The following is a 225,386-nucleotide window of genomic DNA, read 5'->3' on the forward strand; positions in this document are numbered from 1 at the left end:
TGAACCCAGGGCCGCAGGGCCGGCGCCAGGGCGGGCAGGATCAGCGCATGCCGGCGCTGAGACTCGCGCAGCCGCTCCAGCAGGCGGCCCAGGGCCTGGTTGGCATCCAGCGCCTCGGCGATCGGCCGGGTGTGGGGCTGGTGCTTGCCGGGAAGGTTCATCGGCGAGGAGTGTAGTTCGATGCAGATCCTGATCACCGGCGAGGGGGCCTCCCGCACCCGCGCCTTCCAGCTCAGCCGGCTGCAGATCGCCTCGGCCGTGGCGGCGCTGTTGATGGCCTTGTTGCTGCTGTCCGGCACCATCTACCACTTCATCTTCCTGGCCGCTGCGCGCGAGGGCTGGCCGGTGGTCAGCCAGATCGTCCAGCTGGTGGTGCGCGACGAGTTCGCGCAGCGCGACCGCTTCATGCGCGAGAACCTGGACGCGATGGCCTCCAAGGTGGGCGACATGCAGGCGCGCATGATCCGCCTCGAGGCCATGGGTGATCGGCTCACCAACCTGGCCGGCGTCAAGCCCGACGAGCTCAGGCTGCTGCAGCCGGCCGCCTCTGGCGCCTCGGCCCCGATGCTGCCCGCGCCGCGCGGGGCCGGCGGCCCTTATCTGCCGCTGGACCATCCCAGCCTGGAGGTGCTCAATGAGGCCATGTCGCAGCTGGAGCACCGCGTCGAGCAGCATGCCGACGTTTTCACGCTGACCGAATCCCGCCTGTTCGAGAAGCGCCTGGCCTCGCTGATGCTGCCCAGCAGCCGGCCGATCGATGCTCCGATCGGCTCGCCCTTTGGCTTCCGCGCCGATCCCTTCACCGGCCGCCCGGCGCTGCACACGGGCCAGGACTTCCAGGCCTCGCCGGGCACGCCCATCCTCTCGGCCGCTGGCGGCGTGGTCACCTCCACCGCCTGGCACCCGCAGTACGGCCAGTTGCTGGAGATCGACCACGGCAACGGCCTGGCCACGCGCTACGCCCACACCTCGAAAATCCTGGTCAACACCGGCGACATCGTCAAGCGCGGCCAGCAGGTGGCGCTGGTGGGCAACACCGGCCGCTCGACCGGTCCGCACCTGCACTTCGAGGTGCTGATCGACGGCGTGCCGCAGAACCCGTCGCGTTTCCTGGCTGCCGCCGGCCCCTGAACGCGGGGGCAGCCCGGCCATGCCCGGGTGATAACATGGAACGTTTGCGACGCGCCCCTTGAACCGTGGGTGCCGCGGCCCCATCTGTGGGCGTCGCCCCGACGATTCCTCAGGCCCTTCGCCGCATGTTGCCCAAGCTTCTCACCCAGATTTTCGGCAGTCGCAACGACCGCCTGCTCAAGCAGTACCGCCGCGTTGTCGAGAAGATCAACGCCCTTGAGGTGCAGTTCGCGGCCCTTGATGATGCGGCCCTGCAGGCCATGACGCCCCAGCTGCGCGAGCGCCTGGCCCAGGGCGCCACGCTGGACGATCTGCTGCCCGAGGCCTTTGCCACGGTGCGCGAAGCCGGCAAGCGCGCGCTCAAGATGCGCCACTTCGATGTCCAGCTGCTGGGCGGCATGACGCTGCACAACGGCAAGATCGCCGAGATGCGCACCGGCGAGGGCAAGACGCTGATGGCCACGCTGCCGGTCTACCTCAATGCACTGGCCGGCAAGGGCGTGCATGTGGTGACGGTCAACGACTACCTGGCCAGCCGCGATGCCGAGTGGATGGGCCGGCTCTACAACTTCCTGGGCCTGACCGTGGGCGTCAACGTGCCCGGCATGGACCGCGCCCAGAAGCAGGCCGCCTACGCGGCCGACATCACCTACGGCACCAACAACGAGTTCGGCTTCGACTACCTGCGCGACAACATGGTCCACGAGACCGGCGACCGGGTGCAGCGGGGGCTGAACTTCGCGATCGTCGACGAGGTGGACTCGATCCTGATCGACGAGGCCCGCACGCCGCTGATCATCTCCGGCCAGGCCGAGGACCACACCGAGCTGTATGTGCGCATCAATGGCGTGGTGCCGCAGCTCAAGAAGCAGATCGGCGAGGCCGATCCGCGCACCGGCGAGGGCGTGATCGAGCCGGGCGACTTCACGGTCGACGAGAAGACCCACCAGGTCTTCCTGACCGAAGCCGGCCACGAGAACGCCGAGCGCATCCTGGCCCAGGCCGGCCTGCTGACCGAAGGCGCCAGCCTCTACGACCCGGCCAATATCACGCTGATGCACCATGTGTACGCGGCGCTGCGTGCCCAGCACCTGTACCACCGTGACCAGCACTATGTGGTGCAGAACGGCGAGGTGGTGATCGTCGACGAGTTCACCGGCCGCCTGATGACCGGTCGGCGCTGGTCGGATGGTCTGCACCAGGCCGTCGAGGCCAAGGAAGGCGTGGCCATCCAGAGCGAGAACCAGACCCTGGCCTCGATCACCTTCCAGAACTACTTCCGCATGTACGCCAAGCTCGGCGGCATGACCGGCACGGCCGACACCGAGGCCTACGAGTTCCAGGAGATCTACGGTCTGGAAACCGTGGTCATCCCGCCGAACCGGCCGACGATCCGCAAGGACGAGAACGACCTGGTCTACAAGACCGCGCGCGAGAAGTACAACGCGGTGATCGAGGACATCCGCGACTGCCACACCCGCGGCCAGCCGGTGCTGGTGGGCACCACCTCGATCGAGAACTCCGAGCTGATCTCGGGCCTGCTCAACCAGGCCAAGCTGCCGCACCAGGTGCTCAACGCCAAGCAGCACGCCAAGGAGGCCGAGATCGTCGCCCAGGCGGGTCGTCCGGGCGTGATCACCATCGCCACCAACATGGCCGGCCGCGGCACCGACATCGTGCTGGGCGGCAATGTCGAGAAGCAGATCCAGTTCCTGGAAGCCGATGCGTCGGTGTCGGACGAGGACAAGACCCGCCGCATCCAGCAGCTCAAGGACGAGTGGGCCGGCCTGCACGAGAAGGTCAAGGCCGAGGGCGGCTTGCGCATCATCGCCACCGAGCGCCACGAGAGCCGCCGCATCGACAACCAGCTGCGCGGCCGCTCGGGCCGCCAGGGCGACCCGGGTGCCTCGCGCTTCTACCTGAGCCTGGACGATCCGCTGATGCGCATCTTCGCGGGCGACCGCGTGCGATCCATCATGGACCGCCTGAAGATGCCCGAGGGCGAGGCCATCGAGGCGGGCATCGTCAGCCGCTCGATCGAGAGTGCGCAGCGCAAGGTCGAGGCGCGTAACTTCGACGTCCGCAAGCAGCTGCTGGAGTACGACGACGTCTCCAACGACCAGCGCAAGGTCATCTACCAGCAGCGCAACGACATCCTCGAGGCGCCGTCGCTGGTGGCCCAGATCGCCAACCTGCGCTCCTCCACCATGACCGACGTGGTGCGCACCTATGTGCCGCAGGAATCGGTTGAGGAGCAGTGGGACCTGGCCAGCCTGGAGCAGGTGCTGAAGGACGAGTGGCAGCTCGAGGTGCCGCTACGCCAATGGGTGGACGGCAGCGACGCCGTGACCGACGAGGAGATCGTCGAGAAGGTGGTGACCGCCGCCGACGCCGCCTTCCAGGCCAAGCTCGACCTCGTTGGCGACGAGCAGTTCACGCCCTTCATGCGCATGGTGTTGCTGCAGTCGATCGACACGCACTGGCGCGAGCACCTGGCCGCGCTGGACTACCTGCGTCAGGGCATCCATCTGCGCGGCTACGCCCAGAAGAACCCCAAGCAGGAATACAAGCGCGAGGCCTTCGAGCTGTTCTCGCAACTGCTGGACGTGGTGAAGATGGAAGTCACCCGCGTGCTGATGACGGTGCGCGTGCAAACCCAGGAACAGGTGGCCGAGGCCGCCGAGGCGCTGGAGGAACGCGCCGAGACTGTGCGCAACGTCACCTACACCCACCCCAACGAGGACGGCAGCGTCAGCGCCGAGGCCGACCCGGCCACGCTGGCCGCCGAGGTGCCGCGCGTCGGCCGCAACGATCCCTGCCCCTGCGGCAGCGGCAAGAAGTACAAGGCCTGCCACGGTCGGCTGGCCTGAGCCCGCGGCGCGCAGCGCGCGCCCAGGCTCAATGCACCGTCGCGTCTGAGCGGGCCGCCGCGACCTCGTCGGGCAGCAGGTAGCGCGTGGCCGGCCCCTTGCCGGTTTGCACCAGCAGACCGCGTGCCGCCAGCGCCACCAGGTGCTTGCTGGCCGTGGCCAGGCCCAGACCGCTGATCGCCGCGTAATGGCGCTTTTGCAACGCGCCGTGCTGCACCAGGTGCTCCAGCACCTGGGCGCAGCGGGCGCGATCCAGCAGATCGGCCGCCTGAGCCTCCCAGTGGGCGCGCCGCCGCTCTTCCGCGCTCAGCGCCCGCTCGAACACATCGCGCAGGCCGGCCAGTGCCGCGTCCATGTCCTCGGGCCGGCCGTGGGTGCGCGCCAGCGCCAGCGCGGATTCACGCTCGCGCACCGCGATGGCCAGGTAGGCCTGGGCGATCTGCAGCCGTGCGCGGACCTGTTCGGTGGGTGGCAGGTCCGGCATCGCCAGCCGACGCCGCTGCTGACGCACCGTGTTCATCTGCTGGTAGTGGTCCGCGAACTCGTCGGGCAGCAGGCGGTCGGGCACGTTCTCGGACCCCAGGGCGTTGGACTTGAGTGCGCCCACCGTTTCGGCCCAGCCCTGGCGCTGGTCGAGCTGCCCCAGTCTCAGCGCGATGCCAGCATGGTGATCGCCCAGCCGCTCGTCCTCGGGGTTCTGGTCGCGGGCATAGCGGTGGAAATAGGCCTCGGCCAGATTGAAATGGCACACGCTGAGCCGGCCGCTGATGCCGCCCCGCTCGTAGGTCTGCATGGCGGCGTCGTAGTGCTGGATCGCCAGGTCGTACTGGGCCTTGTAGAAGTGGGCGATGCCCACGTGCAGCTGCGCGCCCGCCACCACCTCGGTCTCCAGGGTGGTCTCGCGCGCGGCGTCCAGGACCCGCTGGCCGTAATGGATTGCCCGCCCGATGTCGCGCGCCTCGGCGTAGATCAGGCTGAGGTTGTTGCAGGTGGACAGTGCCGAGCGCTGGTCGCCCAGGCGCTCGTAGATGTTCAGCGCCCGCTGCTTGTGTGCCAGCGCCTTCTGCAGCTGGCCCGCACAGCGCCAGTACTCGCCCCAGACCTGCTCCACCTCGGCGCGGATCTCGTCGGGCAAGGGGTGATCGCGGTCAAGCTCATCCACCTGCTCCAGCAGCGGCAGCGACTTCGGGTCGCTGCAGCGCAGGTGGATCCAGGCCAGGTGCACCAGCGAGCGCACCAGCTCTTCGCGCGCGCGCTCGGTGTCGGGGTCGCTGGCCGGACCGCCGGCGGCCACCCGCAGGTGGCGCAGCGCGTCGTCGTAGCAGGCCAGCGTGCGGTCGTGGTCGCGCGCCATATGGAAGCGGCCCAGGGCCGCATACGCGCGACCGCACAGCAGCGCCAGTCCGGTGGCATCGGCGATGCGCAGCGCCTGCTGCAGGCAGTCGTTCTCGCGCAGCAGGTCATGGCGGTGGCGCCACAGGCTCGCCATGTCCAGCGCCACCTCGAAGGCCACCCGTCGGTCGCGGCGCGGCAGCTCCCAGCTGTCGACCATGGCATCGGCTTCCTCGGTGGCCGCCAGGGCCAGCGAGTGCCGCCGGAACACCTGCAGCACCAGGGCCGGATCGTCGGCGGCCAGGCTGTGCCACAGCGCATCGGTGGCGCGCGCCTCGGCCATGGCCTGTTCGGCCTGAGCCAGGTGCCAGGGCAGGCCGAAGGCCTCGGCCGCAGACGGCTGCTCGGTCAGTGCCCGCCAGCTGGCCTGGCGCAGGCTCAGCAGCCACTCGCCCGGCGGCTCACGCTGCAGCAAGGCCATGCCCAGCTGCAGCCGGCCCTTGTCCATGTAGCGGTACAGCGTGCTGGGCACCACCGACCACAGACCGCAGAGGTTGTCGACGGCGGTCTCGTTCTCGCGCCGCCGGTAGTGCGACGGAAAGGCCGGCACCGCCAGAAAGCCGTGGTGGCTGGCCAGCGACAACAGCGGTCGCCAGCTGGTGCTTTGCAGCCAGGCCTGGACCGGGATGTCGCCCAGTCCGGGCTGACGGTCGGGCCGCAGTTGTGACAGCGCCCAGACCAGCACACAGCGCAACGCGAACAACCGACGCTGCGCGGGCGGCACGGCGTCGCCCAGCGTGCCCAGCACCGGCTGCAGCCAGCGCCGGTGCAGCCAGGCGGCCAGGCGCGGGTGCCGCGGTCCCAGGCCCTCGTGCAATTGGCCGTTGCGGTGCGCCTGCAAACCGGCGTTGAGCAGCACATCGAAGGCGCGAGGCGAGACTGTGCGTGTGGCCGGGATCATGGGGCTGGCGGGGCGGTGGTGTGGAATCGTCCATCAATCGTACACGGTCGGCCCGTGCCAGTGCTGCGGGCCGCGTGGCCTTGCATGGGGATCTTGCCTAAGGTGTCAAGGGCAACGTGGGCGTGTTGCGCCCGGCGCGCGCGTCCCACCGACTCAGGAGTACCCATGCCGTCTGACATCTCCCCCATCCCGGTGCAGGTCCAGGACCTGTGTTTGCTGGTCTATGCCCCCTTCGGCGACGACTATGCGCTCAGCCGCTACCCGGGTGACAACACCCGTTGGCGCGAGCACCCGCTGCTGGCCTCGCTGTCGCAGGTGGCCGCTGGCGGCGTGCCGGTGCTGGCCCTGCTCGACCTGCCGGGCGAGCCGACACGGCTGCTGCAGTTCGATCCGGCCGCGCCGTCGGTGCTGCGCGACGAGGTCTGCTGGAAGCTGGACATGGCGGCGGCCCCATCGCTGTCCGGCCTGTTGCAGACGGCGCTCACCCGCTACCCCGGCAAGCGTCTGGCGCTGTGCCTGGAAGGGCATGGCAGCGGTTACCTGCCGGCCATCGACAAGGCCGGTCTGCTGCGCCTGCACGAGCTGGGACGCCTGGGCGACTGGCAGCGTGCCGGCAACGAGCAGGCCCCATTCGACGAGGCGGGCCGGCCGGTGTTCGAGCGCGGCGTACCGACCCTGCCGGGCGGTGGCCCAACCCTGCCGGGCGGCGGCCCGACCCTGCCGGGCGGTGGCCCAACCCTGCCGGGCGGTGGCCCAACCCTGCCGGGCGGTGGCCCAACCCTGCCGGGCGGTGGCCCGACCCTGCCGGGCGGCGGCCCAACCCTGCCGGGCGGCGGCCCAACGCTGCCGGGCGGCGGCCCAACCCTGCCGGGCGGCGGCCCGACCCTGCCGGGCGGTGGCCCAACGCTGCCGGGCGGTGGCCCGACCTTGCCTGGCGGTGGCCCGACCCTGCCGGGGGGTGGCCCAACCCTGCCGGTCAGCCATGCCTCGATGCCCACCTGGGTGTTGGGCCAGGCGCTGGCGGCGGGTCTGCAGGGCGCATCGTCGCGCCTGGCCGTGGTGCACTTTGCCAACTGCTTCAACATGTCGGTCGAGGTGCTGCACACGGTGGCGCCGTTTGCCGACGCTGCCAGCGGCTACTGCAGCACCAACTACTTCTCGGGCGCCGCTTCGTACCCCGAAGTCATCCGGCGCCTCACGCAGGCTGGCGCGGTGGCGCCGGCCACGCTGGCGGCCTGGTTCGTCGAGGAGAACCACCGCCTGCTGTCGCAGCGGGGCCGGCATCCGCTGGTGGGGGGGGCGCTGGACCTGAGCCGCATGGCCGGCATCACACAGGGTGTCGAGCGGCTGTCCGACGCCCTGCTGAACGAGCTGCGCACCACCCGCCATCCGCGCCGGTCCCGCCGGCGCATCGAGGCAGCCATGGTCAAGGCCCAGCAGTACGACACCAGTGGCGACCTGCTGCTGGAGGGCCCTGACCAGCTCACCGATCTGCACAGCCTGGCCCACCACATGGCCCGCGACCTCGAGGACTGGCCGCAGGTGCATGCCGCCGCATTGGCACTGAGCCACGCCATGGATGGCATCAAGCAGGTCGGAGACATCGACTCGCCCTGGATGGACAGCCGGGGCGAGATCGTCTGGGACTTCACCGATCCCCACCTGGCGATGAACATCTTCCTGCCCGATCCCACCCGCAGCGGCCAATGGGATTGGCGCACGCCGTTCTACGTGGACATCAACCCGGGCCAGGGCCCCGAGCGGTTGCAGGTGGGCGTGGTGCCCTTCCTGCAGGAGACCAACTGGGTGGAATTCCTGCGCGAGTACCACGCCGACACGGTGTTCCGCGCGATCAGCGTGCCCGCCTTGTTCACCGTGCCCACGGCGCGTCATGGCATGCCGCGGGTGTCGGCAGACCGGCTGGTGCCCGGACAGCGGCCCGTGCGCCACGCGCCGGTGCCGGGGCCGATCGCCCGCCGAATGGCCACCCTGCTGGAGAAGGACGACGCCCTCGACGACTGAGTGTGCGCCGCGGCGCCGCTTGCCGCGCGGGTTGATCGTCTATCGATCGTCCACGGCAGCGGCTTGGCGGATCCCGGTCCGTGCGTCGTGATGTGACGCGAAGACCGGTGAAATGCCAACCATGCCGCGACGCCCACCGATGGGCAACGCGTCCAACCTGGAGAACCACCATGGCCACCCTTCCCGACATGCTTCACGCCGAGATCCAACGCTGCCGCCGGGTTGCGGGCGACTGCGCCTCGCTGGGATCGACCGGTGCCTTTGCCAACGCGCTGCTGGAACAGGCGCTGCGCGACGCCGAGCAGGCCCTGCGCCGGCATGAGGCAGCCAGCATCGAGCAATCGCTCGAGCGCCTGCGCCGCTACCGCGAGGTGCTGCCCGAAGCGCCCAGCCGCCCGGTCAGCGCGTCGACGCCGGTGCGCCGGGCGCTGCCGCGCACCCCGATGACCCCGTACTGGGCTGCCCCGCGCGAGCAGTTCTTCACCTGGAAGCGGGCTGCGTGATCGCCATGGCACGCCAATCCACGCTCACGATGACCGCCGTGCTCAGCCAACGCGGCCTGGCCGACGCCCCCCCGCTGGGTCCGCTGCTCGGCGAGATGGCCGTCTGGGACCCCAGCGACGATCTCATGCGCGACCCCGCGCAGGCCTTCGAGGAGGCCGACCGCCAGGTCGTGCGCATCCTCAGCGGCGTCAGCCTGCTCGGGCTGGTGCTGGTGGCGGTCATCGCGATCGGACAGCTGGTGGCTTGACGGGCCTGCGGGCCCGTGGGCCTGCATCGGCCGGCACAGGCGGGCGCCTCCCTACAATGCGCCTTCCCTGAAGCCACCCGCCCTGCGCCACCGCCATGCCCGTCCTGCTGACCGCCCCGAACCCTGCTGACCTCCACCCGGTCCCCGGCCTGCGCCTGGGCGTGGCCGAAGCCGGCGTGCGCAAGGCCAAGCGCAAGGACCTGGTGGTGCTGGAGCTGGCCGAAGGCGCCGCAGTGGCCGGCGTCTTCACCCAGAACCGCTACTGCGCCGCCCCGGTGCAGGTCTGCCGCGAACACCTGGCCGCTGGCGCCGCCATTCGCGCCGTGCTGATCAACACCGGCAATGCCAACGCCGGCACCGGCGCCGATGGCCTGGCCCGTGCCCGCCGCAGCTGCGATGCGCTGGCCGCCCGCATGGGTCTGACGCCGCAACAGGTGCTGCCGTTTTCGACCGGCGTCATCATGGAGACGCTGCCGGTCGAGCGCATCGAAGCCGGTCTGCCGGCCGCGCTGGCCGACCTGTCGGCGTCGAACTGGTCGCGTGCCGCCGAAGGCATCATGACCACCGACACCCTGCCCAAGGCCGCCTCGCGCCAGGTTCAGATCGGCGGCCGCACGGTCACCGTCACCGGCATCTCCAAGGGCGCTGGCATGATCCGCCCGAACATGGCCACCATGCTGGGCTTCATCGCCACCGACGCCGTGCTGGCGCCGGCCCTGTTGCAGCCGCTGGTCAAGCAGGCCGCCGATGCCTCGTTCAACCGCATCACCATCGACGGCGACACCTCCACCAATGACAGCTTCGTGCTGATCGCCACCCGCCAGGCCGGCCACGCCGAGATCACCTCGCTCGACAGCACCGACGGCCAGGTGCTGCGCGACGCGGTGTTCGCCGTGGCCCGCCAGCTGGCCCAGGCCATCGTGCGCGACGGCGAGGGCGCCACCAAGTTCATCACCGTGCAGATCGACGGTGGCCGCGATGAGGCCGAATGCCGCCTGGCCGCCTACGCCATCGCCCACTCACCGCTGGTCAAGACCGCCTTTTTCGCCAGCGACCCCAACCTGGGCCGCATCCTGGCCGCCGTGGGCTATGCCGGCATCGCTGACCTCGACCAGCAACTGATCGAGATGCACCTGGACGATGTGCATGTGGTCACGCAGGGCGGCCGGAACCCGGCTTACCGCGAGGAAGACGGCCAGCGGGTGATGAAGCAGGCCGAGATCACGGTGCGCGTGCACCTGGGCCGCGGTGCGGCCAGCAGCACCGTCTGGACCTGCGACCTGTCGCACGACTACGTCAGCATCAACGCCGACTACCGCTCCTGAGTCCTGCCAAGGCAGGCCGGGCCGCTGCAGCGATCAGTTCGAACCGAAGGGCCGCTGCTGTTCCAGCTGGTGGCCTTCGATCTCGCCGCGGTACTCCACCTTGCCGCGCAGACGGGCGCGCGGGTGGATGTCGAGCAGCGCGTCGTACAGGGCATCGCCCAGCAGCGTGGCCGTGCCGGTGATCTCGAGCGACTTGCGCGCAATCACGGTGCCGCGCACCTTGCCTTCGATCAGCACGTGATCGGCCTCGATCGTGGTCGACTCGATCACGCCGGTGGCGCCCACATGCACCGTGCCGCCGTTCTGGAAACTGATGTCGCCTTGCAGCAGGCCATCGACTTTCAGGCCCAGGTCCTGGCGCGAACTGAACGAGCCTTCAAAGACCGCGCCTTCAGCGATCAGGCTGGAAATGGCATTGAGCTGCTCGACCGGCACGAGGCGCGCGGGGGCGCGGGCTGCATCTGGGCTGTTCACATGGACTCCTGGGCGTCGGCCGCGGAGGCCGCTTCTGGTGATCGCAATGGTAACCGACGGTGACGCACCGGCGGCTGGGCCATCAGGGACTCGTCATCGAGGCGCAACTGCAGCGGCGCGCTGGCGGCCACCGCTTCGGCGGCGGCCGGCGGCGCAGCGGGCGCGGGCGCCGGGGCGACAGCTGGAACGGTGGGGAGGGGGACATCGCCCGTGTTGACCCGCTGCAGCCACCACCAGGCGGCCAGCGAGGCCACCAGCAGCGGCGGGCCCAGGTAGACCAGGGCCTTGCCCAGCAGGTACACGCTCCAGCGCCAGGCCAGGCGGCGCCGGGCCACCCAGGTGTTGCGGCGCTGGGAACGCCGGAGTGCGGAGCGCAGCAGCTCCTGGCTGGTGGCGACCGTGGCCGCCTCAGCCCTGCTTCGGGACATCGGTGCGCACGCGCTCCAGCTGCGCGTTCAGGTCGGCGCCATTGACCTGCAGGTGGGTGTAGCGGATGCGGCCCGACACACTGGCCGACTCGTGCAGCGTGACGCGGCCGCCCGAGGCATCGAGCAGGCCGACAGCCTGACCCATCACGGCAATGTTGGGCGCGCTGATGTCGCCCACCACGGTGCCGGTCTCGGTGATCGTCACATGGCCATCGGGTGACTGCTCAAGGCGCAGATCACCTTGCACCTCGCCCGCCACGGTGATCGAGCCGACGATGCGTGCGGCGCCGGTGAAGGACAGGCCCGAAGCCAGCGTCGAGTGGCGCGACGCCAGATCGTTGCTGGGCAGGGCCTGCACCGCAGGCTGCAGCGTGGGCACGCGGTCGACATCGGGCATGGTCTGGCCCAGCGCGATCGCGGGGACCTCGGCAGCCGGCTGGCCGTTGTCATCGGGGGAGGGCAGGGCAGTGGTGTCGTCCATGGCTCAGGCGGTGTCGTCGAGCACCGGCAGCGCGGACTCGCCGCGCAGGGTGCGAAAGGGCCCCTGCAGCGTCGCGCCATCATACATACGCAATCGGGTGGCCAGCAGCGTGCCAGTGGACACGCCGCTGCTGGCGACATAGACGGTGCCCTGGCACTCGATCACGGTGTCGGGGTCGGCGTCGGGCACGTCGGCGCCAGCGCGGCCCAGCAGGTACAGGTCGCCCAGCACGCGGAAACGGCCGCGGATCATGCCGCCCGGCCACACCACCAGCCGGCCGGCGATCTCGCCCTGGCCGCCCAGTTCGCCCTGCAGCAGCAGCCCGCCCGCATAGCGCACGCGGCCGTCGACCACGCTGCCTTCGGCCAGGCGGTTCACGATGCCCAGGCGCACCGGGTCGATGACCAGTGTGTCGTGGTTGGCTCCGGGCAGATCTTCCTTCACCGTCGATTCCTTCGTTGCACCTGTGCTCAGACCCGCCACCACCAGGCGCAGGCGGCCACCAGGCCGGCACTCCAGGCCAGCCAGGCCACCAGCATCAGACCGATGCGCCAGCGCGCCAGCCGGGGCAGCGACACCGGTCGCCCCACCAGCACCTCGCCGGGTTCGGCGGCCCAGGCGCTGCGTACCGCGAGCAAGGTCATCTCCAGCCCGGTACGGCTGCCTTCCACCAGCACGCCGCGCGAGGGCTGGCGCAGCTGGCCCACGCTGGGGCCCATGGCCACCTGCCGCGTCGGGCCGACGATCTGCTCGGTGAAGTACTGGTCGATCGACTGCTCGTCGTGCATGGCCACCGATTATGGCCTGCTAGCATCGGCCGCCCAGTAACACCTCGTCCCCGGAGACCGTCCCCGTTGTACCGCTTGCGCCCAGACGATTTGCTGCGTGATCCGTCCTACCGTCGGCTTTGGCTGTCGGTGCTGTGCGGCTCACTGGGCGGGCAGATCACCCTGCTGGCGCTGCCCCTGTCGGCCGCGGTGCTGCTGAACGCCAGCCCGACGCAAATGGGCTGGCTGACCTCGCTTGAGCTGCTGCCCTTTACATTGTTCTCGCTGCCCTCGGGGGTGTGGCTGGATCGGGTGCGCAAGCTGCCCGTCTACGTGGCGGGCGAGCTCTTGCTGGCGCTGGCGGTGGGTTCGGTGCCACTGGCCTGGCTGATGGGCTGGCTGTCGATGAGCTGGCTGTACGGAGTGGCCTTCGTGGTGGGCCTGGTCAATGTCAGTGCCGGGACCGCCGCGCAGATCGTGCTGACCCAGGTGGTGCCGCGCGAGCGCCTGGTCGAGGCCCATGCCAAGAACGCGCTGGCCAGCTCGGGCGCCGAGGTCGTCGGTCCTGGCCTGGCTGGGCTGCTGATCCGCGCGGTGGGTGCGCCGCTGGCGCTGTTGGCCGACGCGCTGCTGCTGAGCTTCTCCGCCGGGTTGCTCAAGGGCCTGCGCGTCACGGAGATCCGTCAGCGCGATGTCGGCCGCAGTTTCAGTGCCGAGCTGCTGGAGGGCCTGCGCTTCGTCCGGTCCCAACGCCTGCTGGTCTCGCTGGCCGCCTGCGTGGCCACCTGGCAGCTGTGCTACCAGTCAGCCCTGGTGGTCCAGATCCTGCACGCCACGCGCACACTGGGCCTGGATGAGCAGCAGGTGGGCCTGTGCTACGTTGCGCTGGGCGTGGGCACGGTGGGTGCCAGTCTGCGCGGCGATCGGCTCAGCCGCCGCATCGGCCCGGGTCCCAGTCTGGTGGCGGGCTTTGCGATCACGGCCATGGGCTGGGGCGCCGCCGCGCTGGCGCCGATCGGACCGTGGGGCGTGGCGGCCTTTGCATGGATGCTGATGTGCTTCGGGGCTGGCGCGGTGATCCTGTTCATCAACTTCATCTCGTTGCGCCAGGCCGCCACACCCGAGCCGCTGCTGGGCCGCATGACCAGCACCATGCGCTGGCTGATCCTGTTGCCGGCGGGGCCTGGCGCGCTGATCGGCGGCTGGCTGGGCGAGCAGGTGGACCTGCGCGCCTCGCTGGCCTTCGCGGCCGTGGGCAGCGCACTGCTGGCGCTGGTGGCCTGGCGCCTGCCGGCGATCCGCGGCGCGCGCCAGCTGCCTGGCCCGGCTCAGTAGGCCAGCCGGAAGAACGCCCCCAGGCCATGCGCACCGCCGCTGTCGGTGGTGCCCACCATCGAGCCGTCGGGCGCGGCGCACAGGGCCTCCAGCGGGCTGTAGCCGCAGGGGTCGCCTTCGCTGAATCGGTGCACCACCGCATAGCCGCCGTCCACGCCGATGCGGTAGACGGTGCCGCGCGGCATCACGGGGTCGCCGCCGCCGTTCGTCAGCCCCCACAGTGAGCCGTCCGCGTGCCGCGTCAGGCCGCCGCAGGGGTAGGCGCCATCCTCGCCGCCGGTGAAGGCGTGCACCCGCTGCATCCGCCGCCGCTGCAGATGGAAACGCCAGACCTGACCCAGGTGGCGTCCGCGGTGGGCGGTCACCACACCCCACAGCCAGCCCTCGGCGTCCAGCAGCAGCTCACCGCGCGGTGCCGACGAGCGCCAGGCGTGCAGCAGCTCCACCGAGCCGCGGCGCGGGTCCAGGCGCAGCAGGGCGCCGCCGCGGTCCAGCACGCGCGTGGTGGTGAAGACCAGCGTGCCGTCGGGCAGTCGCAGCGGACCGGAGCGGCAGGCGCCTGTGCTGTGCACATCGGGCTCGAACAGCACCTCGGTGCGCCGCGGGTGGACGAGCCGGCTGCGGTAAAGACAGGAGCCGCCCCCGCCGACCCGGCTGTCGGCCAGGCCATACAGCCACGGGCCGTCCAGTTGCAGACGGGCGCGCAGCAACGCAGGCGCGCCCGGCTCGCCACCGCCAGGCAGCAGAAAGCGCAGGCCGTCGGCGGCTGACCAGCGCATCAGGGTGCCGTTGCCGGGCGCGCCGCCGAACATCGTGCTGCTCCACAGCGCGCCGTCCTCGGCCAGGCTGCAGGGTGACGACGCCGAAACGCCCAGTCCCTGCTGGTAGACCAGGCCAGCCAGCTCGGTGTAGGTGCCCTCCAGCGTCAGCCGGTACAGCAGCCCCAGGCCTCCGCTGCCGCCGTGCATGAAGGTGCCGTACAGCGCGCCGTCGCCGCCCACGCAGGGGGCACCATTGGGGACTGAGCCGCCGCCGGGCGTGATGGCGTACAGCGGCGTGGGCTGCAGGTCCGCGGCATGGGCGCGGGCCGTCCCGGCGACGGCCGCGGTGGCGCCCAGCCAGGTGATGAAGTCTCGGCGGTCGATCGGTGGCATCGCAGTCTCCCAGTCAGGCTGTGGAGCGACGAATCATCTGCCTGCCGCCAACGCAGGCCCATCCCCTGTCGAGCGGCGGGACGTGGGGGGCGGACTCAGGCCGCGATCGCGTGTTCGTGCGGATGGAAGCGGTCGACGGCGTCGGTGATCAGGCCATCAACGCCGAGCGCCAGCAGGCGCGCCACGTCCTCGGGCGCGTTGACGGTGTAGCACAGCGCGCGCAGACCGGCGGCATGCAGTCGCTCACACAGCGCCGCATCCATCAGGCGGAAGTTGGTGATCACGGCCACGCAACCCAACTGCTGCGCCGCTTCCCACCAGCCCGGCCAGTCGGTATCGACCAGCAGCGCGCGCGGCAATGGCGGCGCCGCTGCGCGCGCGCCGTCCAGCGCCTCGGGGCGAAAGGAGCTCAGCAGCGGCACGCGCGCGCGGCCGGCCCACAGTCGGGCCACGGCCTCAGCAACGACACGGCCGGTGCGGTACTCATCACCGGGCGTGGGCTTGATCTCCAGGTCGAGGTCGAAGTCGTTGCGCTGCAGCCAGGTGGCGATGGCCGCCAGCGTGGCGGGTGGCTCGCCGGCAAAGGCGGGGCTGTGCCAGCCGCCAGCGTCCAACTGCGACAGCGCCGACCAGGACAGGTCGGCGGCGCGACCCTGGCCGTCGGTGGTGCGCTCCAGCGTGGCGTCGTGCAGCAGGAAGGCCACGTCGTCGCCCGAGAGCTTCACATCGCACTCAAAGGCCCGGTAGCCATGGCGGGCGCCTTCGCGGAACGCGGCCAACGTGTTTTCAGGTGCCAGCAGCCCGGCACCGCGGTGGGCGATCCAGCGCGGCAGCGGCCAGGGCGCCGTCATGCGAGGTCCACCCGCGAGCGACTCACCGGGTCGAACCAATGCAGGTGCGTCGGGTCGGCAGACAGCCCCACGGTGTCACCCGGCTGCGGCGCTGGCAGGGTGCTGTCGATGCGCAGTGTGAAGCCCTGGCCCAGCAACTGGCCGTGCACCAGGCGCTCGGCGCCCAGCATCTCCACCGTCTGCACCTGCAGCGGCCAGCCCAGCGGATCGATCTGCGCATGCTCGGGCCGCAGGCCCAGCACCAGCGGGCCGGTGCGTGGTGCGGCGGCGCGCAGCGCCAGGCGCACGCCGTCGCGCACGAAGGCGCCGTCCTGCGCCTGGCCGTCCAGCAAGTTCATCGGCGGCGAGCCGATGAAGCCGGCCACGAAGGTACTGGCCGGCCGGCTGTAGACCGCCTCGGGCGTGCCGAACTGCTCCATGCGCCCACCGTTCATCACGATCATGCGCTGCGCCAGCGTCATCGCCTCAACCTGGTCGTGGGTGACGAACAGGCTGGTGATGCCCAGCTCGCGGTGCAGCTTCTGGATCTCCAGACGTGTCTGCGCGCGCAGCTTGGCGTCGAGGTTGGACAGCGGCTCGTCGAACAGGAAGACCTGGGGCTGGCGCACGATCGCGCGGCCCATGGCCACGCGCTGGCGCTGGCCGCCCGACAACTCGCGCGGCCGGCGCTCCAGCAGGTGGCCCAGCTCCAGGATGCCGGCGGCCTTGCGCACGCGCTCGTCGATCTCGGCCTTGGGTCGGCCGGCGATCTTCAGGCCGTAGGCCATGTTGTCGTAGACGCTCATGTGCGGGTAGAGCGCGTAGTTCTGGAAGACCATCGCGATGTCGCGCTGCGAAGGCTCGAGCTGGTTGACCACGCGCGCGCCGATCGCGATCTCGCCGCCCGTGATTTCCTCCAGCCCGGCCACCATGCGCAGCAGCGTGCTCTTGCCGCAGCCCGAGGGGCCGACGATGACGATGAACTCGCCATCCATGATCTCGGCGTCCAGCCCGTGGATCACCTTGTTGGCCTTGGCGCCGTGGCCATAGGCCTTCTCGACGCCACGCAGGGAAATGCTTGCCATGGTTTATTTCTCGGAATCGACCAGGCCCTTGACGAACCATTTCTGCATGAAGATCACCACCAGGGCCGGCGGCAGCATCGCCAGCATCGCCGTGGCCATCACCACGTTCCATTCGGTGTAGGCCTCACCGGCGATCAGGCGTTTGATGCCCATGACGATCGGGTACATGCCCTCGTCGGTGGTCACCAGCAGCGGCCACAGGTACTGGTTCCAGCCGTAGATGAACTGGATCACGAACAGCGCCGCGATGCTGGTGGTCGACAGCGGCAGCAGCACGTCCTTGAAAAAGCGCAGTGGCCCAGCGCCGTCGATGCGCGCGGCCTCCACCAGCTCGTCGGGCACGGTCAGGAAGAACTGGCGGAACAGGAAGGTGGCGGTGGCGCTGGCGATCAGCGGCACCGTCAGGCCGGCATAGCTGTTGAGCATGCCCAGCTGCGACACCACCTCGTAGGTGGGCCCGATGCGCACCTCCACCGGCAGCATCAGCGTCACAAAGATCATCCAGAACACCAGCCCGCGCAGCGGGAAGCGGAAGTAGACGATCGCGAACGCCGACAGCAGTGAGATGGCGATCTTGCCCAGCGCGATCACCAGCGCACTGACCAGGCTGATGCCCATCATCGGCAGCGCTGGCGGCACGGTGGAGCCGGCGCTGGTCTGGCCGCCAAACAGCGCCAGGCCATAGGTGTCCAGCAAGTGGCTGCCGGGCCAGATCGACATCGGCCGGCCCTGGGCGATCTCCTCGGCGGTGTGGGTGGAGGCGACGAAGGTCAGCCACACCGGGAATACGATGACCAGCACGCCCAGCACCAGCACGAGGTGGGAGAGCAGGGTGGCGAGGGGGCGCTTTTCAATCATGTCTTCTCAGCCCCTGGCTCAGTACTGCACCTTGCGCTCGACGAAGCGGAACTGCAGCACCGTCAGCGCCACCACCACCACCATCAGCACCACCGACTGCGCGGCCGAGCCGCCCATGTCCAGCGCCTTGAAGCCGTCGTAGTAGACCTTGTAGACCAGGATGGACGTGTCCTTGCCCGGGCCCCCGCTGGTGGCCGCATCGACGATCGCGAAGGTGTCGAAGAAGGCGTAGACGATGTTCATCACCAGCAGGAAGAAGGCGGTGGGCGACAGCAGCGGGAACTGCACCGTCCAGAAGCGCCGCCACGGGCCGGCGCCGTCGATCGCCGCCGCCTCGATCAGCGACTTGGGGATGGCCTGCAACCCGGCCAGGAAGAACAGGAAGTTGTAGGAGATCTGCTTCCACACCGCGGCCACCACGATCAGCGTCAGCGCATGGCCGCTGTCGAGCAGGTGGTTCCACTCGATGCCCAGCCAGCCCAGGCCGTGGCTGACCACGCCCAGGCCCGGCATGAACAGGAACATCCACAGCACCCCCGCCACCGCCGGCGCCACCGCATAGGGCCAGACCAGCAGCGTGCGGTAGAAGCGCGAGCCGCGCACCACGCGGTCGGCCATCACCGCCAGCAGCAGCGACACCGCCAATCCGCTGCCCGCCACCAGCGCCGAATACACCGCCGTCAGCTTGAACGAGTCCAGGTAGGCCGGATCGCTGAACAGGCGCTCGAAATTGGCCAGGCCGACGAACTCGGTGCTGGTGCCGAAGGCATCCTGCTGAAGCACGCTCTGCCACAAGGCCTGCGCGGCAGGCCAGAAGAAGAACACCAGCACGATCGCCATCTGCGGGGCGATCAGCAGCCAGGGCAGCCAGCGGCTGCGGAAGAGGACGCGTTTTTCCATCGCAGGGGCCGCCCCGGGCGGGGCGGCCATTCAGATCACTTCTGCGCCTTCTGGAAGCGCTCGAGCTGCTCGTTGCCGCGGGTGATCGCGGTGTCGAGCGCCTCCTTGGCGCCCTTCTTGCCGGCCCACACGCCTTCCAGCTCCTCGTCGATGATGGTGCGGATCTGCACGAAGTTGCCCAGGCGCACGCCGCGTGACTTGTCGGTGGTCTTGCGGATCATCTGCGTGACCGAGACATCGGTGCCCGGGTTCTCCTTGTAAAAGCCCGACTTGTCGGTCAGCTCGAACGAGGCCTTGGTCACCGGCAGGTAGCCGGTGCGCTGGTGGCTCTTGGCCGCCACCTCGGGCTGCGACAGGTAGGCGAAGAAGGCCGCCACGCCCTTGTACTCGGGCGCCTTCTTGCCCGACATCACCCACAGGCTGGCGCCGCCGATCACGGTGTTCTGCGGCGCGCCGGGCACATCGGGGTAGTAGGGCAGGGTGCCGATGCCGTAGTCGAACTTGCCGTTGCGCTTGACGTTGCCGTACAGCGCTGAGGAGCCGGTCATCATCGCGCACTCGCCCGAGACAAAGACCGCGTCGGCCTTGTTGCCGCGGCCCTTGTAGACGAACAGGCCCTGCTGGGCCATGTTGGCCAGGTTCTCGATGTGGCGCACGTGCAGCGGCGTGTTGAAGGCCAGCCGGGTGTCCAGGCCTCCAAAGCCGTTGTTCTTGGTGGCGAACAGCGTGTTGTGCCAGGCCGAGAAGCTCTCCAGCTGGGTCCAGCTGATCCAGCTGCTGGTGTAGGGGCACTTGTGGCCGCTGGCCTTGAGCTTGGCGGCGGCCAGCGCCACCTCGGGCCAGGTGGTGGGCGGCTTGTTCGGGTCCAGGCCGGCGGCCTTGAGCGCGTCCTTGTTGTAGTGGAAGACCGGCGTCGAGCTGTTGAACGGGAAGCTCAGCATCTGGCCGTTGGGCGCGGTGTAGTAGCCGGCCACCGCGGGCACGTAGGCGCCGGGGTCGAACTTCTGGCCGGCCTCTTTCATGACCTCGGCCACCGGCTTGATCGCGCCCTTGCTGGCCATCATCGTGGCGGTGCCCACCTCGAAGACCTGCAGGATGTGCGGCGCATTGCCGGCGCGGAAGGCGGCGATCGCGGCGGTCATGGACTCGTCGTAGCTGCCCTTGAAGGTGGGGACGATCTTGTAATCCTTCTGGCTGGCGTTGAAATCCTTGGCCAGGTCATTGACCCATTCGCCCAGGGCACCGCCCATCGAGTGCCACCACTGCACCTCGACTTGCGCGTGCGCAGTGCTGCTCATCAGGCCGGCCACGGCCAGCAGGGCCAAACGTTGCTTCATCGGGAGGTCTCCGGAAAAAACGGCAAAGGCGGGAGTCTGTCTCCCGCATGTGACAATCGCGTTGTCGCCGCTCAAGTGGCCTCAGGGCAAGCCGGAGAAACCCGGTTGCTCGGGCGTGTGGGCGGCCGCGGTCCCTCTGACCGGTGTGGTTTGCTGCGCTGCGGTAGGATTTGCCCCCACGTTCCACCGGGCGGCCTGCCCGGTGCGCCGTGCCCGCCCGTCGCCGCCCTGCCCGGGCGCACCTGCCCGACATGAACGCCCCGCACCCGATCGCTCCCCTGGCGCCCGTCGCCGACCGCCACGACAGCGCGCCCCGGCTGCGCGAGATTCCGTACAACTACACCTCGCTGTCCGACCGCGAGATCGTGCTGCGCCTGCTGGGCCCGCGCGCCTGGGAGGTGCTCAACCGCCTGCGCGAAGAGCGCCGCACCGGCCGCTCGGCCCGCATGCTCTACGAGGTGCTGGGCGATATCTGGGTGGTGCAGCGCAACCCCTACCTGGAAGACGACCTGCTGGACAACCCGCGCCGACGTGCGCTGCTGATCGATGCCCTGCGGCACCGTCTTGGTGAGGTTGAAAAGCGCCGCACGCCCGAGGCCGATCCGGCCCGCGACCAGGCCGTGGGTGAGTTGCTGGCCGCCGCCAGCGCTGCGGTGCAGCGCTTTGACGCCCGCTTCAATGACGTGGCCGCACTGCGCCAGCGCTGCCGCCGCCTGCTGGGCCGCCACACCGCCCAGGACAACGTCAAGTTCGACGGCCTGAGCCGCGTCTCGCATGTCACCGACGCCACCGACTGGCGGGTGGAGTACCCCTTTGTCGTGCTCACCCCCGACACCGAGGCGGAAATGGCCCATCTGGTGGCCGCCTGTGTCGAGTTGGGCCTGACCATCGTGCCGCGTGGCGGTGGCACCGGCTACACCGGCGGCGCCGTGCCGCTGACCTGGAAGAGCGCGGTCATCAACACCGAGAAGCTGGAGCAGATGACCGAGGTCGAGCTGATCGACCTGCCCGGCCTGCCCTACAAGGTGCCCACGATCTGGACCGGCGCCGGTGTGGTCACCCAGCGGGTGGCCGATGCGGCCGAGCGCGCGGGCTATGTCTTCGCGGTCGATCCCACTTCGGCCGAGGCCTCGTGCATCGGCGGCAACATCGCGATGAACGCCGGCGGCAAGAAGGCCGTGCTGTGGGGCACCGCGCTGGACAACCTGGCCAGCTGGCGCATGGTCACGCCCGAGGCCAAGTGGCTCGAGGTCACCCGCATTGGCCACAACCTGGGCAAGATCCACGACGTGGAAGTCGCCCGCTTCGAGCTGAAGTACTTCGATGCCAGTGGCAAGGTGCTGGAAAGCACCCGGACGCTGGAGATTCCCGGCCGCGTGTTCCGCAAGGAAGGCCTGGGCAAGGACGTCACCGACAAGTTCCTCGCCGGCCTGCCCGGGGTGCAGAAGGAAGGCTGTGACGGCCTGATCACCAGCGCGCGCTGGGTGGTGCACCGCATGCCGGCGCACACCCGCACGGTGTGCCTGGAGTTCTTCGGCAACCCGCGCGAGTGTGTGCCCTCGATCGTTGAGATCAAGGATTTCATGTTCGGGGAGATGAAGCGCCCAGGAGGCGCCATCCTGGCCGGCCTGGAGCACCTGGACGACCGCTACCTCAAGGCCGTGGGCTACGCCACCAAGAGCAAGCGCGGCGGCCTGCCCAAGATGGTGCTGGTGGGCGACATCGTCGGTGACGACGAGGCCGCGGTGGCCCGCGCCACCTCCGAGGTGGTGCGCCTGGCCAATGGCCGCTCGGGCGAGGGCTTTGTCGCCGTCAGCGCCGAATCGCGCAAGACCTTCTGGCTCGACCGCAAGCGCACCGCGGCCATCAGCCGCCACACCAACGCCTTCAAGGTCAATGAGGACGTGGTGATCCCGCTCGAGCGCATGGGCGAGTACACGCTGGGCATCGAGCGCATCAACATCGAGCTGTCGCTGCGCAACAAGGTGGCGCTGGCCGATCGCCTGGAAGCCTTCCTCACCAGCGGCCCGCTGCCGCTGGGCAAGACCGAGGACGCTGCCGAGCTGCCCGCCGCCGACTTGATCGAGGACCGCACCCAGCAGGCCCTGACGCTGGTGCGCGACGTGCGGGCCCGCTGGCAGCACTGGATGACCCGGCTGGACCAGGTGGATGCGAACGAGACCCGCAGCTGGTTCGACCAGTTGCAGGACGGCAGCCTGCGCGCCTCCTGGAAGCGCGAGCTGCTGCGCCCGCTGCAGACACTGTTCTCGGGCGCGGTGTTCGCGCCGGTGATCGACGAATGCCGCCGCATCCACCAGCAGGTGCTGCGCGGCCGGGTGTGGGTGGCGCTGCACATGCATGCCGGCGACGGCAATGTGCACACCAACATCCCGGTCAACTCCGACAACTACGAGATGCTGCAGACCGCCCACGAGGCGGTGGGCCGCATCATGGTGCTGGCGCGCAGCCTGGGCGGCGTGATCAGCGGCGAGCACGGCATCGGCATCACCAAGCTCGAGTTCCTGTCCGACGCCGAGATCGCCAGCTTCGCCGCCTACAAGGCCCAGGTCGACCCCGAGGGCCGCTTCAACAAGGGCAAGCTGCTGCGCGGCGAGGCCCGCACCCGCCTGGGCGACGATGTCCACGCGGCGGACCTGACCCACGCCTACACGCCCAGCTTCGGGCTGATGGGCCATGAGTCGCTGATCATGCAGCAGAGCGACATCGGCGACATCGCCAATTCGGTCAAGGATTGCCTGCGCTGCGGCAAGTGCAAGCCGGTGTGCGCCACCCATGTGCCGCGCGCCAACCTGCTGTACAGCCCGCGCAACAAGATCCTCGCCACCTCGCTGCTGGTCGAGGCCTTCCTCTATGAGGAGCAGACCCGCCGCGGCGTGTCCATCGCCCACTGGGGCGAGTTCGAGGACGTGGCCGACCACTGCACCGTCTGCCACAAGTGCTTCAACCCCTGCCCGGTGAAGATCGACTTTGGCGACGTCTCGATGGCCATGCGCAACCTGCTGCGCAAGATGGGCCACAAGACCTGGCGCCCCGGCAACGCGGCGGCCATGCTGATGCTCAACGCCACCAGCCCCGAGACCATCAAGCTCGCGCGCAGCGCGATGGTGGGCGTGGGCATGAAGGCCCAGCGCCTGGCGCACGATGTCCTGAAGCTGGCCGCCCGCAAGCAGACCGCCGCGCCGCCGGCCACGGTGGGCGCGGCGCCGCTGAAAGAGCAGGTCATCCACTTCATCAACAAGAAGATGCCCGGCGGCCTGCCCAAGAAGACCGCCCGCGCGCTGCTGGATGTCGAGGACAAGAACTACGTGCCGATCATCCGCGACCCGCAGCTCACCACCGCGGACAGCGAGGCCGTCTTCTACTTCCCCGGCTGCGGCTCCGAGCGCCTGTTCAGCCAGGTGGGCCTGGCCACCCAGGCCATGCTGTGGCAGGCCGGCGTGCAGACCGTGCTGCCGCCCGGCTACCTGTGCTGCGGCTACCCACAGCGCGGCTCGGGCCAGTTCGACGTGGCCGAGAAGATGATCACCGACAACCGGGTGCTGTTCCACCGCGTGGCCAACACGCTGAACTACCTGGACATCAAGACCGTGGTGGTCTCCTGCGGCACCTGCTTTGATCAGCTGCAGGGCTACAAATTCGAGGAGATCTTCCCCGGCTGCCGCATCGTCGACATCCACGAGTTCCTGCTGGAGAAGGGCATCACGCTCGACGGCTCAAAGGGCGGATTCCTCTACCACGAGCCCTGCCACAGCCCGATGAAGCAGCAGGACTCGCTGAAGACCGTGCGTGCGCTGGTGGGCCCGGCGGTGGTCAAGAGCGAGCGCTGCTGCGGTGAGTCCGGCACGCTGGGCGTGAGCCGGCCTGACATCGCCACCCAGGTGCGCTTCCGCAAGGAAGAGGAGATCCGCAAGGCCGAGAGCGCACTGCGCGCCAGCGGCGCGGTGGGCGCGCAGGACAACCTGAAGATCCTCACCAGCTGCCCCAGCTGCCTGCAAGGCCTGTCGCGCTACGGCGATGACCTGGCCAACGGACTGCTCGAGGCCGACTACGTGGTGGTCGAGATGGCCCGCCAACTGCTGGGCCCGACCTGGCTGGAAGACTATGTGGCCAAGGCCAACGCCGGCGGCATCGAGCGGGTGCTGGTGTGATGGCCTGCGAGCTGTGCACCCACCTGGAGACACCGGCCTGGTCGGTGGTGGCCGCCACGCCGCGCCTGCACGTGGTGCGGGTGCTGGACGCGCCGGACTTTCCGGCCTTTTACCGCGTGATCTGGAACACCCATGTCGCCGAGCTCAGCGACCTGAGTGATGCCGACCGTGCTCACGCCATGGACACCGTGGTGACGGTTGAGCGCGCGCTGCGCGACCAGCTATCGCCCACCAAGATCAACCTCGCGGCCCTGGGCAACCTGGTGCCGCACCTGCACTGGCATGTGATCGCGCGCTTTGCGCGCGACAGCCATTTCCCGCAGCCGATCTGGGGCACGCGCCAGCGCGACAGTGACCTGGACGCGCTGGCCCGCCTGGGCCTGGCGCTGCCGGCGATTGATGAACGCATCGCCGCGGCGCTCGCCGCTTCGTGACGGAGACCACACCCATGTCCGCCTCCCCGCAACCCACCGCCCTGACCCTGCACCAGGCCTCGCGCGTGCTGGAGATCGCCTTCAGTGATGGCGCGCAGTTCCGCATCCCCTTCGAGCTGATGCGGGTGTACTCGCCCTCGGCCGAGGTCATGGGCCACGGCCCGGGCCAGGAGACACTGCAGACCGGCAAGCGCCAGGTCGGCATCATCGCCATCGAGCCGGTCGGCCACTACGCGGTGCAGCCCAGCTTTGACGACGGCCACGACAGCGGCATCTTCACCTGGGAGTACCTGTATCGTCTGGGTGCCGAGCAGGCCGATTTGTGGGCCCGCTACGAGCAGCGCCTGCAGGACGCTGGCGTACACCGCGACGCCCCGATGCCGCCCAAGGCCGGCAGCGCCTGCGGCTCGCACTGAACCAGGAGCCCGCCATGTCGCAGACCCATTTCGGCTTCCAGACCGTCGACGAGGCCGCCAAGGCCAGCAAGGTCAAGGGCGTGTTCGACTCGGTGGCGTCCAAGTACGACATCATGAACGACCTGATGTCGATGGGCCTGCACCGCGCCTGGAAGGCCTACACCGTGGCGGTGGCCAACCTGAAGGACGGTGACCGGGTGCTGGACATCGCCGGCGGCACCGGCGACCTGTCTCGCGCCTTTGCGCGCAAGGTGGGCGAGCGCGGCATGGTGGTGCACACCGACATCAACGAGGCCATGCTGCGCACCGGCCGCGACCGCCTGCTAGACGAAGGCCTGGCGCTGCCCACCAACCTGTGCGACGCCGAGAAGCTGCCCTACCCCGAGGGCACATTCGACCTGGTCAGCGTGGCCTTCGGCCTGCGCAACATGACCCACAAGGACGTGGCGCTGGCCGAGATGTGCCGCGTGCTGCGCCCGGGCGGCCGGCTGCTGGTGCTGGAGTTCTCGAAGGTGGCGGCGCCGCTGCAAAAGCCCTACGACTGGTACTCGTTCAGCATCCTGCCGCGCATTGGCAGCCTGGTGGCTGGCGATGCCGACAGCTACCGCTACCTGGCCGAGTCGATCCGCATGCACCCCGACCAGGCCACGCTCAAGGCGATGATGAAGACCGCCGGCTTCGGCCATGTGGACGTGCACAACATGACCGGTGGGGTCGTCGCGCTCCACGTCGGCATCAAATGCTGACCTGGCAGGACGGCCCGGGAGCACGCAGTGCACCGGGCCGTGCCCAGGATTCGGGTCAGAACGCGTAGCTGATGCCGATGCTGATCTGCGGGATCGCCTTCACGCTTTCCACCTGATCGCGCAGCTGCGCGGTTTCCTTGGCCACGTCGGCCTGCGCCTGCGGCTGTGCCAGGGCGCCACGCGGCGTCACGCTCACGCTGGCGCTGCCCAGCATCGCGCCCAGGTCGGCGTTGAAGCGCCAGCCGGACTCTCCCAGGCGGTGGCCCCAGCCGATGCCCAGATAGGGCGTGGTGCTGGGAAAGCGCATGGCCACTGCCAGGCCATCACCGGCGGCCAGCGTGTAGGTGCCGTCACCGACCTTGACGGTGCGGCCGGCGCCAGAGGCATCCAGGTCGAGCTGGTAGTCGTTGCTGGTCAGGCCAGCCGTGACGCGGAACCCCGAATCCATCGGGTACCAGTCCCCGAACACCGCCAGGCGGCCAGACTTCAGCTTGCCCTGGTAGGCAATGCCTTCCTCGGTGCTGTTGCGGCTGCGGTTGCCGGCGCTGGCCAGGTCAGCGCGCAGCGTGAACTGGGGGTTGATCGGATGGGCCACACCGAGCATCAGGCCGGGGGCGCCGATGGCGGTGTAGACCTCGATGGCCTGGGCCGCACTGGCGGCCAACAGGGTCGCGGCCAAGGCCACATGAGGCAGGACAAAACGGGACATGAGGAACTCCTGGACAAAGGCACGGCCCGGACCGGCGCGGGCCGGGTCCGTGGTGGACATGGGTGGGGCGCGCCGCCTGCCCGGCGCGCACGCCACTGTCGCCCAAGTGGCGCGCAGGCGTCAATGTCAAGTCGTAAGTGTTGCGGCCTGGGCGTAACCGGTCGCAGGCATACTGCGGGTTTGTCCCTGTCCGAGTCCGCCCATGCCACGCGTCCTGCTCACCGGTGCCACCGGCTACATCGCCTCCCACACCTGGCTGGCCCTGTGGTCGGCCGGCTTCGAGGTGGTGGGCCTGGATGACTTCTCGAACAGCTCGCCCGAGGTGCTGCGCCGCCTGGCCGAGCTGGGTGGCCGCGAGCCGGTCTTTGTGCAGGCCAGCGTCACCGATGCCGCTGCGCTGGACCGGGTCTTCGCCGCACATGCGATCGACGCGGTGGTGCACTTCGCCGCCTTCAAGGCGGTGGGTGAATCCGCCGCCGAGCCGCTGAAGTACTACGCCAACAACCTCGGCGGCCTGGTCAGTACCTGCCAGGCCATGGGCCGTGCGGGCGTCAAGACCATCGTCTTCAGCTCCAGCGCCACCGTCTACGGCACGCCGCAGTTCCTGCCCTACACCGAGCAACATCCGCTGGACGCGATGAACGTGTACGGCCGCACCAAGCTGATGGGCGAGCAGATCCTGCGCGATCTGGAAGCTGCCGATCCCGCTTGGAACATCGCCTGGCTGCGCTACTTCAATCCGGTGGGCGCGCACGAGAGTGGCCGCATCGGCGAGGACCCGCGCGGCGTGCCCAACAACCTGATGCCCTATGTGCAGCAGGTGGCGGTGGGCCGACGACCGTTCCTGTCGGTCTTCGGCGGCGACTACGACACGCCGGACGGCACCGGCGTGCGCGACTACCTGCATGTGATGGACCTGGCCGAGGGCCACGTGGCGGCACTGCGCTACCTGCTGGGTCAGAAGAAGTCGGTCACCGTGAACCTGGGCACCGGCGTGGGCTACAGCGTGCTGGATCTGGTGCGTGCCTTTGAGCAGGCCGCCGGCAAGCCCATCCCCTGCCAAATCGTGGACCGCCGCCCCGGTGACCTGCCCAGCTACTACGCCGACGCCACGCTGGCGCGCGAGCTGCTGGGCTGGCAGGCCACGCGCAGCCTCGAGCAGATGTGCGCCGATGCCTGGCGCTGGCAGAGCGGCAACCCGGAGGGCTACGCCAGCGCGGGGGCTTGATGCAGCGCGTCCGGCGACTCGTGGGGCGCTCCTACAATCGCGCCCCATGGCCAACCCGCTGACCGACCTCGTCCTGCCTGCCGCGACCGCCCGCTTCGTGCTGCTGGCCAACCATGTGTTGACGGCCGCGCCCGCGGCCACCGAGCGCCTGAAGGGCCGCAGCGGCCGCACGCTGCGCGTCGAGGTGGATGGCTGGCGCATCCCGCTGCCGCCGCCGCCGCCGATGAGCTTGCGCATCACCCCGGCCGGCCTGCTCGAGGCCGTGGCGCCGGACGAGTCTGGCGCCGACAGCCCCGACCTGCGCCTGCGCGTGGATGCCTCACAGCCGCTGTCGGCGGCGCGCAGCCTGGCCAGCGGTCAGGTGCCCGAGGTGCATGTCGAAGGCGACGCCGCGCTGGCCGCCGACATGACCTGGATCCTGGCCAACGTGCGTTGGGACCTGGCTGCCGATCTGGAGCGCGTGGTGGGTGGCCCGCTGGGCGACACCGTGGCGCGCGCCGGTGAACAGGTGCTGGCCGCTGCGCGCGGTCTGGTGCAGGGCGTGGCCGGCGCGGTGCGCAAGCCTTGACGCGCCAACGCTGATGCGCAAGCTGCTGCGGCTGGTCCGCATCGTCCTGACCTTCTGGCGCCTGGGCGTCGTCGAGCTGGCGCTGCAGACATTGACCCGCCGGCCCGCCGGCTGGGCGCTGGCGCTGGTGCGGCCGTCGGCCGACTACGCGGGCCAGCCCCGCGGTGCGCGCCTGCGCCTGGCGCTGGAGGCGCTGGGCCCGATCTTCATCAAGTTCGGCCAGGTGCTGTCCACCCGCCCCGACCTGGTGCCGCCCGACATCGCCACTGAGCTGGCCCGCCTGCAGGACCGCGTGCCGCCCTTCCCGGCCGCACAGTCACAGGCGCTGATCGAGCAGGCGCTGGGGCGTCCGGTGGGCGAGCTGTTTGCACAGTTCGAACCGGAGCCGGTCGCCAGCGCGTCCATCGCCCAGGTGCATTTCGCCACGCTGCCCGATGGCCGCGAGGTGGCGGTCAAGGTGCTGCGCCCGGGCATGCTGGCCGTGATCGAGGACGACCTGGCCCTGCTGCATGTGCTGGCCGGCTGGGTGGAACGGCTGTCGGTGGATGGCCGACGCCTGCGCCCGCGCGACGTGGTGGCCGAGTTCGACACCTACCTGCACGACGAACTCGACCTGGTGCGCGAGGCGGCCAACGCCGCCCAGCTGCGCCGCAACATGGCCGATCTGCCGCTGATCATCGTGCCCGAGATGCACTGGGACCTGTGCACCGCCAGCGTGATCGTGATGGAGCGCATGAAGGGCATCCCGATCAGCCAGGTCGAGCGCCTGCGCGAGGCCGGGGTCGACATCAAGAAGCTGGCACGTGATGGCGTGACGATCTTCTTCACCCAGGTCTTTCGCGACGGCTTCTTCCACGCCGACATGCACCCGGGCAACATCCAGGTCAGCGTCGACCCGGCCACCTTCGGCCGCTACATCGCGCTGGATTTCGGCATCATCGGCACGCTCACCGAGGTCGACAAGAACTACCTGGCGCAGAACTTCATTGCCTTCTTCCGCCGCGACTACAAGCGCGTGGCCGAGTTGCATGTGGAAAGCGGCTGGGTGCCGGCCAGCACCCGCATCGAGCAACTGGAGGCGGCGGTGCGCGCCACCTGCGAGCCGCAGTTCGACCGCCCGCTGAAGGACATTTCGCTGGGCCAGGTGCTGCTGCGCCTGTTCCAGACCTCGCGCCGCTTCAATGTCGAGATCCAGCCACAGTTGGTGCTGCTGCAGAAGACCCTGCTCAATGTCGAGGGCCTGGGCCGTGAACTGGACCCCGATCTGGACCTGTGGGACACCGCCAAGCCCTTTCTGGAGCGCTGGATGGACGAGCAGGTGGGCTGGCGCGCGCTGGTGCGCCGCCTGAAGGACGAGGCGCCGCAGTACGCCCGCCTGCTGCCCGACCTGCCGCGCCTGGTGCACCACGCGCTGGAGCGCCCGCCGCGCGATGACCGCGACCTGCTGCGCGCACTGCTGCGCGAGCAGCGGCGCACCAACCGCCTGGTGACCATGCTGCTGGTGGCCGCTGGCGGCTTCCTGCTGGGCATGGTGGTGGCCCGGCTGGTCAGCCAGATCGTCGGCCACGGCGGGCTCTGAGCGTCGCCGACAGACGCCCGCCGTGTCACCCTGGGCGGGCGGTCACTCGAAGCTGATCGGACCGATGTTCAGGCCGTTGGCGTAGTTGCCATTGCCGTCGGTCGCCGCGGTGAACTGCATGTTGCTGCCCAGCACCTGCACGTGGGTCGATGCCGTGCCGGCTGCCAGTGCCGCGCTGGCACTGGCATAGCCGCAGGGCGTCGTCAGCGCAAAGCTGCTGATCGGCACGGTGTAGTTCTGCACGCCAGGCGCCGTCACTGCCACCGAGCTGGTCAGGACGGGGGCACAACCGCTGACCGTCGGGCCCACCAGCAGCAGGGCCAGGTTGGGGTGGTGGTTCATCAGTTCGTCATTGCCCCAGACGGCGATCTTCAGGCTGGTGTAGCCACCCACCTTGACCGTGCCGTTGGCCGGTGCGTTGACGAAGGCGCCAAAGCCCCAGGGCTTCTGGTTCACGTTGATGCCGTAGCCGAAATAGAAGCTCGGCGTGGCGTCGCCGGGGGCCACGCCGTTCCACCAGTATTGCGTCGGCACCGTGGTGTCGATGTAGGTGCCGGCGGAGCCGCCTTGCGTCGAGGTCCAGGTGACCGGATCGACCTGCGTGTAGTTGGCGGCGTAGACCAGCGGCGCCGTCGTGCCGCCGCCCTTCTTGGTGGTGTAGACGAGGTCGTCGAAGTAGGTGGTGGTGTCCGTCGCCGGCGGCGCGCTGACCGAGAACTGCGGGAACAGGCTGATCTTGTTGTAGGTCTTGGCGGGGTTGTAGGCGGGGGTGCCGGGAGCCGGTTGGCCCAGGTCAAAGGTCAGGGTCTCCCAGGCGCCGCCGACCGTCGTCTGGGCATCGGTCTCGACCGAGGTGCCGGGGTCGAGCGCGTTTTCCACCTTCAGGCGCACGGTCTGTCCGGCCGCCTGGGCAAAGACGCGCACCGTGATGATCTTGCTCTTGTCCAGGCCGATCGGCTTGACCGACTTGTCGGCCTCGTTGGTGTAGACCGTGGCGCCTGCCCAGGGTTGGCCGGACGGGCCCTTGATGAACTTGGCCACGTTGTTGGGGCGGTTCGCCTTGACGGGGTCTTTGGCCTTGCCCGCTGACACCAGGCCTTCAAACGGGTCGTACAGCGTGCTGCCACTGAAGCTCAGGCAGGTCATGCCCTTGGCGCAGGTCAACTCGGTGGCGGCCACGGCGGACGTGACAACGCCGGTGCCCAGGCACAGCGCCACAGACAGGGCCAGCGTGGACAACGGGAAAGTGCGCAGAGAGACGGTCATGGTCGGGAACTCCTTGGGGACGGATCGAGGCGTGGAGAGATCAATGCCAACGGGGCAGTCCAGCGCTTGAAAGCGCTTTCAGCTGTGACCAGTCTTCTGGGGGGCAGGTTGGCAAGGGGCCTGCCCGGCTGGCTTGCGTGTCGGGGGATCCGGGGGATCAGTCGGAACCGCGCAGGTGCGGTCGGGGCAACTGCGCCCGGTGTGGGGAGGGCCGCTTGTGGCGGAGCATGCCGCTGTTGAGGAAGGTCATCGGGCCGATGTTCAGGCCGTTGGCGTAGTTGCCGTTGCCGTCGGCAGGCGTTGCGTACTGCACGTTGTCGCCAAGCACCTGGATGTGGATCTCGGCCACGCCACCGATCAGCGCCGCCGTGGGGGTGGTGAACGCGCAGGGGGTCTGCAGCACCAGGCTGGACATCGGGACGGTGTAGGCGCGCGGCCCGGTGCCGGTGACCTGGAAGCTGCCCTGGAGCACGGCGGCGCAGCCATTGATCTGCGGTCCGACCATCAGCACCGTCAAGGTGGGCAAGGTGCGCATCAGCTCATCGTTGCCCCAGACCTCGATCTTGAAGCTGCCGTACTGCGCCACGCGGGCCGCACCGTTGGTGGGCGCCTTGACCGCGGCAGCGAATCCCCACGGCTTGTTGGCGACGTTGATGCCATAGCCGAAGTAGTAATTGGCCGGCGTGGTGTCCGACCCCGGGGCCACGCCGCCCCACCAGTACTGGGTGGCCACGCTGTCGTCGATGTAGGTGATCGCATCACCACCTTCGGCCGAGACCCAGGCGTTGCCCGAGGCGGCGTAGCTGCTGGCGAACTGGCCGCCGACCAGGTCGATCAGGCCCACGCCGCAGCTGTCACCGCCGCCGCCACCGGTGTCTGCGGCGTACTTCAGCTCGTCAAAGTAGGTGCTGGTGTTCGTTGCCGGCGGTGCGGTCACCGAGAACTGCGGAAACAGGCTGATCTTGTTGTAGGTCTTGCAGGGGTCGTAGCTGCCCGCCACCGGTGCGGCGAAGTCAAAGCTCAGCGTCTCCCAGGCGCCGGCCTGGCTGGTCTGGGCCTCGGCTTCGAGAAAGGTCAAGGGGTCGGTTGCGCTCTCGATCTTCATGCGGACGGTCTGACCCGCTGCCTGCGCGTAGACGCGCAGCGTGATCAGCTTGCTGGTCGACAGCCCCACCGCGGCCACCGAGTTGTCTGCGGCTGCGGTGTAGACCGTGGCACCTGCCCAGGGCTGGCCGGCCGGGCCTTTGACGAACTTGGCGACCTTGTTCAGCGCGTTGACCGGGTCGGCCGACTGTTCGGCCGAGACCAGGCCCTCGAAGGGCAGATAGCCCACGCTGGCCCCCGCAAAATCGATGCACGGCGCGGCAGTGCAGGTGCCGGTGTCGCCTGAGCTCACGCGGGTGTCAAAGCGCTGGCTGGCGCTGGTGGCCGCCGTGTTGGGATTGCCGCTGCTGTCGCTGAAGGCGCCCGCGGCCACGCTGACCTGCATCGTGCCCGCGGCGTTGGCGGGCGGCGTGACGGGCAGGCGGTAGGCGGTGGCGTCGATGCGCGACAGCGTGCCGGCGCTGCCGCCGGTGACCGTGATGTCACCCGCGGTGAAGCTGCTGCCCACATCCTCACTGAAAGTGAAGCTGAAGGTCACCACGCCCGAGGCTGGGTCGGTGGCGACGTTGTCGCTGATGCTCAGGGTGGGTGGCGTCACATCGGCGTCGGTGCGGTAGTCCTGCCGGGCCGAGGCGCCCACTATGTTGGCGTGGCCGGCGAGGTCGATCACCGAGCCCGGCGCCACGCTGACCGACAAGGTGCCGGTGCCATTGGCCGGCGGCAGCATGCGCAGCGTGGCCGTGTTGCCGCTGACGCGGGTGAAGGTGCCGATGCTGCCGCCCGCGGTGCTGATGTCCGCCACGGTGAAGGACGAACCGATGTCCTTGTTGAAATGGAAGGTGAAGGTGACCGGTCCCGTGGCCACGTCCGCGGCGACATCGTCGGTGATCGACACGGTGGGCGGCTTGTCGGTGTCGTAGGCCTGGCTGGCCGTGGCGGTGGCCTCGTTCAGGTTGTTGGCAGCGTCAAAGAACTTGCCCGGTCCCACCGTGACGGTGATGGAGCCCACGCTGTCGGGGGTGGGCGCCACCACCAGCGTGGCCGAGCGGGTGCTGGCCATCGTGAAGGCGCCCTTGGTGCCACCGCTGACGCTGATGCCCGCCGCATTGAACGAGGTCCCGACCGGCTCGCTGAAGGTGAAGGTGAAGGTCACGTCGCCAGAGGCCTTGGCACCGTCGGCCACGTTGTCGGTGATCTCGACCGTGGGCGGCGTGGTGTCCGTGGGCGTGCTGCCGCCGCCGCTGGCGGGCGCCGAGCTGGTGTCGGGCGGCGCCGAGGCGCTGCCGCCGCCGCAGGCGCTCAGCGCCAGGCAGGCAGCCAGCAGGTGGGTGGCCAGGATGAATCGAGTCGCGGCGGTGTTCATGGGGCAGGCGGTTCGGGCTGAAGAGGCCGGTTGAACGTGGCGGCCGGTCGGTGTCGGGATCGCAGGGCGGGACGCTGGCATCCGCGATGGAGAACAAGTTTGAAAGCGCTTTCAGACGAGCTTAGGGCGGCGCGCTGGCCTTGACAAGGCGCTGAGCTTGTCGGTTTCCCTAGGGTCGGCCTCCAAACGGCCGCATCAGCGGGTTTGTCCTAGCCGGGTCTGGCGCGTTGCGCAAGCCGCGCAGGCCGCACGGGCATCCGAGCGGAGCCGCCTCTGCCCTGATAATCGCCCCCGGTCGCGTTGGGCGACCACCTCCGCCTGACCCTGAAGTTCACGCCATGAACACCACGCTGATCATCTTCGTCGTGCTCTACCTGCTGGGCACGCTCGGCCTGGGCCTGTGGGCCGGCACGCGCATCAAGAACACCAGCGACTTCGCGATCGCCGGCCGCAGCCTGCCGCTGATCATGGTGATCACCACCACCTTCGCCACCTGGTTCGGGGCCGAGACGGTGATGGGCATTCCGGCCCGTTTCGTCCAGGGCGGCCTGGGCGCGATCGTCGAAGACCCGTTCGGTGCCGGCATGTGCCTGATCCTGGTGGGCGCCTTCTTCGCGGCCAGGCTGTACCGCTTGAACCTGCTGACCATCGGCGACTTCTACCGCGAGCGCTACGGCAAGGGCGTCGAGGTCTTCTGCTCGCTGGCCATCATCCTGAGCTACCTGGGCTGGGTGGCGGCGCAGATCACCGCGCTGGGCCTGGTCTTCTCGGTGCTGACCGACGGTGCGATGAGCGAAACCGCCGGCATGATCATCGGCACGCTGGCGGTGCTGATCTATGTGGTGGTGGGCGGCTTCCTGGCGGTGGCCTGGACCGACTTCATCCAGATGATCGTGCTGGTGGTGGGGCTGTCCGTCATCGCGGTCTTCTCGGCCGACCTGGCCGGCGGTGCCGACAAGGTGCTGGCCGTGGCCACCGACAAGGACCTCTGGAAGTTCTTCCCCGAGCCCAGCTTCACCGACATCGCCATGTTCCTGGGTGCCGCACTGACCATGATGCTGGGCAGCATCCCGCAGCAGGACGTGTTCCAGCGCGTCATGTCGGCCAAGGACGCGCAGACCGCACGCCGCGGCGCGATGATCGGCGGCTTCGCCTACATCCTGTTCGCCTTCGTGCCCATGTTCATCGTGATGAGCGCGGTGGTGGTGCTGGGCCAGCAGGCCCTGGACCTGGCCGAGAACGACTACCAGCGCCTGCTGCCCACCTTCGTGCTGGGCCAGATGCCGCTGATCATGCAGATCCTGTTTTTCGGCGCGCTGCTGTCGGCCATCAAGAGCACTTCCTCGGCCACGCTGCTGGCGCCCTCCACCAGCTTCGTCGAGAACATCGTCAAGAACCTGCGCGGCCCGATGAAGGACCGCGAGCAGCTGCTGGCGATGCGCTGGACCATCGTGATCTTTGCCGCGCTGGTGCTGGCCTATGCCATCGCGATGAAAGGCACGCCCATTTACGACCTGGTCTCGGCCGCCTACCAGGTGACGCTGGTGGGTGCCTTCGTGCCGCTGGTGATGGGGCTGTACTGGAAGCGCGCCACCACCCAGGGCGCGATCTTCTCGCTGGGCGGTGGCGTCGGCGTGTGGATCGTCTTCTTCCCGCAGATCAGCAGTTTCGGCGAGGCCTTCCCGGGCCAACTGGCCGGCCTGATCGCCGCCTTCGTGGGCATGATTTTCGGCTCGCTGGCGCCGCAGTGGCTGACCAACCGCCACGTCCACAAGCAGCACGTCGAGGGCCTGCCCGACGCGCCGGGGGCTTGAAGCCGCGCGGCGGCGTCCCCACTTCCGCACACTCGGGCGACGCGCTCCCGGGACCGGGCAACCGGCTCCGGGGCGGTCAATTTATAATCAACGGTTTTGTGTGAGGGACAGGTCATGCCGATCTACGCCTACCGCTGCGGCGCGTGCGGCCATACCAAGGACGTGCTGCAAAAGTTGTCCGATGCCCCGCTGACGGTCTGCCCCGCCTGCGGTGCCGAGCAGTTTTCCAAGCAACTGACCGCCGCCGGCTTCCAGCTCAAGGGCTCGGGCTGGTACGCCACCGACTTCAAGGGGGGCGGCGCTGCTGCAACCACCGCCGCTGCGGCGGCCACGCCGGCCGCCGCGCCCGCGGCCGAAAGTGGTGCCACACCGTCGGGCGGCACGCCCTGCGGTGGCTCCTGCGCCTGCCACTGAGACCTCCTGACGTGAAGAAATACCTGCTCGCCGGCCTGCTCACCTGGCTGCCCCTGGCCATCACGGTCTGGGTGCTGCTGTGGGTCCTGGGCATGATGGACGGCCTGTTCGCCGCCGTCCTGTCGGTCGCGCAGGCCCTGCTGCCGCACGGCGCCTACGACTCTCTTGAGCGCCTGCGCGGCATCCCCGGCCTGGGCGTGGTGACGATGGTGTTCCTGCTGGTCGTGACCGGCGTCTTCGTCACCAACATCTTCGGCCAGTGGTGGGTGCGCCAGTGGGACGCGCTGCTCAACCGCATCCCCATCGTCAAGTCGATCTACAGCTCGGTCAAGCAGGTCTCGGACACGCTGTTTTCCAGCAACGGCAACGCCTTCCGCGAGGCCGTGCTGGTCGAGTACCCGCGCGCTGGCGCCTGGACCATCGCCTTCGTCACCGGCACGCCGGGCGGCGAGGTGGCCGGGCAACTGCCCGGCGAGCATGTCGGCGTCTACGTGCCCACCACGCCCAACCCCACCTCGGGCTTCTTCCTGATGCTGCCGCGCAGCGCGCTGCGGCCACTGCAGATGAGCGTGGACGAGGCACTCAAGTACATCATCTCGATGGGCGTGGTCGCGCCCCCGGCCGAGGCCCCGCTGCCCCGGCCGGAGGAGGCCGACCCCAACCGGGCGGGCTGAATGCCTGGCCCGGCATTCAGTCCTGAGGGCTGACCGCTCCACCCCCGAGGCACGACAACACCTCCGCGGCGCCCGCATCGCGCCGCCACCTCACCAGTTTCCGTACGGAGAAGCATCCCATGCGTACCACCTACTGTGGCCTGGTCAGCGAAGCGCTGATGGACCAGACCGTGACCCTGATGGGCTGGGCCCATCGCCGCCGCGACCATGGCGGCGTCATCTTCATCGACCTGCGCGACCGCGAAGGCCTGGTGCAGATCGTCTGTGACCCCGACCGCCCCGAGATGTTCAAGACCGCCGAGGGCGTGCGTGGCGAGTTCTGCCTGAAGGTCGTCGGCAAGGTCCGCGCCCGCCCGGCCGGCACCGAGAACGCCAACCTCGTCTCCGGCAAGGTCGAGGTGCTGTGCCATGAGCTGGAAGTGCTCAACGCCAGCGTCACGCCGCCCTTCCAGCTCGACGACGACAACCTCAGCGAGACCGTGCGCCTGACGCACCGCGTGCTGGACCTGCGCCGCCCGGCGATGCAGAAGAACCTGATGCTGCGCTACCGCGTGGCGATGGAAGTGCGCAAGTTCCTCGACGCCAACGGCTTCGTCGACATCGAGACCCCGATGCTGACCAAGTCCACGCCCGAGGGCGCGCGCGACTACCTGGTGCCCAGCCGCGTGCACGATGGCCAGTTCTTCGCGCTGCCGCAGAGCCCGCAGCTGTTCAAGCAGCTGCTGATGGTGGCCGGCTTCGACCGCTACTACCAGATCACCAAGTGCTTCCGCGACGAGGACCTGCGCGCCGACCGCCAGCCCGAGTTCACGCAGATCGATATCGAGACCTCCTTCCTCACCGAGGAGGAGATCCGCGCGATGTTCGAGGGCATGATCCGCACGGTGTTCAAGAACGCCATCGGCGTGGAGCTGCCGGTCTACCCGGTGATGAGCTACGCCGACGCGATGTTCAAGTACGGCTCGGACAAGCCCGACCTGCGCGTCAAGCTGCAGTTCACCGAGCTGACCGAGGTGATGAAGGACGTCGACTTCAAGGTCTTCTCCACCCCCGCCACCACCCCGGGTGGCCGCGTGGTGGCGCTGCGCGTGCCCGGCGGCGGCGAGATGAGCCGCGGCGAGATCGACGGCTACACCGAGTTCGTCAAGATCTACGGCGCCAAGGGCCTGGCCTGGGTGAAGGTCAATGATGTGGCCAAGGGCCGCGAGGGCCTGCAGTCGCCGATCGTCAAGAACCTGCACGACGCCGCGCTGGCCGAGATCCTGGCGCGCACCGGCGCCTGCAACGGCGACCTGATCTTCTTCGGCGCCGACAAGGCCAAGGTGGTCAACGACGCGATCGGCGCGCTGCGCATCAAGATCGGCCACTCCGAGTTCGGCAAGTCGCACGGCCTGTTCGATGATGTGTGGGCGCCGCTGTGGGTGGTCGACTTCCCGATGTTCGAGCACGACGAGGAAGAGGACCGCTGGAACGCGGTGCACCACCCGTTCACCAGCCCCAAGGACGGCCACGAGAACCTGATGGACACCGACCCCGGTGCCTGCATCGCCAAGGCCTACGACATGGTGCTCAATGGCTGGGAACTGGGCGGCGGCTCGATCCGTATCCACCGCGCCGAGGTGCAGTCCAAGGTCTTCGACGCGCTGAAGATCACGCCCGAGGACGCCCAGGTCAAGTTCGGCTTCCTGCTGGATGCGCTGCAGTACGGCGCGCCCCCGCACGGCGGCCTGGCCTTCGGCCTGGACCGCCTGGTCACGCTGATGACCAAGGCCGAGTCGATCCGCGACGTCATCGCCTTCCCCAAGACCCAGCGCGCCCAGTGCCTGCTGACCGGCGCGCCCAGCCTGGTCGACGAGAAGCAGCTGCGCGAGCTGCACATCCGCCTGCGCAACCCGCAAGCCACCGCCTGATCGTCGCTTGACCGGCATCAAGGGGCCCCTCGGGGCCTCTTGTCGTTTCAGCGGGGGAAGGCCGTATGCTCGGTACCCATGGCTGTATCCAATCGCCTGTCCCTGATCGGTTGCTGGGTCGCGGCCAGCCGGCCCGGCTTTCTCAGCGTCACGCTGGTGGCCGCGACCACCGGCATCGCCCAGGCCCAGGCCTGCGGCTGCGGCTGGGACCCGCTGGGCGCGGTGGCCACCGTGCTGCTGGCGCTGCTCACCCACGCGGCAGTCAACCTGTGGAACGACTACGGCGACGCGGTGGGCGGCTCCGACGCCGTCAACACCGGCCGCATCGGTCCCTTCACCGGCGGCTCGCGCTTCATCCAGGACGGTGTGTTCAGCGCCGCGCAGGTCCGGGCGGCGGCGATCAACCTGGCCATCATTGTCATCGGCGGCGGGCTGCTGCTGACGGCGCGCGCCGGCCCCGGTCTGCTGCTGGTGGGGCTGGCGGGTGCGCTGCTGGGCTGGGCCTACTCCAGCCCGCGCGTGGCGCTGATGTCGCGCGGCCTGGGCGAGTTGTCGGTGGCCGCCGGCTGGTGGCTGATCGTGGTGGGCGCCGACTACGTACAGCGCCACGCCTTCAGCGCCATCGCCATGGTCAGCGGCGTCAGCCTGGCGCTGCTGGTGATGAATGTGCTGTGGGTGGCGCAATACCCTGACGCTGTGGCCGACGCAGCCGTGGGCAAGCGCACCCTGGTCGTGCGCTGGGGCGCTGGGCCGGCGGCCTGGGCCCACCTGGGCAGCGTGCTGCTGGCGCACGGCTGGCTGATGGCCTGGTGGTGGGCGGATGTGCTGCCGATGACGGCGTGGTGGGCGCTGGGCTCGCTGGCCTTGTCATTGCCCAGTGCGCTGCTGGTGATCGCGCGGGCCGAACGACCGCAGGACCTGAAGCCGGCGATCGTGCTGGCCATTGCTGCGGCGGTTAGTCATGGGGCGCTGCTGACGGCGGCGTTCGTTGCGATTGCGCGCTTGCGCTGACAGTCACTGACGGCTTCCTGCCCGGAGCAGCCGTAGGCTGCTCCGGGCCGAGGCCCGCACATGGAGCTCCCCCCAGCCCCCCTCCAAGAGGGTGGCTCCAGTCACAACTACAAAGGGTGGTGCGCCCAGCGGGCCAGCGCTACGCCGGCCGGCAGGCCGGCCCGAAGCTCATGCTGGAGCCCCCTTCTTGGAGGGGGGCTGGGGGGAGCTCAACGGAAAAGGGCTCTGCCCACAGCGGCCTACGGCCGCTGTGGGCAGATAGCTGTCGAGCGCTAAGGACATCGCCGCTGCAGTTGCTCCGGCTCGCTACCTCCGCCCCTTGCCCACCTTCTCGTACTTCTTCCAGTACCCGAATGCGTCCTCGTGTACCTCCAGGTCCACCTCGGCCACGCGCGCCTGCAGGCGCTCCTGCACATCGCTGACCGCCTGGTTGTAGACCACCGGGGCGATCTCTTCCAGGAAGAAGCCCAGCAGACCGGCGGCGGCGATGTTGCCGATCGGCTCGTCCATGTGTTCGCGGAAGTAGCGCTCGATCGAGGCGATGGCCTGGGCGCGGACGTCCTTGGGCAGGTCGATGGGCATCAGTACCTCAGTCGTGACGGCGGGCGCGCAGCGTGCTGCGCACCAGCCAGATGCCGCCCACCGTGGCGCTGACGAAACCCAGCAGGCCGAAGGCGGGCAGGCCGAAGAGCTGGGGCCCGCCGCCCACCGTCATCACGATCGACGAGCCGATGATCAGTGCGGCGATCACCAGCGACACTGACAGCCGGCTGGCGGCGCGGTCGAGCTGGTCGCCCACGTGCTGCAGGTGGACCACGTCGATCGCCACATTGAGCTGGCCGCGGCGGGCGCTGCGCAGCAGGTGCGAGATGTCGTGCGGCAGCTGTTCGGCCATCTGCAGCACCCGCTGCAGCGAGCTCCAGCCGCGCAGCGCCAACGCGCGCGGCTGGTAGCGCGCGCGCACCACCTGGCGCAGCAGCGGCAGCGCCTCGGTGGCCATGTGGAAGGCGGGATCCAGCGCGCGGCCCATGCCCTCCAGCGAGATGAAGGCCTTGATCAACAGCGCCAGGTCCGAGGGCAGGGCCAGGTGGTGTTCGCGCAGGATGGCGGTGGTGTCGGCCAGCATCTGGCCCAGGTTCAGCTGGGCCAGCGGGGTGCCGTGGTACTGGTCGACGAAGCCCTCGATCTCGGCCTCCAGCTGGCCCAGGTGGGCGCCGGCCAGGCCGCCGCCCTGGGCCTCGGCCCAGTCCAGCAGCACGTCGGCCACCTGGCGCGGCTGGCGCTGCACCAGGCCCAGCAGCAGCTGCAGCAGTTCCTCGCGCCGACGCTGGCTCAGCCGGCCGACCATGCCGAAGTCGATGAAGGCGATGCGGTTGCCCGGCAGGTAGAAGACGTTGCCGGGGTGCGGGTCGGCATGGAAGAAGCCGTCCTCGACGATCATCTTCATCACCGCCTGGGCGCCGCGGCGCGCCAGCAGCTGGCGGTCGAAGCCCTCGGCGTCCAGCCGGTCCAGCGCCTGGCCCGGCACGCCGCCCACGTAGTGCTGGACGTTGATGCGCTCCTTGGTGAAGTCCCACACCACCGGCGGGATGGCCACGAAGTTCAGCGGCTTGAGATTGCCCGCGATGCGTTCGGCGTTGCGGCACTCGGCGGCCAGGTCCAGCTCGCGCCGCAGCGAGCGGCCGAATTCGTGCACCAGGCCGCGCGGGCGGTAGGGCGCCAGCGCGGGCAGGCGGTGCTCGGCGATCGCGGCCAGGCGCTCCAGCAGCCGCAGGTCGGCATCGATCACCTCGCCGATGCCGGGGCGGCGCACCTTGACCACCACCTCGGTGCCATCGTGCAGGCGCGCTCGGTGCACCTGGGCGATCGAGGCCGCCGCCAGCGGCTCGGGGTCAAAGTGGGCGAACACCGCTTCGGGCTCGCCGCCCAGGTCCTCGCGCAGCTGCTCGCGCAGGGCCTCCAGCGGCAGCGCGGGAACCCGGCTGTGCAGGTGCTCCAGCTCGGCGATGTACTCGGGCCCCAGCAGGTCGGCCCGGCCGGCCAGGATCTGGCCCAGCTTGACGAAGGTGGGGCCCAGCTCCTCCAGCGCCATGCGCAGCTGCACCGGGCGCGGTAGGCGGGCCAGCTCGGCGGTGCGCTCCAGGCGCATGTGGTGGCCGGCCTTTTCCAGCGCCTCGGTCCAGCCCATGCGCTGGACCAGATCGCCCAGGCCGTGGCGTGTCAGCACGCCCACGATGTCCACCAGGCGACCCAGGTCGCGGGCGGAGACCAGTGCGTCGATCAGCATGGCCCCAGTCTAATCCCGGTACCATGCGTCGGCCCAGCTGTGGGCCGATTGCTGACGCCCTGATGTTCCGACAACTGATCCTCCAGCTGTTCCTGCGCCTCGGTCTGGCACTGGCGCTCATGGGACCGTTGGTGCCCTGCGCCGCTGAGGGCGTGCGTGAGATCGACCATGCCTGGGCCCGACTGCAACCCGAGGGTGTGCCGGCGATCGAGGGCGAGCGGGATCTGGGCCGACGGTGGGACCTGGACTTTCCCGGCCTGGGCGGGCGGGCGCTCTACCGCGTGGTGCTGCCGCCGCGCACCCGCGACGACATGGCGCTGCTGTTCTCGCGCCTGGGCAACCAGGCGGAGATTCGTCTCAACGGGGTGACGCTGCGTCGCCTGGGGGTGCTGGACGATCCGACCTACGACGCGTCGAAGGCCCCGCAACTGCTGCAACTGCCGGCCGCGCTGCTGAAGGCCGACGGACCCAACGAGCTGATGATCGAGGTGAGCATCCAGCGCCAGCGCTGGGGTGGCCTGTCGGTCATGCACTACGGCCCCGAGGCCGCGGTGCGGCCGATGTTCGACCGCTTGCAGGACTGGCGGCAGACCTCGTCCACGGTGTTCGCTGCCAGCCTGGCCATCATGGGCGGTCTGGCCACGCTGCTGTGGTGGCGCCAGCGCGACGCGCTGTACGGCGTGTTCGCGCTGTCGGCCTGGCTGGGCATGGTGCGCAACATCGACCAGATCCAGCCCGAGCCCTGGCTGCCCTGGCCTGTGTGGGGCGCACTGGTGGCCGCCAGCTATGCGGCGCACCTGGCGCTGATCTGCCAGTTCACGCTGATGGCGCTGGGCCGGCTGACGCGGGCGATGACCTGGGGCGTGTGGGGCGTGCTGGGCAGCGCGGCGCTGCTGGCCGCGGCCTCGTTCGCCTGGGCCGAGCCGCTGCTGTGGACGCTGGGCCTGGCGGCGCTGGTGCCGTTGGGCGTGGTGACGGTGATCATCGTCGCGCAGGAGGCCTGGACCAGTCGCCGCACGATCGCGCTGGTGCTGGCCGCGGCCGGCGTGCTGGCGGTGGTGGCGGGCGTGCACGACCTGCTGTGGGTGCGCAGCGTGCACTCCACCGGCCTGCGCCTGACCTGGATGACCCATGTGGTGTTCTGCTTCGCGCTGATCATGGCCGGCCTGGTGGCCGACCGCTTCAGCCGCAGTGTGGCCGCGCTGCGCGCCTCCAGCGACGAGCTGGCCGCGCGCGTGCGCCAGCGCGAGGCCGAACTGCGCAGCGCCTTCGACGCACTCGAGGTGCAGCAGCGCCAGCGCGCCGTGGCCGAGGAGCGCCAGCGCATCATGCGCGAGCTGCACGACGGCGTGGGCGCCCACCTGGTGGGCCTGATGCACCTGGTGCAGCGGCCGCAGGTCGACCGCGGCGAGGTGGAGCAACTGGCCCGCACCGCGTTGGACGACATGCGCGTGGCGGTGGATTCGCTGCAGGGCGCCGAGGGCGACCTCACCACCGTGCTGGCGATGCTGCGCCATCGCCTGGAGCCGCGCCTGAAGGCCGCCGGCCTCAGCCTGGCCTGGGAGATGGGCGACCTGCCCGAGACCGATGGCCTGTCGCCGCAGAGCGTGCTGCACGTGCAGCGCATCGTGCTGGAGGCGGTGACCAACGTCATCCGCCACGCACAGGCGCACAGCGTGACGATCCGTGCCGAGACCGACCTGCTCGGCGCGGTGGTGCTGAGCGTGGTGGACGACGGCATCGGTCCCGGCCGCGCCGAAGGCGGCCTGGGGGTGCGCAACATGCGCAGCCGCGCCCAGGCGCTGGGCGCGCAGCTCGACATCGAGCCCGCCTCGCCCACCGGCACCCGGGTGCGGCTGCGCTGGGCGCGGCCGGCGACGTCGTCAGCCGCGCCGCACGCGCCGTAGCTCGTCCAGCACCAGCAGCACGGCGCCCAGCGTGATCGCGCTGTCGGCCACGTTGAAGGCCGGGAAGTAGCCCTGGTGGAACATCGGCGCCAGCCAGTCCCAGTGGAACTGCAGGAAGTCGATCACATGGCCGTGCCACAGGCGGTCGATCACATTGCCCACCGCGCCGCCCAGGATCAGGCTGACCGCCAGGCAGAACAGCGTCTGCCCGGCATGCTGGCGCAGCAGCACCACGATCACCACCGCCGCCACCGTGCCCAGGCCGGTGAAGAACCAGCGCTGCCAGCCTGACGCGTCGGACAGGAAGCTGAAGGCCGCGCCGGGGTTGTGCGCCCGCACCACGTCGAAGAAGGACGTGACGGTATGCACCTCGCCCAGCGCGAAGTTGCCGACGATCAGCACCTTGGTGAACTGGTCGAGCAGCAGCACCACGCCGGCCAGGCCCAGCCAGCCGATCAGGCCGGCACCGCCCCCCTTGGCGCGCCGGGCCATCAGGCCGCCGAGCGGGCTTCGCCCGCGCCGTGCAGGTTGCTGACGCAGCGGCCGCAGAGGGTGGGGTGCGCGGCATCGGCGCCCACATCCTCGCGGTAGTGCCAGCAGCGCTCGCACTTGACCGCGGAGGACGGCGTCACGGTGATCGCCAGCTCGGCGCCATCCACGACCGTGACGGCCGAGGTGATGGTGACGAACCGCAGATCCTCACCCAGCGAGCGCAGCAGCGCCGCGTCATCGGCGCCTGCCGTGATCTGCAGCGTGGCCTGCAGCGACGCACCCACCTGGCCGGCAGCGCGCAGCGCCTCGATCTCCTTGTTGGCCGTGTCGCGGATCGCGCGGATGCGCGACCACTTGGCCAGCAGCGCCTCGTCCGGCGTGGTGAACTTCCAGAAGGTCTCGAAGAAGATCGAGCCCTGGTTGGCCGCACCGGCCAGCACCGGCCAGGCCTCCTCGGCGGTGAAGCTCAGGAACGGCGCCATCCAGCGCAGCATCGCCTGGCTGATCTGCCACAGCGCGGTCTGCGCGCTGCGCCGCGCCAGGCTCTTGGGCGCGGTGGTGTAGAGGCGATCCTTCAGCACGTCCAGGTAGAAGGCGCCCAGGTCCTCGGAGCAGAAGACCTGCAGCTTGGCCACCACCGGGTGAAACTCGTAGACGTCGAAGTGGCGCAGGATCTCGGCCTGCAGCTCGGCCGCGCGGTCCAGCGCCCAGCGGTCGATCTCCAGCAACTGAGCGGGCGGCACGGCGTCCACCGCGGGGTCGAAATCCGAGGTGTTGGCCAGCAGGAAGCGCAGCGTGTTGCGGATGCGGCGGTAGCCGTCCACCACGCGGGCGAGGATCTTGTCGTCGATGTTGAGGTCGCCCGAGTAATCGGTGCTGGCCACCCACAGGCGCAGGATCTCGGCGCCGAGCTTGTCGGTCACCTGCTGCGGCACCACGGTGTTGCCCAGGCTCTTGCTCATCTTGCGGCCCTGGCCGTCGGTGGCAAAGCCGTGCGTGAGCAGGCCCTTGTAGGGCGCGCGGTCGTAGATGGCGCAGCCCAGCAGCAGCGAGCTGTGGAACCAGCCGCGGTGCTGGTCGTGGCCTTCCAGGTAGAGGTCGGCCTCGGGGCCCTGGGCATGGAAGGCGCCGTTCGGGTAGGCGTGCGCATGGCTGCCACGCAGCACGTGCCAGAAGGTGGATCCTGAATCGAACCACACCTCCAGGATGTCGGTGCTCTTGACGTAGTGCTGCGCGTCCTCGGCGCCCAGCACCTGCTCAGCGGTGGTGCGGCTCCAGGCCTCGATGCCGCCGCGCTCGACGATGTCGGCGGCCTGGTCCAGGATCTCCATGGTGCGCGGGTGCAGCTCGCCGGTGGCCTGGTGCAGGAAGAAGGGCAGCGGCACGCCCCAGCTGCGCTGGCGCGAGATGCACCAGTCGGGCCGGTTGGCGATCATGTCGCGCAGGCGGGCCTGACCGTTCTCGGGGTAGAAGGCCGTGTGGTCGATCGCGTCCAGCGCCAGCTGGCGCAGCGTGCGCGGTGCCTTGTCCTTGGTGAACACGCCCTCGCCCTCGTCCATGCGGACGAACCACTGCGCCGCGGCGCGGTAGATCACCGGCGTCTTGTGGCGCCAGCAGTGCGGGTAGCTGTGGGTGATGCGCTGCGTGGCGAACAGGCGATCGCTTTGCGCCAGCACCTCCAGGATGCGCGGCACGGCCTTCCAGATGTGCTCGCCGCCGAAGAAGGGCAGCTTGTCCACATAGACGCCATGGCCTTGCACCGGGTTGAGGATGTCGTCGTAGGCCAGGCCGTGGGCCACGCAGCTGTTGAAGTCGTCCACGCCATAGGCCGGGGCCGAGTGGACGATGCCGGTGCCGTCGCTGGCGGTGACGTAGTCGGCCAGGTACAGCGGGCTGAGGCGCCGGTAGCTGTACTTGCCGCCCTGATCGGCCGTGACGGTGTCGTGCAGCGGGTGGCGGAACACCAGGCCCTGGAGCGCTTCGCCCTTCGCAGTGGCGATGACCGTGCCCTCCAGGCCGTAGCGCTGCAGGCAGGCCTCGACCAGCGACTCGGCCAGCAGCAGCACGCCACGCGGCGTGTCGACCAGCGCGTAGCTCAGCTCGGGGTGGGCGTTGAGCGCCTGGTTGGCGGGGATGGTCCAGGCGGTGGTGGTCCAGATCAGCACGAAGGCCTTCTTGCCACCGTCGCCGGGCAGCGCGGCCAAGCCGAAGGCGCGCGCCAGCGCCGCCGGGTCGTCGGCCTCGAAGGCCACGTCCAGCGTGTCGCTCTGCTTGTCGGCGTACTCGATCTCGAACTCAGCCAGCGAGCTGCCGCAGTCGAAGCACCAGTAGACCGGCTTGAGACCGCGGTAGACGAAGCCGCGCTCGATCACGCGCTTGAAGGCGCGGATCTGGCCGGCCTCGTTGGCCGGGTCCATCGTGCGGTAGGGCCGCTCCCAGTCGCCCAGCACGCCCAGGCGCTTGAAGTCGGCGCGCTGCTGCTCGATCTGCTCGGTGGCGTAGGCGCGGCTTCGGGCCTGCATGTCGTCACGCGTGAGCTTGCGGCCGTGCAGCTTCTCGATCGCGTTCTCGATCGGCAGCCCGTGGCAGTCCCAGCCGGGGATGTACTGGGCATCGAAGCCGGCCAGCTGGCGCGACTTGACGATCATGTCCTTGAGCACCTTGTTCAGCGCATGGCCGATGTGCAGCTGGCCGTTGGCATAGGGCGGGCCGTCGTGCAGCACGAACAGCGGCGCACCCTGGCGGGCCTCGCGCAGGCGCTGGTACAGGCCGTTCTGGTTCCAGTCGGCCACCCAGCCCGGCTCGCGCTTGGGCAGGTCGCCGCGCATCGGGAACGGGGTGTCGGGCATGTTCAGCGTGGCGCGGTAGGCGCCGCCGTCGGCGTCACGCTTGGGAGAGGTCTTGTCGTTCATGGCGGGGGGCGGCACGCGGCGGGCGCGCGCTGGGCGGAAACGGGGGAGGGCACCGGCGGCCGCCGGCGGGGCAGGGCGCGGCCGCGGGCCACGCGCAGGGCATCAGCCGCGGCGAATTCGGTCGCGCGTGGTCTGGCGGCGCGTGCAGGCATGCACGCACGGCAGGTGGCGGGAGGCGAGCTTCGGGCCCATGGTGGGCCGATTCTACCGCCCGGGGCCGCTGGCGCGGGCGAACCAGTCGCGCGCGTCGGCCACGTCCTTGGCGATGCCGGCCTGCAGCGCTTCAAGCGAGGGGTAGCGCAGCTCGTCGTGCAGCTTGTGCAGCAGGTCGACCTGCAGGATGCGGGCATAGCCGCCGTCGATGGCCACGCCGGCCGGCCACTCCAGGCAGTGCACTTCCAGCAGCACCCGACCGGCGTCCTCCACCGTGGGCCGCACGCCCAGGCTGGCCACGCCGGGCAGCGGCTTGTCGGCCAGGCCATGCACCTGCACGACGAAGATGCCCTGCGCCGCCGGCAGCCTTGAGGGGAAGCGCAGGTTCAGCGTGCGAAAGCCCAGGTCGCGGCCCAGCTTGCGGCCATGCACCACATGGCCGGTGATCGCGTAGGGCCGGCCCAGCAGCCGGGCGGCGCGGGTCATGTCGCCGGCGGCCAGGGCCTCGCGCACGGCCGAGCTGGACACGCGCAGGCCATGCACCTCGTAGCTCATCATGCGCGCCACATCAAAGCCCAGGCGGCTGCCTTCGGCATCGAGCAGGGCATAGTCGCCGGCGCGTTTGGCACCGAAGCGAAAGTCATCGCCCACCAGCACGTAGCGGGTGTTCAGGCGGCGCACCAGCACGTCCTCGATGAAGGCCAGCGGCGGCATGCTGGCCAGCGCCTCATCAAAGCGCAGCAGCACCACCTCGTCGACGCCGCAGCGCTCCAGCTCCTGCAGCTTGTCACGCAGCGTGGCGATGCGCCGCGGCGCCAGCTCGGGCTGGCCGGCGCGGGCAGCAAACCAGTCGCGCGGGTGCGGCTCGAAGCTCATCACCACGCTGCGCAGGCCGCGGTGGCGGGCTTCGTTGTTGAGCAGCGCCAGCATCGCCTGGTGGCCGCGGTGCACGCCGTCGAAGTTGCCGATGGTCAGCGCGCAGCCGGCGCCGGAAGGATCAGGAATATGGCCGCGGTGGACTCGCATGGGCGCGGATTATCCCCGCCGCAGGTGGCGCGCCACGACCAGCGCCAGGCGCTCTCGGGTGAAGGGCTTGGCCAGGTAGTCGTCCATGCCGGCGGCCAGGCAGACTTCGCGGTCGCCGGCCACCGCGTTGGCGGTCAGCGCCACCACCGGCACGCGCAGCAGGCGGTTGGCCTGCTCGATCTGGCGCCAGCGCCGCGTGGCCTCCCAGCCATCCAGCACCGGCATCTGGCAGTCCATCAACACCACCTGCGGCCGCTGCTGCTGCAGCGCCTGCAGGGCCTGGACGCCATCGCGCGCCTCGCGCACCGTCAGGCCCAGGCTTTCCAGCATGCTGCGGGCCACCAGGGCGTTGACCTCGTTGTCCTCGACCAGCAGCACCTCGCCGTTCAGCAGGCTGGGCGCTTGCGGGTCGGTGGCATCCTCGGGTTCCGCGCCTTGCGCCGCGGGCGCATCCAGCGTGAAGTGGAACTGCGCCCCCTGTCCGGGGCGGCTGCTGGCCACCAGATTGCCGCCCATGGCGCGTGCCAGCTGGCGCGAGATGGTCAGGCCCAGGCCGGTGCCGGCGGCGCCACGGCCATCGTCGCCCCGCTCGAAGGGCTCGAAGATGCGTTCCAGCAGCGCCGGGGCGATGCCGCGGCCACTGTCGGTGACGATGAACTGCAGCTGCTCGCCGCGCTGGGCCAGCGTCAGGCGCACCTCGCCCTGCTCGGTGAACTTCAGCGCATTGCCGATCAGGTTGTGCAGCACCTGCCGCACGCGCGGCGCGTCCAGCATCACCCGTGACGACACCCCGGGCTCGATGCTGCATTGCAGCCTCAGGCCTCGCGCCGCGGCAATGGGTTGCAGCAAGCCGGTGACCTCGCGCACCAGCTGCGCCGGCTCGGCGGGCTCGGGGTGCAGCTCGAAGCGGCCGAACTCGATGCGCGAGACGTCCAGCAGGTCCTCGATCAGCGTCAGCAGGTGCCCGGCCGATTGCTGCACCACCATCAGCCGCTCGCGTGCCTGGGGCTGCGGCTCCGCATCGACCAGCAGCTCGGTCATGCCCATGATGCCGTTGAGGGGGGTGCGCAGCTCGTGGCTGACGGTGGCCAGAAAGCGGCTCTTGGCGCGGCTGGCCTCTTCCACGCGGCGCAGCGCGGTCTCGCGCTCGTCGGCGATCGCCGCGTTCTCGAAGCGCAGGCGCAGCAACTCGGTCTTGTGCAGGTAGGCGCGTCGCGATTCACCCAGCAGCACGGCGAAGTAGATGGTGATGCCACCGGCCATCAGCCAGGTCACGTCGCCCCGGTCCTGCCACAGCTCGTGGGCCACGATGGGCAGCAGCACGCCGCTGAGGAAGAGCACCACGTGGCTGGCATGGCTGGTCAGCGTGAACACGCCGATGGCCGCCACGCCGACCAGACCGGCCAGCAGCGAGCCGTCGAGCAGCAGATTGGGCGAGGGCACGAACAGCGGCCAGGCCAGACCCCAGGTCAGGCCGTCGATCACCACACCGGCCAGGTGGCGGTGGTGCCAATGGCGCGGTTTCGCGCGGCGATCGGTTGAGCGCGTGAACAACCAGGCATCCAGCGCACGCAGCCCGATGATCAGCGTCTTGGCCAGCAACCAGCCACCGGCCAGCCAGGGGCCGGCGCCCGGGTGAAAGGCCCAGGCCAGGAGCACCGCGAACAGCACGCCGCCGGCCAGGGCCTGCGGGGTGTTGGCGTACAGGGTCTCGATGCGGTCGGCCTCGATCAGGCGGTCGATCTCGGCCGCGTCCACCGTGGTCGAGGCCGCGCTCAGCGAGGGCTGGAAGCGGGGCGGCTGGAACATTCAGCCCTCCGGCGGCAGCGCCAGCACCGTGGCGGCGTCGGTCCAGGTCCAGCCGCCCGGGGGCAAATCGACCGGCAGCGCCAGGCCGCCGAAGCGGCTGCGGTGCAGGCCCTCCACGCGGTTGCCCACCGCGGCCACCATGCGCTTGACCTGGTGGTACTTGCCTTCGGTCAGCGTCAGGCGCAGCGCGTGCGTGCCGCTGGCCTGGCAGGCGGCAGCACGCACCGGCGCCGGGTCGTCGTCCAGCACCACGCCGGCCAGCAGGCGTGCCAGCATGCTGTCGTCGACCGAGTGCTTGCAGGCCACCTCGTAGACCTTGGGCACATGGTGCTTGGGCGAGGTGAGGCGGTGGATCAGCGCACCATCGTCGGTCAGCAGCAGCAGGCCGGTGGTGTCCTCATCGAGCCGGCCTATCGGCTGCACGCCGCGGCTGCGCAGCGGTGCCGGCAGCAGCGTCATCACGCTGGGGTGGTGGCGTGGCTTCTGCGAGCACTCGTAGCCGGCCGGCTTGTGCAGCAGCACCAGCGCCTTGGCGTGGTAGGGCCAGGGCTTGCCTTCGACCTCCAGCACCAGGCCGTCGGTGGGCAGGTCCTCGGCGGGGTCGTCCAGGACACGGCCCTGGTGGCGCACCAGGCCGGCCCAGACCAGACCTTCACAGGCGCGCCGGGTGCCGAAGCCCTGGCTGAACAGGATCTGGGCGAGCTTCATCCCGGCCTCGTGCGGGAGGACGGGGTGGCGGAAGAGGGCGCGTGCCGATCGGGCATGCGCCGATGCTAATGCGAATCGGCGCCTTTACCCGGTCACGCTCATGCAAAGACGCCTGCGCTGTCCTGCATTCTTGACGAGACTTCACCCAGGTGGTGCAGCGTGTCGCCGTACTGCATCTCCAGCATGGTCAGGCGCTTGAAGTAGTGGCTGCCCACGTACTCGTCGGTCACGCCGATGCCGCCGTGCAGCTGCACGCATTGCTGGCCGATGTAGCGCGCGGACTGGCCGATCTGCACCTTGGCCTGGCTGATCGCGCGGCGGCGCGCGGCGTCGGGCTCGCCCAGCTTGAGGCTGGCGAAGTAGCTCATCGAGCGCGCCAGCTCCAGCTGCATCTTCACGTCAGCGATGCGGTGGCGCAGCGCCTGGAAGCTGGCCAGCGTGACGCCGAACTGCTTGCGCGTGTTCATGTACTCCACCGTCAGCGCGGTCAGGCGCTCCATCAGGCCCACGCCCTCGGCGCAGACCGCGGCGATGCCGATGTCCACCGCGCGGCTCAGCACGCCGAAGCCGTCGTCGGTGATCAGCGCGGCGGGCGTGCTGGCCAGCGTCAGCTCGGCAGCGCGGGCGCCATCCTGCGTGGGGTAGCCGCGCACCGCCAGGCCGCCAGCGTCGCGCTCGACCAGGAACAGGCCGATGCCGGATTCGTCAGCCGCCGCCCCGCCCAGGCGCGCCGGCACGATGAAGGCGTCGGCCTCGTCGCCGGCCGGTACCACGCTCTTGGCGCCGCTGAGCACCCAGGCCTCGCCCTGGCGGGTGGCACGCGTGTCCACGCGCCGCAGCTGGTAACGCGCGGCGCGCTCCTGGTGCGCCAGCACCACCAGCGCCGAGCCGTCGGCGATGCGCGGCAGCCAATCGGCCTGCAGCGCCTCGGGGGCGGCGGCCAGCAGGGCCGGCGCCACCAACGCGCCATGCACCAGCGGCGCGTTGACCAGGCCGCGGCCCAGCTCTTCCATCACCACCATCGCCTCGACCGGGCCGAAGCCCATGCCGCCCATGGACTCGGGCACGGCCAGGCCGGTCAGGCCCAGCTCGGCCAGTTCGGTGTAGACCGCGCGCGCTGCGCCGCCGGCCTTGGCCAGCGCGTGGCGGCGCTCAAAGCTGAAGCCCTTGTCGACCCAGCGGGCCACGGCCTCGCGCAGCGCGTTCTGGTCGTCGGTGAAATCGAAATCCATGTCAGGCTCCCAGAACCGTTTGAGAGACGATGTTGCGCTGCACTTCGTTGCTGCCGCCGTAGATCGTTGTCTTGCGCATGTTGAAGTACACGCTGGCCAGCGGCGCGCAGTGCGCGGCGCCGACCTGGTCGCCCTGCCAGCCAGCCTCCATGGCCTCGTGGATGAAGGGCAGGCTGTAGGGGCCGGCAGCCTGCATCATCAGCTCGGCGTAGCGCTGCTGGATCTCGCTGCCGCGGATCTTCAGCAGGTCGGCGATGTCCAGGCTCTGCTTGCCGCTCTTCTCCGCCGAGAGCACCCGCAGCACCAGCATCTCCAGCGCCACGATGTCCACCTCCAGCAGCGCGATCTGGTCGCGGAAACGCGCATCGTCGTAGACGCCTTCGGCCCTGGCGATGCGCTTGAGCCGCTCCAGCTCGCGCTTGGCGCGGTTGACGTCGGCGATGTTGGTGCGCTCGTGGGCCAGCAGGTGCTTGGCGTAGGTCCAGCCCTTGTTCTCTTCGCCGATCAGGTTCTCGGCCGGGACCTTCACGTTGTCGAAGAAGACCTCGTTGACCTCGTGCTCGCCGTCGAGCGTGATGATCGGCCGCACCGAGACGCCCGGGCTCTTCATGTCGACCAGCAGGAAGCTGATGCCGGTCTGCGGCTTGCCTTCGTTGCTGGTGCGCACCAGGCAGAAGATCCAGTCGCCATGCTGGCCCAGCGTGGTCCAGGTCTTCTGGCCGTTGACCACGTAATGGTCTCCCTGGCGTTCGGCGCGCGTCTTCACCGAGGCCAGGTCCGAGCCCGAGCCCGGCTCGGAGTAGCCCTGGCTCCACCACACCTCGCCGCTGGCGATGCCGGGCAGGAAGCGCTGCTGCTGCTCGGGCGAGCCGAAGGCCATGATCACCGGCGCCACCATCACCGGCCCGAAGGGCACGATGCGCGGCGCGCCGGCCAGCGCGCACTCTTCCTCGAACAGGTGCTTTTGCACCGCGTTCCAGCCCGGGCCGCCAAACTGCTTCGGCCAGCCATAGCCCAGCCAGCCCTGGGCGCCCAGGATGCGGGCCCAGCGCTGCATGTCGTCCTTGGACAGGCGCAGCGCATTGAGCACCTTGTGGCGGATGTCGTCGGGCAGGTGGGTGGCCACCCAGTCGCGCACCATCTGCCGAAAGCCCAGTTCTTCGGGCGTGAAATTGAGGTCCATGGCTGGTCTCCAGTTCAGCCCCGGTTTTTAGCACGATCGTTCGATTTGGTCTTGTCCCGACCGTGACAGAGACAGGGCGGGTTTGCCCGGGGGGTGGCTCAAGTCGCCTGGGGCGGCGCCGACAACCGCACAGGTGGCGCACGCCGCGCCCCTCACCCCCCAGGAGTCCACCCATGCCGATGTCCGACAAGTACTTCGCCAACCCGGCCGCCCTGCCGTCGATGCCCGAGGTGGCCCACCGCCTGCTCAAATCCTTCGAGCGCGAGGACCTGGGCATGCAGCAGCTGGCCGACCTGATCGCCCAGGACCAGGGCCTGTCCGTCAAGCTGTTGCGGCTGGCCAATTCGGCGCGCTACAGCCCGCGCCATGCGATCGCCTCGATCAAGGACGCGGCGATGGTGATCGGCCTGGGCGGCCTGCGCGACCTGGCGCTGGCGGCCTGCGTGGCCGGCGCCTTCCCCAAGGTGACGGGCTTCGACCGGCTGAAGTTCTGGCGCCAATGCCTGGCCACCGCCGGCCAGGCGCGGCTGCTGGCGCATTCCAGCGACGTCGACCCCGACACCGCCTACCTGGCTGGTCTGGTGATGCGCACCGGTGAGCTGTTGATGCTGATGGCCGACCCCGAGGCGGTGGCGCTGGCCGAATCACGCGCGCTGTCGCCCGACAGCCTGCTGGACCATGAGCGCCAACTGCTGCAGTGCACCCACCTGGAGGTCACGGCCGAGCTGGCGCGGCGCTGGAAGTTTCCCGACACCATGGTTCACGCGCTGCGCGCCGCCGAGGATCCGCTGGCGGTCAAGCCTTTCTCGCGCCTGGGCGCGGTGCTGCGCCTGGCCAGCGTGATGGCCGAGGCCGGCGAGGCCGGCCTGCCGCCGCTGACCACGCTGGTCGACACGCAAGGCCCGCTGGTCGAGCACCTGCATCTGGACCTGGAATGGCTGGGCCACCGCATGGCCCCGCATGACACGCTGACCCTGGGCGTGGAGCAGTTGCTCCACTGAACGCGGGCGCTTGACGCCAGCGGGGCGCCGGCTCAGAGCCCGGCGTCAATCAACGCCAGTTGATCGCGTGCGTACTGCTGGTCGCCCGCGTCGCTCAGGCGTTCGGCGCGCTCCGCCATCGCGGTGCGCGCCTGCTGCGCGGCGCTGCGGTCCCGGGCCGCCAGCGCGGCAAAGGCCATCGCCTGCCAGGCAAAACAGAACTCGAAGTCATCGCCGCCATGCACCTGGCAGGCGGCCAGCGTGGCCTGGGCATGGCGCAGCGCTTCGTGGCCCTGGCCGGCCGAGGCATGGCACATGGCCAGCAGCCAATCGGCGCGTTCCACTTCCAACCAGCCACCCACGTCGCTCCAGGCGGCACGCGAGCGGGTGGCGGCTTCCAGCATCAGCGCCACCGCGGCCGGGTCGGCGGGGGACCTCAGCGTGTCGCGGATGTCCGAGGCCAGGTTGTTGGCCAGCGCGGCGATCGCGCGGCGCACCGGGGGGTCGGTGTCGGCCTCGGCGGCGCGGGCGGTGGCCAGGTCCAGCAGGCGCCGGGCGCCCTCGATGTCGCCCTGCCGGGCGCGGCCCAGCGCCGGGTTGGCGTGGGCGCGCACCCGTTCGGCCGGCGGCAGCAGGGCCAGGTCGGGGTCATCGCCCGCCAGCAGCGCCAGCGCCGCCTCACCGCGCGCCAGGGCCACCGCCAGCGACGGCGCCCGGGCCTGCAGCGGCGCGACCAGCGCCATCATCCGGCGCACCCAGTCGCCGTCGGCCAGGTGGCCCAGGCCGATGTGCTCGATCGCCCGCAGCGCCGACTCGAGCGAGCCGCTGTCGGCCTGGTCCAGCGTCGCCGGCAGGCCATCGGCGATCATGGCCGCCGCGCCGGCCGCGTCCTGGGCGTGGATCGCGAAGGCGCGGTCGGTCAGCTGGGTCAGGGCGTCCATGGCTCAGTCGCGGAAGTTCTGGAACTTCAGCGGTTGGTCGGCAAAGTCCTTCTTCAGCAGCGCAATCGCCTGCTGCAGGTCATCGCGGTTCTTGCCGGTGACGCGGACCTCGTCGCCCTGCACGCTGGCGGCCACCTTGAGCTTGCTGTTCTTGATGGCGCCGGTGAGCTTCTTGGCCAGGTCGGCCTCGATGCCGGCCTTGATCTTGTACGTCTGGCGCACCTTGTCGCCGCCGATCTTCTCGAGCTTGCCGCTCATGTCCAGGTAATTGATCGTCACGCCCTGCTTGGTGAGCTTGCCCACCAGCACCTGGCTGACCTGCTCGATCTGGAAATCGGAGTCGCCCAGCAGCTCGATCTGCTTGTCCTTCTCCTTCAGCTCGAGCGCGGCGGCCGTGCCCTTGAAGTCGAATCGGGTGGCGATTTCCTTCTGGGCATTGGCCACCGAATTCTTGATGGCCACCATGTCGGGTTCCAGGACGGCGTCGAAGCTGGGCATGATTGTTCTGAATGGGCAGCAAAAACGCGGAAAATTCTGCCATGCAATTCGAGACTGCCGTATCCCTCAAGCCCTACAACAGCTTTGGCCTGCCGGCCCAGGCGGGGCGGCTGGTGCGCATCCGCAGCGAGGCTGATGTGCGCGCGGTGGTCGACCACCCCGACATGGGCCGCGCGCCGCGCTTCATCCTGGGCGGTGGCTCCAATGTCATCCTCACGCGCGACATGCCCGAGCTGGTACTGAAGGTCGAGGTGCCGGGCCTGCGCCTGCTGCGCGAGACCGCCGACGACTGGATCATCGAGGCCGGCGCCGGGGTGCCCTGGCACACCCTGGTGGCCTGGACGCTGGACCAGGGCTGGCCGGGGCTGGAGAACATGGCGCTGATCCCCGGCACCGTGGGCGCCGCGCCGGTGCAGAACATCGGCGCCTACGGACTGGAGCTGAAAGACCGCTTTGAGTCGCTGGACGCGGTGGACCTGGTCACCGGCCGTACCGTGACGCTGCGCCACGAGATCTGTGCCTTCGGCTACCGCGACAGCGTGTTCAAGCGCGAGCTGGCCGGCAAGAGCCTGATCACCCGGGTGCGCCTGCGCCTGCCCAAGGCCTGGCAACCGATGCTGGGCTACCTGGACCTGAGCCGCAAGGCCGAGGAGACTGGCATCGCGGCGCCCGACGCCCGCACCATCTTCCAGTGGGTCTGCGACATCCGCCGCGCCAAGCTGCCTGACCCGGCGCAGATCGGCAATGTGGGCAGCTTCTTCAAGAACCCGGTGGTCAGCGCCGAGCAGTGCCGCGACATCATCGCCCGCGACCCGCACATCGTGCACTACCCGATGGACGACGGCAGTTTCAAGCTGGCGGCGGGCTGGATGATCGACGCCTGCGGCTGGAAGGGCAAGTCGATCGGACACGCCGGCGTCTACGAGAAGCAGGCGCTGGTGCTGGTCAACCGCGGCGGCGCGGTGGGCTCGGAAGTCCAGACGCTGGCCCGGGCGATCCAGGAAAGCGTCTACGGCCGCTTCGGCATCCGGCTGGAGCCGGAGCCGGTGATGGTCTGACCGACCGGTTCAGCCCGCCGCGGGCGCCGGTGCCGCTGCGGCCGCCAGCAGCCCCAGGCGCTGGGCCAGCGCACGGCTGTCACGGCGCAGGGCCTGCAGGCGCTGGCGGTGCTCGGCCGCGCGGGTGGCGTCCAGCTGGGCGGCCTCCAGCTCGATCTGCTCGGCGGCTTCGGCCAGTGCGCGCAGCCCCAGCAGGTGGGCCGCGCCCTTGTACTGGTGGGCCTGGTAGGCCAGGGCCTGCGGGTCCAGGGTCTGCAGCGCGGCGTCCATCAAGGCCTGGCTGCCCACGTCATCGGCCAGGAAGTCGCGCAGCAGCGGCGCGTAGCTGTCCACACCCAGCAGCTGGGTCAGCTCGCGCATCGAGGTCAGGCCCAGCGTTTCGTCGGCGGTGCGGCCGCTGTCGGCGGCCGGCGGTCGCGGTGCCGGCGGATCGGTCAAGGGGGCCGGGCCGGTGGTGTCCAGCGGGCTGCCCCCGTGGCGCGCCAGCAGCTGGGCCAACTGCTCCCAGCGGAAGGGCTTGGGCAGGAAGTCGTCCATGCCGGCGTCGAGCGCGCGCTCGCGCGCCGGGCCCAGGGCATCGGCGCTCAGCGCAATGATGCGCACGCGGGCCAGCGGGCCGCTTTTCAGGCGGATCAGGCGTGTGGCCTCCAGGCCGTCAATGCCGGGCATCTGCAGGTCCATCAGGATCAGGTCGGGCGGCTTGCGCTCGGCTTCGCGCACCACCGATTCACCGTCCACCGCGAAGCGCGCCTGGTGGCCCAGCCGGGTCAGCAGCGCCGAGACGTAGATGCGGTTGATCGCATGGTCCTCGGCCACCAGCACGTCCAGCGGACGGTCGGTGATCGGGTGGCTGGGCAGGCCGGGCGGGGTGGGTTCGGGCGGCGGCGCCGAGGTGGGCGGCAGCGGCAGCTGCACCTCGAAGCGGCTGCCCTGACCAGGCCGGCTGACCACGGTGATGTCGCCGCCCATCAGCCGCGCCAGCGTGCGCGAGATCTCCAGCCCCAGGCCGGTGCCGCCGTAGCGGCGGGCGATGCTGGCATCGGCCTGCGTGAAGCGCTGGAACAGGCGCGACAGCGTGGCCGCGTCCATGCCGATGCCGGTGTCCTCGACCGAGATCAGCAGCCCCGCGCCCGGGCCAGGGGCGGGGCGCACCTCCAGGTCGATGCGGCCACGGGCGGTGAACTTGATCGCGTTGGACAGCAGGTTGAACAGGATCTGCTTGACCCGCCGCGCATCGGCCAGCCGCCACTCGGGCAGGCCGGGCGCGTTGCGCACCGTCAGCGTCAGGCCCTTGGCGCGCGCCGGCGGGCCCATGACGGTGCGCACCTCGTCCATCAGGCGCGGCATGTGGACCGGTTCGGGGTGGATGTCGAGCTTGCCGGCCTCGAGCTGCGACAGGTCGAGGATGTCGTCCAGGATGGCCAGCAGGTGCTGGGCCGAGTCGCGCGCAGTGCGCACGAAGCCGGTCTGCTCGGCATCCAGCCGGGTGTCATCGAGCAGCGAGAGCATGCCCAGCAGGCCGTTGAACGGCGTGCGCAGCTCGTGGCTCATGGTGGCCAGGAAGGCGCTCTTGGCCTGGTTGGCGCGGTCGGCGGTCTCGCGGGCGGCCTGCAGGCCCTCGGCCAGCGCCGCCAGCTCGCGTTCGCGCCGCGCCGCGGTGCGCCACAGATGCACCACGATCAGGCCAAAGACCAGGGTCATCAGGCTGAGGAAGGCGGTCAGCCCGATGCCCAGGTGCAGCCGGTCGCGGATGGTCTGGCCGCGCTCGACATTGTGCTTTGCCACGCGCAGTGTGGCGGCCTCGGCCAGCTCGTGCAGCGCGGGTGACAGCGGGGCCAGCTCACCCAGCAGCTCGCGCAGCTCGTCCACCGCCAGCGGCTCGCGATTGAGCCACTCGTCGCCATGCTGGACCACGCGCAGCAGCGTGGCCCAGGTGTGCATCGGGCCGGGGTCGTCAGGGGCAATGCCGGGCGGCGGGATGGTCGGGTCGGCGTCGGCCTGCAGCGCCCGCACGCGGCTGGCGAAGGTGGCCTGCAGGCGGCGCAGCAGGCGGGCGTGCTCGGCGCTGGGCTGGTCGATGGTGGCGCGCAGGGCCTCGCGCAGTTGGAGGTGGTCGCTCTCCAGCTGCAGGTAGACCCAGGAGGCCTGCTCGTCGGCCTGGCGGACCTGCGAGCCCACCTGGTCGAACTGGCGCCACTGCACCCAGGCCACGCCGGCAAAGGTGGCCACCAGCACGGCGCCCAGCAAGGCCACCCAGCGGCCCCGGGCCAGCAGCCCGCCCGCGGCACCGGGCAGCAGACGACCGTGGCTCATGGGCAGGGCGCCCGGGGGCAGGGCGAATCGGCAAGGACGCAGGGCATGGCGGGCACTCGGGCGGTGAAAGCCCATGAACTGCCGGGCGTGGCGGATTCTAGGGGCTGTCTCCCACGAGACAGCTTCTGCGGGTGCGACCGTATCGCGGCAGGGTCGCTTCGCCGTTAGCCTTCACGCCGATGCAAGGAGTCTGAGCATGCAGCCTGCCGACCGCCCCCACCACGCCCACTGGCCCAGGCGCCTGCCGCGCGCGCTGATCATCCCTGAGACCACGCTGTGGTTCAACCTCGAGGTCTCGGCCGCGCGCTATCCCGACAAGCCGGCCTTCCTGTTCTTCGGTGAGGCGCTGAGCTACCGCCAGTTGCAGGCCCAGTCCACTGCGCTGGCGGGCTGGCTCGAGGCGCAGGGCGTGCAGCGCGGCGACCGGGTGGCGATCTTCCTGCAGAACTGTCCGCAGTTCATCGTCGCCTTCTACGCGGTGATGCGCCTGGGCGCGGTGGTGGTGCCGGTCAACCCGATGAACCGGGTGGACGAGTTCGGCCACTACATCACCGACCCGGATACGAAGGTGGTGGTGTGTGCCGCTGATGGTGCCGAGATCGTCGCCAGCGCCAACGCCGCGCTGCCCGAATCCCAGCGCCTGCGCGCGATCCTCGTGACCCGCTACGCCGACGCGCTGCCCGCGATCATCGAGCCCGATCTGGTGCCCGCCCCTGCGGTGGAAGCCTGGCTGCGCGCCGATCCACCGCTGCCCGCCAGCCCCACGCCGATCACCCGCTGGGCCGATGCGCTGGCCGCCGGCCTGGCCCCGGCCCAGCCGCCCAGCGGCCACGCTGATGACCTGGCGCTGCTGCCCTACACCTCGGGCACCACCGGGCTGCCCAAGGGGTGCATGCACACCCACCGCACGCTGATGCCCAATGTCATCGGCGGCGGCCTGTGGGGCCACACCAGCGCCGAGACGGTCAGCCTGGGCGTGGTGCCGATGTTCCACATCACCGGCATGCTCTACAACGTACTGGGGCCGGTGTACGGCGGCACCACGGTGGTCATCCTGCCGCGCTGGGACCGCGAACTGGCCGGGCGGCTGATCTCGCGCTACAAGATCACGCACTGGACCTGCATCCCGACGATGATCATCGACCTGTTCGCCAGCCCGAACTACAAGAGCTTTGACCTCTCGTCCTTGAGCTTCCTGAGCGGCGGCGGCGCGGCCATGCCGCAGGCGGTGGCCGAGCGGCTGCAGGCCGAGTTCGGCATCACCTTTGCCGAGGGCTACGGCCTGACCGAGACCGCCGCGCCCAGCCACGCCAACCCGCCCGAGCGCGCCAAGCTGCAGTGCCTGGGCATGCCGATCTACGGCGTGGACAGCCGCGTGGTCGACCCCGAGACCCTGCAGGAGATGCCCACGGGCGAGACCGGCGAGATCGTCACCCACGGCCCGATGGTCTTCAAGGGCTACTGGAAGCACCCCGAGGCCACCCGTGCCGCCTTCATCGAGATCGACGGCCAGCCCTTCTTCCGCACCGGCGACCTGGGCCGCATGGACGAAGACGGCTACTTCTTCATCACCGACCGCTTGAAACGCATGATCAACGCCAGCGGCTTCAAGGTCTGGCCCAGCGAGGTGGAACTGCTGCTGTACCGCCACCCGGCAGTGGCCGAGGCCTGCGTGATCGCCGCCAAGGACGCCTACCGCGGCGAGACGGTGAAGGCGGTGATCGTGCTGCGCCCCGATGCGGTGGGCCGAACCACCGAGCAGGACATCATCACCTGGGCCCACGAGCACATGGCGGCCTACAAGGCGCCGCGGGTGGTGGAGTTTGCCCAGGCGCTGCCCAAGTCGGGCTCGGGCAAGGTGATGTGGCGGCTGCTGCAGGAGAAGGAAGCCGCCGCCTGATCAGGGCAGCGTCGAGCCCGGCCGGTCGCGCGGGACCCGGGTCAGGTAGTCCTCGATGCTGGCCTTGTCCAGCGGTTTGAGCATCGCCCACCGCGTGTTGACGCGCCCGCCGGTGTCCACGCCCTCGCGCACCCGCAGCCGCTGGTAGCCCAGCTGGGTCCAGAAGCGCGTGGCGCGGGTGTTGGCCTGCACCACGCCCAGGCGCAGCCACAGCGCGCCTTGGCGCCGCGCCCAGTCCTCATAGGCGGCATGCCAGCGCTGGCCCACGCCGCGGCCGTGCAGCGCATCCACCAGCCACAGCAGGCCCAGGTGGCAGCAGCCGGGCGTGCCCAGGTCTTCGGTGATGACGGCCGTGCCTTGCAACTGGCCGGCCGCATCGAACAGGCCCAGCACCCGCTGCGCGCGCCAGCTCAGGTGCGGCGGCGGGCGCTCGTCGAACTCCTGCTGCGCCTCATCGGGCAGCGCATCGCGGCCGTTGACGGTGCGGAAGTAGAACGGGTTCGCGTTGAACAGGGCCTGCAGCGCCGGCACCTCGTCGGCGCGCAAGGGCCGCGCCGCCAGGTCGGCCGACGCGAACAGCGGCTCAGCCACCCCCTGCCTCGGCGCTCATCGCCTCGATCTGCTCGGACAACTCCAGCCAGCGCTCCTCCAGCATCGCCACCTCGGCGGCGACGTGGTTGAGCTGCCGGCCGGCCTCGGCCAGCTCAGGCCCGCTGATCGAGCCATCGACGATGCCGGCCTCCAGCTTGGCGCGCTCGGCGGCCAGCTTCTCCATCTTGCCGTCAATCTGCGCCAGCTCGTTGCGCAGCGGACGCGTCTTGCCGGCCAGCGCCTGGCGGGCGGCGGCGGCGGCCTTGCGGTCCTCGCGCGGCTTGATCGGCGCGGGCGGCGGGGCCACCACCGGTGCGGCAGCAGCAGCCTTCTTCGGCGCGGGCTGGGCCGGCTTGCCGGCGGCCACGCGCGCGGCCTCGCGGCTGCGCTCGACCAGCCAGCGCTGGTAGTCGTCCAGGTCGCCGTCGAAGGGCTTGAGCGCACCGTCGGCCACCAGCCAGAACTCGTCGCAGGTCTCGCGCAGCAGCGCGCGGTCGTGGCTGACCAGCATCACCGTGCCCTCGAACTCATTGAGCGCCATCGACAGCGCCTCGCGGGTGGTCAGGTCCAGGTGGTTGGTGGGCTCGTCCAGCAGCAGCAGATTGGGCTTTTGCCAGACCAGGCTGGCCAGCACCAGGCGGGCCTTCTCGCCGCCGCTGAGCGTGCCCACCGCCTGGTGCACCATCGCATCCAGAAAGCGGAACTGGCCCAGGAAATTGCGCAGCTCCTGCTCGGTGCCCGAGGGTCCGGTCGTGCGCGCCAGCCGCACCATGTGCTGCAGCGGCGTGTCGTCGGCGTGCAGCAGGTCCATCTCCTGCTGCGCGAAGTAGCCGATCGCCAGGCCCTTGCCCTCGGTCACCGTGCCCGCAAGCGCCGGCTGGGCGCGGGCAATGGTCTTGACCACGGTGGACTTGCCCTGGCCATTGGCGCCCAGGATGCCGATGCGCTGGCCGGCCAGCACGGTGCGGTCGATCCCGCGCACGATCACCTTGTCGCTGCCGTCCTCGCGGGCGGCGCGGTAGCCGCACTCGACATCACGCATGGCCAGCATCGGGTTGGGCAAGGACGGCGGCTCGCGGAACTCGAAGTTGAAGTCGCTGGCCGTCAGCACCGGCGCCAGCTTTTCCATCCGCGCCAGCGCCTTCACGCGGCTTTGCGCCTGCTTGGCCTTGGTGGCCTTGGCCTTGAAGCGGTCGATGAACTTCTGCAGGTGGGCGATGCGGTCCTGCTGCTTGGCAAAGGCCGCGGCCTGCTGCTCCAGCCGCTCGGCCCGCATTTCCTCGAAGGTGGTGTAGTTGCCGCCGTAGCGCAGCAGCTTGGCGTCTTCCAGGTGCAGCGTGACGGTGGTGATCGCGTCCAGGAACTCGCGGTCATGGCTGATCACCAGCAGCGTGCCGGGGTAGCGCTTGAGCCAGGCCTCCAGCCAGACCAGGGCGTCCAGGTCCAGGTGGTTGGTGGGTTCGTCCAGCAGCATCAGGTCGGCCGGGCACATCAGGCAGCGCGCCAGCTGCAGCCGCATGCGCCAGCCACCGGAGAAGCTGTTGACCGGCGCATCCAACTGCTCGGTGGTGAAGCCCAGGCCCAGCAGCAGCGCCTGCGCGCGGGCGCGGGCGTCAAACGCGCCAGCTTCTTCCAGCGACACATGGGCGTGGGCCATCGCCTCGCCGTCATCGGCGGCTTCGGCGGCCTCCAGCTCGGCCTGCGCCTCCATCAGCCGGGTGTCGCCCTGCAGCACGAATTCGGTGGCCGGGGTGTCGACCTCTGGCATGTGCTGGGCCACCTCGCCCATGCGCCACTTCGGCGGGATCTCGGCGTCGCCCGCATCGGCATGCAGCCGCCCGGCCAGCAGCGCGAACAGGCTGGACTTGCCAGCGCCATTGCGGCCCACCAGGCCGATCTTCTCGCCGGGGTTGAGCGTGACGGTGGCGCTGTCGAGCACCACCTTGACGCCGCGGCGCAGCGTGAGGTTGCGTAGGGTGATCATCTTGGGGGGGGGCGGGGCGCCGCCGGAGGGCAGCACCCGAGGGGGCCGGATTATCGGCTATCGTTCCACGGTGGCCGGGGCGCCGACACGGGGGAGCAGCGAATGAAGCTGAGCGAGTGGCTGGACCAGTGGAGCCTGAGTGGGCGCATGACCCTCGACACCAGGCTGTTCATCGTGGCGGGGCGCGACGACCTGACGCGCCAGCCCGGCGCTTGACACTGGCCGTGAACGCTCCACTGAACGGCCTGCGCGTCTTCATCAGCTACCCCCGCGGTGGCTGGACGCAGAGCCAGGCCCATAGCGCCGAGCGCCATCTGCGCGCGCTCGGTGCCGATGTGTTCCTCGACACCAACAGTGTGCGCGAAGGTGACGACAACGCCCTGAACCGGATCGAGGCCGGCCTGCGCCGTGCCCAGGTGGTGGCCTTCTTCGCCGGGCCGGACACCGAAGAGAGCGTGTGGCAGCAGCGCGAGGCCCGCCTGGCCGAGTTCCAGCACATCCCCATCGTGCTGGTGCAGACCTCGACCGTGCCGCCGCCGTGGTACCTGGGCGAGAAGCAGCCCGTCAATGGCACCAGCTCGCCAGAGCAATGGTTGCCTCGCCTGGCCGACGCCTTGCACAGCCAGGCGCGGGGCGCCCCGCGTGACGCGTCCGATGTGGCCGACCCGACAGCGCCGGCGGCCGGCCTGCGGCGGCTGGAGGTGGCCTACCTGGCCCACCACCTGGCCGTGGCCTTTGTTGACCGCCCCGGCCGCTATGTGGCCCTGCAGGCGCAGGCGCGTGCGTCGGCCTCGCCGCTGCGCAGCCGCAAGGACCTGCCCTTCAATGTGGACCTGGTCCTGCAACGCTTTCAGCCCGCCGAGCAAGGGGCCCAGACCCGCGAGCCCCAGGTCTATGCCGACGTACTGTCGGCCTACGCCGAGATCCTGGCCCGGCCTGGCCCGGCAGGCGCCCGGCTGGCGGTGCTGGGCGAGCCCGGCGCCGGCAAGTCCTTCTCGCTGGAGCGGCTGTTCTGTCACCTGGCCGACGCGGCACTGGCCGATGCCCAGGCCCCGCTGCCGCTGTTCGTGGCCCTGGGCGAGTGGACCCGCGCCGACCAGCGCTTCGACGACTTCCTCGAGACCCGCCTGCGCCCCCACGGATTGGATCTTCACTGGCAGACCCTGCGCGACGGCGGCCGAGCGGTGCTGCTGCTGGATGGCCTGAACGAGCTCCCGGTGTCGCAGCGCCTGCACAAGTCGGCCCAGGTGCTGGCGCTGGCGCAAGACCGCCGCTGGGCCGGGGTGATCGTCAGCTGCCGCGAGCGCGACTTTGCCGACCCGGCGCTGCGCCTGCCCTACGACACCTTGCACCTGCAACCGCTGACACCGCTGCAGGTGTGGAACTTCCTGCACCGCTGGGCCGAGCGCGATTGGCCACCCGAGCGGGCCGCCCAGGAGGCCCGGGCCAGGTTCTGGCAACTCGCCGCCGGCCCGGCCCTGGCCGACGCGGCGGCGCAGGTGTGGGCAGCTTGGCAGGGAGCCGGCGCCAGCCTGGCGCAGTTCTGGCAGGCGACCGAGGTGCCTCGGGATGATCCCGATGTCTTCAGCCAGACTGACATTGAGCAGGACGAGTTGTGGCGCGACTTGCGCGACAACCCACGCAGCCTGCTGCGTCTGGCCGCCAGCCCCTACTGGCTGACCCTGCTGGCCATGCTGCCCGAGGTGCCCTCAGCCCGGCAGCGCCTGGTGGACGGCTTCCTGACCATCGTCCACGAGCAAGGGGCGCGCCGTTGCCGTGCCCGGGGAGCGGCCAGCGAAGTCCCCGATGTCGACCGCTGGCGGCAAGCCCTGGAAGACACGGCGCTGCAACTGCAGGGCCTGGAGACCCAGGGGTCCACCGGCGCGCTGAGGCTGGGTGCGATGCGCCAGATCGGCAGACCGGCGGGGCCGGGCAGCGACGCCAGAACCCACCTGGTGCGGCTGGACCGGCCCAGCAGCCTCAGCGACGAGGCGCTGGAGTTCGCCATCGGCGTGCAGGTGCTCAAACAGGTTGGCGAGCAGATCGCCTTCACCCACCAACTGCTGCAGGAGGCGCTGTCGGCCACCGCGCTGGCCGACCTGGCACTGGCGGGCCACCTGCCGGCCAGCGCACTCTGGCCGCCCGATCGCTGGTGGCAGCGCACCGGCTGGGAGGTGGTGGCCGAGATGGCGGGCGAAAGCCTGGCCGGCCACCCGGACGGTGCCCTGGCCCTGGTGTCCTGGTTGGCGCGGGCGCAGCCAGAGGTGGCATCGCAGGCCTGGATCGCTGCCGGTCGTCCCACGCTGCCACCGGACCGTGCCGAGCAGATTCGCCATACCTGGTTTCCGCGTCTGACCACTGAAGCGGAACAGGCGCCCGAGGCGAGGCTGCACGCACGATCGGCCATTGGCCTGGCGCTGGGGCGTTTCAGCCTGGATCAACGGCCCGGCATCGGCGTGCGCGCCGATGGCCTGCCCGACATCGATTGGGTGCGTTTTGCCGACCAGCAGGGCTTCCTGTACCAAGGCCAGCGTCATCCGCCCCTGCCGGCTTTCGAGCTGGCCCGCTACCCGGTGACGCAGGCGCAGTTCCAGGCCTTCATCGACGACGGCGGCTACGCGGTCGACACGCCGTGGTGGAACGGCCTGGACCAGCGGTTGGATGCCCCAGCGGAAGCGGCCTGGGCCGAACCCAACGCGCCCCGTGTCACGGTCAGTTGGTTCGAAGCGGTGGCCTATTGCCGCTGGCTCAGCCACCGCCTGGGTGAGCCGATTCGCTTGCCTACTGAGAAGGAGTGGGAGCGTGCGGCAGCCGGCACCGAGGGCCGAAACTACCCCTGGGGCGCCGAATGGGACCCCAATCGGGTGAACGCCGAAGAACGCCTAGGCCGCACCTGTGCGGTCGGCCTGTTCCCTGAAGGAGCTAGGTCGGATGTGCATGACCTGATAGGCAACGTCTGGGAGTGGTGCCTGAACGAGTTCTACGACCCCGAACGGGTCGAGGTCGTCGGGAAGCAGTCGCGGGCACTACGCGGAGGATCTTGGTTCAACTCTGCCAGCTACGCGCGCGCGTCCGTCCGCGGCGACTACCGCCCCGGCTTCCGCGAAAGTGACATCGGGTTTCGGTTGTGTCGAGCGTCCCCCATCTAGTCCACTGACTTCGGTCGCTCTGGACACGGATCCCCTGTACTCTGGCAGCCCGCTGTCCATCTTTCGAAAGAGGGTTCTTTCACCAGGCCCCGTCGGGCTCCGCGGGATCAGTGGCGTGTGCTGCGCGGCGAGTCGTGGAACAACACGGCCGACAACGCGCGTGCGTCCAACCGCAACAACAACCACCCCGACAACCGCAACGACAACCGCAACGACAACATCGGGTTTCGGTTGTGTCGTGCGTCCCACATCCGGCATCGGCTGGCCAGGGCGTGCGCTTCACGCACCGCCGCTACGACCTGTTCAACCCCCACAACGGCGACATGCTGCTGCTGGGCTCGCTCAAGCCGTTCTGAGCAGCGCCTGCCGGGTGAGCAGCAGCACCTGGTCATCGCCCGCACTGGTCGGCAGCCACACCGCCTCCAGCCGCGGGAAGGCGGCCTCGAAGAAGGGCCGCTCGTGGCCGATTTCCAGCACCAACACGGCCTCGTCGGTCATGTGCTCGGCGGCCTGGGCCAGCAGCGGGCGGATGAAGTCCATGCCGTCGGTGCCGCCAGCCAGGTTGCCGCTCAGCGCTATCTCGGGCTCGGCGCGGTACTCGGGCGGCAGCGCGGCCATGGACTCGGCGTTGACGTAGGGCGGGTTGCACAGGATCAGGTCGAAACGCCGGCCGGCCACCGCGGCCAGGCCGTCGCCCTGAACGAGCGTGATGCGGTTGTTCAACTCGTGGCGCTGCACGTTCAGTGCGGCCACGGCCAGCGCATCGGTGCTGAGGTCGGCGCCGGTGACCTGCACGTCGGGCCAGGCCATCGCGGCCAGCACGGCCAGGCTGCCGTTGCCGGTGCACAGGTCCAGCACCTGTTGGGTCCGGTCGCTGAGCCAGGCGTCGATGGTGCCGTCGGCCAGGCATTCGGCGATCAGGCTGCGCGGCACGATGACGCGCTCGTCCACGGTGAAGGGCACGCCCTGCAGCCAGGCTTCGCCGGTCAGGTAGGCGGCGGGGCGGCGGGTGGCAATGCGCTGTTCCACGATGTCCAGCGCGCGCTGCTGGGCAGCGGCGGGCGGGGTGGACTCGGCCACGTCTTCCAGCGCGTCCAGCGGCTGTTTCATGGCCCACAGCACCAGCCAGGCGGCCTCGTCGAAGGCGTTGGTCGTGCCATGTCCAAACGAAACGCCCGCCTCCTCCAGGCGGGCGCTGCAGCGCTCGATCAGCTCGATCACGGTCATGTCAGCAGCGCCTCCAGCGTGCGCCGGTAGATGTTCTTCAGGGGCTCCACGGCATCCACTGCGACGTGCTCGTCGATCTTGTGGATCGTGGCGTTGACCGGGCCGAACTCGACCACCTGCTCGCAGATGCGGGCGATGAAGCGGCCATCGGACGTGCCGCCGGTGGTGGACAGCTCGGTGACCACGCCGGTCTCGGCCTGGATGGCTTGGCGCAGCGCGGCCACCAGCGAGCCTTCGGGCGTCAGGAAGGGCGAGCCGCCCAAGGTCCAGTCGATGCGCCACTGCAGCTGCTGACGGTCGAGGATGCGGGCCACGCGGGCCTTCAGGTCTTCTGGGGTGGAGGCGGTGGAGAAGCGGAAATTGAAGTCCACCACCAGCTCGCCCGGGATCACGTTGGTGGCGCCGGTGCCGGCGTGCAGGTTGGAAATCTGGAAGGTGGTGGGCGGGAAGTAGGCGTTGCCCTCGTCCCAGGTGGCGGTGGCCAACTCGGCCAGCGCGGGGGCGGCCAGGTGCACCGGGTTCTTGGCCAGCTGCGGGTAGGCCACATGGCCTTGCACGCCGGTGACGGTGAGCCGGCCCGACAAGGAGCCGCGGCGGCCGTTCTTGATGGTGTCGCCCAGGCGGCTGACCGAGGTGGGCTCGCCAACGATGCAGCAGTCCAGGCGTTCGCCTTGCTGCTGCAGCCACTCGACCACCCGGACGGTGCCATCGACGGACGGGCCTTCCTCGTCGCTGGTCAGCAGAAAGGCGATGCGGCCGGCGTGGCCGGGGTGGGCCTGGACGAATTCCTCGGCGGCCACCACCATCGCGGCCAGCGAGGTCTTCATGTCGGCGGCGCCGCGCGCGAACAGCTTGCCATCGCGGTAGCTGGGCACGAAGGGGTCGCTGGTCCAGTGCGCCAGCGGGCCGGTGGGCACCACATCGGTGTGGCCGGCAAAGACCACGGTGGGGCCGGGGCGCGGGCCGCTGCGTGTGGCCCATAGATTAAGCACCCGGAAGGTGTCGGGCCCGAAGGGCAGGGCGGTGGCCTCGAAGCCCAGCGGCGCCAGGCGGCCGGCGATCAGGGCCTGGCAGCCGGCGTCATCGGGGGTGACGGAGGCGCGGGCGAGCAGGTCCTCAAGCAGGCGCAGCGTGTCGGACATCGAAGGTCAGGAACAGCAGGGATCAGCGGGTGCGCGCGGAGATCAGCGGCTTGGGCTGGCGGGCACCTTCGGGCACCACGTCCAGCGTGATCTCGGTGAACGAGGGGCTGTCGGGCTCGGGCTTGGACGGCGGCGTGCGCGACACCGGGCCGGTGTCGTTTTGCAGGCGCCACAACAGGTTGGTGGGCGAGTCGGCGTGGATCATGCCCTCTTCCTGCGAGACCACGCCTTCGGTGATCAGCCGCGCCAGATCCTGCTCGAAGGTCTGCGAGCCCTCGGCCAGCGAGCGCTCCATGGCCTCGCGCACGCCGCCGAAGTCGCCGGCCTCGATCATCTCGGAGATCAGCTTGGAGTTCAGCAGCACCTCGACCGCCGGCAGCCGGCCGCCAGCATTGGCCTTGAGCAGGCGCTGGGACACCACCGCCTTGGTGGCGGCGGCCAGGTCAGCCAGCAGGGCGGGTCGGGCCTCGGGGGTGTAGAACGAGACCACGCGGTTGAGCGCGTGGTAGCTGTTGTTGGCGTGCAGCGTGGCCAGCACCAGGTGGCCCGACAGCGCGTACGACAGCGTCTGCGACATGGTCTCGCGGTCGCGGATCTCGCCGATCATGATGCAGTCGGGCGCCTGGCGCAGGGCGTTCTTCAGGCCGACATGCAGGCTGGCGGTGTCGCGGCCCACCTCGCGCTGGTTGACCACCGAGCGCTTGTTGGTGAACAGGAACTCGATCGGGTCCTCGATGGTGAGGATGTGGCCGGTGAGGTGCTGGTTGCGCCACTCCAGCATCGACGCCATGGTGGTGCTCTTGCCAGTGCCGGTGGCGCCCACCATCAGGATCAGGCCGCGCTTTTCCAGCGCCAGCGTGGCCAGCGTGGCGGGCAGGTTCAGCGTGTCGATCGACGGGATCTTGATCGGGATGCAGCGGATCACCGCTGCATAGGTGGCGCGCTGCTTGAACGCCGACAGGCGGAAGCTGCCGACCTTGGGTACGCCGATGCCGATGTTGAGCTCGCCCTGCTGCTCCAGCTCTTCCATCTGCAGCGGCGTGAGGATCTCGGCCAGCATGCTGCGCGGATCTCCGGGGGCCAGCACGTGGTCGGTGATCGGGATCATCTGCCCGTTGATCTTCAGCAGCACCGGCGCATTGGCCGACAGGAAGACATCGGAGGCGGCCTTCTGGGCCATCAGGTTCAGCACGCGTTCCATCGCGATCATGGGCAGGCCTCCGGTGGGTCGGGGTGACGCAGGTGGGAAAAATCAGTCGCGCAGCAGCTCGTTGATGCTGGTCTTGGAGCGGGTCTGGGCATCCACGCGCTTGACGATGATCGCAGCGTACATGCTGTAGTCGGCGCCGTTGGTGGCCTTCTTGGGCAGGTTGCCGCTGACCACCACCGAGCCCGAGGGCACGCGGCCATAGCTGATCTCGCCGGTGGCGCGGTCAAAAATGGGGGTGGACTGGCCGATGTAGACGCCCATGCCCAGCACCGAGTGCTCTTCGATGATGACGCCCTCCACCACCTCGGAGCGCGCGCCGATGAAGCAGTTGTCCTCGATGATGGTGGGGTTGGCCTGCAGCGGCTCGAGCACGCCGCCAATACCCACGCCGCCCGACAGGTGCACGTTCTTGCCGATCTGCGCACAAGAGCCCACGGTGGCCCAGGTGTCGACCATCGTGCCCTCATCGACATAGGCGCCGATATTGACGTAGCTGGGCATCAGCACCGCCCCCTTGGCGACGTAGCTGCCGCGCCGGGCCACGGCCGGCGGCACCACGCGCACGCCGGCAGCGGCGACGTCGGATTCCTTCATGTGCGAGAACTTGGTGTCGACCTTGTCGAAGTAGGTGATGTCGCCGGCGCGCATGACCTTGTTGTCGTTCAGGCGGAAGGACAGCAGCACCGCCTTCTTCAGCCACTGGTGCACGGTCCACTGGCCCACGCCCTCGCGGGTGGCCACGCGGCGGCGGCCAGCATTGAGGTCGGCGATGACCTGGTTCACCGCCTCGCGCACTTCACCGTGGGTGCTGGCGTTGATGGTGGTGCGCTGTTCCCAGGCGGCGTCGATCAGGGCTTGCAGGTTGTCGCTCATGGACTGGTCTCTTGGAAGAATGGAAGAGGGAATCAGGGGCGCCAGGCGCGGGCGAAGGCGACGATGCGCTCGGCCGCCTCGACACATTCGTCGACACCGGCCACCAGCGCCATGCGGATGCGGCCGGCACCCGGGTTCACGCCATGCGCGTCGCGCGCCAGCAGGCTGCCGGGCAGGACCGCCACATTGTATTGAGCCAGCAGATCCTGGGCGAAGCGCACGTCATCGCCGCCGGGCACGCCGGCCCAGAGGTAGAACGCGGCATCGGGCAGGCGCACGTCCAGCACCTCGGCCAGCATGGGCGTGACGCGGTCGAACTTCAGGCGGTAGAGCGCGCGGTTGGCCTCGACATGGGCCTCGTCGTTCCAGGCGGCGATGCTGGCCCGCTGTACCAGTTGGCTCATCGCGCTGCCGTGGTAGGTGCGGTAGAGCAGGTAGGGCTTGATGATCGCCGCATCACCCGCCACAAAGCCTGAGCGCAGGCCCGGCACATTGCTGCGCTTGGACAGACTGGACAGCATGACCAGGTTCTTGAAGCCGCGGCCCAGGGCCTGCGCGGCCTGCAGACCGCCCAGCGGCGCCTGATCGTTGAAGTAGATCTCGGAGTAGCACTCGTCGCTGGCGATCACGAAACCGTGGCGGTCGCTCAACTCGAACAGACGCTGCCACTCGCCCAGCGGCATCACCGCGCCGGTGGGGTTGCCCGGCGAGCAGGCGAAGACCAGGCGGGTGCGGGCCCAGGTGGCCTCGTCGATGGCCGACCAGTCGCAGGCGAAATTGCGCGCCGGGTCGGAGTTGGCGAACACCGGCTGCGCGCCGCCCAGCAGCGCTGCGCCCTCGTAGATCTGGTAGAACGGGTTGGGGCAGACCACCACCGCGTCGCGCTCGGCCGGGTCCAGCACCACCTGGGCCAGCGAGAACAAGGCCTCGCGCGAGCCCAGCACGGGCAGCACCTCGGTGGCCGGGTTCAGCGCCACGCCATAACGCCGCTGCACCCAGCCAGCGATAGATTCGCGCAGCGCCGGCTCGCCCAGCGTGGGCGGGTAGTTCGACAGCCCGGCCAGGTTGTCGCACAGCGCCCGCTCCACCAAGGGGGGCGCCGGGTGCTTGGGCTCGCCGATGCCCAGGCTGATCGGCCGCAGCGCCGGATTCGGGACGATGCCCTTGGTGAGTTCGCGCAGTCTTTCGAACGGATAGGGGTTGAGCGAGCCGAGCAGCGGGTTCATCGCGGCATTATCAGGGGTCAGCTTCCTTCCCACAGCGGCCGTAGGCCGCTTCGGGGCCATCGCGCTACTCCAACCGTGCCGCCAAGGGCTGGGCTGGCCGGCTCTGCCTGCCTGCCCAGCCCTTGGCTTGCTCAGACCGTTGCGAGCGGATTTCCTGCTGAGGTCGGAGCGCAGCCAAGGCCTGAGCGGCCTGGGTCTGTCGTCGCAGACGGTGGCGGTCGGCTGCGCCGACTCCCCTCGGGTGCTCGCCACCCCGGGGTGGTCGCCAAACTCCCTGCGCTCGCCTGCGGCTCGCTGCGGTCAAACAGTGTCGACCAAGTCAGTTCACGAAGCGCGCCTGCGGCGCGCGCCCCGGGGCGTCTGCGCTCCTCGGCGCCCCCGACAGCGCCGCCATCCCCAGGCCGCTCAGTCCTTGGCTGAATCCACCGTTGGCATACTGCAGCGGTCGAGGCCCACAGCGGCCTACGGCCGCTGTGGGCAGCCAGCTGCCACTCGGGCGGTGTAGGCTATGCGACGACATCAGGACCACCAAAGGACTCCTCTCCATGCACATCGGTATCCTCACCGGCGGCGGCGACTGCCCGGGCCTGAATGCGGTGATCCGGGCGGTGACGCTGGCGCTGATCAACGAGTGCGGCGCACGGGTCACCGGCATCGAGCGGGGCTTTCTGGGATTGCTGACGCGCAGCGTGCGCCCGCTGGGGCTGCGCGAGGTGCAGGGCATCCTGGCTCAGGGGGGCACGATCCTGGGCACGCACAACCGCTGTGATCCGTTCCACTACTTTGGTGCGGACGGGGCGGACTGTTCGGCGCAGGCCCTGGCCTACGCCCGCGAGCTGGGCCTGGATGGGCTGGTGGTGATTGGTGGCGACGGCACGATGAGCATCGCCCACCGCTTCGAGCCGCTGGGCCTGCCGGTGGTGGGCGTGCCCAAGACCATCGACAACGACCTGGCACACACCGACCGCACCTTCGGCTTCGACAGCGCGGTGGCCGTGGTCGCCGAGGCGCTGGACCGCCTGGAGACCACGGCGCGCAGCCACGGCCGGGTGATGATCGCCGAGACCATGGGCCGCTACGCCGGCTGGATCGCGCTGGAAGGCGGCATGGCCGGCGGTGCCGACATGATCCTGCTGCCCGAGCTGCCGTTCTCCGTCGAGGCCGTGGCACGGCTGTGCGCCGAGCGCGAAGCCGGCGACGGTTGCACGCTGATCTGCATCGCCGAAGGGGCGCGTGCCGCGGGCCACGACCTGACGGTGCGCGCCACGCTGGCCGACAGCCCCGACCCGATCCGCCTGGGCGGCGTGGGCCAGTGGCTGCAGCAGCAGCTGCAGCCCCAGCTGTCCAGCGAGGTGCGCACCACGCTGCTGGGGCATGTGCAGCGCGGCGGCTCGCCCACGCCCTATGACCGTGTGCTGGCCACGCGCTTCGGCTACCACGCCGCGCAGCTGGTGCGGCGCGGCGAGTGGGGCCGCATGGTCACGCTGCGGGGTGAGGATTGCGACAGCGTGCCTTTGTCGGATGTGGCCGGCAAAAGCCGCAACGTGCCGCTGGACCATCCGCTGCTGGCGGTGGCGCGGGGTCTGGGTGTGTCGCTGGGCGAGGCGCGCGCCTGATCTGCATCAATCTCGCGCGCGCACTCGCAGCGAAGCTTGCGTTTTCTCAACCGGTTCAAGGCCGCGGTGGCGTCTGATCATGGCATCGCTGAAACGATCCTGAGAGGAGAACACCATGCATGCTCTGCGCGACTTCTTCACCACCGACTATGGCCTGCTGAGCGCCGCCGTGATTGCCTTCACGCTGGGCATGGGCTGGTTCTACGTCAGCTACTTCATCAAGCACATCCGCGAGGATGAGGCCCGCGCCCGCGCGGCCGGCCTGATCAAGTAAGGCCCGGACAAGCCCGGACCGTGGCGGTCGGTGTGCCAGCGGTGCTGGCCCCAGGCCGCTGTCCGTGTTGATGCACTTTGTCACACCGCCGAAAGGCGGTTTTTCGCTTTCTGGCGCTTGGGTTGTCTCTAAAACGCATCTCTGGCGTGATGCAAAGTCGATTCGGCGCGCTGACCCCAAGAGATCAAAACCGCCCGGCCTGTCTACACTGACCGCACCAATCAAAAGAAAGGCTCCCAGACCGAGGGAACGGGAGCCCGGTGTTCCGGAGTCGGTGATGGCGTTTTTCCGCAGCCTCAGCCTGCGTCAGCTGCTGACCGTGCCCTATGTGGTGCTGGTTCTGCTGCTGGCGGTCATGATCGGGCTGCTGTCCTACCGGGCCGGACGTGAGGCGGTGGACTCGCTGTCCGGACAGTTGCTGGGCGAGACGGTTGGCCGCATCTCCCAGGCGGTCGAGAAGCATGTGTTCGGCTCAGCCGCCGTGCTGGAAGTGGCCTTCCCCGAGGGCCTGAGCGCCCCCGCGCGCGTGGCCGATGAGGTCGATGCGCTGCGCACCCGCTTCTGGCAGGCCACCTCGGTCCACCGCGAGCTGAACAACTACGCCTACTACGGCGACGAGCAGGGCCATTTCTTCGGCCTGTGGCGCGACTCGGCGCAGGATGCCCAGGTGCGCCTGCGCACCGAAGGCAACGGCCCGCGCACCCTGTACAAGGTGCACGGCATCCGCGGGCCGCTGCTGGACCCGGTCATCGAGGACAAGGTCTTCGAGCCACGTGAGCGGCCCTGGTACCGCGCCAGCCGCGACAGCGGCGCCGAGATCTGGACCTCGATCTACATCGACTTTCGCACCCAGGGCCTGGTGGCCACGCGGGCGCGGCGCGTGCCCCATGCCGACGGCGGCCTGGGCGGCGTGGTGGCCACCGATGTGTCGCTGCAGTCGCTGAGCGACTTCGTGCGCTCGCTGCCGCTGTCGCCCAATGGCCTGGCCTTTGTGGCCGAGCCCGATGGCAAGCTGATCGCCACCTCGCGCGGCAGCTACCTGCGCCAGGGCGCGAGTGGACGCAGCGAGCGGCTGGACGCCGAGCAGTCCGATGACGCGCTGCTGGTGGCCACCCACCGCGCGGTGCGCGAGCTGATCGCGCTGCCGGGCGACCACGGCGCCACCCGCACCGTCAAGATCAGCGGCCCCGATGGCGCCGCTGTGCAGGTGGCCTGGGCGCGCATCCGCGATGACGCCGGCCTGGACTGGGTGATCGCGGTGGCGGTGCCGCGCTCGGACTTCCTGCAGCGCATCACCGACAACGTCTACCGCACGCTGGCGCTGGCGGTGCTGGCGGCGCTGCTGGCCATCGGCATCGGCCTGGCCAGCCTCAGCGTGGTGGCGCGCGACCTGCGCCAGCTCAGCGTGGCCGCGCGCCGCGTGGGCGAGGGGGACTTCAGCGCGCCGCTGGGCATCCGCCGCGGCGACGAGATCGGCGACCTGGCCAAGAGTTTCCAGGCCATGACCCAGCGCCTGACCACTGACCGGCTCACCGGCCTGGCCAACCGCGAGGCGGTGCTGCGCCGGCTGGAAGAGCGCATGGCGCGGCAGCGCCGCTCGGCCGACGGCGGCATGTTTGCGGTGCTGTTCCTGGATCTGGACCGCTTCAAGGAGGTCAACGACCGCTTCGGCCATGACGCCGGTGACCGCGTGCTGGTGGCACTGGGCCAGCGCCTGCAGGCGCAGCTGCGCGAGGGCGACATGGTGGCGCGCTGGGCCGGCGACGAGTTCCTGGTGCTGCTGGACCAGATCAGCACCGAGGCCGATGCCCGCCATGTGGTGGACAAGCTCAAGCGCAGCATGGAGCTGCCGCTGCAGACCCCCGGCCTGGGCCAGGAGGTGGAGTTGAGCCTGTCGGTGGGTGTGGCGATCTACCCGCGTGACGGTCAGGACGTGGACACGCTGGTACAGCGCGCCGATGTCGCGATGTACCGCGACAAGCCCGGCCAGGCGGGCTGAGGGCGCTCAGCCGCGCACGTCGGCCACCGGCTGCTCGCCGAAGTCGGCGCGCTCCAGACAGGCCAGGATGCGCGCGGCAGCGGCCTCGGGGCTGAGCAGCTGACCGTTGTCGTGCATGGCGACGAAGCGGCCGCGGTCGGCGAACTCGGCCGGGTCGGCGCCGCGCAGCTGCACCTGCATGTCAGTGGCGATCACGCCCGGCGCCAGCGACACCACGCGCGCGCCATTCGGCCGCGCCGCCTCTTCCAGGGCCAGGCAGCGGCTCAGATGGTCCAGGCCCGCCTTGGCGGCGCAGTACGAGGCGCTGCCGGCCATCGCCCGCCGGCCCAGGCCCGACGAGATGTTCAGCAGCTTGCGCGGCACCGTCCAATCGGCGGTGGCGTCCAGGAAGGCGGCCGACAGCAGCGCCGGGGCCTCCAGCCCCACGCGCAGCGCGTGCACGGTGTCGGCCGCGGCGATGCGCGCGAGGTCGCGCAGCGGCGCGATCACACCGGCGTTGTTGATCAGCGTGACGCCGGCCAGCGCGGCGGTCGGCTGCGCCTGCAGCCACTCGCCCAGCCGGCGGGCCACCGGGGCGGCGTCGGCCAGGTCGGCGGGCCACTGCTCGGCACCGGCGGCGGCCAGTGCCGCACTGTGGCCGCGCGACAGGCCCAGCACCCGGTGGCCGCGCGCCGCGCAGGCCAGCGCGATGGCCTCGCCCATGCCGCGCGAGGCACCGGTGACGATGGTGATGCAGGTCAGTTCCTGGGCCATGGCGGGTCCTTCGTGGCAGCGACAATCGGGGGATGAGCGAAACATTGTCCCCTTCCACGCCGATCACGCCCTGGTGGCGCCGGCCTTTTGTCGTCTCGGTCCTGGTGGTGCTGCTGGTGGTGGCCGGCACGATCGGCTGGTCGATGTACGCCGGTCTGAAGGACGAGGCGCGCCGCGGCCTGGAGCATGGCCTGCCATGGCAGGTCGAGACCTTGGCCGACGGCGGCAGCCGCGTGTTCGGCCTGCAGCCGGGGGTGGACACGCTGGACAGCGTGCAGTCGCGCCTGGGCGAGGACATGAACGTCGGCCTGATCGTGGCCGGCGACGCGCCGCCCGCGCTGGAGGGCTTTGTCGAGAGCCTGCGCGCCGGCTTCGTCACCGGCCGCCTGGTGGCGGCCTTCGAGGCTGACGATGGCTGGCTGCAGCGCGCCCGCGAGCGGGCCGTGTCCAGCGACTATGGCGAGGGCGGCCGCAGCCGCCGCTACACGCTGGCCGCCGACGACCGCCGTCAGGCCGGCGCCAGCCGCCTGCTGGCCCTGGCTTACCTGCCCGCGGTGAAGCTGGACGCCGAGACCGTGCGCCAGCGCTTCGGCGAGCCCGCCGAGCGCATCACCGGCCCGCAGGGCGAGTCGCAGTGGCTCTACCCTGACCGCGGCATCGCCGTGGTGCTGCCGCCCGAGCAGGGCGAGGCGGCCAAGGCGCGCGCGGTGATCCAGTACGTGGCACCACGCGACTTCGAAGCGCGGCTGCGCGCGCCGCTGCAGGCGGCATCGGCAGCGCGTTGATCAGCGGCCCGGTTCAGTCGATGGCCTCGCCAATCGCCAGGTAGTGGCCACCGGCCACATGGTGCAGCGTGCGCAGCCCGGCCGGCGCCCGCTCGAAGTGCCAGTGGCCGCCGTCGAACACCCGGGCATCGGCCCAGGCGCCGGTGACGCGGCCGACGAACAGGTCATGGCGCTGTTCCACCTCGGGTTCGGGCACGCGCTCGCAATCCAGCCAGGCCACGCAGCCGCCTACCAGCGGTGAGGCGGCGGTGGGCTCGTCCAGCAGCGGCACCTGGAAGTCGCTGAGCTTGTCGGCGTCGCGGCCGCTGTGCGTGCCCAGCGCGGTGACCAGGCGCGCCTGGGCGGCACAGGGCACGCTGATCGCGAAATGCCCCGAGGCCAGGAGCAGCTCGCGCGTGTAAGTGGCCTTGTCCAGCACCAGGGCCACCTTGGGCGGGTCAAAGTCCAGCGCCATCACCCAGGCGGCGGCCATCACATTGCTGCGGCCGCCGTGGCGGGCCGAGACCAGCACGGTCGGGCCATGGTTGATCAGGCGATAGGCCTTGGGCAGGTCCACAGGGGTGCGCATGCGGGGCTTTCAGAAAGGGGCCGGAGATGCGACCACGATCGTCTCGCCGCTGACCGGGTGGGGCAGGGCCAGGCGGCAGGCGTGCAGCCACAGGCGCGGCGCGGCCGCGTGGTGCGCGGGCGGCGCGTAGAGCTCGTCGCCCAGAATCGGGTGGCCGATCGCGGCCAGGTGCACGCGCAGCTGGTGCGAGCGGCCGGTGATCGGCGTCAGGGCCAGGCGGCTGCGGCCCAGTGAAGCGTCTCGGCCCAGCACCTGCCAGTGCGTCAGCGCCGGGCGGCCCTGCTGCACATCGACCATCTGCCGCGGCCGCCTCGGCCAGTCGCAGCGCAGCGGCAGCTCCACCTCACCGGCATCGGATTCGGGCAGGCCGGCCACCAGGGCTTCGTAGCGCTTGTCACAGCGGCGCTGCTCAAAGGCCATCGACAGCGCCCGCTGCGCCGCCGGTCCCCGGCCAAAGACCAGGATGCCCGAGGTGCCCATGTCCAATCGGTGTACCACCAGCGCGTCCGGCCAGCGGGTCTGCGCCCGGGCGATCGCGCAGTCGGCCTTGTCCGGGCCGCGGCCGGGCACCGACAGCAGGCCGGCCGGCTTGTCGATCGCCAGCAGGGCGTCGTCGCAGTACAGGATGCGCAGGTCCTCCATCGGCGGCCACTCTACCTGCGCTGGCTACACTGGTCGCGATGAATGCACTGTTTCCCCTGGGCTGGGCCCATTTCCTGGGCGGCGGGCTGCTGATCGGCCTGGGCGTGGCCTGGCTGTTCCTCAGCACCGGCCGCATCGGCGGCATGAGCACCGTCTTCACCTCGACCTGGTCCTATGTGTCGCAGGCGCCGTATTTCCAGCTGCCGCGTTTCACCGAGGGCCGCCAGTGGCGCCTGGTCTATGCCGCCGGACTGGTGCTGGGCGCCTTCCTGTGGTGGCGCTGGCTGGGCCCGCAGGCGCCGCTGTCCACCGGCCTGCCCTGGTGGCAACTGTTGCTGGGCGGCGTGCTGGTGGGCTATGGCGCCCGGCTGGGCAATGGCTGCACCTCGGGGCACGGCATCTGCGGTCTGGGCTCGATGCAACTGCCTTCGCTGGTGGCGGTGCTGACCTTCATGGCCACCGGATTCGCCACCGCGAACCTGGTGCTGTGGTGGCGGGGAGCCTGAGCATGCGTGTTTCACAGATCGCGTCGGTGGGACTGGCGGGCGTGCTGTTCGGCTTCGGCCTGGCGCTGGCCACGATGATCCAGCCACAGGTGGTGCTGTCTTTCCTGAGCTTTCAGGACTGGGGCCTGATGCTGGTCATGGGCGGCGCGATGGGCCTGACGCTGCTGGCCTACCAGCTGCTGCCGCGCTGGCGCACGAAGCCGCTGTTCGAGCGCAGCTTTGGCCATCACGTGGCCACGCTGGACCGCGACACGGTGTTGGGTGCAGCGATCTTCGGCGTGGGCTGGGGCCTGTGCGGGGTCTGTCCCGGCCCGGCCATCGCCGGTCTGGGCGCGGGCAGTGCCGACCTGCTCTGGGCGCTGGCCGGCATCGCCACCGGGGCCTGGCTGCACGGGGTGCGTCGGCCAGCCTGATCCCCGGCCATTGGTGAAACCCCCAGGGCTGTCTGCAGGCTCTTTGCCTTGCGTCAAAGCACGCGGCTGCCTATGATTTACCGACCGGTTGGTTAAGTAATTCATGAGGTGTCGCGGGCCGGCGCGATGCAGGAGATCTTCTTAATGGCCGAGCCCCTGGTCCTGGTGACGCAAACCGGTGCCGTGCGCACCCTGGCGCTGAACCGCCCCGCCGCGCTCAACAGCTTCACCGGCGAGATGCACCGCCAGCTGCTGGCGGCGCTGGAAGCCGCCGCGGCCGACGCCTCGGTGCGCGCCGTGGTGCTGACCGGCGCCGGCCGCGGCTTTTGCGCCGGCCAGGACCTGAACGACCCCGAGATGGCCCCGGACGCCGACGGCAACGTCGACATTGGCAAGCTCATCGACGCCTACTACCAGCCACTGGCGCTGCGCGTGCGCAGCATGCCGATCCCGATGGTGGCCGCGGTCAACGGCGTGGCCGCCGGTGCCGGCGCCAACCTGGCGCTGGGCTGCGACATGGTGGTGGCCGCCCGCTCGGCCAGCTTCATCCAGGCCTTCAGCAAGATCGGCCTGGTACCCGATTGCGGCGGCACCTGGCTGCTGCCGCGCCTGGTGGGCCGCGCCACCGCGCTGGCGCTGGCCTTCACCGGCGACAAGCTGATGGCCGAAGATGCCCAGCGCATCGGCCTGATCTGGCAGTGCGTGGACGACGCCGCGCTGGCCGACACCGCACAGGCCCTGGCCGCGCGCCTGGCCGCGCTGCCGGTGAAGGCGCTGGCCGAGACCCGCCGCGCGATCGACGCCGCGATGGGCATGGACCTGCCCGAGGCGCTGGCGGTGGAAGGCCGGCTGCAGCGCACCCTGGGCCGCGAGCACGACTACCGCGAAGGCGTGGCCGCCTTCCAACAGAAGCGCGCGCCGCAGTTCAAGGACCGCTGACGATGAGCACCGCCTCCCCCGCGCTCGACCCCCAGCGCGTGGCCGAAGCCGCGCGCGACGCGATGTGGGCCAACGACCACGCCTGCCAGGCCCTGGGCATCCAGGTGGTGGCGGTCGGCCCCGGCACCGCCACGCTGACGATGACCGTGCGCCAGGACATGGTCAACGGCCACGACATCTGCCACGGCGGCCTGATCGCCACGCTGGCCGACTCGGCCTTCGCCTACGCCTGCAATGCCTACAACGAGGTCACCGTGGCCTCGGGCTTCGCGATCGACCTGCTGGCCCCGGCGCGCCTGGGCGAGCAGCTCACCGCCCGCGCCCACGAGGTGGCCAAGGGCGGCCGCACCGGGGTCTACGACATCGAGGTCAGCAACCCGGCGGGCCAGCGCATTGCGGTGTTCCGCGGCCGCTCGCACACCGCGCGTGGCAAGCACCTGGTCGACCCCGCCACGCTGGCCTGAACAACAAGACACTGGAGACACCCACGATGAGCAAGGCTCCCCGGCCCGAGGAACTCGACCCGATCGAGCGCGCCAGCCGCGACGAGATCGAGGCCCTGCAGTTCACCCGCCTGCAGGACACGCTGCAGCGCTGCTACGCCAACGTGCCGCACTACAAGCGCGCCTTTGACGAGAAGGGCGTTCACCCGGACGACCTGAAGACGCTGGCCGACATCGCCAAGTTTCCATTCACCACCAAGCACGACCTGCGCGCCAACTACCCCTTCGGCATGTTCGCGGTGCCGCGCCAGCAGGTGGCACGCATCCACGCCTCGTCAGGCACCACCGGCAAGCCCACGGTGGTGGGCTACACCAAGAACGACATCGAGCACTGGGCCACGCTGGTGGCGCGCTCGATCCGCGCCGCAGGCGGCCGCCCCGGCGACATCTGCCACGTGGCCTACGGCTATGGCCTGTTCACCGGCGGTCTGGGTGCGCATTACGGTGCCGAGAAAGCCGGCTGCACCGTGATCCCGATGTCGGGTGGCCAGACCGAGAAGCAGGTGCAGCTGATCCAGGACTTCAAGCCCGACATCATCATGGTCACCCCCAGCTACATGCAGGTGATCATCGAGGAGTTCCGCCGCCAGGGGCTGGACCCGCGCGAAATGTCGGTGCGCATCGGCATCTTCGGCGCCGAGCCCTGGACCGAGCAGATGCGCCGCCAGATCGAGGCCGATGCCGGCATCGACGCGGTCGACATCTATGGCCTGTCCGAGGTGATGGGCCCCGGCGTGGCCAACGAGTGCGTCGAGACCAAGGACGGCCCGGTGATCTGGGAAGACCACTTCCTGGCCGAGATCATCGATCCCGAGACCGGCGAGGTGCTGCCCTACGACCCGGCCAGCGGCACGCCCGAGGGCGAGCTGGTCTTCACCTCGCTGACCAAGGAGGCCTTCCCGATCGTGCGCTACCGCACCCGGGACCTGACGCGCCTGCTGCCGCCCACCGCGCGCAGCATGCGGCGCATGGGCAAGATCGTCGGCCGCTCGGACGACATGCTGATCATCCGCGGCGTCAACATGTTCCCCACCCAGATCGAGGAGCTGGTGCTGCAGACCGAGGGCCTGTCGGGCCAGTACCAGATCGTCGTCAGCCGCGAGGGCACGCTCGACGAGGTCGACGTGCTGTGCGAAGTGCTGCCCTCGGCCGCCGGCGCCGACCGTGGCGCCATCGCCAAGCACCTGGCCCACCGCATCAAGACCCTGATCGGTGTCTCCACCCGCGTGCAGGTGGGCCTGCCCGACACGATCGAGCGCACGCTGGTGGGCAAGGCCCGCCGCGTGATTGACAAGCGCCCCCGCTAACCCATGGCCCGCCCCCGTTCCTCCGGCTACGACGACCAGCGCGACCTGATCCTGGGCCACGCCGCCGCGCTGTTCGCGCAGCAGGGCTATGTGGCCACCTCGATGAACCAGGTGGCGGCGGCCTGCGGCGTGTCCAAGGCCGCGCTCTACCACTATGTGCGCGACAAGAACGAGCTGCTGGCGCTGGTGGCCGAGGGCCATGTGCAGCGTCTGGCGCAGGTGGTGGCCGAGGTGCTGGCCGAGCCGCTGGAGCCCGACGCCCGGCTGCGCGCACTGATCACCCGCTTCGTGCAGGAGTACGCCAGCGCCCGCAACGAGCACCGCGTGCTGACCGAGGACGTCGACCTGCTCGACCCCGAGCGCCGCGAGCGCGTGCTGGACGTGCAGCGCGGCGTGGTCGCCGCTTTTGCCGACGCGGTCTGTGAGGTGCGCCCGGCGCTGCGCGAGACCGCGCTGCACAAGCCGATGACCATGCTGCTGTTCGGCATGATCAACTGGATGTTCACCTGGTTCCGCCCCGGTGAGCCGCTGACCCACGAGCAGGTGGCGCCGATGGTGGCCGACCTGTTCCTCGGCGGCCTGGGCGCGGTCTGTGCGCCCGAGACGAGTTCCAACACAGCGCCCACCAAGGCGCGTGCCCCCCGCCGATCCACCAAGGAGACCACGACGTGATCGCTCGCAAACTCATCCATTCACTTGTCGCCACCGCCGCGATGCTGGCCGCCGCTGGCGCCGCCTGGGCTGACATCAATGTCGGCGTCACGGTGTCGGCCACCGGCCCGGCGGCCTCGCTGGGCATTCCCGAGAAGAACACGATCGCGCTGATGCCGCAGACGATTGCCGGCCAGAAGGTCAACTACATCGTGCTGGACGACGCCTCGGACACCACCAAGGCCGCCACCAACACGCGCCGCCTGATCACCGAGGACAAGGTTGACGTCATCCTGGGCAGCACCACCACGCCCAATTCACTGGCCATGATCGACGCGGTGGCCGAGGCCCAGGTGCCGATGATCTCGATGGCCGCCTCGGCCCGCATCATCGAGCCGATGGACGCCAAGCGCCGCTGGGTTTTCAAGACGCCGCAGAACGACATCATGATGTCGCTGGCGATTGCCGCCCACATGGCCGACGCGGGCGTCAAGACCGTGGGCTTCATCGGCTTTGCCGATGCCTACGGCGAGGGCTGGTTCCAGGAGTTCAGCAAGGCCGCTGGCCTGAAGGGCCTGAACATCGTCGCCAGCGAGCGCTACAACCGCAACGACGCCTCGGTGACCGCCCAGGTGCTCAAGCTGGTGGGCGCCAAGCCCGACGCCATCCTGATCGCCGGCTCCGGCACGCCCGCCGCGCTGCCGCAGACCGGCCTGGTCGAGCGCAACTACACCGGCAAGGTCTACCAGACCCACGGTGTGGCCAACAACGACTTCCTGCGTGTGGGCGGCAAGGCGGTGGAGGGCACCTACCTGCCGGCCGGCCCGGTGCTGGTGGCGGCGCAGCTGCCGGCCAGCCACCCGCTGAAGAAGAGCGCGACGGAGTACATCACCAAGTACGAGGCGGCCTACGGCAAGGGTTCGGTGTCCACCTTCGGTGCCCACGCCTGGGATGCCGGCCTGCTGATGTCGGCCGCCGTGCCGGTGGCCCTGAAGAAGGCCCAGCCCGGCACCCCGGCCTTCCGCGCCGCGCTGCGCGACGCGCTGGAGCAGATCAAGGAGCTGCCCGGCGCCCACGGCATCTTCAACATGTCGCCCGGCGACCACCTGGGCCTGGACCAGCGCGCGCGGGTGATGGTCAAGATCGAGGGCGGGGCCTGGAAGTACCAGCCCTGAGTCCGGCCGGTCCGGAAACCTCGAGAGCCGGGCCGCAAGCCCGGCTTTTTTTTCGGCCTGCCGCCAAGGGCTTTGCGTTAGGCTCTGCCTGACATGTCCGACCGGCCCCGAACCCCGTCTGCTGCCTGGTGGCCGCTTGCGCTGGCCGTGGGGGTGGTGGCCGCGATGGTGGTGCTGCTGGCGGCGCTGGCGCTGCGCCAGGAGCATGAGCGCCGACTGGCCTATGCCCAGGGCGTGACACGCAACCTGGCCTTGTTGATCGAGGCCCAGCTGGCCGGCGTGCTGGCCCGGGCCGATCTGCGGCTGGTGCAGATGGGCGCCGCATCGGCCGGTGACCCCGGCGGCTGGCAGGCCGCCCATCCCACGCCGGCGCCGGGCCTGACGGTGCGTGGCCCCGAGCGCGACGAGCGCGGCAACTGGGTGATGGTGCTGTCGCGCCCGTCGGCCCAGCCGGGTCGGCCGCCGGTGAGCCTGGCCATCCCGGTGGAACAGTTGGGTGCGGTGCTTGACCGCGTTTCGCTGGGCACGCTGGGTGCCGCGACGATCCGCACCACCGACCTGGCCCTGGTCTACCGCCACCCGCTGCCACCGGGCGGCCTGACGCAGATCGGCAGCCGCGAGGTGTCGGCCGGCTTGCGTGCGGCCGTCACGCTGGCGCCCGAGGCGGGCGACTTCAACGCACCCACCGCGCTCGACGGCATTGCCCGGCTCAATGCCTACCAGCGCGTCGATGGCTATCCGTTCTACGTGCTCGTCGGCCTGCCCGAGCAGGACTTTCCCCGCGGCTGGAGCCGCATGGACCTGGCGATGATCGCGGTGGCGTCTGTGTCGCTGCTGGCCACGCTGCTGGGCGGCTGGCTGCTGCACCTGGGCGCGCGGCGCCGGATCGACCTGATGCAGCGCCGCCACGCGGCCATCGTCGAGTCCTCGACCGACGCCATCCTCAGCAAGACGCTGGACGGCGTGGTCACCAGCTGGAACCGCGGCGCCGAGCGCATCTTCGGCTGGACCGCGCAGGAGATGATCGGCCAGCCCTTGCGGCGCGTCGTGCCCGACGACCTGCTGGAGCAGGAGCAGGACATCATCCAGCGCCTGCAACAGGGGGAGGAGATCACCGCGCTGGAGACCGAGCGCCTGTGCCGTGACGGCCGGCGATTGCCGATGTCGCTGACGATCTCGCCGGTGCGCGATGCCGAAGGTCGCATCAGGGGGGCCTCCACCATCGCGCGCGATATCTCGCGCCAGAAGGCCCTGGAGGCCGAGATCCGGGCCCTGGCCTTCCTGGACCCGCTGACCCAGCTGCCCAACCGCCGCCTGCTGCGCGACCGCCTGCTGCAGGCCCAGCAGGTCAGCCGCCGCAGCGGTCACTGGGCGGCGGTGATCTACCTGGACCTGGACGGCTTCAAGGCCTTGAACGACACCCACGGCCATGACGTGGGCGACCTGTTCCTGGTCGAGGTGGCGCGGCGCCTGAAGGCGGCGGTGCGCGAGACCGACACCGTGGCTCGCCTGGGCGGCGACGAGTTCGTCGTGCTGTGTGCCGAGCTGGGCGCGGCACAGGGCGCGGCCACCGAGGCGGTGCTGGCGATTGAGGCCAAGATCACCCATGCCGTCGAGGCGCCCTGGCAGCTGCGCGACCTGCACCTGGCACCGCGCGTCAGCCTGGGCCACCGGCTGTTCCTGGGGACCGACGACGACATCGATCTGGTCCTGCGCGACGCCGACGGCCGCATGTACGCCGACAAGCAGCGCCGCCGCCACGGCCACTGATCGCGACGCTTCCAGTCGCCCCTCCAGATTGGCAAGTCAGTGACCAGGCCCCGGTGAGGGTGTCACCGGCGCCTTGCGCTGGCTCAAGAATTCCCCTTCCCCGACAAGCACTTGCGCAGGCCACCTGGGGCTTTCCCTGGGCGGGCCGCCGTGGGCACGCGCCTTGTAAACAGCCAGTCACACGCGCCGCGCCCGGCGTGTGCCGATGTCTGGAGGAGACCCCATGGAAAGCTTTTACGAGGTGATGCGGCGGCAGGGCATTTCCCGCCGCAGCCTGATGAAGTACTGCTCGCTGACCGCCACCTCGCTCGGTCTGGGGCCCGCCTTCGTGCCGCAGATCGCCCATGCGATGGAAACCAAGCCGCGCACCCCGGTGCTGTGGCTGCACGGCCTGGAATGCACCTGCTGCTCCGAGAGCTTCATCCGCTCGGCCCACCCGCTGGCCAAGGATGTGGTGCTGTCGATGATCTCGCTCGACTACGACGACACGCTGATGGCCGCCGCCGGCCACCAGGCCGAGGCGATCCTCGACGAGATCATGACCAAGTACAAGGGCAACTACATCCTGGCCGTCGAAGGGAACCCGCCGCTCAACGAGGACGGCATGTTCTGCATCCAGTCGGGCAAGCCCTTCATCGAGAAGCTCAAGCACGTCGCCAAGGACGCCAAGGCGGTGATCGCCTGGGGTTCCTGCGCCAGCTGGGGCTGCGTGCAGGCCGCCAAGCCCAACCCCACGCAGGCCACGCCGATCCACAAGGTGATCACCGACAAGCCCATCATCAAGGTGCCCGGCTGCCCGCCGATCGCCGAGGTGATGACCGGTGTCATCACCTACATGCTGACCTTCGACAAGATCCCCGAGCTGGACCGCCAGGGCCGGCCCAAGATGTTCTACAGCCAGCGCATCCACGACAAGTGCTACCGCCGGCCGCACTTCGACGCCGGCCAGTTCGTCGAGGCCTTCGACGATGAATCCGCGCGCAAGGGCTACTGCCTCTACAAGGTGGGCTGCAAGGGTCCGACCACCTACAACGCCTGCTCCACCGTGATGTGGAACGAGGGCACCAGCTTCCCGATCAAGGCCGGCCACGGCTGCATCGGCTGCTCGGAAGACGGCTTCTGGGACAAGGGCTCGTTCTACGACCGCCTGACCACCATCCACCAGTTCGGCATCGAGGGCACGGCCGACCAGATCGGCGGCACCGCGGCCGGCGTGGTCGGCGCGGCCGTCGCGGCGCACGCGGCCGCCTCGGCGATCAAGCGCGTGTCCACCGCCAAGAACGACTCCACCACCACTGGCGCCTGAGCGCCGGCGGCCTGAACCGAACACCTGAAGGATCCCAACCATGGGCGTGATCGAAACCCAGGGCTTCAAGCTCGACAACAGCGGCAAGCGCATCGTCGTCGACCCCGTCACCCGCATCGAAGGCCACATGCGCTGCGAGGTGAACGTCGACAAGGACAACATCATCCGCAACGCGGTCTCCACCGGCACCATGTGGCGCGGGCTGGAGGTCATCCTCAAGGGCCGCGATCCGCGCGACGCCTGGGCCTTCGTCGAGCGCATCTGCGGCGTGTGCACCGGCTGCCACGCGCTGACCAGCGTGCGGGCGGTGGAGGATGCGCTGGGCATCAAGATCCCGCTCAACGCGCACCTGATCCGCGAGATGATGGCCAAGACGCTGCAGGTCCATGACCATGCGGTGCACTTTTACCACCTGCATGCGCTGGACTGGGTGGACGTGGTCAGCGCGCTCAAGGCCGACCCGAAGAAGACCTCCGAGCTGCAGCAGCTGGTCTCGCCCAGCCACCCGCTGTCCTCGCCGGGCTACTTCCGTGACGTGCAGAACCGGCTGAAGAAGTTCGTCGAATCCGGCCAGCTCGGCCCCTTCATGAACGGCTACTGGGGCTCCAAGGCCTATGTGCTGCCGCCCGAGGCCAACCTGATGGCCGTGACCCACTACCTCGAGGCGCTGGACCTGCAGAAGGAATGGGTCAAGGTGCACACCATCTTTGGTGGCAAGAACCCGCACCCGAACTACCTGGTCGGCGGCGTGCCCTGCGCGATCAATATCGACGGCAATGGTGCTGCCGGCGCGCCGATCAACATGGAGCGGCTGAACTTCGTCGAGGCCCGCATCAAGGAGATGATCGAGTTCAACCAGAACGTCTACCTGCCGGACGTGCTGGCCATCGGCACCCTCTACAAGCAGGCGGGCTGGCTCTATGGCGGTGGCCTGTCGGCCACCAATGTGGCCGACTACGGCACCTACGAGAAGGTGCCCTATGACTTCAGCACCCACCAGCTGCCCGGCGGCGTGATCCTGAACGGCAACTGGGACGAGATCCACGCGATCGACCCGCGCGACCCCGAGCAGGTGCAGGAGTTCGTCTCGCACAGCTGGTACAAGTACGCCGACGAGACCAAGGGCCTGCACCCCTGGGACGGCGTGACCGAGCCCAACTTCCAGCTGGGCGCCGGCACCAAGGGCAAGCGCACCGCGATCGAGAACATCGACGAGTCGGCCAAGTACTCGTGGATCAAGTCGCCCCGCTGGCGCGGCCATGCGGTGGAGGTAGGCCCGCTGTCGCGCTACATCCTGGCCTACGCGCACGCCAAGAAGGGCAACAAGTTCTGCCAGCGCCCTAAGGAGCAACTGGAGTTCTCGGCCCAGATGATCAACAGTGCCATCCCCAGAGCGCTGGGCCTGCCCGAGACGCAGTACACGCTCAAGCAACTGCTGCCCACCACCATCGGTCGCACGCTGGCGCGCTGCCTGGAAGGCCAGTACTGCGGCGAAATGATGATGGACGACTTCAAGCAGCTGGTCGCCAACATCAAGGCAGGCGACACCGCCACTGCCAACGTCGACAAGTGGGATCCCGCCACCTGGCCCAAGGAGGCCAAGGGCGTGGGCACGGTGGCCGCGCCGCGCGGCATGCTGGGCCACTGGATCAAGATCAAGGACGGCAAGATCGAGAACTACCAGTGCGTGGTGCCCACCACCTGGAACGGCTCGCCGCGTGACCACAAGGGCCAGATCGGCGCCTTCGAGGCCTCGCTGATGAACACGCCGATGGTCAACCCCGAGCAGCCGGTCGAGATCCTGCGCACGCTGCACAGCTTCGACCCCTGCCTGGCCTGCTCGACCCACGTGATGAGCCCGGACGGGGCCGAGCTGTGCACCGTCAAGGTCCGCTGAGCCGCACGCACCAAGGAGACACCGCATGAAGAAGTTCCTCTCGCTGCTGGCCCTGCTGGCCGCCGCCTCCGCCGCCTCGGCCCACACCGGCCATGGCACCCACAGCCTGATGGAGGGCCTGGCCCACCCGCTGGGCGCTGACCACCTGCTGGCGATGCTGGCGGTGGGTGTGTGGTCGGCCGCCACGCTCAGAGGGCGCGCCCGCTGGGCGGGGCCTGGCGTCTTCGTCACGGGCCTGCTGGCCGGTGCCACGCTGGGCGCAGCCGGTCTGGCGCTGCCGCTGACCGAACAAGGCATCGCGCTGTCGGTGGCGATGTTCGGCGCGATGCTGCTGGCCGGTGAGCGCCTGCCGCAGCACGTCGGCCTGGTGTTGATCGGCGCGGCAGCGATGCTGCACGGCCTGGCCCACGGCGCTGAGCTGCCGGCGGGTGGCGTGTTCGCCGCCTACGCGGCCGGCTTCGTCGCCACCACCGTGGCGCTGCATGTCGCCGGCCTGGGGCTTGGCGGCGTGCTGCGCCAGTTGCATGCGGCGGCCTGGCGCCTGGCCGGGGCCTCGCTGGGCCTGGCCGGCCTGCTGCTGCTGGCCCGTGCCTGATCGGCGCGCTGCCGCAAGGAGTCACCGCATGAATGCCACCTCCGCAGAGAAGCTGGCCGATGCCACCGGCATCGACCCCGGCGCGATCGAGCACGGCGCCACCATCAAGTCGGTCTACGTCTACGAGGCGCCGGTGCGCCTGTGGCACTGGATCAACGCGCTGGCCATCACCGTGCTGTGCGTCACCGGCTACTTCATCGGCTCGCCGCTGCCCACCATGCCCGGCGAGGCCAGCGCCAACTACCTGATGGGCTACATCCGCTTTGCCCACTTCGCCGCCGGCTATGTGCTGGCGGTGGGGCTGATCGGGCGGGCCTACTGGGCGCTGGTGGGCAACCACCACTCGCGCGAGCTGTTCACGCTGCCGCTGACGCAGCCGGCCTACTGGCGCGAGGTGATCACCATGCTCAAGTGGTATGCCTTCCTGATCCCGCAGCCCAGCCGCTATGTGGGCCACAACCCGATGGCGCGCCTGGCGATGTTCTTCGGCTACTTCCTGTTCTCGCTGTTCATGATCCTCACCGGCTTCGCCATGTACGGCGAGGGCCTGCAGGCCGGCTCCTGGGCCGACCACCTGTTCGGCTGGGTGATTCCGCTGATGGGCCAGAGCCAGGATGTGCACACCTGGCACCACTTCGGCATGTGGGGCATGGTGATCTTCGTGACGCTGCACATCTACGCCGCGATCCGCGAGGACATCATGGGCCGCCAGAGCATCGTCAGCACGATGATCTCCGGCTACCGCACGTTCAAGAAGTGAGCCTCAGGTGAACCAGCCGGCCCGGGCCGTTCCGCGTCAGCCGCAGCAGCCGCAGCAGCCGCAGCAGCCGCCAGCTGGCGTGCCGCTGCGCGCCCCGATGCACCCGGGCCGCCTGCTCGAGCGCCAGTTCCTGGTGCCGCTGGGCATCAACCAGACCCGCGCGGCGCTGCTGCTGGGCGTGTCGCGCCGGCGCGTCAACGAGCTGGTGATGGGCCACCGCGCGATGTCGCCCGACACCGCGCTGCGCTGCGCCATCGCCTTTGGCACCAGCGCCACCTTCTGGCTGGAGATGCAGGCCCACTGGGACTGCTACCAGGCCTGGCGCGCGATGCGCGCTCCCGCCGCGGCCGACGCGGCGCACTGACCCTCCTTGGACGACGATGAACGACCTGACTTCTCCTGGCGCGCCTGAACCGGGGTGTAACGCGGCTGGTGGCACCGACGAGACCATCGTCGTGCTGGGCATTGGCAATGTGCTGTGGGCCGACGAGGGCTTCGGCGTGCGCTGTGTGGAGGCGCTGGACGCGCGCTACCGCTTTGCGCCCCATGTGCGCCTGGTCGACGGCGGCACCCAGGGCCTGTATCTGATCCAGCATGTGCAGGAAGCCACCCGGCTGCTGATCCTGGACGCCATCGACTACGGCCTGGCGCCCGGCACGCTGCACCAGGTCGAGAACGAGGAGGTGCCGCGCTTTCTGGGCGCCAAGAAGATGAGCCTGCATCAGACCGGTTTCCAGGAGGTGCTGATGCTGGCCCAGCTGACCGAGCGCTACCCGGCCCAGGTGCTGCTGATCGGCTGCCAGCCCGAGCAGCTGGAGGACTACGGCGGCAGCCTGCGACCGGTGGTCAAGGCCGCGCTGGAGCAGGCGGTGCACCTGGCGGTGGAACGGCTGCGCGCCTGGGGGGCCGATCCGCAGCCGCGCCAGGCCCCGCCAGCCGAGTCCGAATCGGTCAGCGTGCCCACCTTGTCGCTGGCCGCTTATGAGTCGGGGCGCCCCAGCGCCGACAGCGCCTGCCGCGTCGGCGACGAGCGCTTCATCATGACCGCACCTGAGAGGGCCTGAGCATGTGCATGGGCATCCCGATGCAGGTGATGGCGCTGCAGCCGCCGCGCCAGGCCCTGGTGCACGGCCGCGGCGAGACCAAGACGGTGGACACCGCGCTGCTCGACGGCCTGGCGGTGGGCGACTGGGTGCTGGTGTTCATTGACGGCGCGCGCGAACACATCAGCGGCGAGCGCGCCGCCGAGGTGGACGCCACGCTGGACCTGGTGGCGCTGGCCATGGGCGGCGCCCAGGCCGATGGCGACGCGGCATTCGCGCTGCCCTCGGCGATGAGTGACGAACAACTGCGCGCCCTGACCGGCGCCGTCTGAAGGAGAGAACCATGAGCGAGACCCTGATGCCCGACGATCTGGATGAGCGCGAGGCGCCGCTGGTGCGCCGCCTGGCCACGCTGCACGGCTGCGCCTGGGTCGACGGCGCCAGCCACGACGACTTTGTCGCCCGAGCCGGCGACCAGGTGCTGTTCTTCACCGGCGACACGGTGCGCTTCCCCGAGTGCCTGGACGTGGCGGTGGTGCTGCCCGAGCTGCAGCGCGCCTTTCCCGGCCGCTTTGGCGTGGGGGTGGTGCGCCGCGGCGACGAGGATGCGATCGCGCGCCGCTGGGGCTCGCAGCGCTGGCCCTCGCTGGTCTTCGTGCGCGACGGGCAGTATGTGGGCACGCTGTCCGGGATGATGGACTGGACCGACTACCTGGCCCGCGTGGCCGCGCTGCTGGACACCCCGGCCAGCCGCCCGCCGATCCCGCTGATGGGCGCCCAGTCCGCGTCCGCCTGCCACTGAACCGGAGCCCCACCGCGATGAACACCACCTCCCGTCCGTTTCCCATCCCCGTGATTGCCCAGACGCCCGGCGGCCTGCCGGTCGACGATGGCCTGGAATACCTGAGCATGCCGCGCGGCATGGACACCTACCAAGCGCCCAGCCTGCCCGAGCCCGAGGAACTGGTCGGCCACGACGGCGCGCGCCAGGCCCTGCACGCGGTGCTGGCGGCGCTGCGCCAGGCGGCCGCCGGCGAGGCCGCGGCACCGGTGTCGCTGCAGGGCCTGTCGGCCGACGACCTGGCACTGATCCACCAGGTGCTGGGCGAGGGCGAGGTCAGCGCCCAGGTGCTGGCGGCGCCGGGCGACCTGTCGCGCCCGGGCGTGCTGCAGGTGCAGGAATCGGTGTTCGCCGGCGTCTGGCGCGTCATTGGCGACCGTGGCGACGGCGTGTTGATCGACCATGTCGAGGCCGGCCCGATTCCCGCGCTGCTGATCAGCGCGGCGCGCGAGGATGCGCGCCTGGCGCCGGCGGCCATGCCTCTGCCGGCCGAGGCCTCGAACGCACAGGCTGTGCTGGTCGAGCTGGCCGAGCACCGCCAGCACTGGCGCGCCGGTCTGCCGGCCGAGGTGGTCAACCTCAGCCTGCTGCCGCTGTCCGCGCTGGACATCGGCCTGATGGACGCGCAGATCGGCACCGGCCGCGTGCTGATCCTCTCGCGCGGCTACGGCAACTGCCGCATCACCAATGCGGGCGTGCCCAACACCTGGCGGGTCGTGTACTACAACTCGCAAGACACGGTGATCCTGAACTCGGTCGAGGTGTGCGCCATCCCCGAGGTGGCCTGCGCCGCGCCCGAGGACTTGCAGGACTCGGTCGAGCGTCTGGCCGAGGTGCTCGCCTGGGTGGACGGAGCCGGCGCGTGAGCCTGCCCGACATCCGCTTCGAGGGCAGCTACCTGGGCGACGCCAGCCGCCTGCCAGCGAATGCGCGCCTGGAGTGCAAGATCTGCTGGTGGGTCTACGATCCAGCCGAGGGCGACGCCCAGTGGCAGGTGCCGCCGGGCACGCCCTTCACCGGTCTGCCGGCCCACTGGCGCTGCCCGCAGTGCGACGGTGACCGGGAGCAGTTCATGGTGCTGGGGGACTGAGGGTGAGCACGCAGCAGGCGGTGGATCGGCGGGCCGAGTCGCTGGCTCAGTGCTTCCGTGCGATCCAGCGCGAGCGCATGGCTGGGCTGCCCTTTCTGCACCCGCGGCTGCAGGTGCAGGTGCTGGGCCTGGCGCCGCAGGCCGACGAGCCGGCCGTGCTCAGTGGCATCCTGCTGACGCCGTGGTTCATGAACCTGGTGCGTCTGCCGCTGCGCCCGCTGGATGCGCTGGCTGGCCTGGCCGATGGCTGGGCGGGCGTGGGCCTGCGTGTCACTCGGCGGGTCGGGCAGCACGAGTTGGACCTGCTGGGTGGCATCGAGCCCGGTCTGGGCGTGTTCGAGGCCGCGTCACTGTTCTCGCCCATGGGCGACTTTGTGGACCAGGCCGCCGCCGTGGCCGCCGCGCAGGAGGTGCTGCACCAGCTGCGCCAGCCCACCACTGAGGCGACGGTGGCGACACCGGCCAGTGTCATGCCCTCCCGCCGGGGCTTTCTGATGGGCCGCTCGGCCGGGGTGCTGCGGTGATCGGCGCGGCGATTGACCTGGCCGGCCGGCTGCGCCTGTGTCCCGGGCGGCAGCCGGCGCTGGACAGCACGCGCCGCGACTGGCTGCCGGCCCTGGCCGCCGGCCGCCCCGCCGCCGATCTGCCGGCGCTGGTGGGCGCGCTGTTCAGCCTGTGCGGCCACGCTCACCGCTGGGCGGCACAGGCGGCGGTGCAGGCCGCAGGCGGCCTGGCACCGGTGGTGGACGCCGCCGCCCGCCGTGCCCATCGCCTGGCCACGCTGAAAGACCAGTGGATGCGTCTGGCCGCCGACTGGCCGCGCACCTTGCCGGGTGCGCCCGCCGGCGACGCGATGGCCGCGCTGCTGCGCGACAGCCCGCTGTGGCGCACCGGCCTGGACGATGCGCAGCGCCTGCATGCGCTGCCCAATTGGCTGGCCACGCAAGTGCTGGGTCAGCCTCTGGACGCCTGGCTGGCGGACGTGGCCGGGGACCCGGTGGATCAGCCCTGGCGCTGGGCGGCCCAGGGCGCGTCGCCGCTGGCCGTGCTGCTGCACAGCCAGCGCGCGGCCCGCGCGCTGGCCACGCCGGTGGGTGCGCTGGACCTGCTGGCCGAGGCGGCGCACTGCCTGCCGGCACTCGCCGAGCTGATGACCCAGCCCGGCTTTGCCATGCGCCCGCACTGGCAGGGCCGTGTGCCCGACACCGGCCCCTGGTCGCGCCAGGCCGGCGCGCTGCCCTGCGCCAGCGCGGGCGAGCGCCTGGCCGCCCGACTGATCGAAACCCTGCGCCTGGCCGGCCCCGATGGTGATGATTGGCTGGCGATGGGCGCGCTGCCGCTGGCGCCGGGCGAAGGCCTGGCCTGGGTGGAGATGGCGCGCGGCCTGCTGGTCCACCGCGTGCGCCTGCAAGACAGCGCCGATGGCCCGCTGCTGGCCGATGCCCGCGTGCTGGCACCGACCGAATGGAACGTCCATCCGCAGGGCCACCTGGCGCAATCGCTGGCCGCGCTGGACCCGGCTGATGCCGAGGCCGCTGCCCGTCTGGCCGTGGCCTTCGACCCCTGTGTGGCTTTCGAGGTGGCGCCACCCGGCGCGGAGCAGAATCCGGCCATGCCCCAGCGCCGCCAGGAGGATCCGCGATGCATGAACTGAGCCTGGCCGGCGGCGTGCTGCGCCTGGTCGAGGACGCCGCGCAGCGCGAGGGCTTTGCCCGCGTCTCGCGGCTGCAGCTCGAGGCCGGCGCATTGTCTGGCGTCGAGGTGCGTGCGCTGCGCTTTGGCCTGGATGCGCTGCGGCCCGGCACGGTGCTGGAGGGCGCCGAGATCGTCATCGACGAGCCGGCCGGCACCGCCTGGTGCCTGCCCTGTGCCCAGACCGTGGAGATTCGCAGCCGAGCCGATGCCTGCCCGCGCTGCGGCGGCTACCAGATCCAGCCCACCGGCGGCACCGAGCTGCGTGTCGTCGACCTGTGGGTGCATGACGACCCGGCGCCCGAGACGGCGTCGACGAACGAGGAGTCCTAAGTATGTGTGTGGTGTGCGGATGCGCCGGTGAGGGCGCGCAGAAGACCGAGGGCCACGTGGCCGTGAACCCGGCCACTGGGGATCTGCATTACGGCGCGGGCGCCGCGCGGGTGTCGGTGCCCGGCATGAGCCAGGCGCGGGCGATCAAGCTGGAGGCCGACGTGCTGGGCGAGAACAAGCGCCTGGCCGAGCTCAACCGCGCGCACTTCGCCGCGCACGGCGTGACCGCCTGGAACCTGGTGTCCAGCCCGGGCTCGGGCAAGACCACGCTGCTGTGCGCGACGATCGAGGCGCTCAAGGCCCGCGCCCCCGGCCGCGCGGTGGCGGTGATCGAGGGCGACCAGCAGACCTCCAACGACGCCGACCGCATCCGCGCCACCGGCGCCCCGGCCATCCAGGTCAACACCGGCAAGGGCTGTCACCTGGATGCGCAGATGGTGGCCGATGCCTTCGGCCGGTTGGACCTGCACGGCCATGCGCACCACGACCATGGTCACGAGCATCACCACCATCACCATGATCACGACGGCCCGCTGCTCTTCATCGAGAACGTCGGCAACCTGGTCTGCCCGGCGATGTGGGACCTGGGCGAGGTGGCCAAGGTGGCGATCCTGTCGGTCACCGAGGGCGAGGACAAGCCGATCAAGTACCCCGACATGTTCGCCGCCGCCCAGTTGATGGTGCTCAACAAGACCGACCTGCTGCCGCACCTGGACTTCGACGTGCCCCAGTGCATCGAGTACGCCCAGCGCGTGAATCCCGGCATCGAGGTGCTGCTGGTGTCGGCGAAGACCGGCCAGGGCATGGACGCCTGGCTCGACTGGCTGCTGGAGGCCGCGCATGTCCACGCCCACCCCCACCACCATCACGACCATGCCTGAGCTGCGCCGGCACCAGTTGCCGCAGCCCGCGCCGGCAGCCGTGCTGGCGCTGGGCGCCTACCTGAAGAACAGCGCAGCGCTGCTGCAGGGCGAGGCCTGCTGGTGGTCGCCGCTGCATGGCGATCTGGGCGAGCCCGGCGCCTGCGAGGCCCTGGAGGCCAGCGCCCGCACATTGCTGGCGCAGGCCGACGGCCCCATCGCCGCCGTGGCCCACGACCTGCACCCCGACTTCTTCAGCACCCACCTGGCCCAGCGCCTGGCCGCCGAGCTGGGTGTGCCGGCCGTGCCGGTGCAGCATCACCACGCCCACATCGCCGTGGTGCAGGCCGAGCAGGCGATCGACGGCCCGGTGATCGGCCTGGCGCTGGACGGTGTGGGCCTGGGCACCGATGGCGTGGCCTGGGGGGGCGAGGTACTGCGGGTGGCCGATCGCGCCCAGGCGCAGCACTGGCAGCGCCTGGCGCATCTGCCGCAGATCGCGCTGCCGGGCGGCGACGTTGCCGCCCGCGAACCCTGGCGCCTGGCCGCTGGCGTGCTGCACGCGCTGGGCCGTGCCGATGAGATCGCGCCGCGCTACGCGCCCCTGGTGGGCGAGGGCGCGGTGAGGCTGCTGCGGCAGATGCTGGACCGCGGCCTGAACTGCCCGCCGTCCACCGGCGCGGGGCGCTGGTTCGACGCCGCCGCCGGCCTGCTGGGCCTGAGCGTGAAACAGCAGCACGAGGCCGAGGCGGCGATCGCGCTGGAGCAGGCCGCCACGGCCTACCTGGCGGCCCATCCGGGCCTGCAGGGGGCATGGCCTTCGCTGGACCTGCGCCCGCTGCTGGCCGAACTGGCTGACGAGACCGCGCCCGACCTGGACGAAGCCGCCCGCCGTGAAGCCCAGGGCCGTGGCGCCGCGATGTTCCACCTGGCGCTGGTGGCCGGACTGGCGCACGCGGCGATACGCGCGGCTGCCGCGCAGGGCGCCACCACCGTGGTGCTCGGCGGCGGCTGCTTCTTCAACCGCATCCTCAAGACCCGCCTCACCGCGGCGCTGCAGGCCGCCGGCCTGACGGTGGCCGCGCCGCGCGATGTCTCCTGCGGCGATGCCGGACTGGCCCTGGGCCAGGCCTGGATCGCCGCCTGCACCGTGACCCACAAGGACTGATCCATGTGCCTCGCATTACCGGCCCGCGTGGTCGCCCTGCTCGACGCCGACCAGGCCCAGGTCGACCTGGGCGGGGTGCGCAAGAGCATCTCGATCGCACTGACCCCCGGCGCCGCGGTGGGCGACTACGTGATCGTCCACGTCGGCCACGCGATCGGGCTGGTCGACCCCGAGGAGGCCGAGCGCACGCTGGCCCTGTTCGCCGAGATGGCCGCGATGGAGCAGGGGGGGGCCGCGGCATGAAGTACATCGACGAGTTCCGCGACGGCGAGCTGGCCCAGGGCATCGCCCGGCGCATCGCCGCCGAGCTGCAGCCCGATCGCCGCTACGCCTTCATGGAGTTCTGCGGCGGCCACACGCATGCGATCTCGCGCTACGGCATCGCCGAGCTGCTGCCCGCCGCAGTGCGCATGATCCACGGGCCTGGCTGCCCGGTCTGCGTGCTGCCGATCGGTCGGGTCGACCAGGCGATCCAGTTGGCGCTGGAGCGCGGTGTGATCCTGTGCACCTACGGCGACGTGATGCGGGTGCCCGCAAGTCAGTCCTTGAGCCTGATGAAGGCCAAGGCGCGCGGTGCCGATGTGCGCATGGTCTATTCGGTGGCCGACGCACTCAAGCTGGCGCAGCAGCACCCGGACCGCGAGGTGGTGTTCCTGGCCATCGGCTTCGAGACCACCACGCCGCCCACCGCGCTGGTGCTGAAGACCGCGCGCAGTGCCGGTGTGGGCAACTTCAGCGTGCTGTGCAACCACGTGCTCACGCCCAGCGCGATCACCCACATCCTGCAAAGCCCCGAGGTGCGCGACTTCGGCACGGTGCCGATCGACGGCTTCATCGGCCCCGCCCACGTGAGCATCGTCATCGGCTCTGACCCCTATGTGCACTTCGCCGAGGAGTACCGCAAGCCGGTGGTGATCGCCGGCTTCGAGCCGCTGGACGTGATGCAGGCCATCCTGATGCTGGTGCGCCAGGTCAACCAGGGCCGTGCCGAGGTGGAGAACGAGTTCACCCGCGCCGTCACGCCCGAGGGCAACCTGGCCGCGCAGGCCGTGGTGGCCGAGGTGATGGAGCTGCGCAGCAGCTTCGAGTGGCGCGGCCTGGGCGAGGTGCCCTACAGCGCGCTCAAGCTGCGGCCCGACTACGCCGCCTTCGATGCCGAGCAGCGCTTTGGCCTGACATATCAGCCGGTGCCCGACCACAAGCAGTGCGAGTGCGGCGCCATCCTGCGCGGCGTCAAGCGGCCCACCGACTGCAAGCTCTTCGGCACCGTCTGCACGCCCGAGAACCCGATGGGCTCGTGCATGGTGTCCAGCGAAGGCGCCTGTGCGGCGCACTACAGCTACGGCCGCTTCCGCGACATTCCGGTGGTGGCCGCCTGAGAACGACATGACGACCAAGAAAGACTACATCCGGCCGCTGGACCTCCGGCAGGGCTGCGTCGACATGAACCACGGTGCCGGCGGCCGCGCCGGCATGCAGCTGATCGAAGAAGTCTTTGCCCGCGCCTTCGACAATGAGTTCCTGCGCCAGGGCGACGACGGTGCCGCACTGCCCGCGCCGCCGCCCGGCCACCGGCTGGTCATGGCCACCGATGGCCATGTGATCTCGCCGCTGTTCTTCCCCGGCGGCGACATCGGCGCCCTGTCGGTGCACGGCACGGTCAACGACGTGGCGATGATGGGCGCACAGCCGCTGTACCTGTCGGCCAGCTTCATCCTGGAAGAGGGCTTTGCGCTGGCCGATCTGAAACGCGTGGTCGACTCGATGGCGGCCGCCGCTCGCCAGGCTGGCGTGCCGGTGGTCACCGGCGACACCAAGGTGGTCGAGCGCGGCAAGGGCGATGGCGTCTTCATCGCCACCACCGGCGTCGGCGCGCTGCCGCCGGGGCGGCGGCTGTCGGGGGCGCTGGCGCGGCCGGGCGATGTGGTGATCGTCTCGGGCACGATTGGCGAGCATGGCGTGGCGGTGCTGTCGCAGCGCGAGTCGCTGGAGTTCGAGACCGCGATTGTCTCCGACACCGCCGCGCTGCACGGCCTGGTGGCCGACCTGCTGGCGGCCGTGCCCGAGGGTGCGGTGCGCTGCCTGCGTGACCCCACGCGCGGTGGCCTGGGCACCACGCTCAACGAGATCGCCCGCCAGTCTGGCGTGGGCCTGCTGCTCGATGAGGCAGCGATTCCGGTGCTGCCCCAGGTGGACGCGGCCTGCGAACTGCTGGGCCTGGATCCGCTGTACATCGCCAACGAGGGCAAGCTGGTGGCCATCGTCGCCCCCGAGGTGGCCGAGGCCGCGCTGGCCGCGCTGCACGCCCATCCGCTGGGGCAGCGTGCGGCGCGCATCGGCGTCGTGCAGGCCGACGACCACCGCTTCGTGCAGATGACCACCCGCTTCGGCGGTCGCCGTGTGGTCGACTGGCTCAGCGGCGAGCCGTTGCCGCGCATCTGCTGAAACGGCCCCGCCATCGCGCCAGGAGTTTGCGATGTCCCGATCCGCCGAGCTCATCTACCGCAAGACTGCGGCCGGCCAGGCCGAGCTGGTGCAGCGCCAGGCCGGCCTGGGGCCGCGCGAGCGGGCGCTGCTGGTGATGGTCAATGGCCAGGAGCCGGTGCAGCGTCTGGTCGATCGCCTGGGAGAGAGCGTGCCGGACACGCTGTCGCTGCTGCGCCAGCGCGGGCTGATCGAGCCGGTCTCGGCCGAGCGCCCGGCGCGCACTCCGCCACCGCCGCCGCGCCCTGCAGAGCCGCCACCTGTGGCCGCGGGCCTGGACCCGCAGCGCCACCGCCAGGCCGGCCAGGCCCTGGTGGCGCTGCTGCTGCCGTACTTCGGGCCTGATGCGCCGCGCATCGCCGAGAAGGCCTTGCGCGCCCGCAGTCCGCAGGAGTTCAACGACGGCGTCACCGCGGTGGCCGAGCGCCTGGCCATCCACCTCGGCCGGCGCAAGGCCGCCGAGGCCACCGACCCGCTGCGCTGGTGATGCGCATCCTGCTGCTCTGCCACGCCTTCAATGGCCTCAGCCAGCGCCTGCACACGGCGCTGCGCGAGGCGGGGCACTGGGTGACGGTGGAGCTGGACATCGCCGACAGCGTCACCGATGAGGCAGTGCGTCTGGCGCGGCCCGATCTGCTGATCGCGCCCTTCCTGAAGCGGCGCATCCCGGCATCGGTCTGGCGCGCCGTGCCCTGCTGGGTGGTGCATCCCGGCCCGCCCGGCGATGGCGGCCCGAACGCACTGGACTGGGCGGTGGCGCGCGGCCTGCCGCGCTGGGGCGTGACGGTGCTGCAGGCCGATGGCGGTTTCGACAGCGGCCCGGTGCAGGGCCATGCGGCTTTCGAAATGCGCGCCGCCACCAAGGCCAGCCTGTACCGCCATGAGGTCAACGCGGCGGCCACCGCGGCGGTGATGGCGGCGCTGGACCGCTGGCAGCAGCCGCCCCCGGCCGTGCCGCGCGAGGGCACCTGGCAGGACGCCTTCCGGCGCGCGCAGCGCCTCATCGACTGGGCGCGCGACGACACCACCACCGTGCTGCGCACCGCCCGCGCTGCCGACAGCGCTCCCGGCGCTCTGGCGACCGTGGCGGGCGAGGCGCTGCGCCTCTTTGACCTGCACCCCGCCACGCCCGAGGCGCTGGCCGATGGCGAGCGCGCCGCGCCCGGCACCGTGCTGGCGCGCCGCGGCCCGGCGCTGCTGCTGCGCACCCGCGATGGCGCGGTCTGGGTGGGCGCGCTGCGCCGTGGCGAGCAGGGGCTGAAGCTGCCCGCCACGCTGGCCCTGCCTGCGCTGGCCGCTGCAGTGCCCGAGCGTCCGGTGCCTCTGCAACGCCCGCAGGACGAGTACGACGAACTGCACTACACCGAGACCGGCTCGCCCGGTGCCCGCGTCGGCTGGTTGCGCTTCGCGTTCCACAACGGCGCCATGGGCACCCGCGCCTGCCGCCGGCTGCAGCAGGCGCTGCAGGACCTGCGCCAGCGACCCCTGGCGGTGCTGGTGCTGGCCGGTGGCCCCGACTTCTTCAGCAATGGCATCCACCTGCACGAGATCGAACACGCCGCCGAGCAGCCCGGCGACAGCGCCGCCGACGCGTCGATGCGCAACATCGAGGCCATGGACGACGTCTGCCTGGAATTGATCACCCGAACCGACTGCCTGACCGTGGCGGCGCTGCGCGGCAATGCCGGTGCCGGCGGCTGCTTCCTGGCGCTGGCGGCCGACGAGGTCTGGGCCCATGACGGTGTGGTGCTGAACCCGCACTACAAGAACATGGGCAACCTCTACGGCAGCGAATACTGGACCTACACGCTGCCGCGCCGGGTGGGGCCCGAGCGCGCCCGCCAGATCACCCAGGGCCGCCTGCCGATCGGCGCCGCCGAGGCGCGCCGCCTGGGGCTCATGGACGCGGTGCTGGGCGAGGATGCTGCGGCTTTTGACCGTCTGGCCCCGGCGGCCGCTCAATCGCTGGCGCAGGATCCCGGCCTGACCGCTAGACTCGCATCCAAGGCCGCTCAACGTGCCGCCGACGAGGCCCAGCGCCCGCTGGCCGCCTACCGCGCCGACGAACTGCAACGCATGCGCCGCAACTTCTACGGCTTCGACCCCAGCTACCACGTGGCCCGGCACCACTTCGTGCACCGCGTGGCGCACGCCTGGACGCCGCGCCACCTGGCCCTGCACCGATGAACGCCCCCGACCCCTTGCGCCCCGGCCCGGCCGACCTGCCCACCGTGCTGCTGGTCGACGACGAGGTGCGCTCGCTCGACGCCATGCGCCGCACGCTGGACGAGGACTTCGGCATCCTCACCGCCGAGTCGGCCGAGGCCGCGCGCGATCTGCTGGCCCGCCAGGAGGTGGCGGTCATCCTGTGCGACCAGCGCATGCCGGGGCAGACCGGTGTCGAGTTTCTGAAGGAAGTGCGCGAGCGCTGGCCGGACACGGTGCGCATCGTCATCAGCGGCTACACCGACAGCGAGGACATCATCGCCGGCATCAACGAGGCCGGCATCTACCAGTACATCCTCAAGCCCTGGGTGCCCGACCACCTGCTGCAGACAGTGCGCACCGCGGTCGAGGCCCGGCTGCTGCAGCAGGGTCTGAGCCGGCTGGAGCTGGACCTGCGCAGCGGCGCACCGCTGCTGCGCGCGCGCCGCCAGCAGCGCCTGGGCGAGGCCCGCGCGGCCTTCGATTTCGAGCGCATCGTGCGTGCCCCGGGCAGCCCGATGGACGGCGTCTGCGCCACCGCGGCCAAGCTGGCCCGCTACGACCTGCCGGTGCTGATCGGCGGCGAATCGGGCACCGGCAAGGAGCTGCTGGCGCGCGCCATCCACTACGCCAGCCCGCGTGCCGACGGCCCCTTCGTGCTGGAGAACTGCGCTGCCATTCCGGACACCCTGCTCGAGAGCGAGCTCTTCGGCCACAAGCGCGGTGCTTTCACTGGCGCCTTCGAGGACCATGTGGGCCTGTTCCAGCGCGCCCACGGCGGCACGGTCTTCCTGGACGAGATCGGCGAGACCTCGCCCGCCTTCCAGGTCAAGCTGCTGCGCGTGCTGCAAGAGGGCGAGCTGCGGCCGGTGGGCTCGACCCGTCCGGTCCCGGTGGATGTGCGGGTGGTGGCTGCCAGCCACCGCCGCCTGGACGAGGAGGTGCGCGCCGGCCGTTTCCGCGAGGACCTGTACTACCGCATCGCCGGCGCCACACTGCACATGCCCGGGCTGCGCGAGCGCCGCGGCGACATCCTGCCGATCGCCCAGCATCTGCTCGCGCTGGTGGCGCAGGAGCTGGGCCGCCCGGGCATGCGCTTTGGTGACGGCTGCCTGCGCTGCCTGGTGTCCTATGACTGGCCCGGCAACATCCGCGAGCTGCGCAACGAGATCGCCCGCGCCGTGGCCCTGGCCGACGGCGAGATGCTGGGACCTGATTGCCTGTCGCTGAACCTGCGCCAGGGCCGCAGTGCGATGACCGCCGCCGCGGTCGGCGCTCCCGCAGGCCTGCCCGCCAGTGGCACGCTGCAGGAGCGACTGGACGCGGTCGAAGCGATGGTGCTGCGCGAGGCCTTGGAGCGCCACCGCTGGAACAAGACCCGGGTGGCGTCCGAGCTGGGCCTGTCCCGCGTGGGCCTGCGCGCCAAGCTGCAGCGGCTGGGTCTGGAGGACCGGTCGTGATCAGCCGCCGGCCAGCACGCAGCGGTTGCGGCCCTCGGCCTTGGCGCGGTAGAGCGCGCGGTCGGCCTGCTCGATCAGGCGCTGGTAGTCCGGATGTCCGTCATGCACCGCCACGCCGACGCTGATGGTCGCGTTCAGGCGGCTGCCACCGGCCAGAGGAATCGACTCCGCCGCCACCGCCTGGCGGATCTTCTCGGCCAGTTGCAAGGCCTGCAGCGCGCTGAGCTCCACCACCAGCAGCAGGAACTCCTCGCCGCCATAGCGGAACACCGAGTCGCCGCTGCGCACGCAGGCCACCAGCACGCTCGCCAGGTGCTGCAGCACCCGGTCGCCGGCCTCGTGGCCGTGGCGGTCGTTGATGTCCTTGAAGTGGTCGACGTCAACCATCAGCACCGCAAAGCTCGGGCCGCCGCGCCGGCTCAGCTCCACCTCTCGGCCCAGCACCGCCGGCAGGAAACGGCGGTTGAGCAGCTGGGTCAGTGCGTCACGGCCGGCTTCCAGGTCGACCAGGCGATCGAACAGCGTGCCGATCAGGTAGCGAGCCTGGCCCACCTCGCCCAGCACGGCGCGCAGACGGCGGCGCAGCTCCTCGCCGCCCGCGCTGATCTCACGCTGGCACAGCGGCAGCAGGGCGGAGTCGACGTGGGCGATGCAGTCGTTCAGCGCGGCCAGCTCGCCCGCCTGCGCGAAGATGGCTGGCGCCTTGTGCCGCACCCACAGGCCGAACGAGGACTGGCCCAGCGGCGAGAGCTCCAGCCCGGCTGGCGCTGTCATCACCTCCTGCAGCAAACGGTTCTCCCAGTCGAGCAGCGCGCTGCGCTGGCGCTCGCGCTCGAGCGACATGTTCAGGCTGCTGGCAAAGCCGCGGTAGGCCTCGTCGGTGCGGGTGGCCATGTCATGGGCGTCCACATACTGCGCCGACATCACCTCGATGGCCAGGTCCAGCAGCGCCTGGCCGGTGTGCGCGGCCTCGACCCGCACGGCCAGCGTCGCCACCTCACTGTCCAGCAACAGCTGGGTGAGCGACCGCTTCAGCAGACGTGCCCCGCGCATCACCAGGTCCACGCGCAGGCGGATGCGCGCATGGACCAGACCCACGTGGCGCTGCACCGCGATCTGCTGGCGCACCTGGTCGGCGTCCCAGCTGCTGGCCAGCTCGCGCACCCAGCGCTCCATCGACGGGCGCAGCCGCTGGTCGACCACGGCGTGGTCCAGGTAGCCCCGGGCCAGCGGGTCGGCCATCATGCCGTCGTAGAAGTGGCGCGCCAGCACCGGGGCCGCGGCCGAGGCGGTGCCCGAGAGCAGCGCGCGCGCCTCGGGCGAGGTGGCTGCGATCACCTCGCGCCAGTGATGTTCGATCGTCGGGTCGATGGCGGCGGGCTCGGACATGGGCACAAGGGGCACGGGGACGAATCCGCCAAAGGTAGCATGGCGGCGAGCATGGTCAGGAGCGCACAATGGGTCTGAACGTCCTGTGGCTGCAGAGCGGCGGCTGCGGTGGCTGCAGCATGTCGCTGCTGAACGCCGACGTCGCCGATTTTCCCGGCTGGTGGCGCCAGGCCGGGCTGAACCTGCTGTGGCATCCGTCGCTGTCGCTGGCCAGCGGCGTTGACGCGCTGGGCGTGCTGGACGATTGCCTGAACGCTCGCGTGGCGCTGGACGTGCTGTGTCTGGAGGGCGCGTTGCTGCGCGGCCCGCAGGGCACAGGCCGCTTCCATCTGCTGGCCGGCACCGGCTTGCCGATGACCCACTGGGTCGAGCGCCTGGCCGGCGTGGCGCGCCATGTGGTGGCGGTGGGCAGTTGCGCGGCCTTTGGCGGCGTCAGCGCCGCCGGGCCCAACCCCACCGAGGCCTGTGGCCTGCAGTTCGAGGATGACCGGCCCGGCGGCCTGCTCGGTGCGGCCTTCCGTGCCCGCGCTGGCCTGCCGGTGGTCAACGTGGCGGGTTGTCCCACCCACCCGGGCTGGGTGACCGACACGCTGTCAGCACTGGCCGCCGGGCTGCTGGGGCCGGATGACCTGGACAGCCTGCAGCGCCCGCGCTTCTATGCCGACCAACTGGTGCACCACGGCTGCACCCGCAACGAGTATTACGAGTTCAAGGCCAGTGCCGCCAAGCCCTCGGACCTGGGCTGCATGATGGAGCACATGGGCTGCAAGGGCACGCAGGCCCATGCCGACTGCAACATCCGGCTGTGGAACGGCGAGGGCAGCTGCACCCGCGGTGGCTACGCCTGCATCAGCTGCACCGAGCCAGGCTTCCAGGACCCGGGACACGCCTTCCATGCCACCCCCAAGCTGGCCGGCATCCCGATCGGTCTGCCCACCGACATGCCCAAGGCCTGGTTCGTGGCGCTGGCGTCCTTGTCCAAGAGTGCCACGCCCAAACGGGTCAAGCACAACGCCACCGCCGACCACATCGTCGTGCCGCCGGTGGCGCGGCGCACGCGGCTCAAATGAGCGCGCCGCGCCAGCTGCAGCTGGGCCCGTTCAACCGGGTCGAGGGCGACCTGGAGGTGACGCTGGAGATGGCCGACGGCGTGGTCCGGGCCGCCCGTGTCACCGCCACCATGTACCGCGGCTTCGAGCAGATGCTGCCGGGTCGCGACCCGCTGGATGCGCTGGTCATCGTGCCGCGCATCTGCGGCATCTGCTCGGTGTCGCAGTCGGTGGCGTCCGCGCGGGCCCTGGCCGACCTGGCCGGCGTGCAGCCACCGCCCAATGGTGAGCGGGTGATCAACCTGATGCTGGCCTGCGAGAACCTGGCCGACCACCTGGCGCACTTCTACCTCTTCTTCATGCCCGACTTCACGCGCGCCGACTACGCCGGCCGCGCCTGGTTCGCCGAGGCCCAGCGGCGCTTCGCCGCGCTGGACGGCTCAGGCGGTGGCGAGCACGCGCGCGCTGCGGTGCAGGCGCGCCAGCGCTGGTTCCGCCTGATGGGCCTGCTGGGCGGCAAGTGGCCGCACACCCAGAGCGTGCTGCCCGGCGGCAGCTCGCGCCCGGTGGAAGCCAGCGAGCGGCTGCGCCTGCTGGGCTGGGTGCGCGAGTTTCGCCAGTTCCTGGAGCAGCAGCTGTTTGGCGACACGCTGGAGGCGGTGGCGGCGCTGGACAGTGAGGCCGCGCTGGCCGCCTGGGTCGACGCCGCGCCCGGCCAGGGCGATCTGCGCCTGTTCCTTGCCATTGCCGCCGACCTGGGCCTGGACCGCCTGGGTCCGGGCCCGGGGCTGAGTCTGAGCGTCGGCGCCTACCCGATCGAGGGCCGCCCTGCCTTGGCACCGGGGCTGTGGGACGCCTCCGCGGCCTGCCTGTCCGCGGTGGACCTGGACCAGGTGCGCGAGGACGCCCACCATGCCTGGCTGGCTGACGAGGGCGGTCCGCGCCATCCCTGGCAGGGCCTGACCCAGCCGCAGGCCGACAAGCCGCAGGCCTACAGCTGGAACAAGGCGCCGCGCCTGGGCGGGCGGGTGCTGGAGACCGGCGCCATGGCCCGCCAGCTGGCCGACGGGCAGCCGCTGGTGCGCGCGCTGGTGGCCCGCGCTGGATCCAGCGTGCAGGCGCGGGTGCTGGCGCGCCTGCTGGAGATCGCGCGCGTGCTGCCCCGGATGGAAGACTGGCTCACCGGCCTGCGTCCGCGCGAGCCCTTCCACACCGTGCACACGCTGCCCAGCGAGGGGCAGGGCAGCGGCCACACCGAGGCCGCACGCGGCACGCTGGGCCATTGGCTGCGGGTCGAGCAGGGCCGCCTGGCCTCGTATCAGATCGTCGCGCCCACCAGCTGGAACTTCTCGCCGCGCGATGCCCAGGGTCTGCCCGGCGCGCTTGAGGCTGCCCTGGTGGGCCTGCCGGTGCGCGAGGGCGAGAGCGCCCCGGTGGCAGTGCAGCACATCGTCCGCTCGTTCGACCCCTGCATGGTGTGCACGGTGCACTGAACTTCGGGTAGGCTCTGCCCCACGGCATTACCCCCGACTTTTGTGCCCCCGACCGGCCTGCCCAGCGCCCGCATCCTGATCGTCGATGATGTACCCGAGAACCTCGCGGTGCTGGGCGAGCTGTTGCAGCACGAGGGCTACCAGGTCCAGGTGGCCAATGGTGGCGCGGTGGCGCTGCGTCTGGCCCTGGGTCCGCCGCCGCCCGACCTGATCCTGCTGGACGTCACCATGCCCGGCATGGACGGCTACGAGGTGCTGCGGCGCCTGCGCGCCGACGCGCGCACGGCCTCGCTGCCGGTCCTGTTCCTGACTGCGCGTGGTGACCCGGGCGACGAGGAATACGGCCTGCTGCAGGGCGCCGAGGACTACCTGACCAAGCCGATCCGCCCGGCCCTGGTGCTGGCCCGGGTGCGCAACCAGCTGCAGGCCAAGCGCGCGCGCGACGTGCTGGCCAACCAGAACGCGCTGCTGGAGGCCGAGGTGCGCCGGCGCATGGAGGACAACGACCGCATCCAGCGCGTCACCATCCGCGCCCTGGCCCACCTGGCCGAGACGCGCGACCCCGAAACCGGCAACCACATCCTGCGCACCCAGTCCTACATGGGCCTGCTGGCGCGCCGCCTGGCCCGCCATCCGCGCCATGCTGCGGTGCTGGACGAGGCGATGATCGAGCAATTGGTGCGCTCGGCCCCGCTGCACGACATCGGCAAGGTGGGCATACCCGACCACATCCTGCTCAAGCGTGCGGCGCTGGATGCCGATGAGTGGGAAGTCATGAAGACCCATGCCCAGCTGGGTGCCGACGCGATCGAGCAGGCCGAGCGCGACATTGACCAGCCGGTGCCCTTCCTGCAGATCGCGCGGCAGATCGCGCGCTGGCACCACGAGCACTGGGATGGCCAGGGCTACCCGGACGGCCTGGTGGGCGAGGCCATCCCGCTGTCAGCACGGCTGATGGCGGTGGCCGATGTCTTCGACTCGCTGGTCTCGCCGCGCGTCTACAAGCGGCCCTTCGATGTCGAGCGCGCGCGCCAGGCCATCGTCGATGGCCGGGGCACGCAGTTCGACCCGGATGTGGTCGACGCCTTCTGCGAGAGCTTCGAGGACTTCGTCGACGTGGCGCGCAGCCACGGTCTTCCGGCTGGATGAACGGCTGTGGACAGCGCCACCGCCCCTGTCCGGCGCCAGGCCACGCTGCGGCGCCTGGTGCCGCTGCTGCTGGCCGCTGGCCTGTGGGTGGCCTTGTCGGAGCGGCTGCTGATGCAGTGGGCGCCCGCGGCCGGACTGGCCACGCTGGCCCGCATCGGCGCCGGCCTGGTGCTGGCGCTGGGTGTGCTGTGGTGGCAGCGCCAGTCGCTGCTGGCGCCCACTGACGAGGTGGCGGGCGGGGCGCGCGCGCCCTGGGGCTGGTGGGCTGGCGTGCTGCTGCTCACGGCGCTGGGCGTGGCCGCCACCTTTGCCCAGCACCGCCGCACCGAGACCGCGCGGCTGCAGGCGATTGCCGACGCCAAGTCGGCGCAGGTGCATGACTGGCTGACCGAGCGTCTGCGCGGCCTGGGGCTGGCCGGGCGCCTGCTGGCGCAGGACCCGCGCCTGGCAGCCACCGGGGGCGACAGCGCCTCGCTCGAGCCGCTGCGCGCCCAGCTCGCCACGCTGGCTGACGGCCAGGGCTTCGACGCGGCGATGCTGCTGGCGGCCGACGGCCGGCTGCTGGTCGGCTGGGGGCCGCCGGCACTGCTGCAGCCGCTGCCGCGCGCGGACCAGGTGCGCGCGGTGATCGCCCGCGGCGAGGCCTCGCTGCTGTCCACCTCGACCGAGGGCAGCGGCCAGCCCTTGCTGGACCTGGCGGCCCCGCTGGACCACGGCGCCCCGCTGCTGTTGATGCGGGCCCGACCTGCGCGCCAGCTTCAGCAGTTGCTGTCAGGCTGGCCGGCGCCCACCACCAGCGGCGAGTCGGTGTTGTTCCGGCCCTTGTCGGGCGGCGTGCTCTACATCGCACGCTCGGGAGCCGACAGCAGCGGTGCGCCCACCTCGATCCAGGCCAGCGAGCTGCCGCAGGCGCTGTCGGTGCAGTTGCTGGCCGCGCCGCAGCGCCAGGGCGAGCTGCTGCGGGGTACGGATGGGAGCGGTCGGTCGGTGATGGGCGTGGGCCAGCCGGTGGGTCACACCGACTGGCTGCTGGTGGCCCAGGTCTCGCACGCGGAATTCCTGGACACCTTGGCTGGCGACCTGGCCTGGAACGTGATGGCTGGCGTCTTCGGCCTGGCCCTGGTGAGTGCGCTGCACTGGCAGCGCCAGCAGCGGCGCCAGCTGCAGGCCGCACGCCAGGCCGGCGCGCGCCAGCAGCGCCAGATCGAATCGCTGCGCGTGCTCAAGGCCTTGGCAGACAGCACCGACGACCTGGTCATCGCCCAGGATATCCAGGGGCGTTTCGTGCTGTTCAACGGCGCCGCCGAGCGGCTGACCGGGCGCAGCGCCGACCAGGTGCTGGGGCGTGACGAGCGTGTGGTCTTCCCGCCGCAGCAGGCGCAGCAGCTGATGCGCAGCGGCCAGCAGGTGCTGGCCGGTGGCGAGGTGCAGCATGTCGAGCAGCGCCTGGACACGGTGCAGGGCCCGCGGCTGTTCCAGCTCACCCGTGGCCCGCTGCGCGACGAGCGCGGCGGCGTCTTCGGCAGCTTTGGCATCGCGCGCGATGTGACCGAGCGCCAGCGCATGGTCGACGAGCTGGAGCACTACCGTGCCGGCCTGGAAGTCCGCGTGGCCGAGCGCACCGCCGAGCTGGCCGAGGCGCGCGAGCGCGCCGAGAGTGCCAACCGGGCCAAGAGCGCCTTCCTGGCCAACATGAGCCACGAGATCCGCACGCCGCTCAACGCCATCACCGGCCTGGTACGGCTGCTGCGCGACGCCCACCCCACCGATCAGCAGGCCGAGCGGCTGGGCCGCATCGAGCTGGCGGCCCAGCATCTGCTGGTGATCCTCAATGACGTGCTTGACCTGTCCAAGATCGAGGCCGACCGCCTGGACCTGGAGCCCACCGACTTCCTGCTCGACACCCTGGTCGACGACGTCCGGGGCCAGATCGCCGCGCAGGCCGGTGAGCGGGGCCTGCGCGTGCATGTCGAGCTGCAGCCGCCCGGGCAATGGCTGCGCGGCGATGCGGTGCGCCTGCGCCAGGCGCTGCTCAACTACGCCGCCAATGCGGTCAAGTTCACCGAGCGGGGCCACATCGCGCTGCGGGCCGGTGTGGTGCGCGAGGACGGCGATCGGCGCCTGCTGCGCTTCGAGGTCGAGGACACCGGCATCGGTCTGAGCGAGGACAGCCTGTCGCGCCTGTTCACGCCCTTTGAACAGGGTGATGCGTCCACCACCCGGCGCCATGGCGGCACCGGCCTGGGCCTGGTCATCACGCGCCGCCTGGCGGGCCTGATGGGCGGTGATGCCGGCGCCGAGAGCCAACTGGGCGCCGGCAGCCGCTTCTGGTTCACCGCCTGGGTCGAGCAGGGACGGCCGGTGCCAGCGGTGCCCGCGCGCCAGGTGGCACCGCCGGCCGACCGCCTGCGCGCGCGCCGTATGCCGGCGCGGGTGCTGCTGGTCGACGACAACGCCGTCAGCCTGGAGGTGCTGCGCGAACTGTTGGCCAGCGTCGGTCTGCAGGTGATCACCGCCGTCGATGGTGCCCAGGCCGTGCAGCAGGTGCAGACCCAGCCGGTGGACCTGGTCCTGATGGACCTGCAGATGCCGGTGATGGACGGCTACAGTGCGACGCGCGAGATCCGCCGCCTGCCGGGCTTGGGCGCGCTGCCGATCGTTGCACTGAGCGCCAATGCCTACGACCACGACCAGCGTGAGAGCGCGCGGGCCGGCATGAACGGCTTCATTGGCAAGCCGATCGACCCTGATCAGCTCTACGAAGCGGTGCTGACCTGGTTGCCCGACGAGGGGCACTCGCCCGCGGTCGCGTCAGCGCCATCGGGGTCTGCCCCGCCAGAGTGGCTGGTGCCGCTGGCCGGTGACACCCTGCTGGACGTGCAGCGCGGTCTGCGCCTGGTCAACGGCGACGCCCGACGCTACCGCGAGGTGCTGTCGATCTTCGCGCGCACCCATGGCGCCGATGCCCAGACCTTGCGCACACTGCCGCCCGATGATCCGCTGTGGCGGCGCACGGTGCACGGGCTGCGCGGTGCGGCCGGTGCCGTCGGCGCCATGGCCTTGGCTCAGGCGCTGCGCAGCGCCGAGAAGGACCCGTCGGCCCAGGCCCCCGTGGCCGTGGCCCGGCTGGAGGGGCTGCTGAACGCGCTGGCGCAGGCCTTGCAGCGCAGTGCCGACGACGAGCCGGCGGCGGCGCTGCCCCCCGCGCAGCCGGTTGATCAGCTGCTGGCCGACTGGCTGCCCCTGCTGCGCCAAGGCGAGCTGGCGGCCTCCTCCTGGGCCAGCGCCCACCACCCGGCCCTGGCGGCTGCGCTGGGCCGCCCGCTGGCCGATGCACTGCGCGACCTGGCCACCCGCTTCGACTACGATGGCGTCCTGGTCCTGCTGCAGCAGCAGGGCCACCTTGAATGAGCTTGGCCGGCATGCACGACGACCTACATCCGCCCACCCACGCCGGCCAGGCCCTGCGCGTGCCGATGGCGCCGCCCGAACTCGAAGGCGTGGACGAGTCCACCTGGCTGGATGTGATCCAGAAGATGGACGAGGTCTACTCGCAGCTGGTGGCCGACGAGATTGCGCTGGAGCAGAAGAACACCGAGCTCGAGCGCAGCCAGCAGTTCATCTTCAGCCTGCTGTCGGCCATGAGCGACGTGCTGGCCGCCTGCAACGAAGCCGGCCAGATCGAGGAAACCAATGCCGCGCTGTGCGAGCTGGTGGGCCGCAGCGAGGCCCAGCTGCGCGGCAGCGCGCTGGCCGCGCTGATGGCCGACGATGCCAGCGCCGCGCGCATCCGCCACGTGCTGGAGACGCCGGCGCTGCAGCGCGGCGGCACGGTGGTCGAGGTCGAGCTGCAGGGCGAGGCCGGCCAGCGTGTGCCGGTGGACTTCAACTGCTCGCCGCGCCTGGATGCCGATGGCCGGCGGGTCGGCCTGGTCTTTGTCGGCCGGCCGATGGGCGAGCTCAAGCGCGCCTACCACCAGTTGCGCGAGGCCCACGAGGCGCTCAAGCGCACCCAGCAGCAGCTGCTGCATTCCGAGAAGATGGCCTCGCTGGGCCGGCTGGTGGCCGGCGTGGCGCACGAGCTGAACAACCCGATCAGCTTCGTGCTGGGCAATGTCCACGCCATGCGCCGCTACAGCGAGCGCCTGCGCCAGTACCTGGGTGCCATCCATGGCGGCGCCAGCCGCGAGCAGCAGGACGAGCTGCGCGCGCAGCTGCGCATCGACCACGTGCTGGCCGATCTGCCCTCGTTGATGGAGGGCATGCTGGAGGGCGCACACCGCACCGCCGACATCGTCAACGGCCTCAAGCGCTTCTCGGCGGTGGACCGCGAGGAGCGTGTCGAGGTCGACCTCGGCGGTGTCGTCGAGCGTGCCATCCACTGGGTGCGCAAGGGCACGGCGCCGGTCTTCCAGGTCGACTGGCCGGGCGGCGAGCCCTGCAGCGTGATGGGCAGCCCGGGCCAGTTGCTGCAGGTGGTGATGAACCTGGTGCAGAACGCCTACGACGCGGCCAGCAGCCGCAGCGGCGTGGTGCCAGGCCTGCGTGCCTCACTGCAGCGCGAGGACGGCCAGGCCGTGCTGCGTCTGCGCGACAACGGCCCGGGCATCGCGCCCGAGCATTTGCACCGCATCTTCGATCCCTTTTTCACCACCAAGCCGGTGGGCAAGGGCACCGGCCTGGGCCTGTCGATCAGCTACGGCATCGTCGAGCAGCACGGCGGCTCGCTCAGTGCCGACAACCACCCTGAGGGCGGCGCGGTGTTCACGCTGCGGCTGCCGCTGGCGGGGCCATCAACGTGAGGCCGGGATCGCCTCGTCACCGGGGTTGGCGGACCACACGGTCAGCGTGAGGTGCCGCGCCATGCGCGAGCCATCCTCGGAGCTCGACCATGCCCGGTCAGCGGCCAGCAGCAGGTGACCGTTGTCGAGCCACCGGGTGGGCACGGCCAGCACGGACCCCAGGGCCAGCAGCCTGCCGCGAGCATCCGGGTTGCCCTCGACGGCTTGCTGCTGAGCGAGCACTTCCTGCGCCTGCGCGTTCCGGCGCAGCAGGGGGTCGCGCACCTGGGTGGAGGGCGGCGTCAGCGTCAACTCCCAACGGCAACCCGCCTGCGTGGTCGAGTTCAGTGAACAGCCCGGCAGCAGGATCGTGCTGCTGTGAATGTTCTGCTGGAGCTGTCCGTTCAGGCGCTGCTGCCAGACCCCGTGGATGGGCAGCTCCAGCTTGATCGCTGCGACCAGCCCCTCGCCGAGCGCATAGTCCCCGGGTGCGACGATGTGGGCCACGAGCGGCTGCCCCGGCGTTCGGGCTGTGGGCCATTCGGCGCGCATGGACAAGGTCTCCTGCATGCTGACGCCGTCGCCACTCACCTGCGTGGTTGCTTCGCCCTGCACGCTGCCCTCGAAGCTGCTGCGGGCAGACGGGTCCTGCTGGTAGACCGCCCTCGGACCCGCGGGGCCCTGCCGCGTCATGGGCGTGCGCAGGTGCAGATGCGCCTTCAACTGGCTGGAACCCAGTGGGCTCGTGACGTGATCGGTCAGGTCGATGAGGGCGTGCAGGACCACCGGGGTGCCAGTGGCTGCCAGCGCCGGACCGGCGAGCAGCCAGGCGGCCAGGGGCAGGGCGACAGCGCGCAGCACGGCAGAAGTCATCAGAGCGTCGCGGGCAAGGCTGTATTCCGGGCGTCAAGGGCGCTGCACGCGCACCGTGGCGCGGTAGTCCGACAGGATCTGGGCGGACGCACTCGGGTGGGCGGGCTCCAGGGCCAGCAGCGAGAACCGGTAGCCCTGGAACTCGGCGTTGCTGGGGAGCTCCGGCAAGCCGGGCGGTGTGTGCAGTCGAATCTCCGCGCCCATGCCGGCCTGCGTCACCCCGATGCTGAGCACTGCATAGCCGGCCCAGAGACAGGCGATGCCCACCGGGCAGCGGTGGTCCTCGACCGCCAGCAGGGACAGGCGCAGGCCATCAGGTCCCTCCACCGGGGCTGCCGACAACACCAGCACGCTGTCAGCCGCGCCGGCTGGCGCCGTCAGGCCGGCGCCCAGTGCTGTGCCAGCGCTGACCCACAGCAGGCCCGCGACGAGGGCGCGGACAGGCGACAGTGCTGAGCTCTGGACGGACATGGCTGGGAGGCGTGATGGGCAGGTGCGCCAAGCCTACCAGCTTGGACAACTTCCCAGAACAACCGCCCAGAACAACTGCCTAGAACAACTGCCTAGAACAACTGCCGCCCCAACTCGCCCAGCAAGGCCTCGGGGTCGATCTCGGGGACCTCGAATTCAATGTCCTCGGTCGAGACGCTGAAGGGCTCGCCCTCGCGGTAGCGCAGCGGGAAGCGCACGCCGAAGGCGTAGTCGGCGCCGACCTCGCAGGCCGCCAATTCCCAGGTCTGCTCGTACAGGCTGGCGCCCAGCACGCTGACATCCACATAGCCCGAGACATCGAAGCGAAAGCGCGGCGCCGCGCGCACCGAGGCTTCGGCGTCAATCTGCAGGCCCTGCGAGGGCATCCAGTCGACATGCACGCTGGCCTCGGCCGCGCCCGCAATGCCCAGGCTGCCCCCCAGCTCCAGCCCGCCGGTGGCGCTGGCGCCGGTGATGCCCAGGCCGATGCCGGCGCGCGCGCCCAGGCGCAGCCCGGCGTCGGCCGGCACCGACAAGTGGGCGTCGCCGGTGACGTGGGTGTTCTCTTCATGGTCGGGGCTGTACTCGATGGCGATGCGCGCCTCGTCCAGTACGCCCGGGCCGATGCCGGCGTTGGCGCGCAGGTTGCCACCCACCTCGGCGACGATGCCCGGCACGATCGGGATCTGCGTGGACAGCGAGAACAGCGAACGGTCGATCGCCTGCCGAGAGAACAGCTCCAGTGTGTCCGGCAGCGCGATCTCGCCACTGATCGTGCACTCGCCGGCTGGCGAGAAGCGGATGCCGGCCGTGCCTTGCAGCCACGGCGCCAGCTGCAGCGTGGCCGAGCCACCGCCGTAGACGATCAGCGGCGCGCCAGGCTCGGGCGGGCCATTGGGCTGGCCCGCGGCGTCGAGCGTGCGGTTGGTGAGGCCGAGCTCGGCCGTGCCTGACAGCATGCCACGCTCGAAGGCGCCGCTGAACGAGGCGTCGAAGGCACCGTCGTCGTAGCGCACCTGCAGCGTCGAGTCGACGCCGGGCAGGGCGGGCTCGGCCGTGCCGCTGGCCGTGACCCGCCAGCGCCCATCGGTCTGGCTTAGCGTGACGTCCACCGCGCCCGAGCGGATCGCCGGGTTGGCTTCCAGCGCCAGCCGGCCGCCGATCAGCAGACCGGTGTCCTCGCCGTAACCCACCTGCAGCGCGGCCTGGCGCACCCCGGGGATCTCGGGGTCGACACTGCCGTCGGCGCTGAATCGGCCCTCGGCCCAGGCCAGGTGCAGCTGGGCCGCACGGATGCCACGCACCTTGCCTGGCGTGTCGATGCCCACGTCGCCGTCCAGGCTCAGCTGCGCGTCTCGGTAGGCCATGGCCACATGGGCGCGGTCGAACAGCGCGCTGTCCAGATCAAAGCCGCCTTCCAGCGCGAAGCCGCCGCCAGTGGACGCCGTTGCGCCCAGGTGACCGCTGCCCAGGCGGTCGACCGAGAACTCGGCGCGGCCCTCCAACCCCAGGCCGCTGCGCTGGCCGTAGAACACCGTCAGGTCGCAGGCGTCCAGGTGGAAGGGTGCGGGCAGGCGCAGCTCGTCCATGGAGAAGCTCTTGTAGACCTGCGCCTCGGCACCGTTCAGGCGGATGCGAATGTCGGCGTCGGCGATCAGCGGCAGCGTGGGCAGCACGCGGCCCTCGCCCACCAGCCCGGCGCGGCTGAGCGTGACCTCGTCCATCTCGATCGGGCTCATCCCCGGCAGACGCAGGCTGTTGCGAACGCCCATGTGCACGCTGGCCGGGTCCACAAAGCCGGCATTCAGCCCGGGCACGCGCCGGACCAGCCAGGACTGCGCCGGGTAGTCGGGCGGCACGCCCATGCCGGCGGCGCGCGCGGCGCCGCTGCGCGCCTTCAACACGTCCACGCTGAGCGTGCCCAAGGTGTCGGGTGCGCCGCCGGGCGCGGCCGGGCTCCACGACAGCAGGTCGACGCGCGGCAGCCAGTCGCGCCGCGCCGAGGCCACCGAGGGCAGCGGCTCGCCCCCGGACACCGAGGCAAACAACACCGGCGCGCCGCCACGGCCCAGGCGGGTGCGCTCGGTGGGGCTCATCGGGCGCAGCATCGCGGCGGCCTCGCCATCGATGATCGCCTGCTTGGACCAGAAGCGGCTGCCGTTGGCCGAGCCATCGTGCGGCAGGGTCCAGCGGATCGCAGAGAAGCTCACGCGGTGGCTGTTCTTGACCTGTCGCCAGGCGGTGGGTGCAGGCAGGCCGCTGGCTGCCGGATTGGCGTCGCGCAGGGCCTGCAGACCGCCTTGCACGGTCTCACGGATTTCGTCGGCGATCGCCCGTCCGGCGCCCATGTTGGCGCTGGCCTCGAGCAGCTCGTAGTTGCTGTCGGTGTCGCTGCCGTCGAGCTGCATCTCGCGCACATGGTCGACCTGGAAGGTGCTGCCGTGGCCCTGGCGGTCCCAGATCGGCAGCTCCAGCCGCGGCCGCAGCGTGTCCTCGGCGCCGAAGAGCAGGAAGCTGGGGCTGCGATCCAGCGTCAGGAAGTAGACCGTCTGGCCGCTGCTGTCGTCGCTGGCGCCCTGGGCGCGGGCGGCGGCGGTCAGGTCGTTCAGCTGGGTCTGCGCCGCGCCCTGCACCGCGCCGCGCCACAGCGTGGTCTGGTCGGTGGGTGGCCGGCTGCCCTGACGCACTGGCAGCGGCAGCGGGAACAGGCCGCTGTTGCGCTGCTTCAGCGCCGGCAGACGCAGTGTCGGCAGACTCAACTGGCGGTTCGCCGGATCGGTCTGGATCTGCGTGCCGGCATAGGGGCCCGAGCCCACGCTGTAGCTCTGGCCGGCACTGGCCACGGTGGCGGACGCGCTGCTGGCGGTGGTGGCCTGGCGCGCCACCTCTGGCGGCCGCGGGCCTGTCTGCTGCACCACATGGGCCAGTTCGTGCGCCAGCAGGGCTCGGCCGGTTTCGGTGTCGGGCCGGTACTCGCCGGGTGCAAAGGCGATGTGCTGGCCCACCGTGAAGGCATGGGCCGAGAGCTGCTCGGCCTCGCGCTGGGCGCCCGGGCTGGTGTGGATCTGCACGCGCGACAAGTCGGTGCCCAGGCGCTGCTCGAAGTAGCCGCGCGTGGCCAGGTCCAGCGGCTGGCCACTGCCCAGGCGCTGGGTCAGGCCCTCGTCCACCGGCGGTGGGGGTTGGTCGGGCGCCGCCGGGGCGCCGCCGCGGGGCTTGCGCTGGACCTGCGGGTTGTTCTGGCGCGGCGCGTCGCTGCGGTGGTCCACCTTGGGCGGCGCGCTGTCGCCCATCAGCACACCCTGGATCGCGTCGCCGTCGAGCTTGGGCGTTTCAACCTTGATGGCCTGCGACGGGTTGCTGGGCGTGATCTTGCCGCTCTTGGAGTTGTAGCCCAGCTGTCCACTGGCGTGGATGCCCACCGGCAGCTGGTAGTTGGCCTCGGCCAGGGTCCAGTCCTTGGACCAGACCGTGACGGTGTCCACCAGCAGATTCAGGCGGGCCGCGACCTGGCCGAACAGGCGGAACTTCAAGGCCGGCGCCACGTCCAGGTTCATCGCCCCCTTGAGGTCCAGCCCCTCGGCCTGGCTGTAGCTGAAGTCGACCTGCGCATCCAGCACCGGCTTGTCCTTGGGGATGCCCACCGAGGCTTCGGCGCCCACGCTGCCCACCAGCTCGGCCACCGCGGCGCCAAAGATCAGGTTGACCGCCGCGCTGGCGCTGAAGCCGGCATCGGCAAAGACCTTGAAGCTGCCGCCGCCGGTGAACTTCATCGTCGACAGCACCGCGGTGGCAGGGTCGAACTCCTCCACGTTCAGCGTGATGCCCGCCAGCTTGCCGGGCCCCACCGCGGCATGCGCCTTCATCGTCAGCGAGGCCGAGAAGGTCACGCCCACGCTGACCGAGCCCACCGAGAAGCCCAGGCCCGGCAGCGGCACCGGCGGTGTCGAGAAGCGCTTGTTCAGGAATTCACCGCCATCGGCCGGGTACTGGCCGAAGACCTCGAAGGGCGCCACTGCCAGGCCACCGCCCACCCGCACCGAGCCATCCTCCAGCAGGCGCAGCTTGAGCGTGCCGTCGAGCTTGTTCTTGATCAGCGTGGCGCGCAGATCGCCCTCGCCCGCGGCCTTGAAATGCTCGCCGCCCTCGCCACTGGGTTGGCCGGCCGCATCCAGGCTGGCGGCGTTGGTGACGGCCACCGTGACCTTGCCATCGAGCAGGCCGTCGCCATAGCGGAATTGCACGCCGCCGCGCACCAGCACCACGCCCTTGGCGTAGCGGGCCTCGATCTGGCCCTTGGCACCACCGGGCAGCTTGGGCGTGGCCTGGCCGCTGCCCGAGAGCTCCCAGGCCTCGCCGGCGCGGTCGAGCTTCATCGTCAGCGAGCCGCTTTCGATGCCGGGCAGGCCCTCGAAGTCGCCCTTGCCGCTGATGCTGAAGTGCTCGGCGTCGGCAAAGTTGATGCCCACGCTGAAGGCCTTGACGCCGGGGATGCTGGTCTCGGCCTGGCCGTCGAGGGTGAAGACCTGGTCCTCCAGCTTGGCCTCGATGCGCGCCTTCTTGATGCCCTTGATCTTCTGGTCGGTGATCTCCAGCGTGGCGCTGCCGCTGAAGTGGCCGGTCTCGCCCGACTTCTCGTAGCTGGCCTTCAGCTCGGCCTGGCCGTCGAAGAGCCTCTTGTCAAAGGTGAAGCTGCCCGCCACCAGGAAGCTGTCCATGCGGCCCTTGCCACTGAGCGTGCCCTCGCCCAGGCGCGGGATCTCGTAGCCCATCACGCCGCTGACCGAGAAGCCGCTGGCCGAGCTCATCGCCACCGTCAGGCTGCCCGAGGTGGGCTTGAACGGCCCGGGCAGTTTCAGCTCGCCGCTGTAAAAGGTCTTGGACAGCGTGAAGGTCTTGCCGCTGACCTCGAAGTCGATCGGCCCGCCCAGCAAGGGAATGCTGGGATCGATGTGACCGGTGATCACCAGACCGGTGCCCGGCTCGATGTCGACCTCCTCGACGATCACCGGGCTGGTCTGCGGCACCGGCGTCTGGGTCTTCAGGTCATTGACGATCTTGGTGCGCAGGCCATCGACACTGATGAAGCCGGCATGCTGCAGGCCCTTGGAGAGCTTGCGGATCGGTACCGCTGCCGGGCTGTAGTTCGGGAAGCGCGGCAGCGCCAGCTTCATCGAGATCGAGCCCAGCTGGTCGCCGCTGCCCGGGTTCAGCGTGAAGTCGGCCAGCGTGAAGCCGGGGATCCAGTCGGCTGGCAGGCCGCTGGCAGGCTGGCCGTTCTTCAGCGGGATCTTGCGCGGCTGGCCGCCGCGCTGGCTGGGGTAGAGCACCAGCAGGTCGGGGCCGCCGAAGAAATCGGTCTTGTCGACACTGGATGGCCAGGCCTTGACGCGGCCGCTGTCGGTGCTGGCATCCGGGTCGTAGAGCGTGATGCCGTCGAGCGCCCCCAGCTTGTTGATCGCATCGATCGTCCAGCAGGAGGAATCGCCGGGGCCGCCGCCATTGGCGAAGTCGGAGAAGACAAAGCGGTAGGCCGGGTTGGCGCGGATCTTGTCCGGGTCGCCGTTCTCCTTGTCCTTGACCAGCTTGAGCTTCTCGGTGATGTCGGCATCGATGTCGCGGCCCGAGGCCTGGTTGGCCTTGCTGTCGCGCAGCTCCAGGTTCGTCGCGTTGTCCATCGGCGCGCCACCGATCTGCAACTCGATCACATGGTCGATGTCGTGGGTGTTGGGCGAACCGTCGAGCGTCCATTTGGGCAACTGCATGAGGCGGCCCAGTTCCTTGGCCTCGCCGACCAGCAGCGCCGCATTGCCGGCCTCCAGCCGGGTCTTCTTGGGCACGGCGGCGTAGATGGCGCCGTCGCGCAGGCCGGCGCCGGTGGCGAACTGTGTGCGGGCCGTGGCGGTCGCCGTGTTCCAGTGCGACTTGTGCTTCGAGCCCGCGGTGCTGCGGCTGTAGTTGGCCGGGCGGGTGAATGTCTTGCCGCTGTAGCGGTCGTATTTGAAGCCGGGGACCTTGATGCCCTTGATCTCGATGTCGTTGCTGCTGCCGCCGGCCGGCGCCGTGCCGGCCGGCTGGCGCATCAGCATGCGTGCCAGGCTGCCGTTTTGCTGCACCACGTGGGCCAGCTCGTGGGCCAGCAGGCGCTTGCCGTCGTCGCTGCCCGGCTCGTACTGGCCGCTGGAAAAGACGATGTCACGGCCGAAGGTGAAGGCGCGCGCGTCCACCTGCCGGGCGGCCTGGTCCGCGCTGGCGTCAGTGTGTACGCGCACCTGGGACAGATCGGCCTGCAGCCGCTGCTCGAAGAAGGCGCGGGTCTGGGCGTCGAGTGGCTGGCCGCTGCCCAGCTGCTGTGTGAAGTCGGCCGGCACGCTGAGCCGGCCGGCAGCGTCACGGCGCGCGTCGCCGTGGGTCTCGGGGCGCTTGTCGCGGGCGATCTCCGGCCCGCTGCCGCCGCCTTGCGTGGCCAGGCCGCCACGCGTTCCTTCGGTGGTGGCGGGCTGGGCGTGGCCGGCGGGGACCGGGGCTGGACGCTGCGCGTTGCGGGCATCGGGCCGGCGCGGCGCCTGCGCGGCGGAGCCGGCAGCGGTGGCGGCGGGCGCACGGGCCACGACCGGCGCTTCGGCGCGCGGGTCGGGTCTGGCGTCGGCAGCGGATGGCGCCGCCGCCGACGGCGTGGCCATGCGCATCACCCGGTCGGCCACCGCGTCGGCCTCGCGTTCCACCGAGTCGCCCGGCTCGCTGACCGCCAGCTTGGCGCGCACCGCCAGTCGGTCGACGCGGCCGGCCTGTTCGCCCGGCCCGGCCTGCCCCGGTGTGGTCGGCGGCTTGCGCGTGCCCTGGCCCGGCGTGGCGGCGCTGTCGGGCTTGTTCGGTCCCTGGGCCTTGGCCGGGGTCTGTGCGCTGGTGCTGGCAGCGGGCGCCTTGGCCGAGGCACCCGCGGCGTCACCCGCGGCCTTGGTTGGGGGCGGCGGTGCGGGCTTCTTGCCCTCAGGGACCGGCGGCGCGCTGGCCATGGCGGCGTCAGTCGATGCGGTTGACCCGCACGCCGACCAGGCTGGCGCCGAAGACCTGGTCTTCGAGCGACGCTGCGGTGACCTCGGCCGAGCCAACCTCGTTGAGGCTGGCTGGCTGCTGGCTGGCGGCCAGCAGGGCGCTGATCGCCAGCCCATGGTCGTCCTTCGGCACCACGCCCTCGGGGGCGGCCGGTGCCGAGACCAGGAAGTGGTTGAGCACGTAGTTCGCCACCAGCTCGTCCTCGCCCTGGATCTCGGTGATGGCCTCCTTCAGCATGGCCTGTCCTGCCTCGGTGAGTTGACCTCCGGACACCGGTACCAGCCTGCTCAGCGCGGGGTTGGTCGCGCTGTCCAGCGTGGCCTTCCAGCCCGCGTCGGCGCCGGCACTCTGGTAGATCCGCAGCAGCTCGCTGAGCTGACCTGACGCCATGACGATCACGCGGTGCAGGTGCTGGCTCACCGCAGCGGGCATCGTCACCACCAGCAGGCCACCGTCGTAGGCGCTGTCGCCCAACAGGCCGGGCGGCGGCTCGATCGCATGAACCCGGTCGCTGCCGGGCGGCGGCATCTCGGTCAGTGTGCTGATCTGCTCAAGCATGTGGCGCAGGCGCATGTGGTTCTGCCAGCCCTGGCCGCGGGTGGGCGAGCCTTCCCAGACCCGGCCGATCGCCACCCGGGCGTCGGGCTGGGCGGCGGTCCACATGGCCAGCACCCGCGCCGCGCTCTCATCGGCGTAGGCGCTCTGGTCGCGGTAGTGCAGCAGGCCCACGCGGGCGGGCTTGAAGGTCTGCAGCAGCGCGTCGTTGCCGGTGTCGATCGCCTGTGTGAACAGCTCCAGCGACTTCTCGTCGGCCAGCTTCAGGTGCCACACCTGGAAGGTCTCGGTCTGGTCCTGCAGCGTGGCCGCGGGTGGCGCGCACAGGCAGTGGCGGGCCCGGCGGAACATCACCCAGTCCTGGGTGGCGCGCGCCAGTGGCAGCGTGCTGGGGCCCAGCGCCGGGAACAGGCGCTCGCGCAGGCGCAGCAGCAGGCCGCTGTCCTGGTTGACCTCGGCCACATGGCTGAGGCCGGTCAGGGCCTCGGCACCCAGCGTCGAGGTGCTGGCCGGCGCGGCCGGCAGCGCATCCAGCGCAACCAGGCGCAGCTCGAAGGACTGGCCCTGGACGGTGGCCTTGATGCTCAGGTCGGCGTGCAGCGGGTCGCCGTCCCAGTCGACCGCCAACTGGCCATTGCTGTCGTCCAGCACCGGGCCGTCCAGCAGGAACAGGCCGGTGCGGCCGTCGCCATGGCGGACCAGGGTCAGCGTGTAGCGCACGGGCACGGTCTTGGTGATGCTGCCCGCCGCCGCGGTGACGATGGCATCGATCTGCACCAGGCACTCACGCGCGCCCGCATCGCGCGCCCGGCTGGCCAGGACGGTCAGCTGGCCGCTGACCCGCAGTTCGGCCCCCACCGCGCCCAGACCCGCCGCCCCCTCGGCGCGCAGCTCGGCGGTGGCGCCTACCGACAGCGCGAAAGGATCGCGCGAGAGGTCGCCGGCAAGGACCCCCGAGACCCGGGTCAGCGCCTGGGTCTGCGGGTTGACGACGCTGATCGTGGCCACCGCGGTCAGGCCGACGCTGCCATCGGGCCGGGCCTCGGTGCGCGTCAGGCCTTCGATGTCTGGGCTTTGCGGCGCGGTGCTCTGGGTGCCGCCAAAGGCCTTGGTCTGGCCCTGGCTGCGGAAGGCCGCGGCCTGCTTCAAAGCCTCCTGCGCATGGACCTGCACGGACTTGGCGTCAAAGCCGCCGGTCTTCTCCGGCGGCACCTTGCCCAGCATGCCCACCCAGTCGAAGGGCAGCGTGATGCTGGTGCGCCACCACAGCCCGGGCTGCAGCGCCTGGCCGGGCAGCACCAGGCCGTCGGGCAGGAAGACCTCGACCGCCTCGGGCTGCGTGGGGTCGTCCAGGCCGCGGGTCAGCGAGATGCGCTGCAGGTGCTGCGCCTGCTCCAGCAGATGGCCGATCTCGTCGCTGCGCACGCCGTGCAGGGTCAGGTTCACGCCTTCACCAAACAGGCGCTCGAGCTGCTCGCGGGCGTTGTCGCCCGGCTGCACCGGCAGGTAGCCGGCCGGAGGCAGCTGCAGGAAGCCGGCCTTGATCAGCATGCGCTGGGTGGGCAGCGCGTTGCCGCCCTGGTCCAGTTCGGCCAGCTTGGACTGCAGCTCGCCCAGGTCGGCAAAGGCCACCCCCAGGTCATTGGTGACCAGCTTGTACTCGGCGGTGGTGGGTCGGCGCTCCATGCGGTAGAGCGCCTGCTTGGCGCTCTCGGCGTAGCGCTGCAGCAGACCATCGAGCCGGGTGCGGGCCTGGCCCAGCGCATCACGCAGACGCAGGCAGTCATCCTCGGGCAGGATCACCGGCTGGCCGGGCTCGAACAGGCCCGAGAGCTGGCACTGGAACTGCAGCACCTGGGCCAGGAAGGCGTTCCAGGGGCGCATGCCCATGCGGCCCTGCCAGTAGCCGCGCGCGCCGCTGTCCATGCGCTCGCGGCGGGCGCTCCAGGCGTCCAGCCGGGCCACGCCGGCATCGCGCCACAGCAGGCCCAGTGGCACCTCGTCGCCGCCGGGCAACTGGGCCGGCGCGCACCACACGCCGCTGGACAGGCCGGCTGCCGACAACAGCGAGGCCGGCTGCCCGGGCTCGGCGGCGAAGAAGGCCGAGGCGATGCGGTTGCGCAGGTGCACCAGCGAGGGCATGACCGCCTGGCTGCCGGGCAGGTTCAGCGTCAGCCGGCGCAGCCGCAGCACCAGGCCTTCGCGCCAGTACGGCCGGCGCGAATCCGTGGCGCAGGCGGTCTCACAGAGCTTGCCGTAGACCGCCTCGTTGCCGCACAGGCCCTGCACCGGGCCGACGGTGATGACCCAGATCTGCAGCGGGTCGGTCAGCGCCTGGCCGGGCGCGGCCTGCAGGCAGTTGCCGAAGGCCTCGCGTGCGGTGACCGACTCGGGCTGGGCGGTGCCCATCAAGGCCGTCAGCGCTGCGCCCACCTCGCTGCTGCCCTGCACCAGATCGCCGTCGGGCGTGATCGCTAGGCCAGGGCCCAGACGCAGCTCGCTGCCCTGCAGCCGCACCGCAAAGCCTTCGACCACGCCGTGGCCACCGGCCCGGTTGGCCAGGCGCAGCGCCTGGCGGTGGTAGTCCTGCTCCAGCGTCAGCGCGCTGGCGCGCAGGTACTGGCCGTCAAAGTAGTGCAGCCGCGTCAGCGGGCCATTCGCGGCGATGAAAACCACGCCATCGCTGGCGCTGAGTTCGACGACGTCGCTGTCCGGGGTGGTGGCCATGGCGGGTCCTCAGAGGGTGATGGTGGTGGAAAGGTCGCGCCCCTGGCCGTCCGGGCCCAGGGCTCCGGCCGGGATCAGCGTGGCGCCCAGCAGCGGCTGCGGGCCGCTGCCGATGACGGTGGCGCGCAGCAGCGCGCCGGTGGGCAGGCGGTCCAGGCCCAGCGTCACCGTGGGGCCGGCGGGCGCGGCCTCGTCATACAACGGTGCGGCCAGCGTGAAGGCCTGCCAGCCGGTCGTCGGGTCGAATTCGCTGACCTGGAAGGCGCCATCCAGGCTGGCCGGCGCCAGCGCCTGGGTGAAGACCAGTTGCAGGTCCTGGCCGATCAGCGTGGGACCCTGGCGCGCCAGCGCCGGGCCGGCCGAGACCGGCATGGCCGGCGGCTCGGCCAGCAGCAGGGCCTGCAGCGCTGCGGTGGGCAGCAGGCTGTCACGCAGGCCCAGCTCGATCGCGCCAACGCTGGCATGCGCACCGTCGGCGTCCTGCCACAGGTGGACATCGCGCAGCAGGGCCAGCGGCAGCGCGGCCCAGTCGGGATCGGCCACGGCGCTGTCGGGTGGCTTCGGCGCGGCCGAGTCCTCGGCGGCCACGCTGCGCGCCAGCACCTCGCGCAGCAGCGCAGCGCGGGCGGCTGGCTGCTCGTCGCGCGCAAGCGTCTGCACCTGGGCGTAGGCGGCGATCAGCCAGGCGTCGTCGGGCAGCGGCTGGCCGTCCTCATCCAGCCGGGGTTCGTCCAGTGTCAGCCACATGCGCAGCAGGTGGTGGCTGGGCGTTGCAGGGGCGGGCTCGGTCGCCGGCGCCAGTGACAGGCGCACCGTCTCGCAGACGCGGGCGTAGGCGATGTCCGAGCCGTCACCCGCACAGGGATCGGCCAGCGCCGGCACCGGGCGGTCCAGGCAGGTGGCGTAGGTGGCGCGCAGCGCCAGTGTCAGCCAGGCGTTGCGCGGGTCGACATCGCCCCAGCGCAGTGCGAAATCCGGCAGGGCCTGCTGTGCCGCCCACCAGGCCGGCAGGCTCAGGCACTGAGCCATCTCCAGCGCCAGGTCGCGACCCAGGCGATCGATCGCCAGACCGGGCGAGACGCGCAGCTCATCGCCGCGCTCGCCATGGGTCTGCACCGCGAAACCGGCCACCACGCCGCTGCCGTGCAGGGCGCGCTGGTGGCGGCGCTGGCGGCCGACGTGAAAGCCCTGCTCGGCGCGGAAGTCCTCGACGCCGAGCAGCATGCCGAAGTGGTAGTTCGGCGCGCACTGCGGGTTGTCGGGCAGGGCGCTGTCGCAGCCGCCGCTGCCGCCGCATCCGCAACCGCAGGAGGAGTTGCTGGCACTCATCGCGGCATCTCCTTCAGACGGGTGCCACGCTGCGGGCCAGGCTGCTGGCGCGCGCCGGCAGACCGCCTTGCTCAGCCGCCAGGCGGGCGGCGGCGTGCAGCGCCGCCTGGCGCGTCGCGCGGGCGGCGCGGTGGGCCTGCACCTCGGTCTCCAGCGCGCTGACCAGGGTGGCTTCGGCGCTGCTCACGGCCGCCACCAGGGTGGCCGCTGGCGTGGTCAGTGCGCCCAGCCGGGCCAGGGCCTCGTCCAGCCGCTCCAGTGCGGCCCACAGGGTGTCGGGGACGCTGGCGAACCAGGTCTCCAGCGTGGCCTGCTCGGCCGCGGAGATGGCGCTGATCGCGTTGTCGCGGGCCAGGGCCTTGGCGTCCAGGGCGCTGCGCTCGGCCGCCAGCAGACCGCTGTCCAGGGCAGCGCGCGAGGCGCCGGGCTGCGCCACCATGGCCGCGTGCCATGCCAGCTCGTAGGCCTGGAGGGCGTCGCGCCACTGCGCGCTGGCGTCGTCGGCCGCGGTGAGCTTGGCCAGCGCCGTCTCGCGGGCGCTCTTGCGCGCGGGATCGTGCAGCCGCTCGCGCTGTGCGGCCGTCAACACCGGGTAGCGTCCGGCGCCGGGGTCGGCGGCGGGCAGCGCGGCCAGCTGGGCCAGCGCGGCTGACTGGGCGGCCAGCACCGCCGCGCCGCCGCCGGCCGCCATGCCCAGTGCGGCCAGTGCCGAGTCGAGGCCGCGCTGCGCCAGCGCCACTGCGCTGTCCGAGGCGCTGCGCGCCGTGGCCTCGGCGCTGGCGGTCAGGGCTGCCGATTGCACGGCCAGCGCGCGGCGGGCGCGCACCCGCTTGAGGAAGTGCTTGGCCGCGGTGCCGTGGCTGGGGAACTCGCCCTCGATGCGGGCGCGGGCGGTGCTTTCGTGGTCGGTCAGGGCCTGGGCCGCGTCGGTGGCCAGGGTGCCCGCCAGCAGCGCATCGATCGCCTGCTGGCGGGTGTCCTGATCGGCTTGTGCGCGTTGCACGGCGCGGTGCGCGACGTCGCGCTCCGCCTGCAGCACGCCGCGCCAGGCGCCTTGGCGATCGGACTCGGCCTGCGCGGCCGCGGCGTCCTGGCTGGCCTGTGCGGCGGCGGCACGGGCGCGGGCCTGGCCGGCGCGGGCGGCCTCGATCGCGGCCAGCAGCGGCTCACTGTCGCCGGGCATCGCAATCGCGGCCAGCGCACGGCGCGCGGCTTCGTCGGCGGCGGTGTGCTGGCTGAGCGCCTGGCTGGCGGCGGCCAGCCGGCTGCGGGCGTCCTGCAGCGCGGCCTGGGCCTGCGCGGCGTCGGCCTGCAGGCTGAGCAGCGCGGCGTCCAGCCAGGTGCGCTCGTCGGTCCAGTACTGCAGCAGGGTGGTGGCCATGGTCAGGTCCTCCGGTCAGGGGCGGTGCAGGGTGGGGGTGGCGGCGTCGTCCGCCGGCCACGGGTGGTGAGCGGGCACGCCGGGGTGGGCGCGGCCGGCCTTGTCGTACTCGCGCTCGATCGCGGCGAGGAAATGGCGCTGGTGGATCGTCCGTCCGGCGGCAGCGGCCAGGAAGGCGGCGGCCAGCGCGGCGTTCTTGATCTGCGCGCCCGAGATGGCGTACCAGTCGGCCAGCTCGGCCAGGTCGACATCGGCCGCCAGCGGTGCCCGCGACGGCAGGTGCAGGCGCCACAGCGCGAGGCGGGCGGCTGCGTCGGGCTCGGGGAACTCGACGATGTACTCGAAGCGGCGCGAGAAGGCGCTGTCGAGGTTGCTGCGCAGGTTGGTGGTGAGCACCGCGATGCCCTGGTAGCGCTCCAGGCGCTGCAGCAGGTAGGCGGTCTCCAGGTTGGCGTAGCGGTCGTGGGCGTCGGCGGTCTCGGTGCGCTTGGCGAACAGCGCATCGGCCTCGTCAAACAGCAGCAGCGCGCGAGAGCGCTCGGCCAGGTCGAAGACGGCGGCCAGGTTCTTCTCGGTCTCGCCAATCCACTTGGACACCAGGCTGGCCAGATCAATCACCAGCATCTCCACGCCCAGCGCACGCGCCATGACCTCGGCGGCCAGCGTCTTGCCGGTGCCCGGTGTGCCGCAGAACAGCGTGCGCACGCCGCGCCGCTCGCTGCGGCCCTGGGCGAAGCCCCAGTCGTCGAGCACGGTGATCTGCTGCAGCACGCGGCGCACGGCGGAGTGCAGCTGGGCGCGCTGCGCGTCGGGCAGCAGCAGTTGGTCCCAGCCTGCTTGCGGCGCCACGCGCTGCACGCCGGGCCGCGCCGAGAAGGGCGTGCGGGCGCGGATGCAGGCGCCGATCTCGTCCAGCGGCAGCGGCGCCTCGGCCAGCGACTGGCGCAGACCGAGGTCGCGCACCACGTCGCGGGCCTCGTCGGGCTCGACCGGGTAGCGCGCCGCCAGCAGGCCGGCCTGCTCGCCGAGCTGCGGCAGCAGTTGCTGCCACAGGCTGCGGCGAGCGGTGGCAGGCAGCGGCTGCAGGTCCAGGCGCAGCTGCGGCAGGCCGAGGTCGGGCAACTGGCGCTCGCTGCGCGCACTGGCCAGCACGCTGCCCGGCGGGCCGGGCAGTGGCCAGGGGCTCAGGGCCTCGGGCGCTGGCTCGTCGTGGCGGGCCTCCAGCCACAGCGCGTCGCCCAGCAGCAGGGCCAGCCCGCGGGTGGCGGCGGCATCGGTGGCGTCGGAGCCTTCCAGTGCCAGGCCCATGGCCGAGACACCGGCGGCGCCCAGCAGGGCGCGCACACGGGTGGCGCGCATCGTGGCGTCGCCGCCCAGCAGCAGGATCTGGCACGGCAGGCCGCGCGCCAGCGCACGCACCGCCTGTTGTACCGCGCCGCTGTCCAGCCATTCCTGCAGGCCGGGCACCTGGGTGTAGCCGGCCACGCGGCTGGCGCGGGCCAGCTTCGGCGGGTGGCCCATCAGGGCCTCCCAGACACCCGGGCCGGGCAGCAGCTCGCGGCCCTGCCATGGGCCGCCGCCAGCCAGCCGCACCAGGCCCAGCGAGGCCAGCGGCGCATGCAGCAGCAGCGCCTCCACCGCATCGCGCAGCGCCATCGGGTCGCTGCCCTGTGGCGCGCTGTGCTCCAGCGCCTGCAGCGCGAGCTGGGCGGTGGGGGCGGCGCCGCCCAGCGGGTGCAGCGGGCGGCACAGCGCCGCGAAGCCCTCGTGGGCCAGCGGCAGGCAGGCGATCAGCAGCAACTCGGTCAGCAGCGTCGCGGTGGTCGGCTGGTCCACCTGCGCCAGCAGCGACAGCGGGTGCGCGGGCGGCAGTGTCTGGTGCGGCCCGAGCGAATGGGCAAAGCGGTGGGCAAAGTCGATCGCGGCCAGCCAGTGGGCCCGCGCTGCGGCGTCGGGCTCGCTGTCGCAGGACGCGCGCAGGCTGTCGGCCACCCGCAGGCCTGCGGCGGCCAGCGCGCGGCGGGTGGACAGGCGCAGCGCCGTCAGATCAGGCGTCATAACGGATCCTCAGCACGCAGGCCAGCGGGGTGATCCAGCCGGGGTCCAGGTCCAGGCCCAGCCGGCGCACGCGCAGGTCGACGCTGTCGAGCGGCAGGTGCAGCTCGATCCAGCCCGGCTCGATCAGCAGCCAGCCGGCGCGGCGGCACACCGCCGCCACGCGCGGCGCCGGCAGATCCGGTGCCGCCTGGGCCAACCAGGCCTCCCAGGCGACGGCCTGCTCGTTGGCCAGCGCGTGCAGCACGTCGTCGGGCTCGTCGTCCGGGCGCAGACCGCCGCAGAAGGCGGCCTGAACGGGGTCCTTGTCGGGCACGCCCAGCGCGCGGCCCAGGGCCAGCAGGTAGCTTGGCAGCGGTGCTTCGGCAGGCAAGCGCGTCAGGCCCGCGGCCACCGCGCGGGAGAGCCAGAACAGCAGCCCGCCATGCGCGGTGGCCAGGCGCTGCGCCGGCTCGGGCAGCTCGGGGCCGGGCGCGGTGAGGCGCGGCGGCGCGTCGCTGGGCTCGGCCGGGGGGCTTGTGGAGGTGTCTGGGCGGCGGGCCGCGCTGCGCGTGGCGGGCCGGTCCACCTCGGGCATGGCCAGGGGGGCAGGGTGGGGCTCGCGGCCCGGCGCGGCGGGCATCAGGTCGATCAGCGCCGCCTGCCAGTCGGCCCGGGCCTGCGCGGGCGTCCTGGCCCGGCCCTCGTGCCGCAGCGCGGCCAGCAGCGCGCCCAACAGCGCAGCATGGCGCTCGCGCAGCAGGGGTCGGTGGGCGGCCCACTGGCGAAGCTCGCGCGCCGCGGCCGTCTCGGCCACCGGCGTGAGGCTGCGCTCGGCTGCCGACACCGCCGCAGGCACCGCCTCGGACACCAGGCTCGCCCAGGGCGCGCTGGGCGGCGCCAGCACCAGCCAGCGCTGCCAGTCCTGCGGCGACAGCACGCGCAGCAGGGCGCTGAACGAGGCGCAGCGCGCTTCGCCGGCCAGCAGGCGGCGCAGCACCGGCCAGGCCAATGCGGGCTCGGCGGCCAGCGCAGCCAGGCCGCGTTGCAGCACCTCGTCGGGGTCCAGGTCCTCGCGCGGCAGCCAGCCCATGCGCTGCCAGGCCCAGTGGCGGCTGGGGTCGCGCTGGGCGGCGCGCATCAGCAGGTCGGCCAGCGCGGCGCGACGCTGCGCGAAGCGCAGCACATCGGCGTCGCCGCGCGCCACCGCCTGCGCTATCGCCTGCTCCAGCGCCTGTTCAAAGGCGGCGCCTGCCTCGTGGTCGCTGGGGTCGCCGCGCCAGCGCAGCGAGATCGGCAGGCGGCGGATCAGCAGCCAGGCCTCGTCATCGACCCAGCGGCGCGCCAGCGCCTCGCCGTCCAGCGCGGCCCACTGTGCACGCCAGTCGGACAGGCGCCGCGACGCCTCGTCGCGGTCGCCACGCCACCGCAGGTTCAGCAGGTCGATCTGCAGCGCATGGGTCACGGCGTGTCTCCCTGCAGCGCCGGCCGCCCCAGGATGAAGCCCGAGCCCAGCGCCGCCTGGCCGGCCACCGCCGGCTGGAAGCCACCACTGGCACCCAGCACGCTGCTCAGGCCGACATGCGCGCCCACGCCGGCGCGCAGGCCTCCGACGGCGTTGCACAGCGTGAAGGCGGTGTGAGCTGGCTTGTGTTGCTCCACCAGGCGCCGGGCGCAGGCCAGCTGCGCTTCGCTGAGCGCGGCCACGATGGTGACGGTGAATCGGTGCGCGAAATCGTCCTCGTCGGGCGGCATGGCGTCGGCGATCAGGCCCGGGCCAGGCTCGCCAATGCGCCCGCCGACCCGGTAGCCCGCACCCAGCACGGCCTGCGAGGCGATGCTGTCGGGGTTGCCCACCACGCCGCCGCCGCGCAGCCGGAAGTGCTCGACGATCAGCACCTGCGCGCCGGTCAGCAGCTCCAGCATGCGTTGCAGACTGGCCAGCGTGCCGCGGGTGCGCAGCAGCGGCGCCGCCTCCAGCAGCAGCCGACGCTGCACGGCCTCGGGCCAGCAGGGGTCGAGCACCAGGCTGACAAAACGCGCCAGCCAGGGCAGGGCGTCGGGCGGTGTGATGCGCGGGTCGAGCAGGCGGTGACGCAGCGCGCTGGTGCCGCCCCACTCATCAAGCAGCGCCGCGATCGGCGCCAGGTAGCGGTCCAGGAAGTCGCGCGCCGCCGGCTCGCGCCACAGCGTGCGCGGCAGCTGCTGCAGCAGCGCGTGGCCGGGCGACTCGACGCGCAGCCCGCGCAGGCGCGGGCTGCGCCCGCGCGTGCCTTCGAACTGCAGCACCAGCCACAGGTAGCGGCCGGGCGGCGCGATGACCGGCGCGTCGTGCAGCGAGAAGCCCTCGGCCGGCGCCGGCATCAGCGGCGGCTGCGAGGGATCGCGGAACAGGCTTTGCGGCGTGGCCTGCAACAGCACCGCGCAGGTGGCGGCACTGGGCGTGGGCGGCACGTCGTCGACCACCGGGGCCACTGGGTCCGGGTAGTCCAGGTCGTCGCGCGTGCAGGCCCACATGCGCAGTCGGGTGCCCGGCGGCAGGCAGGCTTCGACGACCACGCGGCCCCAGCGGGCCTGGTCCTCGCCCGCATCCAAGGCGATCGAGTAGAGCCAGCCGGCGCCCAGGTGCTCGGCGCGCGCCGGCGCGGCATGGCGCAGGCCACGCGCGGTCCAGGTGGCGACGCGGCCATCGGGCGCCCAGGCCAGGCCGCGACCGTCGTGGTGGGGCGCCACCAGGCCGGGCAGCGTGTGCGTCTCGCCCGGACCCACCTGCCAGCGCAGCAGCGGCTGGCCCGGCTGGCGCGACAGCACCAGCACATGCCAGCCGTCCTCGGACACCGTGGGCTCGACCAGCAGCGCGCCGCAGCCGGGCGCGGGCAACACCGCGCCGCCATGCAGCGGGTGCAGCTGCGCGCCGGCCTCGAAGGGCTGGGTCAGCACCCAGGCCAGTGGCCAGCCGCCCTGCGGCGGCCGTGGTCCCAGCGCCAGACGCCGCGCACCGGCCACCGCCGGCCAGGGGCTGCGCTGCGGCGCGTCGCAGGGGGCGAGCAGCCAGGTGCTGCCGTCGTCCAGCAGCGCCACCACGCGGCCATCGCCGGCCGCCAGGTCCAGCGGTGGGGCCGGCATCGGCAGGTGGCGCGCGATCTGCTGCTGCCAGGTATCGATCACCCACACCGCCTGGCCGGCCGGGTCGGCCAGGTAGAGGAAGTCGCCCTGGCCGGCGAGTGCGCCCAGGCTGGCCGGCAACCCGCCGGCCTGCACCTGCGGCGAGGGCTGCAGCGCATACCGCGTGGCAGCCTCCTCATGCACGCCCATGGCGTCGGTGCGGCCCCAGATGACCTGCTCGAGGCCGCCGTCCTCGCGCACATGGTGCAGGCGGCAGTGGCCGTCGAAGGCCAGCCCGGCGGGCGCGCGTGCCGGCCCGAGCGCGCCCTCGTCCAGCGGCGCCGACGGGCTGGCCAGCACCACGCTGCCGTCGGCCAGCAGCACCGTGTCGACCCGGTGGCAGGCCGACCACAGCGCATGGCCCTGCAGCGCACGCACGCCGGCGATCGCGGGCAGCTTCATCGCGCGCACTCCCGAGGGCGGGCCCAGCTGCTCATGCTCAGCACTCGTCCTTCAGTGCTGGCACCGGCACCGGTGGCGTGCCCAGCGGCGGCTGCAGGCCGGCGCCGGGCGCGGGCAGCGGCGTCAGGTCGTCGACCACGGTCACTGCCGCCAGCGCGGGCAGTTCCCAGCGGCCGGGTTGCAGCTGGCTCACCGCGGCCCAATCCTCGCCGCCGTCGGCGCGCGAGGTGGCGGCGTCCAGGCGCAGGGCCTCGATGTACTCGACCCCTTCCACCTGCATCACCACGCCTTCCAGTTCACGGGCCAGCACGCGCCGGCCCAGCGGCCAGCCCTGGCCATCCGGACCCCACGGCGGCAGCGGCGCCAGGTACTGGCGCAGCACCTGCTCGACGAAGTCGCGCACCGCGTCCAGACCGTGGCCCTCGGCCACCTTGACCGAGACGCTGACGGCGATGCGCCGGTAGCTGGGCGGGATCACATACAGCTCGGTGGTGACCAGGCGCCAGCGGTCCAGCCACTGGCAGGCCTGCGACAGTTCCCAGGCGTCGGGCACCGGCGCATCCGGGTGCTGCGGGTCGCGCGCCGGCCACAGCACGACGCTGACGCAGCCCGGCCGTTCGCCGCGGCTGGGGGCGTGGAACAGCGGCAGGCACTCGGCGCGGCCGACCTCGATGCCTGGCGTCTCGCGCGCCAGCGAGGCGAAGTCGTCGCGCGTCACCGCGCGGCGGTTGCGGCGCAGCTCGGTGGGGATGCGCACCAGCGCCTGGTCCAGCGTTTCGGCGTCGAGGCCGCCGTAGGCCGGCAACGGGTTGAACAGCGTGGGTGGCGCCTGGGTCGGGCGCAGCAGCGGGCTGCCGGCGGCGGGCGTCTGCGCCAGCCACTGCGCCGGCTTGTCGATCGCCCGCGCCGGCACATTGCCGGCTGCGCCGTCGCAGCCGTGGTAGGCCAGCACCCGCACCCGCTCACCCAACTGCGGCACCCGCAGGCCGGCGGCGCTGGGGAAGAGCACGGTGCCGGATTCGGCATCGACGGTGAAGTGGCGGTCGGCGGCGCCGCTGGCGTCGAAGTCGTCGACCCGGGTCCAGTCCAGCCAGACGCCTTGCTCCTCGACCTGCAGCGTCACCGGATAGCGCGCATCGAGCAGCACCGGCGCGCTGGCCAGCGCAAAGGCCTGGCCAGGCTGGCCGTCGCCGCTGCCCAGCAACTGCGGCTGGGCCGCCACCACCTGCTCGCAGGGCAGGGTGTTCAGCGACAGCAGCTGCACGGCGCCGATGCGGCTGCCATTGCCGCGCCAGACGCGCAGCCAGAACCACAGGCGGTCGGCGCGCTCATCGTCAAGCAGCGGCGGGAAGTCGCCGGTGCCGGCCAGGTGGGTGTCGGGCTCGGGCACGCCCAGCGGGCCCAGGTCGGCGGGCAGCTCCAGCCGCACCACGCCCTGACGCGTGAAGCCTTGGGTGCTGTCGCCAGAGACGCGCAGCGGCAGGTAGCGTGCCTGGCCGTCGGCGCCCACCGCGCGCAGCGAGGCCTGCCACTGCAGCGAGGGTGCGCTGCCGCTGCCGCAGGCCGCGACCTCGTCGATCGCCGGGTACCAGCGTGCCGGCGCGAAGCCCAGGCTCAGCGGCAGCGTGCTGCCCGGCGTGCGGCGCAGGCCGGTGACGGGATCGGCCAGCAGCGACGGGGCGACGGCCAGTGACTCGTGCGCCAGCACCGCGATCCACAGGCTGTGGTCCACGCCCTGCGAGAAATCCAGCGGCTCGCCCTGGCCGTCGGAGGCGAGGGTCAGGGTCTCGTAGGGCGCCACCACCTGCTCGGCGCCGCGCTGCTCGCGCACGGCATCCACATGCGCCTGCACGGTGGCGCGCACGCCGGGGTCCAGGGCCTCGATGAAGGCGCGCACGGTGTCGGGCCGCGCCAGGTCGTCCTCGCTGAGCAGGCTGCGGCGCAGCACGGTGACGCAGTCCAGCGGCCAGGCCACGCCGTCCTGGCGCAGCGTGAACACCGTCTTGCCAGCCTTGAGCTGATCACCGGCGTAGAGCTGCACGCCCTGCAGGCGCTTGTTCTCGAAACGCAGCAGCGTGCCGGCCGGCGCGGCGGTGCGCATCGGGATGCCCAGCAGCTTCAGGTAGGCCACATAGGTGGCCTCGGGGATCTGGTTGAAGCGGTACTGCAGGCCTTCACCCAGCGCGGCGAACAGCTGCAGCAGCGTGATGCCGACATCGCTGTCATGGTGGTCGGTCCACTGCGGGTTGTAGACCGGGATGCGGTTGCGCAGCTCCTCGAAGAGGTCTTCGAAGCTGCGGTCGTCCAGAACGGGTGTGATGAGCGGCATGGTGGCTCCGCGGTCACGTCGCGAGGTAGAAGGGGTAGACCAGCACGTCCTGCCGCGCATCCAGCACGTGGGCGTAGTGGATCTCGATCAGCACGGTGGACGGGTCATTGGTGGCGGCCACATCGACCGCCTGTACCGTGATCCGCGGCTCCCAGCGCGCCAGCGCCTGCTCGATCTCGCGCGTGATCTGGGTGCGCGTGGTGGCGTTGTTGGGCGCCATCAGCCAGCGCCGCAGGCCACAGCCGAAGGCCGGGCGCATCAGGCGCTCGCCGGGGTCGGTGTCGAGGATGGTCAGCATTGCCTGGCGCACTTTTTCGGGGCCGGCCACCTGCGGCAGGGCGCCGCGCTCGTCAGGGGCCAGGGGCTGGCCGAGGCCGGCGCCCAGGCGGTCGAACTGCTGCAAGCCGCTGCTCATGCGGACCTCCTGGGGGACCAGACCGGGTCGACGTGAGGCTCCTCCAGCAGCACCTCACCCACCTCGGGCGGCTGCAGGCCGCCGTCGGCCGCGGGCGCCAGCGCCTTGGCGTCGGCGAAGTTCTGGCCGATCGAGGCCAGGGCGTTGTTGTCCAGGTCGTCGAGGTGGATCTCGTCGTCGTTGCCGGTGTCCTCGTGGATGCGGTCGACCAGGGTCTGCGGGCTGTCGTCCCCGCCCTCCAGGAAGAGCTTGCGCAGCGCCTCGGCCGAGTCGGCCAGGCCCTGGGCCTGCACCTCCAGGTCGGCCTCGAAGTCGACGCCCGGCGGTGTCACCGCCAGTGCGGCGTCCACGTCCATCGCGATCTTGATCTGCGGCGGGATGCAGAAGCGGAAGGCCAGCAGGAACCACACCTGGAACAGGAACACCACCACCGGCAGGAACAGGTTCAGCAGGAACAGCGCAATGATGGTGATCAGCGGGATCGAGAAGCTGCACACCGCCTCGCCGCCCAGCTCCTTGGGCGACAGGTGCTGCGGCTGCACGAAGCGCACCGGCGACAGCCGCCCGCGCGGCCGCGCCGCAGCCTGCGCCGCCAGGTCGCGCAGATCGGGCATCTTGATCGTCACCGGCCGGTTGGCGCTGCCCTGCACATCGAAGTGCGGGGCCAGCCGGAAGGCCTCGGTGGCGCGGCTCCAGGTCAGCGGGCCGTGGCAGTCGGGCTGCAGCCCGCGCCGGCCGGGGCAGTCGTGGTGGGCGCGCACGAAGCAGCGCAGCTCGTAGGTGTGCAGGTCGTCCAGGTGCGGCTGGCCCTGGACGTCGTGCTGCAGGTCCTGGGTGGGCACCACGCCGTACCAGAAGCAGCGGCCGGCGGCGTCGTGGGTGGGCAGGCGCGGGTCGGGCACCAGCGCGTGCAGCGGGTAGGTCTGCTCGCCCGAAGTGATGTCGGCTGCTTGCGCGACGGCGTCCAGCAGCCGCCATTCGCCGCGACGGACACTGCTGCCATGGCCCAGCGGGAACCAGCCGTCGATCTCGGTGCGCACACCCTGGGCGCGCTGCCAGTCGACGAAACCCTGGCGCTGGCGGGCCAGGTCGGCGCGGCGGCTGGCCAGCAGGCTCGCGCCGTCGGGCAGACCGGCCTGTGCGGCCAGGTCGTCCAGGCGCCGGGCGGCGGCGTCGCGCTGCGCCGCCGTCAGCATGGCGTCCTCGGCCGTGGCCTGCAGTGTGCACAGGTCCAGCCAGTCGGCCTCGGCATGGCGCACCGGCGCAGCCTGGGCCTCCACCGCGGCGGCGTCCAGGCCCGGCGGCAGCACGCTGCGCCGGCGACGCAGCACAAAGCCGGCCTGGCAGACGCGCTGGCGCGCCACGCGCGGGAAGCCCGGCTCGTCGCAATGCAGCTCGCAGCACACCAGGTAGTGGCGGTCGTGGGTGGACTGGAACAGCTTGCGCAGCGCGCCGGGGGCCAGGCGCGCGCGGTAGGCGGTCTCGGGCGAGCCCTTGGCCAGCGGCTGGCCGCGGGCGTCCAGCGCGAACAGCGTGGCGAGCTTGCCGCTCAGGCCGCGCGCTGGCACCAGGTCGTGCGACTGCACCACGTCGATCTGCTCGTCGTACTGCAGCGAGCGCTGCGGCTCGGCCAGGAAGCGGGTGATGAAGTCGGCACCGGCGAACTTCTGGATCGCGGGCGGCGCGACGCGGCCGTCGTCGGGATGGCCCGGCCGCGGCCAGCGGTACCACGGGCCGACCAGGCGCCAGGTGTGGGCGGCGCTCACCAGACATTCCCCGCGCCCGGCGTGTAGCTGGGCGAGATGACCCCGGCGCTGGCGATCAGCGTGGTGCACTGGACGATGCCGTCGCAGTTCACCGTGGGCGCGTGGACGTTCACCGACGAGGCGGTGATCTCGACGGTGGCGTTGGCCATGATCTGGATCTGGCCGGCCACATTGATCTTCAGGCTGCAGCCGTTGGCGTGTTCGACCAGCACCTCCTGCGCGGCGTCGTCGAGCACCAGCTTGTGGCCGCTGTCCATCGCCAGCGTCACCTTGGCGGCGCCGGGGGTGTCGTCGAACTGCAGCTGGCTGCCGCTGCGCGAGCGCCAGGTGCGCAGGTGGTTGGTCTGCGCAGCGGGCTCGGGCAGCGCGCGCTGGCCATTCCAGCAGGCGCCGACGATGTAGGGCCGCGCCGGGTCGCCGGCCTCGAAGCCCACCACCACCTGCGAGTCGACCTCGGGCAGCACCTCGAAGCCGTATCCGTCGTCGGCGCAGGGGGCCAGCAGCGTGGCCCAGGCGCTGACCTCGGTGTCGCCGAACATCGGGAAGCTGACGCGGATGCGGCCGCGCTGCTCGGGGTCCACCAGGTCGCGTACCAGGGCCGGGTACAGGCCGTACCAGCGCGGTCCGCCGCCGTCGGGTTGGGGCGTGGGCACGCGGCTCACAGGCTGGCTCCGATCCAGGCCCGCTCGGCCTCGAAGTGCGTGCGGTAGCCACCCACCGCGTCGTAGCGGTGGCTGGTGCGGGTGACGTAGTAGCCGTCGCCCTCGAACAGCGGGCTCACGCGCTCCAGCCGCAGGCGGCTGCCCACGCGCAGCTCGGCATGGCCGCTGCTGACACCGCTGACGGTGACGAAGCGCCGCACGCGCTGCTGCAGCGCGGCGCGCGCCAGCGCCTTCGCCTGGGCGTCGTCCAGCGGCACATCCAGCACCCGGCGGCTGCCGCGCTCGCCGAAGGCCAGGCCCAACACGGTGCCGCCGTGCAGCCCGCCCTGCGCTTCAGAGAACATCGCCTCGGCACCGGCCTGCTCGTCGATCGCGTCCTGCTCGGTGTCGTCGAAGCCGCCCACCGCCACGAAGCTGCGCTGGTGGGCCAGGTCGGCCCGCAGGCGCACCTCGCGCAGTGTGCTGCCCTTGATCAGCGTCAGCTGGGTGCCGGGGCGACGGTCGCGGCTGGCCACATGCAGGGTGTTGTTCGCCACCCAGATTTCGGCCGCCAGGCGGCGCGTGCGCTCGCGCAGAAAGGCCAGATCGCTCTGGTTCCATTGCTGCACCATCGGCCAGGTCGGGCCGTCCAGGTCGGCCTGGGCCTGCAGGCCGTGTTCGGCCGCAATGGCGCGCACCAGGTCGGCATCGGTGACGTTCTCGTAGGTGCGGCTGCGCCGGGTCAGGCGCAGGTCCATCAGCGGGTCCTCGGCCAGACACAGCAGCTCGGGGTCGCTGGCGTCGCCCATGCTCAGCTCGAGCGCACTGACCTTGCCGCCGAACAGCGAGGCCTGTCCCGCGCCAGCGCCGATGGCCACGGTCAGCAGCTTGCCGAAATCGATCACCCGGCCGTCCAGCCAGATCAGGCCTTCCTGCGCTTCGCCGGGCCGCGGTCCGCTGGCGATGAAGCGCACCTGCAACTGCATCAGGCCGTGCAGGTCCTCATCGAGCTGCAGCCGCACCAGGTCGCGCTCCAGCGCGGCCTGCACCTGGCCATCGACCGAGAAGCTCGGCCGGGTGTTGGACAGCAGGGCCTGTTCTTGCGGCATCTCAGTCGTCCCGTCCCCAGGCGCGCAGGCGGTCTTCAAGCTCGGCGCTGCGTTGCATCAGGGCCTCCAGGTGCTGGCGCAGCGCATCGTCGGGCAGCTCGCTGGCGGGGCCGCCGTCGGCAGCGGCGGCCGGGGCATCGCCGCGGGTCTCCACGGTGGCGTCGACTTGTCCGATCTGGATGGGCATGTGGGCTCCTCAGCGGCGTCGTGAGCCGCAGCCGCAAGCGCTGCGGCGGGCCGGTGGCGTGGTGGTGGGCGTGGCGCTGGCGGCTGCGCTGCCGCGTGCGAAGGCCGAGGCCGGCGCCTGGCCGGCGGGTCGCTGGGCGCGGGGACCCGCGGCCGTGTCGCCGCTGCCAATGCGCGGGCGCATCGGCACGCCCTGGGCCCAGGGGCGGTCGCTGACGTCGGCCGTGGCCGTGCCGTCCAGCCCGAAAGCGCCCAGGCGTTGCCCGGCCTGGCTCTGGTGGCCGCTGTGGCGCTGCTGGTCGATCACCGCGCCCAGGCCGCCCTGCTGGGCCAGGGCCTGGCCCTGGCGGGTGGGTCCGTCGGCGCTGCGGCGGGGCGCGGTGGTGGTCAGCGGCAGGCCGGCCGTGGTGCGGGCCGGGTCGCGGCCCTGGGCCGAGCGGCCGCTGGCGCCACCGGCGCTGGCGGGTGGAACGGCCACTTCGCGCAAGGCTTGGTGGACCGCCTGACCGATGCCCTGCGGAGCCGTCAACCCGGCAGGCGCGCCGCCGCCGAGGCCCTGCTGCACGGCCTGGCCGATGCCCTGGCCCAGCAGCCGCCAGTCCTGCGGCGACAGGCCGTTGCGGGCGGCCAGCTGCGCCAGGCTCTCGCCGGGCAGGGCCTGCACCACGCGCTGGGCTGCGGCGCCTGAGCCGCTGGTGCCCGGCGCGCCGGGCGGCAGGTCGCGGTCGCGTGTGGGGGGGCGCTGGCCGGACGGGTTGCGCGTGCTGCCGCCGGCCTGGCCGCTGGCCGGGGTGTAGCGGTAGCTGGGGTCCTGGCCCTTGATCGTCACCGCCACCTTGGCGCGCAGCGGCACGCCTTCGGCGTCGAAAAAGTCGAGGTCGATGTTGGCGCTCTCCATGATCCCCTGGACCTGGAAGCCGCCCCAGACAAAGGCCACCCGCGGCGGTGATTCCTGGCCGGCACCGGGCCCGCGCGGCCGCACGAAGCGCTCGACGGCCTTGGTCTTGTCAAGCACGTTGACCGAGCGCGCCGGGCTGCCCTGGGGCGCCTCGTCGGCGGTGTCGAAGACCAGGTCGAAGCTGACCTGCATCTCGCCGGTGCCGGCGCGCTGGCGGGCCTGGGCGCCGGCCTGCTGGCCGCCGGCCGAGCGGTTGGCGATCTGCACCCGCAGCGAGCCGGGGTTGAACTGCACCGGCACCTGCGTGCCGCCCACCTCGTCGGTGGACTCGCCCGCGCCCAGCTCGGCCAGGTAGGCCTTGGTCAGGCCGGTCATGACAGCGGCTCCTCGGCCGGCAGCAGCCGCAGGCCTTCGTGGGCGATGGTCAGCTCTTCGATCGCCACCTCGCCGGTCTTGGCATTGAGCTCGGGGCCGCGGATCTTGGCCGGCAGGCCACGGTCAAACATCCAGCTGGCCTGCACCTGGCCTGCGGCGCTCATCACATGCACCAGGCCGTCAAAGCGCGGCACCGGCCGCTCGCCGTTGAGGATGCGCTGCATCCAGTGCCACAGCTCGGGGCTGGACTGGCCGTTCTCGCCACGCACGACGAACATGCCGCGCTTGAGCACCAGGTTCGGGAACTTGCCGCGGCCCACCCGGCGGATCACGCCGTTGTTGCGACCGCCCTCGACGTACTCCTGCACGTCCATCTCGATCTCCAGTCCGCTGACCTCCTGGAAGCCGCCGTCGCACAGCCGGCGATCACCTGCGGGCGGCAGGGTGCCATCGCCGCCGCCCGGCGGCAGTGGCTGGCCGGCCACCACGGTGGGCGAGCGCAGCAGGCGCACCTCGAAGCGGAAGGCGGTGATCAGGGTCTCGCTGTCGGCCACCTCAACCCTCCTCCAGCTTGAGCGTGCCGTCGCCATCGCGGCGCAGGCGGACCAGGATGAACTCCAGCGGCTCGGCCGGTGCCACGCCGATCTCCACCAGCAGCTCGCCGCGGTCCTGGCGCACGCGGTCGTCGACCACGCGCACGAAAAACGACGCGGCCTCGCTGCCGCCGGCAAAGGCGCCGGCCTGGTAGAGCCGTCGCAGCAGCGCTTCGCAGGCGTGGCGCAGGTCGCGCCAGAGCGCTGGGCCGTTGGGCTCGAAGACCGCCCATTGGGTCTGGGTCAGCAGCGTGCGGCGCAGCATCAGCATCAGCCGGCGCACCGACAGCTGGCGCCAGGCCGGGTCCTGCGACAGCGTGCGCGCCGCCACCAGCGCGATGCCGCGCGGCTCGCGCACGAAGCAGTTCACGTGCTGCGGATGCAGCGCGTCGGCGCGGCCCTCAGGCTGCGGCTCGGCCAGGCCCACCACCTGGCGGGCGATCTCGTTGGCCGGGCCATGCTGGATGCCGCGTTCCAACTCGCGCCGCGCGATCACGCCGGCTGCCACGGCCGACGGCGGCAGGCGCCGCGGCGGGCGGCCGCTGTCCTGCCAGGGGTCCCCGGGGCGGCGGCTGGGCACCAGCCAGGGGTGGTAGGCCGCCGCGTAGCTGCTGTCGAAGCGCGAGCGCCAGTCCTCGATGCGGGCCTGCGACAGGCCGGGCGGCACGTCGAGCAGCGCGATCAGCTGGCCGGTGGTCTCGCAGAGGTCCAGCACCTGCTGCTGAAGCGCGCAGACCGCGTCCAGCCCGGCGGCGGTGCGCGGGTCCAGCAGCAGACCGCTCAGGGCGCTGGCCGGGGTGGGCTCGACCGCGGCCAGGGCGGGCAGGGCCACGCAGGCGGCGAAGCGGGCGCCGGCACCGGCGGGCTCGGTGGCGGGCAGCGCCTCGGGCGGGCTCCACTGGGTGGGCAGGTACAGGTCCGGCACCAGCAACTGGGTCAGTTGCGACAGGCCGGTCAGCGCGGTGATGCCGCTGCCAGGCAGGTCGTCGGCCGGTGTCCAGGCGGGGTCGAAGAAGTCGCTGTGCTGCAGCGTGCCGTAGGCGTCGTCGCCGCCGCCGAAGCCGCTGGCGCGCCCCTGCAGCAACTCCAGCCGCGTGTGCAGCGGCTGCAGCGCTGTGGCGGCCCAGTCGGGGTGCGGCCACAGCAGCGCCGACTCCTCACACAGCACGCTGGCCAGCCAGCGCGGGTGCTGGGGGGACAGGGCGAGGTGCTCGAAGCGCTCACGCCGGCCGGCGCCGTCGTCCACCTCGATGGCCACCTCGACCTGCTCGACGCGGGCCACCGGAGCGGCCAGTGGTGGGTTGAGCTGCAGTTCCAGGCGTTCACGCGGGCGCAGTGCATCGCGCCGGGTGAGCAGGTGGGTGCAGGTGGCCAGGACACTGCCGCCCAGGCCGTCGTGCAGGCGCAGCAGCGCACCGGGCAGCACCGGCGCCTGGGGGTCGACCAGCAGTGTGGCGTCAGGGCCGGTTTGCACGGTCAGGGCACGGGTCTGGAAGCCCAGGCGCACCTGCAGCGCATGGCCCCAGGTGCCGGGATTGCGGGCCAGCAGCCGTGGCTCGGTGCTGAAGGCGCCCTGCAGTGCGGCCTGCGCACAGCCGCTGTGGAAAGGCTGGCCGTCGCGCCGCGGCACGATGCGCAGCACCCAGGCCAGGCGGCCGCCCTGCTCGAAGTAGCTGGCCACCGCATGCGGCAGCAGCCCCGGTCCGTCAAAGCCGCCGAAGTGCCGCACATACTCGTCGAAGCTGCGCACCGCCACCGGCACGCTGCGCTGCACCACCGGATCGTTCACCAGGCGCTGCCAGCCCGCCGGGTGGCGTTCGTCCACGCGCGGCTGCTGCGCCGGGCCGCGTGGCGCCACGCCGACGAAGGCGCAGACGTCCATGCGCTCAGGGTGCAGCACCGGCTCGCGCAGGCTGGGCAGCGCGAAAACACCGGGGGCGCCGAGCGGCGCGCGAGCAGGGGCGAGCATGGTGGCCGCCGATTACTCGTAGACCACGCCTTCGTGCACCAGGTGCAGCTCTTCCATCGCCACCTCGCCGCCGCCCTTGGCGGCCAGCGTCGGCCCGACCCACTTCTTGGGCTGGGCGTTGAGCAGCTTGAAGACGGCCACCACGTCGCGGCTGGACTCGTCGAGCAGCGAGATCACCACCGTGCGCCGGCCGTTGCTGCCCTCGCGCACCTGCTTGACCCACTCGAACAGCGCGGTGCTGCCCACCAGGCCGCGCTTGAGCGTCACATCCTCCTGCTTGAACGTGTTGGCGATCTTGCGGACGGTGTTGAACTTCTCGTTGCCGTTGCGGTATTCGGAGTAGTTGATCTCGGTGCCCAGGCCGCTCACATCGGAGAAGCCACCGAGCACGCCAGCGTCATCACCCTCGCCAAGCGAGACCCGGAAGTTGAAGGCGCCATAGGGGTTGTCGCGGTAGATTGCCATGATGGGATGCTCCTTCGGCGTCTTAGCCCTGGGCGTCGGCCGTCCACTGGCCCACGCGGAAGATCACGAACTCGGCCGGCCGGCTCGGGGCGATCCCCACCTGGCAGATCATTCGGCCGTTGTCGAGGTCGTTCTGGGTCATCGTGCTGCGGTCGCAGCGCACGAAATAGGCTTCCTCGGGCTTGGCGCCGACCAGTGCGCCGTCGCGCCACAGCACCAGCAGGAAGTCCTCGACCATCCGGCGGATGTTGGCCCACAGCCGCTCCTGGTTGGGCTCGAAGACGGCCCACTGCGTGGCCTTCTCGATCGAGTGCTCGACATAGATGAACAGCCGCCGCACGTTGACGTACTTCCACTCGGGGTCGGAGCTCATCGTGCGGGCGCCCCAGACGCGGCTGCCGCGGCCCTCGAAGAAGCGCAGGCAATTCACCCCTTCGGGGTTGAGCACGTCCTGGCGCGCCTTGTTGATGTTGATCTCGAACTGCGTGAGCCCGCGCACCACCTCGTTGGCGGGCGCCTTGTGCACGCCGCGCTCGATGTCGCTGCGCGCGTAGATGCCGCAGACGAAGCCCGAGGGCGGCAGCAGCAGCTTGCGCGGCGGCACGCCGGGCACGGCCGGGAACATCGGGTCGAGCACCTCGATCCACGGGTGGTACAGCGCAGCGTACTTGGAGTCGAAGCGGCCGCGGAACTCGCGGATGTCGGTGATCGACATCGAGGGCCGGGCGTCGGCCACCGCGATGCGGTAGCGGTACTTCTCGGCGTGCGCCACCAGGTGGTCGACACAGAGCTGGCTGAACAGCGGGTCGGCCGGCAGGCCGGAAACGCCGCTGTCGGGCATCGCGACGATGGCGATGTCTTCGAGCTCGCCCAAGGCCTCCAGGCCGGTGGCGCGGCGCTCGGCATGGTCGACGTCGGCCTCGTTGCCGCGCAGCGCATCGGGGGCCGGCACCGCGCCGTCGACACCGCCGGCCAGGCGCTTGGCCGCGGCCTGCAGTCCCTTCATCAGCGCAGCGGGGTGGTGGCGGTGCGCGGTGTCGAGGACCGACAGGTCCAGCCAGACCATGGCGTTCTCGTCCTCGGGGTCGTCGCGCTCAAGCACCTTGCCGATGTGGCGGCTTTGCGCCGAGTGGGCGCCCAGCTGCTCGTAGCTGTCGATGCGGCCGCCCGGACCGCGCACGATGACGCGCAGCTCGACCAGCGCCAGCGGCGTGCCGTCGGCCACCACCGCCGGGTTGCCGCTGCTGTCGATGAAGGTCTGGCGGCCGTTGTTGTCCACCTCGATGACGTACAGCGTGTTGGTCAGCGGCGCGTTGTCGGCCAGCGGCCCAGCGGGCAGCACCTCGACCACCGCACCGGCGCGCGCGGTGCGCACCTGGATGCCCCAGGCGGCCTTGTTCAGCACGTCGTTGGGATCGGCCGGCCAGTTGAAGCCCAGGTTGCGGCTGCGCGTGACGCGGGTCTCGACCAGCACATTGCCGTCCTCACCCGGCCAGCGGGCGCGCCAGGTCGCATTGCCGGCGTCCGTGACCGCGGTGAGCTGCCCACAGGCATTGAACGTGGTCATCCCGGCCGGCGCCTGGTAGACCCGCGAGACATACAGCCGCCGGCCCCCGTTGTTGAAGAAGGCCCGCGCCGCATGGGCCAGGTAGGCCACGCGCTCGCTGCCGTCCGACAGCTGCATCGGCGCCAGGCCGCCGTAGACCCGCTCGAACTCGGTGTACGAGGTGATCAGGCGGGGCTTGCAGGTGCTGGGACCATCGAATTCGGCGTACTGCACCGGGCCGAAGCGGGCCATGCCGGCCATGCCGGTGGTGCTGGTGGGGACGCCTTCGATCGACTTCGCTCGGAAGCTGACCTCTTCGACATAGACGCCTGGGGCGAGGTACTCGGGCATGGTGTTTCCCTTCTGGTGGAGCGGCGGCAGGGCCGGCGGGGTTCAGTGCGGGGCGCGCGGCCCGTCGGGGGGGAGCGGCGGACGGCGGGGCGGTGCGAGGGCGTGGTGCATGGCGTCTCGGCTTCTCAGGCAAACAGCAGCTGGGCGTCGTCCAGCACCAGGACGCGTCCCGGCCCCGGGGACAGATCGATCGGGCCGCGCCGCACGAAGCCCGGTGGCACGCGTTGGCCTTGCAGCACGTCCAGGTCGTCGGCCTCGGCCACCTCCAGGGGCAGGCTCAGCAGCGGCTGGGCGGGATCGAAAGGCGCCTCGGGGGGCAGGTACACCCACAGCCGCAAGGCCAGCGCCGTGGGCAGCGCGGCGCCACCGCCCGCGGCCTCGGGGCCCAGCACGACCAGGAACTCGCCGCGGTCGTCGCCGTGGCCCCAGCCCAGGGCGGTCTCGGTGGCCGGGTTGGGCGGCGCCGCGCCCGGTCGGGTGACCAGCAGGCGGCACCAGGGCACCGGCACGGCGTGGGCCAGGTCGGCACCGCGCTGCACGCGGCCGCGCAGGGCGCTGGCACCGGCCGGCAGCGGATAGCGCGCGCCCGGCCACAGCCAGGCGCTGCGCCGATTGACCAGACCCGCCGCTGGCAGACCATCGGCCAGCACCGGCAGCAGGGCCAGGCGGCGCGGCACCAGCAGGCGGGGGTCCTCACCGGGCCGGTAGCCGCCGCTGGACCGGCCCGCGTGGCCCCAGGCACGCAGCTCCAGCCGCGTGGGATCGTCGGCCGGGGTGGCGGGCGGGCTGTCCAGGCGGTCTTGCGCGGCGCGCGCCAGCACCTTGGCCAGGCGGCCGGCGTGGCGCAGCGCATGGCGCGCCAGCGGGTGCACGTCCAGCGGCTGGGCCAGTGGCCGCTCGCCCACGGCCAGCAGCTCGCTGGCCCAGGGACCCAGCGCGGGGCGGGCGCCGACCGCATCCATCCATTGCACGCCCAGCGCCAGGCGATGGCGCAGCTGCGACACCGGATGGGTGTTGTCCAGGCCCAGGGTGGGGGCGGCCAGGCTCACGTGGGCAGCCTCATGATGATGTCGGCCTCGGTGACGGGTGGCGCCAGGTCCTCGGGCAGGGTGTCGATGCGCACCACCCGCGCCACGTAGGGCACCGACAGGTGGTAGTCGCCGGGCAGCGAGTCGAAGGTGCGCATCAGCGCCTCGGTGGAGATCTCCTCGAGCAGCACCTGCACCGAGTCGATCGCCGAGTGGCGCGCCTCACCGGCGTACTTGGGCGTGCCCGGCAGCTTGGGCTCGTAAAGCAGCGGACCGGAGAGCACCGGCGTGGACTCAATCACCTGCATCGCGCGGCCGATGATCATGTGCTGGTGCTCGGCGTTGTCGGCCCAGGGCGTCAGCAGGTAATGCAGGTCCAGCGCCAGGTGGCCTCGGCCATCGTCGGTGGTGCGCGAGGACCACGCGGCGCGCATCGTGCGGTTGAAGTCCACGCGGTAGAGCAGGATCGACAGGCCGTGCTCGCCCACCGGCGTCTGGCCGCCCTTGTCGGCCAGGTCTTCGGTGCGGATCAGCACCGCCTTGCTGGTCTTGCCGGGCACCGGCGGGCGCAGCTGGAAGGCCTGGTCGAGCAGGCGCTCCAGGCTCTTGCCGATCGCGGCGATCGCGGTGAAGCCGGCCATCAGTGCAGGCTCCGGGGCGGCAGCTCGTCCAGGCCTTCGGCCAGTGCATCGAGCTGGGCGTCGAGCGCGGGGTCGGCGACGCGGCGCATGCGGGTGCGGCCATCGGCCGCGGGCAGGGGTTCGAGCACGCCGCGGCGGACCATCCAGTCCAGCGCCTCCTCGACCACGGCAGGCGGCGCCAGGTCCATCAGCCACCAGTGGGCGATACCTTCGGCGGTGTCGCAGACGTGCGGATGGGCGCGCAGGTAGCGCGCCAGCATCTGCACGGTGGTCATCACGTCGTGGCGCATGGCACGGGCTGAAGCGCAAGTTGGATGCCAGCGCGAGCCGGGCCAACGCGCGGCGGCGATACCCAGGGACAGCCTGGTGGAGGCACCCGCTGAGCAGGCCTCTGGCAGGATGTTTTTGTCCTGGCGCCTGGACAAAAAGCGCCGGTCGCCGACCGCTGTGCGCAGCGCCGCCGACCCCCGTTCAGCGTCGACGGTGCCGGCAGGACTGGCGCAGGGGAAGGTGGGGAATCAGGCCGCGCCGCGCAGCGGATCGCGGAAGTGCTGCGGCGCGATCTGGTGCTTGCGCATCAGCTCGAAGAAGGCGCGCCGGTTCTTCTTGGCGGCCTGCGCGGCATGCGTGATGTTGCCGCCATGGCTGGCCAGCAGATGCTCGATGTACTGGCGCTCGAAATCGTCGACCACGCGGGCCTTGGCGGCGCGGAAGGACTCGTCGTCGCTGGGCATCGGTGAGGTGCCGGGGGCCCCGTCGAAGTCGATGTCGGCAGCATCCAGCAGGTCGCCGGGACACAGCAGCACGGCCCGCTCGATGACGTTGCGCAGCTCACGCACATTGCCCGGCCAGTCGTGGCCCAGCAGGCGGCGCAGTGCGGCCGGCGTCAGCGAGGGCGCCGGACGGCGCCATTGGGCGCCAGCGGCCTGCAGGAAGTGCAGCGCCAGCTGGGCAATGTCGCTGCGGCGCTCGCGCAGCGTCGGCAGGTGCAGCGTCAGCACATTCAGCCGGTACAGCAGGTCCTGGCGGAAGCCCTGGGCCGCGCCCAGATGGGTCAGCGCCCGGTTGCTGGCGGCGATCACCCGCACGTTGGCATGCAGCAGCCGCGAGGAGCCGACCGGCCGATACTCCTTCTCCTGCAGGAAGCGCAGCAGCTTGCCCTGCGACGCGAAAGGCAGTGAATCCACCTCGTCCAGGAACAGCGTGCCACCCTCGGCCTCGCCCACCAGGCCCTGCCGGCTGGCATGCGCATGGGTGTAGGCGCCGCGTACGTGACCGAACAGCTCGGCCTCGATCAGATCGGCCGGGATGGCGGCGCAGTTGACCGCCACCCAGGGCGCACCAGCGCGCGGCGACAGGTAGTGGATCGCCTGGGCGCAGGCCTCCTTGCCGGTGCCGGTGTCGCCCAGGATCATCACGTTGGCATCGCAGCGCGCATAGGCCGGCAGGCGGGCGAGCTGTTGCACGAAGGCCGGACTGTTGCCGACCAGGCCGCGCAGGTGCGGATGCGGCGCCAGCGCGGCGCCGGACTCGGCGCCGGACTGCAGCCGCCCCAGTGCACGGCGCACGCGCAGCGCCAGGTCGGCCAGCTCGCCCGGCAGGCGCAGGTAGTCGCAAATGCCGGCGCACAGCAGCGCATCGAGCGCCGCCTCATCCAGGTCGATGGCCGCCACCAGCACGCGGCAGGGTTCAGCGTGGGCGCGGCAGGTTTGCAGCTCCTGCAGCAGCGAGGCCACATCTGCCGGGCCCACCAAGTGCAGCAGCAGATCGGCCGGCTGGTCCGGCTCGACGGACGACAGGCCCAGGGTGTCCAGCAGCCGGCCCACCCAGGGCAAGCCGGCCGCGCCCGCGCGCACCGCCACCGGGAGTGCGGCAGCGGGACTGCTGGCAGGGCTGGAGGGGACTGTCATCGCGACCACCGGCGCCCAAGGGCGCCTCCAAGCAGCGGGGACGCCTTTATCGGTCGGTTCGAGGTCGGCTGCACTCCCTAATGGCAGTGGGGCCGGCGCGGTGCCTGTTGCCGTGCGATGTCAGCCTTCTGGCCGTTTGCAGGCCTGGGCCACCAAAGACAACGCCCCGACCAGCGGGGCGTTGAATATGGTGCCGGTGAAGAGAGTCGAACTCCCGACCTTCGCATTACGAATGCGCTGCTCTACCAACTGAGCTACACCGGCGAACTTGGCATTATAGACCGAAATCCGTGGCGGCGGCGAGTGCCCGGGGGCCCGCTCAGGCGAGTGGGCTCAGGTGGTAGTCGGTGACGCGCTGGACCTCGTTCTTCGAGCCCAGGGCCACCGCCACGCGCTCGTGCAGCTTGCCAGGCACGATGTCCATGATGCGCTGGCGACCGTTGGTGGCCAGACCGCCGGCCTGCTCGACCAGGAAGGCCATCGGGTTGGCCTCGTACATCAGGCGCAGCTTGCCGGGCTTGTCGGGATCGCGCTTGTCCCAGGGGTACATGAAGACGCCACCGCGGGTCAGGATGCGGTGCACGTCGGCCACCATGCTGGCCACCCAGCGCATGTTGAAGTCCTTGCCGCGCGGGCCTTCCTTGCCCTGCAGGCACTCGTCGATGTAGCGCTTGACCGGGGCATCCCAGTGGCGCATGTTCGACATGTTGATCGCGAACTCCTTGGTGTCCTCGGGGATCTGCACCTGGTCCTCGGTCAGCACCCAGGAGCCGGTTTCGCGGTCCAGCGTGAACATCGCCACGCCGGTGCCCACGGTCAGCACCAGCGTGGTCTGCGGGCCGTAGACGCAGTAGCCGGCGGCGGCCTGCTGCTTGCCAGGCTGCAGGAAGTCTTCCTCGCTGATGCCGCGCTGGTTGTTGACCTTGCGCAGCACCGAGAAGATGGTGCCGATCGACACATTGACGTCGATGTTGCTGCTGCCGTCCAGCGGATCGAACAGCAGCAGGTACTCGCCCTGCGGGTAGCGGTTGGGCACCACGTGGATGCTGTCCATTTCCTCGGAGGCCATGGCCGCCAGGTGGCCGCCCCACTCGTTGGCCTCGATCAGCACCTCGTTGGAGATGATGTCGAGCTTCTTCTGGATCTCGCCCTGCACGTTTTCAGAGGCGGCCGAGCCCAGCACTTCGCCGAGAGCGCCCTTGTTGACCGAGATGGCGATGCTTTTGCAAGCGCGGGCCACCACCTCGATCAGCAGGCGCAGTTGGGCCGGGATGTGGCCGTGCTCGCGTTGCTGCTCGACCAGGTAGCGGGTGAGGGAGATGCGTGAACTCATGGGTGGATCCTCGTGAGACGTGAAATCAGGCAGCGTCCAGCGCGCGGGTGACGATCTCGCGCACGTCGCCGCTCAGCCGGGTGCTGGCGGCCACGCGGGCGATCGCCTCGCGGGCGGCACTGCGGTAGGGCTCGGCCAGCGCGGTCCAGCGGTCCAGCGCGCGGGCGATGCGCGAGGCCAGCTGCGGGTTGGCGGCGTCCAGCGCGATCACCATGTCGGCCCACAGCACATAGCCGGCGGCGTCGCTGCGGTGGAAGGCGGCCGGATTGAACATCACCAGCGAGCTCAGCACCGACCGCGCCCGGTTGGGATTGGACAGCGTGAACTGCGGATGCTGCAGCAGCTGGCGCACGCGGGCAAAGACGCGGCCGTCCTTCTCGGCGGCGCGGGCCTGCACCTGGAACCACTTGTCCACCACCAGCGCCTCGGTGCCGGCCAGCGCCAGGAAGCGCTCCAGCGCCGGCTGGGCCAGCGGGGCATGGGCGTTGACCAGGGCCTCGAGCGCGCCCAGGCGGTCGGTCATGTTGGTCGCGTCCTTGACGCGCTGGAAGGCGCGGCCCGGCCACACCGCGTCGCCCGTGGCCACCGCGTGGCGCACCAGCATCGCCAAGGCCAGGTTGGCCAGCGCGCGCTGGCCGCTCTGCGTGGCGTCGGGGCGGTAGCCCTCGCGCACCTGCATGGCGTCAAAAGTGGCGGCCCAGTCGGCCTGCAGGCAGGCTGCGACCTGGTCCAGCCAGGACTCGCAGGCAGCGTGGATGCGCTGCGGATCGACCGGCGTGATCAGCTCGGCCAGGTAGGTCTCGACCGGCAGCTGCAGCGCCCGCGCCTTGAAGGACGGGTCCAGCACCGGGTCCAGCAGCAGCGCGCGCAGCGCGCCCAGGTAGGCCTCGTCGAGCTGCACCGCGCCGCTGCCTTGCACTGCCGCGCGCAGGCGATGGACCGCCAGGCGCTGGCTGGCTTCCCAGCGGTTGAAGGCGTCGGCGTCGTGGGCCAGCAGCACCAGCAGCTCGGCGTCGCCCAGGCCATCGTCCAGCAGCACCGGCGCCGAGAAGCCGCGCAGCAGCGAGGGCACGACATCCTGCGTGACGCCGGTGAAGACGAAGCGCTGCTCGGCCTCGGTCAGCACCAGCACGCGCTCGGTGCCGGCGGCGCCGGCCTCGCCCTGCAATTGCAGGGCCACCGGCTGGCCGTCGCGGCCCACCAGGCCCATGCGCACCGGCAGCAACTGCGGCTGCTTGGCGCTCTGGCCTGGCGTGGCGGGGGTGTGCTGGCTCAGCGTCAAGGTGTAGGTGGCGTTGTCTGCGTCCCATTGGCCGCGGGCCTGCAGGCGCGGCGTGCCGGCCTGGCTGTACCAGCGTTTGAACAGCGGCAGCTGCTGCGCCAGCGTGCTGTCCGGGTTGGCGTCGGCGATGGCCTGGGCAAAGTCGTCGCAGGTCACGGCCTGGCCGTCATGACGCTGGAAGTAGAGCTTCATGCCGGCGGCAAAGCCGGCGCGGCCCACCAGGGTGTGCATCATGCGCACGACCTCGGCGCCTTTTTCGTAGATGGTGGGGGTGTAGAAGTTGTCGATCGCCTGGTAGGCGTCGGGACGCACCGGATGCGCCATGGCGCCGGCGTCCTCGGTGAACTGGCGCTCACGCAGGCTGCTGACATCGGCAATGCGGCGCACCGCGCGCGCGCTGGCGCTGCCGCTCATGTCCATGCTGAATTCCTGGTCGCGGAATACGGTCAGGCCTTCTTTCAGCGACAGCTGGAACCAGTCGCGGCAGGTGATGCGGTTGCCGGTCCAGTTGTGGAAGTATTCATGGCCGACCACGCTCTCGATGCCGTCGAAGTCATCGTCGGTGGCGGTGGCCGGGCTGGCCAGCACGAACTTGGTGTTGAAGATGTTCAAGCCCTTGTTCTCCATCGCGCCCATGTTGAAGTCGTCGACGGCGACGATCATGAAGCGCTCCAGGTCCAGCGGCAGGCCGAAGCGGTGCTCGTCCCAGATGATCGAGGCGATCAGCGAATTCATCGCGTGCTCGGTCTTCTCCAGGTCGCCGCGCTTGACGTAGATCTGCAGCAGGTGCTCCTGGCCGCTGCGGCTGGTCACGCGCTGCTCGCGGCGCACCAGGTCGGCGGCCACCAGGGCGAACAGGTAGCTGGGCTTGGGGAAGGGGTCGTTCCAGACCGCGAAGTGGCGGCCGCCGTCGAGCTCGCCCTGCCCGACCAGGTTGCCGTTGGACAGCAGCACCGGGTACTTCGCCTTGTCGGCGCGCAGCGTCACCGTGAAGGTGGCCATCACGTCGGGGCGGTCGAGGAAGTAGGTGATGCGTCGGAAGCCCTCGGCCTCGCACTGGGTGAACAGGCCCGAGCCGCTGGCGTACAGGCCGCTGAGCTGGGTGTTCTTCTCGGGGGCGATGGTGTTGCGGATCTCCAGCGTGAAGCTGTCGGCCTCGGGGGCCTCCAGCACCAGCAGGCCGTCCTCGTGGCGGAAGGCGACGCTCTGGCCGTCGACCAGCACGCGCAGCAGGTTCAGGTCCTCGCCGTGCAGGCGCAGCGGCTGCTTGTCCTGCGCGGTGTCGCGCTGCACGCTGAGCTTGCTGGCGACGATGGTCTTGGCCGCGTCCAGATCGAAGGTCAGCTCGGCCTGGCGGATGGTGTAGGCCGGCGCGGTGTAGTCCTCGCGCCGGATCAGGGGGGCAGAGCCTTCACGCATCAACATCATGGTGGGCGTCCTTGGGGGTCAATCGAACAACAGGGCCGGATCCAGGGTGGTGAAGTCGCTCACCGTGGCGATCCGGTTCGGGAAGGCGCTGAACGCGTCGGCGTCCAGCGTGGTGGTCAGCGCGACGGCGGCCATGCCGGCGCGGCGCGCCGCCTCCAGGCCCAGCGGCGCGTCCTCGAAGACCAGGCAGGTCTCGGGCGGCAGCGCCAGGCGCTGGGCGGCGGCCAGGAAGATGTCGGGGTGGGGCTTGCCGCGCAGGCCGTCGGCCGGGCTGCTGACCACCGCCACCCAGTCGGCCAGACCAAAGCGCTCGAAGGCCAGCGCGATATTGTCCGGCGGCGCAGCAGTGCACACCGCCAGCTGCTTGCCGGCGGCATGGGCGCGTTGCAGCAGTGCCCGGGCGCCGGCCACCAGCTGCAACTCCTGCCGGGCCATCGCGCGGTAGACCTGCTCGCGCTCGTCCGCCATGCGCTCGATCTCGGCCGGCGTGGCGGTGGGGAACATGTCGGCCAGGATCTCGGGCCCGCTGCGACCGGCGGTGCTGGCGAAGTGCGCCGGGTCGTCCGACAAGGGCCGGCCGACCGTGGCACCCCACTGCACCCAGGCACGGGCGTGCAGGGGCATGCTGTCGATCAGCGTGCCGTCCAGGTCGAACAGCAGGGCGCGTGGCTTCACAGGCCCTGCTTCAGGCTGGCGGCGATGAAGCTGTCCAGATCGCCGTCGAGCACCTTCTGGGTGTTGGAGATCTCGACGTTGGTGCGCAGGTCCTTGATGCGGCTCTGATCCAGCACGTAGGAGCGGATCTGGTGGCCCCAGCCGACATCGGTCTTGGTGTCCTCGAGCTTCTGCTGCGCTTCCATGCGCTTCTTCATCTCGTGGTCATACAGGCGCGAGCGCAGCCGGCGCCAGGCGACGTCGCGGTTGCTGTGCTGACTGCGGCCGTCCTGGCACTGCACGACGATGCCGGTGGGGATGTGCGTCAGCCGCACCGCCGAGTCGGTCTTGTTGATGTGCTGACCACCGGCGCCGCTGGCGCGGAAGGTGTCGGTGCGCACGTCGGACGGGTTGATCTCGATCTCGATCGAGTCGTCGATCTCGGGGTAGACGAAGAGCGACGCGAACGAGGTGTGGCGGCCGCCGGCCGAGTCGAACGGGCTCTTGCGCACCAGGCGGTGCACGCCGGTCTCGGTGCGCAGGTGGCCGAAGGCGTAGTCGCCCTCGACCTTGATCGTGGCGCTCTTGATGCCGGCCACGTCACCCGGGGTTTCGTCCTCCAGCGTGGCCTTGAAGCCCTTGCGCTCGCAATACTTGAGGTACTGGCGCAGCAGCATGCCGGCCCAGTCGCAGGCCTCGGTGCCACCGGCGCCGGCCTGGATGTCGATGAAGCAGTTGCTGGGGTCGGCCGGGTTGCTGAACATGCGGCGGAACTCCAGCCGCTCGACGATCTCGCGCAGGCTGGCGGCCTCGGCCTCGATGGCTTCGAGGCCGTCGAGATCCTCGTCGGCCTTGCTCATCTCGAAGAGCTCGAGGTTGTCCGACAGGTTGCCGGTCAGGTGGTCGATCGTGCCGACCACCTCGTCCAGGGTCTTCTTTTCCTTGCCCAGCTCCTGCGCCCGCTTGGGGTCGTTCCAGATGTCGGGGTTCTCGAGGGTGGCGTTGACTTCGGTCAGCCGCAGCGATTTGCGGTCGTAGTCAAAGATACCCCCGTAGCGCTTCGGTGCGGGCGCTGAGGTCGGACAGGGTGGTGCCGATGGCGTTGATGCGTTCGATGTCCATGGGGCGGCCTCGGATGACGGGCGGTGTTCTGTGAAAGCCGCGGATTTTCGCATGCGGCGCCCGCGGGCGCAGCCCCGGGCCGGGGCTGCCACAATCGGGCACCAACCCAACAGGCCGCCGCCCTGCGCAGGCAGCGGCCACGACGAGGAGACTCCAAGACGTGCTCTGGGCGGTGTCGAGCCTGAAACTGGTGTGCGAGGTGGCGCTGATGGCGGCGCTGGGCCGGGCCGTGCTGCGCCGGCTGCCGGGCGTGGCGCCTGGCGCCAACCCCTTCCTGCGCCTGCTGGACTGGATGGTGCAGCCCGCTGAGCGCGTGGCTGGCCGGGCGATGGTGCCGGCGCTGCTGGGCCTGTGGCTGCTGGCCACCGCCGCCAAGATCGGACTGTGCCTGGCGCAGGGGGGGTGTCGGTGAGCGACGCGCAGCGACGCTACTGGCGCTCGGTGCGCTGGCTCACCGCCGCGCTGCTGACGCTGTGGCTGGTGGCGGCCTTCGGGGTGGTCTACTTCGCGCGCGCGCTGTCCTTCGGTTTCTTCGGCTGGACCTTTGGCTTCTGGTGGGCCGCGCAGGGCGCGCTGCTGGTCTTCGTGGCTCTGGTGGTGATCTATCAGGTGGCGGCGCGGCGGCTGGACGAAGGGGTGGCTGCCGATGAAGCCGATTGACGCGCCGAGCGGTGAGGGCGATGGCGGCCTGCGCCGGCGCCTGCACCTGTTCTACACCGCCTACACGCTGTGCTTCCTGGTCTTCATCGGCGTGATGATGGCGCTGGAGCGCATGGGCCTGCCGCGTGCGGCGATCGGCTTCGTGTTCCTGTCCGCACCGCTGGTGATCTATGCCGTGGTGGGCGTTCTGAGCCGCACCACCGACGCCGACGAGTACTACGTGGCCGGCCGCCGGGTGCCGGCGGTCTACAACGGCATGGCCACGGCGGCCGACTGGATGAGCGCGGCCTCGTTCATCGGCCTGGCCGGCACGCTCTACATGAGCGGCTACGAGGGCCTGGCCTTCATCCTGGGCTGGACCGGCGGCTACTGCCTGGTGGCCTTTCTGCTGGCACCCTATCTGCGTCGCTTCGGCCGCTACACCGTGCCGGATTTTCTGGGTGAGCGCTACGAGGGCCACCTGACGCGGGTGATCGGCCTGGCGGCAGCCATTCTGGCCTCGTTCATCTATGTGGTGGCGCAGATCTATGGCGTGGGCCTGATCACCACGCGGCTGACCAGCATCGCCTCGTTCGAGATCGGTGTGTTCCTGGGCCTGGGCGGCATCCTGGTGTGTTCCTTTCTGGGCGGCATGCGCGCGGTCACCTGGACCCAGGTGGCGCAGTACATCGTGCTGGTCATCGCCTACCTGGTGCCGGTGGCCTGGCTGGCCTGGGAACAGACCGGGGTGCCGGTGCCGCAGGCGATTTATGGCTACCAGTTGCAGAAGCTGGGCGAGGCCGAGCGCGCCCTGAAGGCCGACCCGCGCGAGCGCGAAGTCATTGCCGCCTACCGTGCCCGCGCCGACGAGCTGGGCCGCAAGCTGCAGCAGGTGCCGCAGGCACTGGCCGCTGACCGCGCCGAGGCCCAGCGCCGCATCAGCGACCTGAAGCTGGCCAATGCGCCGCAGCGCGAGATCCAGGCCGCCGAGCGCGCGCTGACGCAGTTGCCCAAGAACGAGGCCGCTGCGGCCGAGCTGTGGCAGCGCGAGCGTCTGCGGCTGGAGATGAAGGCACGGCCGCTGGCCGGTATGCCGGACCATGCCCTGCCCTTTGCCGGCAACCCGGACGGCACGGTGGATGAGCGCCGCGAGTTCGAGCTCTCACGCCGCAACTTCCTGGCCCTGGTGTTCTGTCTGATGGTGGGCACGGCCGCGCTGCCGCACATCCTGATCCGCTACTACACCACGCCCACGGTGCGCGAGGCGCGTGAGTCGGTGAGCTGGTCGCTGCTGTTCATTGTGCTGCTCTACCTCACGGCGCCCGCACTGGCGGTGCTGGTCAAGTTCGAGGTCTTCAGCCAGTTGGTGGGCACACCGATCGATCTGCTGCCGGCGTGGATTGCGCACTGGAGCAAGGTGGATCCGTCACTGCTGTCGGTGGAGGACGTCAACCGCGACGGCATCCTGCAGCTGGGCGAGCTGCACATCGGCAGCGAGATCATCGTGCTGGCCATGCCCGAGATCGCCGGCCTGCCCTATGTGATTTCGGGGATGGTGGCGGCCGGTGGCCTGGCGGCGGCGCTGTCCACCGCCGACGGCCTGCTGCTCACGATTGCCAATGCCTTGTCGCATGATGGCTACTACCACATGGTCGACAACCAGGCCAGCACCGCGCGGCGGGTGATGCTGGCCAAGGTCATCCTGCTGGCGGTGGCGCTGGCAGCAGCTTTCGTGGCGGCGCAGAAGCCGGCCAACATCCTGTTCCTGGTCTCGGCGGCTTTCTCGCTGGCGGCCTCGGCCTTCTTCCCGGCGCTGGTGCTGGGCATCTTCTGGCAGCGTGCCAACAAATGGGGCGCGGCCAGCGGCATGCTGGCCGGCCTGGGCCTGTGCTTCTGGTACATGGCCACCACCGACCCGTGGCTGAGGGGCCTGTTCGGCCAGAGCGGGCCGGTGCGGCTGTGGTGGGGCATCCAGCCGATCTCGGCCGGGGTGTTCGGTGTGCCGCTGGGCTTTGTGGTGACCGTGGTGGTCAGCCTGCTGACGCCGCGGCCATCGGAGGCCGCGCGGCAGATGGTGCTGCGCCTGCGCCGCGGCTCAGCGTCGTGACGAGATGACGATGCCGGCGACGATGGCCACGAAGGCCACGCCGTGGTACCACTGCGGCCACAGACCCAGCAATGCCGCCGACATCAGCGCGGCGAACAGCGGCGTGAGATTGCCGAAGAAGGCAGCCACCGACGGCCCCACCGTCGCCACGCCCAAGCCCCAGCAGCGGTAGGCGATCAGCGCCGGGCCGATCACCACATACAGCAGCAGCGGCACCAGCCACGGTGTCCAGCGCCAGCGGGCGTCGTCGGCCAGCAGCCACTCGGCCCCTGCGCTCAGGCCGCAGAAGGGCAAGCCGAAGCCGATCTGCAGCAGCAGGAACTCAGCCCAGTTCCAGTCCGGGCGCTGTTCGCCCTGCATCGACGCGGGCGGCCGCGCCAGCATCCAGCTGTACAGCGCCCAGCTGACGATGGCCAGCAGCATCAGCAGGTCACCGGGCACGAACTGCAGGCTCAGCAGGCGCGCCGGCTGACCCTGGGCCAGCACCAGCAGCACGCCGGCCATCGAGCAGGCGGCGCCGATCAGGTCCTGCGGACGCGGATGCACGCCGTAGAACAGCCGCCCGATGGTCAGCATCCACACGGGCATGCTCGCGGCAATCAGCGTGACATTCAGCGGCGTGGAGGTGTGCAGCGCCATGTACTGCAGCGCGTTGTAGCTGCCCATGCCCAGGATGCCCAGCATCAAGAGGTGGCCCCAGCGCCGCCCCATCAGCCCTCGCTGGGCCAGCACCGTGCGGCCCAGTGGCCACAGCAGTGCCAAGGCGATCAGCCAGCGCACGAAGTTCAGCGCCAGCGGCGGTACGGTGCCCACCGCCAGCCGGCCGACCACCGCATTGCCCGCCCACAGCAGGGGCGGCAGGGTCAGCAGCAGGGCGATCTTGGGCGACAGGCGAGTGGTCATCGGCAGCAGGTGCAAAGGGCCTGTCCCAGCGGCGCGGCCCAAAGGGTGGCACGATAGCCGAGTTGCAAGTTCCGATCCGAATTCCCAGGAGACACCCGATGAGCCTGCGCAGCCGCGCCATCCAGATTGACGCCTTTGGCGGCCCCGAACAACTCAAGCTGGTCGAGCGCGACGTGGGTGAACCTGGCCCCGGCGAGATCCGCATCCGCCACCACGCGGTGGGTCTGAACTTCATCGACATCTACCAGCGCACCGGCCTGTACCCCAACGCGCTGCCGCTGGCGCTGGGCATGGAAGGCGCCGGCATCGTCGAGGCGGTGGGCGAGGGTGTCAGCCACCTGGCGGTGGGCGACCGGGCCGCCTACGCCAGCCAGCCGCCGGGCGCGTATTGCGAGCGCCGGGTGATGCCGGCGCGCAGCGTGGTGCAGTTGCCTGACGCCATCGACTTCGAGACCGGCGCGGCGATGATGCTCAAGGGCCTGACCGTGCAGTACCTGCTGCGCGGCACCCAGCCGCAGGGCGGGTTGCAGCCGGGCGATGCCATCCTCTTTCATGCCGCCGCCGGTGGCGTGGGCCTGATCGCCTGCCAGTGGGCGCGGGCGATGGGCCTGGTGCTGATCGGCACCGCCGGCAGCGACGAGAAATGCGCGCTGGCCGCCGAGCATGGCGCCGCGCATGTCATCAACTACCGCCGCGAGGACTTCGTTGCGCGTGTCAAGGAGATCACCGGCGGCAAGGGCGTCAAGGCGGTCTACGACTCGGTCGGCGCCGACACCTTCATGAAGTCGCTCGACTGCCTGGCGCCCTTCGGCCTGCTGGCCAACTTCGGCAATGCCTCGGGCAAGGTGCCGCCGCTGGACATTGGCGTGCTGGGCGGCAAGGGTTCGCTCTACGTCAGCCGACCCACGCTGTTCACCCACATCGCCACGCGCGAGCGCACGCAAGCCATGGCCGACGACCTGTTCGGCATGGTGATGTCGGGCGCGGTGGCCATACGCATCGACCAGCGCTATCCGCTGGCGCAAGTGGCCCAGGCGCACCGCGACCTGGAAGCCCGCGCCACCACCGGCTGCAGCGTGCTGACGCTGTAGGCGGCTCAGCCGCTTCAGCCGCGAGAGGCCAGCAGGTCCTGCGTCTCGGGGTGGCGGCGCATGTAGACCGCCACATAGCTGCACAGCGGCTGCACCCGCCAGCCTTGCTGGCGAGCGTGCGCCAGCGCCGCGGCCACCAACTGAGCGGCGATGCCGCGGCCTTCCAGTGCGCGCGGCACGCCGGTGTGGGTCATCACCATCACGCCGTCCTGCAGCCGGTAATCGGCCTCGCAGCGCAGGCCGTCGACGATGGCCTCAAAGCGGCCGATGTCGGCGTGGTGGGTGATGGTCAGCGTGTTCACTGCGCCGGTCCCAATTGCTGCCACAGGAAGGCGAATTCCAGCGCCATGCGGTCGGCGTGCTGGGCGTTGTCAGCACCGGCGCCGTGGCCGCCCTCGATGTTCTCGTAGTACAGCACCGGGTGGCCCTGCTCGATCATGCGCGCCGCCATCTTGCGCGCGTGGCCCGGGTGGACACGGTCGTCGCGCGTGCTGGTGACGAACAGCACCTTGGGCATCTTCACGCCGGCCTTGACGTTCTGGTAGGGGCTGTAGCGCGAGATGAAGGCCCAGTCCTCGGGCTTGTCGGGGTCGCCGTACTCGGCCATCCAGCTGGCGCCGGCCAGCAGCGTGTGGTAGCGGCGCATGTCCAGCAGCGGCACCTGGCAGACCACGGCGTTGAACAGGTCGGGGCGCTGCACCATCACCGAGCCCACCAGCAGGCCACCGTTGCTGCCGCCCATGATGCCCAGGTGGCGCGGCGAGGTGACCTTGGTGGCCACCAGGTCCTCGGCCACGGCGATGAGGTCGTCGTAGCTCTTCTGCTTGCCCTCGCGCACCGCGGCCTGGTGCCAGGCGGGGCCAAACTCGCCGCCGCCGCGGATGTTGGCCACCACCAGCACGCCGCCCTTGCTGTACCAGGCGGTGCCGAAGCCGCCCGAATACCAGGGATTCATCGAGACCTCGAAGCCACCGTAGCCGTACAGCAGCGTGGGGCGTTGGCCGTCGGCCTTCGCGTCCTTGGGCCAGACGATGAAGTAGGGCACGCGCGTGCCGTCCTTCGAGCTGGCGAAGCGCTGTTCCACGCGCATGCCTGCGGCATCGAAGAAGGACGGCCGGGCCTTGATCGGCTTCAGTGCGCCGCCGCTGGCATCGCCCTGGTAAAGGGTGTCGGGGGTGAGGAAGTCGGTGTAGCTGGCGAAGAAGCCCTCGGCCAGCGGGTCGTTGGCCACCTGCGGGTCATGCAGGCTGCGGACCGACAGCGTGCCGGGGAAGGGCGCCTGGATCTCGCGCCGGCTCCAGCCGCCCGCCCCGGGGGTCCAGGCCTCGGCGCGGCCGGCGACGTTGTCGAGCACGTCGATCAGCACCCGGCTGCGGGTGGTGGAGTAGCCCGCCAGCGAGCGCGTCGCAGTGGGCGTGAACAGCGCGGTGAACTGGCGCTTGCCGGCCAGGTAGGCCGCGGCGTCGCCCACCAGCAGCGAGCCCGCCGGCCAGCGCTGACCGCCCACCGCCCAATCGCTGCGCAGGCGCAGCAGCACGCGCTCCTTCCAGAAGCTCAGATCGGCGTCGGCGGGTTTGTCCAGGCGCTGCAGGGCGCCGCGTTCCCACAGGAAGAGTTCGTTGCGGTAGAAGTCGATCGCGCGCTGGAACATCACGCGCTCGAAGCCCGGGGTGCGGTCGACGAGGATGTCGGCAGCGACGTCGGTGGGCTGGGCTTCGAAGACACGCTGAGCCTCGGCCAGCGGCTGGCCGCGCTTCCACAGCATCAGCACGCGCGGGTAGCCCGATTCGGTCTGGCTGCCGGGGCCGGTGTCGGTGCCCACGAGCAACTGCTGCTCGTCGACCCAGGCCACGTTGGACTTGGCCTCGGGCAGCTGGAAGCCGCCAGCGACGAAGCCGCGGGTGGCGAGGTCGAACTCGCGCACCACGGTGGCGTCGGCACCGCCGCGCGACAGCAGCAGCAGGCAGCGGCTGGAGCGGCCGCCCAGGCAGCTGGCGCCCTTCCAGACCCAGTTCTCGCCCTCGCTGCGGGCCAAGGCATCCAGGTCCAGCAGCAGCTCCCATTCGGGCTGGGCCTGGGCGTAGCTGGCCAGCGGCGTGCGGCGCCACAGACCCCGCGGGTGCTCGGCGTCCTGCCAGAAGTTGTAGAAGTGCTCACCGCGGCGGCTGGCCACCGGGATGCGCTCCTTGGAGTCCATGATCGCCTTCAGGCGCGTGCGGTTGGCGGCGAAGTCGGGGTGTGCTTCGAGCACCGGGCGGCTGGCGGCATTGCGCTGGCGCACCCAGTTCAGTGCGGCGTCGCCGCTGACGTCCTCGAGCCACAGGTGGGGATCGGGGGCGGGGGTCTGGGCCGGAGCGTTCATGGTCAGGGCCAGCGCCATCAGGGGCGCCGCGAGCAGGCGGAGGGCAAGGGACATCGTCGTCGGGGCGCCGGTGGGCGGTCAGGGGATGCCAGGGGACGCAGCGCCAGGTCGGTGCCGCGCGACGCCGGCCATCATAGGCGAGCGCCGCCGCCCGCGAACCTCATGCGGGCATCAGCCGCCGCGGCTCGAAGTCGACCGTCTCCTGGCCGTCGCCCACCCAGATCTGGCCGTCCTGCACCGTGACCTGCAGCTGCATGCTGCGCTGTGCCAGGCCGGCCAGCGCCTTGCTGGCCTCGGCCGGCACCTGCCAGACGGTCAGGCGGTCCAGCCGCGCCACCTTGGGTGCCAGCGCCTGCCACCAGATCGGCGTGGAGCTGCCGTAGGCGAACAGCGTGACGCGCTCGGCCCGTGAGCAGGCCTTGGCCAGTCGGCGGTCGTCGGGCTGGCCCACCTCGATCCACTGCACCAACTGGCCGGTCAGGTCCTTCTGCCACAGGTCGGGCACCTCGGTGTCGGACAGGCCGGCGGTGAACTCCAGGCGGCCGCGCAAGTCGTCGGCCGGCACCGCCAATGCAAAGGCCAGCACGCGCATCATCAGACGCTCGTCGTTCTCGGAGGGGTGGCGGGCCAGCGTTAGCGCATGGTCGGCATAGACCGAGCGGTCCATGTCGGCGATCTGCAGCTGGGCCTTGAAGATGGTGGACTTGAGCGCCATGGTGGGCCGGGAGTGTACGGGGCTTGTCCGGATCAACCCTGACAGGGCCGCAGACAAGGGCCGTGCTGGCATCATCCTCGCCTCACTCCGTTTCCGCCCGTGCTGCCGGCGGGCCCGCGCATGACCTTGATCGACAACCCCCTGCTGAGCGACTGGTCCGGTCCGTTCGGCCTGCCTCCCTTTGACCGCATCCGTGCCGAGCACTTCGCGCCGGCGCTGCATGAGGCGATGCGCCGCCACCGCGATGAGCTCGACGCGCTGGCGGCCCAGAGCGCGCCGGTGAACTTTGACAACACCGCCGCCGCGCTCGACCGCTCGGGCGAGCTGCTCTACCGCCTGGATGCGCTGCTGGGCAACCTCACCGCGTCGCACACCTCGCCCGAGCTGCAGGCGGTGCAGCGCGCCCTGGCCGGCCCGATGGCGGCCCACGACACCGCCGTGCGCACCCACCCGGGCGTGTTCGCCCGCCTGGACCAGCTGCAAGCGCAGCGCGAGCAACCGGGGCTGAGCCCGGAACAGCGCCGGTTGGTGGAGCGCCTGCACACCGATGCCTTGCGTGCCGGCGCCCGCTTCGCGCCGGCCCAGCGCGAGGCCTACCAGGCCCTGGTGGCCGAGCTGGCCGAGCTCAACGCCCGCTTCGGGCAGAACGTGCTGGCCGACGAGAACGGCCATGGCCTGTCACTGACCGGCGAGGCTGACCTGGCCGGGCTGCCCGGTGACTTCCGCGAGGCCTGCCGCCAGGCCGCCCTCGACCGCGGCCTGCCCGAAGGCAGCCGGCTGGTGACGCTGAGCCGCTCGATGGTCGTGCCCTTCCTGACCTTCAGCGAGCGGCGCGACCTGCGCGAGCGCATCTGGCGCGCCTGGGTGGCGCGTGGCGAACATGCGGGCGAGCACGACAACCGGCCGCTCGCAGCGCGCATCCTGCAGCTGCGCCAGCGCCAGGCGGCGATGCATGGCCAAGCCAGCTTCGCCGACCATGCGCTGACCGACGCAATGGCCGGCCACCAGGGCGCGGTGCGCGAACTGCTGGAAGAGGTCTGGGGCCGCGCGCGCAGCGCGTTCGATGGCGAGCGGGCGCTGGTCGAGGACTGCATGCGCCAGCACGGCGCCGGCCACGAACTGCAGGCCTGGGACTGGCGCTTCTGGGCCGAGAAGGTGCGTGGCGAGCGCTACGTCCTGGATGAGGCGGCGGTCAAACCCTACCTGTCGCTGGACCGCCTGGTCGAGGCGATGTTCGACTGCGCGCAGCGCCTGTTCGGCGTGCACTTCGAGCGCCGCGCGGACATCGCCGGCTACCACCCGGATGTGGTGGCCTGGGAGATGTTCGATGCCGCCGGCCAGAGCCGCGGCCTGTTCCTGCAGGACAACTTTGCGCGGCCCACCAAGCGCTCGGGCGCCTGGATGAGCGATTTCCAGTACGGCTCGCACAACCGCGGCGCACTGCGACCGGTGATCCTGAACAACTGCAATTTCTCGCGCGCCGCGCCGGGCGAGCCCACGCTGCTGTCGCTGGACGACGCGCGCACGCTGTTCCACGAGTTCGGCCATGGCCTGCATGGCCTGCTGTCGGTCACCGGCTACCACCGGCTGGCCGGCACGCAGGTGCTGCGCGACTTTGTCGAGCTGCCCTCGCAGCTCTACGAGCACTGGCTGATGGAGCCGGGCGTGCTGCAGCGCCATGCGCGCCACTGGCAGACCGGCGAGCCGATTCCCAAGGCCCTGGTGGACAAGCTGCAGGCGGCCGAGCGCTGGTGCCAGGCCTACGAGACGCTGCGCTACAGCGCCAGTGCGCTGGTTGATCTGGAGGCCCACGCGGCGGCCGAGCCGCCGACGGACATCAGCGCCTTCGAGGCGCAGGTGTGCCAGCGCATCGGCCTGCCCGAGGTGGTGGGCATGAACCACCGGCTGTGCCACTTTCAGCACCTGTTCGCCGGCGGCGGCTACGCCGCGGGCTACTACGTGTACCTGTGGGCCGAGGTGCTGGACGCGGACGCGTTCAACGCCTTCGTCGAGGCCGGGGATCCCTTCGATCCGCAGGTGGCGCAGCGGCTGCTGCGCCACGTCTATGCGGCGGGCGACTCGGTCGCGCCGCAGCAGACTTACATCGACTTCCGCGGACGACCGGCGGGCATCGAACCCTTGCTGGCCCAGCGCGGCTTGCTCGAGCCGGCATCGGCCTGAGGACGCGGGCCACCCGCGTGGTGGCGCGGCGCGGCGCCGTCGCCCTCGCGGCGCGGGCCGCGGTGCTCAAACGGGCGGCCGCCGGGGGCGGGGCGCTCGTCACGGCGCTCGAAGCGCGGGGCCTCGCCGCTGCGCTCGAAGCGCGGGTCGAAGCGGGCGTCGTCGCGGCGGTCATGGCGCGGCTCGCCACGGCGCTCCCAGGGCGAAGCCTCGCGGCGCTCGTGGTTGGTGCGCTCGTGCGGGCCCTGGCCGAAGGCGTCGTCGCGGCGCGGGCCGCGGTTGCCCTGGCCCGGATGGCCGTGCGGACCATGGCTGCCGCGGCCGCCGAAGTGGCCCGGGCGGTCATTGGCGAAGCGGCCACCACCTTGTTGGCCACCGTAGTTGCGGCCGCCTTGGCCGCGCGGTGCGCCGCCGCGCGGCGGGCGACCGACCAGGTCGGGCGCCGGGCGCTGCGGCTCCAGGCCGGCCACGGTGCCCACCGGGATGGCCTGGGTGGTGTAGTGCTGGATGCGCTTGATCATCGGCACGTCGCGGCGCTCGGCCAGCGTGACAGCCCGGCCCGAGCGGCCGGCGCGGCCGGTGCGGCCGATGCGGTGCACATAGTCCTCGGCCTTGAGCGGCAGGCCGTAGTTGATGACGTGGGTGATGGTGGGCACGTCAATGCCGCGCGCCGCCACGTCGGTGGCGACCAGGATGCGCAGGTGGCGCGAACGCAGGCCCTGCAGCACGCGGTTGCGGCGGCCTTGGGGCATGCCGCCGTGCAGCGCGGCGACCGAGTGACCCATCTCGCCCAGGCGGTCGGCCAGGCGGTCGGCGTCGATCTGGGTGCTGGTGAAGACCACGGCCTGGTCGACTTCGCGCTCGGTCAGCAGATGGTCCAGCAGCGCATGCTTGTGGTCCAGATCATCCGCCCACATGATCTGCTGGGCGATGTTCTCGTGCTTCTCGGTGTGCGCGGCGATCTCGATGCGCTCGACATCTTCCTTCTGCAGGCGCTGGGCCAGGCGGCCCACTTCACCGGCGAAGGTGGCGCTGGCCATCAGGGTCTGGCGGTGGCGCGGCAGCTGCTCGGCGATGTGCTCGATGTCCTCGATGAAGCCCATGTCCAGCATGCGGTCGGCTTCGTCGAGCACCAGCATCTCGACGTTCTCCAGCACGGCCTTGCCGCTCTGGATGTGGTCGATCAGACGGCCGGGGGTGGCGATCAGGATGTCCAGCGGGCCGCGCAGCGCCTTGAGCTGGGCCGGGTAGGGCACGCCGCCGACCACGCTGGTGACGCTCAGCCACTGCACGTAGCGGCCATAGTTGGAGGCCGCCTTGGCCACCTGCATCGACAGCTCGCGGGTGGGGACCAGCACCAGGATGCGCGGGCCCTTGACCTCGCCCTTCTTGGGCTTGTTGGCCGGATCCTTGCGGGCGGCCAGCACCTTCATCAGCGCGGGCAGCACGAAGGCGGCGGTCTTGCCACTGCCGGTGTTGGAGCACACCCGCAGGTCCTTGCCGGCCAGCGCGGCGGGGATGGCCTGGGCCTGGACGTCGGTGGGCTTTTCATAGCCGGCGGTGGTCAAAGCGCGGACCAGGGCCTCGTCGAGGCCGAGCGATTCAAAACTCATGATTTCTTGGCAAAAAGGCGACCGGCGTGGCCCTTCGGTGGGACACGACGCGGAGCGCGGTGGGGCTCAAAACAACATTGCCACCGACCACGCCTGCGATCACCGCGGCGGGTGTCGTCAGGCCTTCAAGGCGCTGCACTGGTCAGAACCAGACAGCCAGAAACCAGGGGGAGGTCAGGGGAAATGCGCGAATCAGCAACGAGGAAAGTGCTGACCGGCGGTGGCACCGCCACTCGAGGTGTTGCCGCTGGCAGTGAACCAGGCGGCAGGCTCGGTGAGGTGATGGATCCGACAGGACTTTTTTCAGTGCAGTCCGCCATTCTAGGACAAACCCCAATTTTTTGCACGCAGCCATCGCAGCCGCCCCGCCAGCCGGGGGGCGCGCAGGGGATCGTCGGGGCCCAGCCACCAGATCCAGGCGCAGACGAACGCGGTGCGGGCCTCGATGCAGTCGGCCAGCAGCGCCTCGTCCACCGGCCGGCCAACACTGCGCCAGCCGGCCAGCGCGGCCTCGGGCCAGTCGCCCTCCTGGCCCAGCACACGGCTGGCGGCCACCAGGCCGGCCAGATCCCACTCCAGCGGACCCAGGCAGGCGTCTTCCCAGTCCAGCCAGAGGGCGCCGGCCGCGCCCTGGCGCACGTTGGCGCGGTGGGCGTCGCCATGCAGCCATTGCTGCGGCGCCGGGTGGGCGCGCAGCCGTGCGGCCAAGGCCCGCAGGCGCGCGCCCACCAGGGCCAGGTCGGGCGCTGCGGCGCGCTGGCGCACCAGTGGGTGGTTCAGCAGGTCCAGCGCCTCGTCCAGCGGCGCCCAGGGGCGCTCGTCGTCCCCGCCGCGGTGGGCCAGGGTGCGCAGTTCGGCATGGCAATGCGCCAGTGCGCGGCCGGCAGCCTGCGGATCGGGCGCCTCGTGCGCCAGGTCCAGCAGGGGCCACAGCGTCATCAGCCAGCCATCCACCCGGTGCGGTCCGGCCAGCGACCGAGGGGCGGGTGGCAGGGCCGGCGCGCGACGCTCGGCCAGGTGGCGCAGCAAGCGCAACTCGCGCTCGGCATGGCCGCCCTGGGCGCGCGGCCCCGCGGTGCCAGTGGCCACCCGCAGCACCCAGGCGCTGGGCGCCAGGTGCACCACCAGGTTGCTGTGGCGACCGATCACCTGCGGCTGCACGGCCCCCAGACCGAGCGTGGCCGCCAGGCGGCGGCAGGCGGCCAGCAGCGCGGCCTCGTTCATGGCAGGCTGGCTTGCAGCGTGGCGCCGTCCTGCACCAGGCGCAGGCGACGCAGCACGTCCATGCCCAGCAAGGGCGGGCCGTCCATGCGGTCGATCACGGTGACGGTCAGTCCATCGAAACGCAGCCCGCCGGCCAGCGCGACATCAGCCCGCCCCTGCCAGGCCATCACGGTGCCGCCAGCGGTTTGAGATCGCACTGTGGCCTCGCGCCGCAGCCCCAGTTGCGCCGCCAGCGCGCCGGGCAGCGCGGTCGTGGTGGCGCCGGTGTCGACCAGGAAGTCCACCTCGCGCCCATCCACCGTGCCAGGCCAGTGGAAGTGGCCGTCGGGGCTGCGCTGCAGCGTGACCTGGCCGTCGTGGATCGTCAGCCGGGGCCGCTGTCGCTCGTGCAGCAGCACCTGCATGCCCAGGAAGACCAGGGTGCCCAGCAGCAGCCAGATGGTCAGCAGCTTCAGGGTGCGAGGGAAGTCGTTCACCGCGCGATGGTAGCGGGCGGAACTTTGCCGCGGCGGCTGGAACACAATGGGTCGCCCGATCCGCAACCTCCCACGAGTGCCGCCTGCGCGGCGATCTGCATGCCCCGTTTCTGCCGCCCGTCGCTGCCTCTGGTCCGCCTCGCCCTGCCGCTGCTGTCCGTCCCCGCCATCGCTCAGCCGACGCCGCCTGCGCCGGCGCCCTCGGCCAGTGCGGTGCAGCAGGTCGAAGTGCAGGCGGCCCGCCCCGAGGACCTGGAGGCGCGGCGCCGCTCCACCGCGTCCAAGATCGTGGTCGGCCGCGACGAGATCGAGCGCTACGGCGACAGCACCCTGGGCGAGCTGCTCAAGCGCCTGCCCGGGGTCACGCTCGATGGCCGCAGTGGCCGCGGCGGCAACATCCGCATGCGCGGCATGGGCGGCGGCTACACCCAGATCCTGCTGGATGGCGAGTCGGTGCGCGGCGGCCTGTCGCTGGACCAGCTCGACCCGGACCAGGTCGAGCGCATCGAGATCATCCGCGCCCCCACCGCCGAGACCGGCGCCCGGGCGATTGCCGGCACGATCAACGTGATCACCCGCGAGGGCTACCGCAAGCGCCTGAACGACCTCAAGCTGGGGCTGGGCACCGAGGCCGGGCGCTGGGGGGGCAATGTCTCGTGGTCGCGCGATGACCGCATTGACGAGGATCTCACCTACAGCACTTCGGTCTCGGTCTGGAACGCCCAGCGCCACGACGCCGGCAGCACCGAGACCAGCGCCACCGGCGAGCAGTGGCTCGAGGACAGCCAGAGTGATGGCCACCGCCGCGGGGTCTGGAGCAATGCGCGCCTGCAGTGGAAGCTGCCCGGCGGCGACCAGCTGATGCTGATGCCCTCGGCCATGGTGGCCGGCAACGACAGCCTGCGCCGGAGCCAGCTGCAGGTGCTGCGCGACGACAACGGCGACGCGCCGCGCTACGCCACCAGCCTCACCGACAGCGACTTCACGCACCGCATGCTGCGCCTGAACGGCCAGTGGCGTCAGAACCTGGCCAGCGGCGGGCGCATCGAGTGGCGTGGCGGCGTGGGCCTGAACACCAGCCAAAGCCTGTCGCAACGCCAGGAGTTCAAGGCCGACGGCCAACTGCGGCGCACGCTCGACGAACGCAGCGACAGCCGTGAGCGCAGCCAGCACCTGAACGCCAAGTTCAGCCAGCTGCTCGACGGCGATCATCAGCTGGTGGCCGGGCTGGAGCTGGAGGGCGCCCAGCGCAACGAGGAGCGCCAGACCCTGCAGGACGGCGTGCCGCAGCTCAGGACCCTAGGCACCGAGCTCAGCGCGCGCTCGCTGCGCACCGCGGCCTATGTGCAAGACGAGTTCAACCTGAACCCGAACTGGGCGCTGTCTGGCGGATTGCGCTGGGAAGGCATCGCCACCCGCGGCCAGGACATCGGCGGCGCCGACCCGGAGAACCGCTCGTCGGTGTGGACGCCGCTGCTGCACGCGGTCTGGAAGCCCGACCCCAAGGGGCGTGACCAGCTGCGCATCAGCGTCACCCGCAGCTACAAGGCACCGCAGCTGGGGCAGCTGATGGCGCTGCCCAACCTGTCCAACCGCTACCCGGTGCCGGGTGACAACACCCCCACCAGCCCCGACCGCGCCGGCAATCCGAACCTGCAGCCCGAGCTGGCCACGGGCCTCGATGTCGCGATCGAGCGCTATCTGCCCTCGGGCGGCCTGCTCAGCGCCAACCTGTTCCACCGCCGCATCAGCGGCCTGATGCGCACCCTCACGACGCTGGAGACCGTGCCCTGGTCGGCCCAGCCGCGCTGGGTGGCACGGCCGGCCAATGTGGGCAACGCCTGGACCACCGGCCTGGAGCTGGAGGCCCGCGGCAGCCTGCGCAGCTGGTGGCCCGATGCACCGGCGGTGGATCTGCGCGCCAACGCCAGCCTGTTCCGCTCGCAGGTGGATGGCGTGCCCGGGCCCGACAACCGGCTGGACCAGCAGCCCGGCGCCACGCTCAATGCTGGCGCCGACTGGCGCATCGCCGGCACGCCGCTGACGGTGGGCGCCAGCGTCAACTGGACCCCCGGCTATGCCACCCGCCTGGACGAGCGGCAATGGGTCAGCCAGAACCGCAAGCAGTCGGTCGATGCCTACCTGCTGTGGCAGATCGCCCCGTGGGCCCGGCTGCGCCTGAGCGCCGCCAACCTGGCGGCCGAGGATGCGCTGAACCGCAGCACCAGCTTTGGCGAGACCAGCCTGTCGCGCAACGAGACCTACCTGAGCCTGCGGTCCCAGCTGGAGCTGAAGCTGTAGCGCGCTGCGGCCTCACCCATCAGGCCGATGGCCTGCGGCCATCTTGCAGCGCACAATCCGTGAATGAACCGGGCAAGGCTGCAGGGCTGGTGTCGCGCCTGGGTGCTCCTGCTCGCGGTGCTGGGATGGCCGCTGGCGGTGTGGTCCCAGGCGGTCGAGGCGCCGTCGGGTCTGCAACTGCAGCAGGCCGAGCAGCGCCTGGGCCAGGACGCCTGGCAGCCAGTGACGCTGCCGCTGCAGTGGCGCGCCGGCCAGGCCGAGCGCATTGAGCTGCGCCTGTCGCTGACGTTGCAGGCCCAGCCCCAGGGCCTGTGGGCGCTGCGTTTCGACCGCCTGCCCACCGAGCACGAACTGCTGGTCAACGGTGAGCGGGTCAGCGGCCGCGAGATCGGCCGACGCCCCGCCTTGCCCCGCACCGTGAGTTCGCGCTGGATCAGCGTGCCCTCGGGCCTGCTGAAGGCAGGGCCCAACGAGATCCTGCTGCGCGCCGACCTGCACCGCGCGGCCGCCGGCCTGAGCGCGCCCTGGGTGGGACCGGCCGAACAGCTGGAGCCACTGGATCGGCAGACCCGCTGGTGGCGCGAATCGCTGCCCTACGCGATGAACCTGGCGGTCAGTGGCCTGGCGCTGTTCACGCTGCTGGTGTGGTGGCTGCGGCGCGACGAGCGGCTGATGGGCTTCTTCGGTCTGCTGATGCTGATCGTCTCGCTGCGCAACCTGGCCTATTACGGCGAGGCCAGCGCCCAGCCCTCGATGCTGGGCTCGCTGGGCTTCTTCCTGGCCCAGGGCACCGCGGTGGCGCTGATCGTGGCCTTTGCCGGGGTGGCCAGCCAGCCGGTGCCGCATGGTCGTCGCCTGCGCCTGGTGGGGCTGGTCTGGGGGCTGTATGCGCTGGCGGGGGTGGCCGCGGCGCTGGGCCGCCGTCTCGACGAGCTGCGGATCTGGATGTACCCGCTGGCGATCACGCTGACCGCGTGGTCGGTCTGGCGGCTGTGGTCGCTGGTGCGCCGCATGCCGCCTTGGCCACGCCGCGTGATCGAGGCGGCGTTGGCGCTGCTGCTGCTGTCGGCCGGCCACGACTACCTCTTCTACGCGGGCTGGCTGTCGGCCGACGATGGCTTCTGGCTGCCGTACCTGACCCCGGTGCTGATGGCGGGCGTGTCGCTGGTGCTGCTGCGCCGCTTCGTGCATGCGCTGGAGGTGGCCGAGCGCCACGGCGAGGAGCTGGAGCAGCGGGTGGCCGAGCGCACCCGCGACCTGCAGACCGCCAACGCCGCCAAGACCCGCTTCATCGCTGCCGCCAGCCACGACCTGCGCCAGCCGGTGGCCAGCATCGGCCTGCTGGCTGGCCTGATGCGCGAGCGCGAGGACATCGATGCCGGGCAGCGCAGCCTGCTGGACCGCCTGGCCGCCTCGGCCCAGGCGCTGGAGCGGCTGCTCAAGGGCCTGCTGGACCTGTCGCGCTTTGACGCCGGCCAGGTCGAGTCGCGGCCGCGCGCCGTGCCGCTGCAGGCCCTGGTCGACTCGGTGCTGGCCGACGAGGCCGCCGCCGCACAGGGCCGCGGCCTGCGCCTGCGCGCACGGGTGGGTGGCTGGACGGTGCAGGCCGACCCGGTGCTGCTCGAGCAGATCCTGCGCAACCTGGTGGGCAATGCGGTGCGCCACACCGCCAGCGGCGGCGTGCTGGTGTCGGCGCGGCGGCGCGGTGCGGCGCTGCTGCTGCAGGTCTGGGACACCGGCGTGGGCATTGCGCCTGAGCGCCAGGCCCAGGTCTTCGAGGAGTTCGTCCAGCTGGAGCCGGGCCAGGGCCATGCCGGTGGTCTGGGCCTGGGCCTGGCACTGGTGCAGCGGGCGGCCACGCTGATGCAGACCCAGGTGCAACTGCGCTCCACGCCGGGGCGGGGCAGCTGTTTCGGGCTGCTGCTGCCGCTGGCGGGTGCGCCCCCGGCGCCCGCCGCGCCGCAGCGTCTGTCGGTGCGTCACCTGGGCGGGCGCCGCATGGTGGTGGTGGATGACGACGACACCCTGCGCGAAACCCTGCGCCTGCGCCTGGAGCGCTGGGGGGCGCTGGTGCAGGCCTACCGCGACCTGGGCAGCCTGCAGGCCGCCCTGGCCCGCGGCGCCGTGAATGAGGCACCCGCGCTGCTGCTGACCGATCAGCGTCTGCCCGACGGCGACAGCCGGGCGGTGGTGAACTGCCTGGCCGCGCGCCACGGCGGCGTGCCGGTGCTGGTGATCACCGGCGACACCGCGCCGGCCGACCTGGCGGCCCTCGAGGCCCTGGGCTGGCCGGTGCTGCACAAGCCCTTTGGCACCGACGCGCTGTTCTCGGCCGTGGTGGCCGCGCTGCGACGCTGAGGCCGCTGCCCGCGCGGGTTCAGGGCAGCCAGCCCATGCGGGCGGCCTGCAGCACCACCTGGGCGCGCGAGGTCACGCCCAGCTTGTCGAAGATGGCCTGCACATGCGTCTTGACGGTGGAGTCCGACAGCGCCAGTTCGCGGGCGATCAGCTTGTTCGACAGGCCGCCGACCAGGCAGCGGAAGACGTCCATCTGGCGCGCAGTCAGCGGCGGCAACTCACCGCCGGTGGCACTGTCGGCACTGCGCGTCAGCGCCGGCGGCACATGGACACCGCCGCCCAGCACGGTGCGCAGGGCCTGATCCAGCGCAGCGGCGTCGGCGCTCTTGGGGATGAAGCCGCTGGCGCCGCCATCCAGCGCGGCCATCACGGTCTCCGCCCGGTCGTCCGCGGACAGCACGATCACGCGCGCCATCGGCGCCGCCTCGCGCAGCTGGGCCAGGGTGTCCAGACCGCGGCTGTCGGGCAGGTTCAGGTCCAGCAGCACCAGGCCGATGTCCGGCGCCTGGCGCAACTGATCCAGCGCACCGGACAGGCGGTTGGCGGTGCTGAGCCGCACCGTCGGGTGGCGGTGGGCGATCAGCAGACCCAGGGCATCGGCAAACAGCGCATGGTCATCGACCAGCAGGCAATGCACGCCATGGGACATCGGCATCAGGCCTCTCCGCGCACGCTGACCCGCACATCGCCCAGGCTGACCTGCTGGCCGGCGCGCAGCTTGCGGGTCTTGCGCAGCTCGGTCTGGCCGTCCACCCGCACCTGGCCGTCCACGATCAGGGCACGGGCCTGGCCACCGCTGTCGGCCAGACCGGTGGCCTTGAGCAGGGCATCGAGCGGGATGTGGTCGCCGCGCAGCTGAAAGTCGATCTCGTCCATCGCCCCGATTGTGCGCGAGGCCGGGCTCAGCGCTTGCCCTGGCGGGCCTGCCAGGCCTGGACCGCGGCCATCGCCGCGCCCACATGGCCGTCCGGGTCCATGCTGGCGTGCACCGCCAGCACCCGGCCCGGCGGCTCGATCACGTAGGAGATGCGGTCGGCCACCGAGGGTGCCAGCGTGAAGCCGGCGTCGAACTGCTTGATCACCTTGCCGCCCTCGTCGGCCGCCACCGCGAACTGGCCGCGGCAGGCCTCGACCGAGAAGCGCTGCTGTGTGGCCAGGCTGTCGTTGGACACCCCCACCACCGTGGCGCCCAGGGCCTTGAACTTCGGCGTGGCTTCCGAGAACTGGTGCGCCTCGACCGTGCAGCCGCTGGTGAAGGACTTGGGGTAGAAGTACAGCACCACCGGCCCCTGCCGCAGCGCCTCGGACAGCGTGAAGCGGAAGGCCTTGCCGCCCACCGCCGCGTCCAGCGTGAAGTCGGGCGTGGCGGCCCCCACGGCCAGTGCCGCCTGGGCCGGACCGGCGATCAGGGCGCAGGCCGCCAGCGCCGCCAGGGCGACGTGGCGGGTGGAGGACAGGGCAGGGGTGTGGTGCATGTTCAGTTGGCCAGTTCCACCGCAAAGGCCACGGCCAGCTTGGCGAACTTGGCGGCATGGGCCGCCTGGTTGCCGCTGTTGGCCAGGGTGTCGTTGCTGGTGTGGATGAAGGGGCTGTGGTGGTTGAAATCGGACTCGAAGGGGAACGAAGCCGGGTAGCCTCGGTTGAACCACGAGGCATGGTCCGAGCAGGCGTAGCCGCAGCGGTCGGTCGACACCGTCAGCTCGGGCAGGTAGGTCGCGGCCAGGCGGGCCACGAAGTCGTTTTGTGCGGCGCTGGTGTAGTCGGTGTAGAGGTAGATGTCCTTGGTGCCGCCCTTGTAGTTGGTCATGTCCAGCTGCAGCACGCCGGTCACCTTGCGGCTCTTGGCCAGGTAGTCGGCGGCGATAGCCGACGAGCCGCGCAGCCCCACTTCCTCGGCCGCGTAGGCCATGAACTGGATCGTGCGCTTGGGCCGGTGGCCGCTGGCCAGCAGCACCCGCAGCGCCTCGGTCAGGCTGGCGATGCCGGAGGCGTCGTCGTCAGCGCCGGGGGCGCGGCTGTTTTCAGTGGTGCCGCCCGACAGGATCGAATCCAGGTGCCCGCCCAGGATGACATGCTGCTTGGGCTTCTCGGCGCCCTGGATCGTCAGGATCACCGACTTCTGCGGCCAGCTCGGGTGGCTGAACTGGCTGACCGAGACATCGCTGCGGCCCGCGGCCAGCGCCGCCCACTGCGCGGCGATCGTGTTGGACGCGTTCACGCCGTGGCTGGTGGTGTAGTAGCGGTTCTGGATCGCCGACAGGCTGTCGATGGTCTGCAGGACCAGGCTGTCCTGCACCGCGGCCACCATCGGCTGCACCAGCGCCTGCTGGTTGATCAGGTAGGTGCTGCCGGCCACGGCCTCCGGTTGCAGCGCACGCTGACGCACCTGCTGCACCGCCTCGCGGGCACTGCCCAGGGAGTCGTGGACGATGAAACCGCCGCAGCGGTGCAGGTCGCGGTGCACGGCGTCGGACAGCGCGGGCAGCCAATCCTCGTCCACCCGCACCACATGCACCCGCTCCTGGGCCGTGGCGCCCAGGCGGCCGACGCGCACCGGTACCTCGACCTCGGTGACGCTGACCACCTGCGGCTGGGCGGCGCGCAGCAGGCGGTAGGCGTCGTCGCCCAGCGAAATCCACAGCCGCTCGCCGGCCAGGCTGGCGGAGGCGCCCAGGGCCAGCAGGCTGGCGGCGGCGGTGCAGCGCCAGGCGGCGCGTTTGAGACGGGTCATGACGGCATTCTCCTGAGGACGAGGGCCCTGGTGGGCGGTGTGGTCTTGGCGACCGCGAGAGATAGGCTATCGTGCAGCCATGCCTGCCGCCAGCCTGTTTGCCCTGATCGACGACATCGCCACCGTCCTGGACGACGTGGCCCTGCTCAGCCGCATGGCGGCCAAGAAGACCGCCGGCGTGCTGGGCGACGACCTGGCGCTCAATGCCCAGCAGGTCACCGGCTTTGCCGCCGAGCGCGAGATCCCGGTGGTGCTGGCGGTGGCCCGTGGCTCGCTGATCAACAAGGCCATCCTGGTGCCGCTGGCGCTGGCCATCAGCGCCTTCCTGCCGTGGGCGATCGTGCCGCTGCTGATGGTGGGCGGTCTGTACCTGTGTTTCGAGGGCGTCGAGAAACTGGCCCACCGCTGGCTGCACCACGATGAGGCCGAGGCCCATGACGCCGAACTCCGCGCCCACGTGGCCGACACCGCGGTGGACCTGGCCACGCTCGAGCAGGAGCGGGTGAAGGGGGCGATCCGCACCGATTTCATCCTTTCGGCCGAGATCATCGTCATCGCGCTGGGCACGGTGGCTGGCGAGCCGATGCTGACCCGCGTGCTGGTGCTCTCGGGCATTGCGGTGCTGATGACCGTGGGCGTCTACGGCCTGGTGGCGGGCATCGTCAAGCTCGACGACCTGGGCCTGCACTGGCAACGGCGCCCGGGCGACGGCGGCCTGGCGCGTGCGCTGCGCTGGCTCGGGGGCGGCCTGCTGGCTTTCGCGCCCTGGCTGATGAAGGCCCTGGCGGTGGTGGGCACGGTGGCGATGTTCCTGGTGGGCGGCGGCATCGCACTGCACGGCTGGGAGAGCCTGCACCATGCGCTGCTGCACGCCTGGCCACTGGGCGAGCACGCCACCTGGGTGCTCGACGGCCTGTTCGGCGTGGTGGCCGGTGCGGTGGTGCTGGCGGTGGTGGAAGGCGCGCGCCGGCTGCGCCGCTGACAACCGCTGGCGCCCGTCAGGCGTTTTCCGACAAGGCACGGCGCCAGACGCCGACAGCGCAGGCCGATGCACCCCGGCTGCGTCGTCGCGCGCATCGGCGCAGCATGGTGGCCGTGCATTTCAGGAGATCGCCATGCACCACGCCTACCAAAGCCAGACGCTGAGCCACGAGGCCTTCGAGCTGCGCTTCCAGTCGCTGTTCCACCAGGGCCGCGCGATGGCCTTTCCGTGCGACGCCGCGGGCCATGTGGACCTGGACGCGCTGAGCGAGCGCGCCCGCGAGAACTACCTCTACGCCCGCGCCGTGGTGGGCCGCGAGTACGCGGTGCCCGCGGTCTGCCACAGCCAGCGCTGAGCGCTGCGCCTCACCAGCCCAGCGGTCCGGCCCAGCCGAGGTAGCGCTTGGGCAGCGGGGTCGCGTAGTCGCCCTGCTTGCTGGTGCGCAGACCCAGCTGCACCAGGGCCTCGGCCAGCACCACGGCCGCCGCCACGCCATCGATCACTGGCACCCCCAGGCGGCGCTGCAATTCGGCGCTGACGGACGCCATGCCGCCGCAGCCCAGCACAATCGCGCCGCTGCGGTCGCGCGCCAGGGCGGCGCGGCAGGCGTCCTCCAGGGCCGGCACGCAGGCCAGGCCGCCATCCTCCTCCAGCGCCAGCACCGGGATGTTGGTGCCGTGCACGCCGCGGCAGCGGCGCTCATAGCCGTATTTCAGCACCAGGTGCTCGGCGATCACGCAGGTGCGCACCAGCGTGGTCACGACGGAAAACCCGGTGCTGACAAAGGACGCCGCATGGAAGGCCGCCTCGGCGATGCCCAGCACCGGCGCCTCGGTGGCCTCGCGGGCGGCGTCCAGGCCGGGGTCGCCAAAGCAGGCCAGGATCACCGCGTCCATCGACGTGCCTGCCGCTCGCACCTGCTCCAGCACGCCGGCCGCGGCGATCACCTCGTCATGGTGGCCCTCGATCGACACCGGCCCGAAGCTGGGCTGGACCGCGGTGATGCGGGTGTCGGGCCGGGCCACGCGGCGGGCGGCCTCGGCCATCGAGCGGGTCATGCTGGCGGTGGTGTTGGGGTTGATCAGCAGCAGGTTCATGTTGGTGCGCTTTGCATACAAAACGGCGGGGTAATCCGGCGAACTTTGGTGCGCGGCGCCAGATGCTGGTGCATCGATCCGCCCCGCGCCATGTCTGGCTGCCCTGCTGCAAGAGACGGGCCGCAGGTGGCGACGGTGTGGCGGCACTTGGCACATGCATTGCATACACGCTGCCGCATGAGTGAGCCCACCGACCTGGCCCTGACCGGCCTGAGCAAGCACTACGGCGAGGCCGTGGCGGTGGCGGGCATCGACCTGGCGATGCCCGCCGGCGCCTATTGCTGCCTGCTGGGGCCGTCGGGCTGTGGCAAGACCTCGACGCTGCGCATGATCGCCGGCCATGAGCAGCCCACCGCCGGTCAGGTGCTGCTGGGCGGCCGCGACATCACGCCCTTGTCGCCGGCCGAGCGCGGCACGGCGATGATGTTCCAGAGCTACGCGCTGTTCCCGCACCTGAACGTGCTGGACAACGTGGCCTTCAGCGCCCGCATGAAGGGGGTGGCGCGCGAGGAGCGGCTGGCCCAGGCGCGTGCGCTGCTGGACCTGGTGGCGATGCAGCCCTACGCGCAGCGCCTGCCCGCGGCGCTCTCCGGCGGTCAGCAGCAGCGCGTGGCGCTGGCACGCGCGCTGATGACCCGCCCGCGCGTGCTGCTGCTGGACGAGCCGCTGTCGGCGCTCGACCCCTTCCTGCGCATCCGCATGCGGGCCGAGCTGCAGCGCTGGCACCGCGAACTGGGCATGACCTTCGTCCATGTGACCCACTCGCAGGAAGAGGCGATGGCGCTGGCCGACCTGGTGGTGGTGATGAACCACGGACGCATCGAGCAGGCCGGGCCGCCGCGTGAGGTCTTCGAGCGCCCGCGCACCGAGTTCGTCGCCCGCTTCATCGGCGCCCACAACGTGTTTGCCACGCCCGGCGGTCGCATCGCGGTGCGCAGCGACCGCTGCACGCTGGCCGCGCCTGAAGAGAACGGCCTGGCCGTGCAGGTGCGGGCCGTGGAGTACCAGGGCCAGCAGGTGCTGGTCCACCTGGTCCCCCCGGGCGACCAGCCCGCCGCCGACGAGGCTGACGACGAGGCCACGCCGCCGGCCTGGGTGGCCAGCCTGCCCGACGACCTGTACCACCGCCAACCCTTGGAACCCGGCCAGCGCCTGAGCCTGCGCTGGACCGACGCCGACGCCCACCTGCTGGTGGCTTGAGTCTTTGTTCCCATCCCGTCCACCCCCACGCCACGAGGAGCCTGTCATGAGCGCGATCGATCCCACCCCCGAGAAGCCCGAAGCCCCGTCCGCCGGCGACCGCCGCGGATTCCTGCGCCAGGCCGCCAGTGTGGGCGTGGCGGCCACCGGCATCACCGGTTTCCCCTTCGTCCATGCGCAGGAGAAGATCACGCTGCGCTACCTGGGCACCGCGGTGAACCAGGACAAGAAGATCGCCGAGAAGTTCGAGGCCGACACTGGCATCAAGATCCAGTACATCCCGGTCACCACCGACGACGTCACCAAGCGCGCCGTCACCGCGCCCAACAGCTTCGACCTGATCGACACCGAGTACTTCTCGCTGAAGAAGATCCTGCCCACCGGCAACCTGCTGGGCATCGACACCAAGCGCATCAAGAACGCCGACAAGATCACCAGCCTCTTCACCAAGGGCGAGGTGGCCGGCAAGAAGGTGGGCGACCAGGGCACCGCGCCCAAGAAGGTGATGTACGTGGCCAGCCCCACGGCCAAGGACTTCGCCAAGGAGCCTACCCAGTTCATGACCCTGATCCCCACGGTCTACAACGCCGACACGCTGGGGATCCGCCCCGACCTGATCAAGCGCCCGATCGAGAGCTGGAAGGAACTGCTCAACCCCGAGTTCAAGGGCAAGGCGGCGATCCTGAACATCCCCTCGATCGGCATCATGGACGCGGCCATGGTGGTCGAGGCCATGGGCCTGTACAAGTACCCCGACAAGGGCAACATGACCAAGGCCGAGATCGACCTGACGATCAAGACCCTGATCGAGGCCAAGAAGGCCGGCCAGTTCCGCAGCCTGTGGAAGGACTTCAACGAGTCGGTCAACCTGATGGCCTCGGGCGAGGTGGTGATCCAGTCGATGTGGAGCCCGGCCGTCACCGCGGTGCGCACCAAGGGCATCCCCTGCGTGTTCCAGCCGCTGAAGGAGGGCTACCGCGCCTGGGCCGCCGGCTTCGGCGTGCCCAAGACCGTGACCGGCCGCAAGGCCGATGGCGTCTACGAGTTCATCAACTGGTTCCTCGACGGCTGGGCCGGCGCCTACCTGAACCGCCAGGGCTACTACAGCGCGGTGCTGGAGACCGCCAAGGCCAAGATGGAGGCCTACGAGTGGGCCTACTGGATGGAGGGCAAGGCCGCCACCAAGGACATCCTGTCGCCCAACGGCGACGTGCTGGCCAAGGTGGGCGCGGTGCGCGACGGCGGCAGCTACGAGCAGCGCATGGGTGGCATCGCCTGCTGGAACGCCATCATGGACGAGAACGCGTACATGGTGCAGAAGTGGAACGAGTTCGTCGCTGCCTGAGCACCGCGCCGTGATGTCGAAGACCCCGAACTCCTCCGTGCTGGCGTGGCTGCAGGCGGCCCCGCTGGCGGCGGTGTTCGTGGTCTTCTTCGTCGTGCCGCTGGGGCTGATCGTCGCGGTCAGTTTCTGGCAGGCCACCGACTACGAGCTGATCCCGGCCTTCAGCGCGCAGAACTACCTGGACGTGTTCCGCGGCTGCGGCAGCAGCCTGGTCACCTCGGGCGAGGACCTGTGCGTCACGCTCAAGACCTATGGCTCGACGCTGCGCTTCAGTCTGCTGACCTGGGCCATCACCGCGGTGCTGGGCTTTGCGATCGCCTACTTCCTGGCCTTTCATGTGCGCAGCCAGTGGATGCAGACGCTGCTGTTCATCGTCTGCACCGTGCCCTTCTGGACCAGCAATGTGATCCGCATGATCTCGTGGGTGCCGCTGCTGGGTCGCCACGGCCTGGTCAATCAGGGGCTGCAGGCGGCAGGGCTGGTGGATGAGCCGCTGGAGTGGCTGCTGTTCTCGGAGTTCTCGGTGGTGCTGGCCTTCGTGCACCTGTACACGATGTTCATGATCGTGCCGATCTTCAACTCGATGATGCGCATCGACCGCAGCCTGATCGAGGCCGCGCGCGACAACGGCGCCAGCACCTGGCAGACCGTCTGGCATGTGGTGCTGCCGCTGTCGCGCACCGGGCTGATCATCGGCTCGATCTTCGTGCTGGCGCTGGTGATGGGTGACTTCGTCACCGTGGGCGTGATGGGCGGGCAGCAGATCGCCTCGGTGGGCAAGATCATCCAGGTGCAGACCAGCTACCTGCAGTTTCCGCTGGCGGCCGCCAATGCGGTGATCCTGCTGGCGGTGGTGCTGATGATGATCGTGGCGCTGCTGCGCCTGGTCGACCTGCGACGGGAGCTCTGAGCATGGCCAGCGCCGCTCGCCGCGAACCGCGCGCCCCGGGCTTCTGGCCGCTGGCCGTGGTGTTCGGCGCCTTCGTGCTGTTCCTCTACGGGCCGATGCTGGCCATCGTGGTGCTGAGCTTCCAGGGCCCCGAGGGCGGCCTGACCTTCCCGATGCGCGGCTGGTCGCTGCACTGGTTCCGCCAGCTGTGGGAGGGCATCGGCGTGATCGACATCGGCGCCGCGCTACGCCGCTCGCTGGGGCTGGGCATGTTGGTGATGACGCAGACGGTGCTGCTGTCGCTGCTGGCCGGCCTGGCCTACCGCAAGCGCCTGCCCGGCGGCGCGCCGCTGTTCTATGTGGTGGTGGCCAGCCTGATCATGCCCAGCATCATCGTCTCGCTGGGCATCGGGCTGATGTTCCGGCTGCTGGACAGTGGCGTGAAGCTGGCGCTGGAGGCGTGGTCGCCCGAGGCGCTGGAGGGCTTCACCACCACGCTGGGCATGTTCAGCTCGGGCCTGGGCGCCCAGCTGACCTGGACGCTGCCCTTCGGCCTGCTGATCATGTTTGCCATCTTCAACCGCTTCAACCCGGCCTACGAAGAGGCGGCGCGCGACCTGGGCGCCAGCGCCTGGCAGACCCAGCGCCATGTGGTGCTGCCGCTGATCGCGCCCAGCCTGGTGGGCATCGGCATGTTCGGCTTCACACTCAGCTGGGACGAGATCGCCCGCAGCTCGCAGGCCATGGGGGACCTCAACACCCTGCCGCTGGAGCTGCAGGGCCTGACGACCACGGTGACCACGCCGGTCATCTATGCGCTGGGCACCGTGACCACGGCCATCTCCTTCGCCGTGATGGGCCTGAGCCTGGCCCTGGTGGCGCTGTGGCGGCGACGCGGCTGAGGCGGGCCCGGTCGGCCGACACCGCCACCGACCGCGTCTACCAGGGCATCTACCAGGCGATCGTCGAGCACCGCCTGGCGCCCGGCCTGCGCCTGCGCGAAGAGGAACTGGCCGAGAGCTTTGGCGTCTCGCGCACCGTGGTGCGCCAGGCCTTGCAGCGCCTGGCGGCCGACCAGGTGATCGAGCTGCAGCACAACCGCGGTGCCCAGGTGCCGCAGCCCGACCTGGCGCAGGCGGCGTCGGTGTTCGCGGCGCGGCAGGTGGTGGAATGCGAGATCGCGCGCCAGCTGGCGGGCCGGCTCACACCTGCGCAACTGGCGGCCCTGCGTGCCTTGGTGACCGCCGAGGCCGAGGCGCTGCAGCGCGGCGACCACGCCACCGCGGTGCGGCTGTCGGGTCAGTTCCACCGTGAGCTGGCGGCGCTGGGCGGCAACCCGGTCTTCCTGCGCTGGATCGACGAGTTGCTGCCGATCACCTCGCTGCTGATCATGCTCTACCAGCGCCACGGCCACCCGGGCTGCGTGGCGCACCGGCACGAGGACCTGGTCGAGGCGCTGGCCAGCGGGCCACCGGCGCGCGCAGCGGCCGAGATGCGCCGCCACCTGCAGGAGCTGGCCCGCTCGCTGGCCCAGGCGCCGGCCGCGGCAGCGCTGCGCGATGTCTTCGCGCCCTACCGCGAGCCAGCCTGATCAGCGCCGCCAGGCCGCCGCGGTGTAGACCGCCAGCGCCGCCCAGATCAGCCCGAAACCCAGCAGCCGCGCCGGCTGCAGCGGCTCGTGGAAGACCCACAGGCCCAGCATGAACTGAATCGACGGCCCCAGGTACTGCAGCAGGCCCAGCGTGGCCAGCGTGATCTGCCGCGCGCCGTGGGCGAACAGCAGCAGCGGCACGGCGGTCAGCGGGCCGGCCAGCACCAGCCAGAACCAGTCGGCACCGCTGTGCGGGGCGCCACCACTGGCCACCAGCCAGGCCAGTGCCGGCACGGCCAGCGGCGCCAGCAGCATGGTTTCCAGCGCCAGGCCTTCCACCGCACCCAGCGGCGCCGTCTTGCGCAGCAGGCCGTACAGGCCGAAGCTGGCCGCCAGGCCCAGCGCGATCCAGGGCGGCGCGCCGGCCGTCCAGCCCAGCCACAGCACGCCCAGGCCGGCCATGGCCACGGCCACCCACTGCATGGGCTTGGGGCGCTCGCCCAGCACCACCACGCCCAGCAGCACGTTGAACAACGGGTTGATGAAGTAGCCCAGGCTGGCTTCCAGCACGCGGCCCTGCTGCACCGCCCACACATAGAGCAGCCAGTTGGCGGCCAGCAGCGCGGTGCTGGCGGTGAAGGCCCCCATGGCCTTGGGCGTCAGCTGACGCAACCAGGCCCAGCGCCGCTGCCAGGCCAGCAATCCCAGCACCATCACCAGCGACCAGACCGAGCGGTGGCCCACCATCTCCAGCGGCGGCACCGAGGCCAGGCGGTGGAAGTACAGCGGAAACAGGCCCCAGATGATGTAGGCGGTGGCGGCACTCAGCAGACCGGGCGGCATGGGCAGGCCGCAGGGTCGGCGGCAGAACAACGGGACCCTATTGTGGCGGCACGGCCGCGCCCAGGTCGGGCAGGGTCTTCCACTCAGGACCGGCGGCCGCCAGCCACTGCTGCGCCGGGCAGCCGTCCAGCGCCGGGACGGCCAGCGACAGCGCATGCAGCCACAGCCGCTGCACCCCCAGCCAGCCGGCCAGCGCGCGGTTCAGCGGCCCCTTGCCATGCGTGCTGTCGCCGATCAGCGGATGGCCCAGGTGCTTCAGGTGGCGGCGGATCTGGTGGCGCCGTCCGGTCTGCGGCCAGGCCTCGACCAGCGCGACGCGGGTGCCGGCGAAGCCCGGCCGGGTGGGCAGCGGCCATTCGGCCCGCGCCAGCGTGCGGCCCCGGGTACGGGCCTCCAGCATCGGCTGGCCGTGACTGGGGCGCTCGGGGTCGCGCGCCAGCGGGTGGTCGACGGACCATTCATCCGCCGGCCAGCCGCGCACCAGCGCCAGGTAGCGCTTGCGGCACTGGCCGGTCTCGAAGGCCTGGCCCAGCGCCCGCGCGGCCTGGGCGTGGCGGGCCAGCACCAGCACGCCCGAGGTGCCCTTGTCCAGCCGGTGCACCGGCGACAGCGGGCCCCACGTGGGGCGCAGGCGGTCGAGCACGGTGTCGGTCTCGTGGGCGTCCAGGCCGCTGCGGTGCACCAGCAGACCGGGGGGCTTGTCGACGACCAGCAGCGCCTCGGTCGCGCACAGCACCACCAGGTCGTGGCGCGCGGGCGACAGTGCAGCGCCGGCCTGTCCCACAGGCTGGGGATGCCCCGATGAATTGGGGAGGGCGCTGATCACGGGTCTTTTTGAAAAATGCCTGTCATCGAACCGCGGCACCATGACCGCGCAAGGAGGGACCGACCATGCCTCAGACCTATTATCTCGGCGGCCGCACGCCGCTCGTGACCTGGACCGCCTGCCTGCTCTGGGCGCTGGCCACCGTGCTGGCCGCCTGGGTGGGCTGGTGGGGCAGCACCGCGCCTGCGTGGTGGATCGCCGCCGCCGGTGTGGCGGCCGCGCTGTTCTCGGTCACCGGTGCCGGCCTGTGGTGGCGTCTGGAGTGGGCGCGCCGGGCCAGCATGGCCTGCCTGCTGGTCGCGGGCGCGGGCAGCGCCGCCCTGGTCTGGCTGCTGGCCGGCCAGGCCCTGTGGGCCCTGTTGGCCGCGCTGCCGGTGGCCGCCGCGCTGGCCTGGCTGGCGCGCCGGCTGGGCGCCGACGCGGTGCGCGAGCAGTTCGTCGCCTAAGAGGCTGAGAGTCTTTCACTCATACCCGCCTTGCACCTGAAAACGCCCCCGCTCGTCGTTGCACATGCTCGCCATAGCCCAAGCTATGGCTGCGCTGTGCGTCTAGATCGGGGTCGTTTTCAGGCGCCTTTCGGGCACGACCGAAAAACTCTCAGCCTCTGAGCCGTCAGCGCAGGTCCCCATCCACGTAGTACCAGCGCGGCGTGCCCTCCAGGGCCGCGCGCTCGAAGCGGCTGGTCTCATGCAGGCGGTGCGCCCGCCCGCCCAGCTTGCTGCGCGCAACGAACTCCACCTCGGCCTGGTCCGGCGCCGTGACACGGTGCCGGCGCACCTCCAGGCCCAGCCAGCGCAGCCCGGGCGGGTTGGGCGTCAAGTCCTCGGGCCGGGTGCGCGGATGCCAGGTGTCCCGCAGGTAGTCCAGCCGGTCCAGCACATAGGCGCTGTAGCGCGAACGCATCAGCGACTCGGCATCCGGGGCCTGCAGGTGCAGCGGGCCGGCGTGCCAGCGGCCGCAGCAGCCCGCCAGCGGTCGGCCGCTGCCGCAGGGACACGCGGTGAGGAGGGCGTCAGACATCTCGGGCGGGGTGGGCGAAAAGTTGCGCTAGAATGCAAGGCTTCACCCAGACAGACCACGGGTGCATCGCTTACCAGGAGAGGTGGCAGAGTGGTCGAATGCGCCGGACTCGAAATCCGGTATACGGTTATACCGTATCGAGGGTTCGAATCCCTCCTTCTCCGCCACAACACCAAGGCCCACGCAGCAGTGCGTGGGCCTTGTTCGTTCCTGGCCCGTGCGGCCCCACTGGCATCAACAGGCCGCTGCGCTGCCGCGCCCAAGGCATCGCCGGACCCAGGGGCTTTGCAGGTGGGTGACCATGCGGCCATGCTGGCCCGCCATCGTCTAGTCCGTCTGCTGAGCGCCGGCCTGGGTCTGTGGTGTGGCACCACGCTGCCCAGCCACGCCCAGATGCCGGTGGCGGGTGTGGACTGGCAGGCGGTGGGCAGTTTCCAGATCGCGCGCACCGAAACCACCATCGGCCAGTTCAGGCGCTTTGTGCAGGCCACGGGCACCGTCACCCGGGCCGAGCGGGCCGATGGCGGGCAGGTCTTTGAAGCGGGCTGGACGAGCAAGCCTGGCTGGACCTGGCGGCGGCCTTTCGGTGGTCCGCGTGATGCGGCCGATGACGAGCCGGCGGTGCACATCAGCTTTGACGAGGCCCAGGCGTTTTGCCGCTGGGCCGGCGGGCGCCTGCCTACCGATGCGCAATGGACCTCGGCCGCCTACACCGAGCAACGCTCGCCCGCGGCGGCACCGTTCGTCACCGGCAGAAGCTACCGCTATCCCACCGGCGACAGCGCTCAGGGCGCGCAGTGCCTGGACGACTGCGGCGCCGCGGCGCAGGCGCGCGCGCTCCGGCATGGCGCCACGCTGTGGCGCGGCCACGGACATGCCGCCGTGGGACGCACGCCGGCCGGTGTGAATGGTCTGTTCGACATGGGCGGCAATGTCTGGGAGTGGGTGGACGAAACAGCGGGTGCCGCTGGCGCCACCGAACGGCGTACGCGCGGGGGCTCCTGGTGGTACGGGGCGGCGCAGATGGAGGCCGGTCATCTGCAGGCCAAGCCGGCTGAGACCGCCGTGGTCTACATCGGTTTTCGCTGCGTCCGCGTGCCTTGACCCTGGTGCCCGGCTGACCGCGACCGGGTGGGCGAAATGCCCCGGGTGGGGCGGAATCTGGGGACTTTGACCCAGGCGTCGGCTTGATGGCACAGGCCCACGCCAGGGCGCAGCGGTGCGGCCCAGCCTGGCACGCACTGTGCGGTGGTCCAGCCATCCGCCACGCATTGGGCGCGGCGGCCACCACCCGGAGCGCTGTCATGTCCAAGTCCCTGTCCACCCCGATGCTGCTGCTCACCCTGCTGGCCGCACCCCTGGCCGCACTGGCCGGCCCGGCCTGCACCAGCGAGCCCGAGTCCAAATGGATTCCCGAAGCCGACATGGTCAAGCGCTTTCAGGCGCTGGGCTACAAGGACGATGTGAAGAAGCTGCATGTGTCCAAGGGCAAGTGCTGGGAAATCTACGGACACGACAAGCAAGGCCGCAAGGTGGAGGTCTATTTCCACCCGATCAGCGGTGCGATCGCCGAAGAGAACATCAAGGACTGAGGCCATGGCCACCGATACGACAGCCGTCGTCCAGGTGCCGGTGTGGGACCGTTTCGTGCGGATCTTCCACTGGGGTCTGGTGGCCTCGTTCGCCACGGCCTGGCTCAACACCGAGCACATCGGCTGGTGGCACAAGGGGGCCGGCTACCTGGCGCTGGCGCTGGTGCTGGCGCGCATCGTCTGGGGCTTCGTGGCGCCGGGTGAGCATGCCCGCTTCGGCAGCTTTGTGCCGACACCGCGGCGGCTGTGGCGCTACCTGGGCCAGTTGCTGCGCCACCAGGAACCGCGCCACCTGGGACACAACCCGGCCGGCGCGGTGATGATCCTGTACCTGCTGGCCGCCAACCTGGTGATCGGCGCCACCGGGTTCATGATGACCACTGACGCCTTCTGGGGCAATGAGCTGGTCGAGAGCGTACACGTCAGCGCGGTCGACCTGACGCTGCTGGCGGTGGCGGTACACGTGGCGGCCAACCTGTACGGCGGCCGGCGCCATGGCGAACACCTGGTGCGTTCGATGTGGACCGGCCGCAAGCCGCTCAGCCCGGCCGGCCACGGTGCCCCGGCCGACCCACTGCCCGGAGCAACTGGGGATCGACAGCAGGCCTTGCACCGGCGATAGTCGGCGCTCTGTCTGACTGGAGCTGCCCGATGCGTCGTCCCCTCACCCCTGCACCCATCCTGTCCCTGAGCACCCTGGTCGCCTGTGTGCTGGCCAGCTCCGGCGCCTGGGCCGCCCAGGGCTTGCAGGTCGAGCTGGCTGCGCCCGCCCAGGTGATGCAGGGCGATGGCGAGGTGGCGGTGGAGGTGGTGGTGCGCAACACCAGCGCCCGGCCCCACAAGCTGCTGCGCTGGCAACTGCCCGAGGGCACGCTGCATGGCCCGCTCTTTCGCGTGATCGGTGCCGATGGCACCGAGGCCGCCTACCTGGGCCCGCTGGTCAAGCGGGCCGCACCGCGTGCTGAAGATCTGGTGGTGCTGGCCCCAGGTCAGCAGCTGAGCTACCGGGTCGACCTGTCACGCCAGTACGCGCTGCCGGACGGTCGCTACACCGTGGCGTACCTGGGGCGCGCCCGCGTGGCCGGCCGGGCGGATCTGGCCTCCAGCGCAGCGCTGTCGCTGTGGTTGTCGGGCCGCAGCGCGGCGGCACAGAGCGTGGCGCCCGAGGCCGCCACCAGTGGCCCGATCACCTTCACCGGTGCCTGCACGGCCGGCGAGCAGACGGACCTGATCACCGCGGTGGACAAGGCCACCGGCTACGCCAGCGGGTCGAAGAAGTACCTGAAGGTGATGACCACGCCGACCACGCGCTACACCACTTGGTTCGGGGCCTACACCAGCGCGCGCCACGACACCGTGCGCACGCACTTCAACAAGATCACCCAGGCCTTCAAGAAGAAGCCGCTGACGCTGGACTGCTCGTGCAGCGACCCCGGTGTCTATGCCTACGTCTACCCGAATGATCCGTACAAGATCTACCTGTGCGGCGCCTTCTGGTCGGCCCCGATGACCGGCACCGACTCCAAGGCCGGCACGCTGATCCACGAGATGTCGCACTTCACCGTGGTGGCCGGCACCAATGACTGGGCCTATGGCCAGACGGCCGCCAAGGCACTGGCGATCAACAACCCGGACCGCGCGGTCGACAACGCCGACAGCCACGAGTATTTCGCCGAGAACACCCCGGCGCAGCCCTGATGAAGCGCTGGACGCTGGCGCTGCTGGTGGCCGGCATGGCTGTTTCCGCGGGTGTGGCTGCGGCACCGCTGTCCTGCAGCCTGCAGGTGCCTGTGCGCCAGGCCGTGGGGCAGGCCCTGCTGCTGCAGTTCACGCTGACCAACACCGGCACCGAGCCGCTGTGGGTGCTGCGCTGGAATACCCCCTGGGAGGGGGGCTGGATGGCGCCCTTCGTGGCACTGAGCCGCGACGGCCAGGCGCTGGACTACCAGGGCGCGATGGTCAAGCGCGCGGCGCCGGACGGCTCAGCCTATCTGCACCTTGCGCCGGGCCAGGCGCTGCGCGCTTCGATCCCGCTGGCGCCCGCCTTTGAACTGCGGCGTGCCGGGCGTTACCTGCTGCAGCCCGCGATCACGCTGGGCGACGTGCAGGTGCAGCAGGGGCGCGACGGGCCGCGGCTGGGTCAGGCCTGGAGCGGCGTTGAGCTCCCATGCGGCGAGGGCCGCTTTGAGCTGCTCACGCCGCGCTGATCACTTGTAGCCGACACGGTCCAGCATCTGCTGCACCTTGGCCGAGTTGGCGCCGATCGTGGCGACCGGGATCACCTCGGCCTTGAACGGGCCCAGGGCCTTGAGAGCCGGGTTGTCGGCGCCCACGCCGTCCACCACTGCGTACTCGTTGTTGCCGTTGGCGAAGTAGGCCTGCGCCGAGGGGCTGGCCAGGTACTCCAGGAACCTGCGCGCGGCTTCAGGGTGCGGGGCGTTGCGGGCGACCGCGCCGCCGGCGATGTTGACGTGGGTGCCCTTGCCGGCCTGGTCGGGGAAGACCACGCCGACCTTGTCCATCACGTCACGGTCGGCGGGGTTGCTGGAGCGCATCATGCGCGCCACGTAGTAGCTGTTCGACAGCGCCACCTGGCACTCGCCCGAGGCCACCGCCTTGATCTGGTCGGTGTCGCCGCCCTTGGGCGGACGGGCCATGTTGTCGACCACGCCCTTGAGCCAGGCCTCGGTGGCGGGCGGGCCCAGGTGCTCGAGCACCGCGCCGAACAGGCTCAGGTTGTAGGGGTGGGCGCCCGAGCGGGTGCAGACCTTGCCCTTGTTCTTCGGGTCGGCCAGTTCGGCGTAGGTGTCGACATCGGCGCGCTGCACGCTGGCCTTGTTGTAGACGATCACCCGGGCGCGGGTGGAGAAGCCGAACCAGGCCGGGCCCTCGCCCTTGTCGACACCGCGCAGCCGGGCCGGGATGGCCTTGTCCAGCACCGGCGACTTCAGCGGGCGAAAGAGGCCCGCTTCCTCGGCGCGCCACAGGCGGGCGGCATCCACCAGCAGGATCACGTCGGCCGGGCTGGCCGTGCCCTCGGTGCGCAGGCGCTCGAGGATGCCGGCGTCGTCGGCATCGACGCGGTTGATCGTGATGCCGGTGGCCGCGGTGAAGTCCTTGTAGAGCGCCTCGTCGGTCTGGTAGTGGCGGGCGGAGTACAGGTTCAGCACCTTGTCCTGCGCGGCGGCGCCCAGGGGCAGCAGGCAGGCGGCGAGCAGGGCGGGCAGCAGGCGGGTCGGGCGCATGGTGGGCTCAGCGGAGTGTCAACGATGACACCAGTGTAATAGCAAACGCGAACAATTCGCAATCACAAAATAAGACCTGACCCTGCCGCAGGGCCACGCCCGGTCAGCAGCCGGTCGCGCCGCGGCCGCGGCCCAGCAGCAGCACCGGCAGCAGGCCCACCGCCACGATCGCCAGCGAGGGCCAGGCGGCCTCGCCCAGGCGCTCGTCACGCGCCAGCTGGTTGGCCACCACCGCCAGCGTGTCGTGGTTGAAGGGGCGCAGCACCAGCGTGGCGGGCAGCTCCTTCATCACGTCCACAAAGACCAGCAGCCCTGCGGTACCAGCCGCGCCGCGCAGCAGCGGCCAGTGCACCCGGCGCCAGGTGGCCCAGGGGCCGTGACCCAGCAGGCGGGCGCTTTCGTCGAAACTGGCTGGCAGCCGGGCGTAGCCGGCATCCACCGACTGCATCGCCACTGCCGAGAAGCGCACCAGGTAGGCGTACAGCAAGCCGCCGATGCCGGCGGTCAGCCAGCCTGCCAAGGGCCACTCGGGCCAGCGCGCCTGCCAGGCGCCGAGCGGCCACAGCAGACCGATCACGATCACCGCACCAGGCACCGCGTAGCCCAGTCCCACGCCGCGCGCCAGTGCGTCCAGCGCGCCGCCCGGCTGACGCCGCCGGGCTGCCGCCAGCGCCATCGCCAGGCCCACCGCCAGGCAGGCGGCCGCGGCGGCCAGCACGAAGCTGTTGAGCGCCCAGCCGGCGAAACGCGACAGGTCCGGGCCAGGCGCGTCGGCGTCGCCCTCGGTGGTGGCCAGGCGCAGCAGCGCCAGCACCGGCAGCACGAAACCCAGCAGCACCGGCACCAGGCACACCGCCCAGGCCACCGCGCTGCCGCGCCAGCCCAGCGCCAGCGGTCGGGCGTCGCCGCCGTGCAGCGCACCCTGGCGGGCGGCGGCGAAGCGCAGCCGCGCCTGGGCGCGTTGCTCCATCCACACCAGCAGCGCCACCAGGGCGAGCAGCACCGTGGCCAGTTGCGCGGCGGCGTCGCGGTCGCCCATCGACAGCCAGGCGCGGAAGATGCCGGTGGTGAAGGTGGACAGGCCGAAGTACGCGCCCACGCCGTAGTCGGCCAGGGTTTCCATCAGCGCCAGTGCCACGCCGGCGGCCAGCGCCGGGCGCGCCATCGGCAGCGCCACCTGCGTGACGCGGCGCCACCAGCCCGCGCCCAGCAGACGCGCCGCCTCCATCAGCGGCACACAGCGCTCGGCCAGTGCGGCGCGCACCAGCAGGTAGGCGTAGGGGTACAGGCACAGCACGAACAGCGGCACGGCGCCACCCAGGCTGCGGATGTCGGGCCACAGCGCGCCCTTCCAGCCGAAGGCGGCGCGCAGCGCGGTCTGCAGCGGGCCGCTGTACTGCAGCGTGTCGGTCCAGGCATAGGCCAGCACATAGGCCGGCATGGCCATTGGCAGCAGCAGCGCCCAGGACAGCCAGCGCCGGCCGGGGAACTCGAACAGCGTGACGACCGCCGCGGTGCTGCCGCCCACCAGGGCCACGCCGAGTGCCACGGCCGCCGACAGCAGCAGCGACTGCCCCAGGTAGCCCGGCAGCACGGTCGAGGCCAGGTGCTGCCACAGCGCCAGGCCCTCGGCGTCCAGCGCCGCCCAGCGCGACACCAGCGCCACCAGCGGGAGCAGCAACAGAACGCAAACCAGGGCCAGGAGCAGACGCATGCAGCGCATTCTAATTAAGAATGATTGTCATTCTGGTACGATCTGCGCATGGCTCTGCTGCTGGAACACATCGTGGTGCGCTACCGCGGCTCCGCCGCCGCGGGGGGCGATCTGGACGCCGTGCGCGAGGTCTCGATGGGCCTGGCCGCCGGTGAGATCGGCGTGCTGGTCGGCCCGTCGGGCTGCGGCAAGACCTCGCTGCTGCGCGCGGTGGCCGGGCTGGAGCCTCTGGCCGGTGGCCGCATCCGCCTGGCGGGGGAGACTGTCTCGGACCCGGCGGCCGGCCTGCACCGCCCGGCCGAGCAGCGCCGCGTCGGCATGGTGTTCCAGGACTACGCGCTGTTCCCGCACCTGGACGTGGCGGCCAATGTGGCCTTTGGCCTGCACGCGTTGGGCCGGGCCGAGCGCGCGAAGCGGGTGCAGGAGATGCTGTCGCTGGTGGGCCTGCCCGAGGTGGCGGGCAAGATGCCGCACCAGCTGTCGGGCGGCCAGCAGCAGCGCGTGGCGCTGGCGCGCGCGCTGGCCCCGGCGCCGCGCCTGCTGCTGCTGGACGAGGCGTTCTCTGCGCTGGATGTGGAACTGCGCGAGCGCCTGGCCCACGAGGTGCGCGCCATCCTCAAGGCCAGCGGCACGGCGGCGCTGGTGGTCACGCACGACCAGATGGAAGCCTTCGCGCTGGCCGACCGCCTGGGCGTGATGCAGGCCGGCCGGCTGGAGCAGTGGGACCGCCCTTACGACCTCTACCACCGCCCGGCCACGCGCTTCGTGGCCGACTTCATCGGCCACGGCGTGCTGGCGCCGGCCCGCATTGTTGGCACGCCACAAGGGCCGCGGGTGGACACGCCGCTGGGCCTGCTGGCCGATGCCGACGAATGCCCGCTGCCCGAGGCCTACCCCGGCGGCGAGTGCCTGGTGCTGCTGCGCGCCGACGACATCGAGCACGACGACGCCGCTCCGGTGCGCGCGCGCATCCTGCGGCGTGACTTCCGCGGTGCCGAGTTCCTCTACACGCTGGCACTGGCCGACGGGTTGGAGGTGCTGGCCCATGTGCCCTCGCACCACGACCATGCGCCGGGCGAGTGGATCGGCATCCGGCCGCGGGTGGAGCATGTCGTGACCTTTCCGCGCTGAGGGGTCGGGCCGCTTCACAGTTCTTCACGCACCGGCCAAGCGGGGCCAACGGCCGGGCCCCAGCATCGGGGCATTGCCTGCCTGGAGACCGCGATGACCTATGCTTCGGCCCATGCCTACACCGCCCGCGTGCGCGCCCCGCTGCGGGCTGATGAGATGCTGCCTGCCCGCCTGCTCCTGATCGACGATGACAGCCGCCTGACCGCGATGGTTGGCGACTATCTGCGCGGCCACGGCTACGAGGTCGACACCGCCGCCTCGCTGACCGAGGGCCGCGAGCGCCTGCGCCGCGTCGTCTATGACGCGCTGGTGCTGGACCTGATGCTGCCTGACGGCGACGGCCTGGACATGACCCGCGAGCTGCGCGCCGATGCCCGTACCCGCCGTCTGCCGCTGCTGATGCTCACCGCCCGCGGCGAGCCGATGGACCGCATCCTGGGCCTGGAGATCGGCGCCGACGACTACCTGCCCAAGCCCTTCGAGCCGCGCGAGCTGCTGGCCCGCATCAAGGCCTTGCTGCGCCGCGCCGCTCCCGAGGCCCAGCCCGACGAGGTGATGGGCTTTGGCCGCCTGGAGATCGACCTGGGTGCGCGCGAGGCGCGCCTGGATGGCCAGCGCTGCGATCTCACCGGCCACCAGTTCGACCTGCTGGTGGTGCTGGCGCAGAGCGCCGGCCGGGTGCTCTCGCGCGACCAGATCATGGACGCGCTCAAGGGCCACCCGCTGGAGGCCTTTGACCGCTCGATCGATGTGCATGTCTCGCGCATCCGCGCGGTGATCGAGGAAGACCCGAAGAACCCCAAGCGGGTGCTGACGGTGCGCGGCACCGGCTACGTCTTCGCCCGCAAGCAGGACGGCGAATAGCCCCGCGCGCGTGAAGACGCTGTACCTGCGCATCTGGCTCACCGTGGTGGCCGCGCTGGCGCTGTTCGCGCTGGCCGGCGGCTGGATGGTGCAGCGCCACCTGGAGCAGGAGCGGGCGCAGTTCGAGCAGCGCATCAGCGAGCGCATGGCCAGCTGGGCCGAGCTGATCGAGAACGCCCTGCCCGAGCCCACCGCCCCCGATTCGGTGCAGGCCGCGATGCTGGCCGAGTGGTCGCAGCGCCTGCGCCTGCCGCTGGCGCTGGATGCGGCCGACGGCCGGCGCATTGCGGCGTCCGAAAGCTTTGAGCGCCGCCAGGCGGCCAACCGGGGCGAGGTGCCGCGCAACGCCATCAGCACCCGCCTGGATGACGGCCGCACACTGTGGCTGATCCGCCCCAACCTGGACCGGCTGCTGCGCGAGGCAGCCGGCGGCCACGGCGAGCCGCGCCCGCCGCGCCCCGACGGCGCCGCGCCGCCGCCAGGCCCGAATGGCGACGGACCCGCCGGCGAGCCCCCACCGCGGATGGCGCCACCCGACGGCCGCTTCGGCCCGCCGGGCCCGCCGGGTGAATCCGGCGAACTGACCGATGGGCCGCGCGGCGGCCGTGACGACCGCCACCCGCCGTGGTGGCGCTTGATATTGCCGCGTGACTGGACGGCCGGCGCTGCCCTGGCCGCGCTGCTGGCGGCGCTGTTCGTGGCGGTGGCCGGGGGCGCCTGGCCGGTGGTGCGTGGCCTGACGCGCCGCCTGGAGCGCCTGCGCCAGGGCGTCGAGGCCTTCGGCAGCGGCGCGCTGGACCAGCGTGTGACCGTGCAGGGGCGCGACGAGGTGGCGGCCCTGGCCGCCAGCTTCAACCAGGCCGCCACCCGCATCCAGGCGCTGGTGCAGTCCCATCAGAACCTGCTGGCCAACGCCAGCCATGAACTGCGTTCGCCGCTGGCTCGGCTGAAAATGGCGGTGTCCATGCTGGACGATGCGCCGCCGGCGATGCGTGAGAAGCTGGGCCGCGAGATCCACACCAACATCGCCGAGCTCGATGAACTGGTCGAGGAGGTTCTGTTGTCCAGTCGCCTGGAGGCCGGCGCGCCGCAGGAGCTGGACGACAGCATCGACCTGGCCGCCCTGGCCGCCGAAGAGGCCGCCCGCGTGCAGGCCGAGGTCCAGGGCGCCGCGCTGCGCGTGCGCGGCAGCGAGCGCCTGTTGCGCCGTGCGCTGCGCAACCTGCTGGAGAACGCCCGCCGCTATGGCGGCGACGACGTCACGCTGCTGCTGGCCGAGTCGCCCGACGGGCTGCTTGTGCGCGTCTGTGACCGTGGCCCGGGCGTGCCCCAAGACCAGCGCGAGCGCATCTTCGAGCCCTTCTACCGCCTGCCCGGCCATGCCGAGCGCGAGGGCGGCGTGGGCCTGGGCCTGGCCCTGGTGCGACAGATCGCACAGGCCCACGGCGGTGCGGTGCGATGCGAGCCGCGCGAGGGCGGCGGCAGCTGCTTCGTGATCACACTGCCAGCCTCACGCCGGCTGTGAGCCCCGCTGGCGCAGCACCCAGGCCTTGAAGCCCACCAGGAACACGCTGCACAGCACCAGCGCCAGTGTGGCAGCGGCCCAGAAGCCTGGCGCACCGCGCAGGGCGTCGGGCACCCGCGAGCCGTCATCGAAGGCCAGCTGCGCGCCCAGGCCCAGCCCGATGCCCCACAGCGTGCCGGCATAGATCACCATCGGCACCGTCGCCACGCGCCAGGCGCGCAACACGAAGGCGGCCATGGTCTGGGCCGCGTCGCACACGTGGAAGACCACCAGCCAGGACAGCAGCGACAGCGCCACCGCCGCCACCGCCGCGTCCCCGGTGTACAGGCCCACCACCTGCACCCGGCCCAGGTAGATCGCGCCGGCCAGCACGCCCGAGCTGATCAGCGCCAGCGCCATCGCATGCCAGCCCAGGCGACGCGCATCGGCCAGGTCGCCCGCACCCACGCGCTGCGCCACCAGCGTGCTGCCGGCATTGGCCAGCGACAGCGGCAGCATGAACATCAGCGAGACCAGGTTCATCGCGATCTGGTGGCCCGCCACCGGCACGGTGCCCAGGCGGGCGATGAAGAAGGCCATGAACGAGAAGGCGCTGACCTCCACCAGCACCGCCATGCCCATCGGCACGCCCAGGCGCAGCAGACCCAGGATGGCGGCGCGGTTGGGCGGATGCAGGCCGCGGCCCCACAGTGCAAAGCGGTCGTAGAAGCGGTCGTGGTGCAGCACCCAGGCGGCCACCAGCAACTGCAGCCACAGTGCCGCGGCAGTGGCCAGGCCGGCGCCGGTGACCCCCAGTGCCGGCACGCCCACCGCCGGCCAGCCGAACACCAGCACGGTGGACAGCGGCAGCTTCAGGCCCAGCCCCGCCAACTGCAGCACCATCACCGCCTTGGGCCGTGACACCGCGGTGTTGAAGGCGCGGTAGACCGTGAACAGCAGCGAGGCCGGCAGCGCCACCGCCAGCGCCAACAGGTAGCCGCGCACCTTGGCTTCCATCTCGGGCGTGGCGCGCGACAGCGCCAGGAAGGGCTGCGGGAACAGCAGCAGCGTGCAGCCCAGCAGCGACAGGCCCAGCGCCAGCCAGATGCCCTGGTGCAGCTCGTCGCCCGCCGCCTCCAGCCGGCCGGCGCCGAAGAGCTGGCCCACCACGGGCGACACGGCCAGCACCGCCCCCATCAGGCCGACGAAGACCGTGATGTAGGCCGCTGCGCCCACCGCGAACGCGCCCAGGTCGGCGGGCGAGTGGCGCGCCACCAGCAGGGTGTCGATGGTGCCGAAGGCCAGCACCGCCAGTTGGCCCACCAGCACCGGCCAGGCCAGCGGCACCAGCCGGCGGACGCTGTCGCTGAAGCGGATCATGGGGCGGTGCCGTCCAGACTGTGCGGATCCGGGTGGTCGGTGCCCGTGGCCAGCCGGGCCCGCTCGGCATAGCGGTTGAAGCGCCAGGCGGTGGCCTCCAGGCTGATGCGGCGCCACACCCCGCGCTTCTCGGCAGGCGACATCTGCGGCCAGTGCTGTACCTCGTGCTCGGTGCGACCGCAGCCCTTGCACAGCGCGTCGCCCTGGGCGGTGGAGCAGATCGCGATGCAGGGCGCATCGGGCGTGCTGCGGTACCAGTCCAGCCAGGCCTCGCGAGCGGCCGAGGGCATCGACGCTTCATCGGCCTCGGGCTCGCGGTAGTACACCATCAGCGCATACACCTCGGCCAGCGCGCGCACCTCGGCGCAGGCCTGCAGCCCATCGGGCGAGGGCTTGCGGGCGCGCCACCAGTTGATCGCGAGCTCGATGTCGGTGATGTGGATGCCGGCCATGGGCGGGGACAGAAGACGAAAAAGCCGCCCGGGCGGGCGGCTTCGCGATGGTAGCGGGTCTGACTGACCCGCGACGATCAGGGCTGTGTCAGTCGACCAGGCGGATCTCGACGCGGCGGGCCTGGTCGGCGGTGCCGTCACCGGTGGTGGACTCGGGCTTGCGCAGGCCGATGCGGGCGGCATCGATGCCGCCGGCCACCAGCGCGGCGCGCACGGCCTTGGCGCGGTTCTTGGCCAGCTCGGCGTTCTTGGCGGGGTCGCCGCTGGCGTCATGGAAGCCCGACAGCACCAGCTTCTTGCCCGCGGCCGCAGTGGCGGCAGCCTGGGCCTTGGCGATCTCGGCGGCGGCCTCGGCGGGCAGCTCGGCCGAGCCGACAGCGAAGAACAGCGTGCCGGCCAGTTCGCCGCTCAGCGGGCCGTCGATCAGGGCGTCGTCAGTTGCCACGGCTGCGGCAGGCGCGGGTGCGGCCGACTTGTGCAACTGGCGCAGAGCCAGGCCGCCGATCAGGCCGAACAGCAGCAGCGTGATGATGCCAATCGTGGTCCAGACGCCTACACGGGCGCCGTCGTCGATGTCGTCGAGCATGGGTGTCCTCCGGGGATATTCGTTCGGGTCAACCCCGGATTCTAGGCGGCCCGCATCGCTGCTCCCTTACAGCGTCTTGGTGCAGAGCTTGAAGTCGGCATCCTCGGCAAAGGGCTTGATCTGGAAGCCCAGGCTGCGCATCAGGCGCAGCATGCCGTCGTTGTTGGCCAGCACCAGGCCTTCAATCTCGGCCAGGCCCTTGGTGCGGGCGACGTCCATGATGCTGAGCATCAGGCGCGATCCCAGGCCCTGGCCGGCGTAGCCATCCGACACCACCAGCGAGAACTCGCAGCTGGTCTGGTCGGGGTTGGTGATGTAGCGCGAGACGCCGATGATCTGCTCGGTCTCCACGAAGCTGCCGTCGTCCTGCAGCACGCGGTCGGTGTGCACGGCGACCAGCGCCATCTCGCGGTCGTAGTCGATCAGCGTGTAGCGCGCCAGCATCTTGGCCGGCAGCTCCTGCATCGAGCTGACGAAGCGGAAGTAGCGGCTCTCGGGCGACAGGCTCTTGACCAGGGCCTGCAGCATCTCGGCGTCGTCGGGCTGGATCGGGCGGATGGTGTAGAGGCCGCCACCCTTCATCGGCCACTCGCGCTCCAGGCCGGCCGGGTAGGGCAGGATGGCCAGGTGGTGGAAGGCCTGGTTCTGCGGACCGGCATGCTCGATCACCACGCGGGCGTCCACCGCCACCGCGCCGTCCTCGTCGACGATGATCGGGTTGATGTCCATTTCCTGCAGCTGGGGCAGGGCGCAGACCATCTCGGACAGGCGCAGCAGCACCTGCTCGAGCGACTCGATGTTCACCGGTGGCGCACCGCGCCAGTGGCCCAGGGTCTCGGCCACGCGGGCGCGCTCGATCAGCCGGCGCGCCAGGAACTGGTTCAGCGGTGGCAGCTCCATCGCCTGGTCGTTGATCAGCTCGATCATCGTGCCGCCGGCGCCGAAGGTGATCACCGGGCCGAAAGGGTCGTCGGTGGTCAGGCCGATGTAGAGCTCGCGCCCGCGCGGCTTGCCGCTCATCGGCTGGATCGTCACGCCATTGATGCGCGCGCCGGGCTTGGCCTTGGCCACCCGGGCCAGCATGTCGTTGAAGGTGTCGCGCACCTGGGTGGCGGTCATCACGCCCAGCGCCACGCCCTGCACGTCGGACTTGTGGCTGATGTCGGGCGAGTCGATCTTCAATGCCACCGGGTAGCCCAGCTGGCTGGCGATCAGCATCGCCTCGTTGGCGGTGCGGGCCAGCATGGTGCGGGTGACCGGGATGTGGAAGGCGGCCAGCAGGGCCTTGGACTCCATCTCGGTCAGCACGCGGCGGCGCTCGGCCAGCACGCCCTCGATCAGCAGGCGCGCGCCTTCGGTGTCGGGCGTGGCCAGCGTGGACAGCGGCGGTGGCGTCTGCGTCAGCAGCTGCTGGTTCTGGTAGAAACTGGCGATGTTGCCGAAGGCGTCCACCGCGGCCTCGGGGGTGCGGAAACTGGGCAGCGGCTTGGCGTTGAGCAGCTCGCGCGCCGGACGCACGCTGTCGTCACCCATCCAGCAGGCCACCACCGGCTTGCCCAGTCGGGCCGAGCCGTCGATCACCGCCTGGGCGATGACCACCGGGTCAGCACCGGGATAGCAGGCTGGCTTGGGGGCGTAGATGGCCAGCACGCCATCGACGCCGCTGTCCTTGCCGCAAGCCTCGACGGCGGCTTTGTAATGGGCCTCGGTGGCGTCCTCGCCCAGGTCCAGCACCTGGTTCAGCGAGGCGCTGGGCGACAGCAGCGGCGCCAGGGCGTTGCGGTTCTGGGGATCCAGGCGGGCCACTTCCAGGCCGATGTCGTTGGTCCAGTCGGCGGCCAGCACGCCGGGGCCGCCGCCATTGGTGACGATGGCCAGGCGCTTGCCCACCGGCCGGTAGCGCGAGGCCAGGCAGCGCGCCGCCGAGAACAGCTGCGTGAAGGCGCGCACGCGCACCACGCCAGCGCGGCGCAGCGCGGCTTCGAACACGTCGTCGGCGCCGACGATGGCCGCCGAGTGGGTGAGCGCCGCGGTGGTGCCCGCCGGCATGCGGCCGGCCTTCATCACCACCACCGGCTTGACCGAGGCCGCGGCGCGCAGCGCGCTCATGAAGCGCCGCGCGTGGGTGATGCCCTCCATGTAGACCAGGATGCTGTGGGTGGCGCCGTCGGTGGCCAGGAAGTCCAGCACCTGGGCCAGATCGACCGCGGTGTTGGCGCCCAGCGAGACCACGGTGGAAAAGCCCACCCCGTTGCGCCGCGCCCAGTCCAGGATCGACGAGGTCAGCGCGCCCGACTGCGACACCAGCGCCAGCGGCCCCGGTGCCGCCATCGGCCCCGCCGCACTGGCATTGAGCTTGAGCAGCGGCCGCTGGAAGCCCAGCGAATTGGGGCCCAGCAGGTGCACGCCATGGCGCTTGGCCACCGCATGCAGGTTGGCGCAGGCGGGGCCGGGCAGGTTGGCCGACAGCACCAGCGCGGCGCGGCAGCGGATGCGCCCGGCGATTTCCAGCGCGGCCTCGATCTGCTCGTGCGGCAGCGCGATCACCGCCAGATCGGCCCGGGTGTGCGCCAGGTCCGACAAGGTGCCGGTCATCTCGATGTCGAGGAAGCTGATCTGGCCGCTGAAGCCGTTGTGGGTCAGCTCGGTCAGCAGGGCCCGCGCCATCGGCGCCTGGCTGTCCAGGTCCTCCGGGTTGCCGGCAAAGACAATGATGGATCGGGGCGAGAAGAGCGGCGTGAGGAAATGCTGGTCCACGTCGGCGGCAGGGCCCATCAGGCCCCGGGAGACACGATCCGGTCAGCATACTCCGGTCTAGGGTTAACCAGAGGGGTGCCCCCGTGCCGCCTTGCTGCGGGTCAAGTCAGAACGCCATCGGCCAGCCATTGGTGCAGATGGGCGACCACTTCCGCTGGCGCTGCATCGCCGCAGCGGGCCGCAGCCACCTGGCACAGCGTGCCGATGTCGGTTCCGCCGGCCACCGCCTGCAACAGCGTGGCCTCGTCGTCGCCAACGACACGCCAGTGCCGCGCCAGGCCCTGGCGCCAGACCAGCACCGGGTGGCAATGCGCCGTGGGCAGTTCGGTCTGCGCCTGATCGTCGGCGTGCAGCGCCTGCCACAGCGGCGTGATGTCCCAGTCCAGCCGCAGCAGGCGGACAGCGGGGTGCAGGCGCAGCGGCCACGCCGCCCAGGCCTCGGGCGGCTGCGACCGCAGCGCAGCGGCATCGAGCACCGGGGCATCAGGGTCGTCGAGGACCTGACCCATCGTCCACTCGAAACGGGCCAGGTCGGCCAGCGCGGCAGCATGGGGCCGGTCACTGGACGCGATGAAGTCGGCCAGGCGGTCGCCGAACCAGCGGATCGAGGCGCGCTGGCTGGGGTGGGTGGCCAGGTAGTCGGTGGCCAGCGCGTCAAAGGCCTCGTCGCCCAGCACACGGTGCAGCACCGGGTGGTTGTCGCGCAGCGCCGCGCTCAGGCGGGCACGGTAGGCGTGGCGGTAGATGCCCAGCTGCGGCGCACGGCCGCCCAGCGGGCGCAGCACGGCCAACGCTGGCCTGGGGTCGTCGCTGGTCAGGCCGTGTGCGAAGGCCCGTTGCAGCGTCTCGGACGATGGGGCGGTGACGACGGTCATGCCGGCACCGCTTCGGACAGCGCCGCGCGGGCCACGCGCCGGGCGGTGTCCAGTTCGGCCAGCAGCTCGGGCAGCGGCGGGATGGCGTCGTCGCGCTCGATCATCACCGGCACGGCGCCCAGCCGGCGCACGGTGTGCGCGTACAGGGCCCAGACCGGATCGCTGACCGGGTGGTCGTGGGTGTCGATCGGCCCGTCTTCGGTCATCTGGTGGCCGGCCAGATGCAATTGCGTGACCCGCGTGGGCGGCATGGCGTCGATGAAGGCCTGGGGATCGAAGCCATGGTGCTGGGCGCTGACCCAGACGTTGTTGACGTCCAGCAGGATCTCGCAGTCGGCGCGCTGGGCCACTTCGGCCAGGAAACGGGCCTCGTCCATCTCGTCGGCCTGCCAGCCCACATAGCTGGACACGTTTTCCAGCAGCAGGCGCTGGCCCAGCGCGTCCTGCACCTGGCTGATGCGCTCGACCACGTGGCGCAGCATCGCTTCAGTGTAGGGCAGGGGCAGCAGGTCGTGCAGGTAGCGGTGATCGACACGGCCCCAGCACAGGTGGTCGGAGATCCGGCAGGGCTGGACGCGGTCGATCAGGGCGCGCAGCTCCCGCAGGTAGCTGCGATCGAGCGCCTCGGTGCTGCCGATCGCCAGTGACACGCCATGCATGGCGATCGGGATGTCGCGCCGGATGGCGTCCAGGTGGGCCAGCGGCCGGCCGCCCGGCACCAGGTAGTTCTCCGAGATGATTTCCAGCCAGTCCAACCCCCACTCGCGGGGTGGCCGGGCGCGGAAATCCCCGTAGTGCTCGGTGCGCAGGCCGATGCCGAAGCCGCTGCCCATGGCCTTCGGCTTACTTGGCCGCCATCGGCTTGCCGCCGGCCTTGGTGCAGGCCTCGGCCGACTTGGCATGGGTCCAGCCCTGGCCCTTGCAGCCGTTCATGCCCTTGCACTCGTTGCTGGCCGTCTTGCACTCGGAATGGCCCTTGCAGCTGTTGGCGCCGGCGCACTGCACGCCCTTGTCGCCCGCGGCCTGCGCCGTGGCGGGGGCGCCCAGCGCGAACAGCGCGGCACAGGTGGCGGCCAGCGCGAGCGTGGCGGGGGTCTTGGTGGTGGGCATGAGCATCTCCTGGGAGGTTGAAGGGTTGCCAGGTCTGGCCTGACACCCTTCAGTCGCGCCAGGATCCGCCACCCTGACAGGTGTTTACCCTTACCAGGACGGCCGCCCCATGCCCATCACGCGGCGGTACCACTCGTGGAAGTGCTTCATGCCGGTCTCCATGGGCTGCTGGTAGGGGCCGACCTCGTCGTCGCCACGATCGAACAAGGCCTTGCGGCCGGCGTCCATGCGCTCGCCGATCTCGTCGTCCTCGAGGCAGGTCTCCATGTAGGCGGCGCGCTGGGCCTGGCAGAACTCGGGCTCGAAGGCGGCGATCTCCTCGGGGTAGTAGAACTCCACCACGTTGAGCGTGCGGTCCACGCTGACCGGGTAGAGCGTGGAGACGGTCAGCACCTTCGGATACCACTCGATCATGATGTTCGGGTAGTAGGTCAGCCAGATCGCGCCCTGCTCGGGCAACTGGCCGTCGTGCACGCGCAGCACCTCGTCGCGCCAGCGGGCGTAGGTGGGCGAGCCGGTCTGGCGCAGCTGGTCGTGCAGACCGACCGTCTGCACCGAGTGATGGCTGCCGAACTCCCAGCGCAGGTCATCGCAGGTGACGAAGCGCCCCAGGCCGGGGTGGAAGGGGCCGACGTGGTAGTCCTCCAGGTAGACCTCGATGAAGGTCTTCCAGTTGTAGCGGCACTCGTGCATCTCGACGTGGTCAAGCACATAGCCGGAGAAGTCCAGCGCCGCGCGCGGGCCCAGGCCGGCCAGGTCGGCAGCGATGTCGCGACCGTTGTCCTCGAAGACCATGCCGTTCCAGGTGCGCACCTTGTAGTTGTTCAGGTGCAGGCAGGGGTCGTGGTCGAAGTGCGGCGCACCGATCAGCTGGCCATGCAGGTCATAGGTCCAGCGGTGCAGCGGGCAGACCACGCTGTGGCGCGTGTTGCCCCGCCCCTTGAGCATGATGGCCTGGCGGTGGCGGCAAACGTTGGAGACCAGCTCCACCCCCTTGGGGGTGCGCACCAGCATCCGGCCTTCGCCTTCCTGCGGCAGGGCGTAGTAATCGCCCACATTTGGCACCGCCAGCTCATGGCTGAGGTACCGAGGACCGTGCTGAAAGATCAGCGCTTGTTCGCGGCGGAACAGGTCCTCATCGAAATAGGTGAAAACAGAGAGTTGAGAGCGCGTGCGCTCCAGAGCTTCCAGCGTAGTGCTCAGGTCCGACATGATCCCCAGGATCTCCAAGTGTCAGTGAACCCCCCGCCCGGTGGCCCCGCGGGCGGGATTGTCGAAGGTGATGAAGAAGGTGCTTGCCGCCGGCACTGCCCGCGGGGGCGCCGATTCTACCCGCGCGGTGTGAACCGGTCTGCAGGGGTTGTTGCGCTGCAGCGCCGTGTCAGCCCCGTGTGGTGTGCGCCCAACTACAATCACGGTTTGCACTGCTCTTGACTTCATGCCGCGTTCCAGCCCCAAGGCCGACCCGGGTCAGCCCGCCAGCTACGAGGAGGCCCTGGCCGAACTCGACGGCCTGATCGCGGCCATGGAAGGTGGACAACTGCCGCTGGACCGCTTGCTGGGCAGCTACCAGCGCGCTGCCGTGCTGCTTGAGTTCTGCCGCGGCCGCCTGGAGGCCGTGGAGCAGCAGGTCAAGGTCTTGGAGGACGGGCAGCTCAAGCCCTGGACGAACAACCCATGAAGATCGACGACTGCGAGGCCTGGGCTCGCCACCAATTGGCAGAGGTCGAGGCGGCCATTGACAACCTGGTGCCGGCCGCGGCGCCGGCCGGCCTGGGCCTGGCCATGCGCTACGCCGTGCTGGACGGCGGCAAGCGCCTGCGTCCGCTGCTGGTGCTGGCGGCGGCCGAAGCCGTGCAGGGCGAAGCCCTGGCGGCGATGCGCTCGGCGGTGGCCGTGGAGCTGATCCACGCCTACTCGCTGGTCCACGACGACATGCCCTGCATGGACGACGACGCCTTGCGCCGCGGCAAGCCCACCACCCACGTGGCCTACGGCGAGGCCCAGGCCATGCTGGCAGGTGACGCGATGCAGGCCCTGGCCTTTGAAGTCCTGACCCCTGATGAGGGCATCGAGCCCGCGCTGCAGGCCCGTCTGGTGCGCCTGCTGGCCCGCGCGTCGGGCTCGGCCGGCATGGCTGGCGGCCAGGCCATCGATCTGGCCAGTGTTGGCAAGCCGCTGGACGAATCCCAGCTGCGTGACATGCATCGCCGCAAGACCGGTGCCTTGCTGCAGGCCAGCGTGCTGATGGGCGCGGCCTGCGGCCGCACCAGTGCCGACGCCTGGGCCGCACTGGCCGAATACGGCGATGCGATCGGCCTGGCCTTCCAGGTGGTCGACGACATCCTTGACTGCACCCAGGACTCCGAAGTGCTGGGCAAGACGGCCGGCAAGGACCAGGACGCCAACAAGCCGACCTATGTCTCGACGCTGGGCCTGGAGCGTGCCCAGGCCTACGCCATCGCCCTGCGCGACCAGGCCCAGTCCGCCCTGACCCGTGCCGGTCTGCCCGCGCCGGCCCGCCTGGCCTGGCTGGCCGACCGCCTGGTCGAGCGCAACAACTGAACCGCACCATGCCTCAACCGCCCGTTCCCGCCGCACTGCTGGCCAGCATCGACAGCCCGGCCGATCTGCGCCGGCTAGGCCGCTCGCAGCTCAGCACGCTGGCCGATGAGCTGCGCCAGTTCGTGCTGGACAGTGTCAGCCGCACCGGTGGCCACCTGTCGTCCAACCTGGGCACCGTGGAGCTGTCGATCGCGCTGCACTACGTGTACAGCACGCCGCACGACCGCATCGTCTGGGACGTGGGGCACCAGAGCTACCCGCACAAGATCCTCACCGGCCGCCGTGAGGCCATGGCCACGCTCAAGCAACTGGGCGGCATCAGTGGCTTCCCTCGGCGCGCTGAAAGCGACTACGACACCTTTGGCACGGGCCATTCGTCCACCAGCATCTCGGCCGCGCTGGGCATGGCCCATGCCGCTCGCCTGAAAGGTGAGCAGCGCCACTGTGTGGCAGTGATCGGTGACGGCGCACTGACCGGTGGCATGGCCTTCGAGGCGCTGAACCACGGCGGCTTCGCCGGTGGCGCCGGCCTGCCTGATGTGCTGGTCATCCTGAACGACAACGACATGTCGATCTCGCCGCCGGTGGGGGCGCTGAACCGCTACCTGGCGCGCCTGATGAGCGGCAAGTTCTACGCCGCTGCCCGCGAGAGCGCCAAGAGCGTGCTCAAGCACACGCCGCTGTACGAGTTCGCCAAGCGCTTCGAGGAGCACACCAAGGGCATGGTCGTGCCCGGCACGATCTTCGAGGAATTCGGCTTCAACTACGTGGGCCCGATCGACGGCCACGACCTGAATTCGCTGATCCCCACGCTCGAGAACCTGCGCGACGCCAAAGGCCCGCAGTTCCTGCACATCGTCACCAAGAAGGGCTACGGCTACGAACTGGCCGAGGCCGACCCGATCAATTACCACGGCCCTGGCAAGTTCGATCCCAAGATCGGTCTGCAAAAGCCGACCACCGTGCCCAAGCCCACCTTCACCCAGGTCTTCGGCCAGTGGCTGTGCGACATGGCAGCGGCCGACTCGCGGCTGGTGGGCATCACCCCGGCGATGCGCGAGGGCTCGGGCATGGTCGAGTTCGAGCGCCGCTTCCCCACGCGCTACCACGACGTGGGCATTGCCGAGCAGCATGCGGTGACCTTTGCCGCTGGCCTGGCCTGCGAAGGCCTGAAGCCGGTGGTGGCGATCTACTCCACCTTCCTGCAGCGCGGCTACGACCAGCTGATCCACGACGTGGCGCTGCAGAAGTTGCCGGTGGTCTTCGCCCTGGACCGCGCCGGCCTGGTGGGCGCCGACGGCGCCACCCATGCGGGCGCCTACGACATCGCTTACCTGCGCTGCGTGCCCAATATGAGCGTGCTGACGCCGGCCGATGAACGCGAATGCCGCCGCGCACTGACCACCGCCTTCCACCAGGACCACCCGGTGGCTGTGCGCTATCCGCGCGGCAGCGGTGCTGGCGTGGCCATTGAGCCGCAGCTGGACCAACTGCCCTGGGGCCAGGGCGAGCTGCGCCGCGAAGGCCGGCGCATCGCCATCCTGGCCTTTGGCACGCTGCTCTACCCGGCGCTGGAGGCGGCCGACAAGCTCGACGCCACGGTGGCCAATATGCGCTTTGCCAAGCCGCTGGATCGCGACCTGGTGCTGCGGCTTGCGCGCAGCCACGATGCGCTGGTCACGCTCGAGGAAGGCTGTGTGGCCGGCGGAGCGGGCGCCGCCGTGCTGGAGACCCTGGCCGCCGAGGGTGTGGTCGTGCCGGTGCTGAACCTGGGCCTGCCCGACGAGTTCATCGAGCACGGCGACCCGGCCAAGCTGCTGTCGATGTGCGGTCTGGATGCCGCCGGCATCGAGCGAGCCATCGTGCAGCGCTTCGGCGCCACACCGCTGGCCCTGGTCAAGCCGGCCGAAACCGAGCGCACTGCCGCGGCCTGACACATTTTTTCGAACGCGGCGATCAACCCTTTCAAGCACCACGGGGCCGCCGAAGTGGCATGCTGCAGGCCTGCCGACCCTGACCGTCCATGAATCAGCTGACCGACGCCCTGCATATTCCCGACACCCAGAGTGAGCGCGATGAGCGCCGCCTGGCGATCCAGCGCGTGGGTGTCAAGGATGTGCGCTATCCCCTGAGCCTGCGCGTGGCTGGCCAGGTGCAGCAGAGCGCTGCGCTGTGGAACCTCGACGTGGCCTTGCCTGCCGACCAAAAGGGCACGCACATGTCGCGTTTCGTGGCCTGGCTCGAGGAGCAGCAGGCTCCGCTGGACGCCGCCACGCTGAAGCTGCAGCTCGACGCCATGCTCGACAAGCTGCACGCCCAGGAGGGCCGCGTCGAGGCGCGCTTTTCGTTCTTCCTGCGCAAACGTGCGCCGGTGTCGGGTGTGCAAAGCCTGCTCGACTACGCGGGAGCCTGGGTCGCCGAGCGCCGCGACGGCCGCACGGCCATCTGGGCCGAGGTGGGGGTGCCGGTCAAGAGCCTGTGCCCCTGCTCCAAGGAGATCTCCGACTACGGTGCCCACAACCAGCGCTCGCTGGTGACCATCCGCGTGGAGCTGCGCGACCCGCTGGCTCGACCCATCGAGTGGCATGAGCTGGTGCGCTTCGCCGAGGAGTCGGCCTCCAGCGAGATCTGGCCGATGCTCAAACGCGCTGACGAAAAGTGGATCACCGAGCGCGCCTACGAGAACCCGAAGTTCGTCGAGGACCTGGTGCGCGATGTCGCGCTGCGCCTGAACGCCGACGAGCGCATTGGCCGCTACCGGGTGGATGTCGAGAACTTCGAGTCGATCCACAACCACTCGGCCTGGGCGCGCATCGAGCGCTGAGTCTCGCCCGCTTTGCCGGGCACCATCATCGCGCAACAGTCGCGAAACCTGGCGGCAGCAGCATGAAGACCTGTCTTCTTCATCTGCCACCACCATGCCCGCGAACCTCGATGCCCTCTTGTCCAGCCAAGCCGCCCGCCGCCGCGCGTTGGGCCTGATCGCCACCGGCTTCGCGCCGCTGGGCCTGTGGAGCTGCGGTGGCGGCACCGACGCGGGCAGCGACAGCAGCTCGTCGACCACCGACACCTCTAGCAGCACCGACAGCTCGGGCAGCACCGACAGCGGGACCTGCAGCACCATCCCCAGCGAGACCGCCGGCCCCTACCCGGGCGACGGCACCAACAGCACCAGCCGTGGCGTGGCCAACGCACTGCTGCTGAGCGGCATCGTGCGCAGCGACATCCGCAGCAGTGTGGACACGGCGTCCGGCACCGCCGAAGGCGTGCCCTTGACGGTGACGCTCACCCTGGTCAACACCGGCAGCAGTTGCGCGGTGCTGGAAGGCTATGCGGTCTACCTGTGGCATGCCACGCGCGACGGCGAGTATTCGATGTACTCCAGCGCGGTGGCCGGCGAGAACTTTCTGCGTGGCGTGCAGGTCAGCGACGCCAAGGGCCAGGTCACATTCACCACGGTCTTCCCGGGCTGCTACAGCGGCCGTTGGCCCCACATCCACTTCGAGGTCTACCCCAGCCTGGCCTCGGCCACCAGTGGTGCCAACGACGTCAAGACCTCGCAGCTGGCGCTGCCGGCCACCGCCTGCTCGCAGGTCTATGGCGTGGTGGCGGGCTATGACGCCAGCGCCAACAACTTTGCCAACATCTCACTGGCCAGCGACAACGTCTTCGGCAACGACAGCGCGGTGCTGCAGCTCGCCACCGTGACCGGCAACGCCACCGACGGTTTCGTGGCCACGCTGCAGGTGGGCGTCAGCGCCTGAGCGGCCGCGGGCGTGGCAGGATGCCGGCATGACGCTGCTGCATTCCCTCGCCCGACTGCCCCTGATCCAGGCCCCGATGGCGGGCTCGCAAGGCCTGCGCCTGGCGCGCGCCGTGGCCGCCACCGGTGCGATGGGCAGCCTGCCGGCCGGCATGCTGGATGCTGCTGCGCTGACGCGGGCGCTGGCTGAATGGGCGGCGGACCGGCCCGGTGTCTTGAACGTCAACTTCTTCTGCCACCGACCGCCGCCGGACGACCCCCCGCGCCTCGCCCGCTGGCACGCCCGTCTCGCGCCCTATGCCGCCGAGGCCGGCCTGCCGGCGCCCACCGGCATGCCGCGGCCGACGCGACATCCCTTCGACCTGGCCATGGCCCAGGCCCTGGCCAGCGCGCCGCCGCCCATCGTCAGTTTCCACTTTGGCCTGCCCGAGCCGGCGCTGCTGGCGCGGGTGCGCGCGCTGGGTTGCCGGGTGTGGAGCAGCGCCACCACGGTGGATGAGGCGCGCTGGCTGCTGGCCGCCGGTGTCGACGCGCTGATCCTGCAGGGCCTGGAGGCGGGCGGTCACCGCGGCCATTTCCTGCGCGAGGACCTGGATGTGTCGGACCAGGCCGGGTGGCGCGCGCTGCTGGCCGCTGTGAGGCCGCTGGCCGGTGCCACACCGCTGATCGTGGCGGGCGGCATCGCTGACGCCGCTGCGGTGCGCGAGGCGCTGGGCGCTGGCGCCGCCGCGGTGCAGGTGGGCACGGCCTTCCTGCGCTGCCCCGAGGCCGACACCAGCGCAATCCACCGCGCCGCATTGACCGTGGGCGGCGAGACCGCGCTGACGAATCTCTTCTCGGGCCGCCCCGCGCGAGGTCTGCCCAACCGCCTGATGCGCGACGCCGGACCGATCTGTGACGACGCACCGGCGTTTCCGCTGGCCAGTGCCGACCTGGCCCCGCTGCGCGCCTGGGCCGAAGGCCAGGGCCGGGGCGACTTCTCGCCGCTGTGGGCGGGCACCGCCCATGCGCTGGCGCGAGACGAGCCGGCTGCCGCGGTGGTGGCGCGCCTGCTGGCCTGATCAGCCCAGCACGCCGGCCGCGCGCAGGTCGGCGATCTCGCCGTCGCGGTAGCCCAACGCGTGCAGCAGCGCGTCGCCATGCTCGCCCACCTGCGGTGGGTGCAAGCGCAGCGGTGGGCGCTGGCCGTCCAGCGTGAGCGGCAGCAGTGGGGTCAGTGTTTCGCGGCCGTCGGGCAGCGTGACCGGCACCAGGCCGCCACTGGCACGCAGGTGCGGGTCCTGCATCAGCTGGTCCGGGCGGCTGATCGGTGCGAAGGGCAGGCCTTCGCGCTCGAAGACCGCGGCCAGCGCCGACGCGCGCCAGCCTCCCAACGCCTCGCGCAGCGCCGGCATCAGCCAGTCGCGTGACTGCACGCGGCCGTTGTTGGTGGTCAGGCGCGGATCGTCGGCCCAATCGGCGAAGCCAAAGGCGGCGCAGAAGCTGCGCCACTGGCCGTCGCTGACCACGGCCAGGAAGATCTGCTCGCCGTCCTTGACGGTGAAGACGTCGTAGATGCCCCAGGCGCTGATGCGCTGCGGCATCGGTCGCGGGGGTTGGCCGGTCACCGCGAACTGCATCATGTGCTGGGCCACCAGCAGGATGTTGTTCTCGAACAGGGCGCTTTGCACCTGCTGGCCGCGGCCGGTGGTCTCACGGGCCTTGAGTGCGGCCATCGCGCCCAGGGCGCCAAAGAGGCCGCCCATGATGTCATTGACGCTGCTGCCGGCGCGCAGCGGCTGGCCCTCAGGGCCGGTCATGTAGGCCAGGCCGCCCATCATCTGCACCACCTCGTCCAGCGCGGTGCGGTGCTCGTAGGGGCCGGGCAGAAAGCCCTTGTGGGTGACATAGACCAGGCGCGGGTTCAGCGCCGACAGCGCCGCCCAGCCCAGGCCCAGCTTGTCCATCGTGCCGCTGCGGAAGTTCTCGCTGAAGACATCGGCGGTGGCCACCAGTTTCAGCACCACCTCCAGACCGCGCGGGTCCTTCACATCCAGCGCCAGGCTCTTCTTGTTGCGGTTGAAGACCGGGAAGAAGCCGGCACCTGAGCCCAGCAGGCGGCGCGTGGCATCGCCCTCCAGCGGCTCGACCTTGATGACCTCGGCCCCCAGGTCGGCCAGCACCAGGCCGCAGGTCGGGCCCATGACCATGTGGGTGAATTCGACGACCCGGGTGTCGGCGTAGGGCAGGGTGGTGGCGCTCATGTGGGGATCCGGGTGGCGGGGACGAAGCCTTTGGGCACGCCGGCCTCGGCCAGCATGCCGTACAGCGGCTCACCGGGCAGGCCGGCGGCCAGGGGCGCACGGGCGGCGATCAGGCGGTCCAGGTCGATGCCGGTGGCCACGCCCATGGCCTCGAACAGGAACACCAGGTCCTCGGTCACCACATTGCCGCTGGCGCCGGGGGCATAGGGGCAGCCGCCCAGGCCGGCCAGCGAGGCGTCGAAGGTGCGCACGCCCACGTCCCAGGCGGCCAGCGCATTGGCCAGGCCCAGGCCGCGGGTGTTGTGCAGGTGGGCGGCGCCGGCCTTCTGGCCGATCGTCTCGCGCAGCCGGGTGAAGAGGCGCCGCACCTGCGCCGGGTGGGCCATGCCGGTGGTGTCGGACAGGCCGACCTCGTCCACGCCCGCTTCGGCCAGCGCCTCGGCCAGCGCGATCACCTCGTCCTCGGGCACGGGGCCTTGCAGGGTGCAGCCGAAGGCGGTGGACAGGCCCACCTCCACCGCCAGCTGCGGCGCGTGCTCGGCGCGCCAGGCCAGCACGGCGCGCACCTCGTCCAGCATCTGCTGCGGTGTGCGGCGCACATTGGCCAGCGAGTGCGCCGGACTGGCCGAGACCGGCAGCGTGATCTTGTGTACCCCGGCCGCGGCGGCGGCCTGTGCGCCCTGCAGGTTGGGCACCAGGGCCATCACCGTCAGGCCCGGGTGGCGCAGCGCATGGCGCACCAGCTCGGCGGTGTCGGCCAGTTGCGGCAGCAGCTTGGGCGAGACAAAGGAGCCGACCTCGATCTCGCGCAGGCCGGCGGCGGCCAGCGCGTCGATCCAGGCGCACTTGGCGGCCAGCGGCATCGTGGCGCGCACGCTTTGCAGGCCGTCGCGCGGGCCGACCTCACTGATCAGCACCGTGGGCGCTGCACTTGACGAGGCGTTCATTGATTCTGTCTAATAGAACAACGTTCCATTAATTATCGCGCATGCCCCGCTCCGCTGCCCAGCCCTCGGCCACTGACCTGGATCCTGCCCCCGGCGGCGTGGCTGCGGTCGACCGTGCGCTGGGCTTGTTGTGCGCCTTCGAGGACGGCTCGCCCCGGCTGGGCCTGGCCGAGCTGTCGCGTCGAAGCGGCCTGTACAAGAGCACGGTGTTGCGCCTGCTGGCCTCGCTGCTGCACGCCGGCTTTCTGGTGCGCGAGGGCGAGGCCTATGCGCCCGGCCCCACGCTGATGCGCCTGGGCGCCCAGGCCCAGCCCGAGGACGCGCTGGCCGCTGCGGTGCCGCCCGCCTTGCGCGCGCTGGTGGGGGCCACGCGTGAGAGCGCGGCCTTTCATGTGCGCCGCGGCGACCATCGCCTGTGCCTGTACCGCGAGGACTCGCCCCAGCTGCTGCGCGACCACATCCGTGCCGGCGACCTGCTGCCGCTGGACCGCGGCGCCGGTGGGCGGGTGCTGCTGGCCTTTGAAGGCCGCGCCGGCCGCGTCTACGACGCCATCCGGCGCGATGGCGTGGTGGTGATGTCGGGCGACCGGGTGCCCGACCTGACCGGCATCTCTGCGCCGGTCTTCGGCGCTGGCCAGCGCCTGCTGGGCGCCCTGACCCTGACGCTGCCGACCACCCGGCACCAGCCGGGCTTCGTCGGCGCGGTGAGGCACGCGGCGAGCACGCTCAGCGCTCGTCTGGGCGCCTGACAGCCGGATCCAGGGTCGACCTGTCGCAGGCTGGTAGGATCATCTGACGCCAAGTTTCAGCGAAGGGAGAGGGATGAAGCCGACGATGTGTTTCAACCGGCCGCCGCGGTGGCTGTCGATGCTTCCGTGGGTTGCTGCTCTGCTGCTGGCAGGTTGCGCCATTCCAAAGTACCAGCCGCCGGCCGGCGCAGCGATTTCCCAGGTGCGCCTGTACACGACCAGTTCGGCCAATGCGAGCGTGATCATTGGCCAGTTCCCGTTTTGTGGAGGCCGCAAGGTCTACCGAACCGCGCTCCTGGGTGTCGCCAATCTCCTCAGTCAGCCAGAGACTCTCGGCATGCCGTCACCACCAGCGGTGCCTGCATCCCAGATGACCGAGGTGGCAATCGAGACCGGGCGACCCCTGTCGATCCTGGCCAGCAGCATGCAGACCCTGGTGATCAGCCCGTCGGCGCCGGTGTTCGACACCTGTCGTGCGGAAGCCTATTTCGAGCCTCAGGCCGGAGAACGCTACGAAGCCGTATTCGAGCGGCCTGGCACAGGTGTCTGCACGGTGAGTGTTGTGCAGCTGAGGGCTGCCAGCGACGGGACCTGGACCCGGGTGCCTGTGTCAAGCCTGCCCAAGCCGTCGCAGGCCTGTCCGAACTAGCTGCATGCTCCACCCGGCACCAGCCGGGCTTCGTCGGCGCGGTGACGGCGGCCGCCCAGGCGCTGAGCCAGCGCCTGGGCGCCTGATCAGCGCCGCTCGGCCAGCGGCTGGTCCTTGGGCCAGGTGATCTGGTAGTCGGCCTGCAGTGTCCAGCGCTCACCAGCGGCCAGGCGGCGCTGCCAGGCCACCACGCCGGCTTCGTCCTGCCACGCCTGCGTGAGCGGCGCGGGCTCAAAGCGCTTGTCCACCTGCACCCGCTCGTCGGTGCTGACAGGGCTGGACTCAAGCACGCGCAGCTCGATCGGCGTGGCGTGGCGGTTCTCGATCTCGTAGCGGCGCGCCACGCGGCGCTCGCTGCGCTGGCCGATGAAGCCGGTGCTGGCCTGCTGGGCCGGTGGCTGCAGCACCTGCACGCGGATCTTGTCGTCGCGGCCGAAGGGCAGCGACAGCGTGGCCCGCTGGCCCAGGCGCAGCGTGCTGCTGCCCACCGCCTGGCCATCGCGCAGCAGTTGCAGCGGGCCGTCGGGCCAGATGCCGGCGGGCCGTGGCAGCTCGGCCAGCAGCCAGGCACTGGCGTCCTGCGCCGGCACCGCCTGCGCCAGCAGCGTGGCGCTGAAGCGCTGGCGGCCCAGGCTCAGCGCCACCCGCTGCGCGCTACTGCCGATGTCGACCTTGCCGGGCAGCACGAACTCGGTGGCGTACTCGCCCTCCTGCATCTGCACCGCGAAGTCCAGTCCATCGGCCGTCGCCATGGCAGGCGCCGGGGCGGCGGCCGGCGCAGCCTTCAGCCGCATCGACTGGACCGCCACCTCGGCGGCGGGTTCGCGCTCGCGGACAGCCAGCGTCCAGGGGCGCGGCTGCGGGCCGGCGGTGGCGGCGCGCGGCGACCCGGTCGACAGCACCAGGGCCACGCCGCGCCAGTCCTCGCCGCTGCGCTGAAGCACCTGGGCCAGGCGCTCGATCTCGAGAGCACCGCTGGCGCTGTCGAGCTGCGCGCGGTAGGCCGGTGCCCAGGTCGGGCCGGGCACCTGGTAGCGCAGGCGGATCTGGCCATCGCCACTGGCGGCCAGCGCGATGCGCAGCTGACGCACCTCGCCGCCTTGCTGCAGCTGGCGGTCGCGCTCAGCCTGCAGCGGGGCCAGCTCGCGGCGCAGCGCCTCGCGGGCGCGCTCGATGCGGTGCTGCTCGCCAAGCGCCGACTGGCCGGCCTTCTGCAGCGCGGCCACCTGCTGGGCCAGTGATCCGGCCGGTGCACTCTGGCGCGGCGCACTGGCCGGGTCGGCCGGGGCCAGCGCACGCAGATAGCCCAGCGCCAGCGCATGGCCCTCGTGCTCGGCGTCGAGCGCGGCCAGCCGGTCCTCCAGCGCCTTGACCCGTTCGTCCAGCGGCGTGACCTGGCACTGAGGCGCCTGCTCGCGCGGGCGGTTCAGCGCACTGAGCGCGCCGGTGCGTACCGCGGCATCCGCCTCGATGCGCAGCGTGCCCATGTCGAACTGGGCGCTCAGACAGTCCAGCACCAGCTCGCGGCTGCCGGCCGCGACGCGGGCGACACGCTCCACCTCGGCCAGGCCGGGGTAGACGGTGACGCGCTCGATCGGCGCGGTCTGCGCGCCAGCGCTGGCAGCGGCAGCGGCCAGCAGGACCGCGCAGGCACGCGGCCGATGTCTCGGATGCATCTGGACTCCCTGGCCCCGCCGGTGCGGGGCTGGGGCGATGGTATCGCGCGCCTGACGCTCAGCCGCTCAGGCGCTCAGCCGTGAGGGCGCTCAGCACTCCAGGTTGTCGATCAGCCGGGTGCTGCCCAGGCGCGCCGCGCCCAACGCCACCATCGGGATGCGGTTCAGGCGCTCCTCGTCGGTGGGCGGCAGCAGATCGGCGCGGCGGCGCAGCGTGAGGTAGTCGGGCGCCCAGCCCCGGCCGCGCAGCGCGGCAGCGGCGTCGGCTTCGAGCGCCGCCAGTGCGCGGGCGGGGTCATGGGCGCCGGCCGCCAGTTGCTGCAGCACATGCGACAGCTCCACCGCCTCGTTGCGCTCACTGGCGCCCAGGTAGCCGTTGCGCGAGGACAGCGCCAGGCCGTCGTCGGCGCGCACCGTGGGGGCGCCGATGATCTCGATCGGCATCGCGAACTGGCGCACCATGCCGCGGATCACCATCAGCTGCTGGTAGTCCTTCTGGCCGAACACCGCCACCGCGGGCTGCACGCATTGGAAGAGCTTCATCACCACCGTGCACACGCCGGTGAAGAAGCCGGGGCGGAACTCGCCTTCCAGGATGTCGGCCAGCGCCGGCGGTGGAGCCACCTTGTAGGCCTGGGGCTCGGGGTAGAGCTCGCGCTCGGAGGGCGCGAAGACGATGTCGCAGCCCTCGGGCGCCAGCAGCGCGCAGTCGCGCTCCAGCGTGCGGGGGTACTGGTCGAAGTCCTCGTGCGGCAGGAACTGCAGGCGGTTGACGAAGATGCTCGCCACCACCGGGCCGCCGTGGCGCTTCGCCTCGCGCACCAGCGACAGGTGACCCGCGTGCAGGTTGCCCATCGTGGGGACGAAGGCGGTGCGTGCGTGGCCCGCCAGCGCCTCGCGCAGTTCAGCCAGGGTGTGAATGACGCGCATGGGGATCAGAAGCCGTGGATCGATTCGTCGGGGAAGCGCAGCGCCTTGACGTCGTCGACGTAGGTGCGCACCGCATCGCGGATGCCCAGGCCCACCTCGCTGCCGGGCACATGGGTGAAGTCACGCACGAAACGCGGGCGCTTGCCGGGCGTGATGCCCAGCAGGTCGTGCAGCACCAGCACCTGGCCGCTGGTGCTGGCCCCGGCGCCAATGCCGATCGTCAGCAGGCCTGGGTTGTCCTCGGTGATCTGGCGGCCCACGCTGGAGGGCACCAGCTCCAGCACCAGCATCGCGGCGCCGGCCTCGGCCATGGCCTTGGCGTCGGCGCGCAGCACGGCGGCACCGGCGTCGTCGCGGCCCTGCACCCGGAAACCGCCCAGCGCATGCACGCGCTGCGGCGTCAGGCCCAGGTGGGCGCAAACCGGGATGCCGCGCTCGGTGAGGAAACGCACGGTGTCGACCAGCACGCCGCCGCCCTCGAGCTTGACCATCTGCGCCCCGGCACGCATCAGCTTCACCGCCGAGTCGAAGGCCTGCTCGGGCGAGCGCTCATAGGCGCCAAAGGGCAGGTCGGCCACCAGCCAGGCGCTGCGCTTGCCGCGCGCCACGCAGCGGGTGTGGTATTCCATGTCGACCAGGGCCACCGGCACGGTGCTGGTGTCGCCCTGGATCACGTTGCCCAGCGAATCGCCAACCAGCAGGATCTCGACGCCAGCGTCTTCCAGCACGCGCGCGAAGGTGGCGTCGTAGCAGGTCAGCATCGTGAGCTTCTCGCCACGCGCGGCCAGGTCGCGCAGGCGCGGCAGGCTCATCGCTTGACGCGCCGCAGGGGCGGTGGATTCGGCAGGGTGAACACTCATCGTCAGCTCCCTCGGGTCAGGGCAGGATGTTCGGGCAGGCAGCGCGTGCTGCGCCGCAGCACGGCGCGCATTCTGCCCTTAATGCCGAGCGGACCCAATCCGAGCGGCCAATCCCTGCACAACGAACGAGGAGCATGCACCCGTGAGCGACACGATCAAGTACCTGCTGAGCGAAGAGCAGATGCCCAAGGACTGGTACAACCTGGCGGCCGACCTGCCGGTGCCGCTGCCCGCGGTGCTGCACCCCGGCACGCTGCAGCCAGTGGGCCCGGATGACCTGGCGCCGCTGTTCCCGATGGCGCTGATCGGCCAGGAGGTGTCCACCGAGCGCTACATCGAGATCCCCGAGCCGGTACGCCAGGTCTTCCGCCAGTGGCGCCCCAGCCCGCTGCACCGCGCGCGCCGCCTGGAGGAGGCGCTGGGCACGCCGGCCAGGATCTACTACAAGTACGAGGGCGTCAGCCCCGCCGGCTCGCACAAGCCCAACACCGCGATTCCGCAGGCCTGGTACAACCAGCAGGCCGGCATCCGCAAGCTGACCACCGAGACCGGCGCCGGCCAGTGGGGCACCTCGCTGTCCTTTGCCGGCGCGCTGTTCGGCATCGAGGTGCAGGTCTTCCAGGTGCGCGTGTCGTACAACCAGAAGCCCTACCGCCGCGCGGTGATGGAGACCTACGGCGCCACCTGCGTGGCCTCGCCGTCCGAGCTCACCCAGTCGGGCCGCGCCATCCTGGCGCAGCGCCCTGATCATCCGGGCAGCCTGGGCATCGCCATCTCCGAGGCGGTGGAGCTGGCCGCGCAGCGCGAGGACACCAAGTACGCGCTGGGCTCGGTGCTCAACCATGTGCTGCTGCACCAGACCATCATCGGCCAGGAGGCGATCGCCCAGCTGGCCATGGCTGGCGACGACCCCGACGTGGTGGTGGGCTGCACCGGCGGCGGCAGCAACTTCGCCGGCATCGCCTTCCCCTTCATCGGCCTGCAACTGCGGGGCGGGCGCAAGCGCCGCATCGTTGCAGTGGAGCCCGCCGCCTGCCCCAGCCTGACACGCGGCAAGTACGCCTACGACTTCGGCGACACCGCCCACCTGACGCCGCTGACCAAGATGCACACGCTGGGCAGCACCTTCACGCCGCCGGGCTTCCATGCCGGCGGCCTGCGCTACCACGGCATGGCGCCGATGGTCTCGCACTGCAAGGAGCTGGGCCTGATCGAGGCGGTGGCCTACCACCAGAAGGCCTGCTTCGAGGCGGGCGTCACCTTCGCGCGCGCCGAGGGCATCGTGCCGGCCCCCGAGGCCAACCACGCCGTCAAGGGCGCGATCGAAGAGGCGCTGCGCTGCAAGCGCGAGGGCAAGTCCGAGGTGATCCTGTTCAACCTGTGCGGCCACGGCCACTTTGACATGGCGGCCTACTCCGACTACTTCAGCGGCAAGCTGGTGGACCAGGACTACGACGCGGCCGAACTGGCGATGGCGCTGTCCGGCCTGCCCAGCGTGCCGGCCTGAACGGCGCTGACAGCGCGTTGACAACGCGGGGGGTTATCCTCGGCGCATTCCCTGCACTGAGAGGCCCCCCGCGATGTCCGATCCCACCGCCCGCATCCCCGCCACCCTGATTGCCGGCGACGGCATCGGGCCCGAGATCATGGAGGCCACGCTCGCCGCGCTCGATGCGCTGGGTGCGCCCTTCGACTGGGACGCGCAGACCGCCGGCCTGGGAGGTGTGCAGGCCTGCAACGACCCGCTGCCGCCAGCCACGCTGGACAGCATCCGCCGCACCCGGCTGGCCCTGAAGGGCCCGCTGGAGACGCCGGTGGGCGGCGGCTACCGCTCGTCCAACGTGCGCCTGCGCGAGGAGTTCAAGCTCTTCGCCAACCTGCGCCCGGCGCTGACCGTCATCCCCGGCGGCCGCTTCGACAAGATCGACCTGGTCGTGGTGCGCGAAAACCTCGAGGGCCTGTACATCGGCCACGAGCACTACGTGCAGATCGACGGCGACCCGCACGCGGTGGCCATGGCCACCGGCATCAACACCCGCGCCGGTTGCCGTCGCATCCTGGAGTACGCGTTCGAACACGCGATCGCCACCGGCCGCAAGAAGATCACGCTGGTGCACAAGGCCAACATCATGAAGGCGCTGACCGGCATCTTCAAGGAGACCGGCGAGCAGCTCTACGAGGAGAAGTACAAGGGCCGCATCGCCTTCGACACCGTGATCGTCGATGCCTGCGCGATGAAGCTGGTGCTCAACCCCTGGCAGTTCGACGTGATCGTCACCACCAACCTGTTCGGCGACATCCTCTCCGACCTGGTGGCGGGCCTGGTGGGCGGCCTGGGCATGGCGCCGGGCGCCAACATCGGCGCCGACGCGGCCATCTTTGAGGCGGTGCACGGCAGCGCGCCGGACATTGCCGGCCAGGGCATCGCCAACCCGGTGGCGCTGATGCTGGCCGCGGCGATGATGCTGGAGCACGTGGGCCACCTCGACAAGGCCCGGCGCCTGCGCCAGGCGATTGATGCCACGCTGAACATCGACAAGGTGCGCACCGGCGACCTGGGCGGCAAGGCCGGCACCGCGGCCTTCACCCAGGCCCTGGTGGCGCGCATCCGCGGCGCCTGAACGCCGACAGCGGCGGTGCCCTCAGGCGCTGCCGTGCTTGGTTTCGAAGCGGATGCCGATCTCTTGCAGCAGCGGGGTGGGCAGCACGCCGCCCGCGCAGACGATCACGGCCTGGTTGTCCAGTGCCCGGGTCTGGCCGTCGGCGCGGCGCAGCAGCACCTGATCGGGCGTGATGCGCTCCACCTGTGAGGCCAGCAGCACCTCAAGGCGGCCGGCCTGCTGCAGCGCCGCCAGCGTGTCGCGGTTCTTGGCCTTGACGCGTGAGAAGGCCTCACCCCGGTAGCTCAGCGTCACCTGGGTGCCGGCCTCGCCGGCCAGCGCGATCGCCGCCTCCAGCGCGCTGTCGCCGCCGCCCACCACCAGCACCGCCTGGCCGGCGTACTGCACCGGGTCGATCAGCCGGTAGGCCACCTTGGGCAGGTCCTCGCCCGGCACCTCCAGCGTGCGCGGCGTGCCGCGCCGGCCGATCGCCAGCAGCACGCTGCGGGCGCGCCAGGCGCGGCTGCCGGTCTGCACCTCGAAGCCGCCGTCGTCCAGCGCCCGCACGCTGGTCATGCGCTGGCCGTAGTGGATCGGCAACTGGTGCTTCAGCGTCACGCCATGCCAGAAGGCCAGCAGGTCCTCCTTGCTGATCTCGTTCATGCGCACCAGTCCGACCAGGGACAGTGTCACCGGTGCCGTCATCGCCACCTTCTGGCGCGGGTAGTGAAAGATCGAGCCACCCAGCGAGCTCTCCTGCTCCAGGATCGCGAAGCGGTGGCCGCGTTCCAGCGCCGCCAGGCCGGCGCTGAGGCCCGCCGGGCCCGCACCGACGATCAACACGTCCAGCTCGTCGGCGTCCACCGCCCGAGGCCGGCCGCGGGCGATGGCCTCCATCGCCTGGCGGCCCTGCTCGGCGGCCTTGCGGATCAGGCCCATGCCGCCCAGCTCGCCAGCGATGAAGATGCCCGGCACATTGGTCTGGAAGTCGGGCTGCAGCAGAGGGATGTCGACGCCGCGCCGCGCGGTGCCGAAGACCAGGCTGATCGCATCAAAGGGGCAGGCTGCGTGGCAGGCGCCGTGGCCGATGCAGGCCGAGGCGTTGATCAGCACCGCCTTGCCGCCGACGATGCCCAGCGCCCCCTCGGGGCAGTTACGCACGCAGGTGCCCGAGCCGATGCAGCGCGCCGGATCCACCACCGGGTGCAGCGTGGCCGGCTCATTTAGGCCAGCCGCAATGCTCTGCGCATGCGCCTGCGCGTCCAGGCGCTGGCGGCGCCGTCGCCAGCCCAGGTGCGCGGCCACGGCCAGCAACAGCACCGCCAGGTAGGGGGCGATCAGACTCAGACCCATGGCGGTGCCTCGGGGCTCAGCGCACCTCGCGCTCGATGACGATGCGCAGCCCGCTGGCGCCGGGCGCCACGCTCGCGCTCAGGCCTTCCAGGTCACCGGGCTGCGGCATGGCCTGACCGGACTTGGACACGCGCGCCCCCACCACCACCGCAGGCGCGCCCGACAGCCGCGCGGCGGGGCTCATGGCCATCGAGTCGTCCAGCGTGAAGTCGGCCGGCAGGTCGCGCACGCGCTTTTTCAGGATGGCCAGCGGCATGCGCGAGCCTTCGGCCGGGCGGGCGAAGATGAAGACCGTGTCGTCCGGCGCCGCCTTGGCGGCCAGCGTGGCTGACAGCTCCACCCGGCCGCTGACCGAGGCGCGCGCCGCCACCGCGGCGGGCGTGGCCTGCGCCGCGGTGGTGGCGACTGCCGGCAGACCGGCGGCCTGGCGGGCTTCGCCCAGGGCGCTTTGCAGCTGCTTGACCAGGTCGGAATCCGGCGGACCCACCTTGACGGCGCGCTCCCAGTGCCGCACCGCGGTCTTGGCGTCACCGGTCTCGAAGGCCAGCGTGCCGGCCAGCGCCAGCGCCTTCAGGTTGTCGGGCTCGGCCTTCAAGGCGGCGGCGATCAGCTGGGTGGGCTCGCCCTGGAAGCTGCGGCCATTGACCATGGCCAGCGCGTCGGCCAGGTCGGCCAGCGCCTGGCCATTGGCGGGCTGCAGCGCCAGCACCTTGCGGTAGGCCGGCACGGCCTCGGAGAAACGGCCCAGCACCGAGTACGAGCGGCCCAGCATCAGCCAGCCTTCGGCGTCCTCCGGCTTGGCCTTCAGGCGCTCGGTCAGCGAAGCGAGCATGCCCTCGATCTGCTGCGTGCCCATGGCGTGCGGCGCCTGGCCCGGCGCGGCACCGGTCTCGGCCGGGGCCGCCGCGGGGCTGCCCGGCTGGACCGACCAGCCTGGCAGGTTGCCGCGCCAGGCGTACAGCGCAGCGCCGAAGAGCAGCACGAAGCCGGCCATGGCGAGCATGGTCTGGCGGCTGACGCGGGGCGCGGCCGCGGGCGCCGGCTGGGGCGCTGCGCTGGGAGCGCTGGCCGGGCTGGCCATCACGGCGTCCACCAGGCGGCGCTCCAGTTCAGCGCGGGCGCTGGCGGCGGCGTCGGGCGACAGGGCGCCGCTGGTGGCCAGGGCGTCAAGTTGCCGCAACTGGTCTTTCAGCGCGGCGATGGCATCAGTGGTCATGATCGGGGAGCGTTGTTCAGGCCCTCGTCGGGCGTCTCGGGGTCGAAGGCCTCGTCGGGCAGGCGGGCGCGGCGGCGCAGCAGCCAGCCCAGGCCCAGCAGGGCGCCCAGGCTCAGCAGCGCCGGCCCGCCCCACAGCAGCGCGGTGCGGGCGTTGAAAGGCGGCTTGTAGAGCACGAAGTCGCCGTAGCGGTCGGTCATGAAGGCGCGCACCTGCTCATCGGTCTTGCCGGCGGCCAACTGCTCGCGGATCTGCTGGCGCAGGTCCACCGCCAGGCCGGCGTGCGAGTCGGCCACGGTCTGGTTCTGGCAGACCAGGCAGCGCAGCTCGGTGGCGATGGCCATCATGCGGGCCTCAAGGGCCGGGTCATCGGCCACCGAGCGGGCTTCACCCGCCCAGGTGTTCAGGGCGGCGGCCAGCAGCGCGCTGGCGATGAGCAGTCGTCTAGCCATTGAGTTGCTTCAGCAGGGGTTCGATCTTGTCGCGCAGCACCTCGGGGGTGACCGGGCCGATGTGCTTCATGCGCACCACGCCCTGGGCGTCGATGACGAAGGTCTCGGGCACGCCGTAGACGCCGTAGTCCAGGCCGATGCGGCCGTCGGGGTCGAAGATCGAGGTGGTGTAGGGGTTGCCCAGCTGGCGCAGCCACTGCAGGCCGTCGGTGCGCTGGTCCTTGTAGTTCAGGCCGATCAGCTGGACCGTCTGGCCCGGGCGGCGCGACCACGCGACCAGCACCGGGTGCTCGTCGCGGCAGGCGCCGCACCAACTGGCCCAGACGTTGAGCACCCAGGGGCGGCCCAGCAGGTCCTCGCGGGAGATGCGCTGCTGCGCGTCGGCCAGCGTGGGCGCCGCGAACGGCGGGGCCGACTTGCCGACCAGCGGTGAGGGCACCTCACGCGGATCACGCGACAGGCCGACGAACAGGAAACCAGCCAGCACCAGGAACAGCGCCAGCGGGATCAGCAGCTTGTTCATGCCGGAGCTCCTTGCGCCACGGTGGCGGCGCGGCGGGTGCTGCGGTAGCGGCGGTCACTCACCGCCAGTGCGCCGCCCAGCGACATCAGCACGCAGCCCAGCCAGATCCAGGTGATCATCGGCTTGTGCTGCACGCGCAGCGTCCAGGCGCCATCGGGCAGGGCTTCGCCCATCGAGACATACAGGTCGCGGGCGAGGTTGGTGTCGATCGCGGCCTCGGTCATCGGGTTGCTCTGCACGCGGTAGACGCGCTTTTGCGGCGTCAGCGTGGCCACCACCGCACCGTTGCGGGTGACCTCGACCGTGCCCTGCACCGCGCGGTAGTTGGGGCCGGGTACCTCGTCCAGCGACTTCAGCGTGAACTGGTAGCCACCGACCTGGGTGCTGTCGCCGGGCATCATGCGCACGTCGCGCTCGGTCTCGTGGGTGCGCACCACCGTCACGCCCAGGATGAAGGCCGCCACGCCCAGGTGGGCCAGCAGCATGCCGCCCTGCGCGCGGCCGATCTGCCGCAGCGCCTGCATCGCCCGGCCGGCGCGGGCGGCCGGCAGCAGTCGCTCAGCCAGGTCGGTCAGCACGCCGGCAGCGACCCAGTAGGCCATCAGGTATCCCAGCACCGAGCCGAACGAGGCGCGGCCGGCCAGCACCGCCGTGGCGGCGGCGGCCAGCACCGTGACCAGGGCCGCCCAGCGCACGCGGCGCGCCAGCGAGGGGATCTCGTCGCCCTTCCAGCGCGCCAGCGGGCCCACGCCCAGCAGGAAGATCATCGGCGCCATCAGGCCGGTGAAGACCTGGTCGAAGTAGGGCGGGCCGACCGAGATCTTGCCCAGGCCCATCGCATCCAGGAACAAGGGGTAGAGCGTGCCCAGCAGCACCGCGCCACAGGCGGCGGCGAACAGCATGTTGTTGGCCAGCAGCGCGGCCTCCTTGGACACGGCGGCAAAGCGCTGGCCCAGGCCCACCTGGCTGGCGCGCCAAGCGTAGAGTAGCAGCGAGGCGCCCACCACGATCACCAGGAAGGCCAGGATGAACAGGCCGCGGCGCGGGTCGGTGGCAAAGGCATGCACGCTGGACAGCACGCCCGAGCGGACCAGGAAGGTGCCCAGCAGCGACAGCGAGAACGCGACGATGGCCAGCAGCACCGTCCAGGCCTTGAAGCTGCCGCGCTTCTCGGTCACCGCCAGCGAGTGGATCAGCGCCGTGCCCAGCAGCCAGGGCATGAAGGAGGCGTTCTCCACCGGGTCCCAGAACCACCAGCCGCCCCAGCCCAGCTCATAGTAGGCCCAGGCGCTGCCCAGCGCGATGCCCAGGGTCAGGAAGATCCAGGCCGCCACCGTCCAGGGGCGCGACCAGCGCGCCCAGGTGGCGTCCAGATGGCC

The 225,386-nt window shown here is 70.9% G+C and carries 197 protein-coding genes and 2 tRNA genes (2 of these 199 running past the window's edge); 97 read left to right on the forward strand and 102 right to left on the reverse strand.

Annotated elements, in window-relative coordinates:
- Window positions 1–161 carry the 5' portion of a hypothetical protein gene (locus tag KAK06_RS00305; protein ID WP_210799689.1) on the reverse strand. 160 nt of this gene lie to the left of the window's left edge, so the window shows 161 of its 321 coding nt (coding positions 1–161); its start codon is at window positions 159–161; the stop codon falls past the left edge of the window.
- A 19-nt stretch (window positions 162–180) separates the two neighbouring features.
- Here KAK06_RS00305 and KAK06_RS00310 point away from each other — a divergent pair, with 19 nt between their 5' ends.
- Both KAK06_RS00310 and secA read left to right on the forward strand, forming a co-directional pair.
- A complete protein-coding gene (locus tag KAK06_RS00310; RefSeq protein ID WP_210799690.1) occupies window positions 181–1,131 on the forward strand; it encodes a M23 family metallopeptidase in 951 nt (316 codons plus the stop codon).
- 125 nt (window positions 1,132–1,256) lie between these two features.
- A complete protein-coding gene (secA, locus tag KAK06_RS00315) occupies window positions 1,257–4,001 on the forward strand; it encodes a preprotein translocase subunit SecA (protein WP_210799691.1) in 2,745 nt (914 codons plus the stop codon).
- Between the two features lie 28 nt (window positions 4,002–4,029).
- Here secA and KAK06_RS00320 read toward each other — a convergent pair whose 3' ends face one another.
- The gene (locus KAK06_RS00320) at window positions 4,030–6,294 is read right to left on the reverse strand and encodes a tetratricopeptide repeat protein (protein ID WP_210799692.1); all 2,265 of its coding nucleotides are present in this window, start codon (window positions 6,292–6,294) and stop codon (window positions 4,030–4,032) included.
- Between the two features lie 165 nt (window positions 6,295–6,459).
- Between KAK06_RS00320 and KAK06_RS00325 the strand changes: the two genes are divergently transcribed.
- From KAK06_RS00325 to argJ, 4 genes are all read left to right on the forward strand, one after another.
- The gene (locus tag KAK06_RS00325) at window positions 6,460–8,316 is read left to right on the forward strand and encodes a hypothetical protein (protein ID WP_210799693.1); all 1,857 of its coding nucleotides are present in this window, start codon (window positions 6,460–6,462) and stop codon (window positions 8,314–8,316) included.
- 170 nt (window positions 8,317–8,486) lie between these two features.
- Window positions 8,487–8,819, forward strand: coding sequence for a hypothetical protein (locus KAK06_RS00330; protein ID WP_210799694.1), 333 nt, complete (start codon window positions 8,487–8,489; stop codon window positions 8,817–8,819).
- A 5-nt stretch (window positions 8,820–8,824) separates the two neighbouring features.
- Window positions 8,825–9,067 carry a hypothetical protein gene (locus KAK06_RS00335; RefSeq protein ID WP_210799695.1) on the forward strand — a complete coding sequence of 81 codons (243 nt, stop codon included), beginning with the start codon at window positions 8,825–8,827 and terminating at the stop codon, window positions 9,065–9,067.
- A gap of 95 nt (window positions 9,068–9,162) precedes the next feature.
- On the forward strand, window positions 9,163–10,392 hold the full coding sequence (gene argJ / locus KAK06_RS00340; RefSeq protein WP_210799696.1) for a bifunctional glutamate N-acetyltransferase/amino-acid acetyltransferase ArgJ: 1,230 nt from the start codon (window positions 9,163–9,165) through the stop codon (window positions 10,390–10,392).
- A gap of 33 nt (window positions 10,393–10,425) precedes the next feature.
- Here argJ and KAK06_RS00345 read toward each other — a convergent pair whose 3' ends face one another.
- The 5 genes from KAK06_RS00345 to KAK06_RS00365 are packed head-to-tail and all read right to left on the reverse strand — an operon-like array spanning window position 10,426 to window position 12,563.
- The gene (locus KAK06_RS00345; protein ID WP_210799697.1) at window positions 10,426–10,866 is read right to left on the reverse strand and encodes a bactofilin family protein; all 441 of its coding nucleotides are present in this window, start codon (window positions 10,864–10,866) and stop codon (window positions 10,426–10,428) included.
- Window positions 10,863–11,294, reverse strand: coding sequence for a hypothetical protein (locus KAK06_RS00350; RefSeq protein ID WP_210799698.1), 432 nt, complete (start codon window positions 11,292–11,294; stop codon window positions 10,863–10,865). Before KAK06_RS00350 ends, KAK06_RS00345 begins: the two co-directional genes overlap by 4 nt.
- Complete coding sequence (locus tag KAK06_RS00355; RefSeq protein ID WP_210799699.1) at window positions 11,275–11,775, reverse strand: bactofilin family protein; 501 nt, start codon at window positions 11,773–11,775, stop codon at window positions 11,275–11,277. Before KAK06_RS00355 ends, KAK06_RS00350 begins: the two co-directional genes overlap by 20 nt.
- Before the next feature lie 3 nt (window positions 11,776–11,778).
- Window positions 11,779–12,219, reverse strand: coding sequence for a polymer-forming cytoskeletal protein (locus tag KAK06_RS00360; protein WP_310741001.1), 441 nt, complete (start codon window positions 12,217–12,219; stop codon window positions 11,779–11,781).
- A 26-nt stretch (window positions 12,220–12,245) separates the two neighbouring features.
- The gene (locus KAK06_RS00365) at window positions 12,246–12,563 is read right to left on the reverse strand and encodes a hypothetical protein (protein ID WP_210799700.1); all 318 of its coding nucleotides are present in this window, start codon (window positions 12,561–12,563) and stop codon (window positions 12,246–12,248) included.
- Window positions 12,564–12,629: 66 nt separating this feature from the next.
- Between KAK06_RS00365 and KAK06_RS00370 the strand changes: the two genes are divergently transcribed.
- Window positions 12,630–13,877, forward strand: coding sequence for an MFS transporter (locus KAK06_RS00370; protein ID WP_210799701.1), 1,248 nt, complete (start codon window positions 12,630–12,632; stop codon window positions 13,875–13,877).
- On the opposite strand, the gene KAK06_RS00375 is transcribed toward KAK06_RS00370, so the two are convergent.
- From KAK06_RS00375 to ugpB, 6 genes are all read right to left on the reverse strand, one after another.
- Entirely contained in the window at window positions 13,871–15,031 is a 1,161-nt protein-coding gene (locus KAK06_RS00375; RefSeq protein WP_210799702.1) for a choice-of-anchor tandem repeat GloVer-containing protein, read from the reverse strand. The genes KAK06_RS00370 and KAK06_RS00375 overlap by 7 nt on opposite strands.
- A gap of 95 nt (window positions 15,032–15,126) precedes the next feature.
- Window positions 15,127–15,882, reverse strand: a complete 756-nt coding sequence (gene ugpQ, locus KAK06_RS00380; RefSeq protein ID WP_210799703.1) for a glycerophosphodiester phosphodiesterase — start codon at window positions 15,880–15,882, stop codon at window positions 15,127–15,129.
- Window positions 15,879–16,946, reverse strand: a complete 1,068-nt coding sequence (locus KAK06_RS00385; RefSeq protein ID WP_210799704.1) for a sn-glycerol-3-phosphate import ATP-binding protein UgpC — start codon at window positions 16,944–16,946, stop codon at window positions 15,879–15,881. Before KAK06_RS00385 ends, ugpQ begins: the two co-directional genes overlap by 4 nt.
- 3 nt (window positions 16,947–16,949) lie before the next feature.
- Window positions 16,950–17,804: a sn-glycerol-3-phosphate ABC transporter permease UgpE gene (gene ugpE / locus KAK06_RS00390; protein ID WP_210799705.1), complete on the reverse strand. Its 855-nt coding sequence runs from the start codon at window positions 17,802–17,804 to the stop codon at window positions 16,950–16,952.
- Window positions 17,805–17,822: 18 nt separating this feature from the next.
- A complete protein-coding gene (gene ugpA, locus KAK06_RS00395) occupies window positions 17,823–18,704 on the reverse strand; it encodes a sn-glycerol-3-phosphate ABC transporter permease UgpA (RefSeq protein WP_210799706.1) in 882 nt (293 codons plus the stop codon).
- A 35-nt stretch (window positions 18,705–18,739) separates the two neighbouring features.
- A complete protein-coding gene (gene ugpB / locus KAK06_RS00400) occupies window positions 18,740–20,041 on the reverse strand; it encodes a sn-glycerol-3-phosphate ABC transporter substrate-binding protein UgpB (protein ID WP_210799707.1) in 1,302 nt (433 codons plus the stop codon).
- A 251-nt stretch (window positions 20,042–20,292) separates the two neighbouring features.
- On the opposite strand from ugpB, the gene KAK06_RS00405 reads away from it, so the two are divergent.
- The 4 genes from KAK06_RS00405 to ubiE are packed head-to-tail and all read left to right on the forward strand — an operon-like array spanning window position 20,293 to window position 25,806.
- On the forward strand, window positions 20,293–24,210 hold the full coding sequence (locus KAK06_RS00405) for a DUF3683 domain-containing protein (protein WP_210799708.1): 3,918 nt from the start codon (window positions 20,293–20,295) through the stop codon (window positions 24,208–24,210).
- Entirely contained in the window at window positions 24,210–24,644 is a 435-nt protein-coding gene (locus KAK06_RS00410) for an HIT family protein (RefSeq protein ID WP_210799709.1), read from the forward strand. The genes KAK06_RS00405 and KAK06_RS00410 overlap by 1 nt, the downstream gene beginning before the upstream one ends.
- 14 nt (window positions 24,645–24,658) lie before the next feature.
- On the forward strand, window positions 24,659–25,060 hold the full coding sequence (locus KAK06_RS00415; protein ID WP_210799710.1) for a gamma-butyrobetaine hydroxylase family protein: 402 nt from the start codon (window positions 24,659–24,661) through the stop codon (window positions 25,058–25,060).
- 14 nt (window positions 25,061–25,074) lie between these two features.
- Window positions 25,075–25,806 carry a bifunctional demethylmenaquinone methyltransferase/2-methoxy-6-polyprenyl-1,4-benzoquinol methylase UbiE gene (gene ubiE / locus KAK06_RS00420; RefSeq protein ID WP_210799711.1) on the forward strand — a complete coding sequence of 244 codons (732 nt, stop codon included), beginning with the start codon at window positions 25,075–25,077 and terminating at the stop codon, window positions 25,804–25,806.
- Between the two features lie 55 nt (window positions 25,807–25,861).
- On the opposite strand, the gene KAK06_RS00425 is transcribed toward ubiE, so the two are convergent.
- A complete protein-coding gene (locus KAK06_RS00425; protein ID WP_210799712.1) occupies window positions 25,862–26,515 on the reverse strand; it encodes a hypothetical protein in 654 nt (217 codons plus the stop codon).
- A gap of 202 nt (window positions 26,516–26,717) precedes the next feature.
- Between KAK06_RS00425 and galE the strand changes: the two genes are divergently transcribed.
- Genes galE through ubiB form a run of 3 tightly spaced genes read left to right on the forward strand, consistent with a single transcriptional unit; the run spans window position 26,718 to window position 29,890 of the window.
- Entirely contained in the window at window positions 26,718–27,743 is a 1,026-nt protein-coding gene (galE, locus tag KAK06_RS00430; protein ID WP_210799713.1) for a UDP-glucose 4-epimerase GalE, read from the forward strand.
- Between the two features lie 46 nt (window positions 27,744–27,789).
- Window positions 27,790–28,311 (forward strand): hypothetical protein, encoded by a 522-nt coding sequence (locus KAK06_RS00435; protein ID WP_210799714.1) that lies wholly within the window; start codon window positions 27,790–27,792, stop codon window positions 28,309–28,311.
- A gap of 13 nt (window positions 28,312–28,324) precedes the next feature.
- Window positions 28,325–29,890 (forward strand): ubiquinone biosynthesis regulatory protein kinase UbiB, encoded by a 1,566-nt coding sequence (gene ubiB / locus KAK06_RS00440; RefSeq protein ID WP_210799715.1) that lies wholly within the window; start codon window positions 28,325–28,327, stop codon window positions 29,888–29,890.
- A gap of 42 nt (window positions 29,891–29,932) precedes the next feature.
- Here the strand turns inward: ubiB and KAK06_RS00445 are convergent, their stop codons facing one another.
- Together KAK06_RS00445 and KAK06_RS00450 are read right to left on the reverse strand one after the other, a co-directional pair.
- Window positions 29,933–31,156, reverse strand: a complete 1,224-nt coding sequence (locus KAK06_RS00445; protein WP_210799716.1) for a hypothetical protein — start codon at window positions 31,154–31,156, stop codon at window positions 29,933–29,935.
- 157 nt (window positions 31,157–31,313) lie between these two features.
- Window positions 31,314–33,623, reverse strand: a complete 2,310-nt coding sequence (locus KAK06_RS00450) for an Ig-like domain-containing protein (RefSeq protein WP_210799717.1) — start codon at window positions 33,621–33,623, stop codon at window positions 31,314–31,316.
- 338 nt (window positions 33,624–33,961) lie between these two features.
- Between KAK06_RS00450 and KAK06_RS00455 the strand changes: the two genes are divergently transcribed.
- The 5 genes from KAK06_RS00455 (at window position 33,962) to KAK06_RS00475 (ending at window position 39,446) form a co-directional block, all read left to right on the forward strand.
- Complete coding sequence (locus KAK06_RS00455) at window positions 33,962–35,437, forward strand: high affinity choline transporter 1 (RefSeq protein WP_210799718.1); 1,476 nt, start codon at window positions 33,962–33,964, stop codon at window positions 35,435–35,437.
- 114 nt (window positions 35,438–35,551) lie between these two features.
- Window positions 35,552–35,851: an FmdB family zinc ribbon protein gene (locus KAK06_RS00460; RefSeq protein ID WP_210799719.1), complete on the forward strand. Its 300-nt coding sequence runs from the start codon at window positions 35,552–35,554 to the stop codon at window positions 35,849–35,851.
- A gap of 11 nt (window positions 35,852–35,862) precedes the next feature.
- Window positions 35,863–36,525 (forward strand): DUF502 domain-containing protein, encoded by a 663-nt coding sequence (locus KAK06_RS00465; RefSeq protein ID WP_210799720.1) that lies wholly within the window; start codon window positions 35,863–35,865, stop codon window positions 36,523–36,525.
- A gap of 119 nt (window positions 36,526–36,644) precedes the next feature.
- The gene (gene aspS, locus KAK06_RS00470) at window positions 36,645–38,435 is read left to right on the forward strand and encodes an aspartate--tRNA ligase (protein WP_210799721.1); all 1,791 of its coding nucleotides are present in this window, start codon (window positions 36,645–36,647) and stop codon (window positions 38,433–38,435) included.
- A 78-nt stretch (window positions 38,436–38,513) separates the two neighbouring features.
- A complete protein-coding gene (locus KAK06_RS00475) occupies window positions 38,514–39,446 on the forward strand; it encodes a prenyltransferase (protein WP_210799722.1) in 933 nt (310 codons plus the stop codon).
- Between the two features lie 306 nt (window positions 39,447–39,752).
- On the opposite strand, the gene KAK06_RS00480 is transcribed toward KAK06_RS00475, so the two are convergent.
- Together KAK06_RS00480 and KAK06_RS00485 are read right to left on the reverse strand one after the other, a co-directional pair.
- Window positions 39,753–40,028, reverse strand: a complete 276-nt coding sequence (locus tag KAK06_RS00480; protein WP_210799723.1) for a DUF2164 domain-containing protein — start codon at window positions 40,026–40,028, stop codon at window positions 39,753–39,755.
- A gap of 7 nt (window positions 40,029–40,035) precedes the next feature.
- Window positions 40,036–41,733 carry an ABC1 kinase family protein gene (locus tag KAK06_RS00485; protein WP_210799724.1) on the reverse strand — a complete coding sequence of 566 codons (1,698 nt, stop codon included), beginning with the start codon at window positions 41,731–41,733 and terminating at the stop codon, window positions 40,036–40,038.
- A 62-nt stretch (window positions 41,734–41,795) separates the two neighbouring features.
- Between KAK06_RS00485 and KAK06_RS00490 the strand changes: the two genes are divergently transcribed.
- Window positions 41,796–43,640: a sensor histidine kinase gene (locus KAK06_RS00490; protein WP_210799725.1), complete on the forward strand. Its 1,845-nt coding sequence runs from the start codon at window positions 41,796–41,798 to the stop codon at window positions 43,638–43,640.
- On the opposite strand, the gene lspA is transcribed toward KAK06_RS00490, so the two are convergent.
- From lspA to KAK06_RS00525, 7 genes are all read right to left on the reverse strand, one after another.
- A complete protein-coding gene (gene lspA / locus KAK06_RS00495) occupies window positions 43,617–44,132 on the reverse strand; it encodes a signal peptidase II (protein WP_210799726.1) in 516 nt (171 codons plus the stop codon). The two genes, KAK06_RS00490 and lspA, sit on opposite strands and share 24 nt — an antisense overlap.
- On the reverse strand, window positions 44,132–47,044 hold the full coding sequence (gene ileS / locus KAK06_RS00500) for an isoleucine--tRNA ligase (protein WP_210799727.1): 2,913 nt from the start codon (window positions 47,042–47,044) through the stop codon (window positions 44,132–44,134). Before ileS ends, lspA begins: the two co-directional genes overlap by 1 nt.
- A gap of 204 nt (window positions 47,045–47,248) precedes the next feature.
- The gene (locus KAK06_RS00505; RefSeq protein WP_210799728.1) at window positions 47,249–48,223 is read right to left on the reverse strand and encodes a bifunctional riboflavin kinase/FAD synthetase; all 975 of its coding nucleotides are present in this window, start codon (window positions 48,221–48,223) and stop codon (window positions 47,249–47,251) included.
- A 9-nt stretch (window positions 48,224–48,232) separates the two neighbouring features.
- Window positions 48,233–50,032: an ATP-binding protein gene (locus tag KAK06_RS00510; RefSeq protein ID WP_210799729.1), complete on the reverse strand. Its 1,800-nt coding sequence runs from the start codon at window positions 50,030–50,032 to the stop codon at window positions 48,233–48,235.
- The gene (locus KAK06_RS00515) at window positions 50,033–50,740 is read right to left on the reverse strand and encodes a pseudouridine synthase (protein ID WP_210799730.1); all 708 of its coding nucleotides are present in this window, start codon (window positions 50,738–50,740) and stop codon (window positions 50,033–50,035) included.
- Window positions 50,741–50,838: 98 nt separating this feature from the next.
- On the reverse strand, window positions 50,839–51,972 hold the full coding sequence (locus KAK06_RS00520) for an acyl-CoA dehydrogenase family protein (RefSeq protein ID WP_210799731.1): 1,134 nt from the start codon (window positions 51,970–51,972) through the stop codon (window positions 50,839–50,841).
- 1 nt (window position 51,973) lies between these two features.
- Complete coding sequence (locus KAK06_RS00525; protein WP_210799732.1) at window positions 51,974–53,155, reverse strand: acyl-CoA dehydrogenase family protein; 1,182 nt, start codon at window positions 53,153–53,155, stop codon at window positions 51,974–51,976.
- A 173-nt stretch (window positions 53,156–53,328) separates the two neighbouring features.
- On the opposite strand from KAK06_RS00525, the gene KAK06_RS00530 reads away from it, so the two are divergent.
- Complete coding sequence (locus KAK06_RS00530; RefSeq protein ID WP_210799733.1) at window positions 53,329–54,156, forward strand: HDOD domain-containing protein; 828 nt, start codon at window positions 53,329–53,331, stop codon at window positions 54,154–54,156.
- Window positions 54,157–54,188: 32 nt separating this feature from the next.
- Here the strand turns inward: KAK06_RS00530 and KAK06_RS00535 are convergent, their stop codons facing one another.
- Both KAK06_RS00535 and KAK06_RS00540 read right to left on the reverse strand, forming a co-directional pair.
- Window positions 54,189–55,076 carry a hypothetical protein gene (locus tag KAK06_RS00535; RefSeq protein WP_210799734.1) on the reverse strand — a complete coding sequence of 296 codons (888 nt, stop codon included), beginning with the start codon at window positions 55,074–55,076 and terminating at the stop codon, window positions 54,189–54,191.
- A 3-nt stretch (window positions 55,077–55,079) separates the two neighbouring features.
- Window positions 55,080–55,574, reverse strand: a complete 495-nt coding sequence (locus KAK06_RS00540; protein ID WP_210799735.1) for a YajQ family cyclic di-GMP-binding protein — start codon at window positions 55,572–55,574, stop codon at window positions 55,080–55,082.
- Window positions 55,575–55,615: 41 nt separating this feature from the next.
- Between KAK06_RS00540 and murB the strand changes: the two genes are divergently transcribed.
- On the forward strand, window positions 55,616–56,632 hold the full coding sequence (gene murB / locus KAK06_RS00545) for a UDP-N-acetylmuramate dehydrogenase (RefSeq protein ID WP_210799736.1): 1,017 nt from the start codon (window positions 55,616–55,618) through the stop codon (window positions 56,630–56,632).
- Window positions 56,633–56,641: 9 nt separating this feature from the next.
- Here the strand turns inward: murB and KAK06_RS00550 are convergent, their stop codons facing one another.
- Window positions 56,642–58,945, reverse strand: a complete 2,304-nt coding sequence (locus KAK06_RS00550; RefSeq protein WP_210799737.1) for an ATP-binding protein — start codon at window positions 58,943–58,945, stop codon at window positions 56,642–56,644.
- A 196-nt stretch (window positions 58,946–59,141) separates the two neighbouring features.
- Here KAK06_RS00550 and KAK06_RS00555 point away from each other — a divergent pair, with 196 nt between their 5' ends.
- Window positions 59,142–60,845, forward strand: coding sequence for a long-chain fatty acid--CoA ligase (locus tag KAK06_RS00555; protein WP_210799738.1), 1,704 nt, complete (start codon window positions 59,142–59,144; stop codon window positions 60,843–60,845).
- On the opposite strand, the gene KAK06_RS00560 is transcribed toward KAK06_RS00555, so the two are convergent.
- Window positions 60,846–61,436 (reverse strand): GNAT family N-acetyltransferase, encoded by a 591-nt coding sequence (locus KAK06_RS00560; protein ID WP_210799739.1) that lies wholly within the window; start codon window positions 61,434–61,436, stop codon window positions 60,846–60,848. It lies immediately after the preceding gene.
- Window positions 61,429–63,420, reverse strand: coding sequence for an ABC-F family ATP-binding cassette domain-containing protein (locus KAK06_RS00565; RefSeq protein ID WP_210799740.1), 1,992 nt, complete (start codon window positions 63,418–63,420; stop codon window positions 61,429–61,431). The genes KAK06_RS00560 and KAK06_RS00565 overlap by 8 nt, the downstream gene beginning before the upstream one ends.
- 224 nt (window positions 63,421–63,644) lie before the next feature.
- Between KAK06_RS00565 and KAK06_RS00570 the strand changes: the two genes are divergently transcribed.
- Together KAK06_RS00570 and KAK06_RS24390 are read left to right on the forward strand one after the other, a co-directional pair.
- Complete coding sequence (locus KAK06_RS00570) at window positions 63,645–66,569, forward strand: SUMF1/EgtB/PvdO family nonheme iron enzyme (RefSeq protein ID WP_210799741.1); 2,925 nt, start codon at window positions 63,645–63,647, stop codon at window positions 66,567–66,569.
- Window positions 66,570–66,802: 233 nt separating this feature from the next.
- Window positions 66,803–66,925 (forward strand): hypothetical protein, encoded by a 123-nt coding sequence (locus KAK06_RS24390; protein WP_259373584.1) that lies wholly within the window; start codon window positions 66,803–66,805, stop codon window positions 66,923–66,925.
- On the opposite strand, the gene prmB is transcribed toward KAK06_RS24390, so the two are convergent.
- Genes prmB through dapC form a run of 5 tightly spaced genes read right to left on the reverse strand, consistent with a single transcriptional unit; the run spans window position 66,912 to window position 72,247 of the window.
- On the reverse strand, window positions 66,912–67,796 hold the full coding sequence (gene prmB / locus KAK06_RS00575) for a 50S ribosomal protein L3 N(5)-glutamine methyltransferase (RefSeq protein ID WP_210799742.1): 885 nt from the start codon (window positions 67,794–67,796) through the stop codon (window positions 66,912–66,914). The genes KAK06_RS24390 and prmB overlap by 14 nt on opposite strands.
- A complete protein-coding gene (dapE, locus tag KAK06_RS00580) occupies window positions 67,793–68,938 on the reverse strand; it encodes a succinyl-diaminopimelate desuccinylase (protein ID WP_210799743.1) in 1,146 nt (381 codons plus the stop codon). Before dapE ends, prmB begins: the two co-directional genes overlap by 4 nt.
- A 22-nt stretch (window positions 68,939–68,960) precedes the next feature.
- Window positions 68,961–70,148, reverse strand: coding sequence for a PilT/PilU family type 4a pilus ATPase (locus KAK06_RS00585; protein ID WP_247652565.1), 1,188 nt, complete (start codon window positions 70,146–70,148; stop codon window positions 68,961–68,963).
- Between the two features lie 42 nt (window positions 70,149–70,190).
- Window positions 70,191–71,021, reverse strand: a complete 831-nt coding sequence (gene dapD, locus KAK06_RS00590; protein ID WP_210799744.1) for a 2,3,4,5-tetrahydropyridine-2,6-dicarboxylate N-succinyltransferase — start codon at window positions 71,019–71,021, stop codon at window positions 70,191–70,193.
- A gap of 32 nt (window positions 71,022–71,053) precedes the next feature.
- Entirely contained in the window at window positions 71,054–72,247 is a 1,194-nt protein-coding gene (dapC, locus tag KAK06_RS00595; protein ID WP_210799745.1) for a succinyldiaminopimelate transaminase, read from the reverse strand.
- A gap of 545 nt (window positions 72,248–72,792) precedes the next feature.
- Between dapC and KAK06_RS00600 the strand changes: the two genes are divergently transcribed.
- The 3 genes from KAK06_RS00600 to KAK06_RS00610 all read left to right on the forward strand — a co-directional run bounded on the left by KAK06_RS00600 (window position 72,793) and on the right by KAK06_RS00610 (window position 76,136).
- Window positions 72,793–73,863 carry a 6-phosphofructokinase gene (locus KAK06_RS00600; RefSeq protein WP_210799746.1) on the forward strand — a complete coding sequence of 357 codons (1,071 nt, stop codon included), beginning with the start codon at window positions 72,793–72,795 and terminating at the stop codon, window positions 73,861–73,863.
- 115 nt (window positions 73,864–73,978) lie between these two features.
- Window positions 73,979–74,137: a DUF3149 domain-containing protein gene (locus KAK06_RS00605; RefSeq protein WP_210799747.1), complete on the forward strand. Its 159-nt coding sequence runs from the start codon at window positions 73,979–73,981 to the stop codon at window positions 74,135–74,137.
- A 277-nt stretch (window positions 74,138–74,414) separates the two neighbouring features.
- A complete protein-coding gene (locus KAK06_RS00610) occupies window positions 74,415–76,136 on the forward strand; it encodes a diguanylate cyclase domain-containing protein (RefSeq protein ID WP_210799748.1) in 1,722 nt (573 codons plus the stop codon).
- 6 nt (window positions 76,137–76,142) lie between these two features.
- On the opposite strand, the gene KAK06_RS00615 is transcribed toward KAK06_RS00610, so the two are convergent.
- Window positions 76,143–76,889, reverse strand: a complete 747-nt coding sequence (locus KAK06_RS00615; RefSeq protein ID WP_210799749.1) for an SDR family NAD(P)-dependent oxidoreductase — start codon at window positions 76,887–76,889, stop codon at window positions 76,143–76,145.
- A gap of 32 nt (window positions 76,890–76,921) precedes the next feature.
- On the opposite strand from KAK06_RS00615, the gene KAK06_RS00620 reads away from it, so the two are divergent.
- Window positions 76,922–77,674, forward strand: coding sequence for a hypothetical protein (locus KAK06_RS00620; RefSeq protein WP_210799750.1), 753 nt, complete (start codon window positions 76,922–76,924; stop codon window positions 77,672–77,674).
- A 13-nt stretch (window positions 77,675–77,687) separates the two neighbouring features.
- Here KAK06_RS00620 and KAK06_RS00625 read toward each other — a convergent pair whose 3' ends face one another.
- Entirely contained in the window at window positions 77,688–78,242 is a 555-nt protein-coding gene (locus tag KAK06_RS00625) for a flavin reductase family protein (RefSeq protein WP_210799751.1), read from the reverse strand.
- Window positions 78,243–78,251: 9 nt separating this feature from the next.
- A complete protein-coding gene (locus tag KAK06_RS00630) occupies window positions 78,252–78,884 on the reverse strand; it encodes an RluA family pseudouridine synthase (protein WP_210799752.1) in 633 nt (210 codons plus the stop codon).
- Between the two features lie 38 nt (window positions 78,885–78,922).
- Between KAK06_RS00630 and KAK06_RS00635 the strand changes: the two genes are divergently transcribed.
- The 29 genes from KAK06_RS00635 (at window position 78,923) to KAK06_RS00775 (ending at window position 103,882) form a co-directional block, all read left to right on the forward strand.
- Window positions 78,923–79,390: a YeeE/YedE family protein gene (locus KAK06_RS00635; RefSeq protein WP_210799753.1), complete on the forward strand. Its 468-nt coding sequence runs from the start codon at window positions 78,923–78,925 to the stop codon at window positions 79,388–79,390.
- Window positions 79,391–79,392: 2 nt separating this feature from the next.
- Window positions 79,393–79,803, forward strand: coding sequence for a DUF6691 family protein (locus KAK06_RS00640; protein ID WP_210799754.1), 411 nt, complete (start codon window positions 79,393–79,395; stop codon window positions 79,801–79,803).
- Between the two features lie 144 nt (window positions 79,804–79,947).
- Window positions 79,948–80,742 carry an enoyl-CoA hydratase-related protein gene (locus KAK06_RS00645; RefSeq protein WP_210799755.1) on the forward strand — a complete coding sequence of 265 codons (795 nt, stop codon included), beginning with the start codon at window positions 79,948–79,950 and terminating at the stop codon, window positions 80,740–80,742.
- A gap of 2 nt (window positions 80,743–80,744) precedes the next feature.
- Window positions 80,745–81,206: a hydroxyphenylacetyl-CoA thioesterase PaaI gene (gene paaI / locus KAK06_RS00650; protein WP_210799756.1), complete on the forward strand. Its 462-nt coding sequence runs from the start codon at window positions 80,745–80,747 to the stop codon at window positions 81,204–81,206.
- Window positions 81,207–81,232: 26 nt separating this feature from the next.
- A complete protein-coding gene (paaK, locus tag KAK06_RS00655) occupies window positions 81,233–82,552 on the forward strand; it encodes a phenylacetate--CoA ligase PaaK (RefSeq protein ID WP_210799757.1) in 1,320 nt (439 codons plus the stop codon).
- Between the two features lie 3 nt (window positions 82,553–82,555).
- Window positions 82,556–83,224, forward strand: a complete 669-nt coding sequence (locus tag KAK06_RS00660; protein WP_210799758.1) for a TetR/AcrR family transcriptional regulator — start codon at window positions 82,556–82,558, stop codon at window positions 83,222–83,224.
- Between the two features lie 41 nt (window positions 83,225–83,265).
- Entirely contained in the window at window positions 83,266–84,378 is a 1,113-nt protein-coding gene (locus tag KAK06_RS00665) for an ABC transporter substrate-binding protein (RefSeq protein WP_210800147.1), read from the forward strand.
- Window positions 84,379–84,471: 93 nt separating this feature from the next.
- Window positions 84,472–86,148, forward strand: a complete 1,677-nt coding sequence (locus tag KAK06_RS00670) for a diguanylate cyclase domain-containing protein (RefSeq protein WP_210799759.1) — start codon at window positions 84,472–84,474, stop codon at window positions 86,146–86,148.
- Between the two features lie 223 nt (window positions 86,149–86,371).
- Window positions 86,372–87,454, forward strand: a complete 1,083-nt coding sequence (locus tag KAK06_RS00675) for a hydrogenase small subunit (protein WP_210799760.1) — start codon at window positions 86,372–86,374, stop codon at window positions 87,452–87,454.
- A gap of 40 nt (window positions 87,455–87,494) precedes the next feature.
- Window positions 87,495–89,351 carry a nickel-dependent hydrogenase large subunit gene (locus KAK06_RS00680; RefSeq protein WP_210799761.1) on the forward strand — a complete coding sequence of 619 codons (1,857 nt, stop codon included), beginning with the start codon at window positions 87,495–87,497 and terminating at the stop codon, window positions 89,349–89,351.
- 25 nt (window positions 89,352–89,376) lie between these two features.
- Complete coding sequence (locus KAK06_RS00685; protein WP_210799762.1) at window positions 89,377–89,946, forward strand: HupE/UreJ family protein; 570 nt, start codon at window positions 89,377–89,379, stop codon at window positions 89,944–89,946.
- A gap of 28 nt (window positions 89,947–89,974) precedes the next feature.
- Window positions 89,975–90,706 (forward strand): Ni/Fe-hydrogenase, b-type cytochrome subunit, encoded by a 732-nt coding sequence (gene cybH / locus KAK06_RS00690; protein ID WP_210799763.1) that lies wholly within the window; start codon window positions 89,975–89,977, stop codon window positions 90,704–90,706.
- Between the two features lie 7 nt (window positions 90,707–90,713).
- Entirely contained in the window at window positions 90,714–91,070 is a 357-nt protein-coding gene (locus tag KAK06_RS00695) for a HigA family addiction module antitoxin (protein WP_310741002.1), read from the forward strand.
- A 16-nt stretch (window positions 91,071–91,086) separates the two neighbouring features.
- Window positions 91,087–91,770 carry a HyaD/HybD family hydrogenase maturation endopeptidase gene (locus tag KAK06_RS00700; protein WP_210799764.1) on the forward strand — a complete coding sequence of 228 codons (684 nt, stop codon included), beginning with the start codon at window positions 91,087–91,089 and terminating at the stop codon, window positions 91,768–91,770.
- Window positions 91,771–91,778: 8 nt separating this feature from the next.
- Window positions 91,779–92,081 (forward strand): HypC/HybG/HupF family hydrogenase formation chaperone, encoded by a 303-nt coding sequence (locus tag KAK06_RS00705; protein WP_310741003.1) that lies wholly within the window; start codon window positions 91,779–91,781, stop codon window positions 92,079–92,081.
- A gap of 11 nt (window positions 92,082–92,092) precedes the next feature.
- Window positions 92,093–92,551 carry a thioredoxin domain-containing protein gene (locus KAK06_RS00710; RefSeq protein WP_247652566.1) on the forward strand — a complete coding sequence of 153 codons (459 nt, stop codon included), beginning with the start codon at window positions 92,093–92,095 and terminating at the stop codon, window positions 92,549–92,551.
- A 17-nt stretch (window positions 92,552–92,568) separates the two neighbouring features.
- Entirely contained in the window at window positions 92,569–93,456 is an 888-nt protein-coding gene (locus KAK06_RS00715; RefSeq protein ID WP_210799766.1) for a hydrogenase expression/formation protein, read from the forward strand.
- Window positions 93,453–93,680, forward strand: a complete 228-nt coding sequence (locus KAK06_RS00720; RefSeq protein ID WP_310741004.1) for a rubredoxin — start codon at window positions 93,453–93,455, stop codon at window positions 93,678–93,680. Before KAK06_RS00715 ends, KAK06_RS00720 begins: the two co-directional genes overlap by 4 nt.
- Before the next feature lie 2 nt (window positions 93,681–93,682).
- Complete coding sequence (hybE, locus tag KAK06_RS00725) at window positions 93,683–94,204, forward strand: [NiFe]-hydrogenase assembly chaperone HybE (protein WP_210799767.1); 522 nt, start codon at window positions 93,683–93,685, stop codon at window positions 94,202–94,204.
- Complete coding sequence (locus tag KAK06_RS00730; protein ID WP_210799768.1) at window positions 94,201–95,334, forward strand: hypothetical protein; 1,134 nt, start codon at window positions 94,201–94,203, stop codon at window positions 95,332–95,334. The genes hybE and KAK06_RS00730 overlap by 4 nt, the downstream gene beginning before the upstream one ends.
- Window positions 95,322–95,705 carry a hydrogenase maturation nickel metallochaperone HypA/HybF gene (locus tag KAK06_RS00735; RefSeq protein WP_210799769.1) on the forward strand — a complete coding sequence of 128 codons (384 nt, stop codon included), beginning with the start codon at window positions 95,322–95,324 and terminating at the stop codon, window positions 95,703–95,705. The genes KAK06_RS00730 and KAK06_RS00735 overlap by 13 nt, the downstream gene beginning before the upstream one ends.
- A 2-nt stretch (window positions 95,706–95,707) precedes the next feature.
- Window positions 95,708–96,586: a hydrogenase nickel incorporation protein HypB gene (hypB, locus tag KAK06_RS00740; RefSeq protein ID WP_210799770.1), complete on the forward strand. Its 879-nt coding sequence runs from the start codon at window positions 95,708–95,710 to the stop codon at window positions 96,584–96,586.
- Window positions 96,546–97,733, forward strand: coding sequence for a Kae1-like domain-containing protein (locus tag KAK06_RS00745; RefSeq protein WP_310741005.1), 1,188 nt, complete (start codon window positions 96,546–96,548; stop codon window positions 97,731–97,733). Before hypB ends, KAK06_RS00745 begins: the two co-directional genes overlap by 41 nt.
- Before the next feature lie 3 nt (window positions 97,734–97,736).
- Window positions 97,737–97,976, forward strand: a complete 240-nt coding sequence (locus KAK06_RS00750) for a HypC/HybG/HupF family hydrogenase formation chaperone (RefSeq protein WP_210799771.1) — start codon at window positions 97,737–97,739, stop codon at window positions 97,974–97,976.
- Window positions 97,973–99,112: a hydrogenase formation protein HypD gene (gene hypD, locus KAK06_RS00755; RefSeq protein WP_210799772.1), complete on the forward strand. Its 1,140-nt coding sequence runs from the start codon at window positions 97,973–97,975 to the stop codon at window positions 99,110–99,112. Before KAK06_RS00750 ends, hypD begins: the two co-directional genes overlap by 4 nt.
- 7 nt (window positions 99,113–99,119) lie before the next feature.
- Window positions 99,120–100,178 (forward strand): hydrogenase expression/formation protein HypE, encoded by a 1,059-nt coding sequence (gene hypE / locus KAK06_RS00760; RefSeq protein ID WP_210799773.1) that lies wholly within the window; start codon window positions 99,120–99,122, stop codon window positions 100,176–100,178.
- A 31-nt stretch (window positions 100,179–100,209) separates the two neighbouring features.
- Entirely contained in the window at window positions 100,210–100,704 is a 495-nt protein-coding gene (locus KAK06_RS00765) for a hypothetical protein (RefSeq protein WP_210799774.1), read from the forward strand.
- Window positions 100,704–102,404, forward strand: coding sequence for an enoyl-CoA hydratase-related protein (locus tag KAK06_RS00770; protein WP_210799775.1), 1,701 nt, complete (start codon window positions 100,704–100,706; stop codon window positions 102,402–102,404). Before KAK06_RS00765 ends, KAK06_RS00770 begins: the two co-directional genes overlap by 1 nt.
- The gene (locus tag KAK06_RS00775) at window positions 102,401–103,882 is read left to right on the forward strand and encodes a sigma-54-dependent transcriptional regulator (RefSeq protein ID WP_210799776.1); all 1,482 of its coding nucleotides are present in this window, start codon (window positions 102,401–102,403) and stop codon (window positions 103,880–103,882) included. Before KAK06_RS00770 ends, KAK06_RS00775 begins: the two co-directional genes overlap by 4 nt.
- On the opposite strand, the gene KAK06_RS00780 is transcribed toward KAK06_RS00775, so the two are convergent.
- A complete protein-coding gene (locus tag KAK06_RS00780; protein ID WP_210799777.1) occupies window positions 103,883–105,271 on the reverse strand; it encodes a GGDEF domain-containing protein in 1,389 nt (462 codons plus the stop codon).
- A gap of 68 nt (window positions 105,272–105,339) precedes the next feature.
- Between KAK06_RS00780 and KAK06_RS00785 the strand changes: the two genes are divergently transcribed.
- From KAK06_RS00785 to KAK06_RS00805, 5 genes are read left to right on the forward strand one after another with little or no spacing between them, the layout of a single operon-like run.
- Complete coding sequence (locus tag KAK06_RS00785; RefSeq protein ID WP_210799778.1) at window positions 105,340–106,341, forward strand: NADH-quinone oxidoreductase subunit B family protein; 1,002 nt, start codon at window positions 105,340–105,342, stop codon at window positions 106,339–106,341.
- On the forward strand, window positions 106,338–107,813 hold the full coding sequence (locus KAK06_RS00790; protein WP_210799779.1) for a nickel-dependent hydrogenase large subunit: 1,476 nt from the start codon (window positions 106,338–106,340) through the stop codon (window positions 107,811–107,813). The genes KAK06_RS00785 and KAK06_RS00790 overlap by 4 nt, the downstream gene beginning before the upstream one ends.
- Window positions 107,814–107,855: 42 nt before the next feature.
- Window positions 107,856–108,962, forward strand: coding sequence for an HD-GYP domain-containing protein (locus KAK06_RS00795; protein ID WP_310741006.1), 1,107 nt, complete (start codon window positions 107,856–107,858; stop codon window positions 108,960–108,962).
- Window positions 108,963–108,968: 6 nt separating this feature from the next.
- On the forward strand, window positions 108,969–112,373 hold the full coding sequence (locus KAK06_RS00800) for a response regulator (RefSeq protein WP_210799780.1): 3,405 nt from the start codon (window positions 108,969–108,971) through the stop codon (window positions 112,371–112,373).
- An 11-nt stretch (window positions 112,374–112,384) separates the two neighbouring features.
- Window positions 112,385–113,764, forward strand: a complete 1,380-nt coding sequence (locus KAK06_RS00805; protein ID WP_210799781.1) for a PAS domain-containing sensor histidine kinase — start codon at window positions 112,385–112,387, stop codon at window positions 113,762–113,764.
- On the opposite strand, the gene KAK06_RS00810 is transcribed toward KAK06_RS00805, so the two are convergent.
- The 28 genes from KAK06_RS00810 to KAK06_RS00945 form a co-directional block, all read right to left on the reverse strand.
- The gene (locus KAK06_RS00810; RefSeq protein ID WP_210799782.1) at window positions 113,756–114,616 is read right to left on the reverse strand and encodes a hypothetical protein; all 861 of its coding nucleotides are present in this window, start codon (window positions 114,614–114,616) and stop codon (window positions 113,756–113,758) included. The genes KAK06_RS00805 and KAK06_RS00810 overlap by 9 nt on opposite strands.
- Before the next feature lie 33 nt (window positions 114,617–114,649).
- The gene (locus KAK06_RS00815; RefSeq protein WP_210799783.1) at window positions 114,650–115,087 is read right to left on the reverse strand and encodes a hypothetical protein; all 438 of its coding nucleotides are present in this window, start codon (window positions 115,085–115,087) and stop codon (window positions 114,650–114,652) included.
- Window positions 115,088–115,179: 92 nt separating this feature from the next.
- Window positions 115,180–122,103, reverse strand: a complete 6,924-nt coding sequence (locus KAK06_RS00820; protein ID WP_210799784.1) for an eCIS core domain-containing protein — start codon at window positions 122,101–122,103, stop codon at window positions 115,180–115,182.
- A gap of 7 nt (window positions 122,104–122,110) precedes the next feature.
- Window positions 122,111–125,425: a hypothetical protein gene (locus KAK06_RS00825; RefSeq protein ID WP_210799785.1), complete on the reverse strand. Its 3,315-nt coding sequence runs from the start codon at window positions 125,423–125,425 to the stop codon at window positions 122,111–122,113.
- Window positions 125,426–125,434: 9 nt separating this feature from the next.
- The gene (locus KAK06_RS00830) at window positions 125,435–126,754 is read right to left on the reverse strand and encodes a hypothetical protein (protein ID WP_210799786.1); all 1,320 of its coding nucleotides are present in this window, start codon (window positions 126,752–126,754) and stop codon (window positions 125,435–125,437) included.
- A 13-nt stretch (window positions 126,755–126,767) separates the two neighbouring features.
- Window positions 126,768–128,135, reverse strand: a complete 1,368-nt coding sequence (locus tag KAK06_RS00835) for a hypothetical protein (protein ID WP_210799787.1) — start codon at window positions 128,133–128,135, stop codon at window positions 126,768–126,770.
- A gap of 15 nt (window positions 128,136–128,150) precedes the next feature.
- Window positions 128,151–130,193, reverse strand: coding sequence for an ATP-binding protein (locus KAK06_RS00840; protein ID WP_210799788.1), 2,043 nt, complete (start codon window positions 130,191–130,193; stop codon window positions 128,151–128,153).
- On the reverse strand, window positions 130,183–131,634 hold the full coding sequence (locus KAK06_RS00845) for a hypothetical protein (RefSeq protein ID WP_210799789.1): 1,452 nt from the start codon (window positions 131,632–131,634) through the stop codon (window positions 130,183–130,185). Before KAK06_RS00845 ends, KAK06_RS00840 begins: the two co-directional genes overlap by 11 nt.
- Entirely contained in the window at window positions 131,631–133,736 is a 2,106-nt protein-coding gene (locus tag KAK06_RS00850; protein WP_210799790.1) for a phage tail protein, read from the reverse strand. The genes KAK06_RS00845 and KAK06_RS00850 overlap by 4 nt, the downstream gene beginning before the upstream one ends.
- 37 nt (window positions 133,737–133,773) lie before the next feature.
- The gene (locus tag KAK06_RS00855; protein ID WP_210799791.1) at window positions 133,774–136,065 is read right to left on the reverse strand and encodes a putative baseplate assembly protein; all 2,292 of its coding nucleotides are present in this window, start codon (window positions 136,063–136,065) and stop codon (window positions 133,774–133,776) included.
- Window positions 136,066–136,078: 13 nt separating this feature from the next.
- Window positions 136,079–136,480 (reverse strand): GPW/gp25 family protein, encoded by a 402-nt coding sequence (locus KAK06_RS00860; protein WP_210799792.1) that lies wholly within the window; start codon window positions 136,478–136,480, stop codon window positions 136,079–136,081.
- The gene (locus KAK06_RS00865; protein WP_210799793.1) at window positions 136,477–138,246 is read right to left on the reverse strand and encodes a hypothetical protein; all 1,770 of its coding nucleotides are present in this window, start codon (window positions 138,244–138,246) and stop codon (window positions 136,477–136,479) included. Before KAK06_RS00865 ends, KAK06_RS00860 begins: the two co-directional genes overlap by 4 nt.
- The gene (locus KAK06_RS00870; protein ID WP_210799794.1) at window positions 138,243–138,899 is read right to left on the reverse strand and encodes a phage baseplate assembly protein V; all 657 of its coding nucleotides are present in this window, start codon (window positions 138,897–138,899) and stop codon (window positions 138,243–138,245) included. Before KAK06_RS00870 ends, KAK06_RS00865 begins: the two co-directional genes overlap by 4 nt.
- Before the next feature lie 5 nt (window positions 138,900–138,904).
- Window positions 138,905–139,996, reverse strand: a complete 1,092-nt coding sequence (locus KAK06_RS00875) for a phage late control D family protein (protein ID WP_210799795.1) — start codon at window positions 139,994–139,996, stop codon at window positions 138,905–138,907.
- Window position 139,997: 1 nt separating this feature from the next.
- The gene (locus KAK06_RS00880; protein ID WP_210799796.1) at window positions 139,998–140,183 is read right to left on the reverse strand and encodes a hypothetical protein; all 186 of its coding nucleotides are present in this window, start codon (window positions 140,181–140,183) and stop codon (window positions 139,998–140,000) included.
- A gap of 9 nt (window positions 140,184–140,192) precedes the next feature.
- A complete protein-coding gene (locus KAK06_RS00885) occupies window positions 140,193–141,455 on the reverse strand; it encodes a CIS tube protein (protein ID WP_210799797.1) in 1,263 nt (420 codons plus the stop codon).
- Window positions 141,452–142,009, reverse strand: coding sequence for a phage tail protein (locus KAK06_RS00890; RefSeq protein ID WP_210799798.1), 558 nt, complete (start codon window positions 142,007–142,009; stop codon window positions 141,452–141,454). The genes KAK06_RS00885 and KAK06_RS00890 overlap by 4 nt, the downstream gene beginning before the upstream one ends.
- Before the next feature lies 1 nt (window position 142,010).
- Window positions 142,011–144,017 (reverse strand): phage tail sheath C-terminal domain-containing protein, encoded by a 2,007-nt coding sequence (locus KAK06_RS00895; protein WP_210799799.1) that lies wholly within the window; start codon window positions 144,015–144,017, stop codon window positions 142,011–142,013.
- 12 nt (window positions 144,018–144,029) lie between these two features.
- Window positions 144,030–144,482 carry a phage tail protein gene (locus tag KAK06_RS00900; protein ID WP_210799800.1) on the reverse strand — a complete coding sequence of 151 codons (453 nt, stop codon included), beginning with the start codon at window positions 144,480–144,482 and terminating at the stop codon, window positions 144,030–144,032.
- A gap of 22 nt (window positions 144,483–144,504) precedes the next feature.
- On the reverse strand, window positions 144,505–146,379 hold the full coding sequence (locus tag KAK06_RS00905) for a phage tail sheath family protein (protein ID WP_210799801.1): 1,875 nt from the start codon (window positions 146,377–146,379) through the stop codon (window positions 144,505–144,507).
- Window positions 146,380–146,504: 125 nt separating this feature from the next.
- Window positions 146,505–147,428 carry a hypothetical protein gene (locus KAK06_RS00910; protein WP_210799802.1) on the reverse strand — a complete coding sequence of 308 codons (924 nt, stop codon included), beginning with the start codon at window positions 147,426–147,428 and terminating at the stop codon, window positions 146,505–146,507.
- Entirely contained in the window at window positions 147,425–148,048 is a 624-nt protein-coding gene (locus tag KAK06_RS00915) for a Pvc16 family protein (RefSeq protein ID WP_210799803.1), read from the reverse strand. Before KAK06_RS00915 ends, KAK06_RS00910 begins: the two co-directional genes overlap by 4 nt.
- Window positions 148,048–148,338 (reverse strand): hypothetical protein, encoded by a 291-nt coding sequence (locus KAK06_RS00920; RefSeq protein WP_210799804.1) that lies wholly within the window; start codon window positions 148,336–148,338, stop codon window positions 148,048–148,050. The genes KAK06_RS00915 and KAK06_RS00920 overlap by 1 nt, the downstream gene beginning before the upstream one ends.
- 228 nt (window positions 148,339–148,566) lie before the next feature.
- Complete coding sequence (locus KAK06_RS00925; RefSeq protein ID WP_210799805.1) at window positions 148,567–149,958, reverse strand: sigma-54 interaction domain-containing protein; 1,392 nt, start codon at window positions 149,956–149,958, stop codon at window positions 148,567–148,569.
- A gap of 188 nt (window positions 149,959–150,146) precedes the next feature.
- A tRNA-Thr gene (locus tag KAK06_RS00930) sits at window positions 150,147–150,222 on the reverse strand.
- 55 nt (window positions 150,223–150,277) lie between these two features.
- Window positions 150,278–151,291 carry a class 1 fructose-bisphosphatase gene (locus tag KAK06_RS00935; protein ID WP_210799806.1) on the reverse strand — a complete coding sequence of 338 codons (1,014 nt, stop codon included), beginning with the start codon at window positions 151,289–151,291 and terminating at the stop codon, window positions 150,278–150,280.
- Window positions 151,292–151,316: 25 nt separating this feature from the next.
- A complete protein-coding gene (gene pepN, locus KAK06_RS00940; protein ID WP_210799807.1) occupies window positions 151,317–153,992 on the reverse strand; it encodes an aminopeptidase N in 2,676 nt (891 codons plus the stop codon).
- A 27-nt stretch (window positions 153,993–154,019) separates the two neighbouring features.
- Window positions 154,020–154,676, reverse strand: coding sequence for an HAD family hydrolase (locus tag KAK06_RS00945; protein ID WP_310741007.1), 657 nt, complete (start codon window positions 154,674–154,676; stop codon window positions 154,020–154,022).
- Window positions 154,677–155,949: 1,273 nt separating this feature from the next.
- Here KAK06_RS00945 and KAK06_RS00950 point away from each other — a divergent pair.
- Genes KAK06_RS00950 through KAK06_RS00960 form a run of 3 tightly spaced genes read left to right on the forward strand, consistent with a single transcriptional unit; the run spans window position 155,950 to window position 158,523 of the window.
- On the forward strand, window positions 155,950–156,189 hold the full coding sequence (locus KAK06_RS00950) for a hypothetical protein (protein ID WP_210799808.1): 240 nt from the start codon (window positions 155,950–155,952) through the stop codon (window positions 156,187–156,189).
- Window positions 156,186–156,437, forward strand: a complete 252-nt coding sequence (locus KAK06_RS00955; RefSeq protein WP_310741008.1) for a sodium/substrate symporter small subunit — start codon at window positions 156,186–156,188, stop codon at window positions 156,435–156,437. Before KAK06_RS00950 ends, KAK06_RS00955 begins: the two co-directional genes overlap by 4 nt.
- Window positions 156,424–158,523: a sodium:solute symporter family protein gene (locus tag KAK06_RS00960; protein ID WP_210799810.1), complete on the forward strand. Its 2,100-nt coding sequence runs from the start codon at window positions 156,424–156,426 to the stop codon at window positions 158,521–158,523. Before KAK06_RS00955 ends, KAK06_RS00960 begins: the two co-directional genes overlap by 14 nt.
- Here the strand turns inward: KAK06_RS00960 and KAK06_RS00965 are convergent.
- Window positions 158,512–159,426 (reverse strand): DMT family transporter, encoded by a 915-nt coding sequence (locus tag KAK06_RS00965; RefSeq protein ID WP_210799811.1) that lies wholly within the window; start codon window positions 159,424–159,426, stop codon window positions 158,512–158,514. The genes KAK06_RS00960 and KAK06_RS00965 overlap by 12 nt on opposite strands.
- A 98-nt stretch (window positions 159,427–159,524) precedes the next feature.
- On the opposite strand from KAK06_RS00965, the gene KAK06_RS00970 reads away from it, so the two are divergent.
- Window positions 159,525–160,517, forward strand: a complete 993-nt coding sequence (locus KAK06_RS00970; protein ID WP_210799812.1) for a quinone oxidoreductase family protein — start codon at window positions 159,525–159,527, stop codon at window positions 160,515–160,517.
- A gap of 14 nt (window positions 160,518–160,531) precedes the next feature.
- Here the strand turns inward: KAK06_RS00970 and KAK06_RS00975 are convergent, their stop codons facing one another.
- The 3 genes from KAK06_RS00975 to KAK06_RS00985 all read right to left on the reverse strand — a co-directional run bounded on the left by KAK06_RS00975 (window position 160,532) and on the right by KAK06_RS00985 (window position 163,594).
- Window positions 160,532–160,819: a GNAT family N-acetyltransferase gene (locus KAK06_RS00975; protein WP_375140865.1), complete on the reverse strand. Its 288-nt coding sequence runs from the start codon at window positions 160,817–160,819 to the stop codon at window positions 160,532–160,534.
- Window positions 160,816–162,933 (reverse strand): prolyl oligopeptidase family serine peptidase, encoded by a 2,118-nt coding sequence (locus KAK06_RS00980; protein ID WP_210799813.1) that lies wholly within the window; start codon window positions 162,931–162,933, stop codon window positions 160,816–160,818. The genes KAK06_RS00975 and KAK06_RS00980 overlap by 4 nt, the downstream gene beginning before the upstream one ends.
- A gap of 106 nt (window positions 162,934–163,039) precedes the next feature.
- On the reverse strand, window positions 163,040–163,594 hold the full coding sequence (locus KAK06_RS00985; protein WP_210799814.1) for a YaeQ family protein: 555 nt from the start codon (window positions 163,592–163,594) through the stop codon (window positions 163,040–163,042).
- A gap of 120 nt (window positions 163,595–163,714) precedes the next feature.
- On the opposite strand from KAK06_RS00985, the gene KAK06_RS00990 reads away from it, so the two are divergent.
- Window positions 163,715–165,775 (forward strand): M3 family metallopeptidase, encoded by a 2,061-nt coding sequence (locus KAK06_RS00990; RefSeq protein ID WP_210799815.1) that lies wholly within the window; start codon window positions 163,715–163,717, stop codon window positions 165,773–165,775.
- Here KAK06_RS00990 and KAK06_RS00995 read toward each other — a convergent pair.
- From KAK06_RS00995 to KAK06_RS01005, 3 genes are all read right to left on the reverse strand, one after another.
- Window positions 165,694–167,388 (reverse strand): DEAD/DEAH box helicase, encoded by a 1,695-nt coding sequence (locus KAK06_RS00995; protein ID WP_210799816.1) that lies wholly within the window; start codon window positions 167,386–167,388, stop codon window positions 165,694–165,696. The two genes, KAK06_RS00990 and KAK06_RS00995, sit on opposite strands and share 82 nt — an antisense overlap.
- A 321-nt stretch (window positions 167,389–167,709) precedes the next feature.
- Window positions 167,710–168,612 (reverse strand): phosphotransferase, encoded by a 903-nt coding sequence (locus KAK06_RS01000; protein ID WP_210799817.1) that lies wholly within the window; start codon window positions 168,610–168,612, stop codon window positions 167,710–167,712.
- Complete coding sequence (locus KAK06_RS01005) at window positions 168,609–169,088, reverse strand: retropepsin-like aspartic protease family protein (protein WP_210799818.1); 480 nt, start codon at window positions 169,086–169,088, stop codon at window positions 168,609–168,611. The genes KAK06_RS01000 and KAK06_RS01005 overlap by 4 nt, the downstream gene beginning before the upstream one ends.
- A gap of 99 nt (window positions 169,089–169,187) precedes the next feature.
- Here KAK06_RS01005 and KAK06_RS01010 point away from each other — a divergent pair, with 99 nt between their 5' ends.
- Window positions 169,188–171,389: a TonB-dependent receptor plug domain-containing protein gene (locus KAK06_RS01010; RefSeq protein WP_210799819.1), complete on the forward strand. Its 2,202-nt coding sequence runs from the start codon at window positions 169,188–169,190 to the stop codon at window positions 171,387–171,389.
- A gap of 63 nt (window positions 171,390–171,452) precedes the next feature.
- Entirely contained in the window at window positions 171,453–173,747 is a 2,295-nt protein-coding gene (locus KAK06_RS01015; RefSeq protein ID WP_210799820.1) for an ATP-binding response regulator, read from the forward strand.
- Between the two features lie 19 nt (window positions 173,748–173,766).
- On the opposite strand, the gene KAK06_RS01020 is transcribed toward KAK06_RS01015, so the two are convergent.
- From KAK06_RS01020 to KAK06_RS01035, 4 genes are read right to left on the reverse strand one after another with little or no spacing between them, the layout of a single operon-like run.
- The gene (locus tag KAK06_RS01020) at window positions 173,767–174,402 is read right to left on the reverse strand and encodes a response regulator (RefSeq protein ID WP_210799821.1); all 636 of its coding nucleotides are present in this window, start codon (window positions 174,400–174,402) and stop codon (window positions 173,767–173,769) included.
- Window positions 174,402–174,623, reverse strand: a complete 222-nt coding sequence (locus tag KAK06_RS01025) for an RNA-binding S4 domain-containing protein (protein ID WP_210799822.1) — start codon at window positions 174,621–174,623, stop codon at window positions 174,402–174,404. Before KAK06_RS01025 ends, KAK06_RS01020 begins: the two co-directional genes overlap by 1 nt.
- 26 nt (window positions 174,624–174,649) lie before the next feature.
- Window positions 174,650–175,222 (reverse strand): peroxiredoxin, encoded by a 573-nt coding sequence (locus KAK06_RS01030; RefSeq protein ID WP_210799823.1) that lies wholly within the window; start codon window positions 175,220–175,222, stop codon window positions 174,650–174,652.
- Window positions 175,223–175,224: 2 nt separating this feature from the next.
- Complete coding sequence (locus tag KAK06_RS01035) at window positions 175,225–176,478, reverse strand: M20/M25/M40 family metallo-hydrolase (protein ID WP_210799824.1); 1,254 nt, start codon at window positions 176,476–176,478, stop codon at window positions 175,225–175,227.
- 79 nt (window positions 176,479–176,557) lie between these two features.
- Here KAK06_RS01035 and KAK06_RS01040 point away from each other — a divergent pair, with 79 nt between their 5' ends.
- Entirely contained in the window at window positions 176,558–177,460 is a 903-nt protein-coding gene (locus KAK06_RS01040) for a DUF808 domain-containing protein (RefSeq protein WP_210799825.1), read from the forward strand.
- 133 nt (window positions 177,461–177,593) lie between these two features.
- Window positions 177,594–177,815, forward strand: a complete 222-nt coding sequence (locus tag KAK06_RS01045) for a hypothetical protein (RefSeq protein WP_210799826.1) — start codon at window positions 177,594–177,596, stop codon at window positions 177,813–177,815.
- 10 nt (window positions 177,816–177,825) lie between these two features.
- On the opposite strand, the gene KAK06_RS01050 is transcribed toward KAK06_RS01045, so the two are convergent.
- Window positions 177,826–178,557, reverse strand: coding sequence for an aspartate/glutamate racemase family protein (locus KAK06_RS01050; RefSeq protein WP_210799827.1), 732 nt, complete (start codon window positions 178,555–178,557; stop codon window positions 177,826–177,828).
- Between the two features lie 177 nt (window positions 178,558–178,734).
- Here KAK06_RS01050 and KAK06_RS01055 point away from each other — a divergent pair, with 177 nt between their 5' ends.
- The 5 genes from KAK06_RS01055 to KAK06_RS01075 are packed head-to-tail and all read left to right on the forward strand — an operon-like array spanning window position 178,735 to window position 183,582.
- Window positions 178,735–179,757, forward strand: a complete 1,023-nt coding sequence (locus tag KAK06_RS01055; RefSeq protein ID WP_210799828.1) for an ABC transporter ATP-binding protein — start codon at window positions 178,735–178,737, stop codon at window positions 179,755–179,757.
- Between the two features lie 46 nt (window positions 179,758–179,803).
- Entirely contained in the window at window positions 179,804–181,102 is a 1,299-nt protein-coding gene (locus tag KAK06_RS01060; protein WP_210799829.1) for an ABC transporter substrate-binding protein, read from the forward strand.
- Between the two features lie 13 nt (window positions 181,103–181,115).
- On the forward strand, window positions 181,116–182,012 hold the full coding sequence (locus tag KAK06_RS01065; RefSeq protein ID WP_210799830.1) for an ABC transporter permease: 897 nt from the start codon (window positions 181,116–181,118) through the stop codon (window positions 182,010–182,012).
- Between the two features lie 2 nt (window positions 182,013–182,014).
- On the forward strand, window positions 182,015–182,893 hold the full coding sequence (locus tag KAK06_RS01070) for an ABC transporter permease (protein WP_210799831.1): 879 nt from the start codon (window positions 182,015–182,017) through the stop codon (window positions 182,891–182,893).
- Entirely contained in the window at window positions 182,875–183,582 is a 708-nt protein-coding gene (locus KAK06_RS01075; protein WP_310741009.1) for a GntR family transcriptional regulator, read from the forward strand. Before KAK06_RS01070 ends, KAK06_RS01075 begins: the two co-directional genes overlap by 19 nt.
- Here the strand turns inward: KAK06_RS01075 and rarD are convergent, their stop codons facing one another.
- Together rarD and KAK06_RS01085 are read right to left on the reverse strand one after the other, a co-directional pair.
- The gene (rarD, locus tag KAK06_RS01080; protein WP_210800156.1) at window positions 183,583–184,425 is read right to left on the reverse strand and encodes an EamA family transporter RarD; all 843 of its coding nucleotides are present in this window, start codon (window positions 184,423–184,425) and stop codon (window positions 183,583–183,585) included.
- Between the two features lie 37 nt (window positions 184,426–184,462).
- A complete protein-coding gene (locus KAK06_RS01085; protein WP_375140866.1) occupies window positions 184,463–185,209 on the reverse strand; it encodes an RluA family pseudouridine synthase in 747 nt (248 codons plus the stop codon).
- A gap of 107 nt (window positions 185,210–185,316) precedes the next feature.
- Between KAK06_RS01085 and KAK06_RS01090 the strand changes: the two genes are divergently transcribed.
- A complete protein-coding gene (locus KAK06_RS01090; RefSeq protein WP_210799833.1) occupies window positions 185,317–185,697 on the forward strand; it encodes a hypothetical protein in 381 nt (126 codons plus the stop codon).
- A gap of 166 nt (window positions 185,698–185,863) precedes the next feature.
- Here KAK06_RS01090 and KAK06_RS01095 read toward each other — a convergent pair whose 3' ends face one another.
- The gene (locus KAK06_RS01095) at window positions 185,864–186,271 is read right to left on the reverse strand and encodes a YchJ family protein (RefSeq protein ID WP_210799834.1); all 408 of its coding nucleotides are present in this window, start codon (window positions 186,269–186,271) and stop codon (window positions 185,864–185,866) included.
- Window positions 186,272–186,347: 76 nt separating this feature from the next.
- Between KAK06_RS01095 and KAK06_RS01100 the strand changes: the two genes are divergently transcribed.
- The 6 genes from KAK06_RS01100 to KAK06_RS01125 all read left to right on the forward strand — a co-directional run bounded on the left by KAK06_RS01100 (window position 186,348) and on the right by KAK06_RS01125 (window position 190,070).
- Window positions 186,348–186,438: transfer RNA gene (locus KAK06_RS01100), tRNA-Ser, on the forward strand.
- Window positions 186,439–186,580: 142 nt separating this feature from the next.
- Complete coding sequence (locus KAK06_RS01105) at window positions 186,581–187,375, forward strand: formylglycine-generating enzyme family protein (protein ID WP_210799835.1); 795 nt, start codon at window positions 186,581–186,583, stop codon at window positions 187,373–187,375.
- Window positions 187,376–187,575: 200 nt separating this feature from the next.
- Complete coding sequence (locus KAK06_RS01110) at window positions 187,576–187,863, forward strand: PepSY domain-containing protein (RefSeq protein WP_247652568.1); 288 nt, start codon at window positions 187,576–187,578, stop codon at window positions 187,861–187,863.
- 4 nt (window positions 187,864–187,867) lie between these two features.
- Window positions 187,868–188,485, forward strand: coding sequence for a cytochrome b/b6 domain-containing protein (locus KAK06_RS01115; RefSeq protein ID WP_210799836.1), 618 nt, complete (start codon window positions 187,868–187,870; stop codon window positions 188,483–188,485).
- Between the two features lie 29 nt (window positions 188,486–188,514).
- Window positions 188,515–189,561 carry a M35 family metalloendopeptidase gene (locus KAK06_RS01120; protein WP_210799838.1) on the forward strand — a complete coding sequence of 349 codons (1,047 nt, stop codon included), beginning with the start codon at window positions 188,515–188,517 and terminating at the stop codon, window positions 189,559–189,561.
- Entirely contained in the window at window positions 189,561–190,070 is a 510-nt protein-coding gene (locus KAK06_RS01125) for a hypothetical protein (protein WP_210799840.1), read from the forward strand. Before KAK06_RS01120 ends, KAK06_RS01125 begins: the two co-directional genes overlap by 1 nt.
- On the opposite strand, the gene KAK06_RS01130 is transcribed toward KAK06_RS01125, so the two are convergent.
- Entirely contained in the window at window positions 190,071–191,108 is a 1,038-nt protein-coding gene (locus KAK06_RS01130; protein ID WP_210799842.1) for an extracellular solute-binding protein, read from the reverse strand.
- A 103-nt stretch (window positions 191,109–191,211) separates the two neighbouring features.
- Window positions 191,212–192,822, reverse strand: a complete 1,611-nt coding sequence (locus KAK06_RS01135; RefSeq protein ID WP_210799843.1) for an ABC transporter permease — start codon at window positions 192,820–192,822, stop codon at window positions 191,212–191,214.
- A 48-nt stretch (window positions 192,823–192,870) separates the two neighbouring features.
- Here KAK06_RS01135 and KAK06_RS01140 point away from each other — a divergent pair, with 48 nt between their 5' ends.
- From KAK06_RS01140 to KAK06_RS01150, 3 genes are all read left to right on the forward strand, one after another.
- On the forward strand, window positions 192,871–193,953 hold the full coding sequence (locus tag KAK06_RS01140; protein ID WP_210799845.1) for an ABC transporter ATP-binding protein: 1,083 nt from the start codon (window positions 192,871–192,873) through the stop codon (window positions 193,951–193,953).
- A 159-nt stretch (window positions 193,954–194,112) separates the two neighbouring features.
- Window positions 194,113–194,817 (forward strand): response regulator, encoded by a 705-nt coding sequence (locus KAK06_RS01145; protein WP_210800158.1) that lies wholly within the window; start codon window positions 194,113–194,115, stop codon window positions 194,815–194,817.
- A 10-nt stretch (window positions 194,818–194,827) separates the two neighbouring features.
- Window positions 194,828–196,342 carry a sensor histidine kinase gene (locus KAK06_RS01150; RefSeq protein WP_210799847.1) on the forward strand — a complete coding sequence of 505 codons (1,515 nt, stop codon included), beginning with the start codon at window positions 194,828–194,830 and terminating at the stop codon, window positions 196,340–196,342.
- On the opposite strand, the gene KAK06_RS01155 is transcribed toward KAK06_RS01150, so the two are convergent.
- The 8 genes from KAK06_RS01155 to KAK06_RS01190 form a co-directional block, all read right to left on the reverse strand.
- A complete protein-coding gene (locus KAK06_RS01155) occupies window positions 196,328–197,701 on the reverse strand; it encodes an MATE family efflux transporter (protein WP_210799849.1) in 1,374 nt (457 codons plus the stop codon). The genes KAK06_RS01150 and KAK06_RS01155 overlap by 15 nt on opposite strands.
- Window positions 197,698–198,153 carry a DUF3717 domain-containing protein gene (locus KAK06_RS01160; protein WP_210799851.1) on the reverse strand — a complete coding sequence of 152 codons (456 nt, stop codon included), beginning with the start codon at window positions 198,151–198,153 and terminating at the stop codon, window positions 197,698–197,700. The genes KAK06_RS01155 and KAK06_RS01160 overlap by 4 nt, the downstream gene beginning before the upstream one ends.
- Before the next feature lie 88 nt (window positions 198,154–198,241).
- The gene (locus KAK06_RS01165) at window positions 198,242–198,739 is read right to left on the reverse strand and encodes an OmpA family protein (protein WP_210799853.1); all 498 of its coding nucleotides are present in this window, start codon (window positions 198,737–198,739) and stop codon (window positions 198,242–198,244) included.
- Window positions 198,740–198,805: 66 nt separating this feature from the next.
- Window positions 198,806–201,496, reverse strand: a complete 2,691-nt coding sequence (locus KAK06_RS01170) for a bifunctional acetate--CoA ligase family protein/GNAT family N-acetyltransferase (RefSeq protein WP_210800159.1) — start codon at window positions 201,494–201,496, stop codon at window positions 198,806–198,808.
- A gap of 101 nt (window positions 201,497–201,597) precedes the next feature.
- A complete protein-coding gene (locus KAK06_RS01175) occupies window positions 201,598–202,371 on the reverse strand; it encodes an HvfC/BufC N-terminal domain-containing protein (protein WP_210799855.1) in 774 nt (257 codons plus the stop codon).
- Window positions 202,368–203,204 carry an MNIO family bufferin maturase gene (gene bufB / locus KAK06_RS01180; RefSeq protein WP_210799856.1) on the reverse strand — a complete coding sequence of 279 codons (837 nt, stop codon included), beginning with the start codon at window positions 203,202–203,204 and terminating at the stop codon, window positions 202,368–202,370. The genes KAK06_RS01175 and bufB overlap by 4 nt, the downstream gene beginning before the upstream one ends.
- A gap of 10 nt (window positions 203,205–203,214) precedes the next feature.
- The gene (bufA2, locus tag KAK06_RS01185) at window positions 203,215–203,481 is read right to left on the reverse strand and encodes a BufA2 family periplasmic bufferin-type metallophore (protein WP_247652570.1); all 267 of its coding nucleotides are present in this window, start codon (window positions 203,479–203,481) and stop codon (window positions 203,215–203,217) included.
- Window positions 203,482–203,571: 90 nt separating this feature from the next.
- Window positions 203,572–204,693, reverse strand: a complete 1,122-nt coding sequence (locus KAK06_RS01190; protein ID WP_210799859.1) for an aromatic ring-hydroxylating oxygenase subunit alpha — start codon at window positions 204,691–204,693, stop codon at window positions 203,572–203,574.
- A gap of 226 nt (window positions 204,694–204,919) precedes the next feature.
- On the opposite strand from KAK06_RS01190, the gene xseB reads away from it, so the two are divergent.
- From xseB to KAK06_RS01220, 6 genes are all read left to right on the forward strand, one after another.
- Window positions 204,920–205,162, forward strand: coding sequence for an exodeoxyribonuclease VII small subunit (xseB, locus tag KAK06_RS01195; protein WP_210799861.1), 243 nt, complete (start codon window positions 204,920–204,922; stop codon window positions 205,160–205,162).
- Complete coding sequence (locus KAK06_RS01200; RefSeq protein ID WP_210799862.1) at window positions 205,159–206,046, forward strand: polyprenyl synthetase family protein; 888 nt, start codon at window positions 205,159–205,161, stop codon at window positions 206,044–206,046. The genes xseB and KAK06_RS01200 overlap by 4 nt, the downstream gene beginning before the upstream one ends.
- Window positions 206,047–206,054: 8 nt before the next feature.
- Window positions 206,055–207,980, forward strand: coding sequence for a 1-deoxy-D-xylulose-5-phosphate synthase (dxs, locus tag KAK06_RS01205; protein WP_210799864.1), 1,926 nt, complete (start codon window positions 206,055–206,057; stop codon window positions 207,978–207,980).
- 89 nt (window positions 207,981–208,069) lie between these two features.
- Window positions 208,070–208,870: a GTP cyclohydrolase FolE2 gene (gene folE2, locus KAK06_RS01210; RefSeq protein WP_210799866.1), complete on the forward strand. Its 801-nt coding sequence runs from the start codon at window positions 208,070–208,072 to the stop codon at window positions 208,868–208,870.
- Window positions 208,871–208,988: 118 nt separating this feature from the next.
- On the forward strand, window positions 208,989–209,810 hold the full coding sequence (locus KAK06_RS01215) for an intradiol ring-cleavage dioxygenase (RefSeq protein ID WP_247652571.1): 822 nt from the start codon (window positions 208,989–208,991) through the stop codon (window positions 209,808–209,810).
- A 28-nt stretch (window positions 209,811–209,838) separates the two neighbouring features.
- Window positions 209,839–210,870: an NAD(P)H-dependent flavin oxidoreductase gene (locus KAK06_RS01220; RefSeq protein ID WP_210799869.1), complete on the forward strand. Its 1,032-nt coding sequence runs from the start codon at window positions 209,839–209,841 to the stop codon at window positions 210,868–210,870.
- Here the strand turns inward: KAK06_RS01220 and KAK06_RS01225 are convergent, their stop codons facing one another.
- Together KAK06_RS01225 and KAK06_RS01230 are read right to left on the reverse strand one after the other, a co-directional pair.
- Window positions 210,871–212,052 (reverse strand): CaiB/BaiF CoA transferase family protein, encoded by a 1,182-nt coding sequence (locus KAK06_RS01225; RefSeq protein WP_210799871.1) that lies wholly within the window; start codon window positions 212,050–212,052, stop codon window positions 210,871–210,873.
- Window positions 212,049–212,999, reverse strand: a complete 951-nt coding sequence (locus KAK06_RS01230) for a hydroxymethylglutaryl-CoA lyase (protein ID WP_210799873.1) — start codon at window positions 212,997–212,999, stop codon at window positions 212,049–212,051. The genes KAK06_RS01225 and KAK06_RS01230 overlap by 4 nt, the downstream gene beginning before the upstream one ends.
- 41 nt (window positions 213,000–213,040) lie before the next feature.
- Between KAK06_RS01230 and KAK06_RS01235 the strand changes: the two genes are divergently transcribed.
- Both KAK06_RS01235 and KAK06_RS01240 read left to right on the forward strand, forming a co-directional pair.
- Window positions 213,041–213,748, forward strand: a complete 708-nt coding sequence (locus KAK06_RS01235; protein ID WP_210799874.1) for an IclR family transcriptional regulator — start codon at window positions 213,041–213,043, stop codon at window positions 213,746–213,748.
- A gap of 73 nt (window positions 213,749–213,821) precedes the next feature.
- The gene (locus tag KAK06_RS01240) at window positions 213,822–214,397 is read left to right on the forward strand and encodes a hypothetical protein (RefSeq protein ID WP_210799876.1); all 576 of its coding nucleotides are present in this window, start codon (window positions 213,822–213,824) and stop codon (window positions 214,395–214,397) included.
- A gap of 86 nt (window positions 214,398–214,483) precedes the next feature.
- Here the strand turns inward: KAK06_RS01240 and KAK06_RS01245 are convergent, their stop codons facing one another.
- The 3 genes from KAK06_RS01245 to panB all read right to left on the reverse strand — a co-directional run bounded on the left by KAK06_RS01245 (window position 214,484) and on the right by panB (window position 217,905).
- Window positions 214,484–216,073 (reverse strand): DUF4139 domain-containing protein, encoded by a 1,590-nt coding sequence (locus tag KAK06_RS01245; protein WP_210799878.1) that lies wholly within the window; start codon window positions 216,071–216,073, stop codon window positions 214,484–214,486.
- A gap of 90 nt (window positions 216,074–216,163) precedes the next feature.
- The gene (panC, locus tag KAK06_RS01250) at window positions 216,164–217,003 is read right to left on the reverse strand and encodes a pantoate--beta-alanine ligase (protein WP_210799880.1); all 840 of its coding nucleotides are present in this window, start codon (window positions 217,001–217,003) and stop codon (window positions 216,164–216,166) included.
- 5 nt (window positions 217,004–217,008) lie between these two features.
- The gene (panB, locus tag KAK06_RS01255; protein ID WP_375140869.1) at window positions 217,009–217,905 is read right to left on the reverse strand and encodes a 3-methyl-2-oxobutanoate hydroxymethyltransferase; all 897 of its coding nucleotides are present in this window, start codon (window positions 217,903–217,905) and stop codon (window positions 217,009–217,011) included.
- Between the two features lie 100 nt (window positions 217,906–218,005).
- Here panB and KAK06_RS01260 point away from each other — a divergent pair, with 100 nt between their 5' ends.
- Complete coding sequence (locus tag KAK06_RS01260) at window positions 218,006–219,370, forward strand: TrpB-like pyridoxal phosphate-dependent enzyme (RefSeq protein ID WP_210799883.1); 1,365 nt, start codon at window positions 218,006–218,008, stop codon at window positions 219,368–219,370.
- Window positions 219,371–219,443: 73 nt separating this feature from the next.
- The gene (locus tag KAK06_RS01265) at window positions 219,444–220,484 is read left to right on the forward strand and encodes an isocitrate/isopropylmalate dehydrogenase family protein (RefSeq protein ID WP_210799885.1); all 1,041 of its coding nucleotides are present in this window, start codon (window positions 219,444–219,446) and stop codon (window positions 220,482–220,484) included.
- Between the two features lie 21 nt (window positions 220,485–220,505).
- Here the strand turns inward: KAK06_RS01265 and KAK06_RS01270 are convergent, their stop codons facing one another.
- The 5 genes in view from KAK06_RS01270 to KAK06_RS01290 are tightly spaced (at most 16 nt apart) and all read right to left on the reverse strand, a layout consistent with a single transcriptional unit that may run on beyond the window.
- A complete protein-coding gene (locus tag KAK06_RS01270) occupies window positions 220,506–221,816 on the reverse strand; it encodes an NAD(P)-binding domain-containing protein (RefSeq protein ID WP_247652572.1) in 1,311 nt (436 codons plus the stop codon).
- 16 nt (window positions 221,817–221,832) lie between these two features.
- Window positions 221,833–223,032 (reverse strand): c-type cytochrome biogenesis protein CcmI, encoded by a 1,200-nt coding sequence (gene ccmI, locus KAK06_RS01275; protein ID WP_210799887.1) that lies wholly within the window; start codon window positions 223,030–223,032, stop codon window positions 221,833–221,835.
- A complete protein-coding gene (locus tag KAK06_RS01280) occupies window positions 223,029–223,484 on the reverse strand; it encodes a cytochrome c-type biogenesis protein (RefSeq protein ID WP_210799889.1) in 456 nt (151 codons plus the stop codon). The genes ccmI and KAK06_RS01280 overlap by 4 nt, the downstream gene beginning before the upstream one ends.
- Complete coding sequence (locus tag KAK06_RS01285; protein ID WP_210799890.1) at window positions 223,477–224,007, reverse strand: DsbE family thiol:disulfide interchange protein; 531 nt, start codon at window positions 224,005–224,007, stop codon at window positions 223,477–223,479. Before KAK06_RS01285 ends, KAK06_RS01280 begins: the two co-directional genes overlap by 8 nt.
- Window positions 224,004–225,386: the 3' portion of a heme lyase CcmF/NrfE family subunit gene (locus tag KAK06_RS01290; protein WP_210799891.1), read on the reverse strand. 588 nt of this gene lie beyond the right edge of the window; the window shows 1,383 of its 1,971 coding nt (coding positions 589–1,971); its start codon lies off the right edge, out of view — the gene reads right to left on this strand; the stop codon is at window positions 224,004–224,006. Before KAK06_RS01290 ends, KAK06_RS01285 begins: the two co-directional genes overlap by 4 nt.

It is taken from the genome of Ideonella aquatica (genome assembly GCF_018069755.1).
In the GTDB taxonomy this organism is placed as follows: Bacteria; Pseudomonadota; Gammaproteobacteria; order Burkholderiales; family Burkholderiaceae_C; genus Ideonella; species Ideonella aquatica.

Excerpts from the sequence above, each read along its gene's own strand:
- KAK06_RS00310 (WP_210799690.1), top strand. The coding sequence starts at position 181 with ATGCAGATCCTGATCACCGGCGAGGGGGCCTCCCGCACCCGCGCCTTC.
- secA (WP_210799691.1), top strand. The coding sequence starts at position 1,257 with ATGTTGCCCAAGCTTCTCACCCAGATTTTCGGCAGTCGCAACGACCGC.
- KAK06_RS00320 (WP_210799692.1), bottom strand. The coding sequence starts at position 6,294 with ATGATCCCGGCCACACGCACAGTCTCGCCTCGCGCCTTCGATGTGCTG.
- KAK06_RS00325 (WP_210799693.1), top strand. The coding sequence starts at position 6,460 with ATGCCGTCTGACATCTCCCCCATCCCGGTGCAGGTCCAGGACCTGTGT.
- KAK06_RS00330 (WP_210799694.1), top strand. The coding sequence starts at position 8,487 with ATGGCCACCCTTCCCGACATGCTTCACGCCGAGATCCAACGCTGCCGC.
- KAK06_RS00335 (WP_210799695.1), top strand. The coding sequence starts at position 8,825 with ATGGCACGCCAATCCACGCTCACGATGACCGCCGTGCTCAGCCAACGC.
- argJ (WP_210799696.1), top strand. The coding sequence starts at position 9,163 with ATGCCCGTCCTGCTGACCGCCCCGAACCCTGCTGACCTCCACCCGGTC.
- KAK06_RS00350 (WP_210799698.1), bottom strand. The coding sequence starts at position 11,294 with ATGTCCCGAAGCAGGGCTGAGGCGGCCACGGTCGCCACCAGCCAGGAG.
- KAK06_RS00355 (WP_210799699.1), bottom strand. The coding sequence starts at position 11,775 with ATGGACGACACCACTGCCCTGCCCTCCCCCGATGACAACGGCCAGCCG.
- KAK06_RS00365 (WP_210799700.1), bottom strand. The coding sequence starts at position 12,563 with ATGCACGACGAGCAGTCGATCGACCAGTACTTCACCGAGCAGATCGTC.
- KAK06_RS00375 (WP_210799702.1), bottom strand. The coding sequence starts at position 15,031 with ATGCCACCGATCGACCGCCGAGACTTCATCACCTGGCTGGGCGCCACC.
- ugpQ (WP_210799703.1), bottom strand. The coding sequence starts at position 15,882 with ATGACGGCGCCCTGGCCGCTGCCGCGCTGGATCGCCCACCGCGGTGCC.
- KAK06_RS00385 (WP_210799704.1), bottom strand. The coding sequence starts at position 16,946 with ATGGCAAGCATTTCCCTGCGTGGCGTCGAGAAGGCCTATGGCCACGGC.
- ugpE (WP_210799705.1), bottom strand. The coding sequence starts at position 17,804 with ATGATTGAAAAGCGCCCCCTCGCCACCCTGCTCTCCCACCTCGTGCTG.
- ugpA (WP_210799706.1), bottom strand. The coding sequence starts at position 18,704 with ATGGAAAAACGCGTCCTCTTCCGCAGCCGCTGGCTGCCCTGGCTGCTG.
- ugpB (WP_210799707.1), bottom strand. The coding sequence starts at position 20,041 with ATGAAGCAACGTTTGGCCCTGCTGGCCGTGGCCGGCCTGATGAGCAGC.
- KAK06_RS00405 (WP_210799708.1), top strand. The coding sequence starts at position 20,293 with ATGAACGCCCCGCACCCGATCGCTCCCCTGGCGCCCGTCGCCGACCGC.
- KAK06_RS00410 (WP_210799709.1), top strand. The coding sequence starts at position 24,210 with ATGGCCTGCGAGCTGTGCACCCACCTGGAGACACCGGCCTGGTCGGTG.
- KAK06_RS00415 (WP_210799710.1), top strand. The coding sequence starts at position 24,659 with ATGTCCGCCTCCCCGCAACCCACCGCCCTGACCCTGCACCAGGCCTCG.
- ubiE (WP_210799711.1), top strand. The coding sequence starts at position 25,075 with ATGTCGCAGACCCATTTCGGCTTCCAGACCGTCGACGAGGCCGCCAAG.
- KAK06_RS00425 (WP_210799712.1), bottom strand. The coding sequence starts at position 26,515 with ATGTCCCGTTTTGTCCTGCCTCATGTGGCCTTGGCCGCGACCCTGTTG.
- galE (WP_210799713.1), top strand. The coding sequence starts at position 26,718 with ATGCCACGCGTCCTGCTCACCGGTGCCACCGGCTACATCGCCTCCCAC.
- KAK06_RS00435 (WP_210799714.1), top strand. The coding sequence starts at position 27,790 with ATGGCCAACCCGCTGACCGACCTCGTCCTGCCTGCCGCGACCGCCCGC.
- ubiB (WP_210799715.1), top strand. The coding sequence starts at position 28,325 with ATGCGCAAGCTGCTGCGGCTGGTCCGCATCGTCCTGACCTTCTGGCGC.
- KAK06_RS00445 (WP_210799716.1), bottom strand. The coding sequence starts at position 31,156 with ATGACCGTCTCTCTGCGCACTTTCCCGTTGTCCACGCTGGCCCTGTCT.
- KAK06_RS00450 (WP_210799717.1), bottom strand. The coding sequence starts at position 33,623 with ATGAACACCGCCGCGACTCGATTCATCCTGGCCACCCACCTGCTGGCT.
- KAK06_RS00455 (WP_210799718.1), top strand. The coding sequence starts at position 33,962 with ATGAACACCACGCTGATCATCTTCGTCGTGCTCTACCTGCTGGGCACG.
- KAK06_RS00460 (WP_210799719.1), top strand. The coding sequence starts at position 35,552 with ATGCCGATCTACGCCTACCGCTGCGGCGCGTGCGGCCATACCAAGGAC.
- aspS (WP_210799721.1), top strand. The coding sequence starts at position 36,645 with ATGCGTACCACCTACTGTGGCCTGGTCAGCGAAGCGCTGATGGACCAG.
- KAK06_RS00475 (WP_210799722.1), top strand. The coding sequence starts at position 38,514 with ATGGCTGTATCCAATCGCCTGTCCCTGATCGGTTGCTGGGTCGCGGCC.
- KAK06_RS00480 (WP_210799723.1), bottom strand. The coding sequence starts at position 40,028 with ATGCCCATCGACCTGCCCAAGGACGTCCGCGCCCAGGCCATCGCCTCG.
- KAK06_RS00485 (WP_210799724.1), bottom strand. The coding sequence starts at position 41,733 with ATGCTGATCGACGCACTGGTCTCCGCCCGCGACCTGGGTCGCCTGGTG.
- KAK06_RS00490 (WP_210799725.1), top strand. The coding sequence starts at position 41,796 with ATGTTCCGACAACTGATCCTCCAGCTGTTCCTGCGCCTCGGTCTGGCA.
- lspA (WP_210799726.1), bottom strand. The coding sequence starts at position 44,132 with ATGGCCCGGCGCGCCAAGGGGGGCGGTGCCGGCCTGATCGGCTGGCTG.
- ileS (WP_210799727.1), bottom strand. The coding sequence starts at position 47,044 with ATGAACGACAAGACCTCTCCCAAGCGTGACGCCGACGGCGGCGCCTAC.
- KAK06_RS00505 (WP_210799728.1), bottom strand. The coding sequence starts at position 48,223 with ATGCGAGTCCACCGCGGCCATATTCCTGATCCTTCCGGCGCCGGCTGC.
- KAK06_RS00510 (WP_210799729.1), bottom strand. The coding sequence starts at position 50,032 with ATGTTCCAGCCGCCCCGCTTCCAGCCCTCGCTGAGCGCGGCCTCGACC.
- KAK06_RS00515 (WP_210799730.1), bottom strand. The coding sequence starts at position 50,740 with ATGAAGCTCGCCCAGATCCTGTTCAGCCAGGGCTTCGGCACCCGGCGC.
- KAK06_RS00520 (WP_210799731.1), bottom strand. The coding sequence starts at position 51,972 with ATGGATTTCGATTTCACCGACGACCAGAACGCGCTGCGCGAGGCCGTG.
- KAK06_RS00525 (WP_210799732.1), bottom strand. The coding sequence starts at position 53,155 with ATGGACCTCAATTTCACGCCCGAAGAACTGGGCTTTCGGCAGATGGTG.
- KAK06_RS00530 (WP_210799733.1), top strand. The coding sequence starts at position 53,329 with ATGCCGATGTCCGACAAGTACTTCGCCAACCCGGCCGCCCTGCCGTCG.
- KAK06_RS00535 (WP_210799734.1), bottom strand. The coding sequence starts at position 55,076 with ATGGACGCCCTGACCCAGCTGACCGACCGCGCCTTCGCGATCCACGCC.
- KAK06_RS00540 (WP_210799735.1), bottom strand. The coding sequence starts at position 55,574 with ATGCCCAGCTTCGACGCCGTCCTGGAACCCGACATGGTGGCCATCAAG.
- murB (WP_210799736.1), top strand. The coding sequence starts at position 55,616 with ATGCAATTCGAGACTGCCGTATCCCTCAAGCCCTACAACAGCTTTGGC.
- KAK06_RS00550 (WP_210799737.1), bottom strand. The coding sequence starts at position 58,945 with ATGAGCCACGGTCGTCTGCTGCCCGGTGCCGCGGGCGGGCTGCTGGCC.
- KAK06_RS00555 (WP_210799738.1), top strand. The coding sequence starts at position 59,142 with ATGCAGCCTGCCGACCGCCCCCACCACGCCCACTGGCCCAGGCGCCTG.
- KAK06_RS00565 (WP_210799740.1), bottom strand. The coding sequence starts at position 63,420 with ATGATCACCCTACGCAACCTCACGCTGCGCCGCGGCGTCAAGGTGGTG.
- prmB (WP_210799742.1), bottom strand. The coding sequence starts at position 67,796 with ATGACCGTGATCGAGCTGATCGAGCGCTGCAGCGCCCGCCTGGAGGAG.
- dapE (WP_210799743.1), bottom strand. The coding sequence starts at position 68,938 with ATGTCCGACACGCTGCGCCTGCTTGAGGACCTGCTCGCCCGCGCCTCC.
- KAK06_RS00585 (WP_247652565.1), bottom strand. The coding sequence starts at position 70,148 with ATGATCGCGATGGAACGCGTGCTGAACCTGATGGCCCAGAAGGCCGCC.
- dapD (WP_210799744.1), bottom strand. The coding sequence starts at position 71,021 with ATGAGCGACAACCTGCAAGCCCTGATCGACGCCGCCTGGGAACAGCGC.
- dapC (WP_210799745.1), bottom strand. The coding sequence starts at position 72,247 with ATGAACCCGCTGCTCGGCTCGCTCAACCCCTATCCGTTCGAAAGACTG.
- KAK06_RS00600 (WP_210799746.1), top strand. The coding sequence starts at position 72,793 with ATGCACATCGGTATCCTCACCGGCGGCGGCGACTGCCCGGGCCTGAAT.
- KAK06_RS00605 (WP_210799747.1), top strand. The coding sequence starts at position 73,979 with ATGCATGCTCTGCGCGACTTCTTCACCACCGACTATGGCCTGCTGAGC.
- KAK06_RS00610 (WP_210799748.1), top strand. The coding sequence starts at position 74,415 with ATGGCGTTTTTCCGCAGCCTCAGCCTGCGTCAGCTGCTGACCGTGCCC.
- KAK06_RS00615 (WP_210799749.1), bottom strand. The coding sequence starts at position 76,889 with ATGGCCCAGGAACTGACCTGCATCACCATCGTCACCGGTGCCTCGCGC.
- KAK06_RS00620 (WP_210799750.1), top strand. The coding sequence starts at position 76,922 with ATGAGCGAAACATTGTCCCCTTCCACGCCGATCACGCCCTGGTGGCGC.
- KAK06_RS00625 (WP_210799751.1), bottom strand. The coding sequence starts at position 78,242 with ATGCGCACCCCTGTGGACCTGCCCAAGGCCTATCGCCTGATCAACCAT.
- KAK06_RS00630 (WP_210799752.1), bottom strand. The coding sequence starts at position 78,884 with ATGGAGGACCTGCGCATCCTGTACTGCGACGACGCCCTGCTGGCGATC.
- KAK06_RS00635 (WP_210799753.1), top strand. The coding sequence starts at position 78,923 with ATGAATGCACTGTTTCCCCTGGGCTGGGCCCATTTCCTGGGCGGCGGG.
- KAK06_RS00640 (WP_210799754.1), top strand. The coding sequence starts at position 79,393 with ATGCGTGTTTCACAGATCGCGTCGGTGGGACTGGCGGGCGTGCTGTTC.
- KAK06_RS00645 (WP_210799755.1), top strand. The coding sequence starts at position 79,948 with ATGGCCGAGCCCCTGGTCCTGGTGACGCAAACCGGTGCCGTGCGCACC.
- paaI (WP_210799756.1), top strand. The coding sequence starts at position 80,745 with ATGAGCACCGCCTCCCCCGCGCTCGACCCCCAGCGCGTGGCCGAAGCC.
- paaK (WP_210799757.1), top strand. The coding sequence starts at position 81,233 with ATGAGCAAGGCTCCCCGGCCCGAGGAACTCGACCCGATCGAGCGCGCC.
- KAK06_RS00660 (WP_210799758.1), top strand. The coding sequence starts at position 82,556 with ATGGCCCGCCCCCGTTCCTCCGGCTACGACGACCAGCGCGACCTGATC.
- KAK06_RS00665 (WP_210800147.1), top strand. The coding sequence starts at position 83,266 with ATGCTGGCCGCCGCTGGCGCCGCCTGGGCTGACATCAATGTCGGCGTC.
- KAK06_RS00670 (WP_210799759.1), top strand. The coding sequence starts at position 84,472 with ATGTCCGACCGGCCCCGAACCCCGTCTGCTGCCTGGTGGCCGCTTGCG.
- KAK06_RS00675 (WP_210799760.1), top strand. The coding sequence starts at position 86,372 with ATGGAAAGCTTTTACGAGGTGATGCGGCGGCAGGGCATTTCCCGCCGC.
- KAK06_RS00680 (WP_210799761.1), top strand. The coding sequence starts at position 87,495 with ATGGGCGTGATCGAAACCCAGGGCTTCAAGCTCGACAACAGCGGCAAG.
- KAK06_RS00685 (WP_210799762.1), top strand. The coding sequence starts at position 89,377 with ATGAAGAAGTTCCTCTCGCTGCTGGCCCTGCTGGCCGCCGCCTCCGCC.
- cybH (WP_210799763.1), top strand. The coding sequence starts at position 89,975 with ATGAATGCCACCTCCGCAGAGAAGCTGGCCGATGCCACCGGCATCGAC.
- KAK06_RS00700 (WP_210799764.1), top strand. The coding sequence starts at position 91,087 with ATGAACGACCTGACTTCTCCTGGCGCGCCTGAACCGGGGTGTAACGCG.
- KAK06_RS00705 (WP_310741003.1), top strand. The coding sequence starts at position 91,779 with ATGGGCATCCCGATGCAGGTGATGGCGCTGCAGCCGCCGCGCCAGGCC.
- KAK06_RS00710 (WP_247652566.1), top strand. The coding sequence starts at position 92,093 with ATGAGCGAGACCCTGATGCCCGACGATCTGGATGAGCGCGAGGCGCCG.
- KAK06_RS00715 (WP_210799766.1), top strand. The coding sequence starts at position 92,569 with ATGAACACCACCTCCCGTCCGTTTCCCATCCCCGTGATTGCCCAGACG.
- KAK06_RS00735 (WP_210799769.1), top strand. The coding sequence starts at position 95,322 with ATGCATGAACTGAGCCTGGCCGGCGGCGTGCTGCGCCTGGTCGAGGAC.
- hypB (WP_210799770.1), top strand. The coding sequence starts at position 95,708 with ATGTGTGTGGTGTGCGGATGCGCCGGTGAGGGCGCGCAGAAGACCGAG.
- KAK06_RS00745 (WP_310741005.1), top strand. The coding sequence starts at position 96,546 with ATGTCCACGCCCACCCCCACCACCATCACGACCATGCCTGAGCTGCGC.
- KAK06_RS00750 (WP_210799771.1), top strand. The coding sequence starts at position 97,737 with ATGTGCCTCGCATTACCGGCCCGCGTGGTCGCCCTGCTCGACGCCGAC.
- hypD (WP_210799772.1), top strand. The coding sequence starts at position 97,973 with ATGAAGTACATCGACGAGTTCCGCGACGGCGAGCTGGCCCAGGGCATC.
- hypE (WP_210799773.1), top strand. The coding sequence starts at position 99,120 with ATGACGACCAAGAAAGACTACATCCGGCCGCTGGACCTCCGGCAGGGC.
- KAK06_RS00765 (WP_210799774.1), top strand. The coding sequence starts at position 100,210 with ATGTCCCGATCCGCCGAGCTCATCTACCGCAAGACTGCGGCCGGCCAG.
- KAK06_RS00770 (WP_210799775.1), top strand. The coding sequence starts at position 100,704 with ATGCGCATCCTGCTGCTCTGCCACGCCTTCAATGGCCTCAGCCAGCGC.
- KAK06_RS00775 (WP_210799776.1), top strand. The coding sequence starts at position 102,401 with ATGAACGCCCCCGACCCCTTGCGCCCCGGCCCGGCCGACCTGCCCACC.
- KAK06_RS00780 (WP_210799777.1), bottom strand. The coding sequence starts at position 105,271 with ATGTCCGAGCCCGCCGCCATCGACCCGACGATCGAACATCACTGGCGC.
- KAK06_RS00785 (WP_210799778.1), top strand. The coding sequence starts at position 105,340 with ATGGGTCTGAACGTCCTGTGGCTGCAGAGCGGCGGCTGCGGTGGCTGC.
- KAK06_RS00790 (WP_210799779.1), top strand. The coding sequence starts at position 106,338 with ATGAGCGCGCCGCGCCAGCTGCAGCTGGGCCCGTTCAACCGGGTCGAG.
- KAK06_RS00805 (WP_210799781.1), top strand. The coding sequence starts at position 112,385 with ATGCACGACGACCTACATCCGCCCACCCACGCCGGCCAGGCCCTGCGC.
- KAK06_RS00810 (WP_210799782.1), bottom strand. The coding sequence starts at position 114,616 with ATGACTTCTGCCGTGCTGCGCGCTGTCGCCCTGCCCCTGGCCGCCTGG.
- KAK06_RS00815 (WP_210799783.1), bottom strand. The coding sequence starts at position 115,087 with ATGTCCGTCCAGAGCTCAGCACTGTCGCCTGTCCGCGCCCTCGTCGCG.
- KAK06_RS00820 (WP_210799784.1), bottom strand. The coding sequence starts at position 122,103 with ATGGCCAGCGCGCCGCCGGTCCCTGAGGGCAAGAAGCCCGCACCGCCG.
- KAK06_RS00825 (WP_210799785.1), bottom strand. The coding sequence starts at position 125,425 with ATGGCCACCACCCCGGACAGCGACGTCGTCGAACTCAGCGCCAGCGAT.
- KAK06_RS00830 (WP_210799786.1), bottom strand. The coding sequence starts at position 126,754 with ATGAGTGCCAGCAACTCCTCCTGCGGTTGCGGATGCGGCGGCAGCGGC.
- KAK06_RS00835 (WP_210799787.1), bottom strand. The coding sequence starts at position 128,135 with ATGGCCACCACCCTGCTGCAGTACTGGACCGACGAGCGCACCTGGCTG.
- KAK06_RS00840 (WP_210799788.1), bottom strand. The coding sequence starts at position 130,193 with ATGACGCCTGATCTGACGGCGCTGCGCCTGTCCACCCGCCGCGCGCTG.
- KAK06_RS00850 (WP_210799790.1), bottom strand. The coding sequence starts at position 133,736 with ATGAAGCTGCCCGCGATCGCCGGCGTGCGTGCGCTGCAGGGCCATGCG.
- KAK06_RS00855 (WP_210799791.1), bottom strand. The coding sequence starts at position 136,065 with ATGCCGCTCATCACACCCGTTCTGGACGACCGCAGCTTCGAAGACCTC.
- KAK06_RS00860 (WP_210799792.1), bottom strand. The coding sequence starts at position 136,480 with ATGAGCAGCGGCTTGCAGCAGTTCGACCGCCTGGGCGCCGGCCTCGGC.
- KAK06_RS00875 (WP_210799795.1), bottom strand. The coding sequence starts at position 139,996 with ATGCCGCAAGAACAGGCCCTGCTGTCCAACACCCGGCCGAGCTTCTCG.
- KAK06_RS00880 (WP_210799796.1), bottom strand. The coding sequence starts at position 140,183 with ATGCCCATCCAGATCGGACAAGTCGACGCCACCGTGGAGACCCGCGGC.
- KAK06_RS00885 (WP_210799797.1), bottom strand. The coding sequence starts at position 141,455 with ATGACCGGCCTGACCAAGGCCTACCTGGCCGAGCTGGGCGCGGGCGAG.
- KAK06_RS00895 (WP_210799799.1), bottom strand. The coding sequence starts at position 144,017 with ATGCTCGCCCCTGCTCGCGCGCCGCTCGGCGCCCCCGGTGTTTTCGCG.
- KAK06_RS00900 (WP_210799800.1), bottom strand. The coding sequence starts at position 144,482 with ATGGCAATCTACCGCGACAACCCCTATGGCGCCTTCAACTTCCGGGTC.
- KAK06_RS00905 (WP_210799801.1), bottom strand. The coding sequence starts at position 146,379 with ATGCCCGAGTACCTCGCCCCAGGCGTCTATGTCGAAGAGGTCAGCTTC.
- KAK06_RS00915 (WP_210799803.1), bottom strand. The coding sequence starts at position 148,048 with ATGGCCGGCTTCACCGCGATCGCCGCGATCGGCAAGAGCCTGGAGCGC.
- KAK06_RS00920 (WP_210799804.1), bottom strand. The coding sequence starts at position 148,338 with ATGCGCCACGACGTGATGACCACCGTGCAGATGCTGGCGCGCTACCTG.
- KAK06_RS00925 (WP_210799805.1), bottom strand. The coding sequence starts at position 149,958 with ATGACAGTCCCCTCCAGCCCTGCCAGCAGTCCCGCTGCCGCACTCCCG.
- KAK06_RS00935 (WP_210799806.1), bottom strand. The coding sequence starts at position 151,291 with ATGAGTTCACGCATCTCCCTCACCCGCTACCTGGTCGAGCAGCAACGC.
- pepN (WP_210799807.1), bottom strand. The coding sequence starts at position 153,992 with ATGCGTGAAGGCTCTGCCCCCCTGATCCGGCGCGAGGACTACACCGCG.
- KAK06_RS00960 (WP_210799810.1), top strand. The coding sequence starts at position 156,424 with ATGAAGCCGATTGACGCGCCGAGCGGTGAGGGCGATGGCGGCCTGCGC.
- KAK06_RS00965 (WP_210799811.1), bottom strand. The coding sequence starts at position 159,426 with ATGACCACTCGCCTGTCGCCCAAGATCGCCCTGCTGCTGACCCTGCCG.
- KAK06_RS00970 (WP_210799812.1), top strand. The coding sequence starts at position 159,525 with ATGAGCCTGCGCAGCCGCGCCATCCAGATTGACGCCTTTGGCGGCCCC.
- KAK06_RS00980 (WP_210799813.1), bottom strand. The coding sequence starts at position 162,933 with ATGTCCCTTGCCCTCCGCCTGCTCGCGGCGCCCCTGATGGCGCTGGCC.
- KAK06_RS00985 (WP_210799814.1), bottom strand. The coding sequence starts at position 163,594 with ATGGCGCTCAAGTCCACCATCTTCAAGGCCCAGCTGCAGATCGCCGAC.
- KAK06_RS00990 (WP_210799815.1), top strand. The coding sequence starts at position 163,715 with ATGACCTTGATCGACAACCCCCTGCTGAGCGACTGGTCCGGTCCGTTC.
- KAK06_RS00995 (WP_210799816.1), bottom strand. The coding sequence starts at position 167,388 with ATGAGTTTTGAATCGCTCGGCCTCGACGAGGCCCTGGTCCGCGCTTTG.
- KAK06_RS01000 (WP_210799817.1), bottom strand. The coding sequence starts at position 168,612 with ATGAACGAGGCCGCGCTGCTGGCCGCCTGCCGCCGCCTGGCGGCCACG.
- KAK06_RS01010 (WP_210799819.1), top strand. The coding sequence starts at position 169,188 with ATGCCCCGTTTCTGCCGCCCGTCGCTGCCTCTGGTCCGCCTCGCCCTG.
- KAK06_RS01015 (WP_210799820.1), top strand. The coding sequence starts at position 171,453 with ATGAACCGGGCAAGGCTGCAGGGCTGGTGTCGCGCCTGGGTGCTCCTG.
- KAK06_RS01020 (WP_210799821.1), bottom strand. The coding sequence starts at position 174,402 with ATGCCGATGTCCCATGGCGTGCATTGCCTGCTGGTCGATGACCATGCG.
- KAK06_RS01025 (WP_210799822.1), bottom strand. The coding sequence starts at position 174,623 with ATGGACGAGATCGACTTTCAGCTGCGCGGCGACCACATCCCGCTCGAT.
- KAK06_RS01030 (WP_210799823.1), bottom strand. The coding sequence starts at position 175,222 with ATGCACCACACCCCTGCCCTGTCCTCCACCCGCCACGTCGCCCTGGCG.
- KAK06_RS01035 (WP_210799824.1), bottom strand. The coding sequence starts at position 176,478 with ATGACCCGTCTCAAACGCGCCGCCTGGCGCTGCACCGCCGCCGCCAGC.
- KAK06_RS01040 (WP_210799825.1), top strand. The coding sequence starts at position 176,558 with ATGCCTGCCGCCAGCCTGTTTGCCCTGATCGACGACATCGCCACCGTC.
- KAK06_RS01045 (WP_210799826.1), top strand. The coding sequence starts at position 177,594 with ATGCACCACGCCTACCAAAGCCAGACGCTGAGCCACGAGGCCTTCGAG.
- KAK06_RS01050 (WP_210799827.1), bottom strand. The coding sequence starts at position 178,557 with ATGAACCTGCTGCTGATCAACCCCAACACCACCGCCAGCATGACCCGC.
- KAK06_RS01055 (WP_210799828.1), top strand. The coding sequence starts at position 178,735 with ATGAGTGAGCCCACCGACCTGGCCCTGACCGGCCTGAGCAAGCACTAC.
- KAK06_RS01060 (WP_210799829.1), top strand. The coding sequence starts at position 179,804 with ATGAGCGCGATCGATCCCACCCCCGAGAAGCCCGAAGCCCCGTCCGCC.
- KAK06_RS01065 (WP_210799830.1), top strand. The coding sequence starts at position 181,116 with ATGTCGAAGACCCCGAACTCCTCCGTGCTGGCGTGGCTGCAGGCGGCC.
- KAK06_RS01070 (WP_210799831.1), top strand. The coding sequence starts at position 182,015 with ATGGCCAGCGCCGCTCGCCGCGAACCGCGCGCCCCGGGCTTCTGGCCG.
- rarD (WP_210800156.1), bottom strand. The coding sequence starts at position 184,425 with ATGCCGCCCGGTCTGCTGAGTGCCGCCACCGCCTACATCATCTGGGGC.
- KAK06_RS01090 (WP_210799833.1), top strand. The coding sequence starts at position 185,317 with ATGCCTCAGACCTATTATCTCGGCGGCCGCACGCCGCTCGTGACCTGG.
- KAK06_RS01095 (WP_210799834.1), bottom strand. The coding sequence starts at position 186,271 with ATGTCTGACGCCCTCCTCACCGCGTGTCCCTGCGGCAGCGGCCGACCG.
- KAK06_RS01105 (WP_210799835.1), top strand. The coding sequence starts at position 186,581 with ATGCTGGCCCGCCATCGTCTAGTCCGTCTGCTGAGCGCCGGCCTGGGT.
- KAK06_RS01110 (WP_247652568.1), top strand. The coding sequence starts at position 187,576 with ATGTCCAAGTCCCTGTCCACCCCGATGCTGCTGCTCACCCTGCTGGCC.
- KAK06_RS01115 (WP_210799836.1), top strand. The coding sequence starts at position 187,868 with ATGGCCACCGATACGACAGCCGTCGTCCAGGTGCCGGTGTGGGACCGT.
- KAK06_RS01120 (WP_210799838.1), top strand. The coding sequence starts at position 188,515 with ATGCGTCGTCCCCTCACCCCTGCACCCATCCTGTCCCTGAGCACCCTG.
- KAK06_RS01125 (WP_210799840.1), top strand. The coding sequence starts at position 189,561 with ATGAAGCGCTGGACGCTGGCGCTGCTGGTGGCCGGCATGGCTGTTTCC.
- KAK06_RS01130 (WP_210799842.1), bottom strand. The coding sequence starts at position 191,108 with ATGCGCCCGACCCGCCTGCTGCCCGCCCTGCTCGCCGCCTGCCTGCTG.
- KAK06_RS01135 (WP_210799843.1), bottom strand. The coding sequence starts at position 192,822 with ATGCGTCTGCTCCTGGCCCTGGTTTGCGTTCTGTTGCTGCTCCCGCTG.
- KAK06_RS01140 (WP_210799845.1), top strand. The coding sequence starts at position 192,871 with ATGGCTCTGCTGCTGGAACACATCGTGGTGCGCTACCGCGGCTCCGCC.
- KAK06_RS01155 (WP_210799849.1), bottom strand. The coding sequence starts at position 197,701 with ATGATCCGCTTCAGCGACAGCGTCCGCCGGCTGGTGCCGCTGGCCTGG.
- KAK06_RS01160 (WP_210799851.1), bottom strand. The coding sequence starts at position 198,153 with ATGGCCGGCATCCACATCACCGACATCGAGCTCGCGATCAACTGGTGG.
- KAK06_RS01165 (WP_210799853.1), bottom strand. The coding sequence starts at position 198,739 with ATGCTCGACGACATCGACGACGGCGCCCGTGTAGGCGTCTGGACCACG.
- KAK06_RS01175 (WP_210799855.1), bottom strand. The coding sequence starts at position 202,371 with ATGACCGTCGTCACCGCCCCATCGTCCGAGACGCTGCAACGGGCCTTC.
- bufB (WP_210799856.1), bottom strand. The coding sequence starts at position 203,204 with ATGGGCAGCGGCTTCGGCATCGGCCTGCGCACCGAGCACTACGGGGAT.
- bufA2 (WP_247652570.1), bottom strand. The coding sequence starts at position 203,481 with ATGCCCACCACCAAGACCCCCGCCACGCTCGCGCTGGCCGCCACCTGT.
- KAK06_RS01190 (WP_210799859.1), bottom strand. The coding sequence starts at position 204,693 with ATGTCGGACCTGAGCACTACGCTGGAAGCTCTGGAGCGCACGCGCTCT.
- xseB (WP_210799861.1), top strand. The coding sequence starts at position 204,920 with ATGCCGCGTTCCAGCCCCAAGGCCGACCCGGGTCAGCCCGCCAGCTAC.
- KAK06_RS01200 (WP_210799862.1), top strand. The coding sequence starts at position 205,159 with ATGAAGATCGACGACTGCGAGGCCTGGGCTCGCCACCAATTGGCAGAG.
- dxs (WP_210799864.1), top strand. The coding sequence starts at position 206,055 with ATGCCTCAACCGCCCGTTCCCGCCGCACTGCTGGCCAGCATCGACAGC.
- folE2 (WP_210799866.1), top strand. The coding sequence starts at position 208,070 with ATGAATCAGCTGACCGACGCCCTGCATATTCCCGACACCCAGAGTGAG.
- KAK06_RS01220 (WP_210799869.1), top strand. The coding sequence starts at position 209,839 with ATGACGCTGCTGCATTCCCTCGCCCGACTGCCCCTGATCCAGGCCCCG.
- KAK06_RS01225 (WP_210799871.1), bottom strand. The coding sequence starts at position 212,052 with ATGAGCGCCACCACCCTGCCCTACGCCGACACCCGGGTCGTCGAATTC.
- KAK06_RS01230 (WP_210799873.1), bottom strand. The coding sequence starts at position 212,999 with ATGAACGCCTCGTCAAGTGCAGCGCCCACGGTGCTGATCAGTGAGGTC.
- KAK06_RS01235 (WP_210799874.1), top strand. The coding sequence starts at position 213,041 with ATGCCCCGCTCCGCTGCCCAGCCCTCGGCCACTGACCTGGATCCTGCC.
- KAK06_RS01240 (WP_210799876.1), top strand. The coding sequence starts at position 213,822 with ATGAAGCCGACGATGTGTTTCAACCGGCCGCCGCGGTGGCTGTCGATG.
- KAK06_RS01245 (WP_210799878.1), bottom strand. The coding sequence starts at position 216,073 with ATGCATCCGAGACATCGGCCGCGTGCCTGCGCGGTCCTGCTGGCCGCT.
- panC (WP_210799880.1), bottom strand. The coding sequence starts at position 217,003 with ATGCGCGTCATTCACACCCTGGCTGAACTGCGCGAGGCGCTGGCGGGC.
- KAK06_RS01265 (WP_210799885.1), top strand. The coding sequence starts at position 219,444 with ATGTCCGATCCCACCGCCCGCATCCCCGCCACCCTGATTGCCGGCGAC.
- KAK06_RS01270 (WP_247652572.1), bottom strand. The coding sequence starts at position 221,816 with ATGGGTCTGAGTCTGATCGCCCCCTACCTGGCGGTGCTGTTGCTGGCC.
- ccmI (WP_210799887.1), bottom strand. The coding sequence starts at position 223,032 with ATGACCACTGATGCCATCGCCGCGCTGAAAGACCAGTTGCGGCAACTT.
- KAK06_RS01280 (WP_210799889.1), bottom strand. The coding sequence starts at position 223,484 with ATGGCTAGACGACTGCTCATCGCCAGCGCGCTGCTGGCCGCCGCCCTG.
- KAK06_RS01285 (WP_210799890.1), bottom strand. The coding sequence starts at position 224,007 with ATGAACAAGCTGCTGATCCCGCTGGCGCTGTTCCTGGTGCTGGCTGGT.